The following is a 230,686-nucleotide window of genomic DNA, read 5'->3' as shown; positions in this document are numbered from 1 at the left end:
TGTGCGATTATAATCGTCGTCCTGTCAGCAGCTAACGTCTGAAGCGCCTCTTGAATATACCTTTCATTTTCTAAATCCAATGCCGAAGTTGCTTCATCCAATATAAGTACCGAAGGATTCTTTAGAAACACTCGTGCAATTGCCACACGTTGTCTTTGCCCGCCCGATAGCTTTACACCACGTTCTCCAACGACAGTATTATAACCATCTGGTAAGTCTATAATAAAATCATGAATTTGCGCAGCTTTGGCAGCTGCAATCACTTCTTGCTCTGTAGCTTTCGGATTTCCATATAATATATTAGCTCCAATTGTATCGCTAAACAATAAATTATCTTGCAGTACAATTCCAATATTACTACGTAAATTTCTCATATTATACTTTCTTACATCTATCCCATCTACATAAACCGCTCCCTCAGAAACATCATAGAAACGCGGGATCAAACTAGCAAGAGATGACTTTCCTCCCCCACTCGCTCCTACAAGCGCTACTTTCTCTCCAGGCTGCATAGTTAATGACAAGTTGTGTAATATCTCTTTTTCATCTGCATTATAACGAAAAGAAACATTATCAAATACAATTTCTCCATTTAATTTTTTCGTTTGTACCGCATTTGGCACATTAACAATATCGTATTTTTCATCTAACAGTTCAAACACACGGTCCATCGATGCAAAAGATTGTGTTAATGTTGTAGATGAATTAACAAGGCGGCGAAGCGGACTATATAAACTATCCATATATCCAACAAAAGCTACCATCGTCCCTAGCGTTAACTGCCCTTGAATTACTTCATATGCTGCAAAACCAATCACAAGTAACGGACCTAAGTCTGTTAACGTATTTACTGCCGAGAATGTTCTCGCCGTCCAACTTGTATGGGTTAATGCTTTCGTTAAAAATTCATTATTTCTTTCTTCAAACTGCTTCCCCTCATACTCTTCTAACGCAAAGCTACGTGTCACTTGCATTCCTTGAATACGTTCATGCAAATACCCTTGCATCGTCGCTAACGCTTGTGAACGCTCTTTCGTCAATTTCCGAAGACGTCCGAAAAAATATTTCACTGCAATTACATAAATAGGTAAAATCAATAACGCAACAAATGTTAATTTTATATTCATAGAAAACATAACAATGATGGCAATAGCAATTGTTGCAGTATCTAACCAGACGTTCATCAAACCAGTAATTACAAAATCCTTCGTTTGTTCTACATCATGGATGACACGCGAAATAATCTCTCCTGTTTTTGTATTGGAGTAATAACGTAAACTTAACTTTTGTAAGTGACCGAAAATATACTTCCGCAAATCATACAGTATTGTATTTGCGATACGCTGCGCGAAATATTGACGATAATATTCAATCGGTGGTCTTAATACCGCAAAAATAAAAAAAGCAATTCCAATCGCTGTTATTAATTGAGATGTTTTATCTTGAAGTGAACCTCCGCCTTGAATTACATCATCGATAATATACTTTAATAACCACGGCATAATAAGTGGGATACCAAACTTAACTAGTCCAATAATAATTGTAATAGCGATAAGCCATCGATATGGTTTAACAAATTGTAAATATCTTTTTATGCCCTGCACATAATCCCCCCTCTAATAGGACAAACCTGCCGGGAAGCCCCCTGCAGGTTTGTTTTAATTTCTGTACATTAAATATCGTTCATACCACATATCTACGAAGTCTGGTGCGAACGGACCTTTTCTTTGATGAATCCACTGTGTTAAATGTGCTACATTTCGTTTTAAAATTGTATCGATAACAGGTGGATACTGCATAATTTGACTATGTTTTTCATACTCATCTTCATCTAGAAGCGTATATGTCATATCTGGATACACTTTAATATCTAAATCATAATCAATATACTTTAATGCTTCAGAATCATACGCAAAAGGGGAGCTTAAATTACAATAATAATATACGCCCTCTTCCCTAAGCATCCCAATCACATTAAACCAATAGTTGGCATGAAAATAACAAATTGCTGGTTCACGCGTAATCCATGTTCGGCCATCCGATTCTGTAACTACTGTACGATCATTCGCTCCGATCACAAGACTCTGTGTCCCTTTTAAAATTGTTGTTTCTTCCCACATTCTATGAATGGAGCCATTATGTTTATAACTATGTATTTGTACTTTTTCTCCTTCTTTGGGAAATCCCATATATGCTCCCTTCTTTCAACTGCAAATGCCCTTTGAACGGCATTCACTTTTCTTCTATTATAACTTTTTTGTCAAAATTTTAAAACTAAAGGGATAAGACTCTATTTTCCACACTGAATATGCAGGAGGTTTATCGTTGAATACAATAATACCCAATCTTCTCAGAAAACAAGGATTGTACTGTATTATTTATAAACGAGGACATGTAATAGAAAAAGCCCCTCTCTATTTGAAGGACTTTTCACCTGAAGGCAATAATATATCTTATCCTAAATTTGAAATCATTTTTTCAGTTGCAAAAGATTGGATTACACTATTCGTTTGTTCTTCAAATTTCTCATGTAACATCTTCAACGCTACTTCTGTTCTATATATTTCCTGACGGATAAAATGCAGTTCTTTTTTATCGCACGTATCTTTTTCATTCATTTCAATTTGTTGATACTTCTCTAGATGTGCTTGTAACTTTAACAACTCATCCATCGTTTCTAATTGCTCCCCTACCAACTTATCAAAATCGTTCATTACTTACCCCCTTTTGGACTTATTCATCAGTTATTATTCCTAATTACATATTTCTAATCTTTAACTTCCTTCTCCTTTGACAACATTTGTTGACTTATTAGAAGTTATGTCGTTCACTTTCTTTTCATTACAATGACCCGCACACAAAGAAAACACTTCTCTCGAATTGGAGAAGTGTTTTTCTTTCATTACTGATTTGAGCTAGAAGATTGTGATTGTTTTGCAGCTGACTTAGCATTTTGTTTTTTCACAGAATGCACGTCTGTTTCAGTTGCAAATTCTGTACCATAACTAGCGTTTGCACTTTGTGCACCAGAAGCTTGTGCTTTCTTTGCTTCTGATTGTGCGTTTGCTTGTTTTACAGCTTGTACATCTGTTTCAGTTGAAAACTCTGTACCATAACTAGCATTTGTACTTTGAATGCTAGCACCAGAAGTTGCTTTGTTATAACCTTGTTGTTTTTTACTCATCTTTCTCACCTCCACAACCAATAATGTAACCAATTTATTTAGAAGCTATCCGTAATTTTCTTTTTTAAAATTTCCGCATATAACTTTTGTTACTCATTCAAACTATAGGAAATGGAGGTGGAAATATGTATATAGGACGCGATATGACTGAACTAACGATGCTTTCAAAAAATGAATGGAAAGAAGATGAATTAGCTTATTTTCATCATTCATTACAACAGATTTTGCCCTATTTAAATGCGGAAGGGCAAAGTATTTATAAAGAAATTGTAATAGAGATCGAATCAAGGGGCGGCTTACAAGAAGGTGATGCCAGTTGGACTCATGGGACAAAAATTTCTTACGATTAAAAAAGTGTTCCCAATTTAGGGAACACTTTTTTGTTTATTGCATTGTAATTTTCTCAACACAACTCTCATAAATCGTACGATGCGATTTAGAGAAAGGTAACTGCTCAAATGCTTCTTTCGATACAAGTTTCAATGTATCTGTTTCAACAATATCACCGGTTACTTTTCCGTAAAATACAAATATATCCCAAGTACGATGAGTAAATGTATGTTGTACATTCATTGCGTACTCATCAATAGAAATCGAAAGCTCAAACTTTTCCTTCATATAATCTATAAGCTGTTCTTTCTGACTTCGAATTCCTTCGCCAAGTTCAATATTCGGAAACTCCCACATATTAGCTAATAATCCGCTACTTGGACGTTTATTAATAACGTAACGACCATCTTCAGTTTGAAGTACTCCTGCAACAAGCGGTACCATTGTAGGAGCTTTCGCTTTACTTTTTACTGGTAGTTCTTTTTGAACACCTTCAGCATATCCCCTGCAATGCTCACGTACAGGACAAAGTAAGCAAGATGGATTTTTTGGAATGCAAATCAATGCACCTAACTCCATCAAACCTTGATTAAAATAAGATGGATTTTCTTTCGAAATAATTTCACGCACAATCTCTTCAAACACTTTTCTAGTCTTTGGTTTTGCAATGTCATCCCATACTGATAAAATGCGAGATAATACACGCATAACATTTCCGTCAACTGCTGGCTCTGGTATACCATATGCGATACTTAAAATAGCACCTTTTGTATATGGTCCTACTCCTTTTAACTTTTCAATTTTCTTTACATCACTCGGTACTATTCCGCCATATACTTCTTTTACCTCTTTTACAGCCGCGTGTAAATTTCGCGCTCTAGAATAATATCCTAAACCTTCCCATGCTTTTAATACTTCTTCATCATCTGCGTTTGCTAACGCTTCAAGTGTAGGAAACTTCCCCATAAAATTTGCGTAATATGGTTTTACAGCTTCTACTCTTGTTTGCTGTAACATAATTTCCGAAACCCAAACGCGGTATGGATCTTTATTTTTTCTCCATGGTAAGTCGCGCTGCTCCTCTTCAAACCAACCAATTAAATCATTTTGAAACTGCTCTATATTAAAATTTTTTAGTATTTCAAGTATCAAACTTGATCCCCCTCATTTTTTTGCATATAAGTACTATTATAAAGATTTTAGGAAAAAATTTAAGTAAGATGACATAGGAAATTGAAGGCAAAGGACTTGAGGTATCGAATAAAAAGAGTTACATTAATAAAAAACGGAGGTGGATTTCTATGGACACAGCCACTCACCTTGTTATGGGTATCACTTTAGGTAGCTTAGCAACATTAGACCCAGCCATAGCACAAAGTGATATTGGCCCACAAGCTGTTATGCTTGCTACAATTGCTGGTTCCAACATTCCTGACATTGACACAGTTTTAAAATTGCGTAATAACGCTAAATATATAAGAAATCATCGCGGAGTTACTCATTCCATTCCCGCGGTAATTCTTTGGTCATTCCTTATAAGTGGCATCTCTTTCGCCTTCTTTTCAGACGCTCCATATCTTCATCTACTACTTTGGTCATTTATTGCAGTCTTCCTTCACGTCTTTGTAGATATTTTCAACGCCTATGGTACACAAGCATTACGGCCTTTCACAAAAAAATGGGTCGCACTCGGCGTGATTAATACATTCGATACCGTAATTTTCTTTATCCATATACTTGCAATTGCTTGCATGCTCGTCGGTTCTCATAAAGGATACACTGCCTTAGCAGCATATATATTAATGATTGTTTACTATATCGGACGAATTATGATGCACAGAAATATAAGAAGCGTTGTACACAAACGTTTCAAAAATGTCGAAAAGATTATCATTTCTCCTTCTTACCGATTTTATCATTATCATTTAGCAGTCGTTACAGCTGATTATTACTACGTTGCGAGATGGCACCGTGGTAACATCATGATATATGACAAGTTCGATCGGGTACCGTTCCCAGACAATGATATTATGCGAGCAGCTAAACAAGATGAAAACATCTCGGCCTTCCTATCTTTCTCTCCTGTATATCGCTGGGATATTTTTGATCATGATCATTATTACGAAGTACGATTCATTGATTTACGGTATCGAAGTAAAGATTATTATCCATTTGTCGCGATTGTTCAGCTCGACCATAATTTAAATATTATTAGTTCCTATACAGGATGGATTTTTAGTGAAGAAAAACTTCGAAAAAAACTGGAATTACTTCCACATTAAAAAAAGCGACTCAAGTCGCTTTTTTTAATGTTTCAAATGATCTTCTTGATTAATTAAATGACTATACTTCGGATTGTTTGTACGCATTTCATGAAGGCGTACACCATGATTATTAATCCATGATCGTACCACTTGCTCAGTCATTTCCTCACCTTGATAACGCCCTGATTTTGCATAAGTTGTTTGAAAATCTTCCCAAAGTAATTCAACCCATGCACGAGCTTGTCCGTAAGAAAGCTTGTCATTCTTGTCTAATAATTCATTCGTTAATGCTTCATAAATATCATTCATGTTCTAATCTCCTTTTACCTATTTATCCCTTCATTTCTAAAGGATAGTTTCTTCTGTTTTGCACATTCTATAAGTGATACTTCTTAAAGAGGTATCAACTGATGAGGAGGAGGGCGTTCGCAATGGGTAAACAAGCCGAATTTTGGTCTGAGTCAAAAAACAACAGCAAAATCGACGGTCAGCCGAAAGCGAAATCACGCTTCGCTTCGAAGCGACCTAACGGCACAATTAACACGCACCCACAAGAACGTATGCGTGCTGCAAATCAGCAGGAAGAGTAGTACAAATTAAATTAACTTCCTACACGAGGTGATAAAGATGAGCTACCGTGATCGCTTAGATAGTCGTTCTGAATTATTTAACCATACGTGGACTCGTCCAAAACATGCGAAAGCGCAAGTTAACGGACAGACGCAACAAACCCAGTCTCTCATTATATTGGCAAATGAATGTAAAAAACGCCAATTTTAGAATCTCCTATCTCCTTTAACGCCTACCAAAGATGAAAACCAGAGAGATATGTGCTCTCTGGTTTTTATTTTTCTTGCAATAAGGAAATTGGTATGCCAATCTCTTCATTATCATTTTGCTTATATCCCCAAGCAAATACCCCATTGAAATACGTAATTTTAAATAATACACCAGGTTCTTCTACTAATTCATATATTTCACCAATACGGAACTTGTTTATATCCGTCATATAAGCACGAGCCATTGCCATTTTTCTCATTAATACATCAAATTCATTGACAATCCCAAGCTGCTCAGCTTTTACTGCTTGCTCCTTCAAAGCGCCAATTTCTTCCCTTAGCTCATGCGGTGTCATTTCACTGTAGCGTTTTGGCATATTCATCTTATTCTCCTCATTCCTCTTCGCGTTTCATTTGCAAAAATATCTCAATTTCATCAATAGAGAATCCTTTTCGATATAACGCTTGTTTCATCTTGTTTTCAAATGTCCATCCATCATGCTTCTTATATTTCTCATAATATTTATTTCCATGATAGTGTAACGCTTCTTGTTGCTTTTCGTCATCTCTTTCGTCTTTCAATTCTTCCAAACAAATTTGAATTACTTCTCTAGAATATCCTTTTCGAACAAGCATCTCATCTAACTTTAGCTTCATTTGTAAAAAAGAATGCTTTTGATAAGATTTTTTCTTCTTTTCTATGAGAAACAAGGCATTCTCAATTTGCTTTTCCTTCGGATATTCTTGTAAACTGTGCATAATAAGTAAATCTTGAACACCTTTATTTAACAACTCTCTTTTAATAACAGTTGGACCTTTTCGATTCACATTACTTTGCGTTCGCGTATATAAAACAGCGTACTCTTTATCATTAATATATCGGTCATGTAATAATTTCGAAACGACTTCAGAGATGATGGCCTGTCCCACTTCTTTCTTTCGTAAAAAATCTTCTATTTCTTGTTTTGTTCTCATTTGATAGGATAAATAGGAGATTGCTTGTAAATATGCTTTTTGTACCTCTTCATTGTACAAAATATTTCCTAACTCTATTTCATCAATTTCTAAGCCTTTTTGTAATCCATGTTTCATTAAGATTACTTGATCCACACTAAACCCGTACTCTTCACCTTGGCCTTTATCAATATAAATATTAAATCGTTCTTTCGATCGTTTTTGTACTTCTATTTTTGTAATGACAGCCATACTCTCACCTCTCTATTATTTTAACATAGTCGAGGAACATTTTTTCTTTTCAAGAATATATATAATGAGGAGGAAATACTTGTGAAAATCGCAATTTCTGGTGGTACAGGCTTTATCGGTAAATATCTTTCTACTTTTTTTGTTCAAAAAGGATATACTGTTTACATCCTCACACGAAAAAAAACTACTGAAACTTCCGACCCTAACCTTCAGTATGTTCAATGGACACCAGATTTACAAACCTTCCCCCTCTCTTCTATTGATGTAGTTATTAATCTAGCCGGAGAGTCTATTAATAGTAGATGGACAAAGAAACAAAAGAAAACCATTTTAAACAGTAGAATTCAAACAACAAAAGGACTCATTAAACAATTGCAGGCACTCCATAAAAAACCACATACATTTATTAATGCAAGTGCTATTGGATACTACGGAACATCTGAAATAGAGTCTTTTACTGAGCAACAAGAAACTCCCGGAAATGACTTTTTAGCAGAAACAGTATTTTTATGGGAACAAGAAGCAGCTAAAGCATGTTCTCTCGGAATAAGAACAATTTACACAAGATTTGGCGTTGTATTAGGTGCAGATGGCGGAGCCTTGCCAAAAATGTTACTTCCCTATCAATTCTATATCGGCGGCACCATTGGTTCTGGGAAACAATGGTTATCATGGATTCATATAGACGATGTCGTTCGTATGATGGATTTCATCATACACAAAAAAGAAATTGATGGTCCTCTTAATATGACAGCACCAACACCTATAAGAATGAAGGAATTTGGAAAGACCATCGCTGCTGCAACGAGAAAACCACATTGGCTGCCTGTCCCTTCATTTATGCTTCACGCCTTATTAGGTGAGATGAGCATACTTGTACTAGAAGGGCAACATGTATTACCTAGTAAAGCAATTAAACATGGATACCAATACACATTTCCGGCAATAGACCATGCATTACAAAATATACTTTCGCATACAATGTAGTACTTCTAAAACACAATTTTACATGGGCCCTTTTAAAACTTTCATTTTCTAGGATCCGAAGCATTACCATACAAATAACCTTTCAGTTACTTTCCCTTAACTTCCATTAGCATTATAAAGTAACAGAAATGAGGTACCTATGAAAATATTGCTCAAACAAGCCATTGTATACCCTATTACATCTCCAAAGTTTCAAGGTGATGTACTCGTTACAGGAGAGCGAATTACCGAGGTCAAACCTTTTATTCAACCTACTCAAGATATGACCGTTATAGATGCACGAGCACTCCATCTCTTACCTGGCTTTATTGATGTCCATACTCACCTTGGTCTCTATGATGAAGGTACTGGTTGGGCTGGAAATGATGCCAATGAAACATCTGAAGTTTCAACACCACATATTCGTTCTTTAGATGGAATCCATCCTCTCGATATCGCCTTTCAAGACGCTGTACAAAATGGAATTACAACCGTTCACGTTATGCCTGGCAGTCAAAATATTATCGGGGGTACTACTTGTGTAATAAAAACAGCTGGAACTTGTATTGATCATATGATTATTCAAGAACCTGCTGGTTTAAAGATTGCCTTTGGAGAAAACCCTAAAAAAGTCCATAGTAATGGAACAAAAGAATCCATAACACGTATGGGGATTATGGGGTTACTTCGGGAATCATTCTATGAAGCACAACACTACGGGCACGAAGCTGATTTTCGAATGCTTCCTATTTTAAAAGCATTACGTCGTGAAATACCCGTACGTATCCACGCCCATCGAGCAGATGATATTAGTTCTGCGCTACGCTTTGCAACGGAATTCAACCTCGATCTACGTATTGAACATTGTACAGAAGGACACTTTCTTGTTGAAGAGCTTTCGAAACACAATTTGAAAGTTTCAGTTGGTCCCACTCTGACACGCCGTTCTAAAATCGAACTAAAAAACAAGACATGGGATACTTACCATATATTATCCAAAAATGGTGTGGAAGTTTCTATAACAACAGACCATCCTTATACACCAATTCAGTATTTAAATATTTGTGCTGCTGTCGCAGTAAGAGAAGGGTTAGACGAGAAAACAGCACTAGAAGGAATCACCATATTCCCAGCGCGAAATTTGCGGTTAGAGAATAGAATTGGAAGCATCGAGGTTGGAAAAGACGCCGATCTCGTGTTATGGACTCATCATCCTTTCCATTATTTAGCCAAGCCTGTACTAACTATGATTGATGGAAAAATAATTTACAAAAAAAATAAAAAAAACTAGTTTATTTTTTTGACTAGATAAAGTATTATACGATTATAAACTGAATGAAACCATAATCAATTTGTGTCGTGATTATCATTTTCAAATTGATGAATGGGGAAGGCAAATGGTGCGCCACCAGCGTTAGAAACTGGTTCTAGTGGGTTCGATTCCCACCCCGAAATTTTTTAAAGATTGATATAAAAATTTCGAGGGTGGGGTGTTTTTTCGTCATGCTACCCTCGTGTGAGGAGGAGTTAGTATGTTGAAAAAACGCGACTTACACGACAGCCACGTTCTATACGAGTTAATGGTGGATCCAGCTGTCTTCCCTTTTGTGCGTCAAAAGGCTTATTCTTATGAAGAATATTTATTCTTAACGAAACAAACGATTGAAGCTGAAGAGCGTGGTGAATTAATTTCACGCACAATTTTAGATGAATGGGGTAACCCTATCGGAACAATTACTTTATTTGATGTGCAAGAAAAAGCTGGATTTCTCGGGACATGGCTTGGCAAACCATATCATGGAAAAGGCTATAATAAATTGGCAAAAGATTCATTTTTTAGTGAACTTTTCTATGAATTAGATATTGAAACAATTTTCATGCGTATTCGTAAAATAAATATTCGTTCTATTAAAGCTGCAGAAAAACTGCAATATGTGAATCTAGCAAATGAAACAAGAAAAGCCGTATATGATGAAATTAACGCAAACGAAGAAGTATATAACTTATATGAAATTCCAAAAGATCAATACACACTTGCTACAATGCGAGATACAACCTTCCAAGATGCTCATCAATTAAAAGAAGCATAATCTAAATTTTCTGAAATGATAATCAATCATTAACATTTTCCATATGCGTATATCCCCTCATGTCTTTGGAAACGATAAATAGTAACTTTAAGACACGAGGTGATTTGTAATGGATAAAAAGAAACGTGATAAAGCAAAAAACACATTATCTAGTACACAAGAAGTTCTCTATCAACGCGAATTTCAAAAAGCAGATCGTGCAGCAGGATATCGCTCGAAAAGCATTTAAAGTGAAAATGAATAATTAGAAGTTTCCCCCCTAATTATTCATTTTCATTACATAATTTTCTCGACTGATAGAAGTAAGCAAAAAGGCCCCTTATGCTTATGCATAAGGGGCCTTTTTGCTGTGGACAACTTTATCCACAAAACTGATGCAATTGTTAGTAATTTTCAAAAACATTTAATATCTTTCTATATTCAAGCATATATCGACTGTTTTAATTGTGGATATTTTTCTAAAAATTGTGGACAATGTGGATATAGTTGTTAATATTCCGACTTTACTGTTTAATGAAAGCGCAATCCTTTTGTGGATAAGTAGCTAAATTTTCTTTGAAAATAACAAAGAACCCTCTTTACATATACAAAGAGGGTTTCATATTAAGTAAAAGATTGTGCAAGAGCAGGTGATTTAATAGGTATATGACGCGGTTCTGCATGATTTTCTGCCAAAATTGCATCTACAATATGACCAGCTGGCTCTGGAAGATAGATGCTTTTCATTGCTTCTTTCATTTGAAGAAGCTTCACATCATCTTGTAATAATGCCTCTGTTTTTGCGAAAACCTCACTATCATCGCGAATGACAACTGCTGCTCCTTTTTTTTCAAAGTACATCGCATTTTCATTTTCTTGTCCTGGAACAGGCTTATATAAAATGACAGGTACTTGCAACGCTGCTGCTTCACTTAATGTTATTCCGCCTGGCTTCGTAATCATACAAGAAGTAACTCGGAATAATTCATCAATATTTTCAACATACCCAAACACTTTTAATGCATCGGAATTTTGCTTCTGTAAACTTAATAAATCATGTTTTAAAGCTTCATTTTTTCCACAAACGACAACTACTTGTAAATTAGGCACTGACATAAATGATTGGCATAGTTCTTTTACATTTCCTAATACCCCATGAGCACCTGCTACAATTAGTAAAATCTTTTTATTCTTACATAACTGATATTTATTATATATGATGTCTGAATTTACCTTTAACTCAAAACTACTCCGAATTGGAATTCCTGTTTCAACAATTTGTTCCGCAGGTACACCGATATCAACCATCAATTCTTTCACGTAATCCGTTGCAACAAAATAACGATCTACTTCTCGATGAATCCATATTTTGTGCACGCAAAAATCCGTTAATACGTTATAGACAGGAATTGAAATCCCCGTTTGTTTTTTCAATTCTGGTACAGCAATAATTGGAAATGTATTAATTACAATATCTGGTTTCTCCACCTGTAACAGTGTTTTCAAACGTTTTCTTCCAAAGTTCGCATACCAAGATGCTATTTTCTTATCATAAATTTTTTCTACCCCGTAATAAAACAAACGATATAATTCTTTTCCTATTGTATAACTTTTTAAATATAGATATTTTGTAATGTCAGTTATAAATGGATGTGATTCTCCAAACAAGTCGCATACAATAACATCTTCAATTCCTTTTTGGCGAAATGTCTGTTCTAATGTTTTTGCTACTTGCACATGACCATTACCGTAATGTGCAGTTAATATTAAAACCTTGGGGTTTTTTATCAAACAAATCCACTCCTAGCTTTTTGTTTCTCCATATTGCATATACGACAATAGGAAAAACATTTTCCTTAAAAATTACATAAACAGATTCTAATAATTCCCTTTTCAGCTATGTACCTGTCGTGGATATGCAAAGCATATAAGATTGACCCCTTAATCCTATCTGTGCTCATATCTTTACATTATACTTTCCTATAAGAGCTTTCGCAATAACTTACAAATCTTCTCTATTCCATGATACTCACTCTTTTACTTCTTAATTCTTTTTACTATTTTGATTTCCCTTTACAATTATGTAAATTTATCCACTTAATCCGTACAAAATTATGGATATTCTACTTTCAGTATACTCTTTTATCAATATATACTCTAGATTTTATTGTAAAGAAAGCAAAAAGCCTAATCCAATATTTGGATTAGACCGCTTGTAAAATATGTTTAGCATGTTCTACATTTTTCTCAGTAGGTGGTTCTACATTTGCGAGTGGGTACTTGTGTCCAAGCGCCTCCCATTTATATACACCAAGCTTATGATATGGTAACACTTCAACTTTTTGAACATTAGACAGACTTTGAATAAAGCTAGATAGTTTTTGTAGATCCTCTTCATTATCCGTAACACCAGGAACTAATACGTGTCGTACCCAAATCGCTTTATTCTTATCCGATAAATAACGAGCAAATTGTAAAATATGTTCATTTGGTTTCCCTGTTAATTTACGATGCTTTTTGGAATCGATATGTTTCAAATCCAATAAAACTAAATCTGTATAATCCATTAAAATATCTAGCTTATTTTGGAATTCTGGTTCCTCAGAATAACACCCACCAGAAGAGTCGATTGTTGTATGGATACCAGCCTCTTTACACTTTTTAAACAACTCAATTAAAAAGTCTAGCTGTAATAATGGCTCTCCACCGCTAACTGTTATACCGCCTCCGGAGGCTTCAATAAATGGAAGGTAACATGTCACATCCTGCATCACTTCTTCAACTGTTATTTCTTTACCTTTACCGATTTCCCACGTATCAGCATTATGACAATATTGACAACGTAATAAACACCCTTGTGTAAATATGACATAACGAATCCCTGGGCCATCAACAGTACCACAAGACTCTACAGAATGTATTCTTCCTTTTACCATGTTACTTCCTCCTTTATTGAAACAGCCTCCCTTCGCTATGTATTAAAAGCGAAGGGACACTTTTTTCATTTACATGCTTTCATGCATTGTACGGTTAATTACATCAATTTGTTGTTCACGAGTTAATTTAATAAAGTTTACAGCGTAACCAGATACGCGAATTGTTAATTGTGGATATTTCTCAGGATGTTCCATTGCATCCATTAATGTTTCACGATTAAATACGTTAATATTTAAGTGATGGCCTTCTTTTACTGCATAGCCATCAAGCATAGATACTAAGTTACGTACTTGTACATCATCTTCTTTACCAAGTGCTTTTGGAATAATAGAGAATGTATTAGAAATACCATCTTGTGCATCTTCATATGGTAATTTAGCTACAGATAATAATGAAGCTAATGCACCTTTTGTATCACGTCCATGCATTGGATTTGCACCTGGTGCAAATGGTTCTCCAGTACGGCGTCCATCTGGAGTGTTACCAGTTTTCTTACCGTATACAACGTTAGATGTAATAGTTAAAATTGACATTGTATGAACGGAATTACGATATGTTTTATGTTTACGCAGTTTATTCATAAATGTTTTCACGAGATTTACAGCGATCTCATCTACACGATCATCATTGTTACCGTATTTTGGGAAGTCTCCTTCAATCTCGAAGTCAACTGCAATACCATTTTCATCACGGATTGGTTTTACTTGTGCGTATTTAATTGCACTTAATGAGTCTGCTACTACAGATAGACCCGCGATACCTGTTGCCATTGTACGAAGAACATTTGTATCATGAAGTGCCATTTCAATACGTTCATAGCTATATTTATCATGCATGTAATGGATAACATTTAATGTGTTTAAATATAGACCCGCTAACCATTCCATTGTCATATCAAACTTATGCATAACTTCTTCGTAATTTAGTACTTCAGAAGTAATTGGTGCGTACTCAGGACCAACTTGTGCTTTTGATTTTTCATCTTTACCACCGTTAATCGCATATAATAATGCTTTCGCTAAGTTTGCACGAGCTCCGAAGAACTGCATTTGCTTACCGATTCTCATTGCAGATACACAACAAGCAATTCCGTAATCATCGCCGTAATCAGCACGCATAATGTCATCATTTTCATATTGAATTGCTGATGTTTTGATGGACATTTTCGCACAGTAGTTTTTAAAGTTCTCTGGTAATTGTTTAGACCAAAGAACTGTTAAATTCGGTTCTGGAGCTGGTCCTAAATTATCTAATGTATGCAAGAAACGGAATGAGTTCTTTGTTACTAATGGACGACCATCTAATGCCATACCACCGATAGATTCAGTTACCCAAGTTGGGTCACCAGAGAATAATTCATTATAATCAGGTGTTCTTGCGAATTTCACAAGACGTAATTTCATAATGAAGTGATCTACAATTTCTTGTACTTCTTCTTCTGTTAAAGTACCATTTGCTAAATCTCTCTCAATGTAAATATCTAAGAATGTAGAAGTACGTCCAAGACTCATTGCAGCTCCGTTTTGCTCTTTAATCGCTGCAAGATATGCGAAGTATAACCACTGGAATGCTTCTTGTGCATTTGTTGCTGGTTTAGAAATATCGAAACCATGAGAAGCAGCCATTTGTTTTAGTTCTTGAAGTGCACGCATTTGCTCAGATAACTCTTCGCGTAAACGCATTGTATCTTCGCTCATTACACCACCAGTTAAATTCAAATCAGCTTTTTTCGCTTCAATTAAATGATCAATACCATATAATGCTACGCGTCGATAGTCACCGATAATGCGTCCACGACCGTATGCATCTGGAAGACCAGTAATAACACCTGATTTACGTGCATTTCTCATTTCTGGTGTATAAGCATCAAATACACCTTGGTTATGAGTCTTTCTCCAATCTCTAAAAATACGACTAAGTTCTTTGTCCATTTCGTATCCATAAGATTCACAAGCTTGTTCTGCCATACGAATACCACCATATGGTTGTAAAGAACGTTTAAATGGTTTATCAGTTTGGAAACCGACTACTTTTTCAATATCTTTATTTAAGTATCCTGGGTCATGTGATGTAATAGAAGAAACAATTTTTGTATCCATATCAAGAACGCCACCGTTTTCACGTTCTTTTGTTGTTAAATCCATTACTTGATCCCAAAGTTGTTTCGTTGCTTCAGTTGCTTCTGCTAAGAAAGATTCGTCTCCTTCGAAAACGTTTACATTATTTAAAATGAAATCGCGAACATCAATCTCTGCTTTCCATTTTTCACCTTTAAAGTTTTCCCATGCGTTTTTAACATTTTCTAATACTTGAGTCATCCTAATCTCCTCCATTTTTGATTAGTACAGGACTAAGATTTTTTATATAACAGCTTACACACTTAGAATACTACTTTTTTACGAAAGTGAACGAAATAGTTGTGACATGTTTGTGAAATGTTGAGCAAACTACTATATATATAGTGTTAACTTCATTTAAAAGTCTTTAAAATTAACCCTTTCCTTAATTGTATTTTTTTGGTATCCTTATATACGAGTCCTATTTTGTAATATAAGAACAATACCCATTGTAGAGCTGTAATACTCTTATCTCCTAATCTGTTATAGTTTTTATAACAGAACAAAAAAGTGTACACATGTTGTACACTTTTTTTGTTACTTCTATAAAACATCTCTTTTTCTATTGCCATCATAGAATCCGCCACGATTGTCTGTTGATGCAATTATTTGCTCTAGTCCTTCTATATGATCACCTATAATTCGAAGTACAGCTGGAGGATGACCTATTTTTGCAAAATGTTCACTGGGACGAATACGGTTCATCTTATCAACCTCAACACGACATACACATGCAATTTCAAATCCAGAAAGAAGAGCCTTCGCCTGTGCTACACAAGGTGACAATAAAGATTTATATCCAATTGCTTTCAAACACTTGTGGCTAAATGCATTAGGTACCGCAATAAGTGAGCCTACCCCTAAATCCTTTCTATCACAAGCTAAATTTAGTGCATACTTAAATGCAGTTACAAGATGAAGTGGTACTCTTAAATCTAAATAATGATTTAAATCATTTAATGCGACGTCCTTTCCATCTGCAATAGCTTTTGCAAAAGGATATAGTTCACTAGCTGGAATAACAAAATCACCATCTATAAATAACACAATTTCTCCTTTTGCAAAATAAGTTCCAAGTGAACGCCCTACATCGTTTCCAAGGGCTTCTTTATATACAATGGTTGTTGCGCCTTTGTCTTTTGCAATCGTTGCTGTTTTATCTGACGAACCATTTACGACAACGATGATTTCAAAAGGTTCAATTTTACGAAGCTCTTCTATAACCTTTCCAATTGTTTTCTCTTCATTTTGTACAGGAATAACAACCGATAGTTGCTTTTCTCTATACAAATTGGATGTAACGCCCCATCCTTGATAAAAATCTTCGAAATTTAAAGTATGATAGACGCTATCCCTTTTCCTATTTCCATCATAATATCCCCCGCGTATATCACTGCTTACTATTCGTTCTGCAACTGCTTCTATATGATCACCTATCATTCGTCTTTCAGATTGAGAAAGGTTCGTGCCATATGCAGCATGTTCAATCGGTCGAAATTTATTCGGCGTAATAACATCAATAGCACAATGACGGTTAATTCTCCATTTACTTTGTGCTATACGTAAATGAGCTACAATAGGATTAACTAAACATTCATATCCAATACTTTGGACGACTTCTTTCGTCAACGCATGAGGTACAGATAATAAAGAATCTATCTTTAATTCTTCACGCTCTAACATTGCATTTAATATTTGACGCCACACTGTAACGGAATGGGGTTTTTGTTTCTTTAAAAACAATGCGTCCAAATTATTTAAAACGATGTCAGTCTGATCATGTAAAATTGGATTAAGAAACAATTGTAATTTGGAAGTTGGAATAGCAAAGTCCCCATCTATAAATAGTAATACATCACCTATCGCATGTTTTGCGCCAACTGCACGCCCAACATCGTTTCCTAATAGTTCTGTATACCTGATTACTTTACAACCTAGCTGATCAGCAACCTCTTCTGTACCATCATTACAACCATTTGCTATGACAATAATCTCTACTGGATTTAACGGTTTTACCGATTGAATAACGCCTGAAATCGTATCTACTTCATTACTTGCAGGAATAATAACTGATAGCGACTTAGCCATTGTTTTCTTCACGAAACCATTTAATAGTTTCTTTCAATCCTTGTTCCCACGTTACTGTCGCTTGAAATTGAACAAGTTCTCTTAACTTTGTTACGTTCGGCCTTCTATTCGGAATTTCTTCAAAGCCATGTGGATATACTTCCTCAAAAGGAACTTGTACAATTTTCGAAGAAGATTTCGTTAGTTTTTTTATTGTTTCTGCTACTTCTTTTATACTCTGTTCGTTCTCAGAACCTATATTAATAATCTCACCATTTACCTTCTCATCCATTGCCCGAATTGTTGCTTCTACCGCATCACTCACATACGTAAAGCAACGTGTCTGCTTTCCATCTCCATATACGAGAATGTCTTCTCCTTGCAAAGCTGCACGGATAAATCGCGGGATTACTCCTGCATATGGACCATCTTTCGCTCTTGGACCATAAATATTAAAATAACGAACAATCGTTACAGGTAAGCCTTCTAATGCGTATCCTAAACATAATGTTTCTTCTAACGTTTTACAAACTGCATAACTCCAACGAATTTTAGAAGTTGCCCCGTACAATCGATCTCCTTCTTCAGAGAAAGGCGGTTTGCCTTTACCATATACTTCTGAAGTAGATGCAAAAACTACTTTCTTCTTTCCTTTTAATGCTGCTTGTAAAATGTTTCTCGTTCCGTCAAAATTCGTTTCAATGAGCTCTATACTTTTTTCCATTGTCGTTTTAACACCTAAAATTGCTGCTAAATGAAACACTACATCATGTTGATTTACTAATTCATAAATAGAGTTTTTATCTAAAACACTTATTGGAATAACCCGAATCTCTCTCATTAGCTCATTATGATACTTATTTTTCCCTTTATAGAAGTTATCCACAATCGTGACTTCATAATCCCTTCTCACCAACTCTTCAGCTAAATGAGATCCAATAAATCCGGCCCCACCTGTAATTAAACATTTCTTACTCATACACTCACCTTCTTTACGATTCCCCGTGTATCTATTACTCGGTTCATTCCTTTAAAAAGCTTCCAATCGATATTAGAGTGGTCAGTTAAAATTAAAATACAACCTGCCTCTTTAACTGTTTGTTCATCCAAAGCAACAGATTGATACACCTTATCTCCAATTTCCGCGGAAGAAATATATGAATCATGGTATTTTATCTCGTATCCTTCTTTTATTAGTAATTGAATAATTGGCAAAGCCGGTGATTCTCTCAAATCATTTACATCTTTCTTATATGCGATTCCTACAATTAAAACTAGTCCGGGTGATTGCACCATGCCCTTTACTTTCCGGACTATTTTCTCTGGCATTTCTTCATTAATTACATGTGCCGCCTCAATTAATTGACTAATTGCCCCATTCTTTTTTATTCTCCATTGAAAATATAAGGGGTCTACGGGAATACAGTGCCCCCCTATCCCTGGTCCTGGCCAATACGGAGTAAATCCAAAAGGTTTTGTAGATGCCGCTTCAATGGCCTCATAAAAATCAATCCCTAAACTTTCACATAATGTGTTTAACTCATTTACTAAAGAGATGTTAACTAAGCGCTGAATATTTTCAAATAACTTACACATCTCTGCTACTTTCGGCGAACTAACAGGTACAACTACGTCAAAAATGGTACTATATAAATCCTGTACTTTTTGTTTACACTTTTCTGTTTGTCCACTAATAACTTTTGGAATAGATTGAACTGAATATTGACTATTTGCTGGATCAATTCTCTCAGGGGAATATCCGATATAGAAATCTTCTCCTACCTTTTGGCCAGCTTGAGAAATAATAGGAATAATAACTTCCTCAAGTGTGCCTGGATATGTGGAACTTTCAAAAATGAAGGTTTGTCCTTTTTGGAGATTTTGTTGTATATAATGCGAAGCTGAAATGAGGGCACTTAAATCTGGTTCTCTTCGTTCATTAATTGGAGTTGGAACAGTAACAATAACATAATCACTACTTTGGAAATCAGTAATACCTTTATCTGGTGTATTTACTATTAATTTATTTTTAGTCAATAAACTTTGCAACACTTTAGAAGAAACATCTGGAATATAACTTTCTCCTTTTATAATCGATTCTATTTTTCTAGTATCTTTATCTAATCCAAGTACGGTATGTCCTCTTTCTGCAAAATGGACTGCTAAAGGAAGACCAACATACCCTAATCCAATAATAGCTACTTTACTACTAGTATTCATCTGTATTCTTTTCTTCCTTTCTCAATTGTTGAATAGTGTCTCTATCGCGATCTCCATCTGTAAAACTCCCACGTTCGTCTGTATATTGTAATAGATAAGCAATCGCCTCAAGTTGATCACCGAAAATACGGTCAAATGCCGGAATACGTCCATTTACAAATCCATGTTGCTCCGGGCGTACCCGATTGGTTTTTATAACATCTACAAATTCTACTGCTGTAATAGAAAAAACCTCCAAAATAGCTTTCATTTGAGCTAATGGCGGAATAACAAGCGAGTCATATCCTATTTTCTCTATTACCCTTTTATGCATAGCATGTGGTACTGCCGTTAATGAGTTATTCCATAAATCCGGTCTTTTCGCTACTAAATTCACAAAATATTTCCCCATACTAATTGGATCTGCAGGATGAAACATATCTAATAAGCATTGTAAATCATTTAAAACCACGTCACTTCCATCTTCAACAGCTTGCAAAAATGGAGTGAGTTTTTTTGCTGGAATAACAAAATCACCATCAACGAATAAACAAATATCTGCCGTAGCATGCATGGCACCTATCGCTCGTGCTACATTATGTCCAAGCGCCTCCCCGAATTCAACAACAATAACATTCTCTAGCTTTGCCTGTTTAACAGTCTCAAAATCTGCTCCATTCGCGACAACAATAATTTCATCTACCCCTGCTTTTTTCACTTCTTGTATAACAGATCTTATCGTCATTTTTTCTTCTGACACTGGTATAATCGCACTATATTTCGCTTTTTCCTTCTTTAATACAACTGGTTTATAGTTCCCTATAAACTCCCTATCCCTGTTTCCCTCCGAAAAACCGCCGCGTTTACCATATGTTTCGATTACATATTGCAAAGCACGTAAATGATCACCCATAATACGGCTAGTCGCTTTCGGATAAGGAGAACCAGGTGATGTTCCTGTATGCACAGGACGAACCTTATTTGTGTGAATTACATCGACCGAATCCATATCAACAATATCTACTCCTCTAGACATCGCTATCGCTTGAAATAGTGCTGGATCTGCTAAATTCCACCACCCAAGTTTCTCGATAACTTCCCTGCTCATCGCATGTGGAATTGCAATTAAAGATCCAACAACAAGCTCCTTTTTATTCAAATAACGATTCAACATGAACTTTCCAACTGTCGTATAATGTGGTCTCATCTTTAAATAAACCGACCATGTTAAATTATTCACAACAATTTGATGCCCTTGTCGAATTCCTTTCACGAAACGTTGTAACTCTTTACTATCAATAACAATATCACCATCTAAAAACAAAACAATTTCACCTTTTGCTTCTCTAGCTCCAATAGCCCGTCCAACATCATTGCCAAGAGAATGTTTATAATATATCACGTGACAATGATGTTGTAACGCTATGTCTTTCGTTCCATCTGTCGAGCCATTATCTACTACAATAATTTCGTAAGGCTTGAGCTTCTCCACTTCTACTAAAACTTGTGATAAAGTACTCGCTTCATTGTGCGCTGGAATAACAACTGATACTCTCATACTTGTATCACGCTTACCCTTCCAAGCGAACATAAGCAATAATAGGAGTACGCACAATTACATCTTCCGGTGGTCCATAAGAAGGAGAAGTACGAACACTTACCGCCCCATCTGTCACAGATAAAAGAATGCCTGTAACAATTTCTACAGCTGTCACAACTTGCACTAATTCACCAACATGGTTACGTAATTCATCAGTAAATAACATATATAGCTCTCCTTTCTTACACTTCTTTAATTGATATAATACTTGTAAATGGTAATAAAACTTCAGTTCCTATACCTTCTTGCAATGTTAAGAAATCATCACCGACTGCTACAATAACGCCTGTTAATTGTCCAACTGTCACCGTAATTTCAACGTTTTTACCTAAATACTGCTTTGCAATTTCTTTAAAAGGTGATGTATTGCATTCTTTTAAAATGTTGCAAATAATAGATTGAAATTGGCTTGATTTTATAAATTCTTCCGTAGCTTGCTTAGAGTTTCTTTGAATAAACCTTGCAAAGTTTTGCGAAAATAAAAGTCGTTCCACAGCAGGCAATAATTTATCATCTAAAAAATAGCTTAATTGTCTATTAAACAATCTTGATAATTTATGCCAATATTTTCTGAACAGACACATACACTTCTCCTCCTATTATTTTTAGATTATAAAATTTTACATCCATACATCTTAATGTATACAAAATAGATATTTTTGTGATAGGTAAGGCATACATTTTCTAAAAGAAATATTTGTTTCAGGGCAAAAAAATAACTATCCAAAAGGATAGTTATTTACACTTCAATATTTCGCAACATCGTATAAATATCATTATTCACTTTACCAAATGATTTAATGTTATTTTGAATGTTAGATAATAAAACAACATACACACTACCATTTTTACTAAATCCATTTAAACAATTCCAACCTGGCATTACACCGTGATTCGAATAGCTTCCTGGGTCTACGTACCAGCCAAATCCGTAATCCTTTTTCACGGCTGTAAACATCTGATCGTAACTCGCTTTTGAAATTAACTTTCCAGAGTATAACGCTTCGTTAAATAAATATAAATCATGTGCACTCGTATATATATCACCACAACCATATAGTTGTGACATGCTCGGAATATTAGGTGTTGTCATATTATTATTTACTATTTTATAACCCGTTGATGGGAATCTTGTTTGTTCTAACGCTGTGCCAAAACCAGAATGTTTCATACCAGCAGTAGCAAAAATATGTTGTTTAATATATTCTTCAAGCGACTGTCCACTTACCTTCTCGGCAATGTATGCAAGTATAGAGTAGTTCGAATCGGAATACTTCCACTTCTCTCCTGGACCACCAATACGCTTTTGATTTCCTATTCGCTTTATCAGTTCTTCATGAGAAATATCTTCTTTTCCTTGCTCATATTCGGGAATCCCTGATGTATGTGTTAATAGATGTTTTAGCTGAATACTATTACCTTGTGGGAAATTTGGAATATACTTTGCAACAGTATCTTCTACTTGTAATTTATTTTGATCTTTCAACTGCATAATAGCAGTTGCTACAAACGCCTTTGAAATAGAGCCAATATAAAAAGTCGTCTCTGAATTATTCGGTACTTGCTGCTCTTTATTTGCCATACCGTACCCTTTATTCAGAAGAACTTTTCCGTTCTTCACAATAACAGCTGTCCCGCTAAATCCTGCGTTTTGTAAATACTGGTCCAATTGAGCGTTTTCATTAATTTCTTGAGGTGGTCCTTCAGCAGGCTGTTCCGCAGCTTGCGCTTGCTTCACTTGTTCTTCCTGCTCTTTTTGTTTTTGCTTCTGTACGTCTTGTTTCTTTTTTTCTTCTTTCTTTTTTAGCTCTTCTTGTTTCTTCATTTCTGCTGCCGCTTTTAAAGTTTCTTCTTTCTTATTATGCGCAACAATTTTTGTATACATGAAATATACAAGTGATAATAGTAAGACGAGAATGATTGTCCTTTTTATGTATACAATCGGCCGATTTGCTTTCCCATTCGCATTATTTTTTTCCTGATCCATAATTGCTTTTTTCCCCTTACTCACCAATAATTTAATTCCTCTACTAAAGATTTATTTTAGTAGATTATGGATAATCCATTCTATATCATCCCTACTTTATCACGCACTACACATATTACCAACCCATATGTACAAAAAAGAAAAAGAAAATTTACAAAAGTAAGATTCCCGTTAAATTGTTAACAAAAAAAGAGGATATCCTGTAAAAAATTGATGTTATCAATCTTTTTAGACATCCTCTTATCTCATTATTTATACGTGTTTTTTCATATCATCGGCAACAGATTCAACATTTGTACCTACGATAACTTGTACACTTGTATTACTTAATTTCATAACACCTTTTGCACCAGCACGTTTTAATGCTGCTTCATTTACTTGACCAGCATCTTTTACTTGTAAGCGTAGACGTGTTGCACAGTTATCAATAACTGTTAAGTTTTCTTTTCCGCCTAAAGCTGCTACGTAAGTTTCACCAATTGAACCTGCAACTGGAGCTTCTTCACCTTCAGCTACCTCCTCTTCGTCTTCACGACCAGGAGTTTTTAAATCGAACTTCTTAATTAAGAAGTAGAATACAACGAAATAAATTACTGCGTAAATTAAGCCGACTCCCGCTAGTAATAATGGTTTTGTTGCAATACCGAAGTTTAAGAAATAATCGATTGCACCGGCACTAAATGTGAAACCATCGTGAATACCAAGAGTTGTTGTAATGAATAAAGAAAGACCTGTTAATACAGCATGAATACCATATAATACTGGTGATAAGAACATGAATGAGAATTCAATTGGTTCTGTAATACCAGTTAAGAATGAAGTTAATGCTAGACCACCTAACATACCTGTAACCATTTTACGTTTTTCTGGTTTAGCAGCCGCAATCATTGCGAAACATGCTGCTGGTAAACCGAACATCATAACTGGGAAGAAACCAGTCATAAACATACCCGCTGTTTTATCTCCGGCAAGGAAGCGAGCAATATCACCATTTACAACATTACCTGCTGCATTTGTAAAGTCACCAAGTACGAACCAGAAATATGTGTTCATTACATGATGTAAACCGATTGGAATTAATAGACGGTTTAATAAACCAAATAGACCTGAACCAACTGCCCCTAAATTAACAATTCCATGAGCTAATGCATCGATAGCATTTTGAATTGCTGGCCAAATTTGTGCGAATAGAATTCCTAATATTAACATCACAACCGATGTAACAATTGGGACGAAACGTTTTCCAGCAAAGAACCCTAACCATTCTGGAAGTTTAATTTTATGGAATTTATTATAAAGAAGTCCCGCTATAACACCAACAATAATACCACCTAAAACTTTCATATCCACTTTAGTCGATAATTCGGCTGCCTTAGATACTTGTGTCATTGTATCTGCAAGCTTAGATGGATCAACATTAGCGCTATTACCTATTAAATCTTGGACTTTGCCTAATTTATCTTGTAATTCTACAGTAGAATATCCCTTACTAAGTGCATCAATACTGTTTTTCATAACTAGATAACCAATTGCACCTGCAAGACCTGCTGCACCACTACCATCAACTGAAAGACCGATTGCAATACCAATTGCAAAAATGAGTGCTAAATTATCAAAAACTGCTGCACCGGCCTGTGCCATAACAGGAATATCAAATACATCTGGTTGCCCTAAACGAAGCAATAATCCTGCTGCTGGTAGTACGGCGATTGGAAGCATTAACGCTTTACCAATACGTTGTAAAAACTGCAACATTTTAATTCCCCCTATCAAATTTATGAAATCGTTATCATTATAAGTACGCCTTAGAAAACGCTTTCTATTTACATAACCATAATAACATATAGTTGTATAGATGTGTAGTTTTTATTTTCGAATTTTTTATGGATAAATCTCCTATTTCCAAACTGTTATATAAAAGGGAAATTCTCCTTTTTTAATACAAAGGACTTGAAAGAACGACCTACTATAGAACATATAACTTTCGTTTTATCATTCCACTTTTTCATGTTATTATTTATTTCCGAGCATATCGGGAAAAGTAAACTTAGTTAATTCGAAATAGGAGCGTTGGTACTATGCAGTGCATTGAAACAAACAACTTACAACAGTTGTTAGAACAAGTAAAACCATATACGAAAAAAGGAAAACTTGCTACTTATATCCCCGAACTAGGAAATGCAAATCCAGACGATTTAGGGATTGCCATTTTCCATAAAGAAACAGAATATATCCATGCAGGCAACTCACAAACACTATTTACTCTTCAAAGTATTTCCAAAGTAATTACACTTGCCCTTGCCCTTTTAGACCGTGGTGAAGAATATGTATTTTCTAAAGTTGGAATGGAACCAACGGGTGACCCATTTAATTCTATTATTAAGTTAGAAACGACAAGTCCATCCAAACCCCTTAATCCAATGATAAATGCAGGAGCATTAGCTATTACAAGCATGTTAGCAGGAAAAGATAACGAGGAAAAAATGGAACGTATTCTTCATTTTGTACGTGAAATAACAGATAACCCTACTATTAATTATTCCTCTAAAGTTGCCGATTCAGAATTAGAGACAGCTTATCTAAATCGTTCGCTTTGCTATTATATGAAACAAAACGGTATTATCGATTGTGATATTGAAGAACTTATGGATTTATATACTCGTCAATGCGCAGTTGAAGTAAACTGCATCGATTTAGCACGTATCGGCTTAATTTTTGCAATGGATGGATATGATCCATATAAAAAGAAACAAATCATCCCTAAACATATTACAAAAATTTGCAAAACATTTATGGTCACATGTGGTATGTATAACGAATCTGGTGAATTTGCAATACGCGTTGGTATCCCTGCAAAAAGTGGTGTAGCGGGTGGTATTTTCGGCTGCGTAAAAGGCGATATGGGAATCGGCATTTTCGGACCAGCTTTAGATGCAAACGGAAATAGTATTGCTGGTTTTAAAATTCTTGAACTTCTTTCTGCTCAAGAAGGCTGGAGTATTTTTTAATCGCGAGTTATCCTGCTATACTAGCAGGATTTTTTATTTCACCAAAACCTCACTTTTGTCAGTTATCAATCCTCTTACAAAAACAGTGCTGAAAGTTTCTCTATATCATGCATATTTGTTCCCCCCTCCTGAATAATATAGTACAACCTAGCGCTATATGTGGAGGTGTGAAAGATGAAACTAATATTTCAAATGGGAAAACAACCTGTTCTTGAAAAAACAATCCTTCTTTTTATATTGAGTATTGTAGAAAGCTTGAAGTTAAAAGTTGTTTCACTCGACGAAGCTCACCGATACATATTCAATTTAGAAGTACTTGAATTATTAATGGATCGGAACATCGATGATCAAGTACTTGAACTTATTCATTTCGGGATGGGACTTGAAGACATTCATCATGTGCTTCCTGAAGAACTTGAGCATACTATCGAGGAATTAAAATGGCTTTGCATCCAAGTGTTAAGTGAATACAGTATGCATGAAGAATCAGAGCAATTAATTGAAGACATACGCTAAAAAGCACCTATGTAGTATGTAGGTGCTTTTTATTTATTAAGAAGTAAATATCCGATGTCGATATATGCAATTTATTCAAGTATTTCCGAGGAAATGCTCGAACATTGCTTTTCTATTTTCACAACAACTGATCAATCCCAATAAGTATTAATAACACTCCTGCAATAACCGTCGCCCATTTCCCTAAGTAAGCTGCTAAATATCGTTTCCCTACATATGCAAAACCACTTATACAAATAAAACTAAACACCCCAGAAATAGTCGCTGTAAGCCAAAGATTTAAATTTGTTACCCCAGCATCAAACCCACCTGCAATATTATTAATAGATAATGCAACTCCTAAAACAAGTGCTTCAGAAAAACTAATTGTTTTAGATCCATCAAAATCTGCTTTTTCTGGATCACGTAAAATTCCCATAAGTACATTATCATCTTTAGAACCTACAGTATTTTTTTGACCCAAGAAAGGCTGACATAAAATAAACACCCCAATTATCCCTAAAACGATTGCTCCAATCAGGTTTGCTGTAAACTCTGAAATAAATAATGCAATCCAGTTCCCAAAAAATCCAGCTAGTAAAGTAAATAAAAATCCAAAGAATGCGATGATAAAATTGTTAAACCACGAAATACGAATTTTACGAATGCCATACGCAATCCCAACACCTGCATTATCTAAATTAGAAGCGATTCCGATTAAAAAAATTGAAAATAAACCTGCCGTACTCATAAATAGTCACCCCTTTTTCTCACTTTTCAATGCATATTATGAAAATGTTGAGCAACTGTGCCTGTCTGTTTCATATACTTGTAATAAATGCTCAACATTTTTTCAACACTAAAAAAGGAGTGCCTACACTATGGCTAATGAAAACCCGAATGATCGGCTTGGTAAATTAATAAAAAAACTTTTAAAAGAACGCGCCTTATCTATGCGCCAACTAGGAATACTTACAAATATTGATCCTGCAACAGTCTCAAGAATTATTAATGGCAAACAACCGCCAAAACAAAAACATCTACAAAAATTTGCAGAATGTCTTCAAGTTCCACCCCAATTGTTATTTGATGAAATGTACCCTGATTCTCCTCACATTAATAAAGAAAAAACGGATATGTACACATCTCTTGATACCATTCAGCAAACTTTACAATCCTCTAACTTATTCGATTTCGATTACACTACAACTCGCGTAAAACAAGAACTCGAAAATTACGAACGCTATGCCCAGACAACAGAAGGCGAAAAACGTATTCGTGACAGTTTCGCAAGCAAATTAGAGCAAATTGATAGTGCTGGTCCTTTTATTGAACAATTAACAGATATGTATCAACAATTTTGTAATGAAACCATTTCAAAAGAAGAACGTGCAGTTCTTGGGAGCGCATTACTTTATTTCATATTATCGACAGATATTATTCCCGACTATCTCTTTCCAATTGGCTATTTAGATGATGCGATTGCCGTTGAATTAGCGAAAGAGAAATTAATTGAAATGAAACGAAAGACATAGCAAAATAAAGAACTATTTCAGTTGTTTATATTCAACTCTGAAATAGTTCACTAAAAAATCGTACAAGTATACATACTCGTACGATTTTACTATACAAATCTATTTTTTCGTGTGGCACCATTCATATATAAATGTTGTTATCACTTTTGTAAATTCAATTAACTGTTCAATCTCAACTTTCTCATTTACAGAATGTGCTTCTTCTAATGTACCTGGTCCATATATAATCGCTGGAATGTGAAACTCACTAAACCAACCGCCATCAGTTACCGTTGCAGACATATCTAAAATTGCATTTTTTGATAGAATAGACTCGTGTACTGAGCTAAGTTTTTTTACAGCTTTATGTTCACTATCTATTTCTAATGAAGGGAAAATTTCCCCACGATCTACAATCATTGATTCTCCGCCCCACTTAAATTGTGGCGGATTTTCACTTAACCATGGATCGGCAGCTGCCACCTTTCCAATATACTCTTCAATTTCGTTTATTATTTGTTCATGTGTTTCATTCGGATAGAAGTGCACTGTTATCCACAATCGGCACTCATCCGCAATAAACGCCGCATGCCTTCCTCCCTCAATAACAGCTGGATTAATTGTTGTTGTTCCAAATGGATAGCCTTCATATGTTTTCATAACTGCCGTGCGACACGTTCCTAACTGAAAAGGTTACGCACGCTGTCTGAACGTCATTTATGGCAAGTAAGGGAGTCGTGAACTCTTAACTCGATAGGTAGAATGATAGGGTAACGCCTTGAAATGCCTACTCTAATACTCCGACATGCGTTATTCGAATGTGTATAAGAATAGGGTGTGAAGCTCGGTGAAGTCGGCTGAAAGTTGTCGTAGTACTCATGAGTAACCGAAAGCTAACCAGAGGTGGTTGGTACAACTGATAGGTCGGGAGTCGTGAAAAACTTAATATGGTGAGAATGTGATAAAACACTGACGAACTAGCGAACGAAATGTCTGTAAGTGAAACTACTTAGAAATGAGTAGACTTGATGAAAACTTCAAGTGCGTTCCGTGGGCGAGTAAGTATGGTGGTTTCGAAAGCTCCATGCATCGTTACAGGCGATGGAGAGGACGCCAGGCAAGAGCTAGCACCTAAGTTAAGAATAGATAGAGTTAAGGGAACGTGGAAAGCTATCAACATGGAGAGTACACACTCTATGAAGTGGTAGGGAGGAAAGGAATATATCTATAACTTCCTTTTATGATAGTGAGAGTAGAGGCAGGAGTGATGAAGTTTCTGTAATGGAAATGGAACAATAGCCTCAAGTCGTTTCGCCTAAACTATTTCAACTCAATCATCTCAAGGATTCTCGTATGACTAAAAAGGTCACGAGCCAAGATTGGAGCGTGATATACCTTGAACGAAAACTTTAAGAAGATCCCTAGAATGAAAAATACAAGGTTACGCCATGCTGAGTATTATGGCATGACTGAAATCTTCGATGAACTTTATGCAAAAAGTAAGGATAAACAAAAATTTAAAAACCTCATGTCAATCATTACTTCAGACAACAACATTCTACTCGCCTATCGAAATATTAAACGGAATAACGGAAGTGCCACGCCTGGAGTCGATGAAGTTACGATAAAGGACGTTGAAGAGCTTGGAACCCATGAGTTTATTGGAATTGTGAAGAAAAGATTTAAACAGTATAATCCTCGAAAAGTAAAACGTGTGGAAATTCCAAAACCTAATGGAAAAACTAGACCATTAGGTATTCCATCTATGTGGGATAGAATTGCACAACAATGTATTCTACAAGTACTGGAACCTATATGTGAAGCTAATTTTTATAAATATAGTTATGGGTTTAGACCGACAAAATCAGCTGAAAATGCAATATCTGCATGTAATGGGCGAATAAACAATAATAAAATGCAATATGTAGTGGACATAGACATTAAAGGTTTCTTTGATGAAGTGAAACATCCAAAGCTTATGCGACAAATTTGGACAATGGGTATTCGTGATAAACAATTACTTGTGATTATACGTAAAATGTTAAAAGCGCCTATTGTTTTACCAAATGGAGAAATCGTACATCCAACAAAAGGGACACCGCAAGGTGGAATACTTTCCCCTCTATTGGCGAATATCACTTTAAATGAATTTGATTGGTGGATTGCAAACCAATGGGAAAGTAAAAAGTGTCGAACGATTAACGACTATTTTAATAAGAAAACAGGATGGTATAATCGTCAATATCGCTATCAACAACTTAGAAAAACATCTACATTAAAAGAAATGTACATTGTCCGCTACGCAGATGATTTTAAAATTTTTACTACAACGCGATTAAATGCCGAAAAGATTTTCATGGCAAGCAAAATGTGGCTAGAGGAACGGTTAAACCTTCCTATTTCTGGGGAGAAATCTCAAATTACAAATCTGAAAAAGAAAAGTAGCGAGTTTCTCGGCTTTGAACTGAAAATGGAACGAAAAGGATATGACCGTTTTGGCCGCAGAAAATACGTTTGTCAATCACATATAGCAGAAAAAGCACGAAAGAGGATTAAGAAACAACTCAAAGACCAAATCAAACTCATGCAAAGAGTTCCCAATGGAAACGAATTAATCAAGAACGTTCGAATTTATAATAGTATGGTTATTGGCATTCACAATTATTATCAAATTGCGACGCAAGTAGTCAATAGTTTGATGCCAATACAATACCAATTAACACAAATAGAACGTCAACGATTAAAGCAATTTTCATTGCGAAAAACAACCAATTATCCAATCAAAGATAAAGGCATTAAACCTTATTTAAAATCAAAGATGACAAGATATATTAATGGATATCCCCTCATTCCTATTGGGTTCATTAAAACAAAAACAGCATTAATGCCCAAAAATAGTGTTAATAAATTTACCAAAGAAGGACGAGAACTAATACATCGGGAACAAAAGTCGGTTCCGAACTGGCAAGTTCAATGGATTAGGGAACACCCTATCATTAATGAACGGACAACGATAGAATTCAATGACAATCGAATATCGCTGTTTATAGCCCAAAATGGAAAATGCGCAGTAACTGGGGAAGAATTGATTCTAACGGAAATGGATTGCCATCATAAAACATTATGGAGTAAAACGAAGGATGATAGTTATTCCAACTTAGTGCTAATTACTAGAGATGTTCACCGGCTAATCCATTCCACAGATGTAGAAACTATCCAAAGGTATCTTGAATTTCTTGAATTAAATGAGGAACAACTTATAAAGCTGAATAAACTAAGATTGTTAATTGGAAATGAAATAATCAAGTAAATTAGGGATTTAAATTAAACTAAGTAGATTGAGGAAAATGAAATAGAAGGCAAACGATGGCATGCCGTGTGCGATGAAAGTTGCACGCACGGTGTAGAGCAGGGGAAAAGGTGGAGATAACCTCAAAGTCTTACCTATTGCTATCAGTGGCGCTCTAATTCTTGTAAGCTTTGTACAATTTTCATCATTTTTTCAATCGCACTCGCTCCAAATAAACGTCCTCCAGCATGGATCATTTGTCTGCGCGTTGCATCATGAAACGTTTGTGGACTTTTCACTGTAATCCATCCAGTAATGACACCGCCTTGTCCTTGCATATGTAAATCGCTCGTATCCACTACTACTGCAAAATCAGCATCGTAACCCCTTTTGCAGCATTGAAGTGTACCTGCTTCTCCAACTTCTTCTCCAATTACCGATTGAAAAGTTAAATCTCCAGGTAATTCAATACCAGCTTCTTGTAAAAGTTGAATGGCAAATAGCGCTCCAGCCAGTCCACCTTTCATATCTGCTGCGCCACGTCCAACTAACCAGCCATCTTTTATAAATGGATCAAATGGATTTGTTTCCCACGCCTCATCTGCTGACACTTCGGCTACATCCATATGTCCATTAATAATAAGACTTTTATATGAGTCACTTTTTATCCCTTTTTTTACCCCAACAACATTCGGATCATTCGGATATACATCCCATTTATCAATACTAAAATTTCGTTTTCTTAAAAACTCTGCAACAAATTCTTGTGCTTCATTTGTATTTCTCGCTGGCGGTGCTGGTGTTTCAAAACGAATTAAAGTTTTTGTAAGTTCTAGTAATTCATCTTTCCTTGAATCTATTTGTTTTAACAACTGCGACACTTCTGGATTCATCGCTAATTCCCCTTTGCATACATAGTATGTTTCCAGCTTTATTTTCACAAAAAAAGAGACTGTTTACAATTTTACAGTCTCCTAATTAATTACTATTATAAATTCTCTACTTCCGTTGTATTTGTCTTTTCAATATGCTCCACATTACTTCCCTTATTTCTTGTAGCACGATAAAACAGTAAACAAACAATCATAAATGGAATACCACAATACAATGCCATTCTTTGTTCTGGAATAAAGGCCATGCCAACGATTACTGTTAAATTTAATACTAACGCAAGAAGTGGTACAAATGGATACAATGGTGTTTTAAATTTCAAGTCCTTAACATCCCCGCCCCGCTTCATGTATGACCTTCTAGCTAATAAATTTGATAAAGCAATAGATGCCCAAACTAGTATCGCTCCGAACCCAGCGATAGAAAGCAGCCATAAATAAACTGTATCTTCCGCATAAATACCTGATAGTAGTGAGAGACACCCTACAATTGTGCTTACGATTAATGCATAAATAGGAACACCGTTTTTAGATAACTTGCCAAAAATTGGACTAATCATTCCTTGATTAGACATAGACCATAGCATACGCGAAGTCGCATATAATCCTGAATTCGCAACGGATAGTACTGCTGTAATAATAACGAAATTTATAATATCTGCTGCATAAGGAATACCAATTTTATCAAATACAACTACGAATGGACTTTCTATTACTCCTGCTTGCTGCCAAGGGAATAGTCCAGCAAGAATAAAAATAGATAGTACAAAGAAAACAAGTATACGCCAAACTGTATTGTTAATTGCCTTCGGGATCGTTTTCTCTGGATTTTCACTCTCACCTGCTGCAATACCAACTAATTCTGTTCCTTGGAAAGAAAAATTAACTGCAATCATTGTAATTAAAATGGCTGATAATCCATTTGGAAACAATCCACCATAATCAGTAAAGCTAGAGAACATTGGCGCTGGTTCATTTCCTTTCATATCTAGAAAACCAAACATTGCTGCCCCGCCCAAAATAATAAATGCAATAATTGTAATTACTTTAATACTTGCAAACCAAAATTCCACTTCCGCAAAACTTCTTGAAGATAACGCATTAATAGCAAAGAGCAGTACCGCGAATACTACACACCAAATCCATGACGGTACATCAGGAAACCAACGTTTCATCAAAATACTAACCGCAATTAATTCAATGCCTATCGTAGCAGACCAGTTTAACCACGACATCCATCCCACTACATAACCCGCTGCAGGGGAAATATGCTTTGTCGCATACGTTTGATAAGACCCTGCGTCAGGCATCGCAACCGCTAATTCTCCAAGACAGAGCATAGTTAAATACATTACAAATCCACCGACAAGATAGGCTACAATTGCTCCTCCAGGCCCAGCTTCATGAATCGTATAACCTGATCCTAAAAAAAGTCCTGTACCAATAACTCCACCGAGTGCAATCATAAATATGTGCCTGCTTTTCAATTCTCTTTTTAATCCTTGGTTTTGATCCATCATATAAATCCCCCCTTTTCACTTTGCCAATCCATTTAATGTAAGCGTTTTTAAAATTCTTCACCGTAAAAATAATGATTTAAAATAGCAAAAATACACATCACTTACATTAATCACTGCCTGTTACTAAAAGGTCATCCCTTACTGTTATTAATAACTTTTGATCAGCAATAGCTTGTCCTTCTACTACTTCTAATGATTCAATATAACCACTGATTCCTATCTTAATTTCTACTTTCTGTTTATCTATCGTTTCAATTAACGCTAATTTCTCCCACTCGTATACGTAAGAACTTTCCGTAACAAATAACTTCTCTACTTTTCCATAACAAGGACTATACACACCTTCTATAACTGTCTTCACTTTATAAATCCCTCCCTCTTATTAATTGACACCGAAACGTTGTATATCCTGTAAAAATTCATATTCTCCCCTCTAGAGATTTCAAATATTATTTATGCAAAATGCGTACCAAGTCTCTAATTCATATATTAAATGAGAGTTTTACACAAAAAAGCGTGCACAACCGCAAAATTTTTCTATCATTTGAAAAGTTTTAAAAGGAAAATAGCAAAAAAATTTTGCGGTTTTATAAGAATTTTAATAAAATTATAAAAAGTCAGTCTTCATAGGGTGAAATGAGGAGAAGATAATCTATGCGTACAGAAGACATTAATTTTAAACAGATCATTGAAATGAACATGCTATATGAAACTTTACTCAATGAACTCGATATCGGGATTCATATTATTAATGAGGAAAGTAAAACGATTATCTATAACCGCAAAATGATGGAAATTGAATCAATGGAACGCTCAGATGTATTATATAAAAGTCCTTTAGAAATATTTGCATTTGAAGAAAATAAAAATAGTACTCTTATAGAGGCATTAAAATTAGGAAAAACAAACAAAAATATAAAACAAACGTATTTTAACAACAAAGGACAAGAAATTACAACGATTAACGATACTTTCCCTATAATAGAAAATGGAAAAATTAAAGGCGCTATTGAAATATCAAAAGAAATTAGTAACTTAAAGCAAACAATAAGAATGGGCCCTTCTCGAAAACAAAGCACTAAATTTACCTTTGATCACATAATTGGTGATTCTGAAGCTATTCAATCAATCATTACTGAAGGGAAAAGAGTAATTCGTACATCTTCCTCCATACTTCTAGTAGGAGAAACAGGCACTGGGAAAGAACTATTTGCACAAAGCATCCATAATGAAAGTCAGCGTTCAACAAAACCCTTTATTTCACAGAACTGTGCCGCTATACCTGATACACTCATGGAAAGCTTATTATTCGGTACAAACCGAGGTGCATTTACAGGAGCTATCGATAAAGCTGGTTTATTTGAAGAAGCGAACGGAGGAACTTTGCTATTAGATGAAATCAACTCATTAAGTCCAGCACTTCAAGCGAAGTTACTACGAGCTATACAAGAAAAAACAATACGAAGAATCGGAGGCACACACGAAAAAGAAATTGATGTTCGTATTATAGCAACTATCAATGAAGATCCTTTCGAAGCCATCTCACATAATCGATTAAGAGAAGACTTATATTACCGATTAAGCGTCGTTACTTTATGTCTTCCGCCTTTACGTGAAAGAAAAGAAGATATTCTAGCTCTTGTTCAGCACTTTATTGAAAAATATAATACTCAATTCGGGCTAAACGTAACCGATGTAGATGTAAATGTAAGAGAATTTTTCTATGCATACGATTGGCCTGGGAACGTACGGGAGTTGGAACATATAATTGAAGGTTCCATGAACTTAATAGAAGATGAAACCATCATTACAGCGTTTCATATGCCTACTCGCTTCCGTGAACGAATAAAAACAGAATTCAATATGCAACATGCACTAACTAATCACAATACTGATGCACCAAAAACTTTAAAACACACAATAGAAAAGATGGAAAAGAACTACATTAACCAAATTCTTAAAGAGAATCATGGCAACATCTCACAAGCTGCAAAATTTTTAGGATTAAGTAGGCAAAACTTACAATATCGAATTAAAAAACTGCATTTACACATATGAAATGAACATGTCTCCAAGTGTAAAAACAACTTGGTAAAATATGTTATAATAAACATATAACATGCTAGAAAGGGGCTATATATATGAGTGATGATAAAAAATTAAAGTTATTACAATACTTATACTTTTTCCCTGCCATGCTCTGTATGATGTTATTCATTAATGCCGATGTAAGCAGCTCTCCTTATGCAAAGCTATTAGGAACAATTTTTGGCTCCTTTGCAGCTATTATGCTTGCTGCTTTTTGGAATTTGAAGCTACGTATAAAAAACGAGAAATCTTCGTAATACTAAAAAAAATCGAGCTACTTAGCCCGATTTTTTTATTTGCCATTAAAACTCAACATTCTCTAAATACAACCCACTTGCCTCAGCAAGACAATTAATTTGATTGCGCTGCTTTTCCTCTAAAATGTTTGGAATTGCTTCAGCATCTAATTGTCCTAATCCAACTTCAATTAATGCCCCAACAATTTTTCTTACCATGTTATGAAGGAAGCCGTTACCACTTACTCTAATTTTTACAAACCCTGCCTCTTCCATCACATCAAGTGTATATACTTCTCGAACCATAGATTTTTTCTTTGATTTCGCATTTGAAAAAGCAGTAAAATCATGTGAACCAACTAAATGTTTCGCAGCTGCTTTCATGCTTTCCACATTTAATTTTTTATTCACATGCATGCTGTATTTACGCATAAATGGATTTGTATGCTCTTCATTCCAAATTTTATACAGATATGTTTTTGCTTTAGAGTTGTAACGAGCATGGAAGCGATCATGTACTTCTTCCACATTCGTAATGCTAATATCGTTAGGTAAATATTGATTTAAATATTTTTTCACTTTATGTTCCACTAACTTCTCATCACTTTGAAAGTTAGCAACTTGATTCAAAGCATGTACACCAGCGTCTGTTCTACTACAACCGATAATTTCAATTTCTTTTCCGACCATTTCAGATATGACACTTTCAATTTTCCCTTGAATCGTATTATCATTATTACCGAGACGTTGCCATCCTTTAAAACGTGCACCATCGTACTGAATCGTTAATTTATAATTATGCATAATATTCTCCTTCATAGAAAATATTCCCTCATACCATGAGGGAATATTAATAAACTTTACTTTCTAACAAGCTTCACTACATTTTCTACGTGAGCTGTATGCGGGAACATATCAACTGGTTGCACATACTCCACTTCATAGCTCTTCATTAATGCTTGTACATCACGTGCTAATGAAGAAGGATTACAAGACACATACACAACTTGTTTCGGCTTCACTTTTAAAATTGTTTCCAGTAATTTATCATCGCAACCTGTACGTGGTGGATCGACAACAATTACATCTGGACGCCATCCTTCTTTTACCCATTTCGGTAACCATTGTTCAGCTTTACCTGCTTCATATTTCGTATTTGTAAATCCGTGACGCTTCGCATTTTTCCTTGCATCTGCAATCGCTTCTGGAATTACATCCATACCACGTACTTCCGCTGCATCGTTCGCAAGCCAAAGTCCGATTGTACCAACACCACAATACGCATCTACAATTTTCTCATCGCCTGTTAACGCAGCTGCTTTTTTCGCTTCATCATATAAAACAACTGTTTGTTCTGGATTCAATTGGAAGAATGCACGTGCTGATAATTCAAATGATAAATCGCCAAGTGTTTCTTGAATTACTTCTTTTCCAGCTAATTTAAATGTTTTGTCTCCAAAAATAACAGATGTTTTACGCCAGTTTACATTTTGCATAATTGATTTAACCGCTGGCATCTGTTTTTGTACTTCTGCAACAAATTGTTCTTTATTTGGTAATTCTTCTTTTGTTGTAATAAGTGTAACTTGTACTTCCCCTGTTTGAACTGCAGTACGTGTTACAATTGTGCGTACTAAACCTTTTTGTTTTTTCTCATTGTAAATAGAAACATTTAATTTTTCTAAAATACGTCTTACAACTTTTGTCGCTTCATTCGTTGCTTTATGTTGAATCATACAATGAGCAATATCAATTAACTGATGTGAGTTTTGTTTATATAGCCCTGTAATAACCTTTTCGTCTTTACGCCCCACTTGTAATTGACTCTTATTACGGTAATGCCATGGATTTTCCATGCCAAGCGTTGGACGAATTTTCTCTTCCATACTGTTTTTCATGTACTTCTCAAATGCTTGTACAACAATATCACGCTTTTGATTCAATTGTTCTTTATAATCTAAATGTTGCAGCTGACAACCGCCACACTCCTCATATACTGGACACGGTGCTTTCACACGATGCGGTGAAGCTTTACGAACTTTTTTCACTTTCGCTTCAGCGAAGCCACGCTGAATTTTCGTTGTTTCTGCAACAACTTCTTCTCCTGGTAATGCCCCTGGAATGAAAACAACTTGTCTCTTAAAATAACCAACGCCTTCTCCGTTAATCCCAAGACGTTTAATTGTCACAGGAAACGTTTGACCAACTTCCAACTTACTCTCATGTTGCTTTTGTATCATTATTACACCTCTACTCTATACTTTTCCATAAATATAACGCTGCATAACTGCAGTATGGTTCACACTCTTGTTTCACTTTTTCTAAAAATACATCATCAGGTTTATCATCTAATTGAAATATACCTTGCACTGCACGCTGAATCCCAATGTCCGCTTTCGGGAACATATTTTTCCGTCCAAGCCCAAACATTAAAAAGTTTTGCACTGTCCATGCACCAATTCCCCTAATTGGCAACAATTGTGCTGAAACTTCTTCTTCCGTCTCATTTTCTATACTCGCTAAATTTAATGTACCACTGACAATACTTCGACCTAATCCTACTATATATTCAGCCTTTCGCTGACTAAACTTCTGCTCTCTCAATTCTTCTATTGAAATATTTGCTACTATTTCCGGAGTGGGGAAAAAGAATACACCGTTCTTCTCTATTCCATACCGTTTCACAAATTGTTCTGTTAACACAGTAGCAAATTTCAAATTTATTTGTTGGTGAATGATACAGCGAAGAAGACAAGCAAAATAATCAAATTCTAAAATAATTGGAGTATAAGCATATGTTTCAAATAGTGGACGTAATGATGTGTTTAAAAAATGATTTTGTATATCTTGAAACGGTTCATTCCAATGAAAAATGGCCCTCATTCGTTTCATAACTTTCTCCGGATTTCCTGTCTGACTAGAAATCCAAAACTGTGGATTTTGAACAGTACCAATCCCTTGCAAGCGAACAATAACCTGTTCCTCGTCTATACAAAGCGGGATATAAATGACTTTCTCATCTAATTGAATGACGTTAAGAGGATCAAAAGATAAACGTTTTAATACTTCTTCAAAATGATACGGATACTCTAACGTAACATGTTCGCTCCACATACGTTTCCCCATCCTTTTTACACATCATTATAGCATGAGAAAACCGTAAGCATACATGCTTACGGTTGATTGCTTTTTACTAAGTCATCTAGACTTTTAAAATGATACCCTTTCTCGCGCAAATCATCAATGATTTTCGCAAGTGCTTCTGCATTATCTTTTGATATTGCATGAAGTAATAAAATAGATCCTGGGTGAATCATCGTCATAACATTATTATGCGCATATTGCCATCCTCTTTGCTGATCCACTTTCCAATCCAAAAATGCAAGTGACCAAAATACATTATAGTAGCCCATTTCTTTCGTAAGAGCTAACGTTCTTTCACTAAATACGCCGCGCGGAGGACGTACATATTTCACTTCTTTTTGCCCAGTTACTTTTTTAATTTCTTCCGTTACACTCGTCAATTCTTCACGAAGCTTCTCATCATTTACCGCTGTAAAATCAGGATGACTCCAAGAATGATTTCCAATAATGTGTCCTTCATTCTTCATTCTTAACAATAAATCTTTTTGTGTTTTAATGTAATGCCCCGTTACAAAAAAAGTTGCTGGTACTTTTTTCTCTTTTAATACATCTAAGATTTTCCCTGTGTATCCATTCTCATATCCATTATCAAATGTTAAATAAATATCTTTTTTCTTCGTATCTCCTAAATAAAACCCGCCATTTTTTTGCAGTAAATCCGTATATAACTTTCCTGCATCTGGTACTGTTTCATTTTTAGGACGCGGGATTCCCCAGTTATGTGGAGTATTTGTATAAGCCAATGCCGAAACTGGAACAAGTGCCATCATAATTGAAAAAATGAGACCGATATATAACCATTTATATTTCATAAATAGTCTCCTTTCCATATATAATCGTACCTGTAGTTTCTGTTTCCTTACTTACTTTCATGCTGTGCATGTTTTTCTATATATACCAAAAAATGCATCTCGAAAGATTCGAGATGCATTTTTGTTTATTTAAATACCGGCTCTTTAAAGCTCGCTAATTTTTCAAGTGATGTTTTATCAACATCTGCATGTAAACTATTACCATGAGAGTCCATCGTTACAACTGCTTTAAAACCTTCAATGCGTAAATGCCACATTGCTTCTGGAATACCAAATTGTAAGAAATCAACATCTTTCACTTCTTTAATACATTCAGCATAATATTGCGCCGCACCGCCAATTGCGTTTAAGTACACGCCGCCGTGTTCTTCTAAAGCCGCTAATGTTTTCGCACCCATACCGCCTTTTCCAATAACAGCGCGAATACCAAATTTCTTCATAATATCGCCTTGGTACGGTTCTTCACGAATACTTGTCGTTGGACCCGCCGCTTTAATTTGCCAATTGTCATTGTCATCTTTCACAACAACTGGACCACAGTGGTAAATAATTTGTCCATTTAAATCTACTGGACAATCATTATCCATTAAATGCTTATGGATTGCGTCACGACCTGTATACATCATGCCATTAATTGTTACAACATCACCAACGCGAAGTCCACGAATTTGCTCTTCTGTAATTGGTGCTTGTAATACAATCTCACGTTGCTCTGTTTTTTCTTGTGCTTCATGCTGAAGTGTATCTTCACCCTCTTGATATAACCAATCCATAATTTCACCTGTTTCAGGATGGATTGTTACACCTAGGCGGCGATATGCCCAGCAATTATACGCCACAGATACGTAGAAGCTAGCCGGCAGGCGGTTATACACGCCAATTTTACAGCCCAGTAAAGTTGTTTCTCCACCAAATCCCATTGTACCAATGCCAAGCTTATTCGCATTTTCTAATACGTACTCTTCAAGTTGTTGTAACTCTGGTACTGGATTGACATCATCTAATGTACGGAATAATTGATTTTTTGCTAATTCATAACCTGATGTGCGGTCTCCCCCGATACCAACACCAATTACACCAGCACTACATCCTTGACCTTGTGCCTGGTATACTGCATGAAGAAGGCATTTACGAATTCCTTCTAAATCACGGCCAGCTCGTCCAAGTCCTTCTAGTTCACACGGTAAGCTATATTGAATATTTTTATTCTCACAGCCACCACCTTTTAGGATTAAACGTGCATCAATATAATCTTTTTCCCATTGTTCAAACTTAATAACCGGTGTACCTGGTCCTAAATTATTTCCACTATTGTCTCCAAAAAGAGAGTCAACAGAATTTGGACGAAGTTTACCATCTTTTGTCGCCCGCTCAAGCGCATTATAGATAGCTTCCTTCAACTTTAATTGATTCACACCAACTGGTGTATAAATTTTAAACGTTGGCATCCCTGTATCTTGGCAAATCGGTGAGATGTTATCATCAGCCATTTTAATATTATTTGTAATTGTGCCAAGTGCCATCGCAGAACGAGTCCCTGCATTTTCTCGCTCTTTCGCTTGTTGAATCGCATGACGAACATCTTTCGGTAAGTTCGTTGACGTTTCAACAATTAGTTGATACATGCTTTCTTGAAGCTTTTCCATTGTTACTTCCCCCTCAATTGTGAACGCTACCAAAACGTTATGAGCTGAAAATTCCATTGTTATGCTCTTTAGCTTTTTATTTGTTTCACGCTATTAAAGCATAAATGAAATTTTTCACAACTTGATTATACCTCTTTTTCTATCGTCCTTCTATTATCCGCACAGAAAAAGGCTACCAAATTGGAATTGGCAGCCTTTTTAATATATTATTCGTCTTTTTTAAATTGCTCACATTTTAATTCTAATTCATCTAACATTGCAAGAAGACGATCTACATCTTCTAATTCTACTTCTTCAGGTTCAATTGTATCAATTACTTCAATGAACATATTTAAACGCTCTTTTAAATATACTAATTGTGTATCTTTATCTTGAATTGCTTTTCCCATGAAGGCACTCTCCTTTTAATTCGAGTTGCTTTTATTATACCGCAAAAATGATTGCTATGGGCATGAAATTTCATCAATTTTGTCACAGTCATCCACTATAATGTAAGCCCTCTCTCTTTTCACGCTAAAAAGTTTCACTTTATAAAAAGCACATATTCTTCTATTATAGAGAATGGACAAATTGTTATTTCAATAGTCAAAGGAGTATTTCATATGACGATATCACAAAAAATGAAGCCGATTACTCCTTCTTACGATCCATGGGAAGCGTATATGGACCTTGAAGAGTACGGCAAACTACTATTAACAAATGTTGAATTTACAACGACGACGTTATGCAATATGCGCTGTGAGCATTGCGCTGTTGGTTACACGTTACAGCCGAAAGACCCAAATCCGCTTCCGATGGATCTTTTATTAAAACGATTAGATGAGATTCCTCATTTACGTTCTTTAAGTATTACTGGCGGAGAACCTATGCTTTCAAAAAAATCCGTCGACAACTATGTAACACCACTCTTAAAATACGCCCATGAACGAGGCGTTCGCACTCAAATCAACTCTAACTTAACTATAGATTTAGCACGTTACGAACAAATTATTCCTTATTTAGACGTGTTGCATATCTCTCATAACTGGGGAACAATTGATGACTTCGTTGAAGGCGGATTTGCAATGATGGAGCGTAAACCTACTTACGAACAACGTGCAAAATTATTCGAAAGAATGATTACAAATAGTAAGGCTCTATCAGATGCAGGTGTACTTGTATCGGCCGAAACAATGTTAAACAAAAGAACTCTACCACATATTGAACATATTCACCGTCAAATCGTCGAAGAGATGGGCTGTAAACGTCATGAAGTTCACCCAATGTATCCAAGTGACTTCGCGAGTAATCTAGAGATTTTAACAAAAGCTGAAATTCGTGATGCTATTGAGCATTTACTAGAAATTCGTGATGAAAATGTATGGATGTTATTTGGAACGTTACCTTTCTATGCTTGTAGCGATGACGAGCGAGACATTGCCACATTTAAAAAATTACAAGAGAGCAAAAATGTCACTGTTCGTAATGATCCAGATGGCCGTTCTCGTTTAAATGTAAATATTTTCGATGGAAATATTATTGTGACGGACTTTGGTGATGTTCCACTTCTAGGAAACATACAAACAAACACATTACAAGAAGCATATGACAAATGGAGTGCTTCAAAAACAGCAAAATCATTAAGCTGTCACTGTCCTGCAGTAAAATGTCTTGGACCAAATGTTCTTGTAAAAAACAGCTACTATCCGACAGAAGATTTCTTATCAAAAACAGCAAACATTACATTATAAAAAAAACGTCAGCTTATAAGCTGACGTTTTTTTATGTTATTGCGAGTGGGAAGAAGAAATGAATTTAAAAAATAAATGATCATGAATTGGAATCGCCGCTCCAATTCCTTGAGAAGTAATATTTTTCACAACAAGTCTTTTTTGATTTCCCTTTAATACAAGATACACTTCTCCAAATGTTACTTTTCCCTTTTCATTTACTGCTGGTGTATAAGCGTATAAATATCCGAGTTGACTCGGACTAATATTATACACACGCTCATGTCCAGTACCATAACCAATAGTTGTTTTAAACGAAAGGGGCAATTGTACTTTTTCAAGCGCTTTGAGAAGCATCATTTTTTTCACATCTGCAGCATCTTTCATATCTGCTGTTAAATCGCCTTCAACCGTCTTTTGTGTTTCTTGCTTATAGCGAAGTGGATATAAACGGTCTCCTCCGCGATTATCATACACATTTCGATTCACTTGTTTATATTCCCAATTAATCGATGTGTCTACTGATTCATAATGTAAAGCCCATTGACCTAAATAAATTTTTGCCCGGTACCCTACTGCAAGCGGCGCATTTGAAATTGTCGTTTCATTAAACATCCGAATTAAGTCTGGATTTTCAATTTTAATATTAGCTGTTTTCAATAGTTCTTGAGCAAACTTACTTGGCTGTAAACGTGGCAAATCTTGCGCATCATTTGGAAATGTATTGTCTTTTGAAATATTTAAAACAGATGAAGGCATTTTTGTTCCTACTGTTGTCTTTGCAAAACTCATGTTAGGAAATAATAAAATAAACGAGACCATAGTTGAAAGACATATGCTGTATACTCGTTTCACCTGTCTGGCTCCTTCCTATGTAAAGGTATATATACTACTTTGTTTATTGTTTTCTCTGAGCACAATTGTTATGCCTATTTTTCATAATAAATAAAAACCAATTCCCATAATGACATACGCCGCTAGTAAAGTGCCGCCTTCAAACCAGTTTGTATCTCCATCATTTGAAATCGCAATCGTTAAGAAAACAGCTGTAATCATAGATACAAGTTCTGGTATGGTAAATACTAAAGGCATCCTCTGCGCGAAGAACATAGATAGCAATACTAGTACAGGAGCAACAAACATGGCGATTTGTAATGTAGAACCTATTGCAATTTCGACTGCAATATTTACTTTATTTTTATAAGCCATAATAATTGCAGATGCATGTTCCGCTGCATTTCCAACAATTGCAACGATAATAACCCCTATAAATAATTCTGACCAACCAAATGATTTTGCAACAGTTTCAAAAGTATGCACGAGCGCCTCTGACACATAAGCTACTGCCAGTGTTGCTATCGCTAAAATAAGGAGTGCTTTCCCTTTCGACCACTCTGGCTCTTCTTCATGCGCTACTTCGTCACTTTTATGTTGATATACACCACGGTGCGTAACTAACTTAAATAGTAATGCAGCAAGGTACATGATAATCATAATAATAGAAACACCTATACTTAATTGATACGTCTTGCCAGCGTCCATCTTCATTGAAAAGATCTCTGGAATAACAAAGGCTACGACAACAGCAAATATTAATAAAGCTGAATTATGCCTTGCATCGTAAACGTTAAAGCTTTGCCTTTTATATTTAAGTCCACCTACAAAGAAGGATAGTCCTCCTACTAATAATAAATTTCCAAGTACAGAACCCGTTAAAGAAGCTAACACCACTTCAATTAACCCTGCTTGAAGTGCAAAAATTGAAATGATAAGTTCAACAGCATTACCGAAAGTAGCATTTAATAATCCGCCTATTCTAGGACCAGATACAATTGCTAAACTCTCTGTTGCTCTCCCCATAAAACCAGCTAACGCGATAATCGTAATACAATACACAGCGAACATAATTGTTTCTGGCCAATGAAGTGTTTTTCCAAGTACAGATAGTGGTACACCTATAAGTGCTACTATAAGAAATATTTTATTAAACATGCTTTGCACCCTTCCATCGTATGTATTTCTCCTCAATATTATTATTATTCTTCTCCTAACTTGTCCGATTTCATCACAATTACGTTTAAAAAATCATCTTGATGAAAAGAGTATGAAAGATACTTCATTCTTATTTTGACGAAGAAAACTACAAAGTATGAAAAGAGGCTAAAAGCATGCATTTAAAAGAAAAAATTGAAACTATTATATGCGGTCAACGAACTGGTGTATTATCTACTGTACGTGAAAATAAACCTCATAGTGCCTTTATGATGTTTTTCCACGAAGATTTTGTGTTATATATTGCAACAGATCGGAAATCAAAAAAGATAACAGATATTGAAAACAATCCTAATGTCCATGTATTACTCGGACGAGAAGGAAAAAAATTAGATGAAGATTATATTGAAGTTGAAGGGTTAGCTTCAATCGAGGAAGACTCAACATTAAAAAACAAGTTTTGGAATAATAGCTTAAAACGTTGGTTACTCGGTCCTGAAGACCCTAATTACGTATTGATAAAAATTAATCCCGACACAATTTATTACATCGATGGTGCCGGTACGACGGAGCCTGAGTTTTTACGACTATAAAATAAAACAAGCCCCCCTTAGGTGGGCTTGTTTTGTCGAAAAGTTCTTTTGAAAAAAACAATAAAATAGGTGGAACTTTCTAAAGATTCTGTTATATAATAGCAGTAACTTAAATAAACTGTATTAAAACAGATTGAGAGGAGAAATAAAATTGATGAAGAGAGAAGAACGCAAAAACATGATTGAGTTTATTGAAAAGAAAAAAGGGATTGAGCGTGACGAATTACTGTTTATGACAGACGATGAAGTAGAACATATTTATAATGTAACGTACTTTTTATATGAGGAAATTGCAGAGTAGTATAATAATCCCCACCTTATTAAAAATATAAGGTGGGGATTATTTCGTTATTTAGCCCACTATTTGCGGGCAGTCAAACTCCCACCTTAAAATTCAGGTGGAACAAGAAGTTAAGTTGAAGTCGTGCTTCCTATAAACCTCAATTGCTTCAACTTTATACATGAGAATCATTTTCATGTATAATACTGTAAGATTGGAGGGATTTTACTATGAGTTCGTGGCTCTTGTTTGCACTATTATCAGCAATTGCTGCTGCCCTTGTATCGATTTTTGGAAAGTTTGGTTTAGACGGAATCGATGCAAACGTTGCAACAACAATTCGATCTATTATTATGGCATTATTTATGATAGGCGTTATTATCATACAAGGTAAATTTCAAAATATCGGCGACGTACTGCTAAATAAAAAAGCACTGCTATTTATCACATTAAGTGGGATTGCAGGTGCTTCGTCATGGCTATTTTATTTTCTTGCCCTCAAAACAGGAAAGGTTTCACAAGTAGCTCCTGTCGATAAATTAAGCGTCGTATTTTCTATCATTCTCGCTATGATTATACTCGGTGAAAAGTTAAACTTTATGACCGGCGTTGGTGTAGTCTTTATTACAGCTGGTGTATTATTTATTGCTTTCAGCTAAAAAAACCGCTATTAGCGGTTTTTCTTTTTCTTTATATAAAACCATACAACACATGTAACAACTGCTGAAATTAATAAAATCCATATTCCATAATGATGTAAACTATACTCAACGAAGCGCCACTTCTCGCCTAACTTCCAGCCAAGCCCAATAAAAACACTTATCCAAATGAGCGCACCACCGTAAGCGTACAAACAAAAACGCCAAAGTGTCAAATTTGATACCCCAGCAAAATATGCTGTTAAATGACGTACTCCCGGTATAAAATAACCAATCATTAAAAGAAATGGCCCATATTTTTCAAATAAAATATGTGTTTTTTCAATGTGATGTTCTTTAATTCTAATTTTCGGCCCATATTTCTTTAAAACAGGGAGCCCAAGTTTTAAACCTAATATGTAGCTTAACGTGATCCCTAACATCGCACCAGCCATCCCACTTAAAAAAGCAGCAGTTCCTGACATAACTCCTTTTGAAACATTATAACCAACAAAGGTCAATAAAAACTCGTCTGGTATCGGTAATCCGACAATCCCACCAGCCAAAGCTATAACAATTCCAAAATAGCCATAATGCGCGATTAACTCGCCAATATGTTGTTCCATTCGGAAGACACATCCTATGCACGATCGTTATTCCACATTGTACCCTTTCTATCTTTAAGGCAAACATGGTATACATATTCACTATACATTGTTTTTATAATGAACTCTACTTCTATTCTTTCCTTTAACAGAGATAAAGTGAAACTTTAATCAGTGGGAGTTTTGTAATTATTAACCTATACCAATCTTGCTTCTACAGACATCCCGACTCCCACATAACTCACTTACATTCACTAATTTTGAGATTAGATTCTTACTGCCTGCAAATGTCCTGATAAAAAATAAAAATTCATATGCGTGTTTTTTTGTTACAATAAAGGAAAGTTACTTTTCGCAACGGTTTAACTCTCAAGAAAAATGATATATCTAGCAAAAACATAGTTTGGTCTATATAATCCAACTTCTACCTATTAAAAGAACATGAACCCTTTTACATACAACATCATTTTTCTAAATTATACAGGGGGGAACGAACATGACCATTGAAAATCAATTTATTCAAAAAGTTTACTATAAAACATTTTTAACAGAAGAAACTTCTACTCCTGCATCGGAAGTACTCGGTGAAGCATATATAAATGAATCTAAAAATGAATTCTCCAACATTTCTAATATTCGATTTGCTCAAGGTGAATTTTATTATCAAAATAAAGATTTTGAAGCAGCTATATTTAAATGGGAAAAAGTTAATAATACTCTTGCACTTTGGGCAACAAAAAATATTGCAGATGCTTATTTTGAACTAGGATTCCTACCAAAGGCAGAAGAAATTTATCAATCTATTCAAACAGAAGATACAACTCTTACGATGGAAGTTTCATTACAACTTCTTTCTCTTTATATCGAACAAGATCGTTTAGGACTTGCTTTTAAGACGATTAGTGAAGCTGTTGCATTCCAACCGGATTACCCAAACATTACTGCAATTGCACGTTCTTTCTATGAAAAACAAGAAGATTGGAACAACGCTATCGAACTAGCTGTTCAAGAAGGTATTCGAACACAATCTTTACACTGGTTTGATACATTAATAAATTACATAAACAAAGGATTTACTAAAAATATTAAGCCTGAATATTTCTATGAGTCTTTAAAAGCTCTATATGCTGTTGATCAAGCTCAATTTAAAGAACTTGTTATTGCTCTTTGGAATAGCTACCAACATGAATCCTTATACCTTCCTTGGATTCAAAGTATTAATCATTTATTCTTGCATATTGAAACAGACAATAATGACGATTGGAATGAAATTTCTACTCGCTATCAAGAAACATACTTTGCATTAATTACCGGAAATCATTTTATGCATGAATTAAACGGACTTGTACCAAATCTATTAACAAATTGGTTCAGTTTAACGAAAGCAAAAGATTCTCTAGTTGTCTCTGCAGCAGTATTAGCATGGAATGAAGTCTCACCTACAACCTTAGAATCATTACTCGTAAAAAGTGCTGGATCCTTACTTTCTAATACATCAGCTGAAGCAGATGTAAATATGGAAATAGTTTCTCATTTATTCGAAACAATCGCTGTATGGGCTGAGAAAAATGATGTAGATTTAAGTCATCAATTTACGCTACTCGTCCATGAACTATGTGATTTAAATGTCACACCACTACTAATAGCTGGAACTAGTGACCATGATAAAACATCATTTGTTAATTCAATATTAGGAGAGAACATCTTAACTGAAACTTTAACAACTCCTATTCTATTTAAAGACGCTAGTCAAACTGAAATAACAGAATTTACCGAGTTAGATATCAGAAATATCTCTAACCTTGATGAATTCCATCAAATAGCGGCTACATCTGCTCAGTCAGAACTTGAGAAAAAATGTATAGAAATTAAGCTACCAAGTAGATTTTTAAGAAAAAATAAGTTTACATTTCTTATTACACCATCCATTCAAGGACAATTGGATAAAAACAATGCATACTTTGAATACTTACAAGCAGCAGATAGCCTTGTTTACGTATTAAATTCTTCTTCACCATTGCATAGTGAAGAAATTGATACGTTAATTTATTTACGTGAACAAGTACCAAACTTACAAATTCACTTCGTATTACACACAAATAATACGACTACTAATGAAAAACTAATTAGTAAACTTAAAGTACATTTTCCAGATGCACAATTCTTCCCATACTCTCCTTCGCAAGAGAGTAGTCAGCAACTTGGAGATGTAACAGAATCTATTCTCTCTAATCTTGCAAAACGTGATATAGAAAAAGAACGTATAGAAAAGCTAATATGGTTTACGCAAAAGACAATTGCTTATCTCATAAATGAACGTGTGGAATTAGAAAATACATTAGTAAAATCCGTACGCTGGAATAAACACATCTCAGTGAAACTTACTGGATTTATTAATAACCTTACTGCTCTTGAAAAAGATAAAATTCGCTCTATTACCGAATCCTATCTTTTAACGAAAGAAGAAATTACACGAGATATACATTCTCAAATTCCTGAATTATTACAGAGCTGCTCTGATCTTGTTCAAGAAGATAGTGATTTCAAACTAGTTCATGAAGAATTAAATGCTGCAATGAATGAACGAGTTCAAAAGCATGTACAACAGGTACTTCTTCCTAAATTTACTGGGTCTATTCAAGAATGGATTGAAACAGCACATAATGAATTTATTCAAGCTCAAGCTTATTTAGATGAAATGAGTGAAACGTTTAATAAATTATATAAAGAAGAACGTATGAAACTTCCTTGCGATTTCAAATTATTAGATGATTGGAATCGAGATGTTGCACGAATGACAAATCGAATTACAGTAACGAACATCAATATTTTATTACGCTTTACACCGACACAGTTTTTCTTAAAAAGTGCCGGAAAATTATTTGGTAATATGCAAAAAAACCAATCTATGCTCGCCAACAAATATAAACAATATATTGAAACAGAAGACTATACAGAAATTGCTCACACAATTTCAAAACAATTCTTCCTACAATTTGAAGTATTTGAAGGTGCATTAGAACGTGATATCATGATGTTCTTTAAAGATCCACTTAACATATTGAAACAAAATGTAGATGCAGCTCAACTTGAGATAAAGGAAGACGAGCAAACATTAGCAACGCTAAGAAGCAATCCAGAAACATATCATGATCCTTTGGCGTTATTTAAACTCCAATTGCTACAACATAAATTCGTTTTAAGTACTACAAAGAAACATGAAGATATGTTTGTATCTAACGAATCTCCTACTGTTTAACAAAAAAACCAAGCAAACTAAAATTTGCTTGGTTTTTTACTTTATTATTTTCATATGTTCAAACGGATAATAAATGCCTGCTAACTTTCCTAACACATCTTCTCTATCAATAAAACCTAAACCATTTCTACTATCTTTACTTATTAAGCGATTATCTCCCATAACAAAAATCTTATTTTTAGGAACTGTAATCGGTCCAAAGTCCTCTGTTAAATTCATAAGTTTTTTTTCTGCTTGTTTTTTATTACTATCCAAATACTCTTCATCTTTCACTTCATAATTTACATATAATTGATCATTTCTCATCTCAATTATATCTCCAGATAATCCAATCACTCTTTTGACATAAAAATTATCTGTTTTCACAACAATAATGTCTTCTCTCCCATAGCTTTCAAATTGTTTTGCTAACTTATTAACAATTACCTTATCTCCATCTTGCAACGTTGGCCTCATAGATGCTCCTTTTACAGTCGTAGGGAAAAACACAAAAATTTTCGCCAAAAACACCAATAAACATGCAATTGCAATAGTTCCAAAGAATTCACGCCAACGTTTTTTCTTTCGCATCATTTCACCATCTCATCATCTTTTTACTTTTATTATAAATAATACAACCGATATTTTTCTACAAAATTCTGAATTATAAAATTATAATATTAGAAATTTAAAAATGGTAATACTGATCAAATTAAACAAGCAAAAAAGATACTCTCAAAATAGTCTATCCACTATTTTTGAGAGTATCTTTTTATAATCCCACATATACAATACACATTTGAGCAGCTACGTATGTAAACCAAATCCAAAGTGGCTCATACTTCAATTTACGCCCTCCGATATCTGTCACACCAATAATAAAATCAGAAATCACAAACAGTAAACCACCAAACGCTGGTATCCACCATATTCCTGTATTTTCATAATATAAGGCGAATGCAAAGCAAGCCATTCCTCCAACCCACAATCCGTAAATTAGAGCTCCTATCGTAAACAATTTATCCTGTTTATCATTTCGGATAAAGAAGAACCATCCTACAATTAGAAAGAGCCCATATACGAGTAAACCAATCCAAAAACCATTCCACGAAATTCCTGTTTGTAAAAATGCTTTTACATAAAAACAATGAGCAAGAGCGAAAGTAACCATCCCACCAATTAACCTGTGACCAATTGGAATCAGCCCAGCCATAAACAAATCTCCCACAGTCGATAAAGTCATACCAAGTGCAACCCACGTACTATACTCTACAGATGGATCTTGTAACCATATCCAAATTGCACTACCTGTTAAAGAAAAACTAAGAATAAGACGGATTGCTAAAGGTAACGGCATATTATCTTTCGTTCTTTTTGTCTGCCGCATTGCATAAATTGCACCAATTAAAAAAAGAAGTATTTGCCCAATTAACACCACGTAAAGTAGATTCATAATATGTTCTCCTCAATAAATGCTTTTTGTATCTTTTTTCGTTACACTTAGTCTATTATCCTTTTTCTATAAAAAAAGAAGAACAGTACTGTTCTTCCATTGTAATCGCTTTTCTGCTTTCTATGCTACTTGTTTTTCTTGCTCTATTTTTTGCTTAGCTGGCTTCCGATTTACCACAATAATTCCCGCGGCTACACATGCTAAACCGAGTAACACAAATGAATGAATTGCTTCACCTAAAATCATGCTCGATAATAACACACCAAATACGGGTATAAAGAACATATACATAGATACTTTTCCAACCTTATTGTACTTCATAATTGTATTCCAAATGCAAAAACCAGCTGCAGATAAGAAAGATAAATAAATCAGCATAAGTAGTGCATGTAGACTAAATGTAAATGGCATTACTCCAACTTGTAAAGCCCCTATACATAATAATCCTATAGAACCAAACATCATTTGGTATGCTGTCATATAGCCAACATCTAACGTTTTACTACCTTCTTTCGCTAATATGTTTCCATATGAATACAGCATTGCTGCACTAAGAAGTAATAAGCTTCCGATTCCAAAATGAAATGATAAGCTACCATCACTCGGCACATTTACTAAAACGACACCACAAAAGCCAATCGATACGCCAATTATTTTTCTCATATTGAGGGCATCATCTTTATATAAAAAATGGGCGAGTAAAATTTGAAAGAATGATGATGTCCCTGAAATGATAGCTCCTTCAATTCCCGAACTATAACTCATTCCAATATAAAAACAGATATATTGAAGAAACGTTTGGAATAAACCAATTTGTATTAACTGTTTCCCCGTTCCTTTTTTGAAGCTCATATCTTTTCCTAATACTTTAAAGAATAATAAGAGCATGAATCCAGATAAAAAGAAACGATAACCGGCAAATAATATTTGCTCTCCAACTTCTTGTGGTTGAATTCCAAGTTCAACATAACTTAATTTAATAAAAGGAAATGCGCTTCCCCATAAAAAAGTTGCTACTATTGCAGCAGTAAATACGCCAATCGGATGGGTAAAAAATTTCTCTGTCTTCACTTGTTGTCTTCCTTTCCGACCTTTTTATGAACAATATTCATATATACCAAAGGAATTGCGAAAACACAAGTTTTCCGTTTATACTTGAAACAAAACCATACCATCTCATAAAAACATATGATATACTATAGAATAATTACAACATAAGAACGATTAAAAACAGATTCAACAGAAATGCTGCTATCCATTATGGATGGCAGCTTTCGTCGTTTTATAGGGGTTTCGATTTTGATTATTTTTCTCAATAAGAATTCGGAAGGAGCGAGTAGTAATGAACTCAGAAGTAAAAACGTTACACGCAAAAGAAACAATTTCTCATCCCTCTTTATGGGACACATTAAAAAAACATTATGAACTTGTATTTGCAGTGGCATCTGGTATTTTTATTTTAGCTGGCTGGCTATTCACAAAGAACGATGCAATAAATGTAGGTATTACTTGCTATATCCTTGCTTATATAGTTGGTGGATATGCAAAAGCTAAAGAAGGCATTGAAGATACGATTGAAGAAAAAGAGCTAAATGTTGAAATGCTAATGCTCTTTGCAGCTATCGGTGCTGCAATTATTGGCTACTGGGCAGAAGGGGCTATTTTAATCTTCATCTTTGCACTCAGCGGTGCTATGGAATCTTATACGTTAAGTAAGAGCCAAAAAGAAATTTCCGCTCTTCTTGACTTACAACCTGAAGAAGCATTACGTATTTCCACCGGAACTGAGGAACGTGTTCCTGTTGGAGAGTTACAAATTAACGACATTATTTTAATTAAACCCGGTGAACGTGTTCCTGCTGACGGTACGATTCATAACGGTGAAACAAATATCGATGAGGCAGCAATCACAGGAGAACCTATTCCAAATGAGAAAAGACATGGCGATGAAGTATTTGCCGGTACTGTAAATTTACGTGGTGCTATCGAAGTTAAAATTACGAAGCCGAGCGATCAAACATTATTCCAAAAGATTATCCGTCTCGTCCAAAGTGCACAAAGTGAAAAATCACCATCACAACTATTCATCGAAAAGTTTGAAGGAACATACGTAAAAGGTGTACTACTCGTTGTTGCGCTTATGATGTTCGTTCCTCATTTCTTACTTGACTGGAGCTGGAATGAAACGTTTTATCGCGCTATGATCTTACTTGTAGTCGCATCTCCTTGTGCGCTCGTAGCTGCCATTACACCAGCTACGTTATCAGCCATTTCTAACGGAGCGAGAAACGGTATTCTCTTTAAAGGCGGTATACATTTAGAACGCCTTGCTTCTGTGAAAGCAATCGCGTTTGATAAAACAGGAACATTAACAGAAGGTAAACCTACCGTAACAGATGTATATGTTCGAGAAAATATAACAGAAAAAGAAGTACTTTCTATTACAGCATCAATTGAAAGTCACTCTACACATCCTTTAGCTGAATCCATTGTTAAATATGCACAACATGCGTACGACATCACTTTAAAAAAACCAGAAAAGGTTGAAGATGTAACTGGTTTTGGTCTAAAAGGAATATTGGAAAACAACGCTTATAAAATAGGTAAAGCTGATTTTATCGGTGAAGAAACAAAGACATTTCATAATGGTATTTCTGCCTCACTTGAAAAAGAAGGTAAAACTGTCGTTTATATTAGTGATGAGGGAGGCATTCTTGGACTTATCGCTTTAAAAGATACGCTTCGCCAAGAAACAATAGCTGCTATTCGTGATTTACAAAGCATTGGTGTCGAAGCAATTATGATTACTGGAGATAATGAAGAAACGGCAAAAGCAATTGCCTCTGAAAGTAATATAAAGGAATATTACGCATCATGCTTACCAGAAACAAAAGTTGAAACGATTAAAAAGTTAAAAGAAAAATACGGTACAGTAGCAATGGTCGGAGACGGTATAAATGATGCACCTGCACTAGCTACTGCTAGCATTGGTGTCGCAATGGGAGAAGGAACAGATGTAGCTTTAGAAACTGCAGATGTTGTACTGATGAAGAACGAACTATCTCGCCTTTCCCAAGCAATTCGTTTATCAAAACGAATGAACCGTATTGTGAAGCAAAACGTAATCTTTTCGCTAGTCGTTATTGCCATGCTAATTTGTTCAAACTTCTTGCAATTTTTAGCTCTTCCATTCGGTGTTATTGGCCATGAAGGAAGTACGATTCTTGTCATTTTGAATGGCTTACGATTACTAAAAGGAAGCAAATAAAACGGGCCCCTCATAGAGGACCCGTTTTTTTTAGTGATAGCTATTATGACCGTTCGCACTGCTACTCGTTTTATGCTTTGGATGCGAACTGCTCTTTTGTTTATTATTACTTTTATTATTATGGTTCTTTTTATTATTACTCATGAAATATCCCCCCTGTTCCTTTTTATTATGGAACAAGAACTCATTATTCATTACGGGAATTATTGTCACCAGTTCTATAATGGTGGAGTAAACCATTAATTTCACCGCCAAGTAAAATTACCCATCCAGTTAAATAAAACCATAACATTAAAATAATGATACCACCGAGACCACCATATGTATTGGCGTAATTCGCAAACTTATCTACATAATAAGCAAATGAGTAAGACACCACAATCCATCCTACAGTAGCAAATAACGCCCCTGAAATAACTTCTCTTCTTTTTAACTTTCGATCTGGTGCAAATGTATATAAGAAACTAAACAAAGCAAATAGTACGAAGAAACTCGCTACTAATCGTGTAATGCTCCATACGAAAGAAAAACTATCTGATAAACCGAGTGCTTTAAACACTGCTGCTCCAATAACTTGTCCGAATACCGGAACAATTAACGCAAAGACAATCATAAAAATAATAGCTAATGTAAACACAATTGATAACGCTCTTGTTGTAATAAAAGAACGTGTTTCCTTCACGTCATAAGCGCGGTTAAAAGCATTCATAACCGCATTAACACCATTTGAGGCAAACCATAACATGGATAATAAACCAAATGATAATAAACCACCATTTTGCTGGTTTACAACTTTATCTACATTTACCTCAATTAAGTTCATTGCATCATCTGGTACATAAACCTCTAATAAACTAAGCACATCCTCTGTTTGAATGGGAATAAATCCAAGAAGCGTAATTAAGAAAACGAGCCCAGGAAAAATTGCAAGCAAGAAGAAATAAGCGAGCTGTGCTGCCAAGCCCGCTACATCATCGCGCATCGTCCGGTCATATAAATCTTTACCAAACGAATAAGTACGATTTCTTCTCACCTTTTCTAAAATTTTTCTCATATATGTTTAAACGCTTTTCTTCTCTTCTTTATCTTGCTTTAACTCAATGTACGCTTCAGTTTTTTTTTCCACTGCATTTGAGTCTTTTATAAATAATTCACGCGCTTCTTTCATACCACCATCTTCAGCAACTACTGGCTCTTCTTCTGCTTTCAGCTCATCTACCTTTGGAGATACAGCTTGAATTTCAATCGTTTCTGGCTTTTCTTCTGGCTCAACTTTTTTCTTACTAAAAATTTCTTTCGTTTCTTTTAACGTCTCTACAACAGATGGCGTTAATTTTTTAATTTCTGCTACTTTCGCTTTTACCACATTGAAATCAGCAAGTTCGCGTCCTTTATCTGTAACAGTTTGCACTTTTTCTTTGATCTTTGCATTTTCACCAATTTCAATCATCTTTGTTTTTGCTTTTTCTGCTGTATTTTTTACTTTTTCACGGTTTTCTTTCTTTAACATGGATACCGCTACACCTGCAGCTACACCAATCGCAATGTTTCGAGCAATATTATTTTTCTTTGCCATATTCCTTCACCCTTTCATTTCTTATGTTAGAAAGTATTTCTTTCTAAGCTTCCTCATATTCCTTGTTCATTTCGAATGAAAGCTAATAGCTTTGCACACCCTTCTGTTACAAGGTCATATACTTCTTGGAAATTCCCTGTATAGTAAGGGTCAGGAACGTCTGTCCAGCCACCGTCTGGAACAAAATCGGACAGCCTACCAATATAGCCTCCAGTTTTACCTAAACTTTTTAAATCTGCTATATTCTTGTTGTCCATGGCAATAATATAATCAAACTTTGTTAAGTCTTCTTTTTCTACTTGCCTTGCTTTAATTCCTTCAAAAGTGACTGCATTTTCTTTTAAAATTTTTTGTGTTCCTTTATGTGGCGGATGGCCAACATGCCAATCTCCAGTTCCTGCAGAATCAATGACAATTTTCTCTTCAAGTCCCTCTTTTACGACAAGATTTCGAAAAATCGCTTCTGCCATCGGAGAACGGCAAATGTTCCCAAGACAAACAAACAATACTTGAACCATGTTTTTGTTTCTTCCCTTCTTGGTGCATTTCTTCATATATACTTATAGTATAAACAACCAATTATGAAATATAAAGGAAATCCCTACTAATTTAATAGGATTGAAAAGATCCATTAACGAAAATGATAAAAAATGTTAAGATAGCCTTATGTTATTTTAAAGGGGGACACTTCGGTGGATTTATCCGTAAAGTCAGAAGAAAACGTTGAATACATGGTCGAAGCTATTAAAGAAAAATTACGTATGGTTAATGCTGGAGCGATGAGAGCTGCTAGTTTTAACGAAGAAATGTACGAAGATTTACGTGACATTTATGATCATGTTATGAAACGTGAAACATTCAGCATTAGTGAAATGCAAGCTATTACAGAAGAATTAGGTACATTAATTAAAAAGTAAAAAGGGCCTCGCTTATGGGGCTCTTTTTTATCCTTTTCGGCAAGAAGACTCCATCTAATTTGTGTTACGGGTGAAGCCCAACAATTCAGGTGGAAATGAATTGCCGTCAGCGGGTAGACGAAACAATTTTGTTTCTTTTGTCTTACGATATAATCTGTCCTAGATAAGGAGGGAATATATCGTAGGACAACGAACTTGGATAATCATAATCATTTGTCTGCTTGAACCAAAAAGAATTACGCTGAAGACCATGTTCACATTTTGTTCCGTTCTAAATATTGATTTGTCAAAGGTAATTAACAGTTACAAAATTATTTCTTTCCTAAGAAAAAACACGATCTTAGGAAAAAAATAATTGTAATGACCTCTCTGAGAAAGGTGGTGAAAACAATGGCTAGAAAGAAGGCAGTGAAAGTATTACGGAAACAAAAGAAAAGAGAAACGATGCAACGATTCACGCAGAAACAGAATATCGGACGAGCTTGCCTGACTGCAAAAGAATTTCGTTTACTGCAGCGCATGTCGCATAGTTCAAAAGCACTGCGAAATGTTGGGTTGTACACGATAAAACAAAGTTATTTGAACGATAACAGGGTGGCTACTGTCAAAGAAGTGGACACTGCCATGCAAAATGATATGAACTACTCGGGCATTCAATCAAACTCTGTTCAAGCGATTCGTAGAGCCTTATTTACAGAAGTGAAGAGCTTTTTTAAGGCATTGGAACAGTGGAAGAAAAATCCCGAGAAGTTCACAGGTCGTCCGAAGTTTCCGAATTATTCTCGTTCCACTGACAAACGAATTATTGAAATCTATCAAGTGCCAAAAGTGGATGAGAACGGGTATTGGATGATTCCGATGAATGTTGCATTCAGAAAAAAATTCGGTTCCATTCAAATACGTATGCCAAAAAACTTAAGAAATAAAAACATCTCCTACATTGAGATTGTACCAAAGCAAAAAGGTCGGTTCTTTGAGGTGCATTATACATATGAAATGCACGTTTCTCAAATGAAGAAACCACCTACGACCACTAGTAACACTTTGAGTTGCGATTTAGGTGTAGACAGATTGTTAAGTTGCGTAACCAATACAGGTGATGCCTTCTTAATTGATGGAAAAAAACTAAAATCCATAAATCAATACTTTAACAAAATGATATGTAACCTCCAACAGAAAAATATGAACAATGGAATTTCAAAACGTATTGTAACGAATAAAATGGCCGCACTTTGGCATAAACGAGAAAGACAAATAAACGGTTACATTGCACAAACAGTAGGTCTGTTGTTCAAAAAAGTGAAAGAACTCGATATAGATACGATTGTTGTAGGGTATAACGCTGGTTGGAAACAAAAATCTCATATGGGGGAAAAGAATAATCAAATATTTGTTCAAATCCCATTTGAGAAATTGATTGCGGCAATTGAGAATAAATGCATAAAAGAAGGCATTCGTTTTTTAAAACAAGAAGAAAGCTATACTTCAAAAGCTAGTTTTCTGGATAAAGATCCGGTTCCAGTTTGGTCTAAGGATGATAGAACGCAGTATCGCTTTAGTGGCAAACGAATTACGCGTGGTCTATATCAAAGTAAAGCAGGAACATGTATCCATGCTGATATGAATGGTGCGCTGAATACATTGAAAAAATCAGAAGTTGTAGAATTGGATGACAATCTCAAAGTGAAAACGCCGATTCTATTAGAAGTGCAAAAACGTAAGGCTGTTGCTTCGCGCATAGCTTAGTGGGTGCGTCAACCATCTATGTGTACTCGACTCGTCGGGGCTTGTAGCACACGCCAGATTCATCTGAGTGGTGGCTTCTTCCTCAAGGGAGAACTGCTCTTTTTCGAAAGGGTGGTGCAAGTGGGAAAACAATCGTTCGTTGCCAGTACCAGCCAAAAACATACTTGGGGTGTTACCGTAGGGTAGCATGAATGCTAGAGCGTCAAACTGTCTAGCGATAGACGAAAAGACCTAGTGTTCGAACTCAAGCCCCCACTGAAAGGCTCTATCTCAGTGGTGGTAGTTGACTTCCAACAAATTCATGACAACTCTTCTCTTTTCCTCAACCAACTGTAAAATATTGTACAATAGAAGTAGAACCTCACCTTAGATTTTTTCTCCATACATACTACTCACAAATAATAGCAACACTACCATTGCTAACTGTTTTTACTGGAGGTGCTTACTTATGAGCAATTGGTACAGTAAGACGAAAGATCAAACATTGATTGACCTAGAAACAAACGAACAACACGGTTTAACAGATGAGATTGTAAGTGAACGTTTAAAGCAATACGGTTCTAATGAATTAGCTACAAAACAAAAACGCACTTTATGGCAGCGTATTTTCGCCCAAATTAATGACGTCCTCGTATATGTACTTATTATTGCTGCCCTTATTTCTGCCTTTGTAGGTGAATGGGCGGATGCCAGTATTATCGCGCTTGTTGTAGTTTTAAATGCTGTTATCGGTGTTGTCCAAGAATCGAAAGCAGAACAAGCTTTAGAGGCACTAAAAAAGATGGCAACACCTAAAGCTATCGTCAAGAGAAATGGTGAACTAAAAGAAATTCCATCTGAACACGTCGTTCCAGGGGATATCGTTATGCTCGACGCCGGACGATATATCCCATGCGATTTACGCCTTATCGAAACCGCAAATTTAAAAGTTGAAGAATCTGCTCTAACTGGTGAATCTGTCCCTGTTGATAAAGATGCAATCTACCACCCTTCCATGCAACGTGATGAGCAAGTACCACTCGGCGATCAAAAAAACATGGCCTTTATGTCTACTCTTGTAACATATGGAAGAGGCGTCGGTGTTGCTGTTGAAACTGGAATGAACTCACAAATTGGTAAGATTGCTACCCTTTTACATGAAGCAGACGATGATATGACACCACTTCAAAAAAGCTTAGCACAAGTCGGAAAATATTTAGGCTTTGTCGCTGTAGCTATTTGTATCGTTATGTTCCTCATCGGTTTTTTACAAGGTCGGGATACGTTAGAAATGTTTATGACTGCTATTAGTTTAGCCGTTGCAGCTATTCCAGAAGGCTTGCCAGCTATCGTTTCCATCGTTCTTGCAATTGGTGTGCAACGTATGATTAAACAAAACGTTATCATTCGCAAACTACCAGCTGTTGAAGCCCTCGGTTCTGTCACAATTATTTGTTCAGATAAAACAGGTACGTTAACGCAAAATAAAATGACCGTTACTCACTTTTATAGTGATAACACATACGATCGCTTAGAAAGTTTAAATGTAAATAATGATGCGCAACGTCTATTGTTAGAAAATATGGTGCTATGTAATGATGCATCTTACAATAACGAATCACAAACGGGAGACCCGACTGAAATTGCACTTCTCGTTGCTGGAACCACTTTTAACATGCAAAAAGATCATTTAGAAAAAATACATGAACGTGTTAACGAAGTACCTTTCGATTCAGATCGTAAAATGATGTCAACTGTACATACATACGATGAAAGCTACTATAGCATGACGAAAGGCGCTATTGATAAGCTCTTACCTCGATGTACCCATATTTTTAAAAACGGCAAAATCGAGATTTTAACTGATTCTGATAAAAATCAAATATTAGAAGCTGCCGGAGCAATGTCTCAAGAAGCTTTAAGAGTACTTTCATTCGCATTTAAACAATACAATTCAAACGATGTGGATATAAATCATCTTGAAAAAAATCTTATCTTTATTGGTCTTGTCGGTATGATTGATCCACCACGAACTGAAGTGAAAGATTCAATTAAAGAATGTAAAAAAGCCGGTATTCGCACAGTTATGATTACTGGTGACCATAAAGATACCGCCTTTGCAATTGCCAAAGAACTTGGCATTGCTGAAGAAATATCGGAAATTATGATTGGAACTGAATTAGATAACATTTCTGATACAGAACTAGCTAGCAAAATTAATCATTTAAATGTATTCGCTAGAGTCTCTCCAGAGCATAAAGTGAAAATTGTAAAGGCATTACGCGCGAAAGGAAATATCGTTTCTATGACTGGTGATGGTGTCAATGATGCACCATCTTTAAAGCAAGCTGATGTTGGCGTTGCGATGGGCATTACAGGAACAGACGTTGCAAAAGGGGCAGCAGACGTCGTGTTAACAGATGATAATTTCTCATCTATTGTGAAAGCCGTTGAAGAAGGTAGAAATATTTATCGTAACATAAAAAAATCAATTCTCTTCCTACTCTCTTGTAACTTCGGAGAAATTATCGCTTTATTTTTAGCGATTTTACTCGGCTGGGCAACACCACTACGACCTATTCATATTTTGTGGGTGAATTTAATTACAGATACACTGCCTGCATTATCACTTGGGGTTGATCCTGAAGATCCAGATGTGATGAAGGAAAAACCACGACATGCGAAAGAAAGCTTATTTAATGGCAGCGTTCCTTTCCTGATTTTCAATGGAGTTATCATTGGACTTTTAACGCTAATAGCTTTTATCACCGGAGCAAAATTCTATACTGGAGATACAAATTTATTTCCTCTTTTCCCAGAGCGAATTGATGACGATGCACTATTACACGCTCAAACGATGGCATTTGTCGTTCTTAGTTTTTCTCAGCTCGTTCATTCATTTAACTTGCGTTCAAGAACGAAATCAATTTTTTCAATTGGGATCTTTACAAATAAATATTTAGTTTTCTCCCTTCTTATCGGTGTTCTTATGCAAGTTTGTATCATCTCCATCCCGCCCCTTGCAAATATATTCGGTGTACATGCATTAACGATGCGAGATTGGGGATTTGTTCTCTTATTAAGTATCATTCCACTTATTGTGAATGAGATTATTAAATTAGTGAAGAGAAACTAAAAGGCAATGAGGAATAGTCCTCATTGCCTTTTCATTTATCCTACTATTTTCCGTGCAGTAAAACTCCCACCTCAAAATTCAGTTTGAGCAAAGAAGTTAGGTGATGGATTAACCGCCCATAAATTTCCAATTGGTGAAGGCTAATAATCGGTGGGGATGAACAAAACCCCACTGATTAAAGTTTCACTTTATCCTTGTAATTCTTTTTTGATATTCTCTGTTAATGTAGCCATACGCTTGCGGCTTTCTTCACGCTCACGTTTATTTTGTTCTTCAATTTGTTGTGTTTCTTGCATACCTCTTGAAATAATGTTCCAAGTTTCCTCAAGTGTTTCCATCTTAATACTAGAAGAACCTGATAATCTCGCTACTTCTACACTTTGCGTTGCGATATTTTGTGCATTTTTCTTAAGTAATTCATTTGTACGGCGATCAAGTTCAGCCATAGAATCTGCAACAAGCTTTTGACGTTTCGCATTTACTGCTTGAATGATACCATTTTTAAAGATAGGAATCGTTGTAATAAATGCTGTATTGATTTTACCAATTAATTTATTATTACCACGTTGAATCATGCGAATTTGCGGCGCTGTAAGTAGCGCAACCATACGCGCTTTTTCTAAATCATCAATACGTTGCTCTAAAATTTCAACCGAGTTTTTAAGCGACTCTAATTCAATACCTGCTAATTGATCATTATTACGCACGCGCTCTTCATACATCGGAACTAATTCTGTATTTAAACGCTCTAATAGCATTTCTCCTGCTACTACGTACTTCTCTAAGTCTAAATAATATTTTAAGTTTTGCTCATACAAGCCATCTAACGTTCCAATTGATTTTTTCATCTCATCTTGATACTTCGTAATTTCCACATAAACTTTATCAATTTCGCGGCCCATCGTTTGATATTTACTAAAGATTTGTTCTATCATTTTATCCGCTTTTTTGAACATGCGCGAGAAGAAACCACTTTTTTCTTCTGCAAAGTCTTTACTATCAAATCTGTCCATAATTTTACCAAGTTGCTTTAACAATTCACCAGAATCTTCTATCTTTGATAATGACATTGTATGTAAAATTTGATCAGCAAAACGTGAAATTTCCATAGAGGGTTCTTTTCCAAGTTCAATTAATTCCAGTTGATCTTTAATATCTACTGCGTTATAAATACGTTGCACATCTGCATCTTGTCTAAGTTGCAAGCGAACATCTTGTGCGGTTTGCTCATTCAATTCAGTTTTCGAATCTAGTACGACTGGGTTATTCATATGGTATTCTCCCTTTCCTTATAAAAATGGACGAAATAGTCCTTTTATTGTTTGTGATAAATTTTTATAGGCTGATGAACCATGAAACTCAAGATCGAAATTAACTTCTTCAAGCCAATGGGAATCAAATGCTCCCGCTTCAACATATGGTTCAATATCGTTTCTGCCCGTAGGATTGAAATGGAATACATCTACTCCAATTTGATTCAAAAATAGTAATAAAACAGCGTCAGAACGAGTTAATTCTCCGCTCTTCTCATTATTAAATATAACAATTTTCGGTACATCTTGTGAATAATCAAATTTCTCAAGCTGTTCTAAAATATTGGGTGGTATTTGAGAAAGTTGTGCAAAAACATATAGCGCTACATCTTGTTTCGTCTCTTTCGCAATTGGTTTGCATATTTCACTTTCGCACGTATGGATAATCGCCTCTGCAATCCCATGTTGTAAACCTTCCGGTAAACGCTTATGTGGCCACCAATGGCTATTCATAATTAGATCAGGATGTAATTTTCCAGCTCGGTCCAATGCATCTCGATAATGATATTGGAAGTTTGCTTTTTGCTCTTTCGTAAACGGGAATGTATTAATTAATAAACTGTTATCAAATGATGTAACAGCCTTTAATCGTTGAAAATATTCTTTATCATTCTTTGAAACGCCTGATATTTTCGCAAATAAAGAAGGAATATAAATATGTTTATTTTCAACAAAGAATGTTGGACGTACAAATGCCTTTTCTTTCGTAATTAAAAAGAGTTCATCATATGTCGTTTTTAACGTACGTGCTACAGGTGTATACGAACGGAATTGCCACGGTTTATATAATAGTGAATTATCGTGGTGAAGTACTTGTTCAATTTCTTTCGAAGCTTGATACGCTACTGTTGCAACACGCTCGCGGCGGCGATCAGGGAATGGTTCAAGAGAAATGCGACCCGGATGGGACATAATAAAAGTTCTTCCCTCTTCATCAATATTTTCAAATCCATCTTTTCCTTCGGGGTGATAATAAAGCACATCACAACCGAGCATAATAAGAAAATATAAGAAATATATACGGCTTTCCTGTGCATCACCATACCAAACGATACGTGGCATCCGTTTCTTATAATTAATCGTAGAGAACCACTTCGCTACGTAATTTTCGCTTAGTTTAATTATGTCGATTAAGAAACGACGGAAGCCTTCTGTCTTTAACGACTGATTATGTTGTTTCTCATATAATTTCAATACTGCAATAAACGTCGTATGTATGTAATGCTGTAAATCAGGGTTGTCTACTTTCGGTAAAAGTTGTTTCCCAGATAAGTGTGCAACTAACCTATTTACTGTCAGACCATTTGGTGCTTCTTGATGTAATCCGAACACTTCTTGAATATGACGAAGCTTTTCTGAATCAATCACTTTGTTTAAATTTTGTTCGTGTAAAACTTCGATTCCTTTCGCTTCACTATAATCAAACAGTTCATTAAAATATTCATCTACATCATTAGGAACGCCAAGGATTCGACATGCTATATAACTAAATTTCATCTCATTCTCTGTCAGCTCATATTGTGGGCGTTTTTCTAAAAGCGCTTCAAATTGCTTTAAATCTGATTCATCTTTTAATGCATATGGTTGAAGTGTAAAACGTGAAAACACAACAGTTCACCTCCAAAAACATTTACGTTTTTTCTAAGTCCTTCTTCTATTATAAACTATTTTTGGTTATAAAAAATGGGCGCTCGCAAAACGAGCAAACCCATTTCAATTATTTATTGTCTTCTTTAGTAGCTGCTACTTCTTCTTTAGCTTGTCCAGAATTCTTCATGTAGTGAAGTATAAATGTTGCTCCAAATGCTACAACTAAAATAATGAAGAACACTGTATGGCTTATTTCAATATGAATAACAGACAATAACATTTTTGCTGCAATAATTAAAATTAAAATATATGCTGTCGTTTCAAGTTCTGGAATACGCTCTAACAATTTTAAGAATACACCAGCGATACCACGCATCATTAAAATACCTAGCATTCCGCCTAATAGTAAAATCCAAACTTCATTAGATACACCAAATGCAGCAAGTACGCTATCTACAGAGAATGCGATATCCATTAATTCAACCATCGCAACTGTTCCCCAGAAGACACCGAACATTCTGAAGAGAATACTATTTTGGTTCATACCATGAGATTCCTCTTCTTCTGCATTACCTTTTCTTTTATCAATGAAGTATTTAACTGAAAGCCACGCTAAGTAAAGTGCACCTAACACTTTTACCCATGCTAATTTAATTAAGAACATCCCGATTCCAATCGCAATAAAGCGGAACACATAAGCTCCAATAAGTCCATAGAATAATGCTTTTTTACGTTTTTCTTCCGGAAGGTGTTTTACCATTACCGCTAACACAAGTGCGTTATCAGCAGATAACAACCCTTCAAGTACAACAAGTGTACCTATTAATCCCCAAGATACTGGATCTTGCAACACTTTAATCCACATGTCCAAGTCGAAAAACTGAGCATACGTATCAAGGATTCCTTGCAAAATACTCATCTTACCTTTATCCCCTATTCTTTGCTAGATTTATAGAAAGGTCAAAAAAAGGAAACGAATATCGTTTCCTTTCTATGCATCCAAGCCATACGCTCTTACAAGCGCACCTAAACCACCTTGGAATCCACTTCCTACTGCATTAAACTTCCACTGTCCATTATGACGGTATAATTCACAAAAGACAACTGCTGTTTCGATGGAGAAATCTTCCCCTAAATCAAAACGAAGAACTTCTTCATTCGTCTCTTCATTCGCTAAACGAACAAACGCATTTCCAACTTGCCCAAAGTTTTGACTACGGCCTTCTGCATCATAAATCGTAACTGTAATAGCAATTTTATGAACATCTGCTGGAACCTTCTTCAAATCTACAACAAGTTGCTCATCGTCGCCTTCGCCTTCGCCTGTACGGTTATCTCCTGTATGTAAAACAGATCCACAAGGAGACTGTAAATTATTATAGAAAATAAAATCAGTTTCCTTCGTACATTTTCCGTTTGCATCTAATAAAAAGGCAGATGCATCTAAATCGAAATCTGATCCACCGTCATAAGATTTAATATCCCATCCAAGACCAATTACTGCTTTTGTTAAACCAGGGCTTGTCTTACCTAAATCGATTTTCTGTCCTTTTTGTAATTGAATAACCATCTATATTCACCTCTATATTTTTATCTTTAAAAATATATCCATCGGTATACACGCCTTTCACCGATGGATATATAAATCAAATCTATTACTCTACATCTAAACCAAAATTATTACATAGAGACGCTAATCCACCTTGGAATCCACTTCCGATTGCATTGAATTTCCAGTCACCTGCATGACGATATAATTCACCTACTACTACGGCTGTTTCAATAGAGAAATCTTCTCCTAAATCGTAACGAATTAATTCTGCATTCTTTTCTTCATCTAAAATACGTACGAAAGAGTTAGAAACTTGTCCAAAGTTTTGGCTGCGTCCTTCTCCATCGTAAATCGTGATTGTGAAGCAAATACGTTCGATATGTGCAGGTACATTTTTCAAATCTACTTTAATCGATTCGTCATCGCCTTCACCTTCGCCAGTTCGGTTATCTCCTAAATGCTCTACAGCACCATTCGCACCTTTTGGGTTATTATAGAAGACGAAATCCTCTGCACCTGAAACTTTACCGTTAGCACCTACTAAGAAAATACTAACATCTAAATCGAAATCGTTTTGTCCATCATAACGATTCGTATCCCAACCAAGTCCTACAAGAACTTTTGAAAGACCTGGATTCGTTTTTGTTAAGTCTACCTTTTGTCCTTTTTTCAATGAAATTGATGCCATACACAATTCCTCCTCGGTTATTTTATTGATAACGTGATACAATCTCACTTAAGTTTTTATCTTGTGTTCCTTCTCCAACTGCTGAAAACTTCCATTCACTTCCGTGACGATACATTTCACCTGCAATTAGAGTCGTTTTGCCAGCGTAATTATCCGATAAATTATAGCGTGCTAATTCTTCACCAGTTTGCGGGTTTTGAATACGAATATATGCATTACGAATCATCCCGAAATCTTGACGACGATTTACACAGTCATAAATATTTACAACGAATACTAAACGATTAATACGGCTCGGAACTTTATGTAATTCTACGAAAATTGTTTCGTCATCACCAGCGCCTTCGCCTGTTAAATTATCTCCTGAATGAATAATACTACCACAAGTAGAAAGTTTATTTCCGAAGTAAACTAAATCATTTTTGTTTAAAAAACGATCTCCTTCTAACATAACAACAGATGCATCACAATCTACATTTGGTTTACTTCCAAATAATGAAGACAGAAATCCACCTGATTGCCCAATTGGATCCCAGCCTAAGCCAACCTGTAGTTTTGCTACTTTTGGTTGTCCTTTCGTTAAATCGATCTTTTGACCTTTTTCTAAAATAATAGGCATGAAGTTTCTCCCTTTCTACAAAGCATTTTCCAAATCGGAAAATATTGTATTCTTCTCTTATATTGTAGCATTATTTACCTAGCGATAAAAAGGATAAATTCTCAGTTATATGAAAACATTCATATAATTTACTTATGATGATGTAAGAAGTGGTAAATAGCACCAATCATTCCTGCACAATTACCGTTTTGTGCAAGTTCAATCTCACAATTATTATAAATCTCTTGATTTAAGTATTTACTGACCTCCTCTTTTACTTCTTTTAAAAACTCATTTCCTCTATCGGTAATTCCTCCACCAATAATAATCGTTTCTGGATTAAAAATATAAGCAAGATTACTAATTCCAATCGCCAAATGTTTAAAGAAGATCCCAACTGCTTGAGCAACTTCCCGATCTCCTTTATCATACAACTCGAAAATTCTTTTCCCATTCCACTCGCCTTTGCCTTTATATTTTCTTAAAAGCCGAATTAATCCTGAAATCGAAGCAACCTCTTCAAACGTTTTTCCTTCTATTAACATATTCCCCCATTCACCAGCACTAAATGAATGTCCTCGGTACAATTCTCCATCTATAAAAATTGCTCCCCCAATTCCTGTTCCAAGGGTGAGCATAATAAAGTTCTCTTTCTCTCTTCCACTACCATTCCACTTTTCTCCAAACGCTGCACAATTCACATCATTGTCAATCGATACTGGTACTTTTAATATCTCTTGCAATCTATCAATAATAGGAATAGTACTATATCCCGGAATATGATCCGCACCTCCCGTCACAATTCCTTTATTAATATCAACAATTCCCGTAGTGCTAATACCAATTCCTGCAATAGTATGTTCATTCATTATTTTTTTGGATACATATATAAGTTTTTGAATAATTTGTTCTCCGCCTAAATGAATTTCTGTTGCAACTGTTTTACGCTTTAATACTCTCCCTATTTCTGAAACAATGCCACACTTAATTTGCGTACCGCCAATATCAAACGCTATGTACTCTTTCATCTACTGCCACTTCCTCTACCGTTATGAATGTAAATTCTCCGCCTCTACTATTTGTAGGAAATCTACATTAACTCTTTTCTGCTTTGACAAATACACCACCTTTTTCTATATATAGTTTTTTTTGCATAAAACTCTTTTTCCTAAGAAATATTACAAAGGGATGTATTTTAGATGGAATATTAATTTCTTAGGAGGAAAACCATGACGAAAATCTTCATTTTAGCATCAACACTCTCTTTATCTTTTTTTAGCGGTTTAAATATCGGTAATGCTGCAACTGAAAACTTCCATCCATTAACAAACGCTGTTGTACAAAATAGCGATCATTTTGCAGAAGGAAATTTAAAGGATAATAATAAACCTCCAGGAAATAACGGTTCTCAGGACGATAGTGGTTCTGGCGGCAGCGGCTCTGGCGGCAATGGTTCCGGCGGTAACGGTTCCGGCGGTAACGGTTCTGGTGGTAGTGGCTCTGACGGCAGTGGTTCTGGTGGTAGTGGCTCTGGCGGCAATGGTTCTGGTGGCAGTGGCTCTGGTGACAACGGTTCCGGCGGTAACGGTTCTGGTGGTAGCGGCTCTGACGGCAGTGGTTCTGGTGGCAACGGTTCTGGTGGCAATGGTTCTGGCGGTAACGGTTCTGGCGGTAACGGTTCTGGCGACAGTGGCTCTGGTGGTAACGGTTCTGGTGGTAACGGTTCTGGTGGCAGTGGCTCTGGCGGCAATGGTTCTGGTGGCAATGGCTCTGGCGGCAATGGTTCCGGCAGTAACGGTTCTGGTGGCAATGGCTCTGGTGGCAATGGTTCTGGTGGCAACGGCTCTGGCGGCAGTGGCTCTGGTGGCAACGGCTCTGGCGGTAACGGTTCCGGTGGTAACGGTTCCGGTGGTAACGGTTCCGGTGGTAACGGTTCTGGTGGCAATGGTTCTGGCGGTAACGGTTCTGGTGGCAGTGGCTCTCACGGCGGTAATGGCTCTCAAGGGGGCAATCGTGTTAAAGGTGATAGCAGTTCTCAAGGGGGGAATGGCTCTCAAGGGGGCAATCGTGTTAAAGGCGATAGCAATTCTCAGAAGGGCAACGGTTCTCAAGGGGGGAATGTAAAAGATAATACAAAAAAACAAGGTGATAAATTACCTAATACTGCAACGCATTACCCTATATCTATTTTAATGGGTCTTTCAACATTCCTCATTGGTATGTTACTGTTTATTCGTCGTAAAAACGTAAAATAAGAACAACATCCTTCCATCTAAAAAGTACATGAAATAATGTATAAAACTAAAAAGGGCTTTGGATTGCATTTTATTATGCAGCCCAAAGTCCTTTTTATCACCTATCAAAAGAGTATTAATACGCTTTTCCCCAATACACCATTTGTTTAGCTTCTTTACCACAACAAATACATTCTTCAGCTAAATGCTCTTGCTCAAAAGGCATACAACGTGAAGATACTCCCACTTCTTCTTTTAGTTTCTCTTCACAAGCCACTTCCCCGCACCACATTGCTTTAATAAAGCCTTGCTTTTCGTCAGCTACTTTTTTCATCTCTTCGAAATTTGTCACAGCATATGTATTCTCATCGCGAAATGCTTTTGCTTTATTAAATAAAGAACTATGAATTTCTTCAAGTAATGCTGGAATACGTTCTTCTAATTGATCCATTGGTACAAATTCTTTTTCCTTCGTATCTCTTCTTACAAGTACAACTTGATTCTTTTCAATATCTTTAGGACCAACTTCTAATCGAATTGGAATACCCTTCATTTCATACTCATTAAATTTCCAACCAGGCGTTTTATTACTAGCATCTATTTTTACTCGTGCAACCTTTTGAATATGTCCTTGTAACTCTGTTGCTTTTGCTAAAACTCCTTCTTTATGCTGAGCAATTGGTACAATAACAACTTGCACTGGAGCGACTTTTGGTGGCATTACAAGTCCATTATTATCGCTATGAACCATTATTAGCCCGCCTATCATTCTTGTTGATACACCCCAAGATGTTTGGTGCACATATTGCCATTTACCGTTACGATCTAAAAACTTAATATCAAATGCTTCTGAGAAATTCGTCCCAAAGTTATGAGAGGTTCCTGTTTGAAGCGCTTTTCCATCATGCATTAAACTTTCAATTGTATAAGTTGCCTTTGCTCCAGCAAACTTCTCTTTTTCTGTTTTTTGTCCTTTAATAACTGGTATCGCTAAATAATCCTCACAGAAAGAAGCATATATGTTTAAAATATTTAATGTTTCAGCCTGCGATTCTTCTGCCGTTTCATGGATTGTATGACCCTCTTGCCATAAAAATTCAGTCGTACGAAGGAATGGTCTAGTTGTCTTCTCCCAACGAACTACTGAACACCACTGATTATATAACTTTGGCAAATCATTATAGGATTGCACAATTTTTGAAAAGTGCTCACAGAATAAAGTTTCAGATGTAGGACGTACACAAAGTCTTTCCGCTAACTTTTCATCCCCGCCATGCGTAACCCATGCTACTTCAGGAGCAAATCCTTCAACATGATCCTTCTCTTTTTGCAATAAACTCTCTGGGATAAACATTGGCATATATACATTTTCATGGCCAGTTTCTTTTAACTTCTCATCCATCACCTTCTGCATATTCTCCCATAAGGCATAACCATACGGACGTAAAATCATGCACCCTTTTACACTTGAATAATCAACAAGTTCGGCTTTTTTTACAATATCGGTATACCACTGCGCAAAGTCCTCTTCCATCTTCGTAATGGCTTGCACTTGTTCTTTTGCCATAGTCAGTCTTCCTCCTTCTAGAAAATACAAAAAAGCCCGCGTCCCTAAATAGGGACCGAGCTTTGCCGGCGTTACCACCCTGATTCATGCACAAAAATTGCGCATGCTCTCTTTTTGATAACGGGAAATTCCCGCTGCATATGCAGAACTCAAAGGCAGGTTCCATATTTCCTTTTTAAGAATCTTTCAGCCTGGCGGATTCTCTCTCTGCTAAAAAGGTTGAATATGTACTAGTCCTTTTTCATCGTTATAACGAAATAAATTTGTTGATTATCATAATACAAATTCTTTTTTAAAACAATAGCTAATTTTCTTATTATTATATATTCTTTTCATTTTTTACAGTTTTATACGTAGCTTTTTCGAGAGATTTTTACAAGTTGATGTGCAATCATACCAATAAGTGTACCTAGTAGAACGAAGAAACCAATAAATCCATATCCCATTCCTTCCCACCCACCAATAACCATCATGGTAACAGGAAATGATGCTAAGCAAAGAAGTATTACAATCAGTGCAAATATAATATCAAACTGTTTGTCTGGAAAACGTTTCTTTAGTAAATATGAAATAGCAAATACAAGGAGAATTGTGATGCCACCAATGATGTAAAATATACCGAATCCATCTAACCAGTCCATACTATTCCCTCCGTCCATAGATTCCCTTATACTTATTATATGTTTAATTTTTCTGAAAATAAACAATAAATTTTATTCAGAAACATATTTTTATTACTAGGTATTAATAGTAATATATAAGAATAGGTTTTATATAATTAGGAGGATTACTTTATGGATAAAGCATTAACGAATCGTGTCATTATTTTATCATTCGACTGTTTATCAGCTTTAGATTTTCCTATACTACAAAAACTACCTCATTTCCAATCTCTAATAAAAAAGGGCACGGTTGTCGAAAAAGTAGAACCAATTTATCCTTCTGTAACATATCCAAGCCACTCAACAATCGTAACCGGTAATTACCCTAACAAGCACGGTGTTGTTAGTAATACGTTACTTCAACCAGGACGTGAATCACCTGATTGGCATTGGTACCGAAAATCGATAAAAGGAACAACATTGTATGATGAAGCGCGTAAAGCAAATTTAACGACAGCTGCCCTTCTATGGCCTGTTACTGGGAGAGCAAACATTGATTACAATTTACCAGAAATTTTCCCCAATAGACCGTGGCAAAATCAAGTGTTAGTTTCCTTATTTAGCGGTAGCCCACTATACCAATTAGATTTAAATCTTCGTTTCGGCCATATAAGAAATGGTTTATCACAACCAGAGCTGGATGATTTCGTCCTCGCCTCTGCTGTACACACCATTCAGACGAAAAAGCCTAATGTTATGTTCGTACATTTCACTGATTTAGACACGCAAAGACATTATCATGGCTTTGAATCTAACGAAACAATAGCTGCAATTCATAGACATGATGAGCGGCTCGGGAAAATTATTCAAACTTTAAAAGACAGTGACCTATACGAAGAGAGTACAATTATCGCTCTTGGTGACCATAGCGCTTTAAGTGAAAACAAAGCGATTCAATTAAATGTGCTATTCCAACAAAAAGGCCTCGTATCTATAAATAAAAAAGGGCTATTAGTAGATTGGAAGGCCTATTGTCAAAGTTGCGACGGGTCTGCCTATGTATATGTGAAAGACAAAAATGATACGGATACAATTCGAGAAGTACAACTACTCCTTGAAGAACTGCTGCAAAATAAACAGAATGGAATTGAATTTATACTTCATGATGAAGCTGCGAAAGACTGCGGTGCAGATGGTAATTGTTTATTTATGTTAGAAGCGCAAGAGGGGTATTATTTCACTGAAAACTATACAGGAGATTTTATAAAAGACATTACTGAAAAAGATGTTACGCCTAGTAAAAAATATACATTTGGTACGCATGGATACTCTCCAACAAAACCTAACTATGAAACAATTTTTATCGCTGCTGGAAAAGGAATAAAAACCGGCGTTACCGTCCCGTATATGAGACTTATTGATGAAGGTCCAACTATCGCTAGACTACTCGGTTTACACTTAGGTGAAACAGACGGATCAATTGTAGAGGATTTACTCCAATTGTAAAGAACTGTGTATATATGTAAAAGTTCTGTAAAAATCATCACTGTTTCTCTTTTTATAATTTTTATTTTTGTACACTGTTAGTAGAACAAATTTAAGGGGGAACACTATATGAAAAAAATGTCCAGACAAGAAAAAAGCTGGATATTATACGATTGGGCGAACTCGGTATATTCGCTCGTCATTACAACTGCATTATTTCCAATTTACTTTAAAGCAGCTGCAAAAGAAGCCGGGCTATCTGGTGCAACTTCAACAGCATATTGGGGATATGCAAACTCGTTCGCTACACTTTTAATTTCTATACTTGCTCCTATTCTCGGCACAGTTGCTGATTATAAAGGATTTAAAAAACGATTTTTCACATTCTTCTTTGGACTTGGTATCGTATTTACAAGTATGTTAGCAGTCGTTCCAACATCTCAGTGGTACTTACTATTAGGATGCTATATGCTCGCCTTAGTTGGTTTTGCTGGAGCCAACATTTTCTATGATGCATTTTTAGTAGATGTCACTTCTGAAGATAGAATGGATCGAATTTCTACAAGAGGTTTCGCTTTAGGCTATATTGGGAGTACTATTCCTTTTATCGGTTGTATCGCTCTTATTATTCTTGCTCAAAAAGGAACTATCCCTTTATCAGTAGGCATTGCTAGTCAAATTTCATTCGCGATAACAGCTCTTTGGTGGGGGTTATTTACAATTCCGATGCTTAAAAACGTAGAGCAAACACACTATATTGAGCGTCATCCAAGACCTATTAGAATGAGCTTCAAACGTCTTGCTGATACTTTTAAAAATATTAAAGAATATAAAACTGTATTTATGTTTCTAATTGCTTACTTTTTCTATATTGACGGAGTCGATACAATTATTACTATGTCTACAGCTTACGGAACCGATCTCGGTATCAGTGCAACGAATCTATTAATCATATTATTTGTAACACAAATTGTCGCTTGTCCATTTGCGTTACTATACGGAAAACTATCTGAAACATTTACTGGTAAAAAAATGTTATATGTCGGTATCATTATTTATATCATTATTTGCACATATGCTTATTTCTTAAAAACGACACTTGATTTTTGGATTTTAGCAATGTTAGTTGCTACATCTCAAGGTGGTATTCAAGCACTAAGTCGTTCATACTTTGCAAAACTAGTACCAAAAGAATCTGCTAATGAATTCTTCGGATTTTATAATATCTTTGGTAAGTTTGCCGCAATTATGGGACCGGTATTAGTCGGTGTTACAACGCAATTAACAGGAAAAACAAACGCTGGTGTTCTTAGTATTATTGTTCTGTTTATTATCGGTGGATTCTTACTCACTAGAGTTCCAGAAAATAATACATCCGTTACACCACCTAGTCCAAAGACTAAAACGCTATAAGAAAAGATCCTCTTCTCATAAGAAGAGGATCTTTTTTATTTTTAACGGTGCGCCTTATAACGAACGACTCTACTGCTTGTACAAAAATAATTTATCAACAGTTGTTCCTAATACTTCAGCTAAACGGAATGCTAACGCTAAGCTTGGATCATATTTATTATTCTCAATTGCATTTATCGTCTGTCTAGAAACCTTGCATTTATCAGCTAATGCGCCTTGTGAAATATTATTTTCAGTGCGTAATTCATAGATTTGATTTTTCACACCATTGCTCCTAACCTGTAAAATCATTTTTACAACATCAGTATATAATTGGCTCATATAGTTGTCAAAAGTTCCTCAAAGAAAAAGGGAGCAATTTTGCTCCCTTACAATAGTTATTTCGAAGCTAACGAATTTGTTAGTTCCTCTTTATTAGCGACAGCTTCTTTCTTTATTTGCATACGTAGAACTGGCCCTATCGCTAATAAAATAAGTGCCATCGCTATACAAAACACAGTAACTAGTGAAGTTAGTTCCTTTAATCCTCCAGCTAGTGAAGTTCCAATTAACATTGCCCCCATAAACAGTGGTAAAATCGTCCCATTTACTCTTCCAACCATATTTTCTGGTACAAGTTGAATCATAAGCGTACCGACAACGATATTAACACAAGCTAAACAAATACCTGTTCCAAATCTCATGAAACTAGTAATCCAAAATGATGTAGATAACCCTTCTACTAAAAATGACATCGCTAATATGCTCATGCCGAATACAAACATCTTTTTCGGATTCACTTTTGAAGCGAAAACTGCAGCAACAATACCACCGATTAACATACCTATTCCGTCAGCTGCTGCTAAATATTGAACCGCTTCCTTTTCCATTCCAAGGCGTTCTATTACAAGAAACACCTCTAATGGAGTTGTTAATCCAACAGCTAAGCCTATAATGGTGAAAGTGAACGTAATCATACGTAAATTTTTCGTATGAAGAACATACTTCCAACCTTCTTTTATATCATTTTTTAATGAATCTCTCGCCACTTGCTCTTTTTCAACCCATTTTGGTAAAAATGAAAGGGCGATAGCAGATAACAAAAATAAAATGATTAAGCTATATAGTGACGTAAATAAACCAAGTTGTGTATACACAAGCGATCCTACCACTGGTCCAAAAATCAGAAATAATGACTGTAATGTTTGGTTAAATGCAATCGCATTTGCTACCTCTTCTTCTTTTACATAGCGCTTAAATATACGCGACGATGACGGCTGAGAAAACTGACCTACAATCGCGGAAATGAGTGTTGCAAAAAATATAGCCTGCCAATAATCCAGCTTTAACAACAGGACAATTCCTATAATAGACAGTACACTCAACACATCTCCAGCGACCATTGTTCTTTTCGGATTCCAGCGATCTGCTAATGCACCACCAATGAACGAGAAAATAAAGATAGGTGCATACTCCATGACAGATAATAGAGACACTGAAACTGGATCATTATTTGTCCGCTCCATTATGAAATATAAAAGAGCCATATTTCTGATCCAAATTGCAAATTGTTGTAAAATATCAGATGCCATAACGAGCATAAATGCTCGGTTTTTAAATAAAGCGTTCACTTTCATTCCCCTTCCATAAACCGACCGTTCGGTCTAGTTTGTTTTGTAAGAAAAGCAACTGACTTATTATTCAGCTGCCATTCCTTTTAACAATACATCTATTGCCTTTTTATAAATACGCTTCAACTCTTTATAATCTAACTCGTAGTAAAGTACTCCAAGCCCTGATAATAATCCGTTCACAATATACATAAGATCACGAGCATTATCTTCACGGAACTCTCCAGACTGTATACCTGCTTCAATTAATTTCTCAAACATAACATATGATTCTCTAGTTAAAGCTAACAGTTCATCCAGAATCTCTTTACTTACAACTTGGCTCATAGAGAATTCCTCTATTGCATTTGAAATTGGTTGCTGTATGTCCTCTACATGATATTCCGCGAGACCATATAGTTTTTCAGTACTAGTACTATACAACTTCTCTTTTTCATTCCATTTTTCAACCCAATCATACGTATGCTGTTTCACTACAAATAAAAATAATTCTTCTTTACTTTTAAAGTGATAATAAATGCTTCCTTTACTTCGCTCTGTAATTTCACAAATCTCTTCCATAGATGTAGCTGCATAGCCCTTCTGTGAAAATAGACTTTCTGCTTTATATGCAATTTCTTTCTTTATCTCTTCTGCACTTCTTCTCATATTCACACCTCTTTAAACCGACCGTTCAGTCTAATAATAACAAATCAAAAACCTCTATCGCAAGAGGCTATATTCCTTATTTAAGAAAACGTACTTTCAAACCAAGTTCGAATCATATGTATTGTTCCAAATTTAAATGCTAATTTAACAAGAATTACACCTCCCGCAGCTAATAAAAACAACACTACTTTCCCCTTATTTTTCACTTTCGGTTCCCTTTTCATTTCCATTCCCCTTAGTATGTTAAAAATATTAATCAAACGTTTGTTTAACTGTGTTTATGCATATGTAAGCCGACTAATCAAACGTTTGTTTAAAAAGAAATACGCCTATATAAGGCGCATTTTCATCAATCACCACCGCAGCTTCCTCCGCTATCTCCCCCAAAAGACCCTCCACAATCATGTGAGCCACCATCATGCGAGCTATCATTATCAGATCCAGCAAAGAAAAATAATGGTGATGAGCTGTTAGATGAATTATGAATGTTATTTTGTTTTGTAAGATTTACCTTCTTTTTGTTCGATCGAACTGCTGTTACGATTATTCCAACTACAACAAATAATAGTATGACAATAATAAATTCCATATAAAAGCCTCCCTTATTCCTCGAATAATTGAATGGTTCTCTCTAGATTTTCAAGTGAAATGAAGCGCGATTCTCGAAGGATCTCTTTTCCATTATAAAATAATAAAATTGTCGGTCCTGTAAATACGGCATATCGCCCCGCAATCTCTTGCATGTCTTGTAGTAATATCTCTATTTTCTCTACGTAATCATAATTCTCTAATACGCAATTTACTTTTCTTAGCATAACATCACAAACACCACAATTTTCCGTTTTAATAAACAGAAGTACCAATTGTTGTTCTTCGATATAGGTCGCTAATTCTTCTATCGTTTTAAATGTAGTCATCTTATCCCTCTTAGCGTAATTTACGAAATACTTTTTCTTGATACATACGAAAAGCTGAACTATCTTTAATCTTTCTCTTTTCCATTACCTGCTGAAAACGAAGCGTTTTTACTGTTAACTCTTCTCTTAATTTCTTTCTCTCTTCTTCATCATAACAGCAAGCAATTAGATCCTCTATTTTTAATATATCTTTTTGTAGTTCCATTTCTGGTGGAATCATTCCCGCATTTTTAAAAATTTTATAACTCATTCTAAGTTCTGGAGGTACCATTGAAAAATCTTCTAATTGTAGTGGTTTTCCTTTTCCCGGAAGATAATCAAGATCACCATTCCGTATTGCTTTTCGAATTTTTTCTTCAGCAATGTTCAAAAACACATCCACACTATTCCCTCCTTTACATATTTTTACTATTATTTTACATGATATTTCCTTATCTTTCTACGTCTTTAATAATTGGCTCCATACAATTTTTTCTCAAATTTATTTATAATGAGCTATTTCCTCCCATACCGATCTTTCGTTTTCATATATAATTTGTATTCAAGCCTTTTTGTATTGAGAAAGTCTTTTACAACTGAATAAAGCGTTTACACTAAATCTTACATTTGTTACGATTTAATCACCCCCAGCTCCCTTGTATAGACTTCGTGATGTCTGATCATTTTATCTAGACGTTTCATACGTCTAGATTCATTTTGATTTATTGGCGTATGCCTTTAAATATATCTTTTATTTTGAAAGGAGAAATGGCTATGAGGTCTCAAAAATTCACACTGCTATTACTATCTCTACTACTTTTCTTACCTCTTTTTCTCACAAATTTTATTACTCCAAATCTCGCATTAGCAGATTCACCAAAGCAAAATCAAAAAATTGTTGGGTACTTTCCTTCGTGGGGCGTTTACGGACGTAATTATCAAGTTGCTGACATTGATGCATCAAAACTTACTCACCTTAACTATGCTTTCGCTGATATTTGTTGGAATGGAAAACATGGAAACCCTTCTACTCATCCTGATAATCCAAATAAACAAACGTGGAACTGTAAAGAATCTGGTGTACCATTGCAAAATAAAGAGGTTCCTAATGGTACTCTCGTACTCGGGGAACCATGGGCTGATGTTACCAAATCGTATCCTGGCTCAGGTACAACTTGGGAAGATTGCGATAAATATGCCCGTTGCGGAAATTTCGGAGAACTAAAACGATTAAAAGCTAAATATCCTCACTTAAAAACAATTATTTCCGTTGGTGGCTGGACTTGGTCTAACCGTTTTTCTGATATGGCCGCTGATGAAAAAACAAGAAAAGTATTTGCTGAATCTACAGTAGCTTTTCTTCGCACATATGGGTTTGATGGCGTAGATTTAGACTGGGAATATCCGGGCGTTGAAACGATTCCTGGTGGTAGTTATCGTCCTGAAGATAAACAAAATTTCACTCTCCTTCTTCAAGACGTCCGAAATGCTTTGAATAAAGCAGGTACTGAAGATGGCAAACAATATTTACTAACAATTGCTTCAGGTGCAAGCCAACGCTACGCTGATCATACAGAGCTAAAGAAAATTTCTCAAATACTCGATTGGATTAATATTATGACATATGATTTCCACGGCGGATGGGAAGCTACTTCTAATCATAATGCAGCTCTATATAAGGATCCAAATGACCCAGCAGCAAATACGAATTTTTACGTAGATGGTGCTATAAATGTTTATACAAATGAAGGTGTTCCAGTCGATAAACTAGTATTAGGCGTACCCTTTTACGGACGTGGCTGGAAAAGTTGTGGCAAAGAAAATAACGGACAATATCAACCTTGCAAACCAGGTAGCGATGGGAAACTTGCTTCTAAAGGTACTTGGGATGATTATTCTACCGGTGACACAGGTGTGTATGATTACGGTGATTTAGCAGCCAATTACGTTAATAAAAATGGTTTTGTACGCTACTGGAATGACACAGCTAAAGTACCTTACTTATATAATGCGACTACAGGCACATTTATTAGCTACGATGACAATGAATCTATGAAATATAAAACAGACTATATAAAGACGAAGGGTTTAAGTGGAGCAATGTTTTGGGAACTAAGCGGGGATTGCCGTACAAGTCCAAAATATAGTTGTAGTGGTCCAAAATTACTTGATACGCTAGTAAAAGAATTACTTGGTGGACCTATTAGTCAAAAAGATACTGAGCCACCAATGAATGTTAAAAATATTGTAGTTACGAATAAAAATTCAAACTCAGTTCAATTAAACTGGACTGCATCTACTGATAACGTAGGAGTTACGGAATATGAAATTACTGCTGGAGAAGAGAAATGGAGTACAACAACAAATAGCATTACAATTAAAAACTTAAAACCTAATACAGAATACACATTTTCAGTAATTGCCAAAGATGCTGCTGGAAATAAATCACACCCTACCGCTCTTACTGTCAAAACGGATGAAACTAATACGACACCTCCTGATGGAAATGGCACTGCTACATTTTCAGTCACTTCGAATTGGGGCAGCGGTTATAACTTCTCGATTATAATCAAAAATAATGGAACGACTCCTATTAAAAATTGGAAATTAGAATTTGATTATAGCGGCAATTTAACACAAGTTTGGGATTCTAAAATTAGTAGTAAAACAAATAATCATTATGTAATTACAAACGCAGGATGGAATGGCGAAATTCCTCCTGGTGGATCTATTACAATCGGTGGTGCAGGAACAGGTAATCCTGCCGAACTTTTAAATGCCGTCATTAGCGAAAACTAGACGTAATATCCATTAATTATTTCACTAAAGTTTGAATTTAGGTTCGAGCAAGACTTCCTAAATTCAAACTTTTAATTTTATGAAAAATCAAAAATATCACAATAACCTATTATAATTATATTTGGTTTCTAATATGAAGTTTATATGAAGTTCATTTGAATTTTACATGAATTTCCTTTAATTTCTATTGTCTTCCTATAATATCCACATTATCCTTTATATATAGGAATTATTTTCATTCCGTTTTGAACTATCTATATATATAAAGAAAGATAGTCACCTGTTAGGGAAAGGCTTTCGTATTATTATAAATATAACAAAAGAAAAAGCACGCTTATAAGCGCACCATAAGAGTGCTTCTTCATACAATTCTCATGTAAGAGTTCTCGAAAATCATGTTAATCACAAAGAAAAGGCATTAGCTCATAAAAGCTAATGCCTTTTCTTTATTCATATTGTTCAGCATTCCAATCTTCTATATTCCATACTTTTGTTATCCACGATTCATAGAAAGAAGGTTCATGTGAGACAATTAAAACTGTTCCTTTGTATTGTTGTAACGCTTCCTGTAAAGCCATCTTAGTTTCTACATCCAAATGATTAGTCGGTTCGTCTAAAATTAAAACATTGCTTTTCGTTACGATAAGTTCACATAAACGCACTTTCGTTTGCTCTCCACCGCTTAATAAACGAATAGGTTTTAATACGTGTTCTTCTTTCAATCCACACTTCGCTAATGCTTGGCGCACTTCTTTCTTTGTCATATCTGGTCGTTCTGCCCAAACTTTCTCTAACGGTGTTATTTCTGAAGCAAACTCTTCCTGTGCAAAATAAGCAGGATTTACTCGTTCCCCAACAAAAATTGAACCGCTTAGCGGCTTTATTTGACCTAATAACGTCTTTAACATTGTTGTTTTTCCAATACCATTCTGACCAACAATAGCTATCTTTTCTCCTTTTTTCACTTGTAAATTCAAGTCTGGAAATAACGGCTCACTATAACCCACTCTTAGTTTCTCAGCCTGTAATATACGACTTACTGGTTCATTATAAACAGTAAAAGCAAAACGGGACCGAGGTATATTATTAACCTTTTCAACCCTTTGCATTTTCTCCAATACTTTCTCTCGACTTTTTGCCTGTTTTGCTTTTCGAATCTTATTTTTTTGAATAAATGTTTCTAACTGAGCAATTTCTTTTTGTTGTTTCACATACGCCGATTGTAATTGTTTCCTTTGTACTTGGTAACTTTGTAAAAACTTTTCATAATCCCCTACATATCGCTTAACTTTTCGTTCTTCTAGATGGTAAATGACATTCGTAATATTGTTCAAAAATACTTCATCATGCGAAATGATAATATAAGCTTTTTCGTACAGTTTCAAGTACGATTGCAACCATTCTATATGTGCTGTATCTAAATAGTTCGTTGGTTCATCTAGCAATAAAACATCAGCTTTTTCTAGAAGAAGCTTTCCTAGTAATAACTTTGTCCGCTGTCCTCCACTTAACTTTGAAACATCCTTTTCCAATCCTATTTCAAACAGCCCTAAACCAATTGCCACTTCTTCAATTTCTGTATGAATTTGATAGAAATTAGAGTTTTCCAATATAGTTTGTAACTCTCCATACCTTACTAACAATTTTTCTACTTCTACTGCTTCAGCCATCTCTTCTGCAATTTTTAACATTTCGTATTCAATCGCATACAAGTTAGAAAATGCACTTTGCAAGTATCCTTCAATTGTTATTCCTTCTTGTAAATCTATATGCTGCTGCAAAAATCCAACCTTCACATGTGGAAACCATTCAATGTTCCCATCATCATGTATAAGTTCTCCTGTTAAAATTCTTAGCAGTGTTGATTTTCCAATCCCATTTTTCCCTACTAACCCAACATGCTCCCCCTTTAATAATCGAAAGCACGCATTATATAAGATGGTTTTCTCACCATACGAATGACTTAAATTTTCTACTGTTAATATACTCATTTTTTTCTCTCCTTTACTTATCGTCCATAAGCTAAATAGAGAGACCAACAGTATGAAGCCTTATTTAATTATGCATATAAAAATGGGTAAGGTGAATACACCTTACCCATTACATATTATCGTAAAAAAGGATTAAGGTTCTTTACCTGCTGTCTTCAATTTAGCTTAATCTTAAAAAATGGGCAGACTTCTCCCATATCAAGCTAAAACCATTTGAAGAACAGTTGATAAAGTCATTTTATCCTTTCACTCCTTTAACATTTGTTATATTAAGAGTATAAACTACTCTGTTATATTCTATTCTCTATTTTCCCTTTTGTTCCTTCTCCATCTTTTCATATTCTAAAAAAAGCCTCTTAACAGTAATTATACTAAAAACTGTTAAAAGGCTTTTTCTATTTTTTCATATAAGGAGCTAACACACTTAAAATCTCTTCTTTATCCTTTTTTAATTCGAGTGATGTTAACATATCCATCGTTCTCGGTCTAGGTAATTTCACTTGTACCTCGCCAACAATTGACGCTGGTCTTTGAGATAAAATAAATACGCGATCTGAAAGCAAGATTGCCTCATCTAAGTCATGTGTAACCATAACGATTGTTTGCTTCTCTTGATGCCAAGAGTTTAAAAGCCAGCTATGTACTTCCATTTTTGTAAATGCATCTAACTTTCCAAAAGGCTCATCAAGCAGCATAATTGGCTTTTCACATAAATATGTGCGCAGAAAACTAATTCTTTGACGCATACCACCAGACAATTCATCTGGATAATGGTCTGCATATTCATCTAGTTCGAACTGCTTTAATGCTTCCATTCCTTCTGTCAGCCTTTGTTTTTTCGGCTTTCCTTCAATTTCTAACGGAAGAACGATATTTTGCAAAGCTGATCGCCACGGTAGTAATAAATCTTGTTGTGGCATATAACTAACAACATCTTGCTCTTGTACTTGCTTATCTTTATACATTACGTTCCCGCTTGTTGGTTTTTCAACATTTGCAATCATGTTTAATAATGTGCTCTTCCCGCAACCACTCGGTCCTACAAAGGAAACAAACTCTCCCTCTTGTATAGAGGCACTAATATTCTCTAATACATTCTTTCCGTCGAAAGATTTCACTATATTTTTTATTTGTAATCCGCTCATTTTTCACTTGGAAGGAATTCATTTGTAAAAGCATCTTTTACATCGATTTTCTTTTTAATAACTTTGTTGTCATATAAGAAATTCATGTAATTCGTCCAAATTTCTTCCTTCTGTACTCCCCATGCTTTCGCATCATCTTGATACTTCGCACTTAACCATTTCTGGCTTTCTTGAACTAAATCTTTATTTACATCTGGAACAGCTTTAATTAGAATATCAGCAGCTTCTTTCGGTTCCTTAATTGCAAAATTATAACCTTCTGTTGTTGCACTCATAAACTTTTTCACAAAGTCTTTATCTTGCTTCGTATGTTTTTCACTCGTAATAATAACAGGACTATAGAAATCAAGCGCTGGATCTAAGTCTTTCACCATAATCGTATTTAACTCTTTTCCTTGGCGCTTCGCTTCAATACCATCCCAACCGTAATAAATCCATTCGAAATCTGCATCACGGCCGATTGATTTAAAGAAATCTGTTTGTCCTAAGAGGATTTTTTCAACTTTATTAAAATCAGCTTGATGCTTATCCATAATCGTCTTTAATGTCGCTTCTTCCGCTGGTCCTCCCCAGCCGCCATAACGTTTACCTTCAAAATCTTTCGATGACGTCATATTATCTTTCTTAAGCGATGCAAACGCTGAAGTGTTATGCTGAATAATCGTTCCTACAGATACAACAGGAATTCCTTCCACACGAGCTAATGTTACATTTTCTTGTGCGCTTATTGCGAAGTCTGCTTTTCCTGATGCTATCATTTGCTCTGCTGTTACATTGTCACCTGGTTGAATAATTTCTACATCTAATCCTTGCTTTTTGTAATAATCTTTCGTTTGCGCTACATACAAGCCAGTATGATTCGTATTTGGAAACCAATCTAATACTACTTTTACTTTTTGATCTTTACTTGCACTTTCTTCTTTCTTCGCCGGATTACATCCAGCCACACCTACCGCTACTAAGGCAGCTAACATAACTTTCAAACCTTTTTTCATTTTCTGCCGTCCTTTCTATATATCCATGGTGCTGTTATTCTTGCCATAAACTCTACGATAAAATACAGGCATAATGTCACTATAACGATGATTGCTGCAACACCAAATACTCGGGCAGTCAAAAAGGATTTTGTAGCCCTCGTAAGCATAACGCCTAATCCTTCACTTGCACCGAGCCATTCTCCGATAATTGCCCCCATTACGCTATATGTAACTGCAATTTTTAAACCGGAGAAAAAGTATGGAAGCACTGCTGGAAATTTTACTTTCTGGTAAACTTGCCATTTTGTCGCCTTCATTGTTTGTAACAGCTTCAACATGTTTTTATCTACTGTTTGAAAACCTTCTAAAATACTAAGCGCAATTGGGAAGAAACAAACGAGTATTACGACCATTACTTTCGGCAACATCCCATATCCAAACCAAATAATAAATAGCGGTGCAAGTACAACAATTGGAATTGTTTGCGAAATAACGAGCAATGGATTTATTAAAATACGAAATAACGGTATAACGTCCATAATAATTGCGATGCTCGTCCCCAATAAAATTGCAAAGAATAGTCCAATTATAACTTCCTGCAGTGTTTGCATCGTATTTGGTAATAGTAAATCTTTCATCCCAATTAATTCTTGAACAATGGCAGAAGGCTTTGGTAAAATCCACGGTTCGATTTTAAATAATGAAACAGATCCTTCCCATATCACAATGAGAAGGATAAGCCAAATAGTTGTAATAAGTTTAGATTGCTTCTGGTTTTGCATATTCATCACGGTACTTCCAAACCTTTTCATCTATCGTTACACCAGTGCTTGGACGATAATGGATTTTAATAGAAGTAATCACTTCTTCTGCTCCAGCATCGACGCAAGCTTGTTGCGCACGTTTAACGACATCAAGAAGTACATCTAATTCTCCTTCCAAAGTTGTTTCCATTGCCCCTACTTCATAACGAACTCCCGATTGTTGCACAACTTCAATTGCTTTATCGACAACAGAATATACATCTTTCGTTTTCGCTTGTGGTACTACTGAAAATGACATTGTAACTTGTTGTGACATAATAAAATCCCCCTTATAAAATTAGATTTCAAAAATAAGAAAAGGCTTTCCTACTGCGTAGGAAAGCCTTGTATGCAAGTTATTATAGAATAACATATGCTACATCACTTTAAGTAACTCCCTACGCTGGCATTATCCAGATCAGGTTGAGGGTCGATGTTTACTTACATCCTCTCAGCCAATTGGCTCCCCGGTCCTTAATTCGTTTTCATTGTAGCATGATTTATTTTATTGAACAAACAAAAGCATGCATAATCATTTCATTATTTTTGGAAAATATCCAACTTTTTCACCATGAGCTAATAACTGCTGTATAAATTCTTTATTGATTGCTGGTACTATCAATTCTTTTTTCTTAATCCATTCATTCGTTCTACGCGTACCCATTACAATCTCAGATTGCTGCGCTCCATCTCCTGCAACTTGAGAAGCAATTAACTCTGCTATTACTTCATTTTCCTTCGCTAATTCAAGTCCGGTATTTACATATTCTGAAAGTGGAACCATTTCAAGATTGTATCCACACTCTCCAATTAACTGTATAAATTGTTCAAACTCAATTTGATGTGGATGACAAATATGTAACGTCTCTCCTACAATTTGCGAATCTTTTAAATACAATACAATTGATTTACTAGCTAAATCAATTGGTGTGAAATCAACTTTCCACTTCACATTTGGTGCTTTCCCAATTAATAGCATTGTTTTAATAAGACGATAAAATGCGTTTCCTTCAATATTTTGTTGGAACGAACCTGTTTCTGAATGACATGCTAAATTACCTGCACGATAAATATTTCCGCGCAAACCATTTTTCATTGCTTCACGAACAATGTTTTCCGCTTGTAGTTTACTATTTGAATATACATTCTCTAAGTCTACACTGTAATTAAAATCACCAGTTTTCATGTATGTATCCCATTGATCTACCGCTAATTCTAACGGGATACCAATTGTAGAAATAAAATGGAATGTAGCACCTTTCTCCGCTAATGCTAGCATACGGCTAGTTCCTTGGACATTTATATTTTCAAATTGTTTTACATCTCCAAAATGTCTTACATCTGCACCGCAATGAATTATCGTATCCATCTTAGAACTGATGAACATAAATTCTTCTTCGCTCATCCCAAGATACTCTTCCCCCAGATCACCAGCTACGGCCTGTATACGCTGTAACCATTCTTCACATATATCACTAAAGTAGCCTGTTAATGTATCTATAATTCTTTGTTGCACATCTTTGGTTGGTCTTACTAAACAATAAATAGTAGCAGATGTATCTCTCAACAATTCATATAATATGTGTGATCCTAAATAACCAGTAGCTCCTGTTAAAAAGACATTTGAAATCTGGTTTTCTTCCAAAACGTTTGCATACGTGATAGTATCTGGTTCGTGAATCACTTTATATTCACGAAATACTTCTTCTTTGTCTACTTTTACTTCTCGCTCAATTCGAGCTAATCCATATATCGTTCTTTCTTTAAAGAAATCTTGAATTGTTAAATGTGAAAAATCTTCTTTTAACAATGTTAAGACTCGTAATACTTTTAATGAATGTCCACCAATTGTAAAGAAATCATCATGCACTCCAACTTTTGAAATTCCTAATACTTCCGCCCAAGCGCGCGCTATTTGTTTCTCTGCTTTATTAGAAGGTGCAACATATTCTTGTAGACGAACCGGTTCATACTTTTCTTCTAACTGAGCTAACTTCTTAACATCAATCTTTTTATTAGGTGTAAGTGGTAATTCATTAATATAAATTAGTTTAGATGGCACCATATAATCTGGTAATTGCTCTTGTAACTGATAAACTAATTCTGGTATTTCTTTTTTATTTAAAGTTGTATAGAACGCGATTAAATATTGGCTACCTTCCTTACTCTTCTTAGCAAACACAGCATTTTCTTTTATATTATGATTTTGAGAAATTTTACTTTGGATTTCTCCTAGTTCAATACGATGTCCTCTAATCTTTACTTGATCATCTTTCCGATGTAAAAATTCTATATGTCCATCCTCTAACAACTTAACAATATCACCTGTTTTATATATATTAACTATAGGATTAAAAGGGTTCTGAATAAAAGCTTCAATTGTTTTATTAGGCTTATTAAAATACCCTTTTGCTAATCCTACTGAATCTATATATAATTCACCAGGTACACCAATTGGACAAAGATTCATATTCTCATCCAAAATCATAACTTGATAATTAGCACATGGTTTACCAATGGGAATACTCGCAACATCCTCATTTAACTGACTAGGTATTTTATAGGTTGTCGTCACTACAGTACATTCTGTCGGTCCGTATACATTATGAATTTCAACATTTGTACCTATTCTTTCTCTCCACAATTTAATAACCTCTACAGGCAACATTTCACCGCCAATCGCAATTCTTTTTAGGGAAGCTAGCTTATATATATCTTCTTCTGCTAAATAAGTTGCTACTTGTCGAACAAAAATTGTTGCTAATGCCAAGATCGAAGTTGCTTTCACTTTATAGATTGCATTTGCAAATGCTTCTACAGACAATCGCTCTTCCTCTAATAATACATACAAGTTTCCTCCGCAGAATAAAGAAGCAAATGACTCCCATACAGAAGCATCGAAACTAAAAGAAGGAAATTGGGCAAATACATCCTCTTCTGTCAATTCATATTGCTTTTGCATCCAAGTGTACAGATTAACAACCCCTCTATGTGCTAACATCGTTCCCTTTGGATTCCCTGTTGAACCAGACGTATAAATCATATAAGCTACATCATCACAATGAATAGACAACTTTACATCTATATCTTCACAAGTTTCACTATCATACATTGAAACTGTTTGAACTCCATCACATGTTATAGGCGTCTCTTTCATCAATATAACTTTCGCTTGGCTATCTTGAATAATGTACTGTATTCTACTTTCCGGATAATCTGGATCAATCGGAACATACGCTGCACCAGCTTTTAATATAGCTACCATACTTACTACTGTGTCTATGCTACGTTTCATAAATATTCCAACATAGTCTCCTAATTGGACGCCATTTTTAATTAACATATGAGCTATTTGATTACTTTTTTTATTTAGCTCCTCATAAGTTAAAGTACCTTCCCTTGAAGATAAAGCTATACGATTTGGAAATTGAGTAACAGTATTATAGAACATATCGACGATACTTTTCTCAGGATATACTGCTGTCGTATCATTCACTTGACTATAAAGTGCCATCTCGGCCTCTGTAATAATATTAAAATTCTTTATATAATTATTCTTATTTTGTGATGTACCAATTAAAACACCTTGTATTTGTTGTGCATAACGAGTAATCGTTGTTTCCTTCCAATTAACACTATTAAATATTATTTCTACACTTTGCATATTTTTACTAAATACAAATTGTAATGTATTCGTGTCTTGTAGCTCATAATATGTTTCACCAATAATAATAGGTGACATTTCATATAATGTATTACCGTTTTGAAACTCTTCTATTTCTTCCTCATTCATTTCTTTAATTTGTTCCAGTTGCTCTTCAATCTGTAAATTCAAACTTTCATAGGAGAGAAAATTAGAAACTTCAATAGTAATCGGAAATAAACTTCCTCTTACATGATAAAGCACGACAATATGTTTTTCTTTAGAAATATGATATAACCACGTTGCAGTCGCTCCTATTAAATCTACAATATGAGTCAAATTTGGAAATAGTTCAGTTTTCCTTTTTATCCTAAGTTCCGTTCCTTGCACATCTTTAGGTATTTTAATACTTCCTTCTACTTTCCCTAAAAATTCTTTTACCATCTCATTATAAGAAATTGCTAATTTCATATTTATGTAAATTCCTCTCTTAAATATAATAAAGGTGTGAAAATTCACACCTTTTTCATCCCTTATTAACGGGCAGATTCGTTCAATTCATAATCAGTAGCGGAGATATCCCCTTTGATTAGAATTGAACTTTCTCCTTATTCGCTTTTAAACTCACCAATAAGCTCTTGTAATTCCTGAGAAAGCCAACTTAAAGAAGTCGCTAATTCTGCAATATCTTGTACTGATATTTCTTGCTCTTTCATGCTTTCTTCAACATTACTACTGCTGTTGGCATAAGTGTTTGCAATATGTGATAATTCATTTACGACTTGAACGATATTCTGGCTATTTTGTAAAATGTCACTCGAATTACCCGAAACAGCTTTTACTTGATCTGTAACAGATTGCGCTGATTTGGAGATTTTTTCAAAGAAATTCCCACTACTTTGAACAAGTGAAATTCCAGTTTCTACTTCTTTTGAACCTTTTTGCATTGAAACTACAGCATCTTCTGTCTCAGCTTGTGTTTCACCAATTAATTTCGCTATATCTTTAGCAGACGCTTCCGTTTGTTCTGCTAATTTTCGTACTTCATCAGCAACAACTGCAAACCCTCTCCCCGCTGCTCCAGCACGTGAAGCCTCAATAGAAGCATTTAAAGCTAATAAATTTGTTTGATTTGAAATACCTGTAATTACAGTTACGATATCACTAATTTCTTTTGACCTTGTTTCTAACGAATAAATGATGGAAGATAAATCTTGTACTGCATTTTGAATTAAACTCATTTGATTAATAATTTGTCCAATCACTTCATTACCTTCAATTGAATGTTGCTCCATACCTTCAGAAGCAACCGCAACTTGTTTCGCAGCCCCAGTTATCTCTTCTACCTTATCTTCCATTCCATGTACAATCCCTAAACATTGTTGTACTGAAGTTTTTTGAGACTGTGCCCCTACTCTTAAACCTTCAATAGAACTTGCAATCTCTTGAACTGCCATGCTGTTTTCCTCTGTACTCGCCGACAATTCTTGTGAAGAAGAAGAAACTTGCTCAGCAGTTTGCCTTACTTTATCTATAATCCCTTTAAACTTTTCAATCGTGTTATTGAAATAAACATTAATAATTCCAATATCATCTGGTCTTTCTTTTAATTTAATACTCAAGTCACCTTCACCAATTTTACGTAACCCTTCTCGTAAATCTTTTAATGGCGCTAATGAGTGACGCACGATAAAGAATTGAGTAATAGTCGCAATCGCTAATGAAATAATGATAAAGAGTAAGCCCTGTATCATAAACTTCTCTTTTGTAATAGGAACAATGGAAGCATCTAAGTCAGCCGCAATAATTGCAACAATATTGTTTTCTCCATCTGTAATTGGTTCTAATATTGTCACCCACGAACCTATTTCATCTTCATATACTTCTGTCATTTGGGCCTTTTTCGTATCAATGACTTTATCGTATGCCTTCATCCAATGAGCGGGTTGTTCATAATAATCTCCCGGCTTTATAGGGAACGCTTTTGTTAACTCTGTAGTCAAACCAACGAGTTGTAATTCTCGCTTTTCATTCGGCTTTGCTCCTGTAACATACGTTTGTCCAACACTTTTCAATTCTTTTGACACTTCATCTAATTTCTCTGTTAACTTTTCTTTTTTCACTTTTTCGGCTGTAGGATCTTTCGCCATGTCTCTAACTAATTCTACATCCAATTTTTTCAATACTATTTCTCCTGTTTCAATAGACTGCCTTTCAAATAAAGACATCATACTATTTTGAAACATGTTGAAACTTAGTGCACCCATACTTCCAACAAGTGTCAAAATAACTAATACGGTTAATAAGACGTTCTTTTGAAGGAACGATAACTTATGCCAATATTTTTTCATTAATATCCACCTTCCTTAATTAACATAAACAAAAAAAACAAAATATATGAATATTTTGTTTGAAAATGTTTCTCAATATGTTCGAGAATAAAAAAAAGCCAATGTAAAAGCATTGGCCAAGACCAACCCTATCCGTCCGGTAACTGGCTAGCGTAGCCTTTCGACCTTAGCTCCTGTAGTTTTGCGTCCTCATGTTTCCATCAGTTTGCCTTTCTCGCTGAACGAGTTGAACGATATGGGAGTTCTATGAGAATTAATTTATTCTCTTTCAAAGATTACAACATATAAATCAAAATGTCTACTTATTTAGAGATATAAATACAAATTTTTAATGCATTGCTTTTTCAAAATAATTTCAAAAAGTACGTGAATGTTACTTTTTTTGTGTTATATAATAAAAAATGTATAAACAACAAGGATTTCTTCGGGTATTTATTTAATTTCCATTCAAATTAAACTATTCGAATATATCTTAACTAATGAATTTCGGAGGTAGTTTATCATGTTTTGGCTACAATTTCTTACCTTGTTACTCTGTATTTTTATTGGTGCACGCCTAGGCGGAGTTGGTTTAGGAGTAATGGGTGGAGTTGGTATGGCAATACTCGTTTTTGTCTTCCACTTACAACCAACCGCGCCTCCTATCGATGTAATGCTTATGATTTTGGCAGTAATTACAGCCGCTGGTGCTTTGCAAGCTGCTGGAGGAATGGACTATCTTGTTCATCTAGCTGAAAAAGCATTGCGAAAAAATCCAAAGCGTATTACTTTTTTTGCTCCAATTGTTACTTATTTATTCACACTATGTGCAGGTACTGGTCACGTTGCCTATTCTGTACTTCCTGTTATTGCAGAAGTCTCTCGTGAATCAGGGATTAGACCGGAACGCCCAATGTCGATTGCCGTAATCGCTTCTCAGCAAGCAATTACAGCTAGTCCAATTTCAGCTGCCACAGTTGCTCTTTTAGCAATGTTAGCTGACTATAAAATCACTTTATTAGATATTTTAAAAGTGAGTATTCCTTCTACTTTCATTGCTTGTATGTTAGCAGCATTCGTTGCTAGTAAGATGGGAAAAGAATTAAATGAAGACCCTGAATACTTAAAACGATTAAAAGAAGGAATGATTCCTAAGCTTGAAGAGAAAAAAAAATTTGTAGGTGTAAAGGGCGCAAAATTATCAGTTATCCTTTTCCTTGTAGGAACCTTCCTTGTTGTACTTCTTGGTTCATTTGAAGCACTTCGTCCAGGATGGATAGTTGATGGGAAGTTAGCCCGTCTTTCCATGCCGAACACAATTGAGATGGTTATGTTAACTATCGCGGCTCTTATTATTATTTTCTGTAAACCAAATGTAGAAAGCATTGTGTCTGGTAACGTCTTTAAAGCAGGGGCAACAGCAGTTGTTGCTATTTTCGGTATCGCTTGGATGGGAGATACTTTCTTTAATGGAAACTTAAATATGATTCAAGGATCCATTCAGCATTTAGTAACAAGTGCACCTTGGCTATTTGCCATCGCGCTATTCATTCTATCTATTTTACTGTACAGCCAAGCAGCAACAGTACGTGCCTTAATGCCACTTGGACTATCCCTTGGTATTCCACCAGCGCTACTGATTGCGATGTTCCCTGCAGTAAATGGATATTTCTTCATTCCGAACTATGGAACAATCGTTGCTGCTATTAACTTTGACCGTACCGGTACAACAGGTATTGGTAAATACGTATTAAATCATAGCTTTATGATTCCAGGCTTAATTGCAACATTTACTTCTATCGGAATTGGAATGCTCTTAATTTCAATTATGTTTTAAAGAAAAAGCACAAACCTTTATTTAAAAAGGTTTGTGCTTTTTTAATCAAACGTTTGTTTAAATTTTTTGGGCAGTCTACTTCTCGATGTAGCACTTAAAATACTACATGTCCTTTTCTACAAACTTCTCTTTACTTCTTCAGCTAATTTTCTCGTACTTTCATACGTAGATTCAGCTAAACTAATTGCTGAAATAACTGAAACACCGTCCGCACCCGCTTCTATAACTGCCGCTGTATTTTCAATTGTAATCCCACCAATACCAACGATTGGCACTGTAATTCCTTGTTCTCTAAAATAAGCTAATCCTTTCGTTCCTTGAACAGCTTTCGTATCTTTTTTCGTACTCGTTGGGAAAATAGGTCCAACGCCTAAATAATCTGCTCCGTTTTCGATTGCAAAGCGTGCTTCTTCAATTGTATGAGCAGATACACCGATAATTTTATCTCCCATTTTTTCACGAACAGATGTAATTCCTTCATCATCTTGTCCTACATGAACACCATCTGCATCTAATTCAATGGCTAATTCTACATCATCATTTACAATGAAAGGAACACTATATTCCTTACAAAGCGTCTGCAATTCTTTTGCAAAGCGCACTCTATCTCCTCCGATTAAAGAACCTTCCCCCTTCTCGCGAAACTGAAAAAGTGTCACTCCACCATCTAATGCTTCTTTCAATACAGCTAAAGGATCCCTCGTGCAGTTATTACTTCCCATAATAAAATACACTTGTAATAACTTAGACATCTTCTTTGTTTCAATGCGCATCATGTGTTTCATCCCCCTTACTCTAACTCCTCAATCTTTCCATACTTCTCAATATCACCAGCAGTAGTATTCGCTAACTGATTTAAAAATTCAATTTGGAAACTACCAGGCCCTTTTTCTACTGTTTTAACAGCTGCCAGTTCCGCAGCTACACCATAAAACGTTAATGCGGCTACTGCTGCTTTTACATAATCTTTTTCTACTGCTACAAATGCTCCTATTACAGAAGTTAGTAAACAACCTGTTCCCGTAACTTTCGTTAAAATAGGGTGACCGTTTCGAATAACAATAGTTCTCTCTCCATCTGTAACAACATCTTCTTTTCCAGTAATGACCGCAACTGTATTTAGTTCGTCTGCTGCCTGCCTTGCAATACTTACAACATTGCCATTTCCAGTACCAGCGTCTACCCCTTTAATTTCCCATTTCTCATTAATAACGTTTGCTATTTCAGCCGCATTGCCGCGGATAATTGCTAAATCTATTTCGGCTGGAATATGTCTCGCAACTTCTGTTCGATACGAAGTTGCTCCTGCACCAACTGGATCAAATAGTACTGGCACATTGTTCACATTTGCTGATTTACCAGCAAGTAACATCACTTCTACTTCCTCAGGACGAAGTGTTCCCATATTTAATACTAACGCTCCAGCAATGCTAGCCATTTCTGCTACTTCTTCTTTTGCATACGCCATTACAGGCGATGCCCCAAGTGCCAACAAACCGTTAGCAGTAAAATTTGTTACAACAACATTTGTAATATTATGAACGAGCGGATTAGATTCTCTCACCAAATCCACTACTTTACTAATTTCTTTCATATTCATCCTTTTCATCTCCTAACTATAATGATGGGAGATACACAAAAAGACACTTTGCGCGTACGCAAAGTGCCTGAATATGTGCTTTTACACTCTCCCTACGCTGGCATTATCCAACAGGTTCAAATGGTCAATGACGGACTAGTAGCCATACTCTCAGTTTGTATCCACAAACTCCCATGTGTTTCTTATTCATCTACTTCAAAGTCTACTCTTATTCTAGTAAAATAACAAGTTCTTTACTTTTTCTATTTAATATAGAAGCAACTGATAAAGTGAAACTTTAATTAGTTGGGATTTTGTTCCCTCCATTAAAAACCGATCAAATATGGAGCGAAACTGAATCTCAAGAAGATGTATGCTATAGTTAACGTATGGAAATTTGAAAGGATGTTTTTAATATGTCAAAAAGCGTTGTAATCGCTGAAAAACCTTCCGTTGCACGAGATATTGCTCGTGTACTGAAGTGTGATAAAAAAGGAAACGGCTATCTTGAGGGTAATAAATATATTGTAACTTGGGCTTTAGGTCATCTCGTTACATTAGCAGATCCAGAAAGTTATGATGTGAAATATAAAAAGTGGAATTTAGAAGATTTACCGATGCTACCTGAGCGTTTGAAATTAACGGTTATTAAACAAACTGGTAAACAATTTAATGCTGTAAAAAGTCAGCTACTTAGAAAAGATGTAAATGAAATTATTGTAGCAACAGACGCTGGACGTGAAGGGGAATTAGTCGCACGCTGGATTATCGATAAAGTTAAGCTAAATAAACCAATCAAACGTTTATGGATTTCTTCTGTAACCGATAAAGCAATTAAAAATGGTTTTGCAAATTTAAAACCAGGTAAAGCCTATGACAATTTATACGCTTCAGCAGTTGCACGTTCAGAAGCTGACTGGTATATCGGTCTTAATGCAACTCGCGCTTTAACAACTCGCTTTAATGCCCAGTTAAATTGCGGCCGTTGCCAATTGTATCCTGTCAATAGCTAGGGTGAAATTAATTTTACTAGTATTTATAAGACTTGTATGAATTACACCCAAATAATTCTGGTTGTAATTGTTGTTTCATACATTAAAATATTATATTTTCCCTCCTCAATCCGTCCCCTCTTATATAAAATATTCGTAACTACTCAACCCATAGTTAAGAGCCAAGGAATGTATATCCTCGACTCTTATAATCAAACATATTCTGTTTCTACTGGTTATTCTTCGTTTTCACAGGCACTTCAAAGCCATCATCAAGTTAACTATATTTTTGCTTAATTTCAGCAATCCACTCTGGAAGTTTGATAGTTAGTGTCATATTATGCCTTAACAAATTGCCAGCCGTTTGATTGGTTGCCTTACTAAAATCAACACTACTAATGAGTTCAGTGATGTAAGGAACAACATCAGACTGTGAAATAGAATATGAATTCACTGATTTTCCAAGTAATTCACTATCTAGACCCCACTCCGAAGAAAAATTAATAACCGTATTCTGTAGCTTACTTGCTTTCCAAATTTCGAATGCCTCATCAAATTCCAAACCGCTCGATAAGTTACCAGGCACAAGCTCAGTATCCACAAATTCTTTCAATAACTGTGCTTGCTCATATTCCCCCATGTTACTCAACTCTTGAATTTGTTCATAAATAATACGGAGTGTTTCATTATCCACCTTTTGCACGCCGTTCGGTGAGGTAACTTTTGAACCAATTAAACTAAGAATATGATTCGCATCGATTACTTGTGTTCCCGCTAACTTAGTTTTTCCAACAAGCGTATTAATTGGTGTCGGCGGAGGTGGAGTTCCTGGCTTCCAAGTTAAGTTTTTATACGCACCAACATACTGTAACCAAGTATGCTCATCAATACCAAAAGTTATATCATCCCACTTAAATTCATAGTATTGTTCTACCAAATTCAACTGCTCAGCAGCATCTTTAAAAGCAAGTATAAATGCTTCTTTTTTCTTCTCATCATGTTCAATTGTCTGCCATTCAGTAGGGTCAGGTAAAGTCGGAATCATTTCAGTAACTTTTATTGCTAATTTCTTTACAGCAGTTTCATAGGTATCAACAATTGCCTTACTGCTCTTACCACCGCTTCCATACAGCTTCAAAGCTTGATCTACGATTTGCTCGGTAAGCCGTGGATATTGGAAGTTGATAATCGTTCCAAACTCTTTATTTGAGCCAAACACACGATTTGTTCGTGAATAGGCTTGAATCAAACCTTGAAGTTCAAGTGAACGGTCAACATAAAGCGTATTAAGACGCTTAGAGTCATAACCTGTCAGCAGTTGGTCTGCCACAATCACGAGGTCTATATTCTTAGGGTTTCGTCCACTACCGCCTCGAGTAGCACGTTCCACGACATCTTCAAAGTAAGCGTCCTCGCCGTGTTTTTTATCACCAGCAACAAACTCAATACCAGTAAATGCAGCGTAGTCCTTAAACATACCTTTGACAATTTTAGGGTCTAGTGGCGTAGGATCATTTTCATTGCCGAAACTAAACGTCATAGCCACATTCAACTTTTCTCCACGATCTGTCAGTTGTTTCTTAAATTCATCATAATAAGCAATCACACGATTTTTATAGGCAACTGTCAAAATGGCATTAAATTCTCTACCTTGTGATTGTGATTCCCAGTTACTCAGAATTTCTTCAACTACACGTGGGATATGCGTTTCATCTTGGTATTTAAACAATTCTCGTTTTTTAGCTTGCTTTTCAAGGTCAGCTTCTGACATCTCTTGAACTTGGCGCTCAATGTCTCTGTCAGTTAATTCAGGGTGTTCTACCTTAATTTTCTCAGCTAGTTGCTCTCTTAAATCATCATAACTCTTGAATTCTCCAGTGTTGATATAATCAACGTGAAAACCTAATACATTTTTATCCGCAATCGCCTCATCAATCGTATATTGATGTAACTTAGGTCCAAATAATTTTTCAGTCGTATTAATGACTTCGCTTTTTTCATTGACCTTTCCTTTGATCTTATTTTCATCAAATAAAGGTGTTCCAGTAAAGCCGTAGAAGAGTCCATTTTTCTTGAAATAGCTCTTAATGGTTCCCATCATCTGTCCCATTGTCGTACGGTGAGCTTCATCGATGATAAAAACGATTTTCTTATCTACTAAACTATCATCGTGAGCTTCTTCCAGTTCCTTAACTAAAGAATTCAGTTTGAATGTTGTCGTTACTACAATTCCGTTTTTAGCTGACTTGAGTATCTTTTTTAGCTGATAGGTATGTTTCGTATCATCAACGGAAACGGACTCGTAAGCTGCGTATGCTTTGAAGTTTTCACTGGTACGATTGTCCAGCTCACGTCTATCAACAAGGAAGACGACTTTATCAAATCCTACTCTAGTCGATAAAAACAAAGCCGTCTTGAAACTCGTAATAGTTTTCCCCGAACCAGTAGTGTGCCAAACAAAACCGCCGTGAGATAATTTTTCATCATTGTCCCAACCAAATGCTGCCCCTTCAACCGCTTGTAAAGCGTGGACTTGATATGGACGCATTAACATATGTCGTCTATTTTCCTCATCACGAGCTTCATCAATAACTAAGTAATCTCCGACCATCTGATGTGCCATTGGAATCATCAAGAATTGCTCAATCACTTTTTCCCAAGCGTTTACAACATTATTTTCTTTATCCGACCAATGAAAGACGAAACTAGGGTTAAAATCTCCTGCTGTTTTTGGAGTAGCGAAATATCGAGTGGCAATTTCAGAAGTGATGACCATCATCTGCGAAAAAGCCATGAAGTTATTACTGTATTCGCCGTCACGATAGTAGCGCATAAACTGTCCAAATGCCTCGTCTAGCGTTTTGTCCGTGCGTTTTTGCTCGATATTGATTAAAGGCAAGCCGTTGATAAGTAAGACAATATCAAAACGGTTGTTATTTGCTGTCTGTACTTCTCTAGCAATTCTATAGCTTGAATCCCCGCCACGCACTTCGGCTTTTTTGAAAATTGTCAACGTGATTTGTTTTCTCGTGATTTTGGGATTATCATCACGGTAAATGCCATCAATCTTGCCCTTTGATTCTTCAATGGCTAAAATTTTCGCTGCTTCGTAGCTGTTGCTGATTCGATTGACTTTTGCCATAACTTGACGGAACTCGTTATCCGTCAATTCCACACCTTCAAGCTGGTCAGCATTAATACGATTGAGTTCACCACGCCAGTGAGTAACCAAGTCAGTAACGGTTACTTTTTGCTTATTGCCGTCTAAAAAATCAGGCGCTTCCCATTTATATTTTTTTAGTTCTTTAACAAAATTCTCTTGAAAAGTTTTCTCTGCCGCACTTTTTGGTACATTGCTCATGACTTACGCTCGCTCCCCTCTAAACAAACATCTCATTTAGGTATGCTTTTTTTATATTTTGTAGTTTTTCTAATTTACGCTGTTGAACAGCGATGAGGGTACTCAAGTTATCAAAGAAAGAGGCTATCTTGTCCTGTTCTTCTAGACTTGGATATGAAACAGGAATGTTTTCTAAATATGCGTAATATAAATTCGACACATTTCCACCCTCGACACGTTTTGCAAATTCGTATTTGAAAAGTGCATTGAACATATATGCTGTAAATAACGGATTTTGTTTCGTGTTATAAACTGAAATCATTTCTCCGATTGCAACTTCAGGAATGCTGAGCCAACTGCAATTGGCAAAGTCTAATGGATCCTCACCTACCCGAGGGACGAGCACTTCTTTACCGGTACTAAACTTCAAGTTTTCCTTTGGAATATTTGTAAAAGAATATATCGTATCAATTTTTTCTTTGTGTTTTGTATAAAGTTCTCCATACCTTACACATGGCGTTGTTGAATCTGATGTTACCGACCACTTTGGAGCGCTTTTCCCATAATAGAAAGAACCAAACTCTCCAATTGTACGCTGTTCCCAATCGTCCGTAAATCCGGCAAATCTCCGTTTTGGCTCACGCTCACCTTCAGCGGGAAACATTTCAGAAAGATAAGCAGATTTTAACGCATTCGTCTTTTCTAACTTACGCTGTTGAAGGGTGATGAGGTAATCTAATTGTGCAAAGAAGTTACCGATTTTAGTCTGCTCTTCAACACTGAAAGGTACTGTAAATTCTGTATTCGAAACAATTCCCCAGTCTGAACGAGGCATTTTTGTTCCAGTAGATAAATTTGCAACTGTTTGATACTTATTACTTTGGATTAATGAATATATAAATTTATTATCTGTATCATTTGGACGAAAAACCCAAAAGTCTCCTACTGCAATTCCTTTAAAATCAGGCATCAACCAATTTTTAAGATATGGACGCAACTTCCCAAAAAGAATATCTCCCGTTTTAAATTTAACCCCTTTTTTGTCACTTTCTTTTTGAAAAATATCTTTATTAAGTTTTCCTAGCCCTGAAATAATATCTTCGAATTCTACTCGAGGGAGACCTTCTTCCTCGCTAGAAGTAGAAACTCGACTCACAAGTTCAGAAAACTTATGCTGTTCCCAAGTGTGAGTGTTGTGAAACTCCTTAAATCGCCTTTTTGGCACTAAATTTGTTTGTTCCGTCATTATCTCACCACCAATTCACTCATCAATGCTTCAAACGCTGATTCCAAGCCACGACTTTCTTCTTCAATCTCCGACAAAGTATCGGCATAACGATTGTGCAACATTTGCAGCGTGTTCAATTCTGTTTTTAGCGGTATCTCTATCAAACCAACCATAGCGTCCGCTGTGTTGCCGAACCATTTTTCATACATCAAGTTATCGATTTCTTCGTTTGTTAAAGTTAAGATACGTTCTTGCACGGCTTCTTTGAGCGCTTTTTCATCAGCTTTCACGGCTTTGCTAAGCTCTGATTTATCTGCAAATAACTTCTCAACTTTTTTCAGTAGGTTATATTCAACTGTTCCCTTGCTCGCCTTTTTCAACTCATCCTTGATTGATTTGTTTTCAAAAGCTTCACTAGCTTCATTCAAGGTTTCGCCTAAAGCATTGGCTTCATCGCTGTCTTCAACTTTCGCAGCCTCAACTAAGTCAGACAGCTCCGTTTCAATCTCTTGAATGCGAGTTTTCTTTGATTCGATTTCTTCTAGCTCATCACTATATAAACGTTTCGCAATCAACTCATTCGGTACGATACTACCAATCCAGCCGTCTTGCTCTTCACGTTTTTTATTACCAGTTCCTTTCGTTACCATATTTGGCTCACGAGTGCGTCCTGCCGTATAGAAACTGCTTAAAGCAATGATTTCCGTATCATGTGTCAGAGCATTTTTCCAAATCTCAGCCACAATCTGATAGCCGTCATAAACATCAATATATTTGAACTCCGAAAGAATCTCCTTGATTTTAACAAGCATTTCATCCATCAACTGAGTCAAACTACTGCTGTTGTCTACATTTCGTAAAATGTCCCAGTATTTATCAATATAGGATTTTGCTTCTCTTTCGATTTCTTTTGATTTTGCTACAATCTGAGCATCGCTCAATACATCATCAGAAATCTCCTCAACTGGTTTCACAAGCCCTACATAGCCGTCACGGATTTCTTTCAAAGATTGTCCCAAAATATCTGACACTGTAGACTGCAAAATCTTCAAGCCATCAATGTTTTTTTGAGGAATCCCACCAAAGAGATGAGCATCCACATCTTGAGGAATTTCTTCGTCAATCGCCTCAATATAGCGAGAAATGTTCATGTTGTATTGATTTTCGAGAATCTCTTCACGTGTCGCCAAGTGGCTATAACCCTCTTCTTCTCTACGTTCGACATACGTATCAACGATTTTAGCGATGTCTTTTTCTTGTAGAACGTTTTGTTTTCCAACTTTAATAAAGCTGTGAGAAGCGTCAATGATTAAAACAGGTTCGCCGATTTTTCGGTTCTTCTTCAAAATAATTACAACTACTGGAATACCTGTATTGGTAAATAAATTGTTTGGCAAGCCGATAATGGTATCAATGTAGTTTTTCTCAAGCAATCGTTCACGAATTTCGCCTTCAGCTGAACCACGGAATAGAACCCCGTGAGGCAAGACAATTGCCATCGTACCGTTTTGACCTAAGTGGAATAGTCCATGTAAAAGGAAAGCAAAATCCCCTTTAGAATCTGGTGGCAACACCCCAGCAACTTCAAAACGAGGGTCGCTGACTTTTAACCCTGCTTTGTTCCAATTCTTCACAGAATATGGTGGGTTCATAACCACCGCATCAAATTGCACGCCTTCATTTGGACTTTCTGGATCTTCTGGCCAGTCTTGAGAAAGTGTGTCGCCGTTTCTAATGGTCATCTTTTCTGGACGAACACCATGAAGCAACAAATTCATACGAGTTAAGTTATAAGTTGCTGTATTCTTTTCTTGCCCGTAATAGCTCAAATTCTTTTGAACATCTTCATCTAAATGCTTCTTAACCGTTAAAAGTAGCGAACCAGAACCGACAGTCGGGTCATAGATTGACTTGACGCCTGACGTTTTCGCTGCAATTTGTGCCATGACTTCACTGACTTGTCGTGGTGTATAGAATTCCCCTGCTTTCTTCCCTGACTCCATCGCAAACTGACCAATGAGGTACTCATACGCATCACCCAGTACATCACCTTTTTGCAATGTCACCATGTTCAAGTCTGCAAACAGCAAAATCAGTGCCTTAACATTTTTGCTACGTTCGTTTAAATTGCTACCTAAAGCAGTATCAGTTAAATCAAGCGTAGAACTTGAGAACAATCCTTTGAAGTCATCCGAATCACCAGACACAGCAATCGTACGTTCGAAGTTATTCAAGCTATCCGTTACTTTTTGAACTTCAAAATCACCTGAATTGATGTCTTTTAACCAAGTCTGATATAGATACTCAGGTGAAACATAATAACCGAGTACATTTTGAATCATTTTATCTAGCTGCTCGCCGTATTCTGCTTTCGCCTTTGTGTATTCTTCAACCAATTCGGATTCAGTCATTTGCCCTAAACCGCTGGTCACTTTGAATGTTTCTAAAGTCTTATCACTCAAAAACTTGTAGAACATCAACCCAAGCATATAATCTTTGTAACGGCTGGCATCCATTGAACCACGTAGTTCATTTGCCCCGTCCCATAATCTACGTTTAATTTCTTCTGATGTAATCACTTCGTATCCTCCATTGATTTTTTTATTTTTTCAGCTTAATAATATCGCCTAGATTAACATCAAGCACCGAACATATATTATTAAACTTATCTATTGTGAAAAAATTGGTAATTTTTCTTTTAGTTCATAAAAAAACTGTAATTTTACCTTACTCCTTCATCCAAACTATTTTTTCATACAACAATCTTGCTCTATACTTAAAATTCTGTTTACTATGCTTCGCCTTAACTACCAGGACACCTTTGTTCTCTATTTTTTTCAGTGAATTCCTTAACCATGTACCACCGTCATTCACTAAATTCACCAACATTTCCTTATTGATATTATACCAGCCTATTAATAAATCCGATGAAAGAATTAATATAGATAAGGGGCGACTTCTTTCTCAGACATCTAACCTATCCCTTATTTATCTAAGTCATAACTATCATACATCATTGTCTTTCTTTTGTACTTTAAGACTTCAATTTTCATACCTATTTCTATTTTGTCATAGACGTGTTTATCTACATTACTCTTGTACTCTTTCTTATCAACTGTATACATAATCTCATATGTTTTAAATCCTCTAGGTGCATATTCTTTCTTGTTTCCTACCTCAGCTACGATAGGTTTTCCATACGTTCTTAACTTCATATCCTCTCCTATTTTTATTACACCAAATAAGAAGGAGAAGAAAAGAATGGCAAGGAGTATGTAAACTCACTTTTCTTTCTTCTTCATCTAACCTATCCCTCTTAGAATAACCCTTTTCTCAACTATAAAAATACCGTAATATCCTCATTTTCATCATACAGGATAAGGAGTTTGAATCCTAATTAATACCATCCTTTTTTCAAAAAACATCTTTTTTATTTTTGAAATGACTTTATTATTCGTGAACACTTTTTATATAGAATTTAGTAGAGCGCATTAAATAAGAGCATGTCTTGAACAATCTTTTTTCAAAACATGCTCTTCATATTTGTTTTTAAATCAAAGTTCAAAAAGTTAATTTAATCGAACATTATTATAAAGCTACATAATTAGTGTTAATCTAATTGGATTTTATTTAAAATCTACGGTTAAACTTAGCTTTTTATTAGTCGAACTTAAGTCCTTTTAGAGCTTCTGCCAGTGCATTATTAAGCGGTTCTTCTTCTTTTTTCTGTTGTTTCATATATTTTTGAACGTCACGTTTATCAGCTTTGTTTCCAGATTCTTTTTTACGTCTCTCCTGGAATGTCGATAATTTCTCGCGATAGCCACATTTGCATGCGAAAATTTGGCCAGCGCCTTCACCACGTAATTCTAGTTTCTTCTTACATTGCGGACAACGAGCATTTGTTGTACGAGATACATTTTTACGGTGACCACATTCACGATCTTGGCAAACAAGCATTTTTCCTTTTTTACCATTCACCTCAAGCATAGGTTTACCACAGTCAGGGCATGACTTTGTAGAGATGTTTTCATGTTTGTATTTTTTGTCACTTGATTTAATTTCCTTCACGATTTCTTTAGCATGCTGTTTCATTTCATTAATAAAGGCATCTTTTTTCAGTTTGCCTTTTGCAATTAGTTCAAGTTTTTGTTCCCACTCTGCTGTCGTAGCTGGCGAACGTAATTCTTCTGGAACTAATTCTAACAGTTGACGACCTTTTGCTGTGATGTAAATATCCTTGCCACCACGTTTTTCGATTAGGAATGAATTAAATAGTTTATCAATAATATCTGCACGTGTCGCTACAGTACCTAATCCACCAGTCGATTTTAATGTATCAGCAAGTTGTTTATTTTGCGTATCCATATATTTTGTAGGATTCTCCATTGCTGAAAGTAAGGTTGCTTCATTAAAGCGTGCAGGTGGCTTTGTTTGGCCTGATGTTTGCATAATTAGTTTTATATTCAATGTATCGCCTTTTTCAATGCGAGGTAAAATCTGTTCTTTTACGTCATCAGTTGCATCATCGTCTTCAAAGCGATTTTCGTATACTTCCTTCCAACCAGCATGTAAAATTGTTTTTCCGCGTGCAATGAACGTTTCATTACCAACCTTTGTACGTAACGTTAGTTGCTCGTATTCGAATGCTGGGAATAAGACAGCTAAGAAACGTTTTACAACTAAATCATAAATTTTACGTTCTTTATCAGTGAAAGTTGAGAAGTTAACATATCCTTCTGTTGGAATAATTGCGTGATGATCGCTTACTTTACTATCATCAACAAATGATTTATTAGATTTTATCGGTTTATTTAAAATTTTATGTGCTAGAGAGCGGTATTCTCCTACACCACATGCCTTTAGACGCTCTGGAAGTGTTCCGACGATATCAGATGAAATGTAGCGTGAATCCGTACGAGGATACGTTAGCACTTTATGCTGTTCATACAACTTCTGCATAATATTTAATGTTTCTTTAGCAGAGTAACCGAACTTTTTATTTGCATCACGTTGTAGCTCAGTTAAATCATAAAGACCAGGAGAGAATGACTTCTTCTGCTTTTTATCAATCTCCACAACAGTAGCATTTTGCTTATCTAGGCTCTTTACGATACTATCAATTTTTTCTTTGTTAAAGCTTCGATTATTCCCGTTAGTGTCTTGCCAAGTTATTTTGACTGAATCAGTTTGTGCTTCAATGCCATAGTACACTTGTGGTTTGAAGTTTTTAATTTCATCTTCACGTGCAGCTATCATGGCTACAGTAGGCGTCTGAACACGCCCACAATTTAACTGTGCATTATATTGGGTCGTTAAAGCTCTAGTAGCATTTAGTCCGATGTACCAATCTGCCTCAGAACGAGCTACTGCAGCAAAATATAAGTTTTCGTATGCTTTACCAGGTTTTAAATTATTGAATCCATCTTTGATTGCCTTATCTGTTACGGATGAAATCCATAAGCGTTTGATTGTTTTATTTACTTTAGCTTTGGCAATAATCCAACGGGCCACTAACTCACCTTCACGCCCCGCATCTGTTGCAATAATGATTTCATTTACGTCATTACGATTTAACTGTGATTTAACGGAATTAAACTGTTTACCGGACTGTTTGATTACTGATAGTTTTAAACGATCAGGTAGCATTGGTAAATCTTCTAAATTCCACTTTTGATATTTCTTATCATACATTTCTGGATCAGCTAAGGTTACTAGATGTCCAAGTGCCCATGTTACGATATATTTATCGCCCTCTAAAAAGCCGTTCCCTTTTTTATTACATTTCAGTACATTCGCAATATCACGAGCTACTGATGGTTTTTCTGCTAATACTAAGCTTTTTGCCATATTTTCATACTCCTTAAATATCTTGTACTTTATACTATAACACAGTTCTAATACATGAAATATGGATAAAGGATTAGTTCTATTTTGAAGTCATTATTGTCATTGCTTGTTTAAGTATTTCTACTTCCTGTTTTAAACGTTTATTTTCTTTTTGAATGGCACTGAATTCTTTAAAAGAAATAGCCGATTCATCAGCATATAGTTTTATCCAAGAATAGATTGCGGTGGGTGACACTTTATATTCCTTACCCAGTTCAGTTGTTGCCCTTCCTTCAAGATGTAATTGAACAATTTTCTTTTTAAAACTTTCGTCATATTTCTTACTAGACATAAAAAATCTCCTTCAAAAAATGTTTATTAATATTGTAGCATCACCTCTTTATGATGACTATAGTCGGTCGATTAAATTAGTGGATTTCTTAGTTAATTAACTAAGAGGTGAGCTTATGGAGATATCAAAAGCTTTTGGTACCGTGTTAAGAAAACACAGAAAACTAGCTGGTCTTTCCCAAGAACAATTGGCGTTACAATGCGACCTAGATAGAACTTTTATTGGATTACTAGAACGCGGACAAAGACAGCCTAGCATTACTACGATATTTATTATTTGTGGGGTACTAAAAATAATGCCTCATGAATTGATTAAAGAAGTTGAAAGTTTATGCGTTATTTAAATGATGTATTTCACAAAACACAGAGGGAAATTGAAGAGCGAATATACTATACTATACTATACTATACTATACGAAAGCATGCCTAAATTAAGAGGACCCATGCTAGTGTTGAGTAAGGTTCTCTTAATTATAAGCAAAATATATTTTTTGTTTTTCCACTTTATTGGCAAACTATAAATCTAAGTCTTCGATAAGTGTATTTTTTGTCTTCGTTATTGTTACTACATTATCAATTTTATTGTCGGTATTAAGCCCTAGTATAGCCTTATTAGGCTGTTCTTTAAACATATCCTGAAATAGCTGTTCCACTGTAGCAGATCTAGTTTTTCCAGTTGTAATTAAATTTATTAGATCAAGCTCTTTAACACTTGATAAATTTGCCCATTGAAAAAGAACATTTTGATAGATTTCATTATTGTCCTTAAGATTTGCAATCTCAGCCTTAAGTTCGACGATTTCTTGTGTCATCTTAGCTTCTTTTTCTTTGAGTTGCTTGTAGCGAGTAGATATTTTTCGATAGCCATACTCATTTACCTTCAGTTGATTAATAATTTTCTTTTTAGTAGCTGGAGTGTCTTGTGATAATCTGTTTATAACATCATTTGTTGAGATAATTTCAATGTATTGATTATTGTTTTCTATTAAAGCGCTTCGCTTTTTATTGATTTCATCAACTAGCAGTTTTCCTTGACGACCAGGTTTTCTCCAAAAATCTTCACTCAGTTTAAAATCTAATATTCCTTTGTTATATTCTTCTAGCGCAAAAAGAGAGATTTCTTTATACCTTATAATTTGAACATTTTCCTGATTTCTTAAGAAATCATCAACAATCTTTAGAAGAATATCTTTAGAATATATTTTAGGCTTACGCCCTCGACTTTTCATACATTTCAAACCTTTCCTTTAGTTTTGCTAATTGGTATAATGCATCTTTTACTTTCTTAGAACTTTCAATTAACTGATAATTGAATTGCGAATTTTTTTCATCATATACATCATTTTTATGATGTATGAGACCGGTTTTATGAAGTGCTAATAGTTTATCGATGCATAATTTAAGAACACACTCTTGATTAACAAGGATGTTTTGTAATTTATCATAATGTTTTTGGTAATCATCGAAGGTTATTCTCCAATGTTTACAGAGATAGTGTTCATCTACGGGACAGTCTTGTAAAGGATCTGTACAATAACCGATTTCTAATGGAATTTTAACAACTTCAGAAACTTCCGTAGTGGTATTCATCGCATTTTTGAAAATAATTTCTTTGAAAAATTCGTTTGAAAGGTCACCTAAATGTCTTTTTTGATTCGCTAATAATTTTATTAGGTCTGAATCAACCCAATATTCCAAGTGGTTATGATAAGCCATTTGAGAATAAATAGAATTGTGTCCCCCTAATCTAGCAATCTCACTGGGATGATAACCTTGCAACATTAAATTCAAAAATGCAAAATGGCGAGTATCATTTGGTCTTATTTTCCTATAAATATTGTAAGGTGATTGGATATGTGGCTCCAAGCTGTTCTCTAATAATTTGAGGCCATACTTCCCACAAACAATTTCACTATAAAATTTGTTTAATAAATTCTTGAAATTTGTGTAATTAAAGATTTCTGGTTTTATATTTCGAACTGTACTAGACGTTTGCAATAATGTTTTAGACGGTTTAACAGAATATATTTTTTGTTGATATAATTTGATTGAATTGGCAATTTTATCCGAAATCAAAATTTTGTCGTAAGCGATTTTACGATTCCTTAGATTTTTGCTTCGAGGTAAAGATAAAAAACATCCTTCTTTATTAAAATTTAAACAATCAAATTTCAAATTACAAAATTCGTTAATACGTATTGGGATAATGTTTGTTAAATTCCACCATAAATAAATTGGATAGTAGTCCAAATATTCTTTATCAATTTCCTCATTTGAAAAGTATACTTCAACTATTAAAGAAAATTTAAGAACATCTTGGCTTGATGGTAATTTTCTTATTGAAGTTGATTTCTGTATTTGATAGTATCTTAAAATTAGTTCCAGATACTCTTCTGGCACTATCAGATCTTGGCAAAAATCTAGAAATTCTAATAGAAAAGATGCTTTAGTTTGTAGAGAATTATGTTTAAGCTCTTTAGAAAAATAGTTAAGTTCAAATTCATCTATTGCTTCTAGATTAAATCCTTTACTTAGGATCAGTGCATCCTTTGCTCTTCTTGTTTTCCTTGTCAAATGCTGAAAGCTGTTACCATCCTCTAAAAGTAAAATAAACCAAGATTTTAATAGCAAGATAAATTGGTCAGTATCAAACTTCTTTGATGAAAAAGAATCGAAGCTAAAGTCTACAAAATATGTTTGTGAAAAATATTCATCATAAATATTCCATCTGTTATTGGATGCTTCGGCTGTAAGATTTACACCCGTGCCTTTAAGACTGTTTATCCTATCTTGTAAAGTGCCACGGAGACTCTCATTATAATGAGTTGAGGTAGACGAAAAATCCAAACTATGATTATTCTCCATATTAATTGCCTCCAATTGTTAGATTTTCATTTATACTATCTAAGCTGCGTATGTTATTTAAGAAATCTGAGTAGTCCTTGCCTAAAAATGAGCTTAGTACATTTTCTCCAAATTGTTTTTTAGCAGTACTTATTAAGGAAAGGTTTTTGTATAATAAATTAGCTAATCTAACCCTTTCGCCTTTATAAGAAATGTTTTTAATCTGTTCTAATTTAGGTATCAAATTATTTAGGTTGTAAACAGTCTTTGTTAGTACATAGAAATGTGGGATTGCAAATGGACAACTGTTACATTTTCTATCTAGATATAAACAATCACCAAGAATACATTGCCAAAAAGATTCTTTGGCCGGCAATTGATTCATATTTATTAAATCCAATACTTCTCTCTGTTGTTCTTGTGATAAACTCTTAACGAACTCGTATAATGGTTTCTTTTGTTCTTCAATTGCATTTAACATTATGGAGAAATTTTCAATTTTATATATGTCTCCAAAAACTGTGGCTAACAGATTTTTTTCATTGTTTTCCATAAAATTATTTTGAGATTCACCAATAACAATTTGTTTTAAATAATCGTAGGTATAACCAAAATAGCCTTTATCGAATAATTGCTTACTAATTTTATTTAGATGTTCTTCATTTACATGGACATATCTGTTGGTAGTGTCTAAAGAATCATGATTTCTAATGAATTTAGTAATCTCCAAAGGATTACGATTTGTTTTTTGTTTTAGGATTGAATTCACAAAGGTTATAAATGTACTGTTAGCCATTAGCGATTTAAATTTAAAATTATTTATAGGAAAATTCCCGAAAAATTTATCATGCATGCTAGTAGTCAATTCGTTTGAATTACCTAAATCAATTAAGTTATTTCTTTTTGAATTTATCAATTGAGCCTTAAGTTCACATAAAACTATGGCATTAGCTACAGGTACAATCATATCTTCAGAAATAAAGAAAAAAGCCTTTTTACCATTTTTGTTATGATAAACATTCATTAAGTTTGATTTTAACTCCCAGATGATTTTTGTAGCTTCCTCTAAGGTTAAATTGTGATTTTCAAATGATTTATAATCCTGCACAGGGATAGACAAGGGGATACGAGGTATCTTTTCAATAAAATCAGTACTTCTCCATCCGTTATTTAAATGAAGCATTACGTATAACCAAATTGATTCATAATTCCCCTTTGTCCCATCCATTGATTTTGCTTTATATTCAGAAATAGCATTTTCTTTATGGAATTTACTGTCTTTAACATAGTCCAGTAGTGTTAAAAACTCATTAGTCGAATAGATTTTCTTATTGTGTTTAGAGTTTGCTAAACGCTCTTTTTTTTCCACATGGGGGTTATTAAGTTTTGAAACCAAGTACTTACAATTGGGAAATTTTGAAAACAAGTGATTAAAGAAACTATATAAAGATTCTTTGTAAGCACCTGGAACTTTATTGTTTAAAAATACGAAATTAATCTCATTAGAAGTCATGCCCATAATTTCTTTTGAAATTAATGTCGACTGTAGTAATTCTGTTATTTTAATAAATCGAACAAAAAGTTTCTTGATCGTTTTAATATTTCCGTTTGAACTTAATAATTTTTTTGAAACAAAATTATGCCATGCCTTTTCTGTACCTTTAACTAAATTTGGAAAATGCAAACCTAATTCTTTGACTGCTTTCAAAAAGATTTTATCTGGGAGGGTAGTGTACTCCAATTCATTTTTATATTGTTCAATTAAATTGGGGGATTTTAATGATTTTAAATAATCATCAATAACTTTCTTAGGATATACAATTCTAAGTTTTTTTAGCCGACCGAACCTCAAATGAGATGGTATTTGAAACTTTTCTCTATTTTTATTTAATACAGGGCTGGGGACTTTAGTAATTGCTTCATCATAAGTATAGTTTAAGTTTAATAAATTATTTTGCTCTTCATATAACTTTTTTAAAAGATTAGAACAATCTTCTAGCAAATAATAATTAAGATTCTCGTACTCCAACTTTAAGATACGAAAGTTTTCTTTATTTTCATCAAACTGTTTTCTTGAATAGTCTAATTGGATTATTAAATCTTTTTCGGAAATTATGGTTTTAATTTTGTCATTTATAGAGGGCGTTGAATAGTTTGTTATTTCCTCTATAATTTGTACGATTTTTTCATCTTCTAAATGCCCAAGTACTTGAAGTGAGCTCTTTATTTCTGAGATGGTGTTTGGATCATATTTTATAACATCAATAGGATCCGTAATAGTAGTTGATTGATTAGTTTCTATAGGTGAAACATGTTTTTTGATTTTCTCAGTAATCAGTGCATTCTTTTCCTTCTCTAAATATTCAAGCATCTGGAATGAACTCTCTGCTCGTGGGATAATAGTTGAATCCTGTTGTATATCATTAATAGATTCCAAAACATTGGTCGTTTGATTATTAATAGTAATTTGCCGTTGTTTGTCATTTATTCTTGCAAGAATGGCATCGATTTTATCTTTCGGAAAAGCTACATGAGATTTATAGAATTTTTTAAATTTCACTTCAATCGGTAATTCTTCAGAAATAACGGGAATGTTAAAATTTGAGCAAATTCTGTAGAACTTACTTATTTTATATCCTAGTAAATATTCTACTTCACTAATTAAATAATAATTCGAATCGTAGTAGTTATATAAATCCGTCCTCCTTTTAACAAAATCATCAATCTCATCCTTGGGCCAATAATTTTGACCTAATGGAGAAATTTTTATAGGAGGGATCCTAAGTTTAGCCATATATCTATTAATATTACTTGGTATATCAAGCAATTCCATTAATTGTCTAGAAGTATAATATTCAGTTAAAACATTATTAGTTTCAGCTAGATCGCGATATTGCTTCTTTAGATCGAGAAATTGTTCCTTATCATAGAAAATAACGGCACTCGCAAACTTATATACGTTATCAATAGGCCTTGTATGGATAGGGGTTAATTTACGAATAAGTTTTTTAGAATATCCTAAGACTTTTATTTGACCACCAGTTATTTTGGTTTCAAGGTTATGTTCATAATTTTTATCTATAATATTTTTCAAGGAATCTATACTTGATTTGTCATAATAATTAATTTCATATTTCCCGTTTGAAGTTAATGCAATGTCATATTCTTGAATTACCTTTTTGAACTTTTTAGTATTTGTATAGCCTAAATGTTCTTTAGCATCCTTTTCGCAGATAGTATGAGTTAAAATTTTTCTGGATTTTAACTTTCCCTCCACTTCGACTTTATCATAAAAGGCGAGCACCCCAGCGTACTCATTAATTCTATCGATATGTTCTGCCTTAACCTTTTGAAGTACTATCCTATCATTTTTTTTAAATCCTAGTTCCTGCACTTGCTGAGTGCTCAAACGATTGGCTTTATTAAATGAATACCTTTTTTTAACTAAGTCAATAAAGGATTTTATATCTGATTCCTTATAATACTTGAAAGAGCTATATCCTCTTTTTACTTCTTTAATATCGCAATCATTTAATGCTTGTTGAAGTTGGTGGTGGGTTTTAAAACCCACTAATTCCATTATTTGCGAAAGTGATAATAATTCACAACTACAGTTTTTAGATGCTAAATATGCATTTACTTCTAATTTGTCATAGAAATAAGAGACTCCAGTAAAAGTCCTATATCTATCGAAAAGCTCAGTATGTTCGCTCTTAAGAATATCTCTATCGTGTTGAGTGCATCCTAACGTGATAAGTTCTTTAGGAGTATATTTATTTAAGCAATTGTCTTTATATCGTTTTTCAAGAACATTCCGTAAATTGTTTATAATATTGGTATCATAAACAATTTCTTTAGAATTATTAATACTTACTTTTTGTATTAAGGCTTCTTTAAGAAATAATCTAGTTTGGTATATTGATAAGTTAAGGAGAGTTGAAACCTCTTTTAATGTCATATGATTAGGCAAGTCCTACACTTCCTTTAGTATGTCAAAATTATTAATTGCTAAATTCATAGAGCTAAGTAATGTATTTTCATCTACATAACTTAATGCAGACTGTAAGCTTCTATCGCCTCTAGCTAATGCAATTTGGGTAGGAGTTAGACCCAAATCTATTAATATGTTCGTGAAAACGCCCCTGCCAATATGTGTAGACCATTTATTGTTTGTTAACAGTATATAATCTTCGACTTGATTTTTTGCTAGTAAGTCATTTAAAAATTGTTGTTTAATCTTATCAATTTTTGCTGAATATCTTTTTCCCCTTAAAGCTTTGAAATTCCTCGCTGAGATAAAAAGTGCTTCGGAAGTTCCTTTAGTTAGTTTAGTTAGCATTTTTAGATGTTCTTCACATAGGGGCTTTACAATTTCAGGACAAATACACATTTGATCTCTTGGATATTTAACTTGAATATCCGCCTTGTTTATTGCATCTGCAAATAAGATGTTTTGATTGTCTCTAATCTCAATTATTAGGTTGCTATTAGTCCATTTTAAACTAGAGCATTTTAAGTTAATGACTTCAGAACGTCTTAATCCCCCAAAGAATTGTAAAGCTATACCTAACGCCATTAATGGTTCAATACGCTTTGCTGTCATAATAAAATCTATAATTAGTCTATTTCTATTTTTACCGAAGTCTTTAATAACATTATTTTGAATGGAATTTCTTATTGGTAAAATAATATCTAAATCATTAGTGTTTTCAAAAATGTTAGTTTCTATTTTCCTGCTTTTTTGACCATAATAAACGGTCTGGTAATTCACACTAAAGGCCTGGTGAATTATGTTTTCTGACTTCAACCAATGGAAAAGTTTGTTTAGATACTGTATCTCAGTTTTTACATATTCACTCTTTAATTCACCTGCTCTACTTTTTAATGATAAATAGGAGATATAATCAGCTCCATGTTGAAGAGTTAAACTGCTTAGCCCCCCTATAATTAATTCAGGATAACTATCTTTATTTTTATATAAATGATTTAAAAATCTTGTTATTACATAAGCTGCATTTCTTTGACTATTAATAGACTTTCCCTTATTTTTATATTCTCTTTTTATAAAATTTGAAAGAGGTGAAGGAAATATTAGATAACTATTTTCTTTAATTCCGATACCAATACTACTGAATATTTCTCCGTTTTTTGAAGTTTCATCAAATTCCCTTACAACAAATCTCATAGTTCCCTCCCGTAAGTTCTATTACTATGTTTATTTACTTTTTATACCCAAAATAAAAATGTACATGGGTGAAATTATTATTGATATCATTACTATTAAAAGAATATATTAAATTTCGCCCTAAAAACAGTATACATGTGCAAACTCCTACTGTTGCAATGATCGCTAGTCGTGAGGATGAAATAAAGAACTTCAAAGCACAAACTTACTACGGCATCGAAGCTCAAACAATGGAGAAACTCAAACTTACTTGGCAAGATACAAATGGCAATAGCCGTAGTTTTAATAAAGAAAAAATTGATGATATTGTAAAAAGTTTAGATAAACAAAATGCTACCGTTGTGGAAATTGATAAGAAACAGAAGAAGTCATTCTCTCCTGGTCTTTATGATTTAACTGAATTGCAACGTGATGCAAATAAAAAGTTCGGTTACTCTGCTAAAGAAACATTAAATATTATGCAGAAATTGTATGAACAGCATAAAGTGCTAACGTACCCTCGTACAGATTCACGCTACATTTCATCTGATATCGTTGGAACACTTCCAGAACGTCTAAAAGCATGTGGTGTTGGAGAATACCGTCCCTTCGCACATAAAGTATTACAAAAGCCTATCAAACCTAACAAATCATTTGTTGATGATAGTAAAGTAAGCGATCATCATGCGATTATTCCAACAGAAGGATACGTTAACTTCTCAGCATTCACAGATAAAGAACGCAAAATTTATGATTTAGTTGTAAAACGTTTCTTAGCTGTTTTATTCCCAGCATTCGAATACGAGCAACTAACATTACGTACTAAAGTTGGTAGTGAAACGTTCATTGCACGCGGAAAAACAATTTTACATGCTGGTTGGAAGGAAGTATACGAAAATCGATTTGAAGACGATGATGTAACTGATGACGTAAAAGAGCAGCTTCTACCTCGCATTGAAAAGGGCGATACATTAACTGTAAAGTTAATTATGCAAACATCAGGTCAAACGAAAGCACCTGCACGCTTTAATGAAGCAACTTTACTTTCAGCAATGGAGAATCCTACAAAATATATGGATACGCAAAATAAACAACTCGCTGATACATTAAAATCGACTGGTGGATTAGGTACTGTAGCAACGCGTGCAGATATTATCGACAAACTTTTCAACTCTTTCTTAATTGAAAAACGTGGTAAAGATATTCACATTACATCAAAAGGTCGTCAGTTACTTGATTTAGTACCAGAAGAATTAAAATCACCTACACTAACTGGTGAGTGGGAACAAAAACTTGAGGCAATTGCAAAAGGAAAATTAAAGAAAGAAGTATTCATTTCGGAAATGAAGAACTATACGAAAGAAATTGTTTCTGAAATTAAATCGAGTGATAAAAAATATAAACATGACAACATTTCAACGAAGTCTTGTCCAGACTGTGGTAAACCAATGCTAGAAGTAAACGGCAAAAAGGGAAAAATGCTCGTATGCCAAGATCGTGAATGTGGTCATCGTAAAAATGTATCTCGTACAACAAACGCTCGCTGTCCGCAATGTAAGAAGAAACTAGAATTACGTGGTGAAGGTGCAGGTCAAATCTTTGCATGTAAATGTGGCTATCGCGAGAAATTATCAACATTCCAAGAGCGACGTAAAAAAGAATCTGGAAACAAAGCTGATAAACGTGACGTTCAAAAATATATGAAACAACAGAAAAAAGAAGAAGAACCATTAAACAACCCGTTCGCAGACGCATTAAAAAAATTAAAGTTCGATTAAACAAAAAGGTTCCTACCGCTCTCGGTAGGAACCTTTTCTTAGTGAATGATTTTACTTCCTTTTGCATTCTCAACGAATTTTTCACTTGATTTGTTAATTGGTGTTTTCAGTAATAACGCAGCAACAATCATAACTACTACGAAAGCACTTAACACAAGTAAATCTCGCGTTACGATATCCCATAGCATTCCGCCTACTGTTTCACGAATTGCACTAATTGCATATGTGAACGGTAAGAACGGATAAATTGCTTGGAAGAACGCTGGTGTCATTTGGATTGGGAATGTTCCGCCCGATCCTGCTACTTGTAGTACAAGTAAAATGATCGCCATCGATTTCCCAACGTTTCCGAAAATAGAAACGAGTGAGTATACGATACAAACGAAGACTCCACCAATAAATAAACTAAATAACACAAACCAGAACTTATCGACTACGTACGTACCGAGTAAGAATATATCTCCCATCGATACGATAAACGCTTGTGAAAGACCTATCGTTAAGAATGTTAATAAACGTCCAAAGTAAATTTCATGGCTCTTATAATTTGCGCCCTCTTCATGTACTTCTACCGTTAATAATGAAACCATTAATAATGCGCCTACCCATAATGCAAGCACTGTATAGAATGGTGACATCGCTGAACCGTAGTTCGGCATCGCAAATAATTTATTCTCTTTTAAATTGACTGGATTCGCAAAGTAATCACTTTGCTTTTCAACATCGTTTTTCAATAAGCGTATGATGTCTTTTATATCTTCTTCAGATTCAAAATCACGAATTTTATTTGCTAAGTCTTTAATCTTTTTCTCAGTCTCCGGCATTTCAGCTTTAATGTCTACTAATTTCTTTCTACCGTCTACCAAGCCTTTTGATGAATCTTCTAGTAACTTTTTAACATCTGGAAGCTTTTTGTCTGCCTCTTTTAAAATTTGAGATGTGTTTTTAGACATCTCTTTTGTGCGAGCAATTGCTGCATTGAAATTTGGAGTGATTTCTGAGTCATATTTAGCTAAAATGTCACCAATTTGGCCCGAAACACTTTTAGACACTTGATTAATACTTTCAATAACATCTGCTGCTGGTTTTTGACCTTTATTAATAGCGTCAATTCCTTTATCAGTTAAATCGATTCCTTTTTGGAAACCATCTTTTACTTTATTTAACTTAGCGATTGTGCCATTAAGATTTTTATCACTATTCACATCAGCTAACACTTTATTTGTACTTTCCAGAACTGGAATCATGTCATTAACTAAATTCCATCCTGCTTTGAACTGTCCATTCACATCATTTAAGGCTACTTTTGTAGAATCTAATCCATTAACACCTTTGTTACTTAAGTCTTCTCTTGCTTTTTCAAGCTCCGTTTTTAATCTACTGTAATCATTTACAGCTTTATCATATTTCTCTCTACCATTGTTTAATATCTCATTAGCCTTATTTATATCTTGATTTAAATTGCCTCTAAGCTGCTGTGCATTTTCTTGCGCATTTTCAGCCTTACTTTTCAGTTGCTCAGCTGTACTTACTGCTTTTTCAAAATCAGCTACAAACGTTGCATTATAATCCTTTTCAGCTTGATTTACTAAATTATTTACTGCATCTAATTTTTGATTTACAGCATCTCGCACATCTTGTTTAACTTCTTGTCCGGAACTAATTAAATCTCCTACATGCTTAACCCTATTGTTAGCATCCACCATAGAATTTTTAAGCACCGTTAAACTTTCCACTCTGTTTCCAAAGAACTGTTTACCGAATTCCGTGGAAGCTGATTCCTTGAAAGCTGTAAAGAAATCAATCAAATATGAAACACTATCGATACGCTCTTGGAGGAGCTTTGAAGCATCCTGCACATTTTTCTGTGCTACAGCTGGATCCACGCCTTTATTTTGAAGGCCATCCATAACACTCTTTACATATGCCGTTCCAACACGAGTAGAATTGAAAACAGTGTTTACAGTTTGATCAATATTTTTAGCAATATTTTTATACCCTTCACCATTCACTTGTGGTAATGCTGGAATCTCTGGTATTTGTGGAATAGTTATATTAGGTAAGACTGGTAATTTAGCTGGATCTGGCAATGTCAGATTAAAGTCAAATGCCGGATTTTTTAAGTAATCCGTAATTTTCGCTGCAGCATCCAATCCCTGCTGCATTACTGTTAAATTATTTTTAATAGTTCCCGGAGCGCGATTCAATGTTTCATCATTTCTCGCAAAGAATTTATCTAAATTCCCTAACGCTTCTTGCCCATCATTCATAACACTTTCTACAACTGGCAACTCTTTTTGCGCTACTTTCACAACATCTTCTGCTCGAGTTGCATCATCTAATGCCTTATCCATGAGTGTATTCATTTCTGGGAACTGCGCTTCTAACTTAAATACAAGATCTTTTACTTTTTCGATACTTGGTAAGTTTGTTTCTAAATCGATTCCAAGATCATTGAAAATTTTAAAAATCTCACCGTTTGCTGTTTTTACAAAGTTTTTACTAATTTCTTCTGTAATACCTGATGCACCTTTTGCTGTAATCTTCGGTGCAATCGCGTTTACTTTTTCATTCACATAGTAATCCAGTTCTGGTTTTTTAGGATTTTCATCCAGAACAGTTGCAATTTTTTCAGAGAAGTCTTTTGGAATCGTAATACTTGCATAATAATCCCCACGCTCAACTCCGTAAATTGCTTGTTTTTCATCTACAAATTTCCAGCCAAGATTTTTGTTTTTCTTAAGGGAGTCTACAATCTCTTTCCCGATATTAATATCTTTCCCTCTTAAATTAGAACCTGCATCTTGGTTAGAAACTGCAATGGGAACCTCTTTTGTATTTCCATACGGATCCCAAGAAGCTTTAATGTTAAACCATGCATATAACGATGGTAAAATCATTAATCCTAAAACAATAACAATTGCAGCCCAATGTTTGGCTACATTCCGTAAATCTGTCTTATAAATACGCCAAATCTGTTTCATAGAAGTTATCACCTAATTATATATTTTTCCTTCTTTAGAAAATGATACATGCATTTTGCAATTATATCACTTTCTACATCGTGTATTAACCAAAAACGTACTATTTTTTCCCATTAACTTTCACTTACTTTATTATATAACGAAGTGAGTCAAAGTATGAATACAAAATGACCAAATCGGTTTTACATTCAATAATAACAAATATATATGAAATGTCATAAAAAATACAAGTATTTTCTCTTGGAAATACTTGTATTCCTAAAAAAATCCTCACAGCTTTTATTCTCTGTGAGGATTTCTTCTATTATATATCCAATTGAACCTCTACACCGAAATGATCTGAAATTACATTTCTGTTTGTACCATTAAAAATAACTTTTGAAGAATGAACTTTTTTACTTTGGTTACACAATATTAGATCGATTCGCAAATTATGTTTATTTTCATCCCAACCAGCAATCTCGCCTTGGACAGTCGTTCCTTCATCCTTCTCTATTGCTAATTCATATGTGTCATACAACCCTTTTTGCATCATATACTCATAACCTTCGCCTTCCAAGCGAGCATTGTTATTAAAATCCCCCATTAAGAAGGCGAGCTTATTGCTATCTACACGCTCCATCAAACGATCGACTTGACCTTTGAATGACTCTTCTTCATCATTCCACCAACCGAGATGGCAAGAGTAAAACGTTATATCCTTACCATTATAAGCAATTGTTGTACTTACAATTTTACGCGTTTTCCAATACGTTGTATCCTCGTTTTCTGAAATGAAGAACGTATCTTCTTTTATAATATTATGCTTCGTTATAATCGCTAACCCTTCTTCATACACGTCATAACCAATATGAGAGAAATCCCAAGTAATATTGTAATCTTTTACATGTAGCGCTTTTAACTCTTCTAATAGTAAAAGTCCAAAATTATCTTCTTTCTTGTTACCGCATACATTTTCAGCTTGTATGGACTGACTTACTTCTTGCAATGCGATGACATCGTACTCTTCTTCTTGAATTACTTTAGCAAGGTATTGTATCTTTTCTATTTGATTCTCTTCTTGCCAAGAATGACAGTTTAAAGTTAGCAATTTCATATTATTACGCACCTAACATATCTTGAATGTCTGACTTTAATACGTCAGCTTTCGGACCATATACCGCTTGTACACCTTTATCTTTTACAATAAGCCCTAAAGCACCATTTTGTTTCCACTGTGCTTCTGGTGCAACAACATCTAAGTCTTTTACTGTTACACGTAAGCGTGTCATACAAGCATCTACGTCAGCAATATTTTCTTTTCCACCTAATAAATCGATAACTTTTGTTGCTAATGAACCATCTTGTACATTTCCTGTTCCTTCTGATGCCTCATCTTCATTATCAATATAGTTACCTGCACGTCCTGGTGTTGGTAAGTTGAATTTTTTAATTAAGAAATTAAATAGTGTAAAGTTAAGACCGAAGAACACTAATGAAACAATAACAAAGTTGATTAAGTCTCTTGTTAAACCTGCGTTAACCATCATTGGTGTACGAGTAATTAACTCAATAAATCCGAATGCATGAACACGTAAGTTAATTAAATCAGCTAGTGCGAATGCAAGTCCTGTTGTAATAGCATATACAACATATAATACTGGAGCAATAAACATGAACATGAATTCAATTGGTTCTGTTACACCTGTTAAGAATACTGCTAATGCTGCTGATAAAAACATTGGTTTATATTTTGCACGCTTTTCTTTATCAACGTTACGGAACATCGCAAATGCAATCCCCATTAACGCTGCTGTTGAGCCGATAACTTGTCCAGCTTTGAAACGAGCTGGTACAACGTTATTTAATAAATCGTTATATGCCTTCGTATCTCCATTTGCCAATAAATTATTTAAATCTGTAATCCATGCAAGCCATAATGGATCTTGTCCTGCTACAACTTGTCCAACTTTTGAACCAGTTAGCATCGTATATGTTCCGCCTAGCTCTGTATAGTTCATCGGAATCGTTAACATATGGTGTAAACCAAATGGTAATAATAAACGCTCTAACGTTCCATATACAAACGGTGCAACAACTGGTGCACTATCTTTTGAAGCTGCAATCCAGCGACCAAATTCATTTAACCCACTTTGGATGAATGGCCATAGAAGTGATAATACAATCGCAGTAACTGTAGACCAAAGAATTACAACGAATGGTACAAATCGTTTTCCATTAAAGAATGCTAATGCCTGTGGCAGTTTATTATAGTTATAATATTTGTTATATAGATTAGCTCCTAAGAAACCTGTGATAATCCCCACGAAAACTCCCATGTTTAATGCTGGTGCACCAAGTACAGAAGTAAAGTAATCTTTTACAAGTAAATCTCCTGCTATTACTGAAGAAACTGTCGCTTTTGAATCCGCTAACATTTGAGCGTTTACGCCAAATATAGCTCCTGTAATTCGGTTTGTTAAGACGAATGCTAATAGCGCTGCAAATGCACCACCTGCACGATCCTTCGCCCAAGATCCCCCAATTGCTACTGCGAATAAGATGTGTAGATTTGTAATGATTGCCCAACCGATGTCTTCCATTACGCGAGCAATTGTATGAACTGCGTTAACATCCCCAGCAGACATACCAATTAACTTACCGATGGAAATCATTAAACCAGCTGCTGGCATTACGGCTACAACAACTAATAACGCTTTCCCGAACTTTTGCCAAAAATCAAAAGACGTAATTTTCATCTGTTCTTCCTCCCCTTTATTTATAACAACATAATGATTTAAATTATAATTTCTGTTCCCTTTATGAAAACGATTCCTTATGTTACTTTATTTTTATCTTTACGCAACCGTTTTCATAAATCTATTTTAATAAAAGCGTTTTCACTTTGCAATAGAAATTTATTTTTTTTCATAAAAAAAGATGCTCAAAGAGCATCCTTTTTTATTATGAAATGCGATAAACCCTTGTTTCATAAGGTTTTAAAGCAATTGTTGTTACCTCTTCATGTTCCGCAACTTCATAGTTATTTAAAAGCAAACGTTTGCGTTCTAGTGCAAATGAATCCTCATTATACACAGCTTCCTCTTTTGAGATATTACTAATTACAATGACTTTTTCATCCTGTAACGTACGTGTATATGCATAAATTTGTGGATCGTCTTCTAAAAGTAAATCGTACGTACCATAGTTCAGTACATCGTGCTCTTTTTTCAGGGCAATCATTTTCTTATAGAAATTGAAAATAGACTTTTCTTCATTTTTTTGCTTTTCAACATTAATTTCTTTGTAATTTGGATTCATGCTAAACCAAGGTGTACTTGTTGTGAAACCAGCATTCACCTCATCATTCCATTGCATAGGTGTACGTGAATTATCGCGGCAAGAAGCCCATATAATCTCCATCATATCTTGATGTGATACGCCCTCTGCAATTTTCTCGCGATATAAATTTTTAATTGCTACATCATCGTAATCTTCAATATTTGGTAACTGAACATTTGTCATACCAATTTCTTGTCCTTGATAAATAAACGGTGTACCGTGCATAAAGAAATACATCGCTCCTAGAGCTGTTGCACTTTCACGCCAATATTGTTTATCATCTCCCCATGTTGAAACGATACGTGGTTTATCGTGATTTTCAATATATAAAGCGTTCCATCCTTTATTCTCTAATCCTTTTTGCCATTTCGTTAATACTTTTTTCAATCCTACAACATCAAGGTCTTTCTTCTTCTCTGCATCCCATAAACTTAAATGTTCAAACTGGAATACCATATTGAACTTACCTTGCTCTTCTCCAACCCAAAGCTCAGCATCTTCAATCTTAACGCCATTTGCTTCACCAACAGTCATAATATCGTACTTAGAGAATGTATTTTCTTTTAGCTCTTCTAATAAAGGTTGAATACCTTTCACATTCATATGTTTATCAAAAGATGGCACATATTTTAACTCTTTTGGATTTGGCATATCCTTAAGGCCTTCTTCTTTTTTAATATGACTGATCGCATCAACGCGGAAACCATCAATACCTTTATCAAGCCACCAATTAACCGTATCATATAGTACTTCGCGAACTTCTTTATTCTCCCAGTTCAAATCTGGTTGTTTACGTGAGAATAGATGTAAATAATATTGTTCTGTTTCTTCATCATATTCCCATGCCGAACCATTAAAAATACTTTCCCAGTTGTTTGGCTCCGCACCATCTTTACCATCATGCCAAATATACCAATCACGCTTCGGATTATCTTTAGATGAACGTGATTCAATAAACCATGGATGTTCATCACTCGTATGATTAATAACTAAATCAATAATAAGCTTCATATCACGCTTATGAACTTCATCTAGTAAAGCATCAAAGTCTGCCATTGTACCAAACTCATCCATAATATCTTGATAATCACTAATATCATAACCATTATCATCATTAGGTGACTTATACATTGGACAAATCCAAATTACATCTATACCTAAATCTTTTAAATAATCCAGTTTTGCAATAATACCTTGTAAATCTCCAATACCATCACCATTTGAATCCATAAAGCTTCGTGGATAAATTTGATAAGCAACTGCTTCTTTCCACCATGTCTTATTCATAGTCCTTCTCTCCTTTTGCATCCCATCGGAATTTTTATGCAAACGTTTTCGTAACACTATCATAACAAAATATGAACAGTTTGCAACTGTTTTCATTGAACTCTATGTAGATTCTTTATTCTTATGCTTTATTTATTTCTCACAAAGGTAAATCTCATTCTCCACCTCTCCTTGTCCACGCGTATTACAGACATTTTTCATATATTAATAAAAAGCTCTGATTATTTTAGAAAGGAGTAATAAATTGAAGCAAACAAAATTAACAGGTCGTATCGTTGTTCCCACAGATCCTGACTACAATGTAGCCCGAATGAATTTAAATTTAAGTATTCCAAAATTCCCTTGTATTATTGTTTTTTGTCAAAATAGCAAGGATATCTGTAACGCCTTAAAATGGGCACGTGAACGTCATATACCATTTCGGTTAAGAAGTGGACGTCATAGCTATGAAAATTTTTCTCTTTTAAATAGAGGACTTATTATTGATGTGAGTGAAATGCATCGCATTACTGTTAATACAGAGAAATCAACAGCAACAATTGAGGCTGGTGCAAATCTTGGCACTGTTTATAAAGAACTTTGGAATTACGGTGTTACAATTCCTGCTGGTACAAGTGCAAGCGTTGGAATTGTTGGATTAGCACTTGGCGGTGGTATTGGTATGCTTTCGCGCTTATTTGGATTAACATGTGATCAATTAATGGAAGTGGAAATGGTACAAGCGTGTGGAAAATTTGGTGCAAAACTCATTCGTGCAAATGAACAAGAAAACTCTAACCTTTTTTGGGCATGCCGTGGTGGCGGTGGTGGAAACTTCGGAATTATCACTTCCTTAACTTTTCGAGTCCACCCGATAAAAAATGTATCAATTTTCTCAATTACATGGGAATGGGAAGACTTTATTGCTGCATTTCAAGCGTGGCAAAACTGGGCACCTTATATAGATGAACGTCTCACTTCATCGATCGAATTATTCGCCAAGCAACGAAATAAAATTGAAGCACAAGGCGAGTTTGTCGGTTCTCCCTCTGAACTCCATTCCCTATTATCCCCTCTTCTTGAAACTGGTAGCCCCTCTCTCTTTATAGAAGAAGTTCCTTATATAAAGGCTGTCGAATTTTTTAATGGCGGTAACATCCCTGAAAATTTCAAGCGCTCTGGTTCCTATGTCTATAAACCTATTCCCCTTAAAGGCATTCAAATCATGCAATACTTTCTTTCTCATGTACCAAATAAAGATGCTAGTATTTGGCATCAATCGCTCATAGGTGCTGTTGAAAATATTTCGCCGAATGAAACGGCTTATTTTCATCGTAAAGCAATTATTGCTCAAGAATACATTACCTCTTGGAAATGCGATGATGAAGAAAATCAAAATATACGCTGGGTTAAAGATTTACGAGAAAGCTTAGATCCTTATACACTAGGTGACTATGTGAACTGGCCCGATATCGACATTAAAAATTGGCAAACTAGTTATTATGGCTCTAACTTTCACAGATTGCGTAAAGTAAAAACCATGTATGATCCTTGTGATGTTTTTCATTTCCAACAAAGTATTCCTCCTTTTCATACGTGAAACAAGGGGATAACATAAAAAAATCATCCAATATACCGTTACCTTGCAGTATGTTGGATGATTCAAGTTGATTTTCTATATCGTTTCAAATTATTGCTCCTACTCATAAACTTTTACTTACAGATTAATTGTACTTCGTATCATTTTCATGCAATAAATGTAATTTAATATCTGGTACTTTATCTTTTTCAATACCATTATTATAAGAAACAGGAACTTGAAATTCGAATTGTTTTGTCTCGTGTTTTTGTAAATAGACTGGTTTCGGTACTGAATAACTTTTTGAATTCTCGTTTGCATTATCATATAAAACAACTTTTAATGCTTGTGAATGATTACGATAATTTTTTAAAGTAACAATGCACTTCGGTTCGATATTATCTCCATTTTTCTCCATTCTACACTGGCTATCTTCTTTTTTATATTCTATTGCTTCTACCCCTGTTTTTCCTGCGTAGTACCATGTTTTATTTAATGTCTGGATGATGTTATTTAAAATAAACGGCATCATTACAATCAAAATACTAATGCCTACTACTTTTATCTTATTCATTTTTCTAAATGTACTAGACTCCTTTTTTCCTAGACATTTTAAAAATATTATAAATGCAATTACATGTAGTATGAAAGAAACAATCAATATATTTGAGACTTTATAATCCATATAAACATACGTATGTATTGGAACCTTATAGACATTGAATAGTTTTTCCCCAATTAATTCATTATCATTTGGAATTTTTAATAATAACAAAACCCCTATACTGTAAAAAATAGCTACTAATCGATCATACTCAATACGAATCATTCTTTCTCCCCTTCACTTTGTTTTTTATTATCGATTTTAGCTATTATTACCATACTATACAATCTTTTTATAGAGGATAACGTAAAAAAGTTCCTTATAAATATATAAAGAACCTTATTAATATACATTATGAATTAAAAAATCAATATACAATTTTCACATTGAGATTTCTTCAAAATATGTTGGATTGTGTATTGTAATTTTTTTATCTAAAATTGTAACAATGCTATCATTTTTTAATTGTTTTAATACGCTGCTAACTGTCTCTCGAGATGTTCCAGATATTTTGGATATTTCAATTGTTGTAAGTGGGCATGAAATTACAATCTTTTCCCCACTCTGTTCTCCTAAATCCTGCATTAAATAATTTAACGTTTGGATAACACGATCTTGTGCATTAGGAATTGTAATATTTTGCACTCGATTTTCATTCAATTTTAATATAGATGATAATTGCTGAACAACGTACATCAATTGCGTTCTGCTGGATTTTACCATATCTTCAAAGATTACCGTTGGAATATAATATACCTCCACATCCGTCATTGCTTCTGCTGTATAGTTATATCCTCTGTCTGTAAACATACCACCATAAGGAAAAATAGAATACCGCTTTACATAGTCATCGTATAATAAGTTCCCATTTTGATTAACCCGCTCTAACTTTACAAAACCATCTAACATGAAGTAAATTCTTTCCCTTGAATCCCCTTCTAAAAATAAAAATTGACCTTTTTTATAAGTTCGCCAATAAACAAACTCTGTTAAGCCTTTCAATTTTTTTTCTGTTAAATGAGCAAATAATTCGAACTGCTTTAAGTCTTTCACTACGTTCCGTCTATTCATAAAATTCCCTCTCTCTTGCTGTATGTTGGAGCGAAAAATCAAGAAAGCGTATTCAATTTGAATTTTATCATAATTAACTTGTATATTCAGATTTCATCATGAAAACTTTATGAACAATGAATACAAAAAATATTAATAAATAAAAAGAATGAAGTTACTAACTCCATTCTTTTTTAATACTAAGTAGCGTACATAATAATTTTAAATACACATGCATACATTCTGTTTTGAAATAATAGTACCGGCTTTTTCTTCTAGTGCTTCATATACTTTTTCTAAAGACGTAATAATTGTTTTTCTTTTTGGATTTGTATTAACAAAATTAATAGCAGCTTCAATTTTTGGAAGCATGCTTCCCGCAGCAAATTGTTGTTCTTCAATATATTCTTCTAATTGATTCACTGTGACATGCTCTAATTTTTTTTGATTCGGTTGATTATAATTTACATACACATGATCAACTGCAGTTAAAATAACGAGCGTATCGGCATCTACTAATTCTGCTAATTTCTGCGCAGCGAAATCTTTATCGATAACCGCTTCAGTTCCTTTTAACCCTTCTTCAGAATCAATTACTGGAATTCCACCTCCGCCCACAGCTATCACTATGTTTCCATCTTCGACCAAAGAATTAATCACTTTATGTTCATGAATACTTACAGGCTTCGGTGATGGAACAACACGTCTCCATCCTCTACCAGCATCTTCTTTAAACACTGCTTTTGTTTCATCCATTAATCTTCTGGCCTCTTCTTCTGTATAAAAAGGACCAATTGGTTTAGTTGGATTTTTAAATGCCTCATCTTTTTTATCCACAACAACACGTGTTATAACCGTTGCTACATCTTTGTTTATATTCCGTTTTTTCAATGCCTTTTCAATCGCATTTTCCATCCAATATCCAATCATCCCTTGGCTCATTGCCCCACAAGTATCTAATGGCATTGCAGGTGTCTTTTCCGTTTCTGCAGCTTTTTGCTGTAATAAAATATTCCCCACTTGTGGGCCATTTCCATGCGCAATTACTATATCCACATCATTTTCCATTATTTTCACAAGTTGTTCCGCCGTTTTTTCCAACGCTTCTTGCTGCGCTCCCGCAGTAGCTTCTCCAGACTGTATCGCATTTCCCCCTAGTGCAACTACAATTTTTCTTCGTACCATATTCCAGCCCTCCAGTTGATTTCGCTTTCACAGCGCTTTATAAAGTAATACTGCCTGTAATTAATCCATAAATCGCAAAGAATGCTAAAGCACCAATTGCTACGGATGATGCTAATTCCACTCGAGTAAATATTTGCTTCGAACTCTTTTGCTTTTGAACATTGTAAAAAATAAAAATACCTGGCGCATATAAAGTCATTGTTAATAATAAATACTCTAAACCGGCTGCATAAACTAACCACATGCCATAAATACTTGCGATCAAGCCAATTATTATATTTTTATTTCGATCTGCTTCTTCAGACTTTAAGCTATGCTTCAGTTGATAAAATGCTGAAAAAGCATATGGGATTAAAATAGCTGAAGATGCTAAAGAGAATGCAAAGTTATACGCCTGATCAGAAACGACGAATGTTAACAAGAATATTTGTATTAAACCATTTGTTATCCATAATGAATTTACTGGAGCCTTATTTTTATTTTCTTTTGCGAACCATTTTGGAAATACTCCATCTTTAGCCGCTAAATATGGAATTTCAGAAGCGAGCAAAGTCCAACCTAACCAAGCACCTAATACAGAGATGACTAAACCTAAATTAATAAAGATAGCACCCCATTTTCCAACAACACTTTCAAATAAATAAGCCATAGCCGGATTTTTCAAACCTGCAATGTCTGCTTGCTGCATAAGTCCAAGAGACAATAATGTGATTAAAATGTAAATGATGAGTGTACCAATTAAACCAATAACCGTTGCTTTCCCTACATCACTTCTATTTTTTGCTCGACTGGATAAAACAACAGCCCCTTCTACCCCAATAAATACCCATAGAGTTACAAGCATTGTACTTTTAACTTGGCTGCCAACTGCTCCCCATGAAAAAGAACCAGTTTGCCCCCAAAATCCATCTAAGAATGTATCAATATGAAACGCGAAGATTCCTATGACAATAAATACAAATACAGGTACTAATTTTGCGATTGTAGTTACTAAATTCACAAGTGCTGCTGATTGAACTCCACGTAAAATTAACATGTGAACACACCACAATAATACGCTTGCACCAATAATGGATTCTACATTTTGACCGCCTTCAAAGATCGGGAAGAAATATCCTAATGAAGAAAATAATAATGTACCGTAAGCTACATTCCCAAGCCAAGCAGATAGCCAGTATCCCCACGCACTATTAAATCCCATAAAATTACCAAATCCTGCTTTTGCATAGCTAAAAATACCACCATCTAAATCTGGCCGTTTTACAGTTAGATTTTGAAAAGATAATCCAAGTGCAATCATTCCAATTCCTGTTATAACCCAGCCAATAATAATGGCTCCAGCACCAGCACCTTTTGCCATATCACTCGCTAAATTAAAGGCTCCACCGCCAATCATAGACCCAACTACAAGAGCCGTTAGTGTAAACAACCCTAATTTCTTATCTTCACCCATTCCACTCACCTCTCTTTAATTGTAATAACAATACAAAAGCAATAGTGAATGATAGTGTCTAAAGGAGGAGAAAGAAGAAAGGAAGACTCCCTTTCTTCTTTACTCCATGTTTCCTAAAGTAGCTGCCATAACCGCTTTAATTGTATGCATTCTATTTTCAGCTTGATCAAATACTTTTGAATGTTTACTGCGGAATACTTCGTCAGTTACCTCCATTTCTTTCAACCCATATTTCTCGTAAACTTCTTCGCCATACATCGTTTCAACATCATGAAATGCAGGTAAACAATGTAAGAAAATCACGTTTTCATTCCCTGTTTCTTTAATCATTTTCATATTTACTTGATAAGGTCTCAATAACTCGACACGTTCAGCAAATTTTTCTTCTTCCCCCATAGACACCCATACATCTGTATAAATTACATCTGCATTCGCAACAGCTTCTTCCACATTACTTGTTATCATTACCTGTTCATTATATTTTTTTGCTAAATCAATTACTTCTTGTGCAGGCCATAAAGATTCTGGTGTGCAAATACGTACATCCATTCCAACGATTGCTCCACCAACTAGTAAGCTATTAGCAACATTATTTCGTCCATCTCCAACGTAAACGAGCTTCACATTTTTCAACTTCCCTACATGTTCTCTAATTGTTAATAAATCTGCTAGTGTTTGTGTTGGATGCCACATGTCTGTTAATCCATTCCAAACTGGCACACCAGAATTTTGTGCTAAAGATTCTACAGTCTCATGATTAAATCCACGAAACTCAATTCCGTCAAACATACGCCCTAACACTTTTGCTGTATCCTCTACGGATTCTTTTTTCCCAAGCTGAATATCACCTTTCCCTAAATATTCAGGATTCGCCCCTAAATCTGTACATGCTACTGTAAATGCACAGCGCGTACGAGTGGAGGTTTTTTCAAATAAGAGCGCTACATTCTTATCTTCTAAATAATGATGCGGGATACCATTTTTCTTTTTCTCTTTTAATTCTGCTGCCAAATCTAGAAAATATAACAATTCTTCTTGTGTAAAATCTTTTTCTGCTAGAAAGCTTCTTCCTTTTAAATTTGGTCTAGTCATTAACATACTTCATCCCTACTTTCTCCGTTATTTATACTAAATATCTTTACGAACAATTGGCATACTCATGCAACGTGGACCCCCACGACCACGAGATAATTCCGAACTTAGCACTTCAATTACTTCTATACCGTGCTCCCGTAATAACGTATTGGATACATAGTTGCGATCATATGTAACAACTACACCTGGTGCGATTGCTAATGTGTTCGAGCCATCATTCCATTGTTCACGAGCAGAAGCAATTACATCTCCTCCTCCACATGGAATAAGAACTAATTCACTTAAGCCTAATACCTCTTTTAATGCTTCCATTAAAGAAGTACGATGTGTAATTTTAAGAGTTTCCTCATCTGATCCTTTTTCTAAAATATAAATATTCATATTCCCTTTTGGCCCTTGAATGGCTGGATGAATTGTAAACTTGTCATAATCAACCATTGTAAATACTGTATCTAAATGCATAAATGCTCGGCATTTTGGAATTTCTATTGCTAACACTTTCTTAATTTTATTTTGTCGGCTAAAGAGATTTTTAGCTAAACGTTCAATTGCTTTAGCTGAAGTACGAGCAGACACTCCAATCGCAATTGTTTCTTCATTTAAAATTAGCTCGTCGCCACCTTCAATTGGAAATTTATAATCACGATCTAACCAGATTGGTACATTATGTTTTGCAAATCTTGGGTGATATTTAATGATGTACTCCATGAATAATGATTCACGTCTACGCGCTGGTTCTCTCATCTTATTTATCGTTAAGCCATCGCCCACGCTAGCTGCTGGATCACGAGTAAAATATAAATTAGGCATTGGATCTAAGTAAAACGGATAATGATCTTCCATTAATTCATATAAATGTGTCTTCTTACTTGTTTCAATTTCGTTTTTCCGTACACCGCCCATAATTTTTTGAATTAATTCTTCATTTGAAAAGGAAAGTAAATATTCTTTTAAAGTTTGATGTGCAACATTTACGTCAGCCTGTCCTTCTTTTAAAATACGATCAACAAATTCTTCTCGAAGTTTTTTATCTACTAACGCCTCAGCGGCTAGTTTTTCTAAATAAAGAACTTCAACACCCCGATTGCGTAACGTTTGTGCAAAATAATCATGCTCTTTTTGAATAATTGGTAAGTATGGAATATCGTCAAATAATAATTGCTGCAAATAATCTGGCGTCAAGTTTTCCACTTCTTTACCCGGTCGTTTTAATAAAACCGTTTGTAATTCCCCAATTTCTGAAGTAACATGTATCGGATGTTTCATTTGTTGTACCTCCTTTTAAATATGTTTGATGTCTTACAAGTACATAATAAATGCTCTGCACTTTTATCTTTGTGAAAGCATCCACATTATCATTGTGAAATATTAAACAAGTTATTTTTTTTAAATCATACGAATTTGTATTTTTATAACAAACTCTCTCGCTTTTTCAATAAAAAACACATATATTACGCATATATGTTGAATATTTAACTTCCGCATTTAAACAAAAATCCTGTTTTTAATTTTATTAAAAACAGGATTTTTGCATCTAAATAATTAAATTTAATCTTTCTTCTATAATCTCCCTATCTGATTTCGACTGTGAAATTATAAGGCATGTATCATTTCCACATATACATCCTATTTTTTCTTTCCAATCTAACTCATCAAATAAAACACCAATAACATGTGCATTACCAGGTAATGTTTTAATAACCATTAATTGATCTACACAATCAATTTTCACAACAACTTCTCGTAATTTTTTCTTTAACTTTATATCAGTTTGTAAATGCTCTTCTGAGAAAACTTTATATATCATTAATCCTTCTTGAGAAGGTACCTTCGTTAAGTTTAACTCACGAATATCGCGAGAAACCGTAGCTTGTGTTACTAATACATCTTTTTTTGCTAACAATTCTACTAATCTTTCTTGCTTATCTATTTCATACTCCTTTACAAATTGTTTAATTAACCGTTGTCTTTTTTCTTTTTTCATAAAAGACACCCCTTTTAATATTATAGCTCGCTATAATTTTCATCCGAAAGGGAGAGAAAAGAATGTTGCGGAAACGTTCATAGTTTAACTGTAAATATTAAATCAAACTAAATAAAAAAGAGAAGAACAGCATTCTGTTCTTCCTTTTACATTGAAAATCGTTCAATTGTTTGTTTCAAATCAGTTGCTTGCTTCTCTAAATCCTTTAATAATTGATCGATTACTATCATATTTTTAGACTGTTGTAGCGTCACACGCGCCACTTCTTGCGAACCAGCTGACGTTTCTTCAGCAATTGCTGCTACAGCTTTTGTTTGTGCTCCTGTTTGATGAATGTGGCTCACTTGTTCATTCATATAACTACTAATTTGCTGAGTTGCATCGGCTACTTCCATAACACTTGATGACATTTCTTTTAAAATTAATTCCGTAGCTTCCCCACGTTTCGCCTCTTCTTTAGCTATTTTCACTTGTTCTGTCATTTTCATTGCAACTTGTTGTACTTCATCTTGCATATTCCGTAATAACTGAGATATGTTTCTTGCAGAATGATCACTTTCATCAGCAAGTTTACGTACTTCTTCCGCAACAACCGCAAAACCTCTTCCATGCTCTCCTGCGCGAGCTGCCTCAATAGAAGCATTTAGTGCTAATAAATTCGTTTGGCTAGCAATCGCACTCACAACAGACACAATATGTTCTACTTGTTTCATTCGTTCTTCTAACTTCTGTACATTTTGCATGGAATCTTCATTTTCTTTTGCCAATGTTTGAATACCTTGAATTAAAGACGTAAAGACACGAGTACTATGCCCTAAAGCTTGAACCATTTCTGAAGACAACGTATCAGACTGCTTCGCTTTTTCTTCTACTTCACTTGCAATAGACGTCGTTGTATCAACAGCAGAAACAATTGCTTGAATTGATGCTGCTGATTGCTCAGCGCCTGAAGAAATCTCTGCAAGAGTCTCAGATACACCTTGCGCTTGTCTCGTTGCTTCGCCTGTTTGTTTTCTAATCTGCTGTACTTGATTGTTTGTATAAGAAAATGTTGTATCAATATTTTTTACCATGCCCCTTAAGTTTCCTAACATCATATTAAATGCAACACTTAAAGATTTAATTTCATCATCTGTCTTCGGTAATGGAACATCTTCACGAATATCACCCTCAGCTGCTTTTCTTGCCGCTTCCTCTAACTTGCGAAGCGGTTTAATTAAAAATACGGCTGCTCCATATGCTAAAATTCCAGACCATACTACCCCTAATAACATAACGATAATATTATATACTGTTTGACTTACATAACTTTGAAAATAATCGTATATCACGTAAATAAAAAATATACTTGTTGAATATGTAATGAAAGCTAAAACTGTAGTGAATAGCATAAGTTGTGTACGTAATCCAAAAGAAAATGTTTTCCTTTCTTTTTCCATCTTCCTTTTCCCCCTTTTTATAAGCAATATAAATACTACCTATATATTATTATCCATATTTTCATTATAGAAGGATATAGAGATTTTAAAAATATTATTTCTTTGAATATCAAATTGCACGAAAAAAATAAAGGATTCTGACAATTTATGACTAATAACAGAAATAAGGGGCAACATTTGTAAAATATATTTTTAACTGGGGGTTTTGTATGATTCAAGTTCGAAATCTAGTAAAATCATTCGGTTCACTTGATGTGTTAAAAGGAATTGATTTAGAAGTAAAAGAAAAAGAAGTTGTTGTTTTAATTGGTGCCAGTGGTTCTGGTAAAAGTACATTACTTCGCTGTCTTAACTTTTTAGAAATGTACGATGAAGGCGAAATTCACTTACAAGGTGAGCGAATTGATCCAAAGCATTCAAATTTAAATAAAGTCCGTGAAAATGTCGGTATGGTTTTTCAACACTTTAACCTCTTTCCTCATATGACCTCACTAGAAAACATCATAGAAGCACCTATTCACGTAAAAAAATTAGAGAAAGCAAATGCAAAGGATATTGGAACTCAACTTCTCCAAAAAGTCGGCCTTCAAGATAAAGCGGATGTAACTCCTCATCTTCTTTCAGGTGGTCAAAAACAGCGCATTGCCATTGCACGAGCTCTTGCAATGAGCCCTAAGATTATGCTATTTGATGAGCCTACCTCAGCTTTAGACCCTGAACTTGTTGGAGAAGTATTGCAAGTTATGAAAGAACTTGCTGAAGAAGGGATGACAATGGTTATTGTTACTCATGAAATGAATTTCGCAAGAGATGTAGCTGATCGCGTCATCTTTATGGATGATGGAAAGATTGTAGAAGATGCTCCGCCAGCACAATTCTTTTCAGCTCCATCACATGAACGGGCAAAACAATTTTTACGCAACGTTTTATAATGTAACTTTTGTTTCGAACAAAAAAGAATACATTCATACGGTGCACAACTAATCATCCAAATAAAATATTTCAATAACATACTAAAAAACCATCCGTATGATCAATATATAGGAGGGGTTTTATGAAAAGAAAACTATTAACCATTGTTGCTAGCATTACACTATGTACATCTTTCATACTAGGAGCTTGTAGCAAAGAAAGCTCTACTATTTCAACAAATGGTGAAAAAGAATTTCGCTATGCGATGAGTGGATTATACAAACCTTTTAACTATAAAGAAAATGACGGCAAACTTGTCGGTTTTGATGTAGAAATCGGTGAAGCTCTTGCTAAAAAGATGAACATGAAGGCTACGCCAGTTACAAACCCATGGGAAACGCTGATTCAAGGTCTTCAAGCGAAGAAATATGATGTAATACTGGGTAGTATGGCAATTACAGAGGAGCGCTTAAAAGCTGTTAGTTTCTCAAATCCGTACTATCGCTCCGGCGCCCAAATTTTTGTAGCTAAAAAGAATAACGCTATCTCTTCTCCAGAAGATTTAAAAGGTAAGAAAATTGGTGTTGTAAAAGCTAGTACCTTTAAAAATCTTGTTGCAAAATATACGGATCAAATCACAGAATATGACAGCGATATTACTGCTCTTATGGATTTAGAGCCTGGGCGTGTTGACGCAGTAATTACGGATCAAATGGTTGGTCTACGTATGATAAAAGAAGGAAAATCAAATATAAAAGAAGCCGGAAAACCATTAAATCTTGATGAAATGGGAATTGCTATTCGCAAAGATGATAAAGAAATGGTTGAGAAAGTAAATAAAGCGTTAGATGAAATCATTAAAGATGGTACGTATGAAAAGATCAGTAAAAAATGGTTCGGGCGTAATATTCTCGGTGAAGAGGAAAAAACGAAGTAAGTTAGCCATTCAAAAGATTCATAAACAGTGCCCCACTGATTAAATGTTCATTTTATGTGGGGCATTTCATTCTCTACTAAAATCTATACAATATGAGGTGAAACGCATGTTTGAAATTTTTATCTCTACCTATCCCACACTCTTAAAAGCTACTATTGTCACATTACAATTAACATTAACCTCCCTAGTACTCGGTTCATTAATTGGATTATTATTTGCTTTCTTTCGGATCTCGAATAACAAAGTTTTAAATAGCATTGCTCATATCTATATTGCTATTATTCGTGGTACACCTTTAATCGTTCAAATCGCAATTCTCTATTTTGGCATTACATCTGTCATTGTTTTCTCCCCTTTTTGGGCAGGAGCAATCGCTTTAGCAATTCATAACGGTGCATATATTACGGAAATTTTCCGAGGATCCATTCAATCCGTCGACCGGGGACAATTGGAAGCCGCTCGCTCCTTAGGTATGCCTTACCCTTTAGCTATGCGCCGGATTATATTACCACAAGCATTTCGTCTGTCTCTTCCTCCTCTAGGAAACCAATTTATTATCGGATTAAAAGACTCTTCACTTGTCGCTTACGTAGGACTGTCCGAATTATGGGGATCAGGTTTATCAATTGCAGCAGGTAACTTCCAACAATTAGATACTTACATAATCGTTGGTGTATACTATCTCGTACTTGTTCTTCTATTTACTTATTTTGTTAATCTCTTAGAAAAACGACTACAACGAAAAGAAACTAACTCCGTCCAATTCCATAAAAAGAACAAAAAGGAAGTTTCTTTATAAGAAAAAGCAAGCCTGAGATGGCTTGCTTTTTCATTGCAAAAATATATTAATGTTTACTGATTTACTTTTTTAATACTCTTTTCTTCCTCTATATGTTCCTCACGATATGAAATATTATGAGGATCTAGTCCATTTCCTAAAGAACCATAGAAATGCTCTCTATGCGGATCCACTAATTCACTTCCTTGATAATACACACGTGGTGTATTCCATAGCGCTGCCAAAGCTTTTGTCATCGGCATCTCATGATAGCGTTCCGGCCACATTTCTTTAATCTTCTCTTTTACTAACGGATAGTATTTTGAACTCATAGCCGGGAACAGATGATGTTCTGTATGATATGAGAAATTGAAATGTAAAACGTCTACCCAGCGCGGCACTGTTACTGACAAACAGTTTGCTAACGGATCATTTACTGGAACAATTGGATTTAAGCGGTGATTTGTTGCGATATATGCCATTACAATAAAGTTAGCAATTAACAACGGAATGACATATGCAAATAACCATTTTCCAGGTCCCATAATAAACAATAAACTAATCCAAACTGTCCAAGGCAAAAGAAGTTGAAGCCATACAGATTTTTGATTGGATGACTTGAACTCTTTTATAAAATGAAAGAACATTCGAGTCGAATGCAATGTAAATTGAATTGTTAGTGACAGAAAACTAAAGAATGAACGTACATGTAAAGGCATACGATATACCCAACTCAAAAACTTACTCTTCTTAAGTTTCTCAAGTGTCGGCCATGCATCTGGATCATTCTCTTCATGCTGTGTATGAACATGATGCGTTGCATTATGCCACTTTCTCCAAAGCTTTGGCCCTGTTGATAATGGCATAAATGCAATCGCGCCTAAGAAGTCACGAAGCCATGCCTTTCTTACAACAGTTCCATGTAAAATTTCATGCCCTAAAAATCCTAGTGAAGCAAAACATAATCCAAGAACAATCGCAATTCCTAGATTCGCCCACACATTCAATTCAAATACACCAATCGATATTAACCCCGCCAATGCCACAAGCAAATAAGCCAGTCCACCAAATAAACGAGTAGGCACTGGTTTAAATGCTTTTTTCGGCAAATGTGGTGATACACGTGCTGCATACCACCCAAACGTATGAAGCTCCTTCATCCTTTTGCTCCTTTCTTATGCCGCGCCTTGCGCAACTTACATATATCAATTCTTGCTTCCAGATTGATTTTACTAGATGATCCAAAAAGCATCTATTATAAGGAAAATATACTCACTCTATCGTCACTTATTTTTCGCTTTTATTATCAATGAAAAACATTTCTCTTTTTACTCTCTATCAACCTTTCCACATGATGAATCATAACAATAGAATTTCTATATTGTCAACACCTTTTATGACCTAGTAATAAAAGGTGGTTATATTTTTATAATCATACTTTATTTCACTAAAGAAAATGTATAGATTTCATAAGGATTTACCCACTATATATAGACATTTTCTTAAACGGCATAGACTCTATCTCATTCAATAACTCTCTATGTAATCAACAAACAGAATCATTTGAATTTAGTTTTATATAAATCCTACTTCTTCATAATGCCCCACCTAATTAATTATATTAAAATAATTTATACACTCTTTTAATAAAAATAGACTTCCTCTAAAACAACACACATGAATTTCATATAATATGGAAATATTAAAAGGAAAATTGTTCTAAAATCAGGAGGTTTCCGCAATGACAGGTGATACATTCCCACAACTGCCGCTATCTTATTGGATTGAATCTACTCAATTTCCTACTTTCCCTCGTTTATCCGAAAATATAAAGACGAAAGTTGCTATTATCGGTGCTGGTATTACAGGTATTACTACTGCCTATTTACTTGCAAAAGAAGGCATCGATGTTGTTTTAATTGATTCTGGTCGTATTTTAAACGGAACGACTGGGCATACAACAGCGAAAGTAACAGCACAACATGATCTTATTTATGATGAATTAATAAATCATTTCGGTGTAGAAAAGGCCCGGCTTTACTATGAATCAAATAATAAGGCTCTACAATTCATAAATAAAACTGTTCAAACATATAAAATCGACTGTAATTTCTCAAATGAAGATTCATATTTATATACAACTACTGATAACGGATTAAGAAATTTATCGAAAGAATATGAAGCTTATCAAAAATTAAATATATCTTGTGACTATGTTCAATCTCTATCGATTCCTATTCCAGTACAATCTGCGCTTATAATGAAAAATCAAGCACAATTCCATCCCCTTCTTTATTTAAAAACACTTTTAGAAAAGTTTGTGGAGATGGGCGGAAAGGTCTACGAACAAACAACAGCTATGGATGTGGAAAAGGGCGATTATCCACAAATAATTACAAAAGAGGGCCATCATATCACTTGTGAATATGTCGTCTCTTGTTCACATTTTCCTTTTTATGATGCGAATAGCTTTTTCTTTACGCGAATGTACGCAGAACGCTCCTACGCTCTTGCAATAAAAGCAAAAACGGAGTATCCAGGTGGCATGTATTTAAGTATTGATGATCCAAAGCGCTCCTTACGCTATATAACAAACAATGGAGAAAAATTAATTTTGATTGGCGGAGAGAGTCATAAAACAGGTCAGGGAATAAATACGATGCTTCATTATGAAGCACTCTATTCTTTTGCTGAAGCCACTTTTGGAATAGATGAAGTTCCTTATAGATGGTCAGCACAAGATTTAATTACTCTAGATAAGCTTCCTTATATCGGACATATTAACGAAAGAAATCCAAATATATTTGTTGCAACTGGATATCGCAAATGGGGAATGACAACTGGAACTGCTGCCGCTCACCTACTGAAGGACTCCATCATAAAAGTTCACAGTCCCTATAAAGAACTGTATGCACCATCACGCTTCCATGCAAATCCAGATATAAAAACGTTCCTCTCCCAAAACATTGATGTTGCGAAACATTTAATTGCAGGAAAGATTGAAACCGCATTACGTAAGCCAGAAGATCTCGAAGTTGGTGAAGGATCTGTCGTACATGTTAACGGTAAACGAGCAGGTGCTTATAAGGACAAAGAAGGAAAATTACATATCGTCGATACAACTTGTACACATCTCGGCTGTGAAGTTGAATGGAATAATGGTGATTGTACTTGGGATTGCCCTTGCCATGGTTCTCGTTTTTCAATTGAGGGAGACGTTCTTGAAGGCCCAGCAGATCAACCGTTAAAACGAGTTGATAATGAGTAAACAAATAAAGAAGTTCAACAAAATTACTGTTGAACTTCTTTATTTGTTATAAACCCTTTTCAGATAAAATTCGACACAAGGAGGAACATATTAACATTAAATAAAATAATATATTCATCTACAAATTAAAAGGGGTGAATATTATGCAACCTTCAGCTCCACCTCATCTAGAATCTACAGAAACTATCTTTCCAAGCTCTATTACAAAACTTGTTGTTTTTATTTGTTGGCTAGCCATTTTAGCTGATGGATATGATTTAGGTATTTACGGTGCCGTTCTACCAAAGCTCCTAGAAGACAAAAGCTGGGCGCTATCACCAGCGCATGCTGGTACAATTGCAAGCTATGCTTTATTTGGGATGTTTATTGGGGCTATTCTAGTTGGAACGATTACAGATCTAATTGGGCGTAAATGGACGCTTATATGCTGTTTAGCACTTTTTTCTATCACAATGGGTTTAGCGGCTATCGCTCCTTCTCCTGAGTTATTTGGATTATCTCGATTTATAGGAGGAATCGGATTAGGCGGTGTTATCCCAACAGCTTCAGCACTTACTGTTGAATATTCACCAAAAAAAAGGCAATCTTTTATTTATGCTCTTATGTTTACTGGCTATCCTTTAGGTATCGTGTTAGGTGCTATTTTGTCCATGCTTATGTTAGAAGATTTCGGATGGAGAATTATGTTTGGTATCGGAATGATTCCACTACTCCTCATTCCTTTCATTATTCGCTATTTACCCGAGTCCATTCAATTTTTATTATCACGTAATCGCCAAGAAGAAGTGAACCAAATTCTTAATCGTTTTCAAATTGAATTTCATGTAAAAGATAAAACTCATCAAGACCCATCTACTATACGAAAGAAAAATGGATTTTTTACTTTATTCTCAAAAGAATACATAAAAGCAACGCTACTTTTTTGGATCACTTATATAATGGGAATGTTTTTAATATATGGTTTAAACACTTGGTTACCACAGATGATGCGCCAGGCAGGATATCCTCTTGGGTCTAGTCTGTCATTTCTACTTATGCTAAATATTACCGCAGCTATCGGCGCATTATTCGCTGGAGCAATTGCTGATTGTATAGGAGCAAAAATTGTTATTAGCATCTCTTATCTTATGGCAGCCATATGTATCGGACTATTAACAATCAAACCATCTGTTACAATCATTTATCTTTTAATTGGCCTTGCTGGTATTGGATCAGTCGGTATTACTCAAATATTAAATGCATATGTAACACAATACTTCCCATCACATATCCGAGCTACCTCCTTAGGCTGGGGACTGGGGCTTGGCCGAGTTGGTGCAATTGCTGGCCCAATTCTCGTCGGTATTATTATGACAATGCAATATGACTTAGCATGGAATTTTTACTTATTCTCCTTTGCAGGTCTTATCGCAGCTATATCTGTTTTCTTCATTCCTACAAAATAAAAAGAGCACAAACTTACTTGTGCTCTTTTTCATATGCTTCAAACAACATATCTCGAAACAATGTATTTAAACTCTCAATATCGATTCCTGATCCCTTTTCAATTCCTTTTACATATTGCTGATAGTAATGAATTTGTTCTTCTAAAAATTGATTTAGCACCTTAATTTTCAATCCAACATCTAATTCAGTACCTGCTTTTTTCTTTATTAACAACTTTTCAATTTCATCTAATACGCTACGTTCTAATGATAATTCTGTAATTAATCGGTCAAATTCTACAGGAGGTAAAGTCGTTTTCTCTTCTAGCCACTTACAAGCTAAAATGGGACGTAATACATAAAAGTACTTTTTCAGCTTTACATTCTCACCTTGCAAAAATTCACGATAATTTTTCGACGCCATATGTAAATAATGATATATCGTTGCTTTTGGATCAAAATTCTTCTCACTCATCTGTTGAAGTAGTTCTGGAAAATTAGAGTTTTTCGAATAAAAAATTGGTGATCGAATCCACTCAAGTAAAGCTGGATTCGACTTCGCGAATAGTTGCAACGCCTTTTTAATATCCCAACCACTTATATCTAAATCATCACTAATTGGATATTCAATTACATCTCGTTTGTCATGAATTGATAAATACCATTCTACCGGATGTATATAAACAAACCTAACATCATAATCACTATCTTTCGATGGAAACCCCCAAGCACGACTCCCTGATTCCACCGCAAATAAAATTTTCACATCATTCTCTTTTTCAATTCTTTCTAACTCCAACTCGATTTTCTCTCTCATTGCATAACACCTCCATTTTTTGATTATTTCCTTGGAAATTCGACAAATACAATACTAATTTTACTACATACTAAAAAAACTGTCAGAAATTACTGACAGCCTAATGAAACGTCTATTGTTGCTTTTCAATTACAGTAGCAGCAATTCGTTCAAACTCTTTTTGAATCTCCTCTTTATATGCATCTACTATTGAAAAATCCATAGCAGCAATATAAATTCGTTCTAATTTATCACGAACCGATTTTGCTTTCGCTAAGAAAGACATCGCCTCATTCATTTTTGCTTTATATTGAATGGAAACATCACGAATTTCCTTCGCATATTTCTCATCCGTCCCTGGCGTAACAATAAGGGCATACATATCAATAATTTCATCACCCTCGCGACTTGGAAAATATTCATGTGGTGCGGTGCTATCAAAAATTGCAAAGCCTAATTCTCTTACGATAACCATATCAAGACTATGCGGGTCAAATCCGCAATGATATACTTCAACTTCAAATCCTTTTTCTTCAGCTGCCTTAGCTAACTTTTTGAGCATCGTTGATTTTCCAGAGCCTGGGCGCCCTTTTATAAAATAACGATGTGGTAACCCTTCTGTTAAATTAGGAACAAAATCAACTGCTCCTTTCGGTGTAGCAGCTCCTAAAAAACGATGTTTTACAAGCGATTGTCTCCCGTTTTTATCTGCAAATAATTTCTGGATTAGCTGATTGGTTAGTTCATTTGCTTTATTAAAATCTATATTATCAATATATATCTTCTCCCACTCATCATGTATAACCAATGCCTCTTTAAAACGTGCGTAAGCAGACTGAAAAGCTTTGCTTGCTTCTGAAACAAATCTTTCAATTTCTAACTTCTGCTTTCTTAGTTTATCTGAGTCCCAAGCAATTCCTAAATTTATATACTCTTCAACAACTCCTGGCATTTTTGGCTCAATAACATGCGGCGATGTCCCATCAACAATTCCTGCTTTTAATTTTGGGATAATTACACCATCAACCGATTTATTATCAGAAGAACAATGCAAAAATTCAATATCATATCCTTTTTCAATCCATTCACGACCTATTGCCTTTATTAAAGAAGATTTTCCCGTTCCTGGGCCACCCTTTAAGATAAATAATCTGTCTAATCCTTTTAAATTCTCTTCGTATAAATTGTGAAATCCCCTAGCTGTATTACCACCAGCATAATAATTTAATATATTTCCTGTCACTGCACTCACTCCTTCGCAGCATTCTATTTACATAAGCTACAATATGCGAGCAGCTTTATTTGGGTGAATACCTATTTTGTATTGCACGAAAAAAGGAAATGAATTACAATTTAACTATCGGAAAATTCCGATTTTAAAAACTGAATACTTCTTTATCAAGAGAGGCAGAGGGACCGGCCCTTTGAAGCCCAGCAACCTCAGTTTATACAAACTGAATAGGTGCTAATTCCTGCAAAATGCATTGCATTTTGGAAGATAAAACTCAACTAGCATGTAAAGCTCATCTTTCTTGATACTGAAGGATGAGCTTTTTATTATTTGAAAAACATATATTGGAGGTATGTAAAATGAAAGTAATTGATCTATCGCAAACATTTGAAAATAATATGTCTCAATTTCCTGGAACACCTAAAATACAACTAGAAGCTGTTACAAGTGTTGAAGAATCAGGCTATCAAGTTACAGATTTTCATTCTGTCGTTCATGTTGGCACGCATTGTGATGCCCCTGCGCATTTTATTTCAGGCGCAACGACCATCGATCGATTACCGCTGGATCAATTTGTAGGCGAAGCTGTTCTTATAGATGTAACACATATTCAAGAACGCAAATTACCTAAGGCAGTATTGCATAATGCTGATATAAAAGAAGGTGATATTGTTATTTTTCATTCTAATCTATCCACCAAATGGAATACAGAAGCTTATGAGAAAGAAGCATTTTATCTTTCTGAAGAATTAGCTAAAGAACTAGTGCGATTAAAAGTAAAATCTATCGGTTTAGATTTCATTTCTCCTGATGAAGTCACAACAGAAACATCACCGATTCATCACATATTACTAGGGAATAATATTTACTTAATTGAAAACTTAACAAATCTAGATGCTATCGAAACAAAACGTTTCTTTTTCTCAGCAGCACCTTTAAAAATTAAAAATAGTGACGGTGCTTTCGCAAGAGCATTTGCTGTTATTTTTTAAACACAGCCTATAAAAAAAGCAAAGGCCACTATTGGTCTTTGCTTCTATATTTTCTATTTAAATTAAGAAAGAATTGTTCCACACGGGGACGCACCCAAGCTAAACAATCTATCTCTTTCTTCTTTGTGCAAGCTATCTCTTCTCCATCTACCATTTCAACAAGTTCTAGTTCTAACAGTTGCCTCGTGAATGCTAACATATTCACTTCTTCGGATGGATACTCTTCTTTTAATTTCTCCTCAATTTCCCCCAATAAAAAACCGTCACGCATCATTGCCAATGCATCAATCCAAAGTGGCGGCATTTCATATTTTTCTCCTGTAATTGTATCTTTTACAATATAATTCTTTTGCTCTTTTCGAAATTGAATCGTGTGTAAACATACAGTCGAATTTAATGTTAATTCCATCATACCACCTCTTTCATAATATCTGCATAGAAAAAAGGATGCGTGTGCACCCCTTCTTATCTTTTCATAACACCACTGAACCGCTACATGAGCAATCAATCTCATGTCGATATTTTCCTCCATTATAAACGAAGTATTTTATAAAAAAAACCCTTCTTGAAACATTTTATAAAATGTTTATATTTACACAACAAGAACACTTTTCTGAAAAATCTTTTCTCCCAATACATTAAACGGTCGGCAGAAAAATTTCTACTTTCGTTCCTACTCCTAGACTACTTTGGATCGTGATACTCCCTTGATGTTCCTTAATAATTTTATATGTAATCATTAACCCAAGTCCTGTACCAGTCTCCTTTGTTGTGTAAAACGCCTTGCCGATTTTTTCTAACTTCTCATTCTCTATACCAAATCCTTGGTCTTCAACAGAAATACACAAATGTCCTTGCGTTTTTTGATATGCACGAATATGAATTTCTCCACCCTCTGGCATTGATTCTATTCCATTTTTAATGATATTTAATAACACTTGTTTTAATTGCTTGTCATCACCGTTTATAGCCGGTAAATTCCCATCTACTTGTAAATGACATTTAACTCTATATTGCGTTGCATAACTTTCCATTAGATGCACAACATATAGAAGGATGTCTCGTATATTACACCTTTCATAATTTGTTGGCTTTGGTTTTCCTAACAACATCAATTCACTAACAAATCCATTAACCCTTTCAATTTCTTGTAGCATAATGTCGTAGCTCATCGTATCAGTTGGATTTCTTTCTTTTTGCATTTGCGTAAACCCTTTTAACGCTGTTAGCGGATTTCGAATTTCATGGGCAATTGTTGTAGACATAGTCCCAATCACAGCTAAATTTTCCGTCTCTTTCATATTGTTCATCATTTCAACCACTGTTCTTACATAAGATTGAAATCGTTTTAATAAAGAATGTGAAATAATGAAATAGAATATACATAAAACAAGTGGAATTACCACTTTTAAATCTTGTAATAGCAATGTGAAAAATACGTACTTTCCAATTACACTAAAGGACACTAAATAAAAGTATTTTCTATTCACGAAAACTGGGGCAAATAAAATTAATAACATTTCTACCATACTACCATGTTCAAAAGGTCTATCCGTTCGCAAATAAATCATTAAATTATTCACAAGATTGATAAACATGTACCCAAATAAAAATAAATATTTTACAGAATATACATACCCTCTTTTTTGAAGATATATAGAAATAGGAAATAATGCTATTACAAATATAGGCACACCTATCCCAAGACTACCTTCTGGCCAACCTACCGCTGTTCCACTAATATTCATAGCAGGATATACAAAATAATATATAGCGTCATATAAAAAGAATATAATATAAAATAATAATATAAATACCTTTAAGGCTCTTCTTTCTTCATAAATCAAGCTCTTGTATTTATTCATATAAAAACTCCCCTTGATCGATACAAAAAACTTTCATTGTTATCTCCTTAAAGTATAAGTATGAAATTGCTTTCAGGGCAATATTTAACCTTATAATAATGAAAGGAAGGAGATCTCTCCTTCCTTTTGGTAACAACTTACATCCATCTTACCCTGTCATGTAACAATCCATCCGTAAAATTATTATGCCCTATTACAAAATCCTTCATATATAAATTTAAATACTCACCGTACTTACTTTCTGTATTTAATAACAACTCCTCAACGTAATAAGCACCTTGTTCAAATTGATCTAAAAGTAAACTGGACAAGCCCGCATAAATCCCGCACCCTACTTGAAAATACGTTGCATTCGTTTTATATTTACGAAAAACTTGGCTACTATTCATCACATTATACATATATGTCTCACTATTTTCATAAACGAGTAACACACCGACCAAGTCCTCTCCAGCAACCTCTTCTTCCGCTGGATTAAACACTTTACGATTCCAGTTCCATAAATCTTCTACTTGATCTAAGTTCTGTCTAATTATATTTGTTGTATACTCATTAATTCGGTAAAGAAAACCAACTTCCATATTAAAGTTTTTCCCTAAAATTAATACTTCCTCATGTGGCATTAAACAACCATAGAATTCTTTTTCTCCTAACTTCACTTTATACTCTGAAGCATATACATCTTCATAAAAGTAAAGAGGACGATGATGACTCATATACATCGGATAACTCCAGATTGCTTCATCTAAAAATCGCTCTACTGCCCATGAAGCATAAAGTGTATGTGGCTTTATAAGTGCTGTATCATTCAAAAACGATGTGTCATGTTCTACAATATAACATGCTCTTGGCCTTTCATTTGGTCGTTCCTTCATAAGCTCAACAACCATCCATTGAACAACACCTGGATTCATACCTGAACCTATAATCGCTTTTGTATTTGTAAATTTCTCTTTCTCCTTCTCAAACCTTGTATATCTTTCCGTAAGCTGAAAGCCGATTAAGCTATCGTCCTGATCTACTGCCTCATTTTCCAAGGCTGAGTTAATATAACAAATTCCTAGTTCATTACAGCAGCTTAATACTCTAATTGTATCTGCCCCTGAAACATCAATCACAACACTCGTTCTTTTTTCTTTTAAATGTTGTTTAAATTCCACTACATTTTGAAGGTTTATTTCATATAAATATAATTGACTTTTCAAATTCGAAAACAACTCATCATAATAAGTCCTATCTTTTTGTTTTATATCCACCAAATGAAATTTGGCATTCTTTAATACTTCATAAATTGGATCTTTTTCATTTGCTATCGCTTGATTTAAAATTGCTAAAACTGCTTTTGCTGCTCCACCAGCACTACCAAGCAATGTAATTGATAACGAATTCGGAAACTGCTCCACAAACAAAACCCCTTTAATAAATTAGTTGAGCAGCTCCTCCTCAAAAAATAAATTGAATACATAAAAAGATAGCTCGTACACAATTTTTATAAGTTAGTGTAAAGTTACCTTTTAAAAAATCACACTATACTATGTTTATATTCAATTCATTTTTCCCCTCATCTTCAAATTAAACTAAAACAAATAGGCTCGACCTTTTCTTCTGCATATAAAAGAAAAAGTCAGCCCTTCCAACTAATCTACGGACAATGGACGGATTTTACATGTTGAATATTCACATACATTTTTGCATCACGTGCTTTTGATATTTCAATATGACCTTCATCAATTTTCGCCATTTTTCCAATTTTATTGGACTCCTCACCTAAATCAAACACCATAATTTTCCCAGTCATTTTAATAAGCTGTTCTTCAAATGTTCTAGCTAATGTAATATTTAACGGATTTACGGGGAGTTCATTTTTATTGAGGGCATACGGTACTTGGTTTTCTTTATACGGAATTAACCATTTTAAATGCTTTAAAGATATATATACCGTTTTATAAACCGGACTATAAAAAACAATATAGTCGTTCATCACACTTGTAACATAACCATGTATTGGAGCATTTCCTGCTACATAAACTTCTGTAAAAATCCCTTTAGAAGTACTTAATACTTTTCTCAAAGAAATTGAAGGGGATTCCCTCTTAATTACAGAATCAACATCTGGTTTTAGTATGTCTTCGTCATGTGGTCTTAAAAATTTATAGTATTGTACATGATATAAAGATATATATACATAGTCTTGTCCATTGTAAAGAACAATAATGTCATTTCCTACGTCTATTAATACACCTTTAAATCTTTTTTCACCGATTAATTTAACATATATATTTTCCCCAATACTTTTGTTTAACTCATTCATCTATATCCTCCTTCCTATAAATTTCAGCTTTCCTATCTTCCATTTCAAAAAAATAATCAGGGCAATGTTCTGTCTTAATAGTAAGTAATTCCTTTTCATACTATCGAAATAAGAAATTGTTCTTCTCTTTCCCTCATAATGCCCCTCTTATTTATTAAACATTATTCATCTTCATTCTTTTTACATTTCACTACTTGACTCACACTCTTAATATGATAATTAATGATATAAATAACTTCATCACCGTTTACTAGCGTAATACATTCTTCATGCACTTCACTTAATAGGCCTTCTACACACTCTGGGCCGCCACGGTTAATCTTTACCCACTTATACTTCAAGTCACGTAATACATCGACAAAAGTATCATCATCAGAGCAGAAACATGAAACATAGCCATCGCCACATTTACTTTCTTTCACTTTCTTAACTAGACTCTTCACATGTTTCAATTGGTAATATACTAATTCACCAAGAGGAAGTTGTAATGTAAGGTAATCTCTTCCTAACGATACAAGTACCCCCACTCGACTCTCTGGTCCACGAAGATTTACTTTTACAGTCTCACCGACTAAGCCTTTAATTTGTTCACAGTATAATATACTTTCCAAATTTGTATCCTCCTTTCTTATTATCTTCCTCTTCTTGACTGTCTTTGTGCGCGAGCTCGACCCGAATCATCACTTTCACTATTGCTTTCACTGTCGCTTTCTTCGCTTTCTCTACAAGCTACTGCGACACTCTTAATATGAGATACTGCAACTAATATAACTTCTTCTTTTACAATTAGTGTCACAAATTCACAAGAAACATCTTGTAAAATACCTTCAACTTTCTCTGGGCCACCACGATTAATTTTCACCCAGCAATATTTGAAGCTTTGAAGTAACTTTTCAAAGTCATCTTCACATTCACATTCCAACCATCTGCAATCATCTGCTTTACAATCTTTCGCATTTTTTGTAATACTTTTCAGATGACGAATCTGATAGTAATAGAGCTCTCCTTTTTCATTCTTTAATACAAAGTAATCCGAACATACAGCGACTATTGTCCCTTTTTGAGATTCTGGACCACCCCTGTTTACTCTCACAAAAGATCCAATTAAGTCTTTCAGAAAATCACAATGAAATAAACTCACGAGAAAACCCCTTCCATTAATTTATAAGCTTTTGCACTGATAGTATATGTATCTGTACAGGTTACGTTCTCTATGTTTGTCCTAGCTAGAAAAAAATATGCTTTTAACATGGTAGACTACTACCTATCAAAATTTGAAGAAAGGCTAAAAACTCCTTATGTTTTTGATATCTTCAAACAAAAAATCCCTTATGAATATACATTTCTGCATATCTTCATAAGGGATTTTCCATAGTTTAATCTTCGTCTTTAACATCCATATCTTCTGGAATTGGTTCGTTCAATATTTCTTCCACTAATTGCTTATATTTCTCCATTTGTTCTAAATGTGTATTAAATTGTTCTTTATTTACTAAATATTGCTCTCCATCGAATAGCGCACGAATTTTCTTTTGCTGAATTAACTCTTCAATATACGATTTTGGTAAATTCAAATACTCCGCAGTCTCTTCTACTGTTATATACAATGCGTTCATTCCTTTATTATTTTTTCATCTATACTGTATCTTACTTTACTTTATTTTTGTAAACAAATAAAAAAGATTTTGTAAATGCAGTTCAAAAAGCAGGTAGATGCATTCCATATATTGTATAGTATTATATAGTAAGAATTTTTTAAATATAGAATGGTATTACCCATTTACACAAAGGAGAGTTAACATATGGCTACTCGTCACATCATTACAATGTTAGAAAAAACACTACAAGTTGAAACAGAAAACACAATTTCTCATTTGAATGTATCTTTATCTGATCGTTTTCTTTCTCAAAGCACAGCAATACATGAAAACAATTGTTATCATACAATTGGTGAATGGTACAAAAATCATTTCTTATTCCAACAAGATGATTTCCTTTGGGCTAAATATGCTTTCTATGACGCATATTGTGAAGCCATCAAAAAACAAGGCCATCTTACAAAACGCGTCCGTCAAATATTAGAATCATTGGCTCGAAAACATGGAAAACAATATATTGCTTCTATACTAAATATGCCATTTCCTAATGAACGCGCTAAAGGGACAGCGTAATTTGGCCATGTTCTGCGTAAGCAAAACATAGCTAAATTGTTTTCTAAGATGCTTTACCAATAAAAATGTTCATATCATATGAACTGATGAAACCGGTGTCATTATAATGATTGAAAATATAGTAAACAGGAAAACCCCCACGTACATCTCTCATCCATTTGAATAGAGAAGTATGTGGGGGTATACTTGTTCCTTATTATTTTATCATCTGCTTAATCAGTTCGCGATTTCTCTTCTTAAATACTTCATTATGAGAAGAAACCATTCCGTACTCACTTGCATCTGGTTGGATAAATTGCTTTGCTTTATTCACAGCATTTCCAGCATCTTGGAATGCACCTGCAATTAAGTGTAGTTTCCCTTCGTGCTTTAAAATATCTCCAGCAGCATATAATCCATCTACTGAAGACTCACTATTTGCATTACCTGCAATATAATAATTATCTATAATTGCAACGTCTAACTCACTATTTTCTAATAATGTAATGTCGCGTTCATATCCATGATTAATAATAACTTCATCAATAGGTAAGTGAGAAACCTCACCTGTTTCATGATTTGTTAATTCTACATATTCGATCGCTTCATGATTATCACCAGCAATTAATTTTGTAATCGATGTATTAAAGAAACACTCCGCTGAGCTGTTCATAAGTTGTTTTACTTGTGCTTCATGACCAGATAATTCTTCTTTTCTATAGGTTACGTACACTTTTTTCGCAATTGGTTCCAATTCATTTGCCCAATCAACAGCAGAATTGCCTCCACCGGAAATAATAACTGTTTTACCTTTGAAACGCTTTAAAGATTTAACTGTATAATTTAAATTCGATACTTCAAATCGCTCAGCACCTTCAATAGATAACTTTTGCGGTTTCAATATACCACTTCCTGTTGCGACGATAACTGTTTTTGAAAAGTGTTCTTCGCCAGTACTTGTTTTTAATGTAAAAGTACCATCTTGATTACGAATAATCGATTCTACTTTTGTATCTAATACAACTTCCGGCTTAAATGTTAACCCTTGCTGTACAAGTTGTTCAATTAACTTATCACCTGTAACCGGCAATAGTCCTCCTACATCCCAAATCATTTTTTCCGGATACACATGTATTTTTCCACCTAAATGTGGTTGAAATTCTATTATTTTTGTTTTCATTTCTCTGAGTCCACTATAAAAAGCTGAATAAAGCCCTGCAGGTCCTCCGCCTATCACGGTTACATCAAACAATTCTTCTCGATTCATTCGTGCTCACTCCTCAGCTATTAATCATTGATTATCATTCTCAATAAAATATAACCTGTTTCCGCAAAATTTACAATCAAAATTACTATTGACAATACACCTATATAAAATTATATTATTTAAAGAATCAATAGTGATAATCATTATCATTTTGTTAATAATTAGCAAATTTGAGATTACATCTTCTTTCATTAATATGGTTAATACTATATTATAAAATCTCATATTCAAGATTTTTAATAAATCATTTTGCTTTACCACTACTCTTTCAAAAAGATTACAGTTAAACAAATTATTGTATACACATATCATCTATGTTAAAGGAGAAAGACGATGAAAAAGTTATTTATTTCACTAACAGTTCTTTTCGTTCTTGTTATGAGTGCTTGTAGCAATGGCTCTACAGACAAAAAGAACGATGCAAAAGGTAGTAAATCAGAAACAATTACATACCAATCTGAAAATGGTAAAGTAGAAGTTCCTGCAAATCCAAAACGCGTTGTTGTACTATCATCATTCGCTGGTAACGTAATGTCATTAGGTGTAAATCTTGTTGGGGTAGATTCATGGTCTAAACAAAACCCACGTTTTGATAGTAAACTTAAAGATGTTGCTGAAGTATCAGATGAAAATGTTGAAAAAATCGCTGAACTAAATCCAGATTTAATCATTGGTTTATCAAATGTTAAAAATGTCGATAAGTTAAAGAAAATCGCTCCTACTGTAACATACACTTACGGAAAAGTTGATTACTTAACACAGCATTTAGAAATTGGTAAGTTATTAAACAAAGAAAAAGAAGCAAAAACTTGGGTTGATGAATTCAAGAAACGTGCACAAGAAGCTGGTAAAGAAATTAAAGCAAAAATCGGTGAAGATGCAACAGTTTCTGTTGTAGAAAACTTCAACAAACAGCTTTATGTATACGGCGAGAACTGGGGCCGCGGAACAGAAATTCTGTACCAAGAAATGAAATTAAAAATGCCTGAAAAAGTAAAAGAAAAAGCATTAAAAGAAGGTTATTACGCATTATCTACTGAGGTATTACCTGAATTTGCTGGTGATTACTTAATCGTAAGTAAAAACAAAGATACTGATAACTCATTCCAAGAGACAGAATCATATAAAAACATCCCAGCAGTAAAAAATAATCGTGTATATGAAGCAAACATGATGGAATTCTATTTCAATGATCCACTTACATTAGATTTCCAACTAGACTTCTTCAAGAAGAGCTTTCTTGGTAAATAATACAAACATGAGGAATTCTTAATTTAAGAATTCCTCTTCCTTTATTCTATGAACAGAAAAGATGTGAAACGAATGACAAAAGATCATGATAATCCACGTTCTATAGCTTTTACATACAAACTAATTTTAAGCTTAATTGCATTCTTTCTTATTTTTATGGTTGCAATGGTATTAGGTGCTGCAGATACTTCGATAAAAGATGTATGGTTAGCACTCACTTCCTCCGCTAAAGGAGACAAAATATCTATTATTCGAGAAATACGTTTACCACGTGAAGTTGCTGCTATTTTTGTAGGAGCTGGATTAGCCGTTTCTGGAGCAATTATGCAAGGATTAACACGAAATCCACTTGCGGACCCTGGATTATTAGGGCTATCTGGTGGAGCAAATGCTGCGCTTGCACTAACACTTGCTTTCAATCCTTCCATCAGCTATCTTTACTTAACGTTAGCTTGCTTTATCGGTGCTGCAATTGGCGCAATGATGGTATTTGGAATTGGTATGGTGAAAAAAGGCGGCCTTTCTCCTCTTCGAATTGTATTAGCGGGTGCTGCAGTTTCAGCATTTCTACTCGCAATTTCAGAAGGAATTGGCATTTACTTTAAAATTTCACAAGATGTATCACTTTGGACTGCTGGGGGCGTAATTGGAACAACTTGGAGCCAATTAAAAATTATTATTCCAGTCATTTCAATTAGTATCTTTATCGCTATCTTACTAGCAAAAAAATTGACAGTTCTTAGTTTCAGTGAGGAAGTGGCTATTGGACTAGGTCAAAAAATTATTGTTATTAAAACTATTTTATTTATCATTATTATCTTACTTGCAGGTGCATCTGTAGCGCTTGTTGGAAATATGGCATTTATCGGTTTAATGGTACCTCACATGGTACGCCCAATTGTCGGTCCAGATTACCGATTTGTTATACCGATGTCAGCAATTGCTGGAGCTTCCTTTATGCTACTTGCAGATACAATCGGACGTACTATTAACGCTCCGTACGAAACACCAGTTGCGGCAATTGTCGCGATTGTAGGATTACCATTCTTCCTATTCATTGTACGTAAAGGAGGAAAAACATTCTCATGATGCAATCTATTTTAAGAAAACAGCGTCTCATTATACTCGCTTTACTTATAGTAATCATCACAACCATTGTAGTTGGAATGGGACTTGGTTCAGCATCTTTATCTTATGATCGACTACTCCCAACATTAATGGGGCAAGGGACTTTTAAAGAGGAGTTCGTTTTATACTCTTTAAGACTACCTAGAATTGTCATTACATTATTAGCTGGTATGGCTCTCGCTTTATCAGGGGCTATTCTGCAAGGAATTACCCGAAATGATTTAGCTGAACCTGGTATTCTTGGTATTAACTCTGGGGCTGGTGTTGCTGTTGCTATTTTCTTTTTATACTTTCCAATAGACGTAGGTTCATTTCTTTACTTACTACCTGTCGTTGGATTTATTGGGGCATTTCTGACAGCTGTTCTAATTTACGTATTTTCATATAGTAAATCAACTGGACTTCAACCAATACGATTAACATTAACTGGTATCGGTTTTGCATTTGCACTATCTGGAGCGATGATTGTCCTTATTTCATCCGCTGATCGTATGAAAGTGGACTTTATCTCAAAATGGATTGCCGGAAACATTTGGGGAGATGACTGGACATTTGTTTTAGCAATACTTCCATGGCTAATTGTATTAATCCCATTTGTCTTCTATAAAGCAAATCGATTAAACATTCTAGCATTAAACGAACCGGTCGCAATCGGTGTTGGAATTGAAATTGAAAAAGAACGAAGATACTTATTAATCGCAGCCGTTGCACTTGCTGCCGCTGCTGTTTCCGTAACAGGAGGAATTAGCTTTATTGGACTAATGGCTCCTCACATCGCAAAATCTTTAGTAGGTCCAAGGCATCAAATATTCATGCCTATCGCCGTTTTAATTGGCGGATGGCTATTATTATTAGCAGATACAATTGGACGAAATATCGTTGATCCTAATGGCATTCCAGCAGGTATTGTCGTTGCTTTAATTGGGGCTCCTTACTTTATGTATTTGTTGCTTAAGAAAGCGTAAAAACATCCTCAATTTTGAGGATGTTTTTTCCTTTCGTTTCCTTCTCCTAACCCTTTATTCACCATTCATATTTCCTACCTCAATACAATTCCTGAACAAAATATTTTTGATTATAAACTCTATTAATGTTATATTATCACATATAACTTTTACGTTTTAAGGAGTATCGTATAATGAAAGCTATTTCTATTATTCTTATCTTAATTGGAATTTTTGGTATCTTAATGGGCGGAATGATGTTCGGAGATATCGGTATTGCTGCAATTATTGGTTCATTAGCAGCACTATTCTCAGGAATCGGTTTTTGGAAATTAGATTCGCAACTCAAAAATATATCTAAATAATTAAAATCCTAAAATGGCCATGGAAGAATATATATTCTTTCACGGCCATTTTAATACACATTGAATAACATTTCCGTTAGATTTCTACTGTTGCCCATACCCTTCAAACTTCTTCGCCAAATTCTCCATCTCGTCTTCTGGCAGTAACTTCGGTTCTCCGACGCTTTTTGTTTGATAATAAATTTGAGCACAAAACTCAATCTCTTCTGCAATAGTAAACGCCATTTTTATATTATTTGCCCCAGCAATTAAACCGTGATTCGCAAGTAACACTGCACGGCGATCAATCATGCCTTCAAAAGCAGCATCTGCTAATTGCTTCGTACCAAATGTCTCATACGGCGCACAGCGTACATTCGGGCCTGCAAAAGCAATTAAATACGATACTGCAGGAAGTTCCCATCCTAATGATGCAATCGTCTTTGCATAAGGAGAATGTGTGTGTACAAGCGCATTTATATCTTCACGCTTTCTATAATAAATAAGGTGCATATCTAGTTCACTTGATGGCTTTCTTTCTCCTTCTACTACTTCACCATCTAAGTTTAATATAACTACATCTTCAGGCTTTGTTTCATAATAATCTAAACCACTTGGACTAATCGCAACAAGACCTTGTTCACGATTAAAGATACTAATATTACCTCCCGTCCCCTTTGTTAAACCACTAGAAATCATTTTCTTTCCATACGCTACAATTTCTTCTCTTTCTTTTTGTAATAACATATACATCCCCCTAAGTATGAAGCTTATGATGACTGACTTTTATATTTATCTACTTATTGAAATAGCTTTTTTAAATTCTTCGTAAACGGTGCCTTTACAATCCCTTTTTCTGTAATAATCGCTGTTACATTTTCATGTGGAGTAACATCAAATGCTGGATTATATACTTTACTTTCTTTCGGAGCTGAATATTGTCCGAAACGATTAATCACTTCAGAAGCATCTCTTTCTTCAATCGGAATTTCTTTTCCTGTCGATGTCTTTAAATCAATTGTCGGTGTTGGCGCTGCTACATAAAACGGAATGTTGTAGTACTTAGCTAAAATAGATACGCCTAATGTGCCAATTTTATTTGCTACATCACCATTTGCTGCCACACGGTCGCATCCAACGATTACTGCATCAATCTTCCCTTGTGACATGACCATAGCTGCCATATTATCCGTAATAACAGTAACGTCAATACCCGCTCGCTGCAGTTCTAATGCTGTTAACGTTGAACCTTGTAATCTAGGACGCGTTTCATCCGAATAAATTTTTAAATTCCATCCTTTTTCTTTCGCTAAATACATTGGAGCCGTCGCAGTACCATACTTAGTCGTCGCTAAAGCACCTGCATTACAATGCGTTAATACTCCCATTTCATCATGGAATAATGTTAATGCATGCTCTCCAATTTGACGGTTAATTTCTTCATCTTCTCTATGAATTTCTTTTGCCTCTTCTAGTAATCTATTTTTCAGCTGTGAGATTGATAAGTGAGCATTATCTGTCGCTACACTTTCCATTCTTTCAAGCGCCCAAAATAAATTTACTGCAGTCGGTCTTGATGTCGCCAAGTATGTACATACCTTTCTTACTTCATCCATAAATCCTTCTTCCGTACTTTCAGCAAATTCCTTTATCCCTAAATACACTCCATAAGCAGCTGAAACACCAATCGCGGGTGCACCTCGTACTTTCATTACTTGTATTGCATCCCACACACTTTCAGCTGTTTTAAAAGATTCATAGACAATCTCATTTGGTAATAACGTTTGATCTAACAAAACTAAAGCATCATCTTTCCACTGAATTGGTATTAATTGCTCTTCCATCATATTCTCCCCTTACTTCGCGTAGTGCGTTGACTGTTCTTTTAACGTTTCCACAAAACTTGTGCCCGTTCTATATTGATTCGCTCGTAAAATAAAACTCTTCGCTACTTGAAGACAAATTCGCTCCGCTCTAGCACGTGCTTCCTCATTCCCAATACAAGTAATATCTTTTACTTTCGCTAATCCAACAATACGGCGAATTAATTCCAGACCTGTCACTGCAGCTGTATCCTCTAATACAGATTGCAAATAGACTTCGCTAAAGCCTTCTTCCTTCGCCATAATCTCGGTCACATGAATATCCCAAGCACCTAAAAACTTCTGCTTAAATAAATCAATTACCTCTACCATCGTAGTTTGTAACCAATCCATATACGTATCTTTCTCAGCTCCAGGTGACATCGTTGCATCTGCATTCACCCAAGCAAACATTAAATTCGCCATTACATTCCCAACGTCATATCCCATAGGTCCATAAAAAGCAAACTCAGGATCAATAACCTTTGTAGAATCATCTCTTACAAAAACAGAACCAGTATGTAAATCACCATGAAGTAATGCCTGTGCATTCGTCATAAAAGAAAATTTACGTTTCGCTACTTCCATACGAAGCTCTTTATCACTATAAATATGTTCCCTAATCCATCCCTCATTTAACGGAAATAACTCATTACGCTTATTATGATTGGTAAATGGTTCTGAATATACGAGGTCCTCTGTAATCTCACATAATTCAGGATTTATATAATTCTTCACAAATTCCTTCTTCTCTTTATGATTCATTACAACATCCGATGTTAACAAAAGTGTATTTACCATAAAAGTAGTTAAATCATCCGCAAGCCTCGGAAATATTTGATGATTTATAAGTGCTGTACGTAATATTGTGTGATTCGATAAATCTTCCATTACGCAACAATTCATCACACTATCAAATAAATACACCTTAGGAACAAGTCCAGGTGCTAACTCATCCTCTAACTGCAAAACATCTGATTCTATACGAATACGATTCGTCGACAACTTAAACTCATCTGAAATGCGAGCTGTATCCCCAGCTTGCTTTACGATGACAGACATGTTCTCTTTTTCATCCCAAACGCGGAACACATAATTTAAATTGCCATCACCTATTTCTTTACACTGTAACCCCTTTGCATTTTCAAACTTAGATAATTTCTCTTTCACATATGCAATCACATCTTTAGCTTCCATTAAAAAATACTTCGTGAACTTAGACATGGTTTCCCCTCCATACTAATTGTAAGCGTTTTCTAAAAGCTATAAAAAATAATAGGTTGAATTTTTTCATCCTATAAATATGTATTCTTCTTTTTGAAAGGTATATCTAGGTTTTATTATATCTTGTTAGCACTTTGAGTCAATGTTTCTAACTATCATCGTAATATACTTCCTAATTATATATTTGAGATGACAAAAATTGTTCAAAAATTTTCCGATTCATTTTATTTTATTTATCACAAAATTCTTTGTAAAATAGAAGTAAGCAGTTCCTTTTCAAAACTACAACTTCTAAGAAATATTTCCTTCCCAAGAAATTAAACTTACACACTATCTCTAACGTACACACTAAACTTTCAACTACTCATCTAAAATTTATAGACTTAAAATTACCTTTCCATTCCCTGTTAGTCTTAATTGAGAATAAATATTAATTAAATTGGTATAAAGTTGGTTTATTCTCTTGACAAAATAACCACTTCTATATGATAATTAATATCGAATTAGAATTATTATAGTTAATTAAAAAATATATTTTATGAGCACACTATTTTTTGATGCTCAAAACCAACATTTAGGAGGAATTTTAACATGTTATTAATCGGCACAGAAGTAAAACCGTTTAAAGCTAATGCTTACCATAATGGAGAATTTATCCAAGTTACTGACGAAAGTTTAAAAGGAAAATGGAGTGTAGTTTGTTTCTACCCAGCTGACTTCACATTCGTTTGCCCAACTGAACTTGAAGACTTACAAAACCAATACGCAACTCTAAAAGACTTAGGCGTTGAAGTATACTCTGTATCTACAGACACTCACTTCACTCACAAAGCATGGCATGATAGCTCAGAAACTATCGGCAAAATCGAGTACATCATGATTGGTGACCCAACTCGCACAATCACTACAAACTTCAACGTTTTAATGGAAGAAGAAGGTCTTGCTGCTCGTGGTACATTCATCATCGATCCAGACGGCGTTATCCAATCTATGGAAATCAATGCTGACGGTATCGGCCGTGACGCAAGCATTCTTGTTAACAAAATTAAAGCTGCTCAATACGTACGTAACAACCCAGGTGAAGTTTGCCCAGCTAAATGGCAAGAGGGTTCTGCAACACTTAAACCAAGCCTTGACCTTGTAGGCAAAATCTAAGGAGTTCGATCAAAATGATACTAGATGCAGATATAAAAACACAACTATCCCAATACCTTCAGTTAATGGAGAACGATATTTTACTTAAAGTAAGCGCAGGAGACGATAACGTATCTAAAGATATGTTAGCTCTAGTAGACGAATTAGCTACTATGTCATCTAAGATTACAGTAGAAAAAGTTGAATTAGAGAGAACACCAAGCTTTAGCGTAAACCGCCCTGGTGAAGACACTGGTGTCGTATTCGCTGGTATTCCATTAGGACACGAATTTACATCATTAGTGCTAGCTTTACTACAAGTAAGTGGACGCGCTCCAAAAATTGAACAAAAATTAATCGATCAAATTAAAAACATTCAAGGCGAATATCATTTTGAATCTTATATCAGCCTAAGTTGTCATAACTGTCCTGATGTTGTACAAGCTCTTAACGTAATGAGCGTTCTTAACTCTAGTATTACACATACTATGATTGATGGCGCTGCATTCAAAGAGGAAGTAGAAAGCAAAGACATCATGGCAGTACCAACTGTTTACCTAAACGGCGAATCTTTCGGAAGCGGTCGTATGACACTTGAAGAAATTTTAGCTAAAATGGGTAACGGTCCAGATGCATCAGAGCTTTCTGATAAAGATCCATACGATGTTCTTGTTGTTGGTGGTGGCCCTGCTGGTGCAAGTGCAGCAATTTACGCAGCACGTAAAGGCATCCGCACTGGTATCGTTGCTGAGCGCTTCGGTGGTCAAGTAATGGATACTATGGGCATTGAGAACTTCATCAGCGTAAAAAAGACTGAAGGTCCTAAGCTAGTAGCAAGCCTTGAAGAGCACGTAAAAGAATACGACATCGATGTAATGAATCTACAACGTGCGAAACGTTTAGAGAAAAAAGAACTTATTGAAGTGGAACTTGAAAACGGCGCTATTCTGAAAAGTAAGAGCGTAATCGTTTCTACAGGTGCTCGCTGGCGTAATGTTGGCGTACCAGGTGAAGCTGAGTTCAAAAATAAAGGTGTAGCATACTGCCCACACTGTGACGGTCCATTATTCACTGGAAAAGACGTAGCAGTTATCGGCGGAGGTAACTCTGGTATTGAAGCGGCTATCGACTTAGCAGGTATCGTTAAGCACGTAACTGTTCTTGAATTCATGCCAGAATTAAAAGCTGATGCTGTATTACAAGAGCGTCTTAACAGCTTACCAAACGTAACTGTTCTGAAAAACGTTCAAACGAAAGAAATCACTGGTACTGATAAAGTAAACGGTATTTCTTACATCGATCGTGAAACTGAAGAAGTTCATCACGTTGAATTACAAGGTGTATTCGTACAAATCGGTCTTGTGCCAAACACAGACTGGTTAGGCGAAACAGTTGAACGCGCTCGCGGTGAAATCGTAACAGACAAGCACGGCGCTACAAACGTACCAGGAGTGTTTGCTGCAGGTGACTGTACAAATAATCCGTACAAACAAATCATCATCTCTATGGGTTCAGGTGCAAACGCAGCTTTAGGTGCATTTGATTACTTAATCCGTAACTAATAAAAAAACAGGTGCCTTGGCACCTGTTTTTTTATTACCCTAATGTATAAACTAAAAACCTCTCATTCCCATTCTTCTCATAAGCACCTGACAATCTAACTTCTTTCTTCAGCTCAAACGCAGTCTGATTTTCTAAGAAAAAAATATAGTCCTCAGAAGGATAATATAAAATAATATCCACTTCTCTCCCCGTTTCTTCTACCGAAAGTAAAATGTTATTTACTACATTCATAAACACTTGTACAGAAAACGGATTGAAGAAATAAAAACGGTTATCGCATGGATCAATCTCATATTCCTGCGCTAAACAACATTGGAATTGAATTTTCCCCTTACTGTTTCGTGCCTTTCGTGCATAACGATCTCGATTATCCATTGCTTCTTTATAAAACTCTTCATTCATTTCAATTCCAACTGCTGAAGCACCACATTTATGATGCATATAAAAGTTTAATCGCCCTTTTCCGCACCCAAAGTCTACAATTCGGTCGCTACTTCGTATTTCATATTGATTCAATAACTCATCTAACCCGCTATACGGCGTCGGTTCATAGCGGTGATAATGCATAGACTTGTTAAACCCTTTTTGCTCACCGACTGTTTTTATATGTAAAACTGCATCGTAATATTGTTCGTTCATTCGTTTTCTCCTATTAAAAAATGGTACTTATTATTATACACCATGTACTGAAGGCTCATTTTTCATCAAATTAATAGGTACGTGAAATTATATTAACGATTTTCTCAATATATCTATCATAACTCAAAATATATCAACGTTTTTTCAAATATATCGATTTGCCGACAATTCACGACAAAAAAACAGGAGCTCTCTAGCCCCTGTCTTCTAACACTTTCAATACAGTTTGTTTCAATATTTCTACCCCATCCATAATACAACTATGATCAAACTTCATATACGGATGGTGTAATCCAGGTTGTAGGTCTGCTCCTAGTCCAAGCATGACAGCTTTTAAATGTGGTCTTTTCACTGTATAGTAATGGAAATCATCGCTTCCCGTCGTATAGAGAGGTCCTGTACATCTCTCTTCCCCATACACTTCGAGAATACCTTTACGCATAAAGCGCTCTGCTTCTTCGGAAACCTCTGCTCCTGGTGCAAGATCCATCCATTCGTATGAAGTTTTTGATCCCATCGATGCAGCTGATTCTATTACATGCTCAATCTTTTTCTTTAATTCTTCTAATAGTATATTACTCTCTGCTCTTACATCTAAACTGAAATGACCATTTCCCGGAATAATATTTAAATTATCACCACCAGCTTGGCATCTCGTCATTTTTACTGAATAAGAACTTTGCGGTGGCAGCCAAATATTTTTCAAACCGATATTAATCATGGAAATGACATCAATTGCATTCACACCTTGGTGTGGTCTTGCCCCGTGTGCATCCTCCCCATGAATCATACCCTCTAAAAATCCTGCTGCTCCATGGCGAATAGATGGGGCTGCTTGTTTCAAAGATAGTTCTTCAATTGGTCTTAGATGGACGCCAAATAAGAAATCGGCATCATCTACAGCACCTTTCTCCACCATCTTCAAAGCACCATTACCCTTCTCTTCTGCCGGCTGAAAAATAAATCTAACCGTACCACTTTTCCATCTCATATTTTTCAATTGTAAAATAAGTCCCATTACAATGGTCATATGAGCATCATGGCCACATGAATGGTTCGCTTTAAATTCTCCATTTACTTCTTGCCAAAGTGCATCCATATCAGCACGAATCGCAATAACTGGATTCCCGCCTCCAATCTCAGCAATTATACCTGGACAATCATCAAATGTTCTATATGAAATTCCTTCTTCTTTTAAAAAGTCAGTAATATACGCTGTCGTTTCATATTCTTTCCAACTTACTTCAGGGTTTTCGTGTAAATGCTGAAAAATCTCCGTTAAGCGCTCTTGTAGTTCTAATGTTTTCAACGTTCCAGTCTCCTTCCCACATTACAAACGATTCGGGTTAATTATACTTATGAAAAACAGATGTTTTTATGAACATATTGAATTTTAAGAAAAAAGTCAATTGTTTATTTTTAAATACTTAAAAAGCTTACTACTCACCTATATTACAAACTAAACAAACAACTAGAACATTCCTTATTTTCTGTTTTTTATGTTGACGCTTACATAAACTTTTAGTTATCATAACCTAATAAACGTCTATTTTACGACAATTCTAAAAATACAAACAAACATACGTAACAAGGAGGAACTTTATGAAAAAAGAAATACCTTTTGGAATAGCGATTATCCCTATTATCATTACCGTTGCAGTTATGATGGTTACAATTGTTGTATTAAAACAAACCCCTCACGTTCCACTTATTATCGGTACAACCGTTGCCTCTATTGTCGCTTGGCGTTACGGTTACAAATGGAATGATCTTGAAGAAGCAATGTATAAAGGGATTCGTCTTGCATTACCCGCTATCGTCATTATTATTCTTGTCGGTTTAACAATTGGTGCTTGGATTGGCGGTGGAATCGTCGCAACAATGATTTATTACGGTTTAAAACTTTTAACTCCATCACTATTTTTAGTTTCCATTACCGTCATTTGTTCTATCGTTGCATTAGCAATTGGTAGCTCTTGGTCTACAATGGGAACAATTGGTGTTGCTGGAATGGGAATTGGCCTAAGTATGGGAATCCCAGCTCCAATGGTTGCTGGTGCCATTATTTCAGGATCTTATTTTGGCGATAAAATGTCACCGCTTTCAGATACAACTAACTTAGCCGCAGGATTAACAAATACAGATTTATTCGCACACATTCGTCATATGTTATTTACTACAGTTCCAGGTTTAATTATTACTCTTATCGTCTACGCAGTCTTAGGAAGAAGCTTCGGCGCTAACAATATTGATGCGAAGAGCATCGATCAAACGTTACAAGTATTGCAACAAAATTTTGTTATCTCGCCTTTCCTACTCATTATACCCGTAGTCGTTATGGTATTGGTCGCTAAAAAAGTCCCTGCTATACCAGCGATTCTCGTCGGTATTATTTTAGGATTCTTATCACAAGTCTTTATTCAAGGTGGTTCTGTCTCAGCATCTGTCGGTGCACTCCAAGCTGGATTTGTTATAGACACTGGAAACAAGCTAGTAGACGAACTATTTAACCGCGGTGGCTTAGATTCGATGATGAATACAGTCTCTATGACAATTGTCGCTATGACTTTCGGAGGAGTATTAGAACATACAGGTATTCTTCGCTCAATTGTAAATCAAATTTTAAAGTTAGCGAAATCAGCAAAAGGGCTTATCGCTTCTACTATCGCATCTTGTTTTGCAACAAACCTTACTTGCTCTGAACAATATATTTCAATTGTTGTCCCTTCAAGAATGTACGCAAATGCATACACGGAAAAAGGACTACATTCAAAAAACTTATCCAGAGCATTAGAAGATGGTGGAACATTAACTTCTGTCTTCGTTCCTTGGAATACGTGCGGTGTATTTATTCTCGCAACACTTGGCGTAGGTGCATTTGAATATGCTCCTTATGCTATTTTGAATTTCATCGTACCTATTATCTCAATCATTTATGGTATAACAGGCTTCACAATTGTAAAACTATCAGACATTGAAAAAGCAGAACTACTAAAGAAACAAAAAGCTCAACTAGAAGCTTAAAAATAGCGGTAAATTCAGTTCATATAGTGCGCGAGGTCGCCCTTGTTGATAGGGCATTTCCTCGCCGCAAATATGAGCATACCCGTAATCAACTAATTTCTTTAACAACCTTTCTGTCGATCTTCGAGTCACTTGTAAGTACTCAGAAAGGTCAGCTGCTGTAAACTTCAATGACGGGTGCGATTGACTAAATTGAATGATTTTTGACAAGTTGGCCGGACTAAGCTTTGTTTCCTTCGCTATTTTCATTAGTTCCGGATTATCATTTTTCAAACTTTGTACTCTCTGTTCTTTCGGGAACGGACCAAACAAATCTTTATCACTTGTTAGTATATAAAAACAACGATCTATTGGATTGTTCTTTGCAAAACTTTGAGCAATTTTTGCATTTTGCTCCGCTTCTTTCACGGTTTTCCCATAACCAAATCCAATAGCTATCGTTCCTTCTACGCTCGCAAACAAGTTATCTATCGCATTTGTTTTAATAATTGATTCGATATCACCACGAGTTGTATACAAAATGCATGTCATTTCATCCACTTGTTTAAATGAACCACGTAGTTCTTTTGAAATGACATCTAGTTTTTCAAGCAAACTCGCTCGTAATTCTAAGGAAGAAATTATACAAGCACCAACAGTAGCTGAATAGCTTTTTGCTAACTCAGCTTTTATTTTTGCATCTTTTAGCCCATGTATAATGGATTGTGTTGGATCAATCATACGCTCTGAAGGAACACCTATTTTTTGAAGCTCGTCGTAAACAGCGTGAATACTAGTTAAAGCTAAATGAGCTTCTCCAGATTGATATTTAGCTACATGAAAATCGATAACTCTATTTATCTCATCTTTACTCCACAGCATATTTTCATAATCCAACACTTGCGGACTTTCTTTTATACCAATATCATGGAACACATTTGTAATAAACGAGCGGTCTACTAAATCGATGGAAATGTTATGTGGTTGAATACTTTGATGATACATGATAGAAAGAATTGAAGATGCGACAGTTGTCTCGTCTTGCTGTAAGTATGTACTTGGAATTCGTAATTGTTCTCTTATTTCTTTTGCCATATAATAAGGTAAAGCACCTGAGAAAAAAATGACATCACAAGGCTTTAGACACTTTAATAGTTCAGAAGATTCCGCCGGATGAAGGTAAATATATGGATCAATTTCTATTCCCTCTAATTTTTGAGCAATAGGAAAAAGGTTGTCCATAAATTCCTTTGAACCGACAACTGCAATTTTTATCATCATTTTCTCTAACTCCTTATCATTAATTAACGACTATTTAACGTCAACTATATCAAATGTATAAAACTATTGTAAACAGGAAGGGGTTTCTATTCAATGAAAATTACAGCTATTCATCTTTACGCAATTCGTTTACCGCTTCGCAATCCGTTTGTTATTAGTTATGGCTCTTATTCTGATATGCCCTCTATTATCGTCAAAATGGAAACAGATGAAGGTATTATCGGTTACGGTGAAGGCGTTGCTGATGATCACGTCACAGGTGAATCATGGGAAAGTACTTTCCATACTTTAAAACATACGCTAGCCCCTGCTCTAATTGGGGAAAATCCAATGAATATCGAAAAAATACACGACATGATGGACAATACAATTTACGGTGTTCCAACAGCGAAAGCCGCAATTGATATTGCTTGTTTTGATATAATGGGCAAAAAACTAAATCAACCTGTATATCAATTAATTGGCGGGCGCTACCATGAAGAATTCCCTGTCACTCACGTTTTAAGTATTGCCGATCCAGAAAACATGGCTGAAGAAGCTGCTTCTATGATTCAAAAAGGTTACCAATCTTTCAAAATGAAAGTTGGTACAAATGTAAAAGAAGATGTAAAACGTATTGAAGCCGTACGAGAACGTGTAGGAAATGACATCGCTATTCGCGTTGATGTAAACCAAGGCTGGAAAAATAGCGCAAACACATTAACAGCACTACGTTCATTAGGACATTTAAACATTGACTGGATTGAACAACCTGTTATCGCGGACGATATTGATGCCATGGCTCATATTCGTTCTAAAACAGACCTCCCGCTTATGATTGATGAAGGATTAAAAAGTTCTCGTGAAATGCGCCAAATTATTAAATTAGAAGCTGCTGATAAAGTAAATATAAAACTAATGAAATGCGGCGGCATATATCCAGCTGTAAAGCTCGCTCATCAAGCAGAAATGGCAGGCATTGAATGCCAAGTGGGATCAATGGTCGAATCATCTGTTGCCTCTTCCGCAGGATTCCATGTCGCTTTCTCAAAGAAAATCATTACGAGCGTAGAGCTAACAGGGCCATTAAAATTCACAAAAGACATCGGAAACTTACATTACGATGTACCATTCATTCGCTTAAACGAAAAGCCTGGACTCGGCATTGAAATAAACGAAGATACATTACAAGAACTAACCGTCTTTCAAGACGTTGTACGCTAAAGGAGGACTATCATATGACGGCTCTATACGAAGGAACATTAAAACAAAATACCGAATCATTTCACGTTACATTACTATCACTAGAGCACATCGAACAAATTTTATCACTACAAAACATTGTAGTTGAAGCACTAGAAGATAAAAGTCGTTTACAACCACTCTCACAAGCAGAATTTCAATACATTCTAGAAGGAAACGGCATGATGATCGGTGCTTTTATCGAAAACGAACTCATCGCATTTCGCGCTCTACTCGTCCCTCCTATCGACGATGAACATTTAGGGCTTGATATTGGTCTATCAGAAAGTGAACTGCACCGCGTCATCTATCAAGAAATCTCAAACGTTCATCCGGGATGCAGAGGAAATGGGATGCAAAAAATATTAGCAAACGTCATCATGGACGAATTACAAAAAGAAGATAGCAAATATGATTATGTATGCTGCACCGTTGCTCCTTTTAACATCCCGAGTTTGAAGGATAAATTTGCACAAGGGATGGAGATTGCTGCGCTGAAGGAGAAGTATGGTGGTAGTCTGCGGTATGTTTTTGTGAAGAAATTGCGCGGAGATAAAGAAAGAGATTGGACGGATGTTCAAAGTATTCTAATGAATGATGCTAATGGACAGCAGGCTTTGCTTTCGGAGGGGTATCGTGGGTATGAGATGGAGAAAACAGCAGATACTTTCATTGTGAAGTTTGGGCGATAATCTATATACTCGAAAAGAGGAGATGTCTGCTGTGACCTCTTCTCTTTTCGATTTGTTGAACAATCCTGTGGTAAATGAAATTATATCAACGATTTTTCGAATATATCTATCATAACTTACAATATATCAACGATTTTTAAAATATATCTATCAAAACTCACAATATATCAACGATTCGACAAGAAATATCGATTTACAGACAAAAATCGATATCCCTTCCTAAACCGTCATCTTCCAATTAGATAAAGCTAACCAGTTCTCCATTTCTTTATAATCAGGCATTATCTTCCCGACAAGACGCCAAAAAGAGCGATCATGATTTAAATGAACCATATGACACATTTCATGAACGACTACATAGTCAATTACTCGCTGTGGTGCCATTGCTAGCTTCCAATTGAATGTTAGTTGTAAATTCGAATCGCAAGTACCCCAAGTACGACTACTATCTGTAATACGAATAGAACGTGGTTTTGTCTTAAAGTTACTTTGATGCACTTTAATGCTCTTCTCTACTAAAGTTTTACACTGCTTATAATAAAATCGTTTTAAAGCTTGTTGTATTTTCTCATCCTTAAGCTCTTTCACATAAATATGTAACTTATCCCCTTCAAAAATCGCATTGTCTTGCTCAATGCTTACATCTTGGGAAATCTGTATCGGATACGTACTCCCTAAATACAAAAAGCCTTCTCCTTGATCGTAATCCTTTTCCTGTGGTCCACGCGCTCGCTCAGCCATCTCCTTACGGGTTGTCTGAATCCAATCCCACTTTTCCTCTAGCAACTGGACTAAGTATTCAACAGGTGTCCCTTTCGGAGCCTGCACTTCCACATTTCCATACGAATCCACAAAAAGACGCACGGACTTTTTCTTCTTATAAGTTATATGAAAATTAATTGTCTCGCCTAAATATGTATGTACCATTTCATCACCTAGCATAGTATTTTTACAAATAAAAAAGAGTAGGATACGAACGTCCTACTCTACCTATTATATCATTTACTGCTTTAACGAACTCATTATCCTCTATACTTTACACCTAATCCCTTAATGAAATTCCTTGCGTATCTATCGCCGCACTCTTTGTAATTTTTATGACCTTTTTTTCTTAATAGAGCGCCTAACTCTCCTTTTGTTACCGTAACGCCCACGCTATCTAATATATCAAGTACGTCCTCACTCGTTAAAGATAGTGCGATTTTCATTTTCTTTAGAAGAAGGTTATTGGCACTCTCCTTGCTCTGTACAGGTGCAGGCTGCCCTGGTTTCGGATCTTGCTTTCCTCTTTTTAAAGTAATAAATCCATTTAAAAATGCCTCTAACATCATCATATCGCATGTTTTTACGTACTCATCTTCAGCTACCTCATCATTTTCAGCTTCATGCTGAGGAGCCCTCTTTATTTTTGTAAGCATATCAACTACGTCTTCTTTCGTTACTTCCATCCCGCCAAGTTTAAAGATTTCCACCATATCTATATCTCTTATGTCTAAAGCGTATCGTACTCTTTTTAATATATCGTTGTTGCTCATTGCCATTGGGTTTCCTCCTGAAATGTTGATTATAGTAATGCTTTTAGCATGTGTAAATTAATGTCGTTAAGTTACTACTTTAACATTTTAGGAGGAGGTTTTGTAGTCTTAACCAAATTTATGATTATAGAGGCTATACTATAATCCAAGCAATAATTTGATTCTATAGAAGGGTTACAGTAACTTTTCGGTTCATTTTTTCTTAGTTCATTAGATCTACATTCTAGTTTATATTTGTTAACTATAAAAGCAGTGCTTTGATTCCTCAAATACACTGCTCGTCTCTTACATTGTTATATTTCTTCTATACAAACTAGAGTTTATGGGTTTCGATGAATTTTATCCATATAGGAGACTATTGCATATCATAAATTAGCCACTTTCCGTCAACTTTCTTCAAATCAATAGTAATATTGTCAGGATTAGGGCCGTATAAAGGTTTTGGAGAGCTATCTATCGTAACTTTTAATTTTGCTCTATCTCCAACTTTTCTTTCTTCTATATTCAATATATCTATTGACGCATTTTTTGGAATTCCAATACGTTTTCCAGCTTCTACATCCCAAGGGAGACTCGGATGTATATACTCACCTGCTTTTTTTAAATCTCTTGATTCAAGAGATTTAAAAAAGCCTTTTACTGTTTCTTGTGGACTATTATTTTGAATTAAAACGTTAACTAAGATAACCATTAAAATAATCCCAATTATCCAGACATACCACGGGAATTTTTTTAAAACCCTTATTGATTTTATTTTTTTATCATTTCTATTTTGAGGCATAGTATCATTATGTAATTTTCCACCATCAAATATTTCTTCTGATTCATCCAAATTTATTATCTCTGTACCACAACTAGTACAGTACTTATTTGTTTTCAATAATTTCTTATTACATGCTGTACAATTCATTATTTTATTTCTCCCTGCCCTATTATTAAAATCAAATCCCCAAAGTTTCACATATTTAATTTTCTATTATTTTCAATTTTTTTGATGTAGTAGCATTAAAATTACCTGATGAATCCAATTCTGTATGATAGATATACGTTTTGACTCTAAAATTTTTATGTGGAAACTTTTTATTTACAGCACTTACCACTAAATTGTTAATTTCATTTCCAATTTTCACAGCTTCTTCTACCGTAGACTTATTATCAACTCGAACTTTTATCGGAAAATCAGCTGTATAATACATATTTGGATTATCATACAGCGTTGCTTGAAATAAAAATGGGGCTAATCCGGTTTGTTCAATAAGTAAATCCTTCGTATCATAAACTTTTATATTTGCAATATTCTTTCCTACTTCCGATCCTGCCTCTGCATCAAAGGTTTCTAATTTCTCGTTAGCAACGCTTGTTTCATTTCCTACCGCCTTACCCTTATAATTCATTTCAATAAATTTCACATTACCATCCCGGTCACAATCCAACCAAACAGTACCTTCTTTATTTTTGAAAGCCCCATCCACACTTACAGATGTGCTACCGCCCCCAGTTCCTGAAAACTTCTCAATCTGCACACTTTCCGCATCATTTCCTCGAACATCATATTTTGCATACCCTTCCGCCTCAGTGCCTTCTGATTCAATTTTAGTACCTAACATAATATCAAGACCTAATAATTTGAAGGCATCCTTATACTTCAAATCTTTTGGCTCTAATAATTCAATCTTAATATGATTAATAATTTTCCCATCACTTTCAAATGTATATTTAGCATAATTATCTACATATAACCATCTAGTTTCCTCTTTTGTTCTTGGGGATGAAAGCGTTTTTTCTAAATCTTCAAGTCGATAAGTTTTTTTTAGGTACATTGCTATTCCACTTAAATTTGAAGTCGAAATATCATTGCTCTCATTCGTCATAATTTTCTTCTCATCTTGCTTAACATTTTGGCTTACTTCTTTTGTTGGTACTGATTCTGTTGATTTTTGACAACCCGATGTAATTAATCCTGCTGTAAGTAAAGCTATTAATAATTTCTTCATAATTTCCCTCCAATTAAAATAAAAAAATTCTGGTAGCTCCTATAAGAAAAAATCTTCAAATCAGAAGAAAATTCCACAGTACTCTAAAATTATTATCGAATATTTAAAAATAACTATTATTCAAAAGATCTTCATACCAATACTAAATAATTAACTTTATAAATTATGTCGAAAGAAGTCGAAAAACAATATTTTTATAATCAGAAATTCAGATTTAATTTTTCCGCTGTTAAATTAATTAATTTGAACATGAAATAGGACCTCCTTACATGCACTCTGCATGTAAGGAGGTCCTATTTAGATAAAAATCATACATTTTCTTAACTTGATGGCCATGCTCAAATAAAGGGATTTCTTATTTCTGTCTATTATTCAGATTACATTTCATACCTCGATAGAGCCTAATGTACTCTACTCCAGCTCTTGTCATTTTTCCCCTTACGAGTATTCGTTAGTTCATTATATTCTCAAAGATTTCTTTTTTCAGCAAGCAGACTGTATCAACAAAAAAAGTTACATTCACAAAAAAACTCAAAACTAAATAAAATAACTACCCACAAATTAATACAATCCATTTCCCTCTATCTTCAAAGTATTACACCGTCTCACTATCCTGAGCCACACCAACACTATCCTCAAACTTATCCAACAAAGCACGCACCTCATCCGTCGACTTCGTGCTCATCAATTGATTTCTCAATTCAGCAGCTCCAGGGAAGCCTTTTACATAAATTTTGAAGAAGCGGTGAAGCCCTGTGATTGAGCGTGGCAGTACTTCTGCATATTGATCTTGTAAATTCAGCTGTAGTCTTAAAAGATCTAGATGTTCTTTACTGCTATGCTCTCTTGGCTCTTTTTCAAACGCAAATGGATTTTTGAAGATGCCTCGTCCGATCATTACGCCATCAATGCCGTATTTTTCAGCAAGTTCCAGTCCCATTTTACGATCAAGGATGTCTCCATTGATTGTTATTAACGTATTTGGTGCGATACGGTCACGTAATTTTTTAATTTCCGGAATTAGTTCCCAATGCGCATCTACTTGGCTCATTTCTTCTCTTGTGCGTAAATGAATAGAAAGGTTTGCAATATCTTGTTTGAAAATGTGCGTTAACCAATCTTCCCACTCGCTTAACTCTTTAAAGCCAAGTCTTGTTTTTACGCTGACAGGTAGTCCGCCCGCTTTTGCTGCTTGGATAAGTTCTGCTGCAACGTCTGGACGTAGAATAAGGCCACTGCCTTTTCCTCTTGATGCAACGTTCGGAACTGGGCAACCCATGTTAATATCGATACCTTTAAATCCTAGCTCTGCCATACCGATACTCATTTGACGGAAGTATTCAGGATTATCTCCCCAAATATGTGCTACCATCGGTTGTTCATCTTCTGTAAAAATCAAACGGCCACGTACACTTTTCATACCTTCTGGATGGCAATAGCTATCCGAGTTTGTAAACTCTGTGAAAAATACGTCCGGACGACCTGCTTCACTTACTACGTGACGGAAAACAACGTCTGTCACATCTTCCATTGGTGCAAGTACGAAAAATGGTCGTGGTAATTCACGCCAAAAATTATCTATCATTTCAAATTCAAATCCTCTCACTATGAATACAATTTCAAAATCTCAATTTATAATTTGTGAAAATCAGCAATATTTATTTTAACTAAAATCGCTTATGAATGGTATTTTTGTAAACCAAAAAGCAGGTGGTATAGATTTTTTCTATATCAACTGCTTTCCTATTATACTAACTTAAGCCAAGCCACACACTCCACATGCGTCGTATGCGGGAACATATCAACAGGTTGTACTTCCTGCGTTTTATATCCGCCTTCTTCTAGTACTTTTAAGTCACGCGCTAATGTTGCTGGGTTACATGATACGTATACAACGCGTTTTGGTTTCATGTCGATGATTGTATTAAGTAGTGCCTCATCACAACCTTTACGCGGTGGATCTACGACCATTGTGTCGGCAATTACGCCTTCTTTGTACCATTTTGGAATAACTACTTCAGCTTCTCCTACGCCAAATTCAGCGTTTGTCATGTTGTTTAGTGCTGCGTTACGATTTGCGTCTTCGATTGCTTCTGGGACGATTTCAACGCCGTACACTTTTTTCGCTTTTTGCGCTAGGAATAACGAGATTGATCCGATTCCGCAATAGGCATCGATTACTGTTTCGTTACCATTTAATTTTGCGTATTCTAACGTTTTATCGTATAGCACTTTCGTTTGTTCTGGGTTTACTTGATAGAATGAACGTGCTGAAATCGCAAATTTAATGTCACCGATAAAGTCATAAATGTATTCTGATCCGTACAGTACTGTCGTTTTGTCTCCGAAAATTACATTCGTACGCTTCGTATTTACGTTTTGAACGATTGATTTTACTTCTGGGAATTTCGCTGCAATTTCTTCAATGATTGCTTTTTTGTCCGGCAATTCTGCTGTACGTGTAATGAAGACAAGCATAATTTCCCCTGTTACTTGTCCGTAACGAGCCATTACGTGACGAAGTGTTCCTTTGTTACGCTCTTCGTTGTACGCAGTGATACCGTGCTTTTCACAAATACGTTTTACTTCTTGAATTAATGTATCGTTTTCTTCTGCCTGAATTAAGCATGATTCCATATTAATGATGTCATGCGTTCCTTGGCGATAGAAACCAGCTACAAGTCCGCCTTCACGTTCTCCGATTGGTACTTGTGCTTTATTGCGATATACCCACGGGTTCTTCATGCCAAGTACAGGATGAACAGGAACATCACCTAGTCCTCCGATACGCTGCATAACGTCACGTACTTGTTTTTCTTTCGCTTGTAACTGTCCTTCATAAGTTAAATGCTGAAGCTGACAACCGCCGCACTGGTTATATACTGGGCATTCTGCATCTTTACGATATGGACTTTCTGTATGAAGCTTCATTAAACGACCAAATGCGAAGTTTTTCTTCACTTTAATAATTTTAATTTGCGCTTCTTCACCTGGTAATCCGTTTTTAACGAAAATAGGATAGCCCTTTACTTTCGCAACACCGGCACCATCATGTGTTAAATCTTCAAATACTACATCTATAAACTCGTTTTTCTCAACTGGTGGCGTCATTTTAGTACTCATTTTCCGACCTCTCTTTTTCATAACACTGCGTTACATTTTATCATACTTATATGGTCTTTTTCTATTGGAAGAAAAAAAGCTATTGACGATACTTCTCTGTTAATGTTACGCTACTACTAATTTAATACGGACGATGTTACCTCATATATACTTGATAATATGGATCGAGAGTTTCTACCCGGCAACCTTAAATTGCTGGACTATGGGGAAAACTAATGAATATTAGCCTATGCGCAAAAAAGGACTCATATTGATTAGCTTTCTCTCATAGATGAAAGTGAATCCATATGGGTCTTTTTTTATTTTTATTTTTCTAAAAGGTCAGACATCTTACGTATGACATAAAACCTCGTTCTTTTATTTTTAGTAATATAACGAGCGTTTTATGTACAAACTTTATACGAACTTCTGAAAGGGGCAACTACATGCAATATGTAATGAGCATTATCGGTATTCTTGCCGTGTTAGGTTTATGTTTTGCTTTGTCAAACAACAAAAGTAAAATCAACTTCCGTGCAATTGCAATTATGATTGGTTTCCAAATTTTAATCGGTTGGTTTATGTTTGCTACAAAGGTTGGTCAACAAATCATTATTTTCATTAGTAAAGTTTTCAACAAACTAATTAAACTTGGTACGACAGGTGTCGATTTTCTCTTTAATGGAATTCACAGAGATTTTGTCTTTTTCTTAAACGTATTATTAATTATCGTATTTTTCTCAGCACTACTTTCAATCTTTAGTTATTTAGGTGTTTTACCATTCATCGTTCGCGTTGTCGGCGGTGCTATTTCAAAAATTACTGGTTTACCACGCGTTGAATCATTCCACGCAGTAAACTCTGTATTCTTCGGTTCAAGTGAAGCGTTAATCGTTATTAAAAACGATTTACAGCATTTCAATAAAAATCGTATGTTTATCATTTGTTGTTCTGCGATGAGCTCCGTTTCTGCTTCTGTTACAGCATCATACGTAATGATGTTAGATGCAAAATACGTACTAGCAGCTCTTCCGCTAAATTTATTCTCAAGCTTAATCGTTTGTTCGTTATTAACACCAGTTGATACGAAAAAAGAAGATGAAGTGATTCAGAAATTTGATAGAACTCTATTCGGAGACAGCTTTATCGGCGCAATGATTAACGGTGCACTTGATGGTTTAAAAGTCGCTGGTATCGTTGCCGCATTAATGATCGCCTTTATCGGTGTGATGGAAGTTGTAAACTACGTAATTAGTGCTGCTTCAGGTGCAATGGGACATGCTGTTACTTTACAACAAATCTTCGGTTACGTACTTTCTCCATTCGCATTCTTAATGGGTATTCCAACTCAAGATATTATCCCAGCTGGTGGTATTATGGGTACGAAGATTGTTTTAAATGAGTTTGTAGCAATCCTTGATTTAAAAGACACAGCTACAACATTAGCTCCACGTACAGTTGGAATCGTTACAGTATTCTTAATTAGCTTCGCAAGTATTAGCCAAATTGGTGCAATCGTTGGTACAATCCGTGCCCTTTCTGAAAAACAAGGAAGCGTTGTTTCTAAATTTGGTTGGAAAATGCTATTTGCATCAACACTTGCTTCTATTTTATCTGCGACAATCGCTGGATTGTTTATTTAATAAAAAATCACCTTACTTTAACGAGTAAGGTGATTTTTTTGATTCTTTATGAAATCGAACGGAATTCGACTACTTCCTCGTTACTAATAAGTTTTCCTTCGTGTATGCCTTTTACTGAAATAACCATAACAGATTTATCTTCTCCTTCAAGCTTTCCTAAAGAGAATAAATAGATTAAATTTTCTTTTTGTAACATCCATTGTTTTCCATTTACTCGACCTAATATTCTTTTTTCTGAAGATGGCTTTATTTCTCCAACATACTGACATTCTCCAAAAGAAGTTTTTATTATATTCTTCTCTGTATCAATTACTAGATGCTGGAATAGTTCTAGGTTTCTACTTGAAACAATTTCAATTTCATGGTTACTTTTTTGCTTAAATTGAAGTTTTCCATCACTTGTATTAGATAAACTACTATTCTCAACGGCGTTTCTAAAAAAGTTATATTCTTCTTCTGTAATACCAAAGTTAGGATGATACGGCTTCACCTGTTTATCTATATGCCCTGATATATAGTTTACGTACCACTCTTTATCATTCTTTACATGATCACTCATCTTTTTAGTAATAACCTCTACTTTTTTACGTGTATCACGATCCATCTCTAGTGTCATAATATCCGCCGTCACTTCCGCATTCATAAGATGCGATGGAATATACTCTTCCACACTATTCGCTTTACTCACTTCACTTTGGCAACCAACTATAAATAGTGAAATGAAAAAGATATATATTATTTTTTTATATTTCATTTCTATTCTCCACTCCATACATTATTCTTACTTAGTTTTATAGCGGTTTTTATTATAGTATAAAATCTTTATATTTTAATAAAATCCATATCTGTATGCAAAATTGCATATCAATAAGTCTTCTTCTTACTTTAAAATTAGCTTAAATTACTTTCCAAATTATACAAATAACAAGTTTAAAATGTTATAATTTTCAAAAAAACATTGGAGGATATTATGAAAGTCCACGCAATTTTCGATTTCTTACATTTACTAGTCTTAACGCTGAAAAGCTATTATGTATGGGGAATGCCTATCTATGTCTTCATTATTCCTCTTATCTTTGTAGTCGGTTATATTATTATTAATTCTAATAAGAAACAAAAAAATACATCTATTCAAAGTCACTAATCTATTACCTTAATAGCCTCCTAAAAATCATATTCCCCTCATTTTCTTCAAATGATATGATGAACAAGGGTATATCCCCACCACTCTTATAGCGGTGGGGATTTTAATGTCAATATGCAACATACTACACAATAGAAGGTGATTTTCATGAGAAAATACGCAGCAATTGCTTTATGTACGTCTGCCATTCTAGCAGGCTGTAATACTAACAATGTAAGTCCAGAACCTAAAAAAGAGAAAACGGCTCAAGGGATTAAGAAACAAGAAGAGACTGTGCAAAAACAAGGTAAAATCTCATATAATGCAGTTACACACGAATCTACAAACACAAGTATTCATATTACAGACATAAAAGATTCTTTAAATGAAGTACAATATAAAATTTGGCGCACAGCTGATGGCAAGGAAAGTGCTAAATCTTTTTCTTCTAAAGAAAAAGAGAAACAATTCACACTTCCTTTTGATATAAAGGAATTTGAAGGAAAACGCGGTGAGTTCCAAATTGAAGCAACAGGAATGAAAGAAGATGGGAAAACAATCCCGCTTACGAAATCTACTATTACTTTCGAACAAAAGGTTCCTGTTCTTATGTATCACGCAATTGATGATTATCATGGTCAAGGTATTAAAGACTTATTCGTATCACCAGCTAACTTTGAAGCACAAATGAAACATTTAAAGGACAATGGTTATACGCTGTTAACGTTTGAACGCTGGGGCGATATAAATAAAGTAAATAAACCGATTTTCGTTACATTTGATGACGGTATGAAAAATAATATGAATGCATTTCGCGTTTTACAAAAGCTAAAAGATGATACTTTTAAACCGGCAGCAACAGAATATATGATTGTTGATAACGTTGATGTAGAAGGAGCATTGTCTACTTCTGAAATAAAAGAAATGGTTGATTCCGGCATTTTCTCGGTGCAATCTCATACTGCAACACATGCAGACTTGCCGAAAATTACAAACTATGAGGAAGAGTTAAAAGGTTCAAAAGAAAAGCTAGAAAAAATAACAGGTAAGCCTGTTATCGCGATTGCTTATCCATTCGGTCATGTAGATGATAAGGTTGTTGCAGAAACGAAGAAGTATTATCAATTTGCGACGACGACAAAGCCTGGGCAATTCATTACGAAGGGTGAACCTGATGAATTGTTAAAGATGAAGCGCGTTCGTATACACCATACAACGACTGTAGAGCAGTTTGCTTCTTCAATTAAGTAAATGTAAGAGCTCAATACATTTTGAGCTCTCTTTTTACTTTATATTTATATATATTTTTAGAATTTTCTTGTATTATATATAGTAAGAAATCTTTCAAATTAAAGGAGATTATACATATGTCATTTGAACAAACGTTAGAGAAATATGCTGCTCTTGCAGTTAATGTTGGTGTTAATATTCAACCTGGACAAACTTTATCAATTAGTGCACCTCTTGAAGCTGTACAATTTGTACGCCTCGTTACAGAGAAAGCATATAAATCTGGTGCAAAACACGTATATGTGGATTGGAATGATGAGACGTTAACACGCTTAAAGTTCGATCTAGCTCCTGAAGAAGCTTTCTCTGAATTCCCTTCTTGGAAAGCACATGCTCGTGAAGAATTAGCAAAAGAAGGCGCTGCATTTATGTCTATCTATGCAGAAAACCCTGATTTATTAAAAGGTGTAGAAGCAACACGTATCGCGACAGCTCATAAAGTAGCTGGAGAAGCGATGAAAGTATACCGTGATTACGTACAAGCCGATAAAGTAAGCTGGTGTGTAATTTCTGTTCCTACGAAAGAATGGGCTGCAAAAGTATTCCCTGACGTAGCGCCAGAAGAACAAGAAGCAAAGTTATGGGATGCTATTTTCAAAGCTACTCGTGCTGATTTAGAAAATCCTGTAGAAGCATGGAAAGAACATGATGAAACATTACATACAAAAGTGGATTACTTAAACGAAAAGCATTATAAAGCTCTTCACTATACAGGTCCTGGAACAGATTTAACAATCGAACTTCCAGAAAAACATGTATGGGCTGGTGCTGGTAGCTTAAATGAAAAGAACGTACCATTTATGGCTAATATTCCAACTGAAGAAGTATTTACAATGCCACTTAAAACAGGTGTAAACGGCCAAGTTTCTAGTACAAAACCGTTAGTATTTGCAGGTAATATTATCGATAATTTCACATTAACATTTGAAAACGGACGTATCGTAGACTATAAAGCTGAAGCTGGTGAAGAAGCTTTAAAACATTTAGTAGAAACAGATGAAGGTTCTCACTTCTTAGGAGAAGTAGCTTTAGTACCTCATGACTCACCAATTTCAAACACAAATGTTTTATTCTACAATACACTATTTGACGAAAATGCATCTTGCCACCTTGCAATCGGAAATGCTTATGCATTTAACTTAGTTGGCGGAAAAACAATGTCTAAAGAAGAACTTGCTGAAAACGGCGCAAACGCTAGTATTACACACAACGACTTCATGATTGGATCCGCTGAGCTTGATATCGATGGTATTACAGCTGATGGCAGACATGAGCCTATCTTCCGTAAAGGTAACTGGGCGTTTTAAATTTATTACCATAAAGAAACACATTGGATAATCCAATGTGTTTCTTTATTTATTTGGTTTCAATTCAAATTTTATCGTTCTATTTTCATGCGTAAACTCCGGTCTATACGTAGCGATATACGTATTTTCTTTCGCTACGTCAAATAGCATGATATCTTGAATTTTTTCATCTGGTGCTAACTTTTTACTAATAAAGCTATCAGGGTTATTATATTCTTTAAATCTTGTACCTTTCTTATCGGTAATCTCAAATTCATAAAATGCAAAAGGTATTTCCTTTTTACTATTATTTTCTACTTTGAAAATAATCCCCAAAATCTCCTCTTTCTTTTTATTCTCATCATAATCCGGATATCCTAATTTAACTGAATCGATAGTTACTTGCAAACCATCTACGTCTACTGTCTCCCCTATTTTATACACTTTATCTTGAACATCTTCTTGTTTACTTTCATTACTATCTTTAGTCTCAGTGCAAGCACTTAAACTAAAAGCTATGCCAAAAATTAAAACAATTTGACTTACCTTTTTTAACATACTCTTTCCTCCACATAAGACAATATTTCATATGTATCATAACAAAACGCTTTACTCTTTCTTGTCATATTTTGTCGTATTAATTGCTAACTGCACAAATAGAAAAAAGCTATCTTCTACAAAAGATAGCTTTCATGATGCCGATGAAACCTTAAGTCCAATGACACCCAACACAATAAAAAGAATACAAAATGCTTGAAATAAACTAATATGCTCTTTAAAAAAGTACACACTAATGATTGTAATAAGTAATGTTCCAACGCCAGACCAAATAGCATAAGCAATACTTAAATGGATCTTTTTCACAACGATGGCGAACACGCTGAAACAAATTCCATAAAACACGAAAATCAGTACACTTGGAACGAGCTTTGTTAAACCATTTGATAGTTTCATCGCAATTGTTCCAGCTACTTCAAAAATAATTGTAACAAGTAATAATAGCCAATATACCATACTAGAATCTCCTTCTCTGTTACCTTATAGAGATTCTAGTATACTACTTATAGTCCCAATGAAATATATTTAATTTCTAAATATTCCTCGATACCGAAATGGCCTCCCTCACGGCCGATACCACTTTCTTTAAATCCACCAAATGGTGCTTGTGCAACTGATGGAAGACCATCGTTTAGACCGATAATACCGTACTCTAACGCTTCACTAATTTGGAATGCTTGGCTAATGTCTTTCGTGAAAATATACGCAGCTAAACCGTATGGTGTATTGTTTGCACGTTCGATTACTTCATCAACTGTTTTAAATTTCGCAACTGGTGCCACTGGCCCAAATGTTTCTTCATTCATACAAAGCATCGTATCATTTGCCAACCCAATTACAGTCGGTTGAATGAAATGTCCCTCTAACTCTGCGACCTTTTGACCACCATATAAAACTGTTCCACCTTTTTGAATAGCATCTTCAATATGTTCTTGTACTTTTGAAACTGCATTCTCATCAATAAGTGGCCCGACAGTCGTTCCGTCACCGAAACCGTCTCCTACTTTCAACTGCCCTACTGCCTTTTGGAACTTCTCTACAAATACTTCGTATACTTCTTCTTGAACGAATACTCGGTTTGTACATATACACGTTTGTCCTGCATTACGGAATTTCGAACCAATCACCGCTTCTACTGCTTTATCTAAATCTGCATCATTCATTACGATAAACGGAGCGTGTCCCCCTAACTCAAGCGAAACTTTTTTCATCGTTTGCGCCGCACTAGCCATTAACTCTTTCCCGATTTCCGTTGACCCTGTAAAGGACACTTTTCGAACGCGACCATCTTCCATCCATGTATCAGCAATTGCTTTTGCACTACCTGTTACGATATTGATTACGCCCTTTGGAATATCTGCTTCATGGGCTAATTCAGCTAATTTCAATGCAGTTAATGGCGTTTGACTTGCTGGTTTCACAACGGCTGTACAGCCTGCTGCAAGCGCTGGGGCTACCTTTCTCGTAATCATAGCAGCTGGGAAGTTCCAAGGTGTAATAGCTGCCATAACGCCAACTGGTTGCTTCATAACTAAAATGCGCTTATTCGGATGAGCAGCAGGAATCATTTCACCATATACGCGTTTCCCCTCTTCTGCATACCATTCAACAAAACTGTTTGCATAATTTACTTCACCAAGCGCTTCTGCAAACGGCTTCCCTTGTTCCTTCGTCATAATCGCTGCGATCTCTTCTTTATTTTCATCAATAAGCGTAAACCACTTTTTTAACTTCGTGGCACGATCTGCTGCCGTTAACTTAGACCACGTTTTAAAAGCTTCATGTGCAGCATCAACAGCTTGCTTTGCCTCTGTTACTCCGCCTTTTGGTACAGTTGCAAATATTTCCTTCGTCGCAGGATTATTTACTTCAATTTGTTCTTGTAGTGTAATCCACTCACCATTTATATACATCGCCTTTTTATCTATACTTACGAAAGTCGCCTTTTTATCCAATATTTTCTTCCTCCTCTATGAACTTCTTAATTTTCCTAGTAGCCGCAGATTGACTAATTTGCAAAAACTCAGCCACTTTATAACTTGATCCATACGTTTTATACGCTTTAAGAATAATATTTCTCTCTACCTCTTCCAGCATTTTATAAAGGCTTTGCCCCGATTGTTCAACTGCAGCCTTTTGCATAGAGAGTGGCAAATCCTCTACCGTTACAACATCATCGACAGTAATAACAATTCTCTCAATTACATTCTCTATTTCTCTATTGTTTCCTTCCCACGGATATCCGACAAACATTTGTAATGTACCCGGTGCTAGTTTCACATCACGTCCGTACTTTTTATTAAAGTGCTGCAAGTAATGATAAATAAGCGGCAAAATATCTTCTGTTCTCTCCCTAAGCGGGGGAATTGCAATTGGAATGACATTCAAACGATAGTATAAATCTTTCCGAAATGTTCCTTGTTTCACCATCTCGCTTAAATCTCTATTTGTTGCCGCCACAATTCGAACATCCACTTTTTTTAATTCTCTTCCGCCTATAGGACGAAATGTTTTTTCTTGCAATACTTGCAAAAGCTTCGCTTGAATTTCAATCGGCATTTCACCGATTTCATCTAAAAAAAGAGTTCCTTTATGCGCGGATTCTAATAGTCCCTTTTTCCCTTCACGATTCGCACCTGTAAAAGATCCACCTGAATATCCAAAGAGCTCCGATTCAATTAAATTAGTTGGCAATGCCGCACAATTAATTTCATAGAAATTTTCATGCTTACGGTGACTCACTTCATGTAAATGGCGTACTAATCGACTTTTTCCTACTCCAGTCTCGCCTAAAACGAGAACAGTACTATCCACTACAGATACTTTTTTGATTGTATCGACTATTTTTTGCATAGCTAGACTTTTAAAAATAAGTCCTTCATGCTCATATGTTTCTCTTAATTCTTTTTTATATGTTTTTAGCTGATTATCCATTTCCTCTACCTTTTGACGTAATTGATAGAGTTCAGTAAGGTCTCGAGAATAACTAATCACTCTTCTTAAATTTCCCTCATCATCAAAAACAGGCCTTGTACGAACGTGTAAATACTCTCCTGATTTTGTAGTTTGAACGAGTTCAATTGGCCTCTTTTTTTCAATCACTTCTAATGTCGCTGATGGATAAAAGATTCCATTCTTTTGTAGTTCTTTTACATGCTTACCAACTAACTCTTCTGCAGCTAGTTGGTAGTGCCTTTCACATGTACTATTTACACGCACAACGATCCCTTGCTCATCTGTAACAAAAATTTCGTCAAACGCATATTCAAATACATCTTTTAAATCCATTAACACTCGTTCCTTTTCTGCAACCATCCTAGCCACCCCTAACTTCAAATCCATCGATCCACTTCACTACCTTTATTATAAAGTGAATTTTCTGCATTTAATATAGAGTCAGCTAGAATGTTTGCTATTTATACTTCAGTTTTTACACGCGAGCGATGTTTGTTTGCTCATAGCAAGCTTGCAACGATTCTTCAATTATTGTTAATCCTTCTTCAAGTTGCTCATCTGTAATAATTAAAGGCATTAACACACGGATAACATTTCCATACGTTCCTGCTGATAATAAAAGTAACCCACGCTTATTTGCTTCTGCACATAGATTAGCCGTTAACGTTTTGTCAGGTGCTTTCGTCTTACGATCTTGAACGACCTCAAATGCACACATTGCTCCTAACCCACGCACATCACCAATGCAATTATATTTATTTTTCATCTCTTCGAATCGGTTCATTACGACTTTTCCTAATTCTATCGCTCTATCATTTAATTTCTCATTTTCTATTACATCGAGAACAGCTAATGCAGCCGCACATCCTAATGGACTTCCTGCATACGTTCCACCAAGTTCACCTGGTGCAGATTCATTCATAATTTCTTTACGTCCAATGACACCACTTATCGGTACACCAGCCCCTAATGATTTAGACACTGTAATTAAATCTGGAACGACATCATAATGATCAATTGCAAAATATTTTCCTGTACGACTAAAGCCTGTTTGTATTTCATCCGCTACAAATAAGATGCCATTCTCTGAACAAATGCGGCGTACTTCTTGAACAAATTTCTTACTTGGGACGATAAATCCACCTTCCCCTTGAACAGGTTCCATTACAACAGCTGCGATTGTTTCTGGCGCTACTTCCGATATGAAGAAGTTCTTAAACTCTTCAATAATAAAATCATCATACTGCTCTTCCGTTAATCCCTCTGGGCGACGGTATTCGTATGGAAATGGCGCTTTATATACTTCTGGAGCAAAGGGACCAAACCCAAATTTATATGGCTTCACTTTACTTGTCATCGTCATTGTCATTAATGTACGCCCGTGGAAACCTTTAGAAAATGCGATAATACCAGATCTCTTCGTATATTTACGAGCAATTTTCACCGCGTTCTCAACTGCTTCTGCACCACTATTTAAAAATAGGACTTGCTTATCGAAACTTCCTGGTGCCAATGCCGCAAGCTTTTCTGCTAATTCAATATATGGCTCATACATCATGACATTAAATCCAGTATGAATGTATTGATCGACTTGTTTATGGAGCGCTTCTTTAACCGTTGGATGACAATGCCCTACGTTAATTGTCCCGATTGCTCCTGCAAAATCAATGTACTGATTGCCATCAACATCTGTTACAAGAGCACCATTTGCAGATTGTACAAACGTTGGGATGCCGTTACTTACTCCTTTTGGTACTATATTTTGACGGCGTTCTAATAAAGATGCCGCTTTCGGTCCTGGAATTTGTTCATTTACTTTAGCAAATTTTTTTGTGTTCATTGCGTACCCCATCCTTTTCTTTACATTGTTTTCTCTTCTTATTGCAAAATATATGCCAACTTTCTTTTCTAGCATTTATCCTATATTCTTTGTATCCAGGTATAAAAAATAAGTCTATAAAGACTCATTAAGAGTCTTTATAGACTTATTTTCCTTACACATTAGACTTTTCTTTCTCCCAGAAAAACTCACCCGATTGAGAAATAAACTCTCCAACAGAATCTAACACTAAATCAGCAAGTGGTTCTAATGTTGGACGGTCTCCCGTACCAGATAGCACCCCAATTGCATAGCAATCGCCATTTTTAGCTAAATGTAAATCAGTTGGCGTATCTCCAACAACCGCAACCTCACATGATTCTAAATTAAATTTCTCACAAAACACTTCTATAATCTTTTTATCTGGTTTTTGCGCAGGGAATGTATCCGAGGCTATAATATAACCAAAAAAGTTCTCCAACTTATATTGTTTTAAAAATAATTCTGTTGGTGCGAAATCATCCGCCGTGACTACCCCTAATATAAATCCTTTATCTTTTAATGCCTGTAACACTTTCGGTAAATCCGCTGTCATTTTCATATGCGAACGATGCTCATACATAAGGGAAAATAACTTCTCACTTACCCACTGATGCATCTCTTCTTCTCTAGCAGACTCAATATAATTACAAAGCCCCTTCGCTACATCAAGGCTTGTTCCAGCAGCTATTGCACTCCTCGGATTAACAAATGCTCCCTCTACACCAATCTCTTCTAATAAGGTCTGCCCTATTGTACTTGGTAAATGGTATAAACTTATACATTCAGCTACAAGCTCTTCAGCTACTTTTATCCATATTGAATGAAAATCCATTAATGTCCCATCTTTATCAAATAATATCGCCTTTACCTTCTCCATAGCACCCTACCTCTCATTTCTTATCTCTTCCAGTGTATCAATAAAGTATGGATGTAAAATAAAAGAATTGTAAAAATACCATAAAAATCAAACTAACTCCCAATTTACAATTCATTTTAACAAAGTAAAAAAGGATGCCTTTACAGGGCATCCTCTTGATGTTCAGGAACAAATAGTTCTAAACAATGATATATATTTTCGAATTCCATCGGTGCATCTCCACCATACTCACCATCTAAATTAATCATTAATTTATCTGGTGAATGTACTTTAATTCGGTTCGCTTGTGTATATAACACTTTTGGATTATTAATATGTTCACCACGTTGTGCTTGTGTTGCTGCTTTAATTAAATCAGCGATAGAACCTTTTTTCAGTACTAATAGGTCAAATAACCCATCGTTAATAGATGCATACGGTGCTACCTTTTCAAATCCACCTACTGAACGAGTATTCGTAATTAAAAACATCGTAATTTCTTCTTGTAGTAACTTTCCATCATACTCAATTTCAACATATGTCGGATGCAATGATGGTAACATCTCGATACCTTTTAGGTAATAAGCAAGTTGTCCTAATACTGTCTTTAACTTACTCGGTACTTCGTATGTTAATTCTGTAATACGACCGCCACCAGCGATGTTAATAAAATATGTATCGTTCGCTCTACCAAGGTCTAATGGCACTGTTTTTCCTTCGCAAATAATATCTGCTGCCTCTTCAATAGAACGAGGTACACCAATTGCACGTGCAAAGTCATTTGTCGTTCCAACTGGAATAATTCCAAATTTCGGACGGAATTCATGCCCAACTAAACCGTTTACTACTTCATTTAATGTACCGTCGCCACCAGCCGCAATAACAACATCAAACTTACGATCCGCAGCTTGCCTCGCCGCCACAGTAGCGTCTCCAGGACCCGTTGTCGCATGACAAGATGTCTCATAGCCAGCTTGTTCTAATTTTTGTAATACTTCTGGTAAGCTCTTCTTAAATAGCTCACGCCCAGAAGTAGGATTATAAATAATTCTTGCTCGCTTCATCATTTATTAGCACAGGAAATTTCTTTATGTATCGACAAAGAACATACTGAACTTCTATTCAGTATTCCCATGCCTACCTCCTCTCATCTTGCTATCCTTCTTTTATCCCGCTCAAACAGGCAGTAAGAACCCGATTCGTGTAGTCCATCAAAAGTAAATATTCATTTCAATGGTTTTTTATTTGACTTCAAAATTTATCCCGCTATTTGCGGGCAGTAAATGCCCGATTGGTGAGGGCTAATAATCAGTGTTGGATGAACCTCCTACTAATTAAAGTTTCACTTTATTTCTATCCATTCTTCCATAAAAATTTACATATAACGAATAATAACTATCTATTATTTCATGAGATGAAAAAAACCTCTATGTTTAGATTTATCATTATTCCCACCTTTTTGCAACTATCATACCATAGTTGCTATACAAACATTTTTCCACTTTTGACAGTTAATCAAACGTTTGTTTAAACGATTTTGTCTCATTTAAACAAACGTTTGATTAACCTAGAAAAACACCCATGTACGGGTGTTTTTCTGCTTAATCTTTAAAAGTCACTACTATTATCGCTTATTAATCTCTTCAAGTAAGATTTTGTTAACAAGTGGTGGATTTGCTTGTCCTTTTGTAGCTTTCATAATTTGACCAACTAAGAAGCCAATTGCACGGTCTTTACCGTTTTTAAAGTCTTCGATAGATTGCTCATTATTATCAAGAATTTCCGTTACAACTTTACGAAGTGTACCCTCGTCAGAAATTTGAACAAGACCTTTCGCTTTAACGATTTCTTCTGGGTCTCCACCTTTTTCAATTAATTCGTTAAATACTTTCTTCGCGATTTTAGAAGAAATTGTACCTTTTTCAATTAATTGAACCATTTTAGATAAACCAGCAGGCGTTAATGCAACGTCTTTTAATTCTTTTTGTTGTTTGTTTAAGTATGCAAGTACTTCACCCATTAACCAGTTCGATGTTAATTTCGCATCAGCACCGTCTGCAACAGTTGCTTCAAAGAAATCAGACATCTCTTTCGTTAATGTTAACACGTGTGCATCATAAGCTGGTAAGCCTAGTTCTGCAACGTAGCGAGCTTTACGTGCATCTGGAAGTTCTGGAATAGAAGCTCGAACTGCTTCTTTCCACTCATCATCGATGTAAAGTTCAACTAAGTCTGGCTCCGGGAAGTAACGGTAATCGTCAGATCCTTCTTTCACACGCATTAAGATTGTTTTCTTCGTTGCTTCATCATAACGACGTGTTTCTTGTTGGATGATACCACCAGATAACAGCTCTTTTTCTTGGCGCACTTGCTCGTGTTCAAGACCTTTTTGTACGTAAGTGAATGAGTTTAAGTTTTTCAGTTCCGCTTTTGTACCGAACTTCTCTTGTCCAACTGGACGAAGAGAAATGTTCGCATCACAACGTAAGGAACCTTCTTCCATCTTACAATCAGATACACCAGTGTATTGAATGATTGATTTTAACTTCTCTAAGTATGCATATGCTTCTTCTGGTGTACGCATATCTGGCTCAGATACGATCTCGATTAAAGGCATACCTTGACGGTTGTAGTCTACTAATGAACCATCAGCTGTATGCGTTGATTTACCAGCATCTTCTTCTAAATGAAGACGTGTAATACCGATACGTTTCTTTTTACCGTCTACTTCGATTTCAATCCAACCATTTTCACCAATTGGCTTATCAAATTGAGAGATTTGGTAAGCTTTCGGGTTATCTGGATAGAAATAGTTTTTACGGTCAAACTTCGTTTCCGTTGCGATTTCACAGTTTAATGCCATTGCAGCTTTCATTGCAAAGTTAACTGCTTCTTTATTTAAAGTAGGAAGTACCCCTGGGTATCCTAAGTCAATTACACTTGTTTGTGTATTTGGCTCCGCTCCGAATTCTGTTGGACTCGCAGAGAAAATTTTCGAATTTGTTTTTAACTCAACGTGAACCTCTAAACCAATAATTGTTTCTAAATTCATCTATGCTCGCCTCCTTACAGACTTGCTTTTTTTGTATGATAGTCTGTTGCTTGCTCAAACGCATGTGCAACGCGGTAAATTGTCGCTTCATCGAAGTGTTTACCAATGATTTGTAGACCAAGTGGCATGTTGTTAGCACCGAATCCACATGGAACAGAAATCGCTGGAACACCCGCTAAGTTTACTGGGATTGTTAAAATGTCATTTGCATACATTGTCATTGGATCATCAACTTTTTCGCCCACTTTAAATGCCGGAGTTGGCGTTGTTGGTCCAATAATAACATCATAGTTAGCAAATACATTTTCAAAGTCGTTTTTAATTAATGTACGTACTTGTTGTGCTTTCTTGTAATATGCATCATAGTAACCAGAGCTAAGCGCAAATGTACCAAGCATAATACGACGTTTAACTTCATCACCGAAACCTTCACTACGTGTGTTTTTGTAAAGATCTAATAAGTTATTTACATTATCAGAACGAACACCGTAACGCACGCCATCAAAGCGTGAAAGGTTCGCAGATGCTTCAGAAGAAGATAGTAAGTAATACGTTGCTAGAGCGTATTTAGAGTGTGGAAGCGATACTTCCTCCCAAGTTGCGCCCATACCTTCTAATACTTTTAAAGCAGCTAGTACTGACTCACGAGCTTCTTCGCCAACACCTTCGCCTAAGTATTCTTTCGGTACAGCAATGCGTAAACCTTTAACATCGCCTGTTAAACCAGCTAAATAGTTTCCAACTTCAACGTTTGCAGAAGTTGCATCCATGCGGTCAATACCTGAAATAGCTTGTAATAAGTATGCATTGTCTTCTACTGTACGTGTAATCGGTCCGATTTGGTCAAGTGAAGATGCGAATGCTACTAATCCGTAACGAGATACGCGTCCGTAAGTTGGTTTTAAACCTACAACACCGCAATATGCAGCTGGCTGACGGATAGAACCACCCGTATCAGAACCTAGAGAGAATAGTACTTCTCCTGCTGCTACAGCTGCTGCAGAACCACCACTAGATCCGCCTGGAACGTAATCTAAGTTCCATGGGTTTTTCGTAGCGTAGAATCCTGAGTTTTCATTTGAAGAACCCATTGCGAACTCGTCCATGTTTAATTTACCGATTGTAATTGTGTCAGCAGCTTTTAGCTTTTGCACAACTGTCGCATCATAAATTGGATCGAAGTTTGCTAACATTTTGCTCGCACAAGTTGTACGAAGACCGTTAGTTACAATGTTATCTTTTACACCAATTGGCATACCGAATAATAAACCATTATCTTCAGCGCCAATTTTTGCATCTAATTCTTTCGCTTTTGCGCGTGCATTTTCTTCATCTAATGTAAGAAAAGCTTTTACGTTATCTTCAACATCCGCAATACGTTTGTAAGATTCTTCTACTAAATCCGTAACGGAAATTTCTTTGCTGTTTAACTTCTTATGTAACTCGGATACTGAATGATCAAATAATGACATCGAAATTCCCCTCCTCTATTCTAATACTGCTGGAACACGGATTTGATTATCTTTGTGATCCGGTGCATTTTTTAATACTTCTTCGACTGGTAAACCTTTTTCTGGTACATCTTCACGCATAACATTTTTCATAGTTAATACATGAGTTGTTGGTTTTACATCTGTTGTATCTAATTCATTCAACTGTTCTGCAAATGTAACAATTGCATCTAGTTGTTTTTGAAATTTTTCTGCTTCTTGATCAGTAATTGCAAGACGTGCTAAATGTGCTACGTGCTTTACATTCTCAACGGAAATTCTTGACACGGCTAGGCCACCTCCATAATATATCGTTCAATCTACAATACTATTGATGATACCAAATTTTCAGTACTTCAAGCAAGTCAACACAGAGTACTTACGCCATTTTTACATAAAAAAAGAAAGGCAAATGCCTTTCTTTACAATTTACTCTTTATCTAACGGTTTATTTTTCGGAAATCTCTCGTTATCTTCTTCATTATCACGAATTGTTTTTTGTAATACAAAACAAGACATCGTTAAAAATAATGTTCCAATTAAATAGTATCCTTTTACACTAAGCGTTTCATCTAACGTATAAATCCCAATTAGCATACCTGAAAGCGCACAAACAAATGAAGTCCATGCTAAAAACGTGAACGCTTGCGTATTACGTCTTCTCATCGTTCTCCCCCTCGTTAGCTGTATACCCATTATAGATAAGTATATTTACCATGATGGATTTTTATGTAAATTCTAGTTTTATATTTATAAATCTATCATAAAAGAATACTATTTTAAAGAAAGTTTTCTGCCTAATCTGAAAAAACAATTAAAATGATTGACATTTATTTCTATTCTGCATAAAATAAAAATAAATATTACGAACCTCGAAATATACGGGAGTGGAATTAATTGTTGCAATATGAACATTTTTTAGACTTACTGCTAGATAACGCCAAGAAACTTTTCTATCCTGAAGAATGGGTAAGCCTTGATTTAACACTTTCCAAAACAGAAGTATTTTGTTTACTTTGGATGGAACGAAATACAGAGATTACAATGACAAAAATTGCTGATCTTCTTGATATACCGATGAGTACAACGACGGGCGTTGTAAATCGCCTTGTAAAAAAGGGATATATTGAACGCTACCGTGATGAAAACGACCGACGTATTGTATTAATTCGGTTAACAGAAACCGGCGTAATGCTCGTTCAAGAAGTAAAACAAAATGCAGCCCATTACTTTAGCTTAGTGACAGAAGCATTGTCAGAAGAAGAAAAAGCATTCTTACTACAAATCTTCCAAAAGATTATGAATCACATTGCTACCTCACAGCAAAAAACAGAAGAAAAGGTTTCTACACCTAAAATGAAAAACATTCCGATTGAATAAAACCCTATCTGGGTTTTTATTCAACCATTTACTTCGACACTCGTAATATTCGACATTCGAAACAAAGGGGATATGAATGATGAGAATTATCTTGTATACAGGTAAAGGCGGCGTAGGAAAAACTAGCATTTCAGCAGCAACAGCACTTCAAAGTGCGAAGCAAGGATTAAAAACTTTAGTAATGAGTACAGATCCTGCTCATAGTTTAGGAGATTCATTTGGTATAATGTTATCTTCTGAGCCATTAGAAATCCGTGAAAATTTATGGGCACAAGAAATTAATACGATTTATGAAATGGAAAAAGGTTGGGGAAAGTTACAGAAATACATTACCTTACTATTCACTTCCAAAGCAGCTGATGATATTACAACAGAAGAATTAACGATGTTTCCTGGTATGGAAGATTTAATTAGCTTACTTCGCGTACTCGATTATTATAAACAAAACACATATGATGTTATCATCATTGATTGCGCTCCAACAGGAGAAACATTAGCAATGCTAAGTTTTCCAGACATGCTCGGCTGGTGGATGGAAAAATTGTTTCCTATTAAAAGAAAAGTTTTAAAAGTCGTTCGTCCTGTAGCTCAACCACTCCTTGGTGTCCCTCTTCCAACCGACGATATTATGGACGAATTAACAAATACACTTGAACAGCTCGGAGAAATGAGAGATATTTTATCAAACCGAGAAGTAACAAGTATCCGCATCGTTGTAAATCCTGAAAAAATGGTCATTAAAGAAGCTCAGCGTAGCTTTACTTATTTAAATTTATACGATTATAACGTAGATGCCATTATGATTAATCGCGTCATCCCTAACACCGTCACCGATCCTTATTTTCAAGCATGGAAAGATACACAAAAGAAATATAAAACATTAATTCAAAATAGTTTTGATCCACTTCCTATTTACGAAGCTCCAATGTTTGAACAAGAAGTTGTTGGTTTACCTATGTTAGAGCGTGTAGGCGATGCTTTATTTAAAACTGATCATTGTCCTACTGAAGTGAAATTTAACGGCCGCACACAATATGTAAGAAAAGATGGCGAGGATTATATTTTCATTCTTTCTATTCCCTTCTCAAACAAAAGTGAACTTTCATTAAATCAAAAAGGTGATGAGCTAATTATTCGAGCTGGCTCTGTGAAACGAAATATTACATTGCCAAAAACGTTAACACACCTTTCTATTCAAGGGGCAAAATTTGAAGAAGATATACTAAACATTCGGTTTGGAGGTGTAGTGCATGCATGAGGAACTACTACGAAGGGTAATTCGTACAAAAGTAAAAGTCGGGATGCATATATTAGAAGAGCTACCTAATCCAATCCAGCAATCAGCTAAGCAAATATTAAATATTTTGCAAGAGGAGCTAGCTGCTTATCCGAAAGAACGAGATCATCATGAAGTTAATTTAAAAAATATCATAATTGAATAACTATCTCTGTATAAAGGGCCTTTTTTAGGCTTTCTATACTTTATTGGAGTGATGTAAGTTGATGAAAAAGCATTCCACTACTATACTCTGGATCATTCCCTTATTATTTTTCATTCATAACCTTGAAGAAGCTTTCCAAATGCCACAATATCTTGCTAATCAATTTTCAATCCGTCTTATAACTAGCCAACAATTTTTCATTGCCATTTCCGTATTAACAATCTTTGTATTACTTATCGTCTTTCTATATCAACTTAACTTCTTGTCTTCTATATGCTGGATTATTTTTATACAAGGGGCCATCTTCTTTAACTCTGTTCAACATATTATTTTGTTTTTCATTTATCGCTCCTATAACCCCGGCGTAATATCAGCATTTTTCATTACTCTCTTTTCTATTTTCTTTTTTTTATCAAAAAAACACTTAATTCATCAAAAGCAATTCGTAATTACACTCCTTTTCAGCTTATTTTCTTATCCCATTATAATTTGGATTACCTTACTGTTCGCTAGCTACTTTCATTCATAAAAAAAGACCAGGAAAACTCCTGGTCCATTACTCTACTTAACAAACATTGGATTCTACGTTATACAAAATTGGAAGGTACAGAATTAGGGTTCGTTTGTTAAGTTTATATGTTGAACGAACTAACAGCGGAGGGGTTCCTTCTGTTAGTCCATTAAACTCAATCATTATTTTACGATTTTTTCAAGCTCCTCTAGTGAAAGATCAACTGAAATTGAACCATCATTTGTTTCTTTTTTAATTGCATCTGTTACTTCTTTTGAATGGTATAATTCAATTACTTTTTTCAGTGTTGGATCATCTTTATCTTTCGTACGAGCTGCAAAAATATTAATATATGGCTTCGCATTTTCATTCTTTGGATCTTCTAAGAAAATAGGATCCTTCGCTGGATCTAATCCAGCTTGACCAGCAACACCGTTATTAATAACTGATGCCGCTACATCTTTTAACACACGAGGTGTTTGCTGTGCGATAACCGGCGTGATTTTTAACTTCTTCGGATTTTCAGCAATGCCGCTTGGATCTCCAAATAAGCCAAAATCTTTTTTAAGCTTTAATACTCCAGCTGCATCAAGAAGTTTTAATGCACGTGCTTGGTTCGTTGGATCGTTTGGAATTGCAATTTCTGAACCATCTGGAATTTCATTTGCCTTCTTATATTTTTCAGAGTATAAACCCATTGGCGCAATTTGTGTTGTACCAACAGCTGTAATATCTAACTTATGCTCTTTTTTAAATTGCTCTAAGAAAGCAATATGCTGAAATGAGTTTAATTCAATATCTCCATCAGCTAAAGCTTTATTTGGAGTTGTATAATCAGAGAACTCCACCAGTTTAATCTTAATCCCTTCTTTTTCAGCTTTTTTCTTCAAAATTTCCCAAGCGTCTCCATCCGTTCCAGTTACACCGACGCGAACTACTTTTTCTTTCGCTCCTGCACCCGTGTCTCCACTTGAGCAGCCACTTAATGCTGAGACGCCTACAATTGCTGATAATGCAAATGCTAAAATTTTCTTCATTTTCTTTTCCTCTCTTCCTTTTTATGATCTACGTAACAAGACTTTCGCAAAGTAGTTTCCTAAATTTTGAGCTATCTGTACGAGAATAATAAGTAAAACAACCGTTACAAACATAACTGATGTATCAAAACGTTGATAACCATATGTCATTGCCAAGTCACCAAGACCGCCACCACCGACAAGCCCAGCAACTGCAGAAAATTCAATTAAACCAACTGTCATAAATGTGACACCTAAGATTAATGGTGCTAACGCTTCTGGTACAAGGATTTCAAAAACAATTCTAATTGGCGAGGCGCCCATTGCTTGCGCTGCTTCAATTACTCCTTTCGGAACGGAAACAAGATTTGTTTCAACCATTCTAGCAATACCAATTGATGCGACTAACGTCATCGGGAAAATTGCTGCTGCTGTTCCAATCGTCGTTCCAATAACGCTTCTCGTTAGTGGACTTAAAGCTACTAAAAAGATAATGAATGGTACCGGACGAATTGTATTAATTATGATGTTAAGAATAGAAAAGACCCATTTATTTTCTAAAAAGTTCCCTTTTCTCGTTACATATAAAAGTAAACCTAGAGGTATACCCAGAATTGTAGCGAATATAAGGGTTACAATTACCATTAAGAGGGTATCCCCCGTCGCATCTAGTATGCGCGGCCAAAATATACTCCAATCAACTCGCATGAGCTTCTACCTCCTTCAGCTGCACTTGCAGTCTTAGATGTTGTAATGCTTTTTGAATTTCCCTCTGCTCACCTTGCAATTCTACAAGCAGATTTCCAAATAGCACATTTTGAAGTTCAATAATATTTCCGTACAGTACATTTACATCGACGTTATAGTTTTTTGCGATATATGATAGTACCGGCTGTCCTGTCTCCTCACCAGTAAATGTTAGACGATAAATTTGACCACCATTTTGAATTTTCGCTAGAACACTTTCTGGTAAATGATCATTAATAACAGAACGTACAAAGTTTTGAGTCGTCTTTGTTTTTGGTTGCGTGAAAACATCGAACAGTTTTCCTTCTTCAATAACTTTTCCCTTCTCCATTACAGCTACACGGTGACAAATTTCTTTCACAACATGCATTTCATGTGTAATAAGAAGGATTGTTAAATTGTATTCTCGATTTACTTTCTTTAATAAGTTTAGAATTTCTGTCGTCGTTTCTGGATCTAAGGCTGATGTTGCCTCATCACATATAAGAATATCTGGCGATGTCGCAAGTGCTCTAGCAATACCAACACGTTGTTTTTGTCCCCCTGATAGCTGTTCTGGATAATAGTTTGCTTTATCTTCTAACCCTACAAACTTCAGCAGTTCATTCACTCGTTCCTTTATCTCGTTCTTTGGCAATTTCGCTAACTTTAATGGATAAGCAATATTCCCAAACACTGTTCTTGAATTAAATAAATTAAAGCTTTGAAAAATCATTCCGATTCTTTGTCTTAGTTTGCGCAATTCTTTCGTCGATAATGATGTAATATCTTTATCATCTATTGCAATCGTTCCTGACGTTGGTCTCTCTAACATATTTACTAAGCGTAATAATGTACTCTTTCCAGCGCCACTAAAACCGATAATGCCAAAAATTTCGCCTTTCTCAACTGATAATGTTACATCCTCCACCGCATGAACAGATCGCCCAGCTGATTCATACACTTTACTTACATTGTTAAAAGAAATCATTTTTTCCCCTCCTATATGCTGTAAAAACTTGAAGTAGAGCTTTCGAGGTAAAATAAAAAGTGCTCTCCTTCTTATCAACCATAAAGATAAGAAGGAGAGCACTTATATGTACTCGTTCACATCTTCTCATCTTCCAAGCCTTTATATGGCTTGCTGGAGTTAGCACGGTATTAAAAAACCCGTTGCTGAGGTATCGTAGGGCCAGTCCCTCCACCTCTCTGGATAAGAATGTATCGATTTAATTGTCATTTAATTAATTCTCATTATAGAACTCAGAATAATAAGAGTCAATACATTTTTTAGAAAAATATTAATTATTCCTTTATTAAAATTTTTAGATGAAAATTCATGAGAAAATAGTAACTTTCAAGGTTATTTAAAATTCTTCTTCCTCATATTTTTAAACAGGAGAATCCTCTCTACGAATTGAATAAATTTATTTGAATATGAAACTCGGAGGCAGATAAATATATGAAAACAGCTCTTTTACTCGTCGATATTCAAAACGATTATTTTCCAAATGGAAAGATGGAATTGCGTAATCCAGTAGAAGCAAGCGAATATGCTAATCAGTTATTACAACACTTTAGAACAAACAGCGAACCTATTTTTCATATCCAACACGTAGCTATAAAAGATGACGCTACTTTTTTCCTACCTAATACAGAAGGTGTACATATTCACGAAAGCGTACGTCCACTTAGAGAAGAAACAGTTATAGTCAAACATTATCCAAATAGCTTCCGAGAAACTAATCTTCTAGAGCAATTACAGCGTTTAGACATTGAACATGTCGTCGTATGCGGGATGATGACTCATATGTGTATTGATGCTACAGTAAGGGCTGCATTTGATTTTGGTTTTCAATGTACCGTTATACACGATGCTTGTGCTACAAAAGACCTTTCTTTTAAGAACGCTACTATACCAGCTGTTTATATTCACAATACAATTTTAGCTAGTTTAAATGGCGTATATGCAAATGTAATAAGCACGAAAGAATTTTTAGCTACATAAAAAAACACTCCTTTCAGTGAGCAAAACCGAAAGGAGTGTTCCTTGTCGAACCATAGATTTTCTTTCAAATTGTATTATACAGGAAATTCTCAAAATGAATACTAAAAAATATGACTAATACGTCAACTTTTCTCATTATTTTATTTCTGTTTACATGTTTATCCCGGTATTAATAGGTTTTAGCTCATTCTCTTCGAACGACGGTAATATATGGGGTTTCAATTTTAAAAGGAGCTCTTCACACTTTGTGAAGAGCTCCTCTACTATTTCTTATAAAGTTTCAGAAGTAGTTTTTGCTTGCATGTGAAGTGCTAAGTAATCAGGTCCACCAGCTTTAGAGTCTGTACCAGACATGTTAAAGCCACCGAATGGTTGGTAACCTACGATTGCACCAGTACATCCACGGTTGAAGTATAAGTTACCAACGTGGAAGTCTTCACGTGCTTTTTCAATATGGTCACGGTTGTTAGTAATAACAGCACCTGTTAAACCGTATTCCGTATTGTTTGCAATTGCAAGTGCATGATCGAAGTCTTTTGCTTTACAGAATGCTACTACTGGTCCGAAGATTTCTTCTTTCATTAAGCGAGCATCTTCTGCAACATCAGCAACGATTGTTGGTTGGATGAACCAGCCTTTAGAATCGTCTCCTTCTCCACCTGCTAAGATTCTACCTTCTTCTTTACCAATTGCAACATAGCTCATTACTTTATCGAATGCAGCTTGGTCATTAACAGGACCCATGTTTGTACCTAATACTGCTGGGTTAGCAACTGTTAATTCTTTTGTTAATTCAACAGCACGATTTAATACGTGATCGTATACATCTTCGTGGATTACTGCACGAGAACATGCAGAACATTTTTGTCCTGAGAATCCGAATGCTGATGCAACGATAGACTTAGCTGCTAATTCAAGATCTGCTTCTTTATCAACAACGATTGTATCTTTACCGCCCATTTCAGCGATAACGCGTTTTAACCAAATTTGGCCTGGGTTTACTTTCGCTGCACGCTCATAGATACGGATACCTACATCACGAGATCCCGTGAAGCTTACGAAACGTGTACGAGGATGATCTACTAAGTAGTCACCAACTTCAGAACCATTACCTGGAACGAAGTTTACTACGCCAGCTGGTAAGCCAGCTTCTTCTAATACTTCCATAAATTTCGCTGCTACTACAGGAGTTGTACTAGCTGGTTTTAGTAATACTGTGTTACCAGAAACTAAAGCAGCTGTTGTCATACCTGCCATAATTGCGAATGGGAAGTTCCAAGGAGAAATGATAACACCTACTCCTAATGGAATGTAAGAGAAACGATTATATTCAATTGGACGGCTTTCTACTGGAATACCGTCTTTTAATTTTAACATTTGACGACCATAATATTCCATAAAGTCGATTGCTTCTGCTGTATCAGCATCTGCCTCATTCCATGGCTTACCTGCTTCTTTTACAAGAATAGCAGAGAATTCATGTTTTCTGCGACGAACGATTGCTGCAGCACGGAATAAAATGTCTGCACGCATTTCTGGCTTTGATTTTCTCCAAGTTTGGAATGTTTCATCCGCTACTTGCATTGCTTTTTCAGCTAACTCACGGCTTGCTTTTGAAACACGACCAACAAGTTCCTCTTTATTTGCAGGGTTTACAGAAACAATTTTGTCTTCTGTAGTGATTTTTTCTCCCCCAATAATTAATGGATAGTCTTGTCCAAGATAAGATTCTACTTTCTTTAAACCTTCTTCAAACGCTAATTTGTTAGCCTCCACTGAAAAATCTGTAAATGGCTCATGTTTGTATGCTACTACCATTTTTTTAGCCTCCCCTTAGAAAAACGTTTACATTTTACAACATTATTCTACACGATAATTTAGATTTATTCAAATATTCCTAGACTTATATTTTAAAAATTAATAAATTTTTAAAATATAATAAAAAAAGAGATTCATACATGCGTATGAATCTACAAAATATGAGTATATTCCAAAACATTTTTCCCGATCAATAATATAGTAACTAATAAAAATAAAGTCCTTACATATCCAACGCCTTTTTGAACCGCAAACTTCGATCCCAAATAAGCACCTAAGATCATTGATAATCCCATGATAATACCGTATTCAAAATGAATTATATCTAAAAATAAAAAAGTAATTAAAGATACAATATTACTAACAAAGTTCAAAAGTTTTCCAGATGCTGCCGCTTGAATAAAATCCAAACCAATTAATAAAAATGCAAAAATTAAAAATGACCCTGTCCCTGGTCCAAAAAATCCATCATAAAATCCTATCATTAAAATAACAAAGAAAAATATTAATGTTTTTCTTTGCGTCATCTTCTTATAGGTAGACACACTTCCCCAATTCTTTTTTGCAATAATATAAATAGCAATAAATACCAACATTACAAGTACTAATGGGCGTAAAATATCCGATGGAATAAATTTTACTACTAAAGCACCTGCAACAGCTCCAACAATAGTTAACGGGATTAACTTTCCTACAATTTTAAAATCAACTTTTCCTGATCGAATGAAATACATCGCACTCGTAAACGTCCCCATTGTTGCTGCTAATTTATTCGTTGCAATTGCCGAAGCTGGCGATAAGCCAACAAACATAAGCGCAGGAAGCGAAATTAACCCTCCTCCTCCAACAACGGAATCAATAAAAGCTGCTAAAAAACCGAATGCAATTAATAAAATAATGACTTGAAAACTTAATTCTTCCATGAACTTTACCCCTTACCCCTATTATTTACAACATTTTAAATTATAACAAAATTACATAAGAAAAAAAGCTGTTCCATAGAGGAACAGCCTTCATATTTAATCTAAAATTTTCACAAGTGGTTCATCTTGTTTTGCTTCACGTATAATAATAGCTTCTGGGCGTTCTACAGATTTAATCGTTACTTGTACTTTCATATAATTCGGGAAGTATTCCATAACAAGCCCTGCCACATATTGTGTAAAACCAATTATTTCAGCTTTTCCATTAAACTGGACAGGAATATCAAGCTTCATTTCTCTTAATTCATCATCTCTATACATACCAGTACCAATAACAGCTGTATAGTCGCCTTGGAAATAATCGCTTAGTTTTGCCTTAAAGTTGGATACTCTTGCAAGATCTTCACGTTTATTATCTGTTTTCGCTTGCTCTGATGGGAACAAATAGTATTTCTCATTAATTTGTTTCCAATCTTCAACCGTTTCACTACCTTTTTCTACATTTGCATAAGAAACAAAGTTACCTGGTACGAGCGAAGACTTTGGAGATTGGCGATAAATCGCAAATGTTATCGGAATATTTTTTGTATCAGGTTGTTTTTGATGTATAACTTTCAAAATTTCTTGCGCCATTTTTTTCCCTTCAGCTAACATCTTTTCATCCGGGATTGCAGCTTCACGTGGATAACCATGCTCTTCGTTAAAATATTGAACAGAATTCATTGCTAATCCAACTACCATACCAACACGTTCCTCGCTGTTATCGCCTTTTTTCACATAATAATCATGCTCTAAAATATTTGAAATATATATTGGATTTTTTTTATTTTTCACTTCTAGTGATTCGGATCCCGTTCCTAACGCAGGGTTTAATCCTATATTAGGAAATTTAACTGCATCTTTTTTTAATTTGTCCTCTAGTTCCTTTTGTTCAGCATCTGTACGTTTTCTTTTAACAAGCATCTGTATCACTTGAGTATCTAGAGCACTTCCGCCTTTTAAAAAATTATCTTTCGTATTAAATGATTCTTTTGCAATTCGCATTAATCCTGTTTCAAATTCATCTATATCAAGACGACTATTTAGCCCTTGCACCACTAAACCACGTGCATTTCCACCATCAAATGGAATAGTCGTCTTATAATATTCATCCGAAATAGCGTATTTTGGAACAACTGATTGTTCTTTTGCTTTCCCCGATTTCTCAGCCACTTTTTCATCTTTGTCGGCACCTGCACTACACCCACTTACAAGTAGGCCCAGGCTTAATATCGCTAATGCTATTTTTTTCATGGTAAGTTTGCACCTCTTACTTATTTAGCTCTTGTAAGAACCTCTCTTCATTCCAAACCTCAACATTATGTTTCTCCGCTTGTGCTAATTTCGAACCAGCTGCTTCACCTGCAACAACCAAATCCGTACTCTTACTAACACTTCCTGTTACTTTTCCACCTAATGCCTCAATCTTCTTCTTCGCTTCACTTCGTCCCATAACTTCTAGCTTACCTGTTAAAACAACCGTTTTTCCTGCGAAGTAAGATTCAACATTTTGTAAATCTGCAATTTTTATACCTTTGTATGTCATATTCACGCCATACTCTTTAAACTGCTGTAATAATTCTAATACATCTTCATTATCAAAATATGTCACAACAGATTGAGCCATTTTTTCGCCAATTTCATTAATTGCTTTTAGTTCTTCTTCTGTTGCTTTTACAAGCTCATCCATCGTTTCAAAGTGCTCTGCAAATGTACGTGCTGCTTTCGCTCCAACGTGGCGAATTCCAAGACCAAATAATAATCGCTCTAACGAGTTTTCTTTAGAATTTTCAATTGCTTGTATTAAGTTTGTTGCTGATTTTTCACCAAAACGTTCTAACTGTAATAATTGCTCTTTCGTCAATGCATATAAATCAGCAAATGTACGAATATAATCTGCATCAAAGAGTTGTGTAATGACACGTTCTCCAAGTCCATCAATATTCATCGCATTTCTTGAAACGAAATGGATTAATCCCTCTCGAATTTGAGCCGGACAAGTCGGATTTATACATCGAAGTGCTACTTCTTCTTCTAAACGAACAAGTTCACTCTCACATGCTGGACAATGCGTTGGCATACGGTATTCTTCTTCTTCACCAGTACGCTTATCAAAAATAACGTTCACAACTTCAGGAATAATATCTCCAGCCTTCTTCACAACAACGTAGTCACCAATTCGAATGTCTTTTTCACGAATCAAATCTTCGTTATGTAAAGAAGCACGGCGAACAATCGTACCAGCAACTCTCACTGGCTCTAGCTCTGCAGTCGGCGTTACAACCCCTGTTCGGCCAACACTTAATTCAATGCCTGTTAGTCTCGTTACAACTTCTTCAGCTGGGAATTTATAAGCAATCGCCCATCTTGGACTCTTCGCTGTAGTTCCTAGACTTTCTTGAAGAGCAACATCATCTACTTTTATAACGATTCCATCAATCTCATAATCAAGATGCGGACGTTTTTCTTGCCATTCTTCTACATAAGCTATAACCTCTTCGATTGTTTCACATGTACGGCGATTTGGATTTGTCTTAAATCCGAGTTCACCTAAGAAATCAAGCGATTCACTGTGCGATGGAATTGTTTTTTCTTCTACATTCGCAAGACCGTACACAAACATAGATAGGTTACGCTTCGCTGCAATTTTCGGATCAAGTTGACGTATTGAACCTGCTGCTGCATTACGCGGATTCGCAAATACATCTTCTCCATTTTGCTCTTTTTCTTCATTTAGTTTAACGAATGAACGCTTCGGCATATAAGCTTCGCCTCGTGCTTCTAACGTTACTTCTTCATTTAAACGAAGTGGGATAGCTTTAATCGTTTTTAAATTTTGAGTAATATCTTCACCCGTTACACCATCACCACGTGTCGCCCCTTGAATGAAGCGTCCTTTTTCATAATGAAGCGAAACGGCAAGCCCGTCAATTTTTAATTCACATATATATCTTACATTCGCACCATCAATTCCTTGACGTACTCTTCTGTCGAAATCACGTAAATCTCCTTCGTTAAATGCATTCCCTAAACTTAACATTGGTGACTTATGTGTTACTTTTTCAAATATATCAAGAATAGTTCCCCCAACGCGAACGGAGGGAGAATCTTCACTCATAAACTCTGGATTCTCTGCTTCTAATTTTATAAGCTCCTGCATATTACGGTCATACTCCGCATCAGAAACAGAAGGATTGTCTAATACGTGATATTGATAGTTAAATGTATTTAACAAATCACGTAGTTCTTCTATACGTTTTTTTGCTATCTCTTTTGACATATCCTCATTCCTTTCTATTGTTTCGTCACAGGTGCAAATTTTGCTAACAAACGTTTAACACCAATCGGGCTTGGGAACGCAATATCTAATTCTTTTGCATCACCTTCACCTTTTACACTTACAACTGTACCGATTCCCCATTTTTGGTGGGAAGCTTTATCACCTACTGCCCAGCCAATTTGCTCACCGCCTGTCGTCTTCGCTGCTGGACGCGCGAAAGCTGAACGAGAGCGTGTTGTGGTTGTCGTTGTCATTTTACTGCTACTTGCTGTTCTGCTTTTTGCACCAAACGAATTTTCACGCTTCGGCGCTGTTTCATTTAATGATTCCACTAGTTCTGCCGGGATTTCTGTAATGAAGCGAGACGCAGCGTTCATACTTGTTCTACCAAATAAAGTACGCATTTGCGCATTAGATAAATATAACTCTTCTTCTGCACGAGTAATACCTACATAAGCAAGACGACGTTCTTCTTGCATTTCATCCTCTTCCATAAGAGAACGAGTATGAGGGAATATCCCTTCCTCTAAACCAACAATAAAGACAACCGGGAACTCTAATCCTTTTGCTGAGTGCATCGTCATTAAAATAACTTCTTCACCAGCAGTTGGGTCTTCATCTACACGATCAATATCAGCAACAAGTGCTAAATCTGTTAAGAATGCAACAAGGCTCTTATCTTCACTTTGAGATTCAAATGTTTGCGTAACAGATAAGAATTCGTCTAAGTTTTCTAAACGACCTTCCGCTTCTAAAGAACGCTCATTTTTCAACATATCGCGATAGCCTGTTTTTTCAATAACTTCTTCTACTAATTCTGTAACAGATAAATACTCTTGCATATTTACCCAGTTGTGTAATAAACTTGCGAATTCTTTTACTGCCTTTGTAATTTTTGCACTTACTCCAACATGCTCAATCTCATCAAATACAGCAGTTAATGAAATTCCGTTTTGCACACCATAATTAATAATTTTATCGATAGAAGTCGCACCAATACCACGCTTTGGCATGTTAATAATACGTGCAAAACTAATTTCATCATCTGGATTACCGATTAAACGTAAGTACGCCAAAATATCTTTAATCTCTTTACGGTCGTAGAACTTAGTTCCCCCGACAATTTTGTACGGAATGTTAGATTTAAGGAAAATCTCCTCGACCATACGAGACTGAGCATTCGTACGATATAGCACTGCAAAATCAGTGTATTTTCGTTTCCCCATTTGAAGATCGTCACGAATTTTTTTCGCAACAAAATATGCTTCGTCCTTTTCAGTTGCGGCACGATAATACGAGATTTTACTTCCAACTTGATTGTCTGTCCATAATTTCTTCGGTTTACGATTCGTATTTTTTTCAATAACAGCATTCGCTGCATTTAAAATATTTTGTGACGAACGATAGTTTTGTTCTAACAAAATTACCTGTGCATTCTCATAGTCTTTTTCAAATGACAAAATGTTAGAAATATCTGCACCACGCCAGCGATAAATAGACTGGTCAGAGTCACCTACAACGCAAAGATTTTTAAAACGTGCTGCCAAATGTTTAACAAGAAGATATTGCGCTTTGTTCGTATCTTGATACTCATCAACATGAATATATTGGAACTTACGCTGATAAAACTCTAATACTTCTGGAACACGTTCAAATAGCTGAATAGTCGTCATAATTAAATCATCAAAGTCTAATGAATTATTTTTCAAAAGACGTTTTTGATACTCTGTGTATACATCGCTCGTTAATTTTTCATATGGATCAGCCATTGTAATTTTTTTTGCATATTTATCCGCAGATAACAGTTCATTTTTTGCATTACTAATACCCGCTAAAATAGAGCGCGGCTCAAATTTCTTCGGATCAATATTGCGCTCTTTCATAATTTTTTTGACTACAGTTAGCTGATCACCTGAATCTAAGATTGTAAAGTTACGATTAATACCAATACGATCGATATCGCGTCGTAAAATACGTACACACATAGAGTGGAACGTCGAAATCCAAATATCTTCTGCTTCTGGTCCCACAAGTTTATCAATACGCTCGCGCATTTCACGAGCTGCTTTATTTGTGAAGGTAATAGCTAGTACATTCCATGGTGCTACACCTTTTTCACCAAGCAAATACGCAATACGGTGTGTTAACACGCGTGTCTTACCACTACCTGCACCTGCCATTAGTAGCAGTGGTCCACTCGTTGTTTGTACTGCTTTTTGTTGCTGTGGATTTAAACCGTTTAATAACTTATCTGTCATACTCATATACGCCTGCACCTACTCTCCTTTTACTGCTTTAACTGTTTTTAACGCCGATTTTATATCATCATAAATAATATTTCCAACAACTACTGTATCAGCATATTGCGCCATTTCTTTCGCCTGTTCTGCATTAGAAATACCACCGCCATAATATAACTTGGCTTGTTTCAATTCTGCTTTTACATTTTTAACAAGTTCAACATCTCCATACGTACCGCTATATTCTAAATAAAATATCGGTAAATGTAATAACTTGTCTGCTAAACGCGCATATGCAATAACGTCATCTTCTGTTAAATCACATTTCGCATCTGTAAGCTGGGCTACTTTCGCTTCGGGATTTAAAACACAATACCCTTCCATAAAAATTTCGTCCCAGTCCATAATATCCCCAAATTCTTTCAATGCCTCATGATGAACACCTGTTACCCATTCTACTTTTCGGCTATTTAAAACACTTGGGATGTAATAAAAATCAAATCCTGGTGTAATTGCTTCTACATCAGAAACCTCTAATACACAAGGAACTGCATATCTACGAATGCTAACTAGCATGTGTAATACGTTATCAATTGTAACTCCATCACTTCCGCCTACAATAACAGCATCCGTTCCAGACTCACAAATCATTTCTAAATATTCATCACTTAACTCCTTATTTGGATCAAGCTTAAATACATGTTTCCATCCGGAAATATCGTACATGAAAACACCCTTCCTTTTCTCTAGTTATATCTATAGTTCTGTTTAAAATAACAGTTAGTTTTTATCTTGATTTTTTAAAATAGCTATTAAATATTTTTCAAAAAGAAGGATTTAATTTCACCTTCTTTTTATGCATTCTTTCATTATAACAAAAAAAGCTACTGACACACACGCCGAATCCAACATCTTTTTCAACGTCAAATGTTGGATTACATATCCCAAAAATCACACGGGATACTAATAAGAGAAGTAGTATTTACTATTTCAATTTTCATAAAAAGGAGTGTTTTTCTAATGAAGCAAAACATCGGGACAATAAACGCTCTAATTCGAATTACACTTGGGCTTGTCCTCTTCGGATGTAGTGCAACTAAACTTGTACGCAAGCCGTGGTGCACTTGGTCTAACATTTTTCTATGGATTGGTGCAATGAAAGTTGCAGAGGGAATTGTTCGCTTCTGCCCTATTGTTGAAGCGTGGAAATTTGGAAAATACATGAATATGGGCGCATTTAAAATGCCTGGCATGAATTTTACTGAAAAAGGACATGCTAAAGAAGAAGTGAATCAAACTTCCGCTCATGACAAGCCAAAGTCAAAGGGAAGTTATGACGCTTCTGACAAAGAGATTGAGTCAGCGATTGAAGAAATAATCCTGGCAAAACCGCTTTGAATCATTTGTCACGATGCAAGATGCTCTCAAAGGGACTTAGCTGCTGCAGTGGGCGGTTAAGTCTTCTTTATTTTACCATAAAACAGAACGTATATTCTTATTTCTAACTTTAAAATGTACATAAAAGATATCAATCAATAAATTTCAGAAAATTAGGTGCATACCCCTTGCTTAAAATGATATAAAAGTGATATCATTTTTATATCAGGAGGCGATCATATGAAAGAAAAACAAGTATTTTATGTAAATGGTTTTCTCGGTATTATTGGAATTTTGATTTTAGCTGCTATCGGTATATTTTTCCTTGCACAAGAAATTTTCGTAGGAGCAGCACTAACTATTATATTAGCCGCAATTCTCGCTACAGGTATCGGTATTGTTCAACCGAATCAAGCGAAAGTTATTACGTTCTTTGGTAATTATTTAGGAACAATTCGTCAAAATGGTTTATTTTTAACAATTCCATTCGCATTCCGTCAAACTGTCTCATTACGTGTTGAAAACTTTAATAGTAAGAAATTAAAAGTAAACGATGTTGAGGGAAATCCGATTGAAATTGCAGCTGTTATTGTATATAAAGTAGTTGATTCTGCAAAAGCAATGTTCGGTGTTGAACATTACGATCGATTTGTAGAAATTCAAAGTGAAACAGCAATCCGCCACGTCGCAACAAAATATCCTTATGACAATTTCCAAGATGAAACTTGCATTACGTTACGCGGGAATACTGAAGAAATCTCTGAAGAATTAAAGCGTGAGTTAGAAGCGCGCCTTGAAATCGCAGGCGTAGAAGTATTAGAAACTCGTTTAACACATTTAGCTTATGCAACAGAAATTGCCCATGCGATGCTACAACGTCAACAAGCAAAAGCGGTATTAGCTGCTAGAAAAGAGATTGTTGAAGGTGCTGTGAAGATGGCGAAGGATTCAATCCATATGTTAGATGAGGAAGGCGTACTTGAATTAGATGACGAGCGTAAAGCGAATATGGTAAACAACCTATTAGTTGCCATCGTTTCAGATAAAGGTGCGCAACCAGTTATTAATACAGGAAGCCTATACTAAGGGCTATAAGTAATTATGGCTAAAAAGAAAAGCTTTCCATTACGTATTGATCCTGAATTACACGCAGTCATCGAAAAATGGGCAAATGATGAGTTTCGTAGCGTCAATGCACACATCGAGTATTTACTTCGAGAAATGGCAAAGCAAAAAGGAAAATTGAAGAAAGATAAAGATGCATGAACAAACAGCCCACTGAATTTTCAGCGGGCTGTTTTTATACAAAGCAAGTCATCAATAAACTTGCTTAACGCTGCTGTTCTCACACTATCTTTCCGATAAATAAAATAAGTCGGAATAAACCTGTTTTCATGTACTAACGGTGTATGAATAAGTTCTTTATGGCTATCAAATTGCTCTGCTACTTCACGTGGTAACATAGACACCCCAAGTCCAGCTTTTACGCATCCAATAATACCGTCTAAAGAATTTAATTCCATTATTTTTTTTGGAACAATCCCTTCAGATAGTAACCATTCTTCTAAAACTTTTCTATAAAAACAACCTGATTGAAAAACGATAAAAGACTGCGATTCTGAATATCCGTTATCCCACAAAACATTCCGCTTTGAAAGTAACATCATTTCCTCTTGGAATACTTCTATCTTTTCTAAAGCTGGATCAGCTATACAATCAGCTACAAATGCCCCCTCTATTTCATATAAGAGTACCTTCTTCGTTAATTCTTCCGTATTGTGCGTTTGCAACATAATTTCCACTTCTGGATAGCGCATATGATAATTAGCTAAAATCGTGGGCAATCTAACAGCTGCTGCTGTTTCCATCGCTCCAATTTTCAATACTCCTCCAGGCTCCGCTGTATGTTTCACTTGCCTTTTTGATTCATTTAATAATTGAATCATTTTTTCAGCGTATGTTAACAACTTTTCTCCGGCTGGTGTTAATGTGACTCCATCTCGATGCCTATAAAATAATTGTGTTTCATATTCAGCTTCTAGCCGTTTTATTTTTGCTGTTATGTTTGATTGAACAAAATTCAACCGAATAGCTGCTCTTGAAATACTTTTCTCCTGCGCGACCATATAAAAAGCTACAAAATCTTGTAAGTTCATTCGTTCATATCCCTTCGTTCATATCATTAATTTTGATATTACATATAAAAAATCAGTATTTTACGCCCCATATATATTCCTCTATCATATATATTAGAAGATATTTCAAGAAGGGAGATTATATGAAAGAAACAAAAACATGGAAAATGATTATAGCTGGGATATGTTCTTTAATAGCTGTCATGGGTATTAGTCGGTTCGCCTACACACCGATTATTTCTTTTATGGAAAAGCAAGCCCATATAGAAGATGACCTCGCTGGATATTTAGCGTCCAGTAATTATCTTGGTTATTTACTTGGGGCATTCTTTATTGGATTCATTACGATAAAAAATCGTGAAAAAATATTACACCTCTGTTTATTCTTCAATGTTCTTTCAACTCTTTGTATGGGCTTAACCTCTTATATCTTTTTATGGTTTCCCCTTCGCTTTATCGGTGGTTTCACAAGTGCAATTGTATTTGTTCTTGCCTCTAGTATTGTTTTAGATTATTTATTTCAAAGTAATAAAGTCATGCTAGGTGGCATGATTTATAGCGGTGTTGGAATTGGCATTATTTTCTCTGGAAGTTTCGCACCTTTATTCAATTCAATTTGGAATTGGCAAGGTGCATGGATTGGGTTAGGACTTATTAGTTTTAGTTTAGCTATCCTTGTATGGAAATGGTTAAGAGAGGACAGTAGACGTACTATACAGCAACCAAAAAGTACTATACAAGCTACATCTCATAGAAAAAACTATTTATTTTGGCTTATTTTAGCTTACGGATTCGAAGGGTTTGGCTATATCATTACAGGGACCTTCCTTGTCACCATTGTAGAAAGAATTACACTATCACCCTTCTATGCATCTTGTAGCTGGATTATTGTCGGTATTGCTGTCATCCCATCTAGTTACATTTGGTCCACTGTTGCTCGGAAGTACGGACCAACACGAGCTCTTACATCCGCCTATATGTTACAAATTATAAGTTTACTTTCTCTACTCCTTATTCCAAACCTTTTTGGGGCATTTCTAAGTGCATTCCTTCTAGGTGCTACATTCGTCGGAATTACAATTTTAACAACTACAGAAGCAAAACGAATAAGACCGAATGAAAGTAATAAAATCATTGGTTATACGACAGGTGTTTATGGGATTGGCCAAATTATCGGTCCAATCTTTACAGGTATTATTGCAGAGCAAATGCAAAGTTTTTCCCTCCCACTCCTTGTCGCTGCTCTTACGTTAATCATCTCAATACTGCTATTATTAATTGGAGAAATAAGATGTAAGCAGGTAGAGAAAAAGTGTATATAGATACAAATAGTTTATAATCTCTTGAAAAGATTCAACGTACTATACTCTATTTCCTATAAAAAAAGAAGCTAACATATGTTAGCTTCGCGTAATCTCATGCCCAATCGCACGATATCCTATATCACTACGATAAAATAAGCCATCGCTTTCAATCTTTGCGATTTCTTTATACACTCTATCTTTCGCTTCTTGTAAGTCTTTCGCTTTATAAGCAATAAATAGTACACGGCCACCATTTGTTACAAAATCCCCATGTTTCATCGCTGTACCTGAATGAAAGACAATAGCATCTTCTAAACGATCTAATCCTGTAATAATTTCACCTTTTTTATACGCTTCTGGATATCCTTTTGAAGCAAGTACAACACCAATTACTGCTTCCTCTGACCACTCTAACACTAACTCACTTTCATCTAATACAGCGTTACATACATCAACTAAATCATTTTCTAAGCGAGGTAATACAACTTCTGTTTCAGGATCACCAAAGCGTGCATTAAATTCAATTACCTTTGGACCATCATTTGTTAAAATAAGCCCTGCATATAAAATCCCTGTAAACGATCGATTTTCTTGGATCATCGCTTGAGCAGTTGGATGTAATACGGTTTGAATCGCTTCTTGGACTGCTGATTCTGGAATTTGTGGTACTGGAGAATATGCACCCATTCCGCCTGTATTTGGGCCTTTATCAGCATCAAAAGCTCGTTTATGGTCCTGAGCGATTACCATCGGATGTACAGTTGTTCCATTTACAAATGCCATTAATGAAAATTCTTGTCCATCTAAAAACTCTTCAATAACAACCTTCTTACTTGCCGCGCCGAACTTCACATCTTGTAGCATTTCTTTCACAGCTTGTAATGCCTCTTCAAGCGTCATTGCTACCGTTACCCCTTTACCAGCAGCTAATCCGTCAGCTTTAATAACGATTGGTGCACCAACTTTTTGAATGTACTGTACTGCTTCTTCATAATCGGTAAAAGTTTCGTACGCCCCAGTTGGAATATCATACTTTTTCATAAGCTCTTTTGTAAAAGCTTTACTACCTTCAATAACAGCAGCCGCTTTATTCGGACCAAATACGCGAAGTCCCTCTTCTTTAAAACGATCAACAATTCCATTCATAAGTGGAATTTCTGGTCCAACGAAAGTTAATTCCACATTATTCTCTTTGGCAAATAAAACTAATGCATCAAAATCATTTTCATCAATATCAACTGGTATTGCAACATCTCGCATACCTTCATTACCTGGTGCTACATATACCTTTTTCACTTTTGCAGATTGTGCAAACTTCCAAGCTAAAGCATGCTCACGCCCACCGCGGCCAATTACTAAAACATTCATATTTCATCCCCCAATAATTAAATAAGTACAAACTAGAAGCTATGCTCCTAGTTTGCTTTTTCATATCAATAAAAGGTTATCTTGACCGGACTTTTTAAACATCCATCTCAATAAAGGTTTAAAAAGGAGGATCAAGAGCACCGAGCAGATCTAGGCGCATTTGCCAGGAGGACACGGAGTGTAGCTTTCCTACATGAGTACCGCACTGGCGATGCAACGACGACATGCGAAGGTTATCTTGACCGGACTTTTTAAACATCCTCTATTAGTGTTTGAAATGACGTACGCCAGTGAACACCATAGCAATCCCATACGTATCTGCCACTTTAATAGAATCTTCATCACGGATCGATCCGCCTGGTTGAATGATTGCTGTAATTCCCGCTTTTGCTGCTTCTTCTAATGTATCTGGCATTGGGAAGAAAGCATCAGATGCAAGCGCGCTACCTTGTGCTTTTTCACCAGCTTGTGTAATCGCGATTTTTGCAGAACCTACACGGTTCATCTGTCCCGCACCGACACCAATTGTCATGTCATCTTTCGCTAAAACAATTGCATTTGATTTCACATGTTTTACAACTTTCCAAGCTAGTTTTAAATCTTTCCATTCTTGCTCTGAAGGTTCACGTTTCGTTGGAATTGAAATTGTACTTTCATCTAATGATAACGTATCTTCCTCTTGAACGAGAAGTCCACCTTGTACAGAAGTTAGTTTTTTGCTTGCACTTGTCGCTTTTTCAATATTTATAGTTAATAAACGTAAGTTCTTCTTACTTTGCAACACTTCTAAAGCTTCTTGCGAGAACGAAGGTGCGATAACAATTTCTAAGAAAATTTCATGTAACTTTTCTGCTGTAGCTTTATCAATTTCACGATTTGCTGCAATAATACCGCCGAAGATTGATACTGGATCTGCTTCATAAGCACGAGTATATGCTTCGTGAATATTAGTTCCTACTCCAACACCACATGGATTCATATGTTTTACTGCTACTACTGCTGGTTCTGTAAATTCTTTTACGATGCTAAGCGCTGCGTCTGCATCATTAATATTGTTATACGATAATTCTTTACCGTGTAATTGTTCTGCGTATGCAACAGAAGAAGTTGCTGCGAATGGCGCTTTATAGAAAGTTGCTTTTTGATGTGGGTTCTCGCCATAACGTAAGTCTTGCTTTTTCTCAAATGTCACAGTTAATGTTTCTGGACTTTCTTCACCCATTTGCTCTGTTAAATAGTTAGAAATTAACGCATCATACGCTGCTGTATGACGGAATACTTTCGCTGCTAGTTTACGTTTCGTTTCCTCTGCTACTTCACCGTTCTCTTTCAGTTCTGCTAACACAATATCATAATCTACTGGATCTACAATTACAGATACGAATTTATGATTTTTCGCAGCAGAGCGAATCATTGTCGGGCCACCGATATCAATATTTTCAATTGCATCAGCAAATGTTACATCAGGCTTAGCGATTGTTTCTTTAAATGGGTATAAGTTAACAACAACAAAATCAATTGCTTGAATACCTAATTCATTCATTTGCGCTACATGTGTTTCATTATCACGAACTGCTAATAGACCACCATGAATATTTGGATGTAAAGTTTTCACACGACCATCCATAATTTCAGGGAAACCAGTTACTTCAGAAATACCAATTACTTGTAAGCCGTTTTCTTCTAGTAACTTTTTCGTACCACCTGTTGAAATAACTTCAATCCCTTGCTCTAGTAACCCTTTAACAAATTCTACTACTCCTGTTTTATCTGAAACACTTACTAATGCACGCTTTTTCATTTATCCTTCACCCCTGGTTGTATGTTAGTTAACAGTTGCTTCTTTCACAGACTGAACAATTTGATTCACTGTATTTACGTATAATTTATGTTCAACTTGCTGAATTTTCTTTTGTAAGCTTTCTCTCGTATCCCCTTCAGAAACAACCACTGCTTCTTGCGCAATAATTGGCCCTGTATCCATACCTGCATCTACATAATGAATTGTTACTCCAGTTACTTTCACACCTGCTTCTAACGCTTGACCGACAGCATCTTTACCCGGAAAGCTCGGTAGTAATGATGGATGAATATTAATAATCTTTCCGCCGTATGCTTCTAGTAACGTCGGCCCGATTAAACGCATATATCCAGCTAAAATAATATAATCAATTTCATATTCTTCTAGCTTCTTTAATATCTCTTTTTCAAACGCTTCTTTGGACTCATATGCTTTCGCTGAAAAAGCGAAACACGGAATATGATGATAATGCGCTCGCCCAACAGCACGTGCTTCTGGTTTATCACATACTAATAAACTAATTTCTGCATCCAATCTTTTTTCTTCTACCGCATTAACGAGAGATTGAAAGTTAGATCCACTTCCAGAAGCAAAAACTGCTAATCTACTCATAGTGCTTTGCCCCCATTAAAAGTAACGCCAGCTCCTTGTACAGTACGTCCAATAATACGAGCCGTTTCTCCTTGCTCTTCAAGAAGACGAACAACATCTTTTGCATCTTCTTCCTTCACTGCTACTACCATACCAATACCCATGTTAAAAATATTGAACATTTCTTTCTCTTCCAGTTTCCCAACTTCTTGAAGTAAATGGAAGATCGGCTGAATTTTCCAAGATCCTAGTTCAATCTCAGCACCAATTCCTTCTGGCAACATACGTGGGATATTTTCAATAAATCCGCCCCCTGTAATATGCGCCATACCGTATACTTCATGCTTCTTCAATAGTTCTAAAATAGGTTTGACATAAATTTTCGTTGGTTTTAATAATTCTTCACCAAGAGGTAGTTCTAAGCGTCCATAAATACGCTCTAAAGATAGTTCTCCATCTTCTAGTAACACTTTTCGTACTAAAGAGTAACCATTGCTATGAATACCGCTAGATGCTAAGCCAATTAGCACGTGACCAGCTTCAATCTTTTCACCTGTTACAATTTTCTTTTTATCAACAATCCCAACTGTAAAACCAGCTAAATCATATTCTTCCGTAGAATACATTCCTGGCATTTCAGCTGTTTCTCCACCGATTAATGCACAACCAGCTTGGCGACAGCCCTCTGATATACCTTTGACGATGTTTTCAATTTTACTAGGTTCAGCTTTACCACAAGCAATATAATCAAGGAAGAAAAGCGGCTCTGCTCCTTGGACAACAATATCATTTACACACATTGCTACTGCATCAATACCAATTGTGTCATGTTTATCTGCCATAAAAGCGAGCATCAATTTTGTTCCCACGCCATCTGTTCCAGATACTAATACAGGTTCTTCTAATGCAAATTTTGATAGATCAAACATACCTCCAAAACCGCCTAAACCGCCTAGTACTTCTTTTCTCATAGTTGTTTGTACGTGTTTTTTCATGCGAGATACCGCTTCATATCCAGCTTCAATATCTACTCCTGCTTGCTTATATGCATTCGCCATCGTTATTTACACCTCGTCTTTTAATTTCTCCCCATCCAGGGCGGGCCGTTTTAAGAAAAAAGCTAGCTTCTACAGCAAAAGAAGTAGAAGCTTTTTTCACTTTTCTTATTTCATACTTTCTAAAAGCTCTTGCTCATAATCATAAAGAGCTGTTGGATAGTCCCCATTAAAGTAAGCCATGCATAGGCCGCCATATTTCCCTTCATATGGACGTCCAATTGCATCTACTAATCCATCTTCGCTTAAAAATGTTAAAGAATCTGCTCCGATCATTTCGCGGATTTCTTCTACTGTATTATTTGCTGCAATTAATTCTTTTCTCGTTTGAATATCAATGCCATAGAAACATGGATATTTCAGAGGTGGTGAAGCAATTCTTACATGAACTTCTGTCGCTCCAGCCTCACGAAGCATACGAACAATTCGTTTACTTGTCGTTCCTCTTACGATAGAGTCATCAATCATAACAACTCGTTTCCCCTCAACCACACCTCTTACTGCGGAAAGCTTCATCTTAACCCCTTGCTCACGCAGTTCTTGAGAAGGCTGGATAAAAGTACGTCCAACGTAACGATTTTTAATTAATCCTAATTCATACGGAATGCCTGTTGCCTCCGCATAGCCAATCGCAGCTGAAATACTAGAGTCTGGTACACCAGTAACAACATCCGCTTCAATAGGAGCTTCCGCTGCTAAACGTTTTCCCATATTTTTACGCGCTGCATGAACGTTAACACCAGCAATATTAGAATCTGGTCGTGCAAAGTAAATATATTCCATACTACAAATCGCATGTTCTACATCGTTTGTGAAACGATCTACGTGAATTCCTTCATCATTAATGATAAGTAATTCACCAGGTTCTACATCGCGAATGTATGTTGCACCTACTACATCAAAAGCACATGTTTCAGATGCTACAACGTAAGCATCCCCCATCTTTCCAATTGAAAGCGGACGGAATCCATTTGGATCTAACGCAACGATCATTTCATTTCCAGTTAGTAAAAGATACGCAAACGCACCTTTCACTTTATTTAGAGCCTCTTTTACACTTTCAATTAAAGAGTCTTTCGTACTACGTTTAATAAGATGTAAAAGTACTTCTGTATCTGAACTAGTTTGAAAAATACTTCCCTCTGCTTCTAATTCACGACGAAGCATTTTTGCGTTAATTAAATTTCCGTTATGAGCTAACGCCATACTATGATCGGAAAAACGGAACAACAATGGTTGAACGTTAGCAACTTCACTTCCACCAGCTGTTGCATATCGTACATGTCCGATTGCTGATTTTCCATTTAATCCTTCTAACTCACCTCTTGAAAACACTTCTGATATTAAACCTAATCCCTTGTGACCGACGATTTTTTCCCCATTATTTACGACAATGCCTGCGCCTTCTTGCCCACGGTGCTGTAAACTGTGCAATCCGTAGTATGAAACTTGTGCTGCATTTTCATGCCCCCAAATTCCGAAAACGCCACATTCTTCGTTTAACCCCTTTATTTCAGCAAGCATGGGATTGCCCCTTTCCAAGCCTTTCTCATTTCATCTACATTTGCTGTAAGTAATACTTCATTTTCTTCATTATGAATTGTTACTTCATTTGTACTTGTTACTTCGCCAACTTGGATTGCTTCTACCGCTTTCTCAAACGCCTCTTTATTTTCACGTTTTACAGTTATCACGAAGCGAGACTGTGATTCAGCGAATAATGCTGCTGTTGCTTCTCCATCTAATTTCACAGTAGCACCTAAGCCGTTAGCACCAATTGCACTTTCTGAAATTGCCACTGCTAAACCACCCTCAGCAACATCATGTGCAGATTGAACAAGACCAGCTTGAATTGCTTCTAATACTTGTTTTTGGCGTTTTAATTCTACATCTAGATCGATACTTGGTGATTGACCGAAAATTTTTCCGTGAATCATTTTCTGTAATTCACTTCCGCCAAACTCAGCTTTCGTCTCACCGATTATATAAACTAAATCACCAGCTTGCTTAAACTCTTGTGTTGTTACATGTTTTAAGTCATGTACAAGTCCGACCATCCCAACAGTTGGTGTTGGATATACAGCTTCGCCACTACGTTCGTTATACATCGATACGTTTCCGCCGATAACTGGTGTTTGTAATGTGCGACAAGCTTCACTCATACCGTCTACTGATTTCTCAATTTGCCAGAAGATTTCTGGTTTTTCTGGGTTACCGAAGTTTAAGCAATCTGTAATTGCAAGTGGCTCACCGCCAGAGCATACGATATTACGCGCTGCCTCTGCTACTGCAATTTTACCGCCCATTTCTGGATCTAGATAAATGTAGCGAGAATTACAATCTGTCGTCATTGCTAATCCTTTTTCTGTACCGCGTACACGTACAACTGCTGCATCTGAACCTGGTGTAACCACTGTGCTTGTACGAACTTGGTAATCGTATTGATCGTATACCCACTCTTTACTTGCAATTGTTGGTTGCTGTAATAGAGCGAATAACGCTTCTTTATAATTTTCTACTTTTGGCGTTTCCATTTTCATTGCTTGGAATTCAGCAAAGTATGCTGCTTCTTTTGATGGTTTATGATAAATTGGTGCTTCTTCTGCTAAAGCATCTGCTGGAACTTCAGCTACCTTTTCACCTTTATGGAATAAACGAAGCATTTTATCTTCCGTTACTTTCCCCATCGTAACCGCTGCGAGACCATACTTCTCAAATAAATCTACTATTTCTTGTTCTCTACCTTTTTTCACAACAATTAACATACGCTCTTGTGATTCAGACAGCATCATTTCATATGGTGTCATCCCTGTTTCACGCTGTGGTACATCATCTAAGTACATTTCAATACCCATTCCTGCTTTACTTGCCATTTCTGCAGAAGATGATGTTAAACCAGCCGCACCCATATCTTGAATTCCAACAAGTGCATCAGATTGAATTAATTCTAAACACGCTTCAATAAGAAGTTTTTCCATAAATGGATCCCCTACTTGAACCGCTGGACGTTTCGCTTCTGAGCTTTCAGATAGTTCTTCCGACGCGAATGTTGCACCGTGAATACCGTCACGACCAGTTGATGCTCCTACGTACATTACTGTGTTACCAGCACCGTGCGCTTGCCCTTTTTTAATGTCTTCGTGGTTAATTAAGCCTACGCACATTGCATTTACAAGTGGATTTCCTTCGTAACATGGATCAAATTGTACTTCGCCGCCAACAGTCGGAATACCGATGCAGTTACCGTATCCTGCAATTCCTGCTACTACTTCTTCGAATAAATATTTCACACGTGGTGACTGTAATTCACCGAAACGAAGTGAGTTTAATAGAGCTACCGGACGTGCTCCCATAGAGAATACGTCACGAATAATACCACCAACACCTGTTGCTGCTCCTTGATATGGTTCAATAGCTGAAGGATGGTTATGACTTTCCATTTTAAATACAACTGCTTGATTATCACCGATATCTACAATTCCAGCGCCTTCTCCAGGTCCTTGCAGAACGCGCTCACCTGTCGTTGGAAACTTACGAAGAACTGGTTTTGAATTTTTATAACTACAATGTTCAGACCACATTACAGAGAACAATCCTGTTTCTGTATAATTTGGCAGACGACCTAAAATCTTTTCAACCATGGCAAACTCTTCGTCTGTTAGCCCCATTTCCGCATATATACGCTCTTCTTTAATTTGTGTTGGATTTGGTTCAAGCATTAACGACATATGTTTCCCTCCACTGTTTTAAGATAGATTGAAAGACTTTTAACCCTTCAGCACCGCCAAGTAATTCATCTACAGCACGCTCTGGATGTGGCATCATACCAAGTACATTTCCTTTTTCGTTTACAATACCAGCAATATCTGAAACGCTACCGTTAGGATTTTCTACGTAACGGAATGCGATTTGATTATTCTCTTCTAATTGTTTAAGAGCCTCTTCGTCACAATAGTAATTCCCCTCACCATGAGCGATTGGAATATTGATTACTTCATTTTTTTCATATTGTGATGTAAACATCGTTTCATTATTTTCAACACGCAACTGAACAGTACGACACATAAATTTTAAGTTTTCGTTTCTCATTAATGCTCCTGGTAGTAATCCTGATTCAACAAGAATCTGGAATCCATTACATACACCTAAAATCGGCTTTCCTTGCTCAGCAGCTTTTTGTACTGCTTTCATTGCATTAGCAAAGCGAGAAATAGCACCGCAGCGTAAGTAGTCACCGTAAGAGAATCCACCTGGTAGTAAAATTGCATCATATTCATCTAAATTCTCTGTATCGTGCCAAACGTAATCTACTTCTTCGCCAAGCTCATCTTTAATTGCATGGAACATATCGACATCACAGTTCGAACCTGGAAATACTATTACGGCAAATTTCACTGTGCGACAACCTCCTCAACTTCATAACGGAAGTCTTCCATTACAACGTTCGCTAATAGTTTTTCACACATTTCTTTTACCTTGCTATCTAAGTCAGATACAGATTTATCAATTGTTAGTTCCATGTACTTTCCGATTCGAACGTCTTGTACTTCTGTGAATGAAAGACTATGAAGAGCTCCTTTTACCGCTGTTCCTTGTGGATCTAATACGCTTTCTCTTAATGTTACATATACCTTAACTTTATACATGTGAAATTCCCCCTAAACGTTTTAAAATCTCTTCATAAGCATCTGTTAAATTTCCAAGATCGCGACGGAATACGTCTTTATCAAACTTCTCATTGCTCGTTTCATCCCATAAACGGCAAGTATCTGGTGAAATTTCATCCGCTAATATGATTTCTCCCTCTTCCGTTACACCAAACTCTAATTTGAAATCTACTAATCTTACACGACAGCTTGCGAAATGATCAATCAACACTTGATTGATTTGTAGAGCCATATCTCGTAATACGCTTACTTGCTCTGGCGATGCAACGTTTAATACACGAATATGATCTTCCGTTACAAGCGGATCTCCTAAATTATCATCTTTGAAGTAAAATTCTACGATTGGTTCTGCAAGTACAGTTCCCTCTTCCATTCCTAATCGTTTTGAAAGACTTCCTGCAATTACATTTCTTGTGACAACTTCTAAAGGAATAATACTCACTTTTTTAACAAGTTGTTCTGTTTCAGATAACTTCTCAACAAAATGTGTTTTAATTCCTACTTCTTGTAACTTTCTGAACAATAAAGTTGTAATCTCATTGTTCAAACGACCTTTTCCTGTAATCGTCTCTTTTTTCTCCCCATTGAAAGCAGTCGCACTATCTTTGTACTCTACCCAAACCATATCTGCTGATTCTGTACGATAAATTCTTTTTGCCTTACCTTCATACAGCAATTCTAGCTTTTGCATTTCGCAAGCCCCCTGTAGTTTGAAAAATGTGAATAATTTTTTTATAAAGAATGGCACAGAATGACTCTATTCTGTGCCATATGAAATTTTACGCTTCGTTTAATCCAAGGCGTTCAAAGATTGTATCAACGTGTTGCATATGATGCTCATAGTTGAAGCATTCATTAATTTCTTCTTGTGTTAACTTACTTGTAATACGCTCATCAGCTTCTACAAGCTCTTTAAATTGTACTTGTGTTTCCCAAGCTTCCATCGCTTTAGGCTGTACGATATCATAAGCTTCTTCACGTACCATACCTTTGTCGATTAGTGTAAGCATTACGCGCTGAGAATAAATTAAGCCATATGTTCTTGTCATATTGCGTTTCATATTCTCTGGGTATACAGTTAAGTTTTTAACGATATTACCAAAGCGATTTAACATGTAATTTAATGCGATTGTAGCATCTGGTAAAATTACGCGTTCTGCTGAAGAGTGAGAAATGTCACGCTCATGCCACAATGGAACATTCTCATAAGCTGTCATCATATAACCGCGGATAACACGAGCTAAACCAGTCATATTTTCAGATCCAATTGGATTACGCTTATGTGGCATTGCAGAAGAACCTTTTTGGCCTTTTGCGAAAGCTTCTTCGACTTCACGTGTTTCACTCTTTTGTAAGCCACGAATCTCAACTGCCATCTTTTCGATAGATGTTGCGATTAATGCAAGTGTTGACATGTAGTGTGCGTGACGATCACGTTGCAATGTTTGTGTTGAAATTGGTGCTGCTTCTAATCCTAGATTTTCACAAACATATTTTTCTACGAATGGATCGATATTTGCATATGTACCAACCGCACCAGATAGTTTACCAACACGAACTGTATCAGCAGCTTGTTTGAAACGTTCTACGTTACGTTTCATCTCTTCATACCAAAGACCAAGTTTTAAACCGAATGTTGTTGGTTCTGCATGAACACCGTGTGTTCTTCCCATCATGATTGTGTATTTATGCTCTTTCGCTTTGTTAGCTAAAATGCTTACAAAGTTCTCTAAGTCTTTTAATATAATTTCATTCGCTTGTTTTAAGATGTAAGATAATGCTGTATCTACTACATCTGTAGATGTTAAACCGTAATGAACCCATTTACGTTCTTCGCCTAGTGCTGGCGTTTCTGATACAGCACGAGTGAATGCAACTACGTCATGACGTGTTTCTTTTTCAATTTCATAAATACGATCAATATCAAATGATGCATGTTCACGAATTTTTTTAACATCTTCTTTTGGAATATCGCCAAGCTCAGCCCATGCTTCACAAGCTAAAATCTCAACTTCTAACCACGCTTTAAATTTGTTCTCTTCCGTCCAAATCGCACCCATTTCAGGGCGTGTATAACGACTAATCATCTTTTTCCCTCCAACAGTTGTTCTTGATGGTCCCAAATATGCAAACTCTTCGCTTTTTCTAGAGCGACTTCAATATTATCATTTAAAATATTAACATGCCCCATTTTTCGCTGTGCTTTTGCTTCTTCTTTTCCATACAAGTGTAAATAGCACCCGGTTAATCTATTCACTTGTCTTAGGACCCCTTCTATATGTTCGCCTAAAATGTTTACCATGACAACTGGTTTTAACAAATTTGTTTCTCCTAGAGGTAAATTACAGATTGCTCGAATATGTTGACCAAATTGGCTCGTTTCACATGCATCCTGTGTATAGTGTCCTGAATTGTGAGGTCTTGGTGCTAATTCATTAATGTAAATCTCACCATTAGCTGTAGCAAACATCTCTACAGCTAGTGTTCCCACAAGTTTTAATTCATCCGCAAGTACCTTTGCATAAGCAATTGCTTTTTGAGAAAGCTCTTCTGTAATACGAGCTGGAACGATAGATTCATGCAAAATGTTATTTACATGAATATTTTCCGCTACCGGAAATACTTTCGTTTCACCACTTACACTACGAATCACAATAACGGATACTTCTTTTTCAAAAGGCACCCATTTCTCTAAAATACACTCTGCTTTATCCACAAGATCTCTTGCTGTCTCAACATCAGCCTCACTTCTTAAAACAACTTGCCCTTTCCCATCATATCCACCTGTCGTCGTTTTTAAGACGGAAGGGAATGATAACTCAGCAATTGCTTCTGTAAGCTGATCTTGATTTTGAACTAATCTATACGTTGCTACTGGTAACCCAGCCTTCTCAATTGCATTCTTTTCTGTAAAACGATTTTGCGTTTTATTTAACAACTGACTACCCTGTGGCAAGTAAGCATGTTTTTCAAGCCATTGTAAACATCTATAATCAATATTCTCAAATTCATATGTGACAACATCACTTATCTCTGCTAAATGCTGAATTGCTTTTAAATCGTCATATGATGCAACAATTTCAATATCAGCAACTTGTGCACATGGTGAGTTTTTTGTAGGATCTAAAACAGCAATTTTATATCCCATTTCCTTAGCTGCCAATGCCATCATTCTTCCTAGCTGGCCGCCTCCAATAATGCCGATTGTTTTTCCAGGTAAAATGATTCTCGTCATACTAGCTCACTACCTTCGCGCACATCTTTTTCAATTGCTTCTCTTCTCAATTCTAATGCATCATGTATGTCATCATGGAATGATCCAAGTATTTGTGCAGCAAGTAAACCAGCATTTGTTGAACCAGCCTTACCAATTGCAACAGTTGCAACTGGAACCCCTCCTGGCATTTGGACGATGGATAATAATGAATCTAAGCCGTTTAACGCTTTTGATTGAACTGGCACTCCAATTACAGGAAGATTCGTCTTCGCTGCAACCATTCCTGGTAAATGTGCTGCTCCACCAGCTCCAGCAATAATAACTTTCAATCCACGTTCACGAGCCGTCTCTGCATATTCAAACATATAATCCGGAGTCCGATGAGCGGATACAACTTTTTTCTCATACGGTATATTTAATTCATCTAAAATGTCACAAGCATATTTCATTGTTTCCCAGTCTGACGTACTTCCCATTATGACTCCAACTAGTGATTTCATATTAGAATCCCCCCGATTCAAATAAAAAAAGCCTGAAATAGAACATTTTCTCTTTTACTATGAGAGAAAGCGCTCTACTCAGGCATACGTATCCCTTGTGAATAGAAAAATACCGAGTGACTTTCCCTCATAGTCTAACGAATAACGGTCGTTAGGTAGAGACTTGCAGGCCATATCCCCGCGATTATATGAGGTCTTATATTATTGTTTCTATGGCTATATTAACAATATTTCATAAACGATGTCAATAAATAATCGAATGTTTTTTTATTAGTAGTCAATAACGTTCGTGTTTTAGTTATATTCAAAACAAGAATTGCAACTATATGCAAGAAGAAAAAGGAATTAGAATATATATTTCTAGAGATCTATTTACTTATAATCGTTTATATAGTACTTCAGTATGTTTTAAATCAAAATATATACACTCTTGTATTCTACACATCAATAGAACTTTTATATAACGATTTAATTTCTAAGGAGGATAAAAGTGAAAGAAAGAACTATGCTATTATCCTATTTATTTTTTTCTATCGCAGTAATTGTTGTAATTATTGAATACTTATTTATAGCATCTCATTATTTAAAATATATACTTATGATAGAAATAATGTGTCCTATTTTAAGTATTACTTTAGCGGCATTAGGAAAATCCGGAACACAAAAAATCATTGCTATTATTTTAAACAGTCTCTATTTCATTCTTTTTTCGTCTTTAGCGTTATTAAATTTATGGATTATAACATTCGGTAAATAAAAATAAACACAAAAAACCTAAGTCGAAACGACTTAGGTTTTTGCTTGGCGACGTCCTACTCTCACAGGGACAAGGTCCCAACTACCATCGGCGCTAGAGAGCTTAACTTCCGTGTTCGGTATGGGAACGGGTGTGACCTCTCTGCCATCATCACCAAACTATGAAGGCATATTCCTTCAAAACTAGATAACATTTGCTACATATTATATGGTTAAGTCCTCGATCTATTAGTATTCGTCAGCTCCACATGTCACCATGCTTCCACCTCGAACCTATCAACCTGATCATCTTTCAGGGATCTTACTAGCTTACGCTATGGGAAATCTCATCTTGAGGGGGGCTTCATGCTTAGATGCTTTCAGCACTTATCCCTTCCGCACATAGCTACCCAGCTATGCCCTTGGCAGAACAACTGGTACACCAGCGGTGCGTCCATCCCGGTCCTCTCGTACTAAGGACAGCTCCTCTCAAATTTCCTACGCCCACGACGGATAGGGACCGAACTGTCTCACGACGTTCTGAACCCAGCTCGCGTACCGCTTTAATGGGCGAACAGCCCAACCCTTGGGACCGACTACAGCCCCAGGATGCGATGAGCCGACATCGAGGTGCCAAACCTCCCCGTCGATGTGGACTCTTGGGGGAGATAAGCCTGTTATCCCCGGGGTAGCTTTTATCCGTTGAGCGATGGCCCTTCCATGCGGAACCACCGGATCACTAAGCCCGACTTTCGTCCCTGCTCGACTTGTAGGTCTCGCAGTCAAGCTCCCTTATGCCTTTGCACTCTACGAATGATTTCCAACCATTCTGAGGGAACCTTTGGGCGCCTCCGTTACACTTTAGGAGGCGACCGCCCCAGTCAAACTGCCCACCTGACACTGTCTCCCGGGTCGATAAGACCCGTAGGTTAGAATTTCAATACAGTCAGGGCGGTATCCCACCAGCGCCTCCACCGAAGCTAGCGCTCCGGTTTCAATGGCTCCCGCCTATCCTGTACAAACTGTACCAAAATTCAATATCAGGCTACAGTAAAGCTCCACGGGGTCTTTCCGTCCTGTCGCGGGTAACCTGCATCTTCACAGGTACTATAATTTCACCGAGTCTCTGGTTGAGACAGTGCCCAAATCGTTACACCTTTCGTGCGGGTCGGAACTTACCCGACAAGGAATTTCGCTACCTTAGGACCGTTATAGTTACGGCCGCCGTTTACTGGGGCTTCAGTTCAGAGCTTCGCTTACGCTAACCCCTCTCCTTAACCTTCCAGCACCGGGCAGGTGTCACCCCCTATACTTCGCCTTACGGCTTCGCAGAGAGCTGTGTTTTTGCTAAACAGTCGCTTGGGCCTATTCACTGCGGCTTTCCGTTAAGAAAGCACCCCTTCTCCCGAAGTTACGGGGTCATTTTGCCGAGTTCCTTAACCAGAGTTCTCTCGCACACCTTAGGATTCTCTCCTCGCCTACCTGTGTCGGTTTGCGGTACAGGCACCTTTTATCTCGCTAGAAGCTTTTCTTGGCAGCGGGGAATCAAAGACTTCGCTCCATAAGGAGCTTCCCCATCACAGCTCAGCCTTCACGATAAGCGGATTTGCCTACTTATCAGCCTAACTGCTTGGACGTGCACAACCAATCGCACGCTTCTTCTATCCTTCTGCGTCCCTCCATTGCTCAAACGATAAAGAGGTGGTACAGGAATATCAACCTGTTGTCCATCGCCTACGCCTGTCGGCCTCGGCTTAGGTCCTGACTAACCCTGAGCGGACGAGCCTTCCTCAGGAAACCTTAGGCATTCGGTGGACGGGATTCTCACCCGTCTTTCGCTACTCATACCGGCATTCTCACTTCTAAGCGCTCCACCAGTCCTTCCGGTCTGACTTCACTGCACTTAGAACGCTCCCCTACCACTGATACCATTGGTATCAATTCGCAGCTTCGGTGGTGTATTTAGCCCCGGTACATTTTCGGCGCAGAGTCACTCGACTAGTGAGCTATTACGCACTCTTTAAATGGTGGCTGCTTCTAAGCCAACATCCTAGTTGTCTAAGCAACTCCACATCCTTTTCCACTTAATACACACTTTGGGACCTTAGCTGGCGATCTGGGCTGTTTCCCTCTTGACTACGGATCTTATCACTCGCAGTCTGACTCCTAAGGATAAGTCATTGGCATTCGGAGTTTGACTGAATTCGGTAATCCGATGAGGACCCCTAGTTCAATCAGTGCTCTACCTCCAAGACTCTTACACTTAAGGCTAGCCCTAAAGCTATTTCGGGGAGAACCAGCTATCTCCAGGTTCGATTGGAATTTCTCCGCTACCCACACCTCATCCCCGCACTTTTCAACGTGCGTGGGTTCGGGCCTCCATTCAGTGTTACCTGAACTTCACCCTGGACATGGGTAGATCACCTGGTTTCGGGTCTACGACCACGTACTAAACGCCCTATTCAGACTCGCTTTCGCTGCGGCTCCGCCTCTTCAGCTTAACCTCGCACGGGATCGTAACTCGCCGGTTCATTCTACAAAAGGCACGCCATCACCCATTAACGGGCTCTGACTATTTGTAGGCACACGGTTTCAGGATCTCTTTCACTCCCCTTCCGGGGTGCTTTTCACCTTTCCCTCACGGTACTGGTTCACTATCGATCACTAGGGAGTATTTAGCCTTGGGAGATGGTCCTCCCAGATTCCGACGGAATTTCACGTGTTCCGCCGTACTCAGGATACATTCAAGAGAGAACGAAGTTTCGACTACGGGGTTGTTACCCTCTACGACGGACCTTTCCAGGTCGCTTCGTCTACCTCGTTCCTTTGTAACTCCGTATAGAATGTCCTACAACCCCAAGAGGCAAGCCTCTTGGTTTGGGCTATGTTCCGTTTCGCTCGCCGCTACTCAGGAAATCGCATTTGCTTTCTCTTCCTCCAGGTACTTAGATGTTTCAGTTCCCTGGGTCTGTCTTCCATACCCTATGTATTCAGGTAAGGATACCATACCATTACGTATAGTGGGTTTCCCCATTCGGAAATCTTCGGATCAAAGCTTACTTACAGCTCCCCGAAGCATATCGGCGTTAGTCCCGTCCTTCATCGACTCCTAGTGTCAAGGCATCCACCGTGCGCCCTTTCTAACTTAACCAAACTAAAAATTAAAAAATATGAGCTACACTGTTATCTAGTTTTCAAAGAACATACATTTATATATGAGAGATAGTTCTCTCAAAACTGAACAAAACGAAACACGGAAACTTATATTGATGAACAGCGTTCATCAATTCTCCATAGAAAGGAGGTGATCCAGCCGCACCTTCCGATA

Annotated in this window: 203 protein-coding genes, 3 rRNA genes, 6 pseudogenes, 7 riboswitches and 1 other annotated feature (2 of these 220 cut by a window edge); of the genes and pseudogenes, 63 read left to right on the top strand and 149 right to left on the bottom strand. The window is 35.6% G+C overall.

Features of this window, described 5'->3' with window-relative positions; translation table 11 throughout:
• The 4 genes from ACW0JX_RS02710 to ACW0JX_RS02695 form a co-directional block, all read right to left on the bottom strand.
• Positions 1-1,604, bottom strand: the 5' portion of a protein-coding gene (locus ACW0JX_RS02710; protein ID WP_459245329.1) for an ABC transporter ATP-binding protein. It extends 157 nt beyond the left edge of the window; the window shows 1,604 of its 1,761 coding nt (coding positions 1-1,604); its start codon is at positions 1,602-1,604; the stop codon falls past the left edge of the window.
• Positions 1,605-1,658: 54 nt separating this feature from the next.
• A complete protein-coding gene (gene ntdP / locus ACW0JX_RS02705) occupies positions 1,659-2,189 on the bottom strand; it encodes a nucleoside tri-diphosphate phosphatase (protein ID WP_000506627.1) in 531 nt (176 codons plus the stop codon).
• Positions 2,190-2,453: 264 nt separating this feature from the next.
• Positions 2,454-2,714: a YgaB family protein gene (locus tag ACW0JX_RS02700; protein ID WP_000997575.1), complete on the bottom strand. Its 261-nt coding sequence runs from the start codon at positions 2,712-2,714 to the stop codon at positions 2,454-2,456.
• A 188-nt stretch (positions 2,715-2,902) separates the two neighbouring features.
• Positions 2,903-3,184, bottom strand: a complete 282-nt coding sequence (locus tag ACW0JX_RS02695; RefSeq protein WP_000039046.1) for a gamma-type small acid-soluble spore protein — start codon at positions 3,182-3,184, stop codon at positions 2,903-2,905.
• 125 nt (positions 3,185-3,309) lie between these two features.
• Here ACW0JX_RS02695 and ACW0JX_RS02690 point away from each other — a divergent pair, with 125 nt between their 5' ends.
• Positions 3,310-3,534 (top strand): hypothetical protein, encoded by a 225-nt coding sequence (locus ACW0JX_RS02690; protein ID WP_000275439.1) that lies wholly within the window; start codon positions 3,310-3,312, stop codon positions 3,532-3,534.
• A gap of 34 nt (positions 3,535-3,568) precedes the next feature.
• On the opposite strand, the gene mutY is transcribed toward ACW0JX_RS02690, so the two are convergent.
• Positions 3,569-4,666, bottom strand: a complete 1,098-nt coding sequence (gene mutY / locus ACW0JX_RS02685) for an A/G-specific adenine glycosylase (RefSeq protein ID WP_459245328.1) — start codon at positions 4,664-4,666, stop codon at positions 3,569-3,571.
• A 149-nt stretch (positions 4,667-4,815) separates the two neighbouring features.
• Here mutY and ACW0JX_RS02680 point away from each other — a divergent pair, with 149 nt between their 5' ends.
• Positions 4,816-5,796: a metal-dependent hydrolase gene (locus ACW0JX_RS02680; protein WP_000379115.1), complete on the top strand. Its 981-nt coding sequence runs from the start codon at positions 4,816-4,818 to the stop codon at positions 5,794-5,796.
• Between the two features lie 24 nt (positions 5,797-5,820).
• On the opposite strand, the gene ACW0JX_RS02675 is transcribed toward ACW0JX_RS02680, so the two are convergent.
• The gene (locus ACW0JX_RS02675; RefSeq protein WP_089170372.1) at positions 5,821-6,087 is read right to left on the bottom strand and encodes a YfhJ family protein; all 267 of its coding nucleotides are present in this window, start codon (positions 6,085-6,087) and stop codon (positions 5,821-5,823) included.
• Positions 6,088-6,209: 122 nt separating this feature from the next.
• Here ACW0JX_RS02675 and ACW0JX_RS02670 point away from each other — a divergent pair, with 122 nt between their 5' ends.
• Positions 6,210-6,368, top strand: coding sequence for a small, acid-soluble spore protein K (locus ACW0JX_RS02670; protein ID WP_000517891.1), 159 nt, complete (start codon positions 6,210-6,212; stop codon positions 6,366-6,368).
• 37 nt (positions 6,369-6,405) lie between these two features.
• Entirely contained in the window at positions 6,406-6,558 is a 153-nt protein-coding gene (locus ACW0JX_RS02665; RefSeq protein WP_000122093.1) for a YpzG family protein, read from the top strand.
• A gap of 64 nt (positions 6,559-6,622) precedes the next feature.
• Here the strand turns inward: ACW0JX_RS02665 and ACW0JX_RS02660 are convergent, their stop codons facing one another.
• Positions 6,623-6,940, bottom strand: a complete 318-nt coding sequence (locus tag ACW0JX_RS02660) for a YfhH family protein (protein WP_001057023.1) — start codon at positions 6,938-6,940, stop codon at positions 6,623-6,625.
• Between the two features lie 10 nt (positions 6,941-6,950).
• Entirely contained in the window at positions 6,951-7,763 is an 813-nt protein-coding gene (gene recX, locus ACW0JX_RS02655; protein ID WP_000268513.1) for a recombination regulator RecX, read from the bottom strand.
• Positions 7,764-7,844: 81 nt separating this feature from the next.
• Between recX and ACW0JX_RS02650 the strand changes: the two genes are divergently transcribed.
• From ACW0JX_RS02650 to ACW0JX_RS02635, 4 genes are all read left to right on the top strand, one after another.
• Positions 7,845-8,750 (top strand): TIGR01777 family oxidoreductase, encoded by a 906-nt coding sequence (locus ACW0JX_RS02650; RefSeq protein WP_089170371.1) that lies wholly within the window; start codon positions 7,845-7,847, stop codon positions 8,748-8,750.
• 139 nt (positions 8,751-8,889) lie between these two features.
• Complete coding sequence (locus tag ACW0JX_RS02645) at positions 8,890-10,020, top strand: amidohydrolase (protein WP_459245327.1); 1,131 nt, start codon at positions 8,890-8,892, stop codon at positions 10,018-10,020.
• A gap of 241 nt (positions 10,021-10,261) precedes the next feature.
• Positions 10,262-10,819, top strand: coding sequence for a GNAT family N-acetyltransferase (locus ACW0JX_RS02640; RefSeq protein ID WP_000914737.1), 558 nt, complete (start codon positions 10,262-10,264; stop codon positions 10,817-10,819).
• A gap of 109 nt (positions 10,820-10,928) precedes the next feature.
• On the top strand, positions 10,929-11,048 hold the full coding sequence (locus ACW0JX_RS02635; protein ID WP_000358482.1) for a YfhE family protein: 120 nt from the start codon (positions 10,929-10,931) through the stop codon (positions 11,046-11,048).
• A gap of 374 nt (positions 11,049-11,422) precedes the next feature.
• Here the strand turns inward: ACW0JX_RS02635 and ACW0JX_RS02630 are convergent, their stop codons facing one another.
• The 13 genes and pseudogenes from ACW0JX_RS02630 to ACW0JX_RS02570 form a co-directional block, all read right to left on the bottom strand.
• Positions 11,423-12,589, bottom strand: coding sequence for a diglucosyl diacylglycerol synthase (locus ACW0JX_RS02630; RefSeq protein ID WP_053565322.1), 1,167 nt, complete (start codon positions 12,587-12,589; stop codon positions 11,423-11,425).
• Positions 12,590-13,002: 413 nt separating this feature from the next.
• A complete protein-coding gene (gene pflA / locus ACW0JX_RS02625) occupies positions 13,003-13,734 on the bottom strand; it encodes a pyruvate formate-lyase-activating protein (protein ID WP_000238463.1) in 732 nt (243 codons plus the stop codon).
• Between the two features lie 69 nt (positions 13,735-13,803).
• Positions 13,804-16,053 (bottom strand): formate C-acetyltransferase, encoded by a 2,250-nt coding sequence (gene pflB / locus ACW0JX_RS02620; RefSeq protein WP_000195468.1) that lies wholly within the window; start codon positions 16,051-16,053, stop codon positions 13,804-13,806.
• A 152-nt stretch (positions 16,054-16,205) separates the two neighbouring features.
• The gene (locus ACW0JX_RS02615; protein WP_002094217.1) at positions 16,206-16,427 is read right to left on the bottom strand and encodes a hypothetical protein; all 222 of its coding nucleotides are present in this window, start codon (positions 16,425-16,427) and stop codon (positions 16,206-16,208) included.
• Complete coding sequence (locus ACW0JX_RS02610; RefSeq protein WP_459245326.1) at positions 16,396-17,940, bottom strand: glycosyltransferase family 2 protein; 1,545 nt, start codon at positions 17,938-17,940, stop codon at positions 16,396-16,398. The genes ACW0JX_RS02615 and ACW0JX_RS02610 overlap by 32 nt, the downstream gene beginning before the upstream one ends.
• Complete coding sequence (locus ACW0JX_RS02605) at positions 17,933-18,898, bottom strand: NAD-dependent epimerase/dehydratase family protein (RefSeq protein ID WP_089170370.1); 966 nt, start codon at positions 18,896-18,898, stop codon at positions 17,933-17,935. Before ACW0JX_RS02605 ends, ACW0JX_RS02610 begins: the two co-directional genes overlap by 8 nt.
• Positions 18,895-20,139 (bottom strand): nucleotide sugar dehydrogenase, encoded by a 1,245-nt coding sequence (locus ACW0JX_RS02600; protein WP_459245325.1) that lies wholly within the window; start codon positions 20,137-20,139, stop codon positions 18,895-18,897. Before ACW0JX_RS02600 ends, ACW0JX_RS02605 begins: the two co-directional genes overlap by 4 nt.
• Positions 20,129-21,676, bottom strand: a complete 1,548-nt coding sequence (locus tag ACW0JX_RS02595) for a glycosyltransferase family 2 protein (protein WP_459245324.1) — start codon at positions 21,674-21,676, stop codon at positions 20,129-20,131. The genes ACW0JX_RS02600 and ACW0JX_RS02595 overlap by 11 nt, the downstream gene beginning before the upstream one ends.
• A 13-nt stretch (positions 21,677-21,689) precedes the next feature.
• Entirely contained in the window at positions 21,690-21,884 is a 195-nt protein-coding gene (locus ACW0JX_RS02590) for an LSm family protein (protein WP_000899476.1), read from the bottom strand.
• A gap of 16 nt (positions 21,885-21,900) precedes the next feature.
• Positions 21,901-22,302, bottom strand: a complete 402-nt coding sequence (locus tag ACW0JX_RS02585; protein ID WP_000335542.1) for an LSm family protein — start codon at positions 22,300-22,302, stop codon at positions 21,901-21,903.
• Positions 22,303-22,457: 155 nt separating this feature from the next.
• Positions 22,458-23,705, bottom strand: a complete 1,248-nt coding sequence (locus tag ACW0JX_RS02580; protein ID WP_089170369.1) for a serine hydrolase domain-containing protein — start codon at positions 23,703-23,705, stop codon at positions 22,458-22,460.
• A gap of 252 nt (positions 23,706-23,957) precedes the next feature.
• Positions 23,958-25,460: an N-acetylglucosamine-specific PTS transporter subunit IIBC gene (gene nagE / locus ACW0JX_RS02575; RefSeq protein ID WP_000938907.1), complete on the bottom strand. Its 1,503-nt coding sequence runs from the start codon at positions 25,458-25,460 to the stop codon at positions 23,958-23,960.
• A gap of 141 nt (positions 25,461-25,601) precedes the next feature.
• Positions 25,602-25,714, bottom strand: a pseudogene (locus tag ACW0JX_RS02570) (transcriptional regulator).
• A gap of 69 nt (positions 25,715-25,783) precedes the next feature.
• On the opposite strand from ACW0JX_RS02570, the gene glsA reads away from it, so the two are divergent.
• Complete coding sequence (gene glsA / locus ACW0JX_RS02565; RefSeq protein WP_001149850.1) at positions 25,784-26,713, top strand: glutaminase A; 930 nt, start codon at positions 25,784-25,786, stop codon at positions 26,711-26,713.
• Between the two features lie 174 nt (positions 26,714-26,887).
• Complete coding sequence (locus ACW0JX_RS02560; RefSeq protein WP_000766603.1) at positions 26,888-27,229, top strand: DUF3969 family protein; 342 nt, start codon at positions 26,888-26,890, stop codon at positions 27,227-27,229.
• A gap of 118 nt (positions 27,230-27,347) precedes the next feature.
• Here the strand turns inward: ACW0JX_RS02560 and ytaF are convergent, their stop codons facing one another.
• Entirely contained in the window at positions 27,348-27,959 is a 612-nt protein-coding gene (gene ytaF / locus ACW0JX_RS02555) for a sporulation membrane protein YtaF (protein WP_423098079.1), read from the bottom strand.
• A gap of 130 nt (positions 27,960-28,089) precedes the next feature.
• Between ytaF and ACW0JX_RS02550 the strand changes: the two genes are divergently transcribed.
• Positions 28,090-28,743 (top strand): DUF1232 domain-containing protein, encoded by a 654-nt coding sequence (locus ACW0JX_RS02550; RefSeq protein ID WP_423116754.1) that lies wholly within the window; start codon positions 28,090-28,092, stop codon positions 28,741-28,743.
• A 99-nt stretch (positions 28,744-28,842) separates the two neighbouring features.
• Here ACW0JX_RS02550 and ACW0JX_RS02545 read toward each other — a convergent pair.
• Positions 28,843-29,388 (bottom strand): annotated as a pseudogene (locus tag ACW0JX_RS02545) (M20/M25/M40 family metallo-hydrolase); the annotation flags it as partial.
• A 362-nt stretch (positions 29,389-29,750) separates the two neighbouring features.
• Between ACW0JX_RS02545 and ACW0JX_RS02540 the strand changes: the two are divergent.
• Positions 29,751-29,930, top strand: a complete 180-nt coding sequence (locus tag ACW0JX_RS02540; RefSeq protein WP_000858401.1) for a hypothetical protein — start codon at positions 29,751-29,753, stop codon at positions 29,928-29,930.
• A gap of 188 nt (positions 29,931-30,118) precedes the next feature.
• The gene (ltrA, locus tag ACW0JX_RS02535; protein ID WP_459245323.1) at positions 30,119-32,032 is read left to right on the top strand and encodes a group II intron reverse transcriptase/maturase; all 1,914 of its coding nucleotides are present in this window, start codon (positions 30,119-30,121) and stop codon (positions 32,030-32,032) included.
• A gap of 146 nt (positions 32,033-32,178) precedes the next feature.
• Here ltrA and ACW0JX_RS02530 read toward each other — a convergent pair.
• From ACW0JX_RS02530 to ACW0JX_RS02520, 3 genes and pseudogenes are all read right to left on the bottom strand, one after another.
• A pseudogene (locus tag ACW0JX_RS02530) lies at positions 32,179-32,952 on the bottom strand (acetylornithine deacetylase); the annotation flags it as partial.
• Between the two features lie 47 nt (positions 32,953-32,999).
• Positions 33,000-34,421: an amino acid permease gene (locus ACW0JX_RS02525; protein ID WP_000969252.1), complete on the bottom strand. Its 1,422-nt coding sequence runs from the start codon at positions 34,419-34,421 to the stop codon at positions 33,000-33,002.
• Positions 34,422-34,527: 106 nt separating this feature from the next.
• Positions 34,528-34,782, bottom strand: coding sequence for a biotin/lipoyl attachment domain-containing protein (locus ACW0JX_RS02520; protein WP_000859489.1), 255 nt, complete (start codon positions 34,780-34,782; stop codon positions 34,528-34,530).
• 293 nt (positions 34,783-35,075) lie between these two features.
• Here ACW0JX_RS02520 and ACW0JX_RS02515 point away from each other — a divergent pair, with 293 nt between their 5' ends.
• Both ACW0JX_RS02515 and ACW0JX_RS02510 read left to right on the top strand, forming a co-directional pair.
• Positions 35,076-36,479 (top strand): sigma-54 interaction domain-containing protein, encoded by a 1,404-nt coding sequence (locus tag ACW0JX_RS02515; protein WP_089170367.1) that lies wholly within the window; start codon positions 35,076-35,078, stop codon positions 36,477-36,479.
• Between the two features lie 83 nt (positions 36,480-36,562).
• Positions 36,563-36,766 (top strand): hypothetical protein, encoded by a 204-nt coding sequence (locus tag ACW0JX_RS02510; protein WP_089170366.1) that lies wholly within the window; start codon positions 36,563-36,565, stop codon positions 36,764-36,766.
• A 45-nt stretch (positions 36,767-36,811) separates the two neighbouring features.
• Here ACW0JX_RS02510 and truA read toward each other — a convergent pair whose 3' ends face one another.
• The 6 genes from truA to ACW0JX_RS02480 all read right to left on the bottom strand — a co-directional run bounded on the left by truA (position 36,812) and on the right by ACW0JX_RS02480 (position 42,736).
• On the bottom strand, positions 36,812-37,549 hold the full coding sequence (truA, locus tag ACW0JX_RS02505) for a tRNA pseudouridine(38-40) synthase TruA (RefSeq protein ID WP_459245322.1): 738 nt from the start codon (positions 37,547-37,549) through the stop codon (positions 36,812-36,814).
• A 56-nt stretch (positions 37,550-37,605) separates the two neighbouring features.
• Positions 37,606-38,985 carry a 23S rRNA (uracil(1939)-C(5))-methyltransferase RlmD gene (rlmD, locus tag ACW0JX_RS02500; protein WP_089170364.1) on the bottom strand — a complete coding sequence of 460 codons (1,380 nt, stop codon included), beginning with the start codon at positions 38,983-38,985 and terminating at the stop codon, positions 37,606-37,608.
• A 10-nt stretch (positions 38,986-38,995) separates the two neighbouring features.
• Complete coding sequence (locus ACW0JX_RS02495; protein ID WP_459245321.1) at positions 38,996-39,859, bottom strand: DNA-3-methyladenine glycosylase family protein; 864 nt, start codon at positions 39,857-39,859, stop codon at positions 38,996-38,998.
• Between the two features lie 59 nt (positions 39,860-39,918).
• Positions 39,919-40,701 (bottom strand): delta-lactam-biosynthetic de-N-acetylase, encoded by a 783-nt coding sequence (gene pdaA / locus ACW0JX_RS02490; RefSeq protein ID WP_000875959.1) that lies wholly within the window; start codon positions 40,699-40,701, stop codon positions 39,919-39,921.
• Between the two features lie 125 nt (positions 40,702-40,826).
• On the bottom strand, positions 40,827-42,347 hold the full coding sequence (fumA, locus tag ACW0JX_RS02485; protein WP_459245320.1) for a class I fumarate hydratase: 1,521 nt from the start codon (positions 42,345-42,347) through the stop codon (positions 40,827-40,829).
• A gap of 206 nt (positions 42,348-42,553) precedes the next feature.
• On the bottom strand, positions 42,554-42,736 hold the full coding sequence (locus ACW0JX_RS02480; RefSeq protein ID WP_000513558.1) for an SE1561 family protein: 183 nt from the start codon (positions 42,734-42,736) through the stop codon (positions 42,554-42,556).
• Positions 42,737-42,949: 213 nt separating this feature from the next.
• On the opposite strand from ACW0JX_RS02480, the gene yfkAB reads away from it, so the two are divergent.
• On the top strand, positions 42,950-44,077 hold the full coding sequence (gene yfkAB, locus ACW0JX_RS02475) for a radical SAM/CxCxxxxC motif protein YfkAB (protein ID WP_000156022.1): 1,128 nt from the start codon (positions 42,950-42,952) through the stop codon (positions 44,075-44,077).
• Positions 44,078-44,113: 36 nt separating this feature from the next.
• Here yfkAB and ACW0JX_RS02470 read toward each other — a convergent pair whose 3' ends face one another.
• Positions 44,114-44,911: a YfkD famly protein gene (locus tag ACW0JX_RS02470; protein WP_002083605.1), complete on the bottom strand. Its 798-nt coding sequence runs from the start codon at positions 44,909-44,911 to the stop codon at positions 44,114-44,116.
• 81 nt (positions 44,912-44,992) lie between these two features.
• Complete coding sequence (cax, locus tag ACW0JX_RS02465) at positions 44,993-46,048, bottom strand: calcium/proton exchanger (protein ID WP_000482133.1); 1,056 nt, start codon at positions 46,046-46,048, stop codon at positions 44,993-44,995.
• Between the two features lie 176 nt (positions 46,049-46,224).
• Between cax and ACW0JX_RS02460 the strand changes: the two genes are divergently transcribed.
• The 3 genes from ACW0JX_RS02460 (at position 46,225) to ACW0JX_RS02450 (ending at position 47,580) form a co-directional block, all read left to right on the top strand.
• On the top strand, positions 46,225-46,641 hold the full coding sequence (locus tag ACW0JX_RS02460; protein ID WP_016083647.1) for a pyridoxamine 5'-phosphate oxidase family protein: 417 nt from the start codon (positions 46,225-46,227) through the stop codon (positions 46,639-46,641).
• A 154-nt stretch (positions 46,642-46,795) separates the two neighbouring features.
• Complete coding sequence (locus ACW0JX_RS02455; RefSeq protein ID WP_000817786.1) at positions 46,796-46,942, top strand: BH0509 family protein; 147 nt, start codon at positions 46,796-46,798, stop codon at positions 46,940-46,942.
• A 209-nt stretch (positions 46,943-47,151) separates the two neighbouring features.
• The gene (locus ACW0JX_RS02450; RefSeq protein ID WP_000100295.1) at positions 47,152-47,580 is read left to right on the top strand and encodes an EamA family transporter; all 429 of its coding nucleotides are present in this window, start codon (positions 47,152-47,154) and stop codon (positions 47,578-47,580) included.
• 11 nt (positions 47,581-47,591) lie between these two features.
• Here ACW0JX_RS02450 and ACW0JX_RS02445 read toward each other — a convergent pair whose 3' ends face one another.
• Positions 47,592-48,185: a DedA family protein gene (locus tag ACW0JX_RS02445; RefSeq protein WP_000434876.1), complete on the bottom strand. Its 594-nt coding sequence runs from the start codon at positions 48,183-48,185 to the stop codon at positions 47,592-47,594.
• A 475-nt stretch (positions 48,186-48,660) separates the two neighbouring features.
• Here ACW0JX_RS02445 and ACW0JX_RS02440 point away from each other — a divergent pair, with 475 nt between their 5' ends.
• On the top strand, positions 48,661-51,423 hold the full coding sequence (locus tag ACW0JX_RS02440; protein WP_098126322.1) for a tetratricopeptide repeat protein: 2,763 nt from the start codon (positions 48,661-48,663) through the stop codon (positions 51,421-51,423).
• 36 nt (positions 51,424-51,459) lie between these two features.
• On the opposite strand, the gene lepB is transcribed toward ACW0JX_RS02440, so the two are convergent.
• The 3 genes from lepB to ACW0JX_RS02425 all read right to left on the bottom strand — a co-directional run bounded on the left by lepB (position 51,460) and on the right by ACW0JX_RS02425 (position 53,926).
• Positions 51,460-51,996, bottom strand: coding sequence for a signal peptidase I (lepB, locus tag ACW0JX_RS02435; RefSeq protein ID WP_459245319.1), 537 nt, complete (start codon positions 51,994-51,996; stop codon positions 51,460-51,462).
• A gap of 178 nt (positions 51,997-52,174) precedes the next feature.
• The gene (locus tag ACW0JX_RS02430; RefSeq protein WP_001051080.1) at positions 52,175-52,855 is read right to left on the bottom strand and encodes a lysoplasmalogenase; all 681 of its coding nucleotides are present in this window, start codon (positions 52,853-52,855) and stop codon (positions 52,175-52,177) included.
• Between the two features lie 120 nt (positions 52,856-52,975).
• Entirely contained in the window at positions 52,976-53,926 is a 951-nt protein-coding gene (locus ACW0JX_RS02425) for a DMT family transporter (protein ID WP_089170360.1), read from the bottom strand.
• A 271-nt stretch (positions 53,927-54,197) separates the two neighbouring features.
• On the opposite strand from ACW0JX_RS02425, the gene ACW0JX_RS02420 reads away from it, so the two are divergent.
• Positions 54,198-56,123 (top strand): heavy metal translocating P-type ATPase, encoded by a 1,926-nt coding sequence (locus tag ACW0JX_RS02420; protein ID WP_089170359.1) that lies wholly within the window; start codon positions 54,198-54,200, stop codon positions 56,121-56,123.
• Positions 56,124-56,310: 187 nt separating this feature from the next.
• Here the strand turns inward: ACW0JX_RS02420 and ACW0JX_RS02415 are convergent, their stop codons facing one another.
• Genes ACW0JX_RS02415 through ACW0JX_RS02405 form a run of 3 tightly spaced genes read right to left on the bottom strand, consistent with a single transcriptional unit; the run spans position 56,311 to position 58,217 of the window.
• Entirely contained in the window at positions 56,311-57,177 is an 867-nt protein-coding gene (locus tag ACW0JX_RS02415; RefSeq protein ID WP_001226536.1) for a YihY/virulence factor BrkB family protein, read from the bottom strand.
• A 6-nt stretch (positions 57,178-57,183) separates the two neighbouring features.
• Complete coding sequence (locus ACW0JX_RS02410; RefSeq protein WP_001085387.1) at positions 57,184-57,699, bottom strand: DUF4075 domain-containing protein; 516 nt, start codon at positions 57,697-57,699, stop codon at positions 57,184-57,186.
• Between the two features lie 53 nt (positions 57,700-57,752).
• The gene (locus ACW0JX_RS02405) at positions 57,753-58,217 is read right to left on the bottom strand and encodes a low molecular weight protein-tyrosine-phosphatase (RefSeq protein WP_000250916.1); all 465 of its coding nucleotides are present in this window, start codon (positions 58,215-58,217) and stop codon (positions 57,753-57,755) included.
• A gap of 174 nt (positions 58,218-58,391) precedes the next feature.
• Here ACW0JX_RS02405 and ACW0JX_RS02400 point away from each other — a divergent pair, with 174 nt between their 5' ends.
• The 3 genes from ACW0JX_RS02400 to ACW0JX_RS02390 all read left to right on the top strand — a co-directional run bounded on the left by ACW0JX_RS02400 (position 58,392) and on the right by ACW0JX_RS02390 (position 63,477).
• Positions 58,392-58,616: a DUF1128 domain-containing protein gene (locus ACW0JX_RS02400; protein WP_000366196.1), complete on the top strand. Its 225-nt coding sequence runs from the start codon at positions 58,392-58,394 to the stop codon at positions 58,614-58,616.
• A gap of 390 nt (positions 58,617-59,006) precedes the next feature.
• Positions 59,007-60,362, top strand: a complete 1,356-nt coding sequence (locus ACW0JX_RS02395; RefSeq protein ID WP_459245318.1) for an RNA-guided endonuclease TnpB family protein — start codon at positions 59,007-59,009, stop codon at positions 60,360-60,362.
• A 448-nt stretch (positions 60,363-60,810) separates the two neighbouring features.
• A complete protein-coding gene (locus ACW0JX_RS02390; RefSeq protein ID WP_459245317.1) occupies positions 60,811-63,477 on the top strand; it encodes a cation-translocating P-type ATPase in 2,667 nt (888 codons plus the stop codon).
• A 188-nt stretch (positions 63,478-63,665) separates the two neighbouring features.
• On the opposite strand, the gene ACW0JX_RS02385 is transcribed toward ACW0JX_RS02390, so the two are convergent.
• The 7 genes from ACW0JX_RS02385 to ACW0JX_RS02355 all read right to left on the bottom strand — a co-directional run bounded on the left by ACW0JX_RS02385 (position 63,666) and on the right by ACW0JX_RS02355 (position 70,246).
• A complete protein-coding gene (locus ACW0JX_RS02385) occupies positions 63,666-64,748 on the bottom strand; it encodes a toxic anion resistance protein (RefSeq protein ID WP_001064413.1) in 1,083 nt (360 codons plus the stop codon).
• Between the two features lie 18 nt (positions 64,749-64,766).
• Positions 64,767-66,398, bottom strand: coding sequence for a YceG family protein (locus ACW0JX_RS02380; RefSeq protein WP_095691460.1), 1,632 nt, complete (start codon positions 66,396-66,398; stop codon positions 64,767-64,769).
• Positions 66,399-66,507: 109 nt separating this feature from the next.
• On the bottom strand, positions 66,508-67,299 hold the full coding sequence (locus tag ACW0JX_RS02375) for a TerC family protein (RefSeq protein WP_023520991.1): 792 nt from the start codon (positions 67,297-67,299) through the stop codon (positions 66,508-66,510).
• A gap of 72 nt (positions 67,300-67,371) precedes the next feature.
• On the bottom strand, positions 67,372-67,950 hold the full coding sequence (locus ACW0JX_RS02370; RefSeq protein ID WP_000236649.1) for a TerD family protein: 579 nt from the start codon (positions 67,948-67,950) through the stop codon (positions 67,372-67,374).
• Positions 67,951-68,035: 85 nt separating this feature from the next.
• Positions 68,036-68,620: a TerD family protein gene (locus ACW0JX_RS02365; RefSeq protein WP_000146729.1), complete on the bottom strand. Its 585-nt coding sequence runs from the start codon at positions 68,618-68,620 to the stop codon at positions 68,036-68,038.
• Between the two features lie 22 nt (positions 68,621-68,642).
• Positions 68,643-69,239 carry a TerD family protein gene (locus tag ACW0JX_RS02360; protein ID WP_001121586.1) on the bottom strand — a complete coding sequence of 199 codons (597 nt, stop codon included), beginning with the start codon at positions 69,237-69,239 and terminating at the stop codon, positions 68,643-68,645.
• A 128-nt stretch (positions 69,240-69,367) separates the two neighbouring features.
• On the bottom strand, positions 69,368-70,246 hold the full coding sequence (locus ACW0JX_RS02355) for an ROK family protein (protein WP_459245316.1): 879 nt from the start codon (positions 70,244-70,246) through the stop codon (positions 69,368-69,370).
• 201 nt (positions 70,247-70,447) lie between these two features.
• Here ACW0JX_RS02355 and ACW0JX_RS02350 point away from each other — a divergent pair, with 201 nt between their 5' ends.
• Positions 70,448-71,473 carry a cell wall anchor protein gene (locus tag ACW0JX_RS02350; protein WP_459245315.1) on the top strand — a complete coding sequence of 342 codons (1,026 nt, stop codon included), beginning with the start codon at positions 70,448-70,450 and terminating at the stop codon, positions 71,471-71,473.
• A gap of 115 nt (positions 71,474-71,588) precedes the next feature.
• Here the strand turns inward: ACW0JX_RS02350 and proS are convergent, their stop codons facing one another.
• Both proS and ACW0JX_RS02340 read right to left on the bottom strand, forming a co-directional pair.
• The gene (gene proS, locus ACW0JX_RS02345; protein WP_459245314.1) at positions 71,589-73,019 is read right to left on the bottom strand and encodes a proline--tRNA ligase; all 1,431 of its coding nucleotides are present in this window, start codon (positions 73,017-73,019) and stop codon (positions 71,589-71,591) included.
• Positions 73,020-73,066: 47 nt separating this feature from the next.
• Positions 73,067-73,273, bottom strand: a binding site (T-box leader).
• Positions 73,274-73,366: 93 nt separating this feature from the next.
• Positions 73,367-73,660: a YesK-like family protein gene (locus ACW0JX_RS02340; RefSeq protein WP_000383860.1), complete on the bottom strand. Its 294-nt coding sequence runs from the start codon at positions 73,658-73,660 to the stop codon at positions 73,367-73,369.
• Between the two features lie 153 nt (positions 73,661-73,813).
• On the opposite strand from ACW0JX_RS02340, the gene ACW0JX_RS02335 reads away from it, so the two are divergent.
• Complete coding sequence (locus tag ACW0JX_RS02335; RefSeq protein WP_053565342.1) at positions 73,814-75,127, top strand: alkaline phosphatase family protein; 1,314 nt, start codon at positions 73,814-73,816, stop codon at positions 75,125-75,127.
• Positions 75,128-75,235: 108 nt separating this feature from the next.
• Complete coding sequence (locus ACW0JX_RS02330; RefSeq protein ID WP_089170351.1) at positions 75,236-76,519, top strand: MFS transporter; 1,284 nt, start codon at positions 75,236-75,238, stop codon at positions 76,517-76,519.
• A gap of 69 nt (positions 76,520-76,588) precedes the next feature.
• Here ACW0JX_RS02330 and ACW0JX_RS02325 read toward each other — a convergent pair whose 3' ends face one another.
• The 7 genes from ACW0JX_RS02325 to ACW0JX_RS02295 form a co-directional block, all read right to left on the bottom strand.
• Complete coding sequence (locus ACW0JX_RS02325) at positions 76,589-76,840, bottom strand: helix-turn-helix transcriptional regulator (RefSeq protein WP_095691464.1); 252 nt, start codon at positions 76,838-76,840, stop codon at positions 76,589-76,591.
• A gap of 56 nt (positions 76,841-76,896) precedes the next feature.
• A complete protein-coding gene (locus tag ACW0JX_RS02320) occupies positions 76,897-78,129 on the bottom strand; it encodes an MFS transporter (protein WP_459245313.1) in 1,233 nt (410 codons plus the stop codon).
• Between the two features lie 66 nt (positions 78,130-78,195).
• Positions 78,196-78,777, bottom strand: coding sequence for a TetR/AcrR family transcriptional regulator (locus ACW0JX_RS02315; protein ID WP_001254447.1), 582 nt, complete (start codon positions 78,775-78,777; stop codon positions 78,196-78,198).
• Between the two features lie 80 nt (positions 78,778-78,857).
• Positions 78,858-79,001, bottom strand: coding sequence for a hypothetical protein (locus ACW0JX_RS02310; protein ID WP_000817985.1), 144 nt, complete (start codon positions 78,999-79,001; stop codon positions 78,858-78,860).
• A gap of 125 nt (positions 79,002-79,126) precedes the next feature.
• A complete protein-coding gene (locus ACW0JX_RS02305) occupies positions 79,127-79,366 on the bottom strand; it encodes a hypothetical protein (RefSeq protein ID WP_089170349.1) in 240 nt (79 codons plus the stop codon).
• A gap of 13 nt (positions 79,367-79,379) precedes the next feature.
• On the bottom strand, positions 79,380-79,694 hold the full coding sequence (locus ACW0JX_RS02300) for a thioredoxin family protein (protein ID WP_064532164.1): 315 nt from the start codon (positions 79,692-79,694) through the stop codon (positions 79,380-79,382).
• Between the two features lie 10 nt (positions 79,695-79,704).
• Positions 79,705-80,076 carry a DnaJ family domain-containing protein gene (locus ACW0JX_RS02295; RefSeq protein WP_459245312.1) on the bottom strand — a complete coding sequence of 124 codons (372 nt, stop codon included), beginning with the start codon at positions 80,074-80,076 and terminating at the stop codon, positions 79,705-79,707.
• Between the two features lie 371 nt (positions 80,077-80,447).
• Here ACW0JX_RS02295 and ACW0JX_RS02290 point away from each other — a divergent pair, with 371 nt between their 5' ends.
• A complete protein-coding gene (locus ACW0JX_RS02290) occupies positions 80,448-82,472 on the top strand; it encodes a glycosyl hydrolase family 18 protein (RefSeq protein WP_459245311.1) in 2,025 nt (674 codons plus the stop codon).
• Positions 82,473-82,918: 446 nt separating this feature from the next.
• Here ACW0JX_RS02290 and ACW0JX_RS02285 read toward each other — a convergent pair whose 3' ends face one another.
• The 7 genes from ACW0JX_RS02285 to ACW0JX_RS02255 form a co-directional block, all read right to left on the bottom strand.
• A complete protein-coding gene (locus tag ACW0JX_RS02285) occupies positions 82,919-84,463 on the bottom strand; it encodes an ABC-F family ATP-binding cassette domain-containing protein (protein ID WP_459245310.1) in 1,545 nt (514 codons plus the stop codon).
• A gap of 395 nt (positions 84,464-84,858) precedes the next feature.
• Entirely contained in the window at positions 84,859-85,608 is a 750-nt protein-coding gene (locus ACW0JX_RS02280; RefSeq protein WP_000016079.1) for an ABC transporter ATP-binding protein, read from the bottom strand.
• Positions 85,605-86,603, bottom strand: coding sequence for an ABC transporter substrate-binding protein (locus ACW0JX_RS02275; protein WP_459245309.1), 999 nt, complete (start codon positions 86,601-86,603; stop codon positions 85,605-85,607). The genes ACW0JX_RS02280 and ACW0JX_RS02275 overlap by 4 nt, the downstream gene beginning before the upstream one ends.
• The gene (locus ACW0JX_RS02270; protein ID WP_459245308.1) at positions 86,600-87,373 is read right to left on the bottom strand and encodes an ABC transporter permease; all 774 of its coding nucleotides are present in this window, start codon (positions 87,371-87,373) and stop codon (positions 86,600-86,602) included. Before ACW0JX_RS02270 ends, ACW0JX_RS02275 begins: the two co-directional genes overlap by 4 nt.
• Positions 87,345-87,665 (bottom strand): MTH1187 family thiamine-binding protein, encoded by a 321-nt coding sequence (locus tag ACW0JX_RS02265; protein WP_000082906.1) that lies wholly within the window; start codon positions 87,663-87,665, stop codon positions 87,345-87,347. Before ACW0JX_RS02265 ends, ACW0JX_RS02270 begins: the two co-directional genes overlap by 29 nt.
• 101 nt (positions 87,666-87,766) lie before the next feature.
• Positions 87,767-87,868, bottom strand: a riboswitch (TPP riboswitch).
• Between the two features lie 52 nt (positions 87,869-87,920).
• Complete coding sequence (locus tag ACW0JX_RS02260) at positions 87,921-91,502, bottom strand: non-ribosomal peptide synthetase family protein (RefSeq protein ID WP_459245307.1); 3,582 nt, start codon at positions 91,500-91,502, stop codon at positions 87,921-87,923.
• 137 nt (positions 91,503-91,639) lie between these two features.
• Positions 91,640-93,382, bottom strand: a complete 1,743-nt coding sequence (locus tag ACW0JX_RS02255; RefSeq protein ID WP_000761077.1) for a methyl-accepting chemotaxis protein — start codon at positions 93,380-93,382, stop codon at positions 91,640-91,642.
• Positions 93,383-93,517: 135 nt separating this feature from the next.
• Positions 93,518-93,602, bottom strand: a riboswitch (cyclic di-GMP riboswitch).
• A 282-nt stretch (positions 93,603-93,884) separates the two neighbouring features.
• Here ACW0JX_RS02255 and ACW0JX_RS02250 point away from each other — a divergent pair.
• Positions 93,885-95,198 carry an anaerobic C4-dicarboxylate transporter family protein gene (locus tag ACW0JX_RS02250; protein WP_459245306.1) on the top strand — a complete coding sequence of 438 codons (1,314 nt, stop codon included), beginning with the start codon at positions 93,885-93,887 and terminating at the stop codon, positions 95,196-95,198.
• Between the two features lie 116 nt (positions 95,199-95,314).
• Here the strand turns inward: ACW0JX_RS02250 and thiE are convergent, their stop codons facing one another.
• Both thiE and thiM read right to left on the bottom strand, forming a co-directional pair.
• Positions 95,315-95,974 (bottom strand): thiamine phosphate synthase, encoded by a 660-nt coding sequence (gene thiE / locus ACW0JX_RS02245; RefSeq protein WP_006916691.1) that lies wholly within the window; start codon positions 95,972-95,974, stop codon positions 95,315-95,317.
• A gap of 14 nt (positions 95,975-95,988) precedes the next feature.
• Positions 95,989-96,798: a hydroxyethylthiazole kinase gene (gene thiM, locus ACW0JX_RS02240; protein ID WP_459245305.1), complete on the bottom strand. Its 810-nt coding sequence runs from the start codon at positions 96,796-96,798 to the stop codon at positions 95,989-95,991.
• A 72-nt stretch (positions 96,799-96,870) separates the two neighbouring features.
• Positions 96,871-96,983: riboswitch (TPP riboswitch) on the bottom strand.
• Between the two features lie 210 nt (positions 96,984-97,193).
• Here thiM and topB (ACW0JX_RS02235) point away from each other — a divergent pair.
• A pseudogene (topB, locus tag ACW0JX_RS02235) lies at positions 97,194-97,769 on the top strand (DNA topoisomerase III); the annotation flags it as partial.
• Positions 97,770-98,046: 277 nt separating this feature from the next.
• Here topB (ACW0JX_RS02235) and ACW0JX_RS02230 read toward each other — a convergent pair.
• From ACW0JX_RS02230 to ACW0JX_RS02205, 6 genes are all read right to left on the bottom strand, one after another.
• Positions 98,047-101,130 carry a type I restriction endonuclease subunit R, EcoR124 family gene (locus ACW0JX_RS02230; protein ID WP_459245304.1) on the bottom strand — a complete coding sequence of 1,028 codons (3,084 nt, stop codon included), beginning with the start codon at positions 101,128-101,130 and terminating at the stop codon, positions 98,047-98,049.
• 19 nt (positions 101,131-101,149) lie between these two features.
• The gene (locus ACW0JX_RS02225) at positions 101,150-102,355 is read right to left on the bottom strand and encodes a restriction endonuclease subunit S (protein WP_459245303.1); all 1,206 of its coding nucleotides are present in this window, start codon (positions 102,353-102,355) and stop codon (positions 101,150-101,152) included.
• On the bottom strand, positions 102,355-104,916 hold the full coding sequence (locus ACW0JX_RS02220; RefSeq protein ID WP_459245302.1) for a type I restriction-modification system subunit M: 2,562 nt from the start codon (positions 104,914-104,916) through the stop codon (positions 102,355-102,357). Before ACW0JX_RS02220 ends, ACW0JX_RS02225 begins: the two co-directional genes overlap by 1 nt.
• A 405-nt stretch (positions 104,917-105,321) precedes the next feature.
• Entirely contained in the window at positions 105,322-105,552 is a 231-nt protein-coding gene (locus ACW0JX_RS02215; RefSeq protein ID WP_459245301.1) for a hypothetical protein, read from the bottom strand.
• A 445-nt stretch (positions 105,553-105,997) separates the two neighbouring features.
• Entirely contained in the window at positions 105,998-108,187 is a 2,190-nt protein-coding gene (locus ACW0JX_RS02210; RefSeq protein WP_459245300.1) for a DNA topoisomerase III, read from the bottom strand.
• A gap of 79 nt (positions 108,188-108,266) precedes the next feature.
• Complete coding sequence (locus ACW0JX_RS02205) at positions 108,267-108,518, bottom strand: transposase (protein WP_002169259.1); 252 nt, start codon at positions 108,516-108,518, stop codon at positions 108,267-108,269.
• Between the two features lie 115 nt (positions 108,519-108,633).
• On the opposite strand from ACW0JX_RS02205, the gene ACW0JX_RS02200 reads away from it, so the two are divergent.
• Complete coding sequence (locus ACW0JX_RS02200; protein WP_016103240.1) at positions 108,634-108,861, top strand: helix-turn-helix domain-containing protein; 228 nt, start codon at positions 108,634-108,636, stop codon at positions 108,859-108,861.
• A gap of 171 nt (positions 108,862-109,032) precedes the next feature.
• Here the strand turns inward: ACW0JX_RS02200 and ACW0JX_RS02195 are convergent, their stop codons facing one another.
• Genes ACW0JX_RS02195 through ACW0JX_RS02180 form a run of 4 tightly spaced genes read right to left on the bottom strand, consistent with a single transcriptional unit; the run spans position 109,033 to position 116,546 of the window.
• Positions 109,033-109,746, bottom strand: a complete 714-nt coding sequence (locus ACW0JX_RS02195; RefSeq protein ID WP_459245299.1) for a hypothetical protein — start codon at positions 109,744-109,746, stop codon at positions 109,033-109,035.
• Complete coding sequence (locus ACW0JX_RS02190) at positions 109,727-111,382, bottom strand: tyrosine-type recombinase/integrase (RefSeq protein WP_459245298.1); 1,656 nt, start codon at positions 111,380-111,382, stop codon at positions 109,727-109,729. The genes ACW0JX_RS02195 and ACW0JX_RS02190 overlap by 20 nt, the downstream gene beginning before the upstream one ends.
• A 1-nt stretch (position 111,383) precedes the next feature.
• Positions 111,384-115,331 carry a helix-turn-helix transcriptional regulator gene (locus ACW0JX_RS02185; protein ID WP_459245297.1) on the bottom strand — a complete coding sequence of 1,316 codons (3,948 nt, stop codon included), beginning with the start codon at positions 115,329-115,331 and terminating at the stop codon, positions 111,384-111,386.
• Positions 115,332-115,334: 3 nt separating this feature from the next.
• A complete protein-coding gene (locus ACW0JX_RS02180) occupies positions 115,335-116,546 on the bottom strand; it encodes a site-specific integrase (protein WP_002201913.1) in 1,212 nt (403 codons plus the stop codon).
• 68 nt (positions 116,547-116,614) lie between these two features.
• Between ACW0JX_RS02180 and topB (ACW0JX_RS02175) the strand changes: the two genes are divergently transcribed.
• The gene (topB, locus tag ACW0JX_RS02175) at positions 116,615-118,303 is read left to right on the top strand and encodes a DNA topoisomerase III (RefSeq protein WP_459245296.1); all 1,689 of its coding nucleotides are present in this window, start codon (positions 116,615-116,617) and stop codon (positions 118,301-118,303) included.
• A 38-nt stretch (positions 118,304-118,341) separates the two neighbouring features.
• Here topB (ACW0JX_RS02175) and ACW0JX_RS02170 read toward each other — a convergent pair whose 3' ends face one another.
• The 4 genes from ACW0JX_RS02170 to ACW0JX_RS02155 form a co-directional block, all read right to left on the bottom strand.
• A complete protein-coding gene (locus ACW0JX_RS02170; RefSeq protein WP_076875927.1) occupies positions 118,342-121,287 on the bottom strand; it encodes a YhgE/Pip domain-containing protein in 2,946 nt (981 codons plus the stop codon).
• Between the two features lie 304 nt (positions 121,288-121,591).
• Positions 121,592-122,383 (bottom strand): endonuclease/exonuclease/phosphatase family protein, encoded by a 792-nt coding sequence (locus ACW0JX_RS02165; protein WP_000771987.1) that lies wholly within the window; start codon positions 122,381-122,383, stop codon positions 121,592-121,594.
• A 4-nt stretch (positions 122,384-122,387) separates the two neighbouring features.
• Positions 122,388-124,025 carry a PTS transporter subunit IIBC gene (locus tag ACW0JX_RS02160; RefSeq protein WP_000705569.1) on the bottom strand — a complete coding sequence of 546 codons (1,638 nt, stop codon included), beginning with the start codon at positions 124,023-124,025 and terminating at the stop codon, positions 122,388-122,390.
• A gap of 205 nt (positions 124,026-124,230) precedes the next feature.
• Positions 124,231-125,895, bottom strand: coding sequence for a glycoside hydrolase family 13 protein (locus tag ACW0JX_RS02155; protein WP_459245295.1), 1,665 nt, complete (start codon positions 125,893-125,895; stop codon positions 124,231-124,233).
• Positions 125,896-126,139: 244 nt separating this feature from the next.
• Here ACW0JX_RS02155 and ACW0JX_RS02150 point away from each other — a divergent pair, with 244 nt between their 5' ends.
• A complete protein-coding gene (locus ACW0JX_RS02150; protein ID WP_459245294.1) occupies positions 126,140-127,474 on the top strand; it encodes an FAD-dependent oxidoreductase in 1,335 nt (444 codons plus the stop codon).
• A gap of 124 nt (positions 127,475-127,598) precedes the next feature.
• Here ACW0JX_RS02150 and ACW0JX_RS02145 read toward each other — a convergent pair whose 3' ends face one another.
• From ACW0JX_RS02145 to ACW0JX_RS02105, 9 genes and pseudogenes are all read right to left on the bottom strand, one after another.
• Positions 127,599-128,282 (bottom strand): ABC transporter permease, encoded by a 684-nt coding sequence (locus ACW0JX_RS02145; protein ID WP_459245293.1) that lies wholly within the window; start codon positions 128,280-128,282, stop codon positions 127,599-127,601.
• A gap of 156 nt (positions 128,283-128,438) precedes the next feature.
• Positions 128,439-129,128 carry a Crp/Fnr family transcriptional regulator gene (locus ACW0JX_RS02140; protein WP_001081906.1) on the bottom strand — a complete coding sequence of 230 codons (690 nt, stop codon included), beginning with the start codon at positions 129,126-129,128 and terminating at the stop codon, positions 128,439-128,441.
• 201 nt (positions 129,129-129,329) lie between these two features.
• A complete protein-coding gene (arcC, locus tag ACW0JX_RS02135) occupies positions 129,330-130,292 on the bottom strand; it encodes a carbamate kinase (protein ID WP_095691475.1) in 963 nt (320 codons plus the stop codon).
• Positions 130,293-130,329: 37 nt separating this feature from the next.
• Entirely contained in the window at positions 130,330-131,745 is a 1,416-nt protein-coding gene (gene arcD, locus ACW0JX_RS02130) for an arginine-ornithine antiporter (protein WP_095691476.1), read from the bottom strand.
• Positions 131,746-131,844: 99 nt separating this feature from the next.
• Positions 131,845-132,843: an ornithine carbamoyltransferase gene (gene argF, locus ACW0JX_RS02125; RefSeq protein WP_000930283.1), complete on the bottom strand. Its 999-nt coding sequence runs from the start codon at positions 132,841-132,843 to the stop codon at positions 131,845-131,847.
• Positions 132,844-132,873: 30 nt separating this feature from the next.
• The gene (arcA, locus tag ACW0JX_RS02120; protein WP_000682331.1) at positions 132,874-134,106 is read right to left on the bottom strand and encodes an arginine deiminase; all 1,233 of its coding nucleotides are present in this window, start codon (positions 134,104-134,106) and stop codon (positions 132,874-132,876) included.
• Positions 134,107-134,374: 268 nt separating this feature from the next.
• On the bottom strand, positions 134,375-134,824 hold the full coding sequence (gene argR, locus ACW0JX_RS02115) for an arginine repressor (RefSeq protein WP_000711826.1): 450 nt from the start codon (positions 134,822-134,824) through the stop codon (positions 134,375-134,377).
• Positions 134,825-134,970: 146 nt separating this feature from the next.
• Positions 134,971-135,543, bottom strand: a pseudogene (locus tag ACW0JX_RS02110) (methyl-accepting chemotaxis protein); the annotation flags it as partial.
• A 369-nt stretch (positions 135,544-135,912) separates the two neighbouring features.
• A pseudogene (locus ACW0JX_RS02105) lies at positions 135,913-136,098 on the bottom strand (HAMP domain-containing protein); the annotation flags it as partial.
• A 374-nt stretch (positions 136,099-136,472) separates the two neighbouring features.
• Here ACW0JX_RS02105 and ACW0JX_RS02100 point away from each other — a divergent pair.
• The 3 genes from ACW0JX_RS02100 to ACW0JX_RS02090 all read left to right on the top strand — a co-directional run bounded on the left by ACW0JX_RS02100 (position 136,473) and on the right by ACW0JX_RS02090 (position 138,911).
• The gene (locus ACW0JX_RS02100; RefSeq protein ID WP_000616925.1) at positions 136,473-137,195 is read left to right on the top strand and encodes an amino acid ABC transporter ATP-binding protein; all 723 of its coding nucleotides are present in this window, start codon (positions 136,473-136,475) and stop codon (positions 137,193-137,195) included.
• Between the two features lie 122 nt (positions 137,196-137,317).
• Entirely contained in the window at positions 137,318-138,112 is a 795-nt protein-coding gene (locus tag ACW0JX_RS02095; RefSeq protein ID WP_084065553.1) for an ABC transporter substrate-binding protein, read from the top strand.
• 43 nt (positions 138,113-138,155) lie between these two features.
• Positions 138,156-138,911 (top strand): amino acid ABC transporter permease, encoded by a 756-nt coding sequence (locus ACW0JX_RS02090; protein WP_002004337.1) that lies wholly within the window; start codon positions 138,156-138,158, stop codon positions 138,909-138,911.
• A 53-nt stretch (positions 138,912-138,964) separates the two neighbouring features.
• On the opposite strand, the gene desB is transcribed toward ACW0JX_RS02090, so the two are convergent.
• Complete coding sequence (gene desB / locus ACW0JX_RS02085; RefSeq protein ID WP_000661226.1) at positions 138,965-140,050, bottom strand: Delta(10) desaturase DesB; 1,086 nt, start codon at positions 140,048-140,050, stop codon at positions 138,965-138,967.
• Between the two features lie 581 nt (positions 140,051-140,631).
• On the opposite strand from desB, the gene ACW0JX_RS02080 reads away from it, so the two are divergent.
• Positions 140,632-142,158 (top strand): FAD-dependent oxidoreductase, encoded by a 1,527-nt coding sequence (locus ACW0JX_RS02080; protein WP_459245292.1) that lies wholly within the window; start codon positions 140,632-140,634, stop codon positions 142,156-142,158.
• Between the two features lie 143 nt (positions 142,159-142,301).
• On the top strand, positions 142,302-143,603 hold the full coding sequence (locus tag ACW0JX_RS02075) for an MFS transporter (protein WP_459245291.1): 1,302 nt from the start codon (positions 142,302-142,304) through the stop codon (positions 143,601-143,603).
• Between the two features lie 13 nt (positions 143,604-143,616).
• Here the strand turns inward: ACW0JX_RS02075 and ACW0JX_RS02070 are convergent, their stop codons facing one another.
• Both ACW0JX_RS02070 and ACW0JX_RS02065 read right to left on the bottom strand, forming a co-directional pair.
• On the bottom strand, positions 143,617-144,399 hold the full coding sequence (locus ACW0JX_RS02070) for a nucleotidyltransferase domain-containing protein (protein WP_001208237.1): 783 nt from the start codon (positions 144,397-144,399) through the stop codon (positions 143,617-143,619).
• Positions 144,400-144,511: 112 nt separating this feature from the next.
• On the bottom strand, positions 144,512-145,621 hold the full coding sequence (locus tag ACW0JX_RS02065) for a PRK06851 family protein (RefSeq protein ID WP_069354883.1): 1,110 nt from the start codon (positions 145,619-145,621) through the stop codon (positions 144,512-144,514).
• Between the two features lie 149 nt (positions 145,622-145,770).
• Positions 145,771-145,883, top strand: a riboswitch (SAM riboswitch).
• An 85-nt stretch (positions 145,884-145,968) separates the two neighbouring features.
• On the opposite strand from ACW0JX_RS02065, the gene ACW0JX_RS02060 reads away from it, so the two are divergent.
• Positions 145,969-146,601: a cyclase family protein gene (locus tag ACW0JX_RS02060; protein WP_053565367.1), complete on the top strand. Its 633-nt coding sequence runs from the start codon at positions 145,969-145,971 to the stop codon at positions 146,599-146,601.
• Between the two features lie 28 nt (positions 146,602-146,629).
• Here ACW0JX_RS02060 and ACW0JX_RS02055 read toward each other — a convergent pair whose 3' ends face one another.
• The 7 genes from ACW0JX_RS02055 to ACW0JX_RS02025 all read right to left on the bottom strand — a co-directional run bounded on the left by ACW0JX_RS02055 (position 146,630) and on the right by ACW0JX_RS02025 (position 152,393).
• Complete coding sequence (locus ACW0JX_RS02055) at positions 146,630-147,010, bottom strand: hypothetical protein (protein ID WP_000424116.1); 381 nt, start codon at positions 147,008-147,010, stop codon at positions 146,630-146,632.
• Between the two features lie 229 nt (positions 147,011-147,239).
• Positions 147,240-148,466, bottom strand: a complete 1,227-nt coding sequence (locus ACW0JX_RS02050) for an ATP-binding protein (protein ID WP_001046109.1) — start codon at positions 148,464-148,466, stop codon at positions 147,240-147,242.
• A 137-nt stretch (positions 148,467-148,603) separates the two neighbouring features.
• Entirely contained in the window at positions 148,604-149,869 is a 1,266-nt protein-coding gene (locus ACW0JX_RS02045) for a hypothetical protein (RefSeq protein WP_000434728.1), read from the bottom strand.
• 239 nt (positions 149,870-150,108) lie between these two features.
• Complete coding sequence (locus ACW0JX_RS02040) at positions 150,109-150,777, bottom strand: LSm family protein (RefSeq protein ID WP_089170326.1); 669 nt, start codon at positions 150,775-150,777, stop codon at positions 150,109-150,111.
• 161 nt (positions 150,778-150,938) lie between these two features.
• Complete coding sequence (locus ACW0JX_RS02035) at positions 150,939-151,388, bottom strand: spore coat protein (protein WP_459245290.1); 450 nt, start codon at positions 151,386-151,388, stop codon at positions 150,939-150,941.
• Between the two features lie 20 nt (positions 151,389-151,408).
• Complete coding sequence (locus ACW0JX_RS02030; protein WP_000051528.1) at positions 151,409-151,918, bottom strand: hypothetical protein; 510 nt, start codon at positions 151,916-151,918, stop codon at positions 151,409-151,411.
• Positions 151,919-152,153: 235 nt separating this feature from the next.
• On the bottom strand, positions 152,154-152,393 hold the full coding sequence (locus ACW0JX_RS02025) for a helix-turn-helix domain-containing protein (protein WP_001998970.1): 240 nt from the start codon (positions 152,391-152,393) through the stop codon (positions 152,154-152,156).
• A gap of 186 nt (positions 152,394-152,579) precedes the next feature.
• On the opposite strand from ACW0JX_RS02025, the gene ACW0JX_RS02020 reads away from it, so the two are divergent.
• Complete coding sequence (locus ACW0JX_RS02020; RefSeq protein ID WP_000235474.1) at positions 152,580-152,948, top strand: hypothetical protein; 369 nt, start codon at positions 152,580-152,582, stop codon at positions 152,946-152,948.
• A 196-nt stretch (positions 152,949-153,144) separates the two neighbouring features.
• Here ACW0JX_RS02020 and ACW0JX_RS02015 read toward each other — a convergent pair whose 3' ends face one another.
• Positions 153,145-154,194 carry an NAD(P)/FAD-dependent oxidoreductase gene (locus tag ACW0JX_RS02015; RefSeq protein ID WP_001078267.1) on the bottom strand — a complete coding sequence of 350 codons (1,050 nt, stop codon included), beginning with the start codon at positions 154,192-154,194 and terminating at the stop codon, positions 153,145-153,147.
• Between the two features lie 333 nt (positions 154,195-154,527).
• Here ACW0JX_RS02015 and ACW0JX_RS02010 point away from each other — a divergent pair, with 333 nt between their 5' ends.
• The 4 genes from ACW0JX_RS02010 to ACW0JX_RS01995 all read left to right on the top strand — a co-directional run bounded on the left by ACW0JX_RS02010 (position 154,528) and on the right by ACW0JX_RS01995 (position 157,882).
• The gene (locus ACW0JX_RS02010) at positions 154,528-155,445 is read left to right on the top strand and encodes an iron-hydroxamate ABC transporter substrate-binding protein (RefSeq protein WP_459245289.1); all 918 of its coding nucleotides are present in this window, start codon (positions 154,528-154,530) and stop codon (positions 155,443-155,445) included.
• A 48-nt stretch (positions 155,446-155,493) separates the two neighbouring features.
• Positions 155,494-156,534 carry a FecCD family ABC transporter permease gene (locus ACW0JX_RS02005; protein ID WP_423116775.1) on the top strand — a complete coding sequence of 347 codons (1,041 nt, stop codon included), beginning with the start codon at positions 155,494-155,496 and terminating at the stop codon, positions 156,532-156,534.
• Positions 156,531-157,538, top strand: coding sequence for a FecCD family ABC transporter permease (locus tag ACW0JX_RS02000; protein WP_095691485.1), 1,008 nt, complete (start codon positions 156,531-156,533; stop codon positions 157,536-157,538). Before ACW0JX_RS02005 ends, ACW0JX_RS02000 begins: the two co-directional genes overlap by 4 nt.
• Before the next feature lie 173 nt (positions 157,539-157,711).
• Entirely contained in the window at positions 157,712-157,882 is a 171-nt protein-coding gene (locus ACW0JX_RS01995) for a hypothetical protein (RefSeq protein ID WP_000644466.1), read from the top strand.
• 84 nt (positions 157,883-157,966) lie between these two features.
• Here ACW0JX_RS01995 and ACW0JX_RS01990 read toward each other — a convergent pair whose 3' ends face one another.
• The 3 genes from ACW0JX_RS01990 to mtnK are packed head-to-tail and all read right to left on the bottom strand — an operon-like array spanning position 157,967 to position 160,947.
• Positions 157,967-158,608, bottom strand: a complete 642-nt coding sequence (locus tag ACW0JX_RS01990; RefSeq protein WP_000926548.1) for an L-fuculose-phosphate aldolase — start codon at positions 158,606-158,608, stop codon at positions 157,967-157,969.
• Between the two features lie 53 nt (positions 158,609-158,661).
• Positions 158,662-159,708, bottom strand: coding sequence for an S-methyl-5-thioribose-1-phosphate isomerase (mtnA, locus tag ACW0JX_RS01985; RefSeq protein ID WP_459245288.1), 1,047 nt, complete (start codon positions 159,706-159,708; stop codon positions 158,662-158,664).
• 9 nt (positions 159,709-159,717) lie between these two features.
• Positions 159,718-160,947, bottom strand: coding sequence for an S-methyl-5-thioribose kinase (gene mtnK, locus ACW0JX_RS01980; RefSeq protein WP_089170322.1), 1,230 nt, complete (start codon positions 160,945-160,947; stop codon positions 159,718-159,720).
• A gap of 591 nt (positions 160,948-161,538) precedes the next feature.
• Here mtnK and ahpC point away from each other — a divergent pair.
• Positions 161,539-162,102, top strand: a complete 564-nt coding sequence (gene ahpC, locus ACW0JX_RS01975) for an alkyl hydroperoxide reductase subunit C (protein ID WP_000924420.1) — start codon at positions 161,539-161,541, stop codon at positions 162,100-162,102.
• A 14-nt stretch (positions 162,103-162,116) separates the two neighbouring features.
• Positions 162,117-163,643: an alkyl hydroperoxide reductase subunit F gene (gene ahpF / locus ACW0JX_RS01970; protein WP_000599499.1), complete on the top strand. Its 1,527-nt coding sequence runs from the start codon at positions 162,117-162,119 to the stop codon at positions 163,641-163,643.
• 34 nt (positions 163,644-163,677) lie between these two features.
• Here the strand turns inward: ahpF and ACW0JX_RS01965 are convergent, their stop codons facing one another.
• Positions 163,678-164,283, bottom strand: coding sequence for an SAM-dependent methyltransferase (locus tag ACW0JX_RS01965; protein ID WP_095691488.1), 606 nt, complete (start codon positions 164,281-164,283; stop codon positions 163,678-163,680).
• A gap of 193 nt (positions 164,284-164,476) precedes the next feature.
• Positions 164,477-165,592, bottom strand: coding sequence for a M20 peptidase aminoacylase family protein (locus tag ACW0JX_RS01960; RefSeq protein ID WP_459245287.1), 1,116 nt, complete (start codon positions 165,590-165,592; stop codon positions 164,477-164,479).
• Positions 165,593-165,885: 293 nt separating this feature from the next.
• Between ACW0JX_RS01960 and nhaC the strand changes: the two genes are divergently transcribed.
• Complete coding sequence (nhaC, locus tag ACW0JX_RS01955; RefSeq protein ID WP_000711525.1) at positions 165,886-167,307, top strand: Na+/H+ antiporter NhaC; 1,422 nt, start codon at positions 165,886-165,888, stop codon at positions 167,305-167,307.
• Here the strand turns inward: nhaC and ACW0JX_RS01950 are convergent.
• A complete protein-coding gene (locus ACW0JX_RS01950; RefSeq protein ID WP_078401483.1) occupies positions 167,296-168,567 on the bottom strand; it encodes a transcriptional regulator in 1,272 nt (423 codons plus the stop codon). The two genes, nhaC and ACW0JX_RS01950, sit on opposite strands and share 12 nt — an antisense overlap.
• Before the next feature lie 93 nt (positions 168,568-168,660).
• Between ACW0JX_RS01950 and ACW0JX_RS01945 the strand changes: the two genes are divergently transcribed.
• Positions 168,661-169,770: a mandelate racemase/muconate lactonizing enzyme family protein gene (locus tag ACW0JX_RS01945; protein WP_263039614.1), complete on the top strand. Its 1,110-nt coding sequence runs from the start codon at positions 168,661-168,663 to the stop codon at positions 169,768-169,770.
• 14 nt (positions 169,771-169,784) lie between these two features.
• Positions 169,785-170,480: a GNAT family N-acetyltransferase gene (locus ACW0JX_RS01940; protein WP_459245286.1), complete on the top strand. Its 696-nt coding sequence runs from the start codon at positions 169,785-169,787 to the stop codon at positions 170,478-170,480.
• A 219-nt stretch (positions 170,481-170,699) separates the two neighbouring features.
• Here the strand turns inward: ACW0JX_RS01940 and ACW0JX_RS01935 are convergent, their stop codons facing one another.
• The 6 genes from ACW0JX_RS01935 to rlmD (ACW0JX_RS01910) all read right to left on the bottom strand — a co-directional run bounded on the left by ACW0JX_RS01935 (position 170,700) and on the right by rlmD (ACW0JX_RS01910) (position 177,132).
• Complete coding sequence (locus ACW0JX_RS01935) at positions 170,700-171,407, bottom strand: M48 family metallopeptidase (protein ID WP_459245285.1); 708 nt, start codon at positions 171,405-171,407, stop codon at positions 170,700-170,702.
• 95 nt (positions 171,408-171,502) lie between these two features.
• On the bottom strand, positions 171,503-172,021 hold the full coding sequence (locus tag ACW0JX_RS01930; protein ID WP_053565385.1) for a YehS family protein: 519 nt from the start codon (positions 172,019-172,021) through the stop codon (positions 171,503-171,505).
• Positions 172,022-172,370: 349 nt separating this feature from the next.
• Positions 172,371-172,925, bottom strand: coding sequence for a nuclear transport factor 2 family protein (locus ACW0JX_RS01925; protein ID WP_459245284.1), 555 nt, complete (start codon positions 172,923-172,925; stop codon positions 172,371-172,373).
• A 55-nt stretch (positions 172,926-172,980) separates the two neighbouring features.
• Complete coding sequence (locus ACW0JX_RS01920) at positions 172,981-174,009, bottom strand: hypothetical protein (protein ID WP_459245283.1); 1,029 nt, start codon at positions 174,007-174,009, stop codon at positions 172,981-172,983.
• A 595-nt stretch (positions 174,010-174,604) separates the two neighbouring features.
• Positions 174,605-175,594, bottom strand: a complete 990-nt coding sequence (locus ACW0JX_RS01915) for a tRNA dihydrouridine synthase (RefSeq protein WP_427260174.1) — start codon at positions 175,592-175,594, stop codon at positions 174,605-174,607.
• Between the two features lie 161 nt (positions 175,595-175,755).
• The gene (gene rlmD, locus ACW0JX_RS01910; protein ID WP_459245282.1) at positions 175,756-177,132 is read right to left on the bottom strand and encodes a 23S rRNA (uracil(1939)-C(5))-methyltransferase RlmD; all 1,377 of its coding nucleotides are present in this window, start codon (positions 177,130-177,132) and stop codon (positions 175,756-175,758) included.
• A 121-nt stretch (positions 177,133-177,253) separates the two neighbouring features.
• A riboswitch (purine riboswitch) is annotated at positions 177,254-177,355 on the top strand.
• A 202-nt stretch (positions 177,356-177,557) separates the two neighbouring features.
• Here rlmD (ACW0JX_RS01910) and ACW0JX_RS01905 point away from each other — a divergent pair.
• On the top strand, positions 177,558-178,754 hold the full coding sequence (locus tag ACW0JX_RS01905) for a NupC/NupG family nucleoside CNT transporter (RefSeq protein ID WP_001200494.1): 1,197 nt from the start codon (positions 177,558-177,560) through the stop codon (positions 178,752-178,754).
• Between the two features lie 46 nt (positions 178,755-178,800).
• On the opposite strand, the gene ACW0JX_RS01900 is transcribed toward ACW0JX_RS01905, so the two are convergent.
• Positions 178,801-179,508, bottom strand: a complete 708-nt coding sequence (locus ACW0JX_RS01900) for a hypothetical protein (protein ID WP_000875605.1) — start codon at positions 179,506-179,508, stop codon at positions 178,801-178,803.
• Positions 179,509-179,724: 216 nt separating this feature from the next.
• Between ACW0JX_RS01900 and ACW0JX_RS01895 the strand changes: the two genes are divergently transcribed.
• From ACW0JX_RS01895 to ACW0JX_RS01885, 3 genes are all read left to right on the top strand, one after another.
• On the top strand, positions 179,725-179,898 hold the full coding sequence (locus ACW0JX_RS01895; RefSeq protein ID WP_168411465.1) for a hypothetical protein: 174 nt from the start codon (positions 179,725-179,727) through the stop codon (positions 179,896-179,898).
• A gap of 147 nt (positions 179,899-180,045) precedes the next feature.
• Positions 180,046-181,128 (top strand): polysaccharide deacetylase family protein, encoded by a 1,083-nt coding sequence (locus tag ACW0JX_RS01890; protein ID WP_089170317.1) that lies wholly within the window; start codon positions 180,046-180,048, stop codon positions 181,126-181,128.
• Between the two features lie 116 nt (positions 181,129-181,244).
• Positions 181,245-182,474 (top strand): aminopeptidase, encoded by a 1,230-nt coding sequence (locus tag ACW0JX_RS01885; RefSeq protein ID WP_000007372.1) that lies wholly within the window; start codon positions 181,245-181,247, stop codon positions 182,472-182,474.
• 45 nt (positions 182,475-182,519) lie between these two features.
• On the opposite strand, the gene ACW0JX_RS01880 is transcribed toward ACW0JX_RS01885, so the two are convergent.
• The 11 genes from ACW0JX_RS01880 to ACW0JX_RS01830 form a co-directional block, all read right to left on the bottom strand.
• Complete coding sequence (locus tag ACW0JX_RS01880) at positions 182,520-183,011, bottom strand: DUF4352 domain-containing protein (RefSeq protein ID WP_000915109.1); 492 nt, start codon at positions 183,009-183,011, stop codon at positions 182,520-182,522.
• A gap of 132 nt (positions 183,012-183,143) precedes the next feature.
• Positions 183,144-183,467 carry a DMT family transporter gene (locus tag ACW0JX_RS01875; RefSeq protein WP_000263262.1) on the bottom strand — a complete coding sequence of 108 codons (324 nt, stop codon included), beginning with the start codon at positions 183,465-183,467 and terminating at the stop codon, positions 183,144-183,146.
• 47 nt (positions 183,468-183,514) lie between these two features.
• Complete coding sequence (gene gabD / locus ACW0JX_RS01870; protein ID WP_000358135.1) at positions 183,515-184,966, bottom strand: NADP-dependent succinate-semialdehyde dehydrogenase; 1,452 nt, start codon at positions 184,964-184,966, stop codon at positions 183,515-183,517.
• Positions 184,959-186,326: a sigma-54 interaction domain-containing protein gene (locus ACW0JX_RS01865; RefSeq protein WP_459245281.1), complete on the bottom strand. Its 1,368-nt coding sequence runs from the start codon at positions 186,324-186,326 to the stop codon at positions 184,959-184,961. The genes gabD and ACW0JX_RS01865 overlap by 8 nt, the downstream gene beginning before the upstream one ends.
• A 115-nt stretch (positions 186,327-186,441) precedes the next feature.
• Complete coding sequence (gene gabT, locus ACW0JX_RS01860) at positions 186,442-187,806, bottom strand: 4-aminobutyrate--2-oxoglutarate transaminase (RefSeq protein WP_075719049.1); 1,365 nt, start codon at positions 187,804-187,806, stop codon at positions 186,442-186,444.
• Between the two features lie 154 nt (positions 187,807-187,960).
• Positions 187,961-188,704 carry an HAD family hydrolase gene (locus ACW0JX_RS01855; protein ID WP_459245280.1) on the bottom strand — a complete coding sequence of 248 codons (744 nt, stop codon included), beginning with the start codon at positions 188,702-188,704 and terminating at the stop codon, positions 187,961-187,963.
• Between the two features lie 140 nt (positions 188,705-188,844).
• Positions 188,845-189,750 (bottom strand): diacylglycerol kinase, encoded by a 906-nt coding sequence (locus ACW0JX_RS01850; RefSeq protein WP_000977679.1) that lies wholly within the window; start codon positions 189,748-189,750, stop codon positions 188,845-188,847.
• Between the two features lie 557 nt (positions 189,751-190,307).
• On the bottom strand, positions 190,308-191,735 hold the full coding sequence (gatB, locus tag ACW0JX_RS01845; protein ID WP_001047685.1) for an Asp-tRNA(Asn)/Glu-tRNA(Gln) amidotransferase subunit GatB: 1,428 nt from the start codon (positions 191,733-191,735) through the stop codon (positions 190,308-190,310).
• Between the two features lie 14 nt (positions 191,736-191,749).
• Positions 191,750-193,207 carry an Asp-tRNA(Asn)/Glu-tRNA(Gln) amidotransferase subunit GatA gene (gene gatA / locus ACW0JX_RS01840; RefSeq protein WP_000051455.1) on the bottom strand — a complete coding sequence of 486 codons (1,458 nt, stop codon included), beginning with the start codon at positions 193,205-193,207 and terminating at the stop codon, positions 191,750-191,752.
• Positions 193,208-193,222: 15 nt separating this feature from the next.
• Positions 193,223-193,513, bottom strand: coding sequence for an Asp-tRNA(Asn)/Glu-tRNA(Gln) amidotransferase subunit GatC (gene gatC, locus ACW0JX_RS01835; protein WP_000086999.1), 291 nt, complete (start codon positions 193,511-193,513; stop codon positions 193,223-193,225).
• A 141-nt stretch (positions 193,514-193,654) separates the two neighbouring features.
• Entirely contained in the window at positions 193,655-193,891 is a 237-nt protein-coding gene (locus tag ACW0JX_RS01830; protein ID WP_001254393.1) for a YiaA/YiaB family inner membrane protein, read from the bottom strand.
• Positions 193,892-194,122: 231 nt separating this feature from the next.
• Here ACW0JX_RS01830 and ACW0JX_RS01825 point away from each other — a divergent pair, with 231 nt between their 5' ends.
• The 4 genes from ACW0JX_RS01825 (at position 194,123) to ACW0JX_RS01810 (ending at position 196,576) form a co-directional block, all read left to right on the top strand.
• Positions 194,123-194,605: a MarR family winged helix-turn-helix transcriptional regulator gene (locus ACW0JX_RS01825; protein ID WP_000942494.1), complete on the top strand. Its 483-nt coding sequence runs from the start codon at positions 194,123-194,125 to the stop codon at positions 194,603-194,605.
• Positions 194,606-194,681: 76 nt separating this feature from the next.
• On the top strand, positions 194,682-195,863 hold the full coding sequence (locus ACW0JX_RS01820; protein WP_459245279.1) for an ArsA family ATPase: 1,182 nt from the start codon (positions 194,682-194,684) through the stop codon (positions 195,861-195,863).
• Positions 195,856-196,047 (top strand): DUF3926 domain-containing protein, encoded by a 192-nt coding sequence (locus ACW0JX_RS01815; protein WP_000544106.1) that lies wholly within the window; start codon positions 195,856-195,858, stop codon positions 196,045-196,047. The genes ACW0JX_RS01820 and ACW0JX_RS01815 overlap by 8 nt, the downstream gene beginning before the upstream one ends.
• Before the next feature lie 61 nt (positions 196,048-196,108).
• Entirely contained in the window at positions 196,109-196,576 is a 468-nt protein-coding gene (locus ACW0JX_RS01810; RefSeq protein ID WP_002182395.1) for an HXXEE domain-containing protein, read from the top strand.
• A 164-nt stretch (positions 196,577-196,740) separates the two neighbouring features.
• Here the strand turns inward: ACW0JX_RS01810 and ACW0JX_RS01805 are convergent, their stop codons facing one another.
• From ACW0JX_RS01805 to ACW0JX_RS01795, 3 genes are read right to left on the bottom strand one after another with little or no spacing between them, the layout of a single operon-like run.
• On the bottom strand, positions 196,741-197,595 hold the full coding sequence (locus ACW0JX_RS01805; RefSeq protein ID WP_016083725.1) for a MetQ/NlpA family ABC transporter substrate-binding protein: 855 nt from the start codon (positions 197,593-197,595) through the stop codon (positions 196,741-196,743).
• A 21-nt stretch (positions 197,596-197,616) separates the two neighbouring features.
• Positions 197,617-198,282, bottom strand: a complete 666-nt coding sequence (locus tag ACW0JX_RS01800; protein ID WP_001261865.1) for a methionine ABC transporter permease — start codon at positions 198,280-198,282, stop codon at positions 197,617-197,619.
• A complete protein-coding gene (locus tag ACW0JX_RS01795; protein ID WP_053565390.1) occupies positions 198,272-199,291 on the bottom strand; it encodes a methionine ABC transporter ATP-binding protein in 1,020 nt (339 codons plus the stop codon). Before ACW0JX_RS01795 ends, ACW0JX_RS01800 begins: the two co-directional genes overlap by 11 nt.
• A gap of 123 nt (positions 199,292-199,414) precedes the next feature.
• A riboswitch (SAM riboswitch) is annotated at positions 199,415-199,520 on the bottom strand.
• 242 nt (positions 199,521-199,762) lie between these two features.
• Here ACW0JX_RS01795 and ACW0JX_RS01790 point away from each other — a divergent pair.
• Complete coding sequence (locus ACW0JX_RS01790; RefSeq protein ID WP_065229664.1) at positions 199,763-200,308, top strand: cysteine hydrolase family protein; 546 nt, start codon at positions 199,763-199,765, stop codon at positions 200,306-200,308.
• Positions 200,309-200,578: 270 nt separating this feature from the next.
• Here ACW0JX_RS01790 and pruA read toward each other — a convergent pair whose 3' ends face one another.
• The 6 genes from pruA to pcrB form a co-directional block, all read right to left on the bottom strand.
• Positions 200,579-202,126, bottom strand: a complete 1,548-nt coding sequence (gene pruA, locus ACW0JX_RS01785; protein WP_000259555.1) for an L-glutamate gamma-semialdehyde dehydrogenase — start codon at positions 202,124-202,126, stop codon at positions 200,579-200,581.
• Between the two features lie 152 nt (positions 202,127-202,278).
• Positions 202,279-203,049, bottom strand: coding sequence for a TSUP family transporter (locus ACW0JX_RS01780; protein ID WP_000391979.1), 771 nt, complete (start codon positions 203,047-203,049; stop codon positions 202,279-202,281).
• A 96-nt stretch (positions 203,050-203,145) separates the two neighbouring features.
• Entirely contained in the window at positions 203,146-204,342 is a 1,197-nt protein-coding gene (locus ACW0JX_RS01775; RefSeq protein ID WP_000717011.1) for a CamS family sex pheromone protein, read from the bottom strand.
• Positions 204,343-204,358: 16 nt separating this feature from the next.
• Positions 204,359-206,368, bottom strand: a complete 2,010-nt coding sequence (gene ligA, locus ACW0JX_RS01770) for an NAD-dependent DNA ligase LigA (RefSeq protein ID WP_459245278.1) — start codon at positions 206,366-206,368, stop codon at positions 204,359-204,361.
• A 14-nt stretch (positions 206,369-206,382) separates the two neighbouring features.
• Positions 206,383-208,632 (bottom strand): DNA helicase PcrA, encoded by a 2,250-nt coding sequence (pcrA, locus tag ACW0JX_RS01765; RefSeq protein ID WP_459245277.1) that lies wholly within the window; start codon positions 208,630-208,632, stop codon positions 206,383-206,385.
• A gap of 12 nt (positions 208,633-208,644) precedes the next feature.
• Positions 208,645-209,334, bottom strand: coding sequence for a heptaprenylglyceryl phosphate synthase (pcrB, locus tag ACW0JX_RS01760; RefSeq protein ID WP_000272109.1), 690 nt, complete (start codon positions 209,332-209,334; stop codon positions 208,645-208,647).
• Positions 209,335-209,628: 294 nt separating this feature from the next.
• Between pcrB and ACW0JX_RS01755 the strand changes: the two genes are divergently transcribed.
• The 3 genes from ACW0JX_RS01755 (at position 209,629) to ACW0JX_RS01745 (ending at position 211,251) form a co-directional block, all read left to right on the top strand.
• The gene (locus tag ACW0JX_RS01755; protein WP_000812341.1) at positions 209,629-210,006 is read left to right on the top strand and encodes a YgaP family membrane protein; all 378 of its coding nucleotides are present in this window, start codon (positions 209,629-209,631) and stop codon (positions 210,004-210,006) included.
• A 219-nt stretch (positions 210,007-210,225) separates the two neighbouring features.
• A complete protein-coding gene (locus ACW0JX_RS01750) occupies positions 210,226-211,071 on the top strand; it encodes an SPFH domain-containing protein (protein WP_053565395.1) in 846 nt (281 codons plus the stop codon).
• Between the two features lie 15 nt (positions 211,072-211,086).
• A complete protein-coding gene (locus ACW0JX_RS01745) occupies positions 211,087-211,251 on the top strand; it encodes a type II toxin-antitoxin system antitoxin (protein WP_001085171.1) in 165 nt (54 codons plus the stop codon).
• A gap of 20 nt (positions 211,252-211,271) precedes the next feature.
• On the opposite strand, the gene ACW0JX_RS01740 is transcribed toward ACW0JX_RS01745, so the two are convergent.
• A complete protein-coding gene (locus ACW0JX_RS01740) occupies positions 211,272-212,141 on the bottom strand; it encodes a LysR family transcriptional regulator (protein ID WP_053565396.1) in 870 nt (289 codons plus the stop codon).
• Positions 212,142-212,263: 122 nt separating this feature from the next.
• Between ACW0JX_RS01740 and ACW0JX_RS01735 the strand changes: the two genes are divergently transcribed.
• A complete protein-coding gene (locus ACW0JX_RS01735) occupies positions 212,264-213,442 on the top strand; it encodes a YbfB/YjiJ family MFS transporter (protein WP_095691501.1) in 1,179 nt (392 codons plus the stop codon).
• 78 nt (positions 213,443-213,520) lie between these two features.
• Here ACW0JX_RS01735 and purD read toward each other — a convergent pair whose 3' ends face one another.
• The 12 genes from purD to purE all read right to left on the bottom strand — a co-directional run bounded on the left by purD (position 213,521) and on the right by purE (position 226,623).
• A complete protein-coding gene (gene purD, locus ACW0JX_RS01730) occupies positions 213,521-214,792 on the bottom strand; it encodes a phosphoribosylamine--glycine ligase (RefSeq protein ID WP_095691502.1) in 1,272 nt (423 codons plus the stop codon).
• 265 nt (positions 214,793-215,057) lie between these two features.
• Positions 215,058-216,593 carry a bifunctional phosphoribosylaminoimidazolecarboxamide formyltransferase/IMP cyclohydrolase gene (gene purH / locus ACW0JX_RS01725; protein WP_000745406.1) on the bottom strand — a complete coding sequence of 512 codons (1,536 nt, stop codon included), beginning with the start codon at positions 216,591-216,593 and terminating at the stop codon, positions 215,058-215,060.
• 24 nt (positions 216,594-216,617) lie between these two features.
• Complete coding sequence (gene purN / locus ACW0JX_RS01720) at positions 216,618-217,205, bottom strand: phosphoribosylglycinamide formyltransferase (protein ID WP_000088577.1); 588 nt, start codon at positions 217,203-217,205, stop codon at positions 216,618-216,620.
• A complete protein-coding gene (gene purM / locus ACW0JX_RS01715; protein WP_001262442.1) occupies positions 217,202-218,242 on the bottom strand; it encodes a phosphoribosylformylglycinamidine cyclo-ligase in 1,041 nt (346 codons plus the stop codon). The genes purN and purM overlap by 4 nt, the downstream gene beginning before the upstream one ends.
• 105 nt (positions 218,243-218,347) lie before the next feature.
• On the bottom strand, positions 218,348-219,763 hold the full coding sequence (gene purF / locus ACW0JX_RS01710; RefSeq protein ID WP_000879026.1) for an amidophosphoribosyltransferase: 1,416 nt from the start codon (positions 219,761-219,763) through the stop codon (positions 218,348-218,350).
• Complete coding sequence (purL, locus tag ACW0JX_RS01705; RefSeq protein ID WP_000055560.1) at positions 219,748-221,967, bottom strand: phosphoribosylformylglycinamidine synthase II; 2,220 nt, start codon at positions 221,965-221,967, stop codon at positions 219,748-219,750. Before purL ends, purF begins: the two co-directional genes overlap by 16 nt.
• Positions 221,951-222,634, bottom strand: a complete 684-nt coding sequence (gene purQ / locus ACW0JX_RS01700) for a phosphoribosylformylglycinamidine synthase subunit PurQ (RefSeq protein ID WP_459245276.1) — start codon at positions 222,632-222,634, stop codon at positions 221,951-221,953. The genes purL and purQ overlap by 17 nt, the downstream gene beginning before the upstream one ends.
• On the bottom strand, positions 222,631-222,885 hold the full coding sequence (purS, locus tag ACW0JX_RS01695; protein WP_000278823.1) for a phosphoribosylformylglycinamidine synthase subunit PurS: 255 nt from the start codon (positions 222,883-222,885) through the stop codon (positions 222,631-222,633). The genes purQ and purS overlap by 4 nt, the downstream gene beginning before the upstream one ends.
• On the bottom strand, positions 222,878-223,597 hold the full coding sequence (gene purC / locus ACW0JX_RS01690) for a phosphoribosylaminoimidazolesuccinocarboxamide synthase (RefSeq protein WP_001170549.1): 720 nt from the start codon (positions 223,595-223,597) through the stop codon (positions 222,878-222,880). Before purC ends, purS begins: the two co-directional genes overlap by 8 nt.
• Before the next feature lie 88 nt (positions 223,598-223,685).
• Positions 223,686-224,993 (bottom strand): adenylosuccinate lyase, encoded by a 1,308-nt coding sequence (gene purB / locus ACW0JX_RS01685; RefSeq protein WP_000625682.1) that lies wholly within the window; start codon positions 224,991-224,993, stop codon positions 223,686-223,688.
• Positions 224,990-226,141, bottom strand: a complete 1,152-nt coding sequence (gene purK, locus ACW0JX_RS01680) for a 5-(carboxyamino)imidazole ribonucleotide synthase (RefSeq protein WP_459245275.1) — start codon at positions 226,139-226,141, stop codon at positions 224,990-224,992. Before purK ends, purB begins: the two co-directional genes overlap by 4 nt.
• Complete coding sequence (purE, locus tag ACW0JX_RS01675; RefSeq protein ID WP_000839367.1) at positions 226,138-226,623, bottom strand: 5-(carboxyamino)imidazole ribonucleotide mutase; 486 nt, start codon at positions 226,621-226,623, stop codon at positions 226,138-226,140. The genes purK and purE overlap by 4 nt, the downstream gene beginning before the upstream one ends.
• A gap of 110 nt (positions 226,624-226,733) precedes the next feature.
• Positions 226,734-226,835, bottom strand: a riboswitch (purine riboswitch).
• Positions 226,836-227,113: 278 nt separating this feature from the next.
• Between purE and ACW0JX_RS01670 the strand changes: the two genes are divergently transcribed.
• Positions 227,114-227,380: a hypothetical protein gene (locus ACW0JX_RS01670; RefSeq protein ID WP_095691505.1), complete on the top strand. Its 267-nt coding sequence runs from the start codon at positions 227,114-227,116 to the stop codon at positions 227,378-227,380.
• A 42-nt stretch (positions 227,381-227,422) separates the two neighbouring features.
• Here the strand turns inward: ACW0JX_RS01670 and rrf are convergent.
• From rrf to ACW0JX_RS01655, 3 genes are all read right to left on the bottom strand, one after another.
• Positions 227,423-227,538: ribosomal RNA gene (gene rrf, locus ACW0JX_RS01665) — 5S ribosomal RNA — on the bottom strand.
• Between the two features lie 49 nt (positions 227,539-227,587).
• Positions 227,588-230,509 (bottom strand): 23S ribosomal RNA (locus ACW0JX_RS01660).
• Positions 230,510-230,655: 146 nt separating this feature from the next.
• Positions 230,656-230,686, bottom strand: a 16S ribosomal RNA gene (locus ACW0JX_RS01655) (it continues 1,521 nt past the right edge of the window).
• The 16S, 23S and 5S rRNA genes sit together here, the layout of an rRNA operon.

The sequence above is a fragment of the Bacillus sp. C-3-6 genome (assembly GCF_054509685.1).
The sequence above is the reverse complement of the archived record's forward strand: the minus strand, read 5'-3'. Positions and strand labels throughout refer to the sequence as shown.

Coding starts and splice junctions, on each gene's coding strand:
- ntdP (WP_000506627.1), bottom strand. CDS start 2,189: ATGGGATTTCCCAAAGAAGGAGAAAAAGTACAAATACATAGTTATAAA.
- ACW0JX_RS02700 (WP_000997575.1), bottom strand. CDS start 2,714: ATGAACGATTTTGATAAGTTGGTAGGGGAGCAATTAGAAACGATGGAT.
- ACW0JX_RS02695 (WP_000039046.1), bottom strand. CDS start 3,184: ATGAGTAAAAAACAACAAGGTTATAACAAAGCAACTTCTGGTGCTAGC.
- ACW0JX_RS02690 (WP_000275439.1), top strand. CDS start 3,310: ATGTATATAGGACGCGATATGACTGAACTAACGATGCTTTCAAAAAAT.
- ACW0JX_RS02680 (WP_000379115.1), top strand. CDS start 4,816: ATGGACACAGCCACTCACCTTGTTATGGGTATCACTTTAGGTAGCTTA.
- ACW0JX_RS02675 (WP_089170372.1), bottom strand. CDS start 6,087: ATGAATGATATTTATGAAGCATTAACGAATGAATTATTAGACAAGAAT.
- ACW0JX_RS02670 (WP_000517891.1), top strand. CDS start 6,210: ATGGGTAAACAAGCCGAATTTTGGTCTGAGTCAAAAAACAACAGCAAA.
- ACW0JX_RS02665 (WP_000122093.1), top strand. CDS start 6,406: ATGAGCTACCGTGATCGCTTAGATAGTCGTTCTGAATTATTTAACCAT.
- ACW0JX_RS02660 (WP_001057023.1), bottom strand. CDS start 6,940: ATGAATATGCCAAAACGCTACAGTGAAATGACACCGCATGAGCTAAGG.
- recX (WP_000268513.1), bottom strand. CDS start 7,763: ATGGCTGTCATTACAAAAATAGAAGTACAAAAACGATCGAAAGAACGA.
- ACW0JX_RS02645 (WP_459245327.1), top strand. CDS start 8,890: ATGAAAATATTGCTCAAACAAGCCATTGTATACCCTATTACATCTCCA.
- ACW0JX_RS02640 (WP_000914737.1), top strand. CDS start 10,262: ATGTTGAAAAAACGCGACTTACACGACAGCCACGTTCTATACGAGTTA.
- ACW0JX_RS02635 (WP_000358482.1), top strand. CDS start 10,929: ATGGATAAAAAGAAACGTGATAAAGCAAAAAACACATTATCTAGTACA.
- pflA (WP_000238463.1), bottom strand. CDS start 13,734: ATGGTAAAAGGAAGAATACATTCTGTAGAGTCTTGTGGTACTGTTGAT.
- pflB (WP_000195468.1), bottom strand. CDS start 16,053: ATGACTCAAGTATTAGAAAATGTTAAAAACGCATGGGAAAACTTTAAA.
- ACW0JX_RS02615 (WP_002094217.1), bottom strand. CDS start 16,427: ATGATGGCAATAGAAAAAGAGATGTTTTATAGAAGTAACAAAAAAAGT.
- ACW0JX_RS02610 (WP_459245326.1), bottom strand. CDS start 17,940: ATGGCTAAGTCGCTATCAGTTATTATTCCTGCAAGTAATGAAGTAGAT.
- ACW0JX_RS02605 (WP_089170370.1), bottom strand. CDS start 18,898: ATGAGTAAGAAATGTTTAATTACAGGTGGGGCCGGATTTATTGGATCT.
- ACW0JX_RS02600 (WP_459245325.1), bottom strand. CDS start 20,139: ATGAATACTAGTAGTAAAGTAGCTATTATTGGATTAGGGTATGTTGGT.
- ACW0JX_RS02595 (WP_459245324.1), bottom strand. CDS start 21,676: ATGAGAGTATCAGTTGTTATTCCAGCGCACAATGAAGCGAGTACTTTA.
- ACW0JX_RS02590 (WP_000899476.1), bottom strand. CDS start 21,884: ATGTTATTTACTGATGAATTACGTAACCATGTTGGTGAATTAGTGCAA.
- ACW0JX_RS02585 (WP_000335542.1), bottom strand. CDS start 22,302: ATGTGTCTGTTCAGAAAATATTGGCATAAATTATCAAGATTGTTTAAT.
- ACW0JX_RS02580 (WP_089170369.1), bottom strand. CDS start 23,705: ATGGATCAGGAAAAAAATAATGCGAATGGGAAAGCAAATCGGCCGATT.
- nagE (WP_000938907.1), bottom strand. CDS start 25,460: ATGTTGCAGTTTTTACAACGTATTGGTAAAGCGTTAATGCTTCCAATC.
- glsA (WP_001149850.1), top strand. CDS start 25,784: ATGCAGTGCATTGAAACAAACAACTTACAACAGTTGTTAGAACAAGTA.
- ACW0JX_RS02560 (WP_000766603.1), top strand. CDS start 26,888: ATGAAACTAATATTTCAAATGGGAAAACAACCTGTTCTTGAAAAAACA.
- ytaF (WP_423098079.1), bottom strand. CDS start 27,959: ATGAGTACGGCAGGTTTATTTTCAATTTTTTTAATCGGAATCGCTTCT.
- ACW0JX_RS02550 (WP_423116754.1), top strand. CDS start 28,090: ATGGCTAATGAAAACCCGAATGATCGGCTTGGTAAATTAATAAAAAAA.
- ACW0JX_RS02540 (WP_000858401.1), top strand. CDS start 29,751: ATGAAAACTTCAAGTGCGTTCCGTGGGCGAGTAAGTATGGTGGTTTCG.
- ACW0JX_RS02525 (WP_000969252.1), bottom strand. CDS start 34,421: ATGATGGATCAAAACCAAGGATTAAAAAGAGAATTGAAAAGCAGGCAC.
- ACW0JX_RS02515 (WP_089170367.1), top strand. CDS start 35,076: ATGCGTACAGAAGACATTAATTTTAAACAGATCATTGAAATGAACATG.
- ACW0JX_RS02510 (WP_089170366.1), top strand. CDS start 36,563: ATGAGTGATGATAAAAAATTAAAGTTATTACAATACTTATACTTTTTC.
- truA (WP_459245322.1), bottom strand. CDS start 37,549: ATGCATAATTATAAATTAACGATTCAGTACGATGGTGCACGTTTTAAA.
- rlmD (WP_089170364.1), bottom strand. CDS start 38,985: ATGATACAAAAGCAACATGAGAGTAAGTTGGAAGTTGGTCAAACGTTT.
- ACW0JX_RS02495 (WP_459245321.1), bottom strand. CDS start 39,859: ATGTGGAGCGAACATGTTACGTTAGAGTATCCGTATCATTTTGAAGAA.
- pdaA (WP_000875959.1), bottom strand. CDS start 40,701: ATGAAATATAAATGGTTATATATCGGTCTCATTTTTTCAATTATGATG.
- fumA (WP_459245320.1), bottom strand. CDS start 42,347: ATGGAAAAGCTTCAAGAAAGCATGTATCAACTAATTGTTGAAACGTCA.
- ACW0JX_RS02480 (WP_000513558.1), bottom strand. CDS start 42,736: ATGGGAAAAGCAATTCAAGATAAAGATACACAATTAGTATATTTAAAA.
- yfkAB (WP_000156022.1), top strand. CDS start 42,950: ATGACGATATCACAAAAAATGAAGCCGATTACTCCTTCTTACGATCCA.
- cax (WP_000482133.1), bottom strand. CDS start 46,048: ATGTTTAATAAAATATTTCTTATAGTAGCACTTATAGGTGTACCACTA.
- ACW0JX_RS02460 (WP_016083647.1), top strand. CDS start 46,225: ATGCATTTAAAAGAAAAAATTGAAACTATTATATGCGGTCAACGAACT.
- ACW0JX_RS02455 (WP_000817786.1), top strand. CDS start 46,796: ATGAAGAGAGAAGAACGCAAAAACATGATTGAGTTTATTGAAAAGAAA.
- ACW0JX_RS02450 (WP_000100295.1), top strand. CDS start 47,152: ATGAGTTCGTGGCTCTTGTTTGCACTATTATCAGCAATTGCTGCTGCC.
- ACW0JX_RS02445 (WP_000434876.1), bottom strand. CDS start 48,185: ATGGAACAACATATTGGCGAGTTAATCGCGCATTATGGCTATTTTGGA.
- ACW0JX_RS02440 (WP_098126322.1), top strand. CDS start 48,661: ATGACCATTGAAAATCAATTTATTCAAAAAGTTTACTATAAAACATTT.
- lepB (WP_459245319.1), bottom strand. CDS start 51,996: ATGATGCGAAAGAAAAAACGTTGGCGTGAATTCTTTGGAACTATTGCA.
- ACW0JX_RS02430 (WP_001051080.1), bottom strand. CDS start 52,855: ATGAATCTACTTTACGTGGTGTTAATTGGGCAAATACTTCTTTTTTTA.
- ACW0JX_RS02420 (WP_089170359.1), top strand. CDS start 54,198: ATGAACTCAGAAGTAAAAACGTTACACGCAAAAGAAACAATTTCTCAT.
- ACW0JX_RS02415 (WP_001226536.1), bottom strand. CDS start 57,177: ATGAGAAAAATTTTAGAAAAGGTGAGAAGAAATCGTACTTATTCGTTT.
- ACW0JX_RS02410 (WP_001085387.1), bottom strand. CDS start 57,699: ATGGCAAAGAAAAATAATATTGCTCGAAACATTGCGATTGGTGTAGCT.
- ACW0JX_RS02405 (WP_000250916.1), bottom strand. CDS start 58,217: ATGGTTCAAGTATTGTTTGTTTGTCTTGGGAACATTTGCCGTTCTCCG.
- ACW0JX_RS02395 (WP_459245318.1), top strand. CDS start 59,007: ATGGCTAGAAAGAAGGCAGTGAAAGTATTACGGAAACAAAAGAAAAGA.
- ACW0JX_RS02390 (WP_459245317.1), top strand. CDS start 60,811: ATGAGCAATTGGTACAGTAAGACGAAAGATCAAACATTGATTGACCTA.
- ACW0JX_RS02385 (WP_001064413.1), bottom strand. CDS start 64,748: ATGAATAACCCAGTCGTACTAGATTCGAAAACTGAATTGAATGAGCAA.
- ACW0JX_RS02375 (WP_023520991.1), bottom strand. CDS start 67,299: ATGAGTATTTTGCAAGGAATCCTTGATACGTATGCTCAGTTTTTCGAC.
- ACW0JX_RS02370 (WP_000236649.1), bottom strand. CDS start 67,950: ATGGTTATTCAATTACAAAAAGGACAGAAAATCGATTTAGGTAAGACA.
- ACW0JX_RS02365 (WP_000146729.1), bottom strand. CDS start 68,620: ATGGCATCAATTTCATTGAAAAAAGGACAAAAGGTAGACTTAACAAAA.
- ACW0JX_RS02360 (WP_001121586.1), bottom strand. CDS start 69,239: ATGCCTATTATTTTAGAAAAAGGTCAAAAGATCGATTTAACGAAAGGA.
- ACW0JX_RS02355 (WP_459245316.1), bottom strand. CDS start 70,246: ATGAAAGAGTACATAGCGTTTGATATTGGCGGTACGCAAATTAAGTGT.
- ACW0JX_RS02350 (WP_459245315.1), top strand. CDS start 70,448: ATGACGAAAATCTTCATTTTAGCATCAACACTCTCTTTATCTTTTTTT.
- proS (WP_459245314.1), bottom strand. CDS start 73,019: ATGGCAAAAGAACAAGTGCAAGCCATTACGAAGATGGAAGAGGACTTT.
- ACW0JX_RS02340 (WP_000383860.1), bottom strand. CDS start 73,660: ATGGACTGGTTAGATGGATTCGGTATATTTTACATCATTGGTGGCATC.
- ACW0JX_RS02335 (WP_053565342.1), top strand. CDS start 73,814: ATGGATAAAGCATTAACGAATCGTGTCATTATTTTATCATTCGACTGT.
- ACW0JX_RS02330 (WP_089170351.1), top strand. CDS start 75,236: ATGAAAAAAATGTCCAGACAAGAAAAAAGCTGGATATTATACGATTGG.
- ACW0JX_RS02325 (WP_095691464.1), bottom strand. CDS start 76,840: ATGAGCCAATTATATACTGATGTTGTAAAAATGATTTTACAGGTTAGG.
- ACW0JX_RS02315 (WP_001254447.1), bottom strand. CDS start 78,777: ATGAGAAGAAGTGCAGAAGAGATAAAGAAAGAAATTGCATATAAAGCA.
- ACW0JX_RS02310 (WP_000817985.1), bottom strand. CDS start 79,001: ATGAAAAGGGAACCGAAAGTGAAAAATAAGGGGAAAGTAGTGTTGTTT.
- ACW0JX_RS02305 (WP_089170349.1), bottom strand. CDS start 79,366: ATGGAATTTATTATTGTCATACTATTATTTGTTGTAGTTGGAATAATC.
- ACW0JX_RS02300 (WP_064532164.1), bottom strand. CDS start 79,694: ATGACTACATTTAAAACGATAGAAGAATTAGCGACCTATATCGAAGAA.
- ACW0JX_RS02290 (WP_459245311.1), top strand. CDS start 80,448: ATGAGGTCTCAAAAATTCACACTGCTATTACTATCTCTACTACTTTTC.
- ACW0JX_RS02285 (WP_459245310.1), bottom strand. CDS start 84,463: ATGAGTATATTAACAGTAGAAAATTTAAGTCATTCGTATGGTGAGAAA.
- ACW0JX_RS02280 (WP_000016079.1), bottom strand. CDS start 85,608: ATGAGCGGATTACAAATAAAAAATATAGTGAAATCTTTCGACGGAAAG.
- ACW0JX_RS02275 (WP_459245309.1), bottom strand. CDS start 86,603: ATGAAAAAAGGTTTGAAAGTTATGTTAGCTGCCTTAGTAGCGGTAGGT.
- ACW0JX_RS02270 (WP_459245308.1), bottom strand. CDS start 87,373: ATGAATATGCAAAACCAGAAGCAATCTAAACTTATTACAACTATTTGG.
- ACW0JX_RS02265 (WP_000082906.1), bottom strand. CDS start 87,665: ATGTCACAACAAGTTACAATGTCATTTTCAGTAGTACCACAAGCGAAA.
- ACW0JX_RS02260 (WP_459245307.1), bottom strand. CDS start 91,502: ATGAAATTAGCAATTTCTTATAATGAGATGGTAAAAGAATTTTTAGGG.
- ACW0JX_RS02255 (WP_000761077.1), bottom strand. CDS start 93,382: ATGAAAAAATATTGGCATAAGTTATCGTTCCTTCAAAAGAACGTCTTA.
- ACW0JX_RS02250 (WP_459245306.1), top strand. CDS start 93,885: ATGTTTTGGCTACAATTTCTTACCTTGTTACTCTGTATTTTTATTGGT.
- thiE (WP_006916691.1), bottom strand. CDS start 95,974: ATGATGCGCATTGAAACAAAGAAGATGTCTAAGTTATTACAAGTGTAT.
- thiM (WP_459245305.1), bottom strand. CDS start 96,798: ATGAATATGAAAGAAATTAGTAAAGTAGTGGATTTGGTGAGAGAATCT.
- ACW0JX_RS02230 (WP_459245304.1), bottom strand. CDS start 101,130: ATGAGCAATGTACCAAAAAGTGCGGCAGAGAAAACTTTTCAAGAGAAT.
- ACW0JX_RS02225 (WP_459245303.1), bottom strand. CDS start 102,355: ATGACGGAACAAACAAATTTAGTGCCAAAAAGGCGATTTAAGGAGTTT.
- ACW0JX_RS02215 (WP_459245301.1), bottom strand. CDS start 105,552: ATGAAGTTAAGAACGTATGGAAAACCTATCGTAGCTGAGGTAGGAAAC.
- ACW0JX_RS02210 (WP_459245300.1), bottom strand. CDS start 108,187: ATGGCAAAAAGCTTAGTATTAGCAGAAAAACCATCAGTAGCTCGTGAT.
- ACW0JX_RS02205 (WP_002169259.1), bottom strand. CDS start 108,518: ATGTCTAGTAAGAAATATGACGAAAGTTTTAAAAAGAAAATTGTTCAA.
- ACW0JX_RS02200 (WP_016103240.1), top strand. CDS start 108,634: ATGGAGATATCAAAAGCTTTTGGTACCGTGTTAAGAAAACACAGAAAA.
- ACW0JX_RS02195 (WP_459245299.1), bottom strand. CDS start 109,746: ATGAAAAGTCGAGGGCGTAAGCCTAAAATATATTCTAAAGATATTCTT.
- ACW0JX_RS02190 (WP_459245298.1), bottom strand. CDS start 111,382: ATGGAGAATAATCATAGTTTGGATTTTTCGTCTACCTCAACTCATTAT.
- ACW0JX_RS02180 (WP_002201913.1), bottom strand. CDS start 116,546: ATGAGATTTGTTGTAAGGGAATTTGATGAAACTTCAAAAAACGGAGAA.
- ACW0JX_RS02170 (WP_076875927.1), bottom strand. CDS start 121,287: ATGAAACAGATTTGGCGTATTTATAAGACAGATTTACGGAATGTAGCC.
- ACW0JX_RS02165 (WP_000771987.1), bottom strand. CDS start 122,383: ATGAAATTGCTAACTTTAAACTGTCATTCTTGGCAAGAAGAGAATCAA.
- ACW0JX_RS02160 (WP_000705569.1), bottom strand. CDS start 124,025: ATGAAAATTACGTCTTTTGATTTTTGGCAAAAGTTCGGGAAAGCGTTA.
- ACW0JX_RS02155 (WP_459245295.1), bottom strand. CDS start 125,895: ATGAATAAGACATGGTGGAAAGAAGCAGTTGCTTATCAAATTTATCCA.
- ACW0JX_RS02145 (WP_459245293.1), bottom strand. CDS start 128,282: ATGATTCGTATTGAGTATGATCGATTAGTAGCTATTTTTTACAGTATA.
- ACW0JX_RS02140 (WP_001081906.1), bottom strand. CDS start 129,128: ATGAATAGACGGAACGTAGTGAAAGACTTAAAGCAGTTCGAATTATTT.
- arcC (WP_095691475.1), bottom strand. CDS start 130,292: ATGGTACGAAGAAAAATTGTAGTTGCACTAGGGGGAAATGCGATACAG.
- arcD (WP_095691476.1), bottom strand. CDS start 131,745: ATGGGTGAAGATAAGAAATTAGGGTTGTTTACACTAACGGCTCTTGTA.
- argF (WP_000930283.1), bottom strand. CDS start 132,843: ATGTTAATGACTAGACCAAATTTAAAAGGAAGAAGCTTTCTAGCAGAA.
- arcA (WP_000682331.1), bottom strand. CDS start 134,106: ATGAAACATCCGATACATGTTACTTCAGAAATTGGGGAATTACAAACG.
- argR (WP_000711826.1), bottom strand. CDS start 134,824: ATGAAAAAAGAAAAAAGACAACGGTTAATTAAACAATTTGTAAAGGAG.
- ACW0JX_RS02100 (WP_000616925.1), top strand. CDS start 136,473: ATGATTCAAGTTCGAAATCTAGTAAAATCATTCGGTTCACTTGATGTG.
- ACW0JX_RS02095 (WP_084065553.1), top strand. CDS start 137,318: ATGAAAAGAAAACTATTAACCATTGTTGCTAGCATTACACTATGTACA.
- ACW0JX_RS02090 (WP_002004337.1), top strand. CDS start 138,156: ATGTTCATTTTATGTGGGGCATTTCATTCTCTACTAAAATCTATACAA.
- desB (WP_000661226.1), bottom strand. CDS start 140,050: ATGAAGGAGCTTCATACGTTTGGGTGGTATGCAGCACGTGTATCACCA.
- ACW0JX_RS02080 (WP_459245292.1), top strand. CDS start 140,632: ATGACAGGTGATACATTCCCACAACTGCCGCTATCTTATTGGATTGAA.
- ACW0JX_RS02075 (WP_459245291.1), top strand. CDS start 142,302: ATGCAACCTTCAGCTCCACCTCATCTAGAATCTACAGAAACTATCTTT.
- ACW0JX_RS02070 (WP_001208237.1), bottom strand. CDS start 144,399: ATGAGAGAGAAAATCGAGTTGGAGTTAGAAAGAATTGAAAAAGAGAAT.
- ACW0JX_RS02060 (WP_053565367.1), top strand. CDS start 145,969: ATGAAAGTAATTGATCTATCGCAAACATTTGAAAATAATATGTCTCAA.
- ACW0JX_RS02055 (WP_000424116.1), bottom strand. CDS start 147,010: ATGGAATTAACATTAAATTCGACTGTATGTTTACACACGATTCAATTT.
- ACW0JX_RS02050 (WP_001046109.1), bottom strand. CDS start 148,466: ATGAATAAATACAAGAGCTTGATTTATGAAGAAAGAAGAGCCTTAAAG.
- ACW0JX_RS02040 (WP_089170326.1), bottom strand. CDS start 150,777: ATGAATGAGTTAAACAAAAGTATTGGGGAAAATATATATGTTAAATTA.
- ACW0JX_RS02025 (WP_001998970.1), bottom strand. CDS start 152,393: ATGAACGCATTGTATATAACAGTAGAAGAGACTGCGGAGTATTTGAAT.
- ACW0JX_RS02020 (WP_000235474.1), top strand. CDS start 152,580: ATGGCTACTCGTCACATCATTACAATGTTAGAAAAAACACTACAAGTT.
- ACW0JX_RS02015 (WP_001078267.1), bottom strand. CDS start 154,194: ATGAATCGAGAAGAATTGTTTGATGTAACCGTGATAGGCGGAGGACCT.
- ACW0JX_RS02010 (WP_459245289.1), top strand. CDS start 154,528: ATGAAAAAGTTATTTATTTCACTAACAGTTCTTTTCGTTCTTGTTATG.
- ACW0JX_RS02005 (WP_423116775.1), top strand. CDS start 155,494: ATGAACAGAAAAGATGTGAAACGAATGACAAAAGATCATGATAATCCA.
- ACW0JX_RS02000 (WP_095691485.1), top strand. CDS start 156,531: ATGATGCAATCTATTTTAAGAAAACAGCGTCTCATTATACTCGCTTTA.
- ACW0JX_RS01995 (WP_000644466.1), top strand. CDS start 157,712: ATGAAAGCTATTTCTATTATTCTTATCTTAATTGGAATTTTTGGTATC.
- ACW0JX_RS01990 (WP_000926548.1), bottom strand. CDS start 158,608: ATGTTATTACAAAAAGAAAGAGAAGAAATTGTAGCGTATGGAAAGAAA.
- mtnA (WP_459245288.1), bottom strand. CDS start 159,708: ATGATGGAAGAGCAATTAATACCAATTCAGTGGAAAGATGATGCTTTA.
- mtnK (WP_089170322.1), bottom strand. CDS start 160,947: ATGTCTAAGTTCACGAAGTATTTTTTAATGGAAGCTAAAGATGTGATT.
- ahpC (WP_000924420.1), top strand. CDS start 161,539: ATGTTATTAATCGGCACAGAAGTAAAACCGTTTAAAGCTAATGCTTAC.
- ahpF (WP_000599499.1), top strand. CDS start 162,117: ATGATACTAGATGCAGATATAAAAACACAACTATCCCAATACCTTCAG.
- ACW0JX_RS01965 (WP_095691488.1), bottom strand. CDS start 164,283: ATGAACGAACAATATTACGATGCAGTTTTACATATAAAAACAGTCGGT.
- nhaC (WP_000711525.1), top strand. CDS start 165,886: ATGAAAAAAGAAATACCTTTTGGAATAGCGATTATCCCTATTATCATT.
- ACW0JX_RS01950 (WP_078401483.1), bottom strand. CDS start 168,567: ATGATGATAAAAATTGCAGTTGTCGGTTCAAAGGAATTTATGGACAAC.
- ACW0JX_RS01945 (WP_263039614.1), top strand. CDS start 168,661: ATGAAAATTACAGCTATTCATCTTTACGCAATTCGTTTACCGCTTCGC.
- ACW0JX_RS01940 (WP_459245286.1), top strand. CDS start 169,785: ATGACGGCTCTATACGAAGGAACATTAAAACAAAATACCGAATCATTT.
- ACW0JX_RS01935 (WP_459245285.1), bottom strand. CDS start 171,407: ATGGTACATACATATTTAGGCGAGACAATTAATTTTCATATAACTTAT.
- ACW0JX_RS01930 (WP_053565385.1), bottom strand. CDS start 172,021: ATGGCAATGAGCAACAACGATATATTAAAAAGAGTACGATACGCTTTA.
- ACW0JX_RS01925 (WP_459245284.1), bottom strand. CDS start 172,925: ATGAATTGTACAGCATGTAATAAGAAATTATTGAAAACAAATAAGTAC.
- ACW0JX_RS01920 (WP_459245283.1), bottom strand. CDS start 174,009: ATGAAGAAATTATTAATAGCTTTACTTACAGCAGGATTAATTACATCG.
- ACW0JX_RS01915 (WP_427260174.1), bottom strand. CDS start 175,594: ATGATAGATAATTTTTGGCGTGAATTACCACGACCATTTTTCGTACTT.
- rlmD (WP_459245282.1), bottom strand. CDS start 177,132: ATGAGTACTAAAATGACGCCACCAGTTGAGAAAAACGAGTTTATAGAT.
- ACW0JX_RS01905 (WP_001200494.1), top strand. CDS start 177,558: ATGCAATATGTAATGAGCATTATCGGTATTCTTGCCGTGTTAGGTTTA.
- ACW0JX_RS01900 (WP_000875605.1), bottom strand. CDS start 179,508: ATGAAATATAAAAAAATAATATATATCTTTTTCATTTCACTATTTATA.
- ACW0JX_RS01895 (WP_168411465.1), top strand. CDS start 179,725: ATGAAAGTCCACGCAATTTTCGATTTCTTACATTTACTAGTCTTAACG.
- ACW0JX_RS01890 (WP_089170317.1), top strand. CDS start 180,046: ATGAGAAAATACGCAGCAATTGCTTTATGTACGTCTGCCATTCTAGCA.
- ACW0JX_RS01885 (WP_000007372.1), top strand. CDS start 181,245: ATGTCATTTGAACAAACGTTAGAGAAATATGCTGCTCTTGCAGTTAAT.
- ACW0JX_RS01880 (WP_000915109.1), bottom strand. CDS start 183,011: ATGTTAAAAAAGGTAAGTCAAATTGTTTTAATTTTTGGCATAGCTTTT.
- ACW0JX_RS01875 (WP_000263262.1), bottom strand. CDS start 183,467: ATGGTATATTGGCTATTATTACTTGTTACAATTATTTTTGAAGTAGCT.
- ACW0JX_RS01865 (WP_459245281.1), bottom strand. CDS start 186,326: ATGGTTGCAGAAAAGGAACGAGTGTTAATGGATTTAAAAGATGTATTT.
- gabT (WP_075719049.1), bottom strand. CDS start 187,806: ATGAACACAAAAAAATTTGCTAAAGTAAATGAACAAATTCCAGGACCG.
- ACW0JX_RS01855 (WP_459245280.1), bottom strand. CDS start 188,704: ATGGAGAAGGTAAAGGCGATATTATTTGATAAAGATGGGACATTAATG.
- ACW0JX_RS01850 (WP_000977679.1), bottom strand. CDS start 189,750: ATGATGAAGCGAGCAAGAATTATTTATAATCCTACTTCTGGGCGTGAG.
- gatB (WP_001047685.1), bottom strand. CDS start 191,735: ATGAATTTAGAAACAATTATTGGTTTAGAGGTTCACGTTGAGTTAAAA.
- gatA (WP_000051455.1), bottom strand. CDS start 193,207: ATGTCATTATTTGATCATTCAGTATCCGAGTTACATAAGAAGTTAAAC.
- ACW0JX_RS01830 (WP_001254393.1), bottom strand. CDS start 193,891: ATGAGAAGACGTAATACGCAAGCGTTCACGTTTTTAGCATGGACTTCA.
- ACW0JX_RS01820 (WP_459245279.1), top strand. CDS start 194,682: ATGATGAGAATTATCTTGTATACAGGTAAAGGCGGCGTAGGAAAAACT.
- ACW0JX_RS01815 (WP_000544106.1), top strand. CDS start 195,856: ATGCATGAGGAACTACTACGAAGGGTAATTCGTACAAAAGTAAAAGTC.
- ACW0JX_RS01810 (WP_002182395.1), top strand. CDS start 196,109: ATGAAAAAGCATTCCACTACTATACTCTGGATCATTCCCTTATTATTT.
- ACW0JX_RS01805 (WP_016083725.1), bottom strand. CDS start 197,595: ATGAAGAAAATTTTAGCATTTGCATTATCAGCAATTGTAGGCGTCTCA.
- ACW0JX_RS01800 (WP_001261865.1), bottom strand. CDS start 198,282: ATGCGAGTTGATTGGAGTATATTTTGGCCGCGCATACTAGATGCGACG.
- ACW0JX_RS01795 (WP_053565390.1), bottom strand. CDS start 199,291: ATGATTTCTTTTAACAATGTAAGTAAAGTGTATGAATCAGCTGGGCGA.
- ACW0JX_RS01790 (WP_065229664.1), top strand. CDS start 199,763: ATGAAAACAGCTCTTTTACTCGTCGATATTCAAAACGATTATTTTCCA.
- pruA (WP_000259555.1), bottom strand. CDS start 202,126: ATGGTAGTAGCATACAAACATGAGCCATTTACAGATTTTTCAGTGGAG.
- ACW0JX_RS01780 (WP_000391979.1), bottom strand. CDS start 203,049: ATGGAAGAATTAAGTTTTCAAGTCATTATTTTATTAATTGCATTCGGT.
- ACW0JX_RS01775 (WP_000717011.1), bottom strand. CDS start 204,342: ATGAAAAAAATAGCATTAGCGATATTAAGCCTGGGCCTACTTGTAAGT.
- ligA (WP_459245278.1), bottom strand. CDS start 206,368: ATGTCAAAAGAGATAGCAAAAAAACGTATAGAAGAACTACGTGATTTG.
- pcrA (WP_459245277.1), bottom strand. CDS start 208,632: ATGAGTATGACAGATAAGTTATTAAACGGTTTAAATCCACAGCAACAA.
- pcrB (WP_000272109.1), bottom strand. CDS start 209,334: ATGTACGATATTTCCGGATGGAAACATGTATTTAAGCTTGATCCAAAT.
- ACW0JX_RS01755 (WP_000812341.1), top strand. CDS start 209,629: ATGAAGCAAAACATCGGGACAATAAACGCTCTAATTCGAATTACACTT.
- ACW0JX_RS01750 (WP_053565395.1), top strand. CDS start 210,226: ATGAAAGAAAAACAAGTATTTTATGTAAATGGTTTTCTCGGTATTATT.
- ACW0JX_RS01745 (WP_001085171.1), top strand. CDS start 211,087: ATGGCTAAAAAGAAAAGCTTTCCATTACGTATTGATCCTGAATTACAC.
- ACW0JX_RS01740 (WP_053565396.1), bottom strand. CDS start 212,141: ATGAACTTACAAGATTTTGTAGCTTTTTATATGGTCGCGCAGGAGAAA.
- ACW0JX_RS01735 (WP_095691501.1), top strand. CDS start 212,264: ATGAAAGAAACAAAAACATGGAAAATGATTATAGCTGGGATATGTTCT.
- purD (WP_095691502.1), bottom strand. CDS start 214,792: ATGAATGTTTTAGTAATTGGCCGCGGTGGGCGTGAGCATGCTTTAGCT.
- purH (WP_000745406.1), bottom strand. CDS start 216,593: ATGAAAAAGCGTGCATTAGTAAGTGTTTCAGATAAAACAGGAGTAGTA.
- purN (WP_000088577.1), bottom strand. CDS start 217,205: ATGAGTAGATTAGCAGTTTTTGCTTCTGGAAGTGGATCTAACTTTCAA.
- purM (WP_001262442.1), bottom strand. CDS start 218,242: ATGGCGAATGCATATAAGCAAGCAGGAGTAGATATTGAAGCTGGATAT.
- purF (WP_000879026.1), bottom strand. CDS start 219,763: ATGCTTGCTGAAATAAAGGGGTTAAACGAAGAATGTGGCGTTTTCGGA.
- purL (WP_000055560.1), bottom strand. CDS start 221,967: ATGTCGTTAATGCTTGAACCAAATCCAACACAAATTAAAGAAGAGCGT.
- purS (WP_000278823.1), bottom strand. CDS start 222,885: ATGTATAAAGTTAAGGTATATGTAACATTAAGAGAAAGCGTATTAGAT.
- purC (WP_001170549.1), bottom strand. CDS start 223,597: ATGCAAAAGCTAGAATTGCTGTATGAAGGTAAGGCAAAAAGAATTTAT.
- purB (WP_000625682.1), bottom strand. CDS start 224,993: ATGATTAGTCGTTATACACGCCCTGAAATGGGTGCGATTTGGACGGAA.
- purK (WP_459245275.1), bottom strand. CDS start 226,141: ATGACGAGAATCATTTTACCTGGAAAAACAATCGGCATTATTGGAGGC.
- purE (WP_000839367.1), bottom strand. CDS start 226,623: ATGAAATCACTAGTTGGAGTCATAATGGGAAGTACGTCAGACTGGGAA.